Genomic DNA, 210,071 nt, shown 5'->3' with positions numbered 1-210,071 from the left:
GTTTCGCCTAATTGTTCAGCGCTTCTGAAATTCTTATTTGGCTGCACTGCGTTTCGCCTAATTGTTCAGCGCTTCCGCTCCACCAACAATTTCTAAAATCTCATTGGTAATGGCTGCTTGTCGTGCTTTGTTGTAGGTCAGTTTCAACTGATCCCTAAGCTCAGTAGCATTGTCGGTTGCCTTATGCATTGCGGTCATACGGGCACCGTGTTCGCTTGCAAAAGAATCACGTACTGCCTTATATAGTTGAGTCTTCAATGATTTTGGAATCAATTGCTCCACAATTTCTGGTTTGGACGGCTCAAAAATATAATCCGCAGCATTGGCATTATCCCCTTCTATAGGAACAAGTGGCAAGAACTGCTCTGCCATAACTATTTGGGTAGCTGCATTCTTGAACTTGTTGTACACCAGCTCAATCTTATCGTAATCCCCATCGATAAAATGGTCCATTAAGTTTTGAGCGATTGCAGCTACGTTATCAAAGGTTAAATCATCAAATACTTTACTATGATTGGCGATAACATTTCCGGCTTTCCCCAAAATATCATTTCCTTTCTTACCAATGGCGATAACATCTACCTGCTTACCCGCATAGGTCTGATTGATCAAGAGATTGGTCTGCTTGATAATATTTGAATTAAAAGCACCACAAAGTCCACGATTGGAGGTGATGGCAACAATCAAAACTTTGTTGACCTGCCTGTTGTCGGTAAATTTACTTCCGGCATCGCCGTCCAAGCTTGCGCTAAGACTCTGTAACAATTCAGTAAGTTTATTCGCGTACGGACGCATGGCGGTGATAGCATCTTGGGCTTTTTTCAACTTTGCGGCAGATACCATTTTCATGGCACTGGTAATCTGCATGGTTGATGAAACCGTTGCTATTCTACTTCGTATTTCTTTTAAGTTTGCCATTTTCCAATTATGAGTTAAAAGTGTTGGGTTAAGAGTTTTTGATTATGGCAACCAAAATCTTTATCAACTCTTCACAATCGTTCATCATTTCTTTAGGTACTTTTCTTCCAGTAGCTTCTAAAATTTCCAACCAATATTTGGTTTCATCAGCTTCTTTAAGGGCAATACCAAACTTATACTTAAAATCTTTTTTACTAACCCCTCTTTGTGCCTCTCTTGTATTGGCTCCAATACTGGTGCCACTTCTAAGCAATTGCGATGCTAGTTCAAAATCTTTGTTCTCCTTTAGGTTATCGCAGTACTTAACAATATCACAGGCAAATTGAAAACTTTTTATCCTAATCGGACTTTCATTCAATTTACTCACGACTCTGCACTCCTAACTCTGAACTAATTATCCAGAGTACTTTCCAGCCAAATCTTTGCAAACGGAAGTCAACGTGTCCGTAACTTCGTCTGTTAATTTGCCAGCCTTCAACGTATCCAATACACCTCTGTGCTTGGCATTCAAGAACTCAATAAAATCCGTTTCAAACTCTTTTACCTTATCCACAGGAACATCTCTCAACAAGTTTTTGGAACCTGCAAAGATAATTGCAATCTGATCCTCAACAGTAAATGGATCATTCTGTGCCTGCTTCAAAATCTCAACATTCCTACGACCTTTTTCAATAACATTCAAGGTAGCGGCATCCAAATCGGAACCAAACTTCGCAAAGGCTTCCAATTCACGGAACTGTGCCTGATCCAGTTTCAAAGTACCAGCAACTTTTCTCATAGATTTCACCTGAGCGGAACCACCCACACGCGATACAGAAATACCCACGTTGATCGCTGGTCTTACCCCTTGGTTAAATAAATCCTGCTCCAAGAAAATCTGTCCATCCGTAATGGAAATCACGTTGGTAGGAATATAGGCCGAAACGTCACCCGCTTGGGTTTCAATAATCGGCAATGCCGTTAGAGAACCTCCACCTTTTACCATTGGCTTAAGTGGTTCTGGCAAATCGTTCATGTTTTTGGCGATATCGTCATCTGCAATCACTTTTGCGGCACGCTCCAACAATCTTGAGTGCAAGTAGAATACGTCACCAGGGTACGCTTCACGACCTGGAGGTCTTCTCAAAAGAAGCGATACCTCACGATACGCAACCGCTTGCTTTGATAAATCATCATAGATGATCAAGGCTGGTCTTCCGGTATCCCTGAAGTACTCGCCAATCGCAGCACCTGCGAACGGAGCATACACCTGCATTGGAGCAGGGTCAGATGCATTGGCCGCAACAATAGTAGTATACGCCAAAGCTCCTCTATCTTCCAAGGTCTTGGCAATGGCCGCAACCGTTGATGCTTTTTGACCTACTGCAACATAGATACAGTACACAGGTTCCCCGGCATCAAAAAATTCTTTCTGGTTCAAGATCGTATCGATACAAACCGTAGTCTTACCCGTCTGACGGTCTCCAATTACCAACTCACGCTGTCCACGTCCAATTGGAATCATGGCATCGATCGCTTTAACTCCCGTTTGCAATGGCTCGTTTACTGGCTGACGGTAAATAACCCCAGGTGCTTTACGCTCCAAAGGCATTTCGTAGGTGTCACCGGCAATAGGTCCTTTCCCATCGATAGGATTTCCCAAAGTGTCAACCACACGACCAACAATTCCTTCACCAACGTTGATAGATGCAATACGCTGCGTTCTTTTTACCGTTGCGCCTTCCATTACTTCTTTGGATGGGCCCAACAATACGACACCAACGTTATCTTCCTCTAGGTTCAAAACAATACCTTCCATACCGCCATCGAACTCCACAAGCTCCCCGTATTGGGCATTGGAAAGTCCGTAGACGCGGGCAATACCGTCACCTACTTGTAATACGGTACCCACCTCGTCCAAGGAAGCACTTGCTTCAAAACCTGATAATTGCTCTTTTAAAATTGCTGATACCTCAGCGGCTTTTACTCCTGCCATTTGACTAGATATTAGACTTTAGACGATAGATTTTATATTGCTATGCGTCGTGTTTTTATTTCTATTTTTTAAACGATTATAGTCCGTAGCGCAGCGAAGGACTATAGACTATTTGTAAATTCTCTTTTAAGGCCATTCAGTTTATTGACGATACTGGCGTCATATTGCAAATCGCCGACCCGAAGGACAAATCCTCCCAAAATGTTTTCATCCACCTTGTTTTGAATGGTAACTTTATTTCCTGTAATCTTGGCCACTTCTGCCAACACCTTCTTTTCCAACGTAGCGGTCAATGGAACCGCAGTGGTCACATAGGCAACGTTCTCACCCTTTAATTGCTCGTGCAAAATGATGTACTTAAAGGCCACCTCTTGCAACAGACCAATTCTTTTGTTATCGGTAAGGGTGTTGATCAAGCCCAAAGTAATTTGGCTGGATCCTTTGAAAATTTTGTTCAGTGCTCCCTTTTTAACATCCCCTTTGATTACCGGACTTCCCAACAAATTCTGGAGCTCGGCATTTTCATCAATGGTGGCAGCAATGGTTCTCATATCTTTTTCCACGGCATCTGCCGTTTTCTTTTCGATTGCGAAGTCCAAGGTTGCTTTTGCGTAACGTACGGCTGCCCTACTTTCGTTCATCTGTTCTTAGTTCAATTCAATATCTCCCAACATATCCTGAACAAGCTTTTCCTGCTTCTTCTTATCGGACAGCTCATCCTTGATCACTTTTTCCGCGATGTCAATGGAAAGATTAGCTACTTGGGCTTTGATGTCAGCAACGGCTGCTTTCTTTTCACTCTCGATAGTTGCCTGGGCCTGTTTGATCATTTTGTCCCCTTCAACCTGAGCTTGCTCCTTGGCATCTGCAACAATTTTATCCTTGATCTCACGGGCTTCCTTCAACATCGTTTCCCTCTCGGCTCTTGCCTCCTTCAATAGTTTTTCGCTATCGGCGGTAACATTCTGCATTTCCCTTTTTGCATCCTCCGCAGCGTCCAAAGCATTTTTAATGCCTTCCTCACGATCATTGATCGCATTAAGGATGGGCTTCCATGCAAACTTCCACAACAAGAACAACAACAGACCAAACAATAATGTCTGCCAGAAAAATAGTCCCACCGAAAATTCTTCCAATAACTTTTCCATATTCTATGCTTTACTATTATGCAATTTTTAAACGAAGTAAAAGCTGTAACCAACCGTTACAGCTCTTACTTTTTGTGATTTGATTATACTGCGAAAAGAGCAGCGAAACCAATACCTTCAATCAACGCTGCTGCAATCAACATCGCTGTTTGGATTTTTCCGTAAGCTTCAGGCTGACGAGCGATAGCCTCCATAGCAGAACCACCGATTCTACCAATACCAAGACCTACACCGATAACTACCAAACCTGCACCTACCATTACTGGAATTTCCATATCTATCTAGTTTAAAAATTAAATATTCAATACTTAGACACTTCTCGACTGCGCTCAAAGTGACACTCCTTCAATTAATGTGCTACCTCAGCTTCGTGTTCATGGTCGTGCTCATGTTCTTCAGAGGCAAATCCGAAATACAGGGCGGACAACATGGTGAAAATATACGCTTGAAGTAAGGCAACCAACACTTCAATCAGGGAGATGGCGAAAGCCAGTCCGAAGGACAATGGACTTCCAAGCCAACTCTTAAAAATAAACATCAACCCGATCAAACTCATCAAAACAATATGACCTGCCTGCATGTTGGCATACAAACGAATCAACAACGAGAATGGCTTGATGATCAATCCCAACAATTCAATGGGAACCAAAATAATGTACAATGGAATCTTCCCGTACCAAGGCAATGATTTTCCCAAAGGATCAAACTGGTGCATCCAGTAATCCTTGGTTCCTGTGAAATTGGTAATCAAAAACGTCATAATCGCCAAGGAAACCGTGATGGCAATGTTACCAGTCACATTAATTCCAAGCGGTGTTAAACCGAAAATGTTCAAAAACCAAATAAAGAAAAAGATGGTCAACAGGAACGGCATATATTTTTTATATCGCTTTTCACCGATGTTCGGTCTTGCGATATCATCCCTAATGTAAAGGACAATGGGCTCAAAGAAGCGACCAGCTCCCGTTGGGATACCATTGTTTTTGGTGTAGGATTTTGCCAAGCTGGTGAACAGCCACAACATCAACAATCCGGTAACAATGATCATTACCACATTTTTGGTGATGGAAAAATCCAAAGGTTTTATGTTGGTAGCATGGTGCTCATCATCATAATTGATGGTGCCCTCTGCGTCCGTCTTGTAGATTTTGCCATGGTAAAGTTTGTAATGATTTCCATCTACCTCGGCCAAAGTCTCACCATGATGGAATTTTGAGCTTGAAAAAACTTTAAGTCCGTTATCCCATAGGATTACCGGCAATGGAATACCAACATATTTGTGTTCTCCATTTTCCTTGGTGTAAGAGAACAAGGAAAAGTCATGGGAATCCAGAAGGTGATGGGTAATGTATTCCTTAATTTCTGTCTTAAGGTCCTTGCCATGTCCTTCGCCTTCTTCCTTGGCCTCACTGGCAAAAGTGAACTGCCCTAAAATCAATGCTACAACAAGAAAAAATCTGGTCAAATGGGTATTTCGCATTTCGCTCAAAATAACGGTCTCTCAAAATCGGTGCAAATGTAAGTCATTCTCACAAAAAGAAAAAAGCTTTCAAACTTTTATTTTTGAGGATTTTGCGTGCTTTATTTTTTAGGGGAATCGTGAAGTTTATTGAGCATTTTGGAGATAAAGTAGGTCTCCAAAATAAGTGCGACACTGTAAGGCACAAAGAAAGCCGCAAATTCTAACCTTGACATATCCCCATCGGCCTTGTAGGACGGGTAAAACAGGAGAAAAAAGAAGGCAAATTTGAGCAAACTGCCGCCCATGAACAGAAATCCAATCTGATTTTTCAATTTTTCCCGGAAACGGTACAACAAGAAGAAAATGGTCGCCGCCAACAGTCCGTTCACCACATAGGACCGTACAATCAGGTGGTCAAAAACTGGGTATTCCATGTTAGATAGCACAAGTAGGTGTAATCCGAAGGTCAGGAGAAGCGCAACACCCAATAAAAGGTAAAATTGAACCGATAGGTTGAACTTTTGCATCAGTATTTAATCCGTTTTAGCTGCTGCAAAACTACCCAAATAGAAATTGCCACTCCCAATAAAGTGGCAATTACCGTAAAAATATTTTTTTCGTTCCCGTAGTAGGCATCCAACCATTTTCCTCCCTTTACGGCCAAGAAAATAATGGCGCCCATCTCAAACGCAATACCAGATAGCATTGCGGCATTCTTAAAGTTATTCTTCTTTTTAGGAGACTTTTGCGGGTTCATTGGACTTTGTGGGCTGCAATTTATGGGTTGATGCCGCTGCCGTACCTGTGGTAGCGCCCTTGCCCATAGTGCATGCCGCATTAAATGTAGCTCCCGGTTCCACGGCCAATTTAGCGACCTGAACAGTTCCTTCAATTGTAGCAGAGGACTTAAGTGAAAGTAGGTCTTTTACCAAAAGTTCACCATTGAACTTCCCTTCAATATCTGCGTTTACGCACTCCACCTTGCCATTGATGTAGCCATCTTTTCCTATAACAACCTTACCGGATGTCTTTACATTTCCTTCGAGTTTACCATCGATTCGAAAATCGGCCTCGGAAGTAATATTACCCTTGATCTTGGTATTCTTCTCAATTCTGTTGGGTTGTCCTCCAAATTCTGTCATAGTACGAGGTTTTTTGTTGTCTGAAAACATTGTTTTCTTAAGGTTTTGGGGTTAAAATTTGTGTTTTATATGATTCTAAATTTTTATGTACTTGAATGATTTTGTAATTGTTAGATAAAACTACAAAATTCTCATCGTTGATGCGGTAGTCCCGATTCTTTTTTATGAGTTCAGTATATCCCAAAGCAAAATCCTTTGATCTAAACCCATGAACCACCACAAATTGATCTTCCAAATTGTAAATGTCCTTGGAAATCTTGTTTTTGTAATTAAGGTCTTTGATGGATGCCTCCAAGCGCTCTACTAATTTCAACGCTTTTTCGTTGTCCTTTATTTTAAATGGAAACACCACTTTCCAATTTCCAGTACCCGAGGAGCCTATTTCAGGGGAAAATTCCCTGGCTTCCAATTTAGGTAATTGCTCAGCCACCATCTGTTCCGCCTTTTTCCCCTCCGGATTATTTGGATACGTGAGAGCCACATAGTTGAGGGCTTCCTTAAAAGGTTCAAATCCTTGTAGACGACCAATGGCATTGGCCTTCAACATTTCAAATTTGGGAACTATGGGGTCCCCAGTGAACCTATTTATGTATTCCTGTGACAAAGTGATGACCTTGAGGTATTCTTGCTGTTCATATAATTTGTACAAAGAAGCATATCGTGCATCTGGACTATCCGTATTTCCTTCCAAAACCGCTTGGGGGTTCAATAAGATTTCCGCGTAGCGGGTATCGGGATGGTTTCTTATGATATCCTGCTTCATGTTGTCCGCCAAGGGACTTCCGGTCTCCTCATAAATTTTGAACAGGTTGTATTTGGAAGGTAGAATCAAGCGCTCTTCCGGGTTGGAACTCAACACACGTTCCAGCTTACCGGCCGCCAACAGATTTTCCTTGAACTTTTCCTTGTAAATCAGCCCTAACTGATAATTGGCAAAGTTTCGTTCCGTTCTAAGGCTATCAATAATTTTGACATCGGTAGGAATTTGTCCCAGGTAAAAGTCAAGAGAATATTTTTGTTCATCCGTAACGGGGGCATCCGTTTGGCCGTTGGCCAAGACTTCCTGTCCGGTTGCCTCAGAAGGTAAGGTTCTGCTCTTGTTGCTCCAGCGCCAGTCGTCCTCCAAAATACGATCTCCCCAACGGGTCTTAAAATCGTTTTTACCGTAGCCCAAACTGGTGATATTATAAAAATAGAATTTACCTTGGTTGGCCTTACCTCCTTTTGATTCCGCAAAGGTGGCAAAACCAGCGTTGGTTCGTTCCAGTTGTTTTTGGGCCTCTTCCTCATCCTTGCGTTTCAGCTCGGCAATGAGTTCTTCAAAATAGGCCTTTTGTTCCGCTTCGGGCATTTCATAAAGTGTAATGACACTGTCCGCATGTTGTACAATATCTTCATACTTAATCACATCCTCAAGGTTGTCCAACTTCTTTTTGATTCTGCGGAACTGCTTGGTGTTCTCTGTGAGATTGGTCAGGGTACTATCGTAATACGCACCCGATGTTTTATAGGCATCCTCGTCAAAATAATAGTCAGCAAGATCTTTATAGTTCAATGCGCTCAACTTGCGTTCTCCGGTATTGGCCTTGAGGGATTTATTAAAGTATACTAGGGCCAAACTATCGGAATCCGTGGACAAATGAAACTGGGCCACTTCCCTATAGATCTTATCCAAAAAGGGTCGGTTCTCCCTATTCTCTTCCAATTCAGTAAGGTATTCCAGCAAGGCTTCCCGGTTGGAATCCGTTATGGCGGTGTTTTGAATTTTCTTTAAGTGCGCATTGATCATATACACCCGGGGTGATCTTCGGTTTAGGGCGATTACCTTGTCAAAGGCATAGTTGGCCGAGTCTTTATGGCCCAACCCATTGTACAACTGGCCTATAATGAAAAGATATCTTCCTTTTTCAGCATTCTTTTTAGTGTACGCCTGGGCGATTTTTAATTTTTGAATGGCTGTATCTGGGGCCTTAAGGTTGATGAAACATTGCGCCAACACCGCGTTGGCATCCGCGTATTCCTGATCCTTTAGCTTCTCAAATTTGAACATTCTTCTAATGTTCTGGATTGCCAATTCTGGATTGTCCAAACGCATATTGGTCTTTTCCCTCCAGATGGTGGCTTCGTTCAGCTTATCACTTTCGGTGTATTTTCTAAGAATGTAATTGAAGGATTCCAAAGCCGGAATATAGCGCTGGTCAAAATAGCGTGCCTTTCCCAAAAGGAGAAAAGCTTCATCCGTTTGGGGATTGCGTTCCTCATCTTTGATGTCCATGCTGTGCTTTTGGATGGCCTTGGTGGCCTTTTCCTCAGCAATAATAAAGTTGGGATTGTTGTCCTCAGAATCCAGTTTTACTTCATCTGTTACTTCTAAACGTTCCACAGGGAGCAGTTCCCAATAATCGTCCCTGTAATTTGCGTTGAGTTCTTCCCTCCCTTGTTCAAAGGCAATATTGCCATTGTACAGGGTATTGTATTTGGTATTTAGGGCATGCCAATTGCGGTTTAGGAACTTGTCCTTTTTGGTGGAACAGGAGTTAAAAATCATCCCTCCAAAAACCAAGGCACAAAAAAATAGGTGTTGAAGCTTCAAAATAATCGGTAATCGTGTCTTACCTTAACTGAAAATCGCCCATATTATTATAAGGCTCATCGGTAAAATGCAATAATTTTTCCCATTGGCTTTTTTACACACCCCTAACCCCTCTCCAGAGTGGAATTTGATCCTGATTAATTTGGATGTCCTCCCTTCTTGAGAAGGGAAAGATTTCGAGCAGCGAAATCAGGGTTGTGTTCATTGGTGAAACTGAAAACTTACACCCCCCCAGTCCCTCTCCAGAAGGGAATTTTGACCTTGTCTATTACCAGGCCGTGGGTCGCTCAAAATTGGCTCTCCTTCTATTGTATTTAGATTTGTAGGCCACCGGGGATAATCCCACATATTTTTTAAAGACCGTCCGAAAGGCTTTTTGGTCTGCGTAGCCCACTTGGTACATCACTTCATTGACGTTCTGCTGGGTGGATTCAAAACTTCGTTTGGCCGCCTCAATCTTTACCCGTTGAATATATTCCAACGGGGTGTTTTGGGTCGCTTTTTTAAACCGTCGTACAAAGTTTCTTCCACTGATCGCATATTTCTTTGCCAGTTGTTCCACAGAGATTTTTTCGGTGACGTTGTTTTCTATATATTTTTGGGCCTCTTTGATGGCATCGTCCTCATGGTCTTTTTGTCCTTGAAAAATGGCAAATTGGTTTTGGTCCTCCCGATCCATATCAATCTCAAAGAATTTGGACAGATAAATGGCGGTTGGCCTACCGCAATACTTCTCCACTAAATGGATCATAAGATTTAAAAAGGAAAAAGCACCCCCGCTGGTATAGATCCCATCCTCGTCGGTCACAATTTTATTGGCCACCAGATTTACCTTGGGAAACATCTGCCTAAAAATATCCATTCCCGCCCAGTGCGTTGCGCATTGCTTGCCATCTACCAAACCGGTCATGGCCAGGACAAAGGCTCCCATGCACATGCTGGCCACTTCGGCATTGTGCTTATGCCTTTGGTCTAAAATCCAAGGCACAAAATCTTTATTCTGATCTAAATCTTCTTCCAGTTTATCAGGTCGAAGTGCGGGGATCAAAATCAAGTCCGTTTTTTCAATATCGTGGATGGTGCTGTCACAATGGATACTGAACAATCCCTGGTATAAGGAATAGTCACGTTCCAGGCCCACCAAATGCACTTCAAAAAAATCATCTTCGCGCTGGCCTGCACGCTTCAAAAACTGATTGGCCGCCATTAGAACCTTAAATGGTCCCACCACATTGCTTAGAATAGCATTCCCCTTGGGCACCAAAATACTTACATGTTTCATTACCAGTTGTTTTAGTGCCATAAATGTAGGGGGAATACTTGGCAGAATCAACCCTTAAAAGTGTCTTATTACGCCTTAATGCCGCTTTTCCCTCTTTTGTAGTTTTGGTACATGGAGCTGGAAAAATTCTTGGAAATCCGTTCGGAACTGTGTCTAAAATATGCTGATGTGAGCGAAGGAAAAATGATGAGCTCCCCAGCCATACATTACAAGAAAAAGGTCTTTGCCTTCTTTTCCAGACAAAATAAAATGGTGTTTAAATTGGGAAAGACCTTTCCGTTTTTAGAAAGCGATGTTCCACTAACGGAGTTCAATCCCTTTAAGAAAAAAGGACCTTTGACTGGGTGGTACGAAGCCGATTTTAGCCAAAACCAAAAATGGCATAAGCTGGCCGAAACTGCCCTGGAATTATTAAAAAAAGAAGTGTAACATGATCACAAAAGCATATAGCCAATTTTTTAAGGAACTCAGCAAGAACAATCATAAAGAATGGTTCCATGCCAACAAGAAACGCTACGAAAATGAGGTGAAGGCCCCATTTTTGGATTTACTTGAAGAGTTATTGGTCACACTAGTGGAATGGGATTCCAGAATTTTACCGGACCCCAAAAAAGCTTTGTTCCGAATCAATAGGGATGTGCGTTTTGCCAAGGACAAATCGCCCTACCACACTATTATGAAAGCTGGATTTTCACCCAATGGGAAAAAATCCATCTTGCCCGGTTATTATTTGGGAATTGATTCGGATAGCATCCATGTGGGCGGTGGACTTTTTATGCTTCGCCCTCCGCAACTCAAAAAAGTAAGGGAATACATTGCTGAAGAACCCCATGAGCTGGAAGAGCTGGTTCAGGATATCAACTTCACGCAGAATTTTGGGAAGCTCAAAGGGGAAAAATCGAAACGGTTGGATAAAAATTTGCTTAAAGCAAGTGAACAAACCGACTTGATATACCACAAGCAATTTTATGCCATGGCCGAATTTCCCCTGGAGCCTTTTTTTGGTAAGAGCGAATTGGTTGATGAGGTGTTCTCCCATTTTAAGGTCATTCGACCTTTGAACACCTACCTAAGCCAAGCCTTGGATTGAATACAAGTTTATTTATTAATCATAAAAACAGAAACAACATGACAACACAAGAAGTTGCAGACAAATTGGTAGGCCTTTGTAGGGAAGGTAAGTATGAAGAGGCCTATGGCCTATACGCGGCGGATGCGGTGAGTTTGGAGATGCCCGGTGTGCCCAACGAAAGAACGGAAGGATTGGACAATATTTTACAAGGTTTTGCCCAATGGGCCAGTATGATCGCTGAGTCCCACGGGGGAACGGTAGGTGACCCTGTTGTGGCCGACAACCATTTTGTGGTGCCCATGACCAGCGATGTTACCTTTAAGGATGGACGCAGGGTAAACATGCAGGAGCTTTCCGTATACCAAGTGGCAGGAGGAAAAATCAAGCAAGCCCAGTTTTTTTATGATCCTTCAGTGATGGGGGGATAAAAGTTTATGTCAGTTCGAGGGAAGTCGGGAACTTAAATATACATCTCGTCTTCCCTCGATTTGATATTGATTCTATCTTACGTAAACTGAATTCGCATAACTATAGGCTGAATTAGAACTATCAAGGTATTGATAATCAATACTTTTTCCGTTCTCAAGATCAATGGTCCATAACATAGCTTTCTCCCCGTTAAAGGTGCGATATCCAACTACATATGCCATATTTTCCAATATGAAAATCGATTTGGCTTCATGTGGTGCCAATGATACATTATCAGTCAGATCAGTGGTAGATTGGGTTTGTCCATTCTCAATTTCCCAAAGTGTGGCGTCATAGTAATTGCCCCCTTTCTCATATCCTACAGCATAAAGTTTATTGTCTTTTGGAAAGACAGAATAGGCTGTTGCATTGGAGCCATCCCCACCTTCAATATTAGTGGTCTCACCACCAACTTGCCACAGCTTGGCGGAATTAAACTCTCCTGCTCTATTGCTCCCAACCACCATAATCTCACCTTTATTGTCTATAATAACATCCCGTGCATAGGCCTCATCAGCACTTTCTTCTGAAAGAACTATACCATTGCCCGGGATTTTCCATAGTCTTGCTTTAGATTTTGCATCTTTGGATTCAACCCCAACCACTATTATTGTACCATTTTCGTCAGCCGTAACCGATTTGGCTTCTTCCATACTTTCGTTATTAGGAATTTCAATTGGCGAAGCTCCATATTCCCAAAGCATTGCAGTCGCGTACCCCTCCATGTCATCTGTTACTTTATAACCTACAACGTAAATGTTGTTGGAATTTTCCGCGGTATCTATATAGATGGAATTTGCATAACTGATGCTTAAGCCATCTTCAAGGAAATGTGGCTCTCCGTTAATCCATAAGGTGGCAACGGAAATATCTTGTTCGTTCCTTTTGAAACCAGTCACATAAATATTCCCTCCATCATCCACTGCTATAGCCTCAGCGGCAGATAGTCCTTCACTTAGGTAGTTTACTTCCCCGTTTTTCCAAAATGCGGCTCTATCTATTCCATTGATATTCTCAACACCAGCAACCAATATGCTGGGATTTACAATTACCGAGCATGTCGCCACATGGTTTCCTATGGTAACTGTCAATTCAGCTAAACCTGACTTATGCGCAACAATGGAACCTTCCTCTGTAATACTAAGTACATTTTCATTATTGGAATCCCAATCGGCCTCTTGGTTTTCAAAATCTCCAATATTTGTAATTTCAGGTAAATCCAAAGTGTCTAGAGAAAAGAGTTCTAATGAGGTTTTGTCAAGAATAATGGCGTTTGTGCCTCCTGTGGTAACTTCAAAATCATCTTCGCTGGTGTCAGTACCCCCAGCAGTGGTCACCTTGATCTTGCCAGTGGTTGCGCCTACTGGTACAGTGCCTGTCAATTTGTTGGCATTGGCCTCGCTTAACGTAACGGCAGTGCCGTTTAAAGTTACTGTATTGTCGGAAATCGACGTTCCAAAGCTGCTGCCGTTAACGATTAGGGGTGCACCTACCGCTCCGCTCCCATTATGCCCTGTAATATTTGGGGCTGGAACCTGTGGAGTATCCGGACCATCATCCTTCCCGCAAGACAACACTAAAAGTCCCATGGCCAAAACCAGTGAACCTACGTATATCATTTTTCTCATAATCTTCTTTTTTGGATTAAGACCATGAAATAATGAGACTTCAGCCTAAAAGCTTTGACCCAATTGACGGATGCCCGTTTTGAGTTGACGGATGAGGGTTTTGGGGTAGACGGAACTTTTAAAAATTGTCAATTCGAGTGAAATTCTGAAAAGAATTTTGTTTCGAGAACAACACACCCCTGGCCCCTCTCTAGAGAGGAACTATTATCCTCCAAAAAAGGTCTCTAATTCCTTGAGTGTTTCTTCGGAAGTCTGGATATCTTTTACAATTTCCCCTTTGTTCAATACCACGATGCGTTCACAGACTTCGGTAACGTGCAACAGATCATGGCTTGAAATCAATATGGTTGCCCGATCTCTTTCTGCCAAATCCTTGATGATTGCTTTTAGCCTAATCTGGGTGGTAGGATCCAAATTGGCAAAAGGTTCATCCAAAATCACTACTTCCGGATTGCCAATAAAGGAAGCTACAATACCCGCTTTCTTCTGGTTTCCTTTAGATAGATCTCGCAGGTATTTTTTTTGGCCCAATATCTCACCGTGAAAAAAGTCCTCAAAGGAAGCCAACAGCTGGTCTACATCTGCCTTGTTTCTGCCGCGTAGATCACCAATAAAATAAAAATACTCCTCTGGGGTAAGGTAGCCTATCAAAAAGGTTTCATCAATAAAAGCTGAAGTGTGTGGTTTCCAATCCTCACTTTTATTGACCTGAATGCCCTGGTTCTCCACATGCCCCGTAGTTGGCTGAATCAAATCCAACAACAAGCTAAAAAAAGTGGTCTTCCCTGCCCCGTTGTTTCCAACTAGACCAAAGCTTTGTCCTTTCGGAATTTCCAAGTTTTCCAAATTCAAGACTATTTGGCTTCCGTATTTTTTAGTCAGGTTTTGTGCAGTTATCATGGTTATAAAGTGTAAAGTTCAAGCTCAAAAGTCAGGTTCAGGTTCAACGGTTTCAAACAAGTTCGGTTGTATGGGTTAACCCTCCTTTTCTTTAAAGCCGGCAATCATCCCATATTTTTTGGTTCTATATTTTTCGGTAATGGCATCCAACAATCTATTCTTGAGGGCAAAACCAATAATTCCTATTAGGGAGAGTATGATTACGGCAGCCTCAAGGGAAATCAAGTAATAAAATACCGTGAAAATAAGAATGGGAAGGCCCAATACCGGCAGTATGATCAGAAACTGGGTGGCACTTGTGCCCTGCATATTCCCTATGGCACTTTTGTCCAGTTCTATCCTTTTTTTGTTGAAGGACCCAAAGAACAAAATCACCGGAATATTGACCCCAAGATTATACAGTGCACAGGCAAAGTTTATGGCCAAGGCATCCCAACCAAAATACACATAGGGTATAGTCAACAGAAACATGACTACCACACTGACCGAAATAAGGGTTGCTTTGGACTCCAAATATTTCCGTAGCGGAATGTTCTGGGACATCATCATACTATAATAAGAGCTGTCCCAAGCTGGGATAAACTGCCCAAAGTTGGTCAAGAAAATGCCGGTCATAAAGATTCCCAAAAAGGCCAGCATCGGCATCATGCTCGCAAATTGGTCCTGGCCATAAAAAATCAGTCCATAGAAAACAAAAAGCAGGGATATAAACACTTGGGCACGTGTGCGTTTGTTGCGCCAGATCATTTTTAAGTCCAACTGCAGAAAAGGGGCCATGTCGCCAAATCGTTTGGTCCATGCCAAATCCGATGTTTTGGCTTCCTTGGACTTGGTCTTCAACGAGGCGTCTAGGAACAACCTGTTCTTTAGGTACCTAAAATTGATATAGTAGGTTGCCAGGGCCAACGCAATCGGTACAATCACCATTATGGGATATTGATATAGCCCATGAAAAATTGGACCAAAAAATTCCCGTACTGGAACCCATTGAAAATAATCCAGCGCAAACAAGATCAAAAGGGTCCCGGCCAGTATCGCAAAAGCCTTGTCATTTTTGTTCACCAAGAAATTCACGTAGTTGATGCAGAGCACCAAAGCGAACATAGACACCAACCAGGGTCCCACGTTTACAACGGGGTATCCATGGTAGAGCAAGACAATGCAAAACGGAACAAAAAGAAATAAAGCTGTTAAGTTATAAACGGAAAACCCCGACCTCCCTAAAATGTAGTGCGCAATACTGCTCTTTTTAATGGGCATTGAGAGCATGGGTTTAATATCCATTACTGGTAGTTTTTGCATAAAATAGCGAAAGAGCAGTTCGGCCAGCACCCAGTACAAAAGATATTGGCTCAACATCCATATGGGTGCTTGGTCCGGAAATATTTTCTTTAGGATAAAATAGAGCGCAATGCCCAAGCCCACCATTGCCGACAGCATATAAAGTCCAAAAAACAACATCACAAGCTTTATAATCAAGCTCTTGCCAAAAGAGGAAGACCTGAAAAAAGATTTCCATTGCAAGGAAACAAAACGCTTGAACATGATTGGAGGTTTTCGATAAGTTAGTAGTGGGTGCTAAACTTTTGTTACAAAAAGCTTTCTTTTTTTGGATTTCAGCTTCCAAAATAGTGCGAATCCGTAGTTTTGCACAAAAATTGTACAAAATGAGCGACTTTCACGCCCTAAAAATTGCTGCGGTTGATGCATTGACCCCAAACTCAGTTGCACTTACTTTTGATGTTCCCGATTCCCTAAAAGATACATTTGCCTTTACGGCTGGCCAATATATTACCTTAAAACATGCTGTTAACGGTATAGAAGTGCGGAGGGCCTATTCCATTTCCTGTGCTCCCTCCTCCGGACAGCTGACGGTTGGGGTTAAAAAAGTGCCAAACGGTACATTTTCGGTTTTTGCCAATGAAAATCTTAAAGCAGGTGATGTTCTGGACGTAATGGCTCCCGAAGGCCGTTTTGTTTTTTCACCGGATGGCAGCCCAAAACATATAGCCGCCTTTGCTGCTGGAAGTGGTATTACCCCTATCATGAGCATTGCCCAAACGGTTTTGGAAAGTCATCCCGAAAGCACATTTGTATTGGTCTTCGGAAACCAAAGTGCCGAGGAAACCATGTACCTAAAGGCGATTGAGACGCTTCAAGAAAAATATACCCATAGGTTTTTTGTTCAACACATTTGCAGCAGGTCTCAAGAAGAAGGCGCCATGTTTGGCCGAATTGAAACCTCAACAGTAAATTTTATTGTCAAGAACAAGTTCAAGGAGACCGCATTTGATGCCTTTTATCTCTGTGGACCAGAAGAGATGATCAACACGGTTTCCGATACCCTAAAAAATAATGGAGTTTCCGAAGACAAGATTCTGTTTGAACTCTTTACAGCTTCCGAAACGGAGGATACTGTTGCCGAAAACCTAGATGGCAAGACCCAGGTGGAGGTGTTGGTAGACGACGAGACCTTCAAGTTCTCCATGGATAAAAAAGATTTGGTGCTGGATGTAGTTCTAAAAGAAAAGATAGATGCTCCCTATTCGTGCCAAGGAGGGGTTTGCAGTAGTTGTATCGCCCGAATCACCGAAGGAAAAGCCGAAATGGTCAAAAACCAAATCCTGACCGATGGTGAAGTGGCCGAAGGACTTATCCTTACCTGTCAGGCGCATCCGCTGACCCCTACCTTGAAGGTGGATTACGATGATGTATAGGTTGAAGGGTAAAGGGTTAGTGGGTGAAGGGTAAACCTCAATGAAAATCCTGAAACCATTTGATTAATTAGTGAAACCTGCCGGGCGGCAGGCGGGTTTGTGTCAAACACCTAAGGCCTCAGTACTAAGCTTGCTTCCAAAGCCCTGCAACCGTATTCATACCCAATGTTGAAGGCTTTTTCTATCCCTTTTTTATCCAGAACACCTATACCCTCCAGTTCCTGGGGTTCAATGGAAAGGTCGCATTCCTCCAATTTTCTATGGCTAGAGGCATAAATCATCAAACCGGTGACCCTTCCTGCCAATAAAATGGAATTCCGGATGTCCCGTTTCCCGATCTCTCCGGCAATGGATACATTACTGCCTATCACAAAGTCCGCCTTGTCATCCACATATTCCTTCGGGAAGTTATTCATGACCCCGCCATCCGCATACAACACCTTGTCAATTTCAATGGGACTAAATACCGGAGGTAGCGCCGCAGAGGCCAAAAGTGGTCGAATGAGCTCACCCTGGCTAAATACCTTCTCTTCTCCCTTTAACAGGTCCGTGGCCACAACATATAGAGGTTTGTCCAACACCTCAAAAGAATCTTTGGGGAAATAACCCTTAAAAATCTTGAAATAGCGCTCGGTATCGATAAATCCTGGCTTGTTGATGGCAAAAAAGTCGTACTTGAACAAAGGGGTCTCCCTAAAAAACTGAAGCATCTCTTCCGTAGGAATACCACTGGCGTATAACGCGCCCACCAAAGCCCCAACACTGGAGCCTGCAATTACTTGGGCTTCCAAGCCATGTTCCCGCATGGCCTTTATCAATCCTATATGGGCCATCCCCCGGATTCCGCCGCCAGATAAGACCAATCCCACCGATTTTGCATTTGGTATTGCTTTTGTCATTCAAAAAAGATTCTAGGCCCCATAAAATTAACTTCCCTAGGCCAAAAATCCCGTTTTTAAGCCCAATTTTAAGAGATAATTACCGACTGGCGAGTCGGTATCGCGTCAAAATAGGGCCTCTTTTTACACTTTATCGAGTTCCTCTCGATGTTAATCCTACACTTTTTCAAGCCTTTATTTTGCCAACAGACCAGCGGGTCGGTTTGTTAAAATTTGAGATTTATTGGAAAAAATTGTAATCCCTGAGGCCCTTTTTCGACCTAAATTGATGTAGATATTTATTGTAAGTTTACTACACGTACTCAGGTAGTTTGGAACAAAACCAATTTAAAGATACTGCGGTTCTCATTTTTGCCAGCTCGGCAGAGGTGGATTCCCATGCTAAAAAAATCCAAGCTGGCGTTCCTCTTTTTCAAGCCCTCACAGCCCAAACAATACAAGTAGTGCAAGCCACAGGCTTACCTTATTTTCATTTTACGGAAAATGAGCAGTGCGGAAATTCTTTTGGCGATCGATTTATCCACGCAATTCAACAGGTCTTTGACCAAGGGTATTCCAAAATAGTGGCAGTTGGTAACGATAGTCCCCATTTGGGAGCTAAACAACTCCTCCAGGCGGCGGCTGAAACGTCCAAGGAAAATGTGGTTTTGGGTCCTTCTTTGGATGGGGGTTTTTATCTTTTGGGACTGCATGCCGATCATTTTGATGAGCATGGTTTGGGTCAACTCCCTTGGCAGACCAGTTCCCTGCTGAACAAAACCAAAACCTATCTAAAATCCCTTAACATTGGGGTAACGCTATTACAGACTTTTAAGGATATTGATGCGTTGGCCGATTTGAAGCGCTTATCCGATGCCATCAGAAGTTTGGGAAAACAATGGTTACAGCTTTTTTCCGGTTTACTTCAAAAACAGGCTTCATATTTTGGGGCACAGCAGGTGTTCCTTCAAACGCATACCTTCAACATACCTTTTAACAAAGGTTCTCCATCCCGTTTTGCTTAACATCCAATTTCCGGCCTAACCTCAGGTCAATTTTCAACAATTATTTTGATGTGTCTCCAGTTTCGATGCATCCATCACAATCCAAAAAGCAAAACAAATGGCAAATTCATATTACGATCCTGCAGACCTAAGAAAATTTGGTAACATCACCGAGTGGAGTGAGGAATTGGGAACCAAATTCTTTGATTATTACGGAAAGGTCTTTGAGGAAGGCGCATTGAGCGCCCGTGAAAAATCCTTGATCGCCCTGGCCGTTGCCCATGTGGTCAAATGTCCGTACTGCATAGACGCCTATACCAAAGATGGACTGCAACGGGGCATTACCAAGGAAGAAATGATGGAGGCCGTGCACGCCGGAGCTGCCATTGAAAGTGGCGCTACGCTCGTACATGGGGTGCAAATGATGAACAAGTACAACAAACTATCCATGTAAGTATAGACGCGCAACGCTTTAAGACATTAGACCGCTGCGCTTCTAGAGACTAGACTCGATAATTCAAATTAGAAAAATGGATCAAAGCATACTGCCCCAAATAAAAAAAGCGGCCAAAAAGTCGTTAAAAGCCCGTGAAAATGAGCTTGCCCAAACCAACAAGCAGCTGGAAATCTTGAATGGAGGAATTTTTGCCGATGGTGAGCTTCCCTATTTCAAGGACAAGATTGCAGAGATAGGCCATTTTCCATTACGCCCCAACAAGTTGGAAATCCTACAGATCAATGTAGGCTATATGTGCAATCAGGTTTGTGAGCACTGCCATGTGGATGCCGGGCCGGATAGAAAGGAGATCATGACCCGGGAAACCATGGAACAATGTCTGGAGGTGATTCGGAATACGGGGGCGCATACCCTGGACCTTACCGGAGGTGCCCCGGAAATGAATCCCAACTTTAGATGGTTTGTGGAAGAGGCGGCCAAGGCGGGAATCCAAGATTTTATTGTTCGATCCAACCTCACCATTATTCGAGCGAATAAAAAATACTACGACCTTCCGGAATTCTTTAAAAAACACAACGTACATGTGGTTTCCTCCATGCCACACTATACCCGTGGTAAAACGGACAAACAACGTGGAGACGGGGTTTTTGATAAATCCATCAAAGCCCTTCAGGAATTAAATGCCGTTGGATATGGGATGCCCGACAATGATTTGAGACTGGATTTGGTATACAATCCCTCCGGTGCTTTCTTGCCCGGTGATCAGGACGCTATGGAGCGTGATTTCAAAAAAGCGTTGGATGAAGACTTTGGAATCCAATTCCATAATCTGTTCGCGATCACGAACCTGCCGATATCTCGTTTTCTGGATTATTTGATTGCTTCGGACAATTATGAAGATTATATGTATGCCCTAGTGGAGGCCTATAATCCGACTGCCGTGGCCAATGTGATGTGCACCAACACCATTTCCATTAGTTGGGATGGCTGGCTGTACGATTGCGATTTTAACCAGATGTTGGAACTGAAAGTGAACAGTAAGGTAAAACACATTAAAGACTACAACGAAGACCTTTTGAACGACCGCAACATTGTGATATCGCAACACTGCTATGGCTGTACGGCTGGTGCCGGGAGTAGTTGCCAAGGGACCGTGGCCTAATTCAAATTAAACAATCACTTTATGTTGCATGTCGCAGTCCCATCTGATTGCGCACTAGACTCCATTTTTAAAAATTTTAGAAGACCCTAGATGAAGTATTTTTTCATGCTTGTTGGACTGTTGTGTTCCACTTTGCATTACGCACAAGAAACCACCGGAAGACTGGAAGGCAAAATTACGTCCCCGGATGGCCAACCTCTGGAATTTGCCAATGTGGTGGTGGTTGATATGGAAACCAGCTTTAAATTTGGTTCGGTATCACAGGCCTCCGGCTATTATTCCGTGGGCAACATTCCCCCTGGAAACGCCTACACGGTGACCATAAGTTTCTTGGGATACCAATCGGTATCTGTAAGAGATATCACCATTAACCTTAGTGAGACCACGCATCACGACTTTGTATTGGAAGAGCTGAACGAGTCCTTGGAAGAAGTTGTCGTCATTGCGGAAGAGCAGCGCAATTCGGCCATAGAACGTACCCTAAATTCCAAATCCATCAAGAATACGCCCACCATCACCCGGAGCATCCAGGATTTGACCCGGAACCTGCCAGAAGCCAATCTCAACTCCTTTGCCGGGGCCAGCAATCGTTTTAATAACCTGAACATTGATGGGGTGGCCAATAACGATGTTATCGGTTTTCAAGAACCTTCCAGCGGAGCGGCGGGCTCTTCCGCCAACGGAAGCCCAGGGAGTTTGGCCCGTACGCAGCCCATAGGATTTGGGGCCATTAAGCAGTTGTCCATCAAAACCGCACCTTTTGATGTCAGTATTGGCAACTTTACCGGCGCCAACATTGATGTGGTGACCAAAAATGGAACCAACCAAGGGGAAACCGAGGTGTATGCCTTTGGGAACAATCAAGCTTTGGTGGGGAAATATGCGGATGGCGTAGAGCAGAATGTACAGTCTTTCTACGATTTTCAATTGGGATTTTCCAGAGGGGGAACCCTTAAAAAAGACAAGCTCTTCTATTTTATAAACTTTGAGCAGGCCAGCTCCAACAATCCGGTCTTAAATGCGCCGGGAAGTTCCAGTTCCAATATCTCTTCGGAAACCATCAACCTTATAGCGGACAAGTTGCGCACAGATTACGACTATGATCCCGGCGCTTTTTTAGATGCCACCTTAAAGACCAACAGCACCAAACTTTTCCTTCGATTCGATTTTAATATTTCCGACCGCTCCAAACTCACCCTGCGCAACAATTATGTGAACAGCTACGCGGACAATCTGGAATGGAACGAATCCATCTTCAACTTTGGCAATCAAGGGTTTCGGCACAATAGCGTAGCCAATAGCTTTACTGCTGAGCTTAAATCCAATTTTGACAATTCTCGCTCCAACGTGTTGAGTGTGGGCTATAATATTGGAAGGGAAAACCGGGATTTTGACGGGGAGGTTTTTCCGCACCTTCAAATTTCAGAAGCTTCCAACCGCATTTTTGCCGGCACCTACCGCGAAGCCTCGGTCTACAATACGGACCTCAACACGCTCCAGATTTCCGATAAGTTCACCTTGATGAAGGACAAACATACCTTCACCTTTGGCGGCTTGGCGCAATACAATGATGTGAATTATGGCTTCCTGTCTGCCTGGAACGGCCGATGGGAATACAGTTCGTTGGACAATTTTTTGAACGACCAGCCATCCCGTATCCGCGGGGTATACCGGTTGAGCGATAATACTTTTGATTTTGTGCAGAACAACCCTTCCGCCACGGTGGATATTTTGGTGGCCGGACTTTATGTGCAGGACAGGCTTCGGTTTTCGGACCGGCTTTCGTTGACCTTTGGGCTCCGATTGGATTCGCAATTTCTGCTGAACGAGATACCCTTAAGTGAAGAGGTGACCCGAACTCCAGAATTTAGCGGTTTTAGTAACAAGATCAGGACTTCGCCCCATATCAACCCAAGATTTGGTTTTGAATATGCCTTTGACGAGGACAGAAAAGTAAAGCTCCACGGCGGATCGGGGCTGTTTACCGGAAGGTTGCCCTACCTGTGGTTTGCCTATGCCGAATATATCTCCGGGACGCAATATTTTAATGTGGACGTGCGGCCCGATGGGGTGCAGCCCATTGTAAACAATGTGTCCGACTTGGCAGGCCCTAATCCCATTGCGGAAATTAATCTGGTGGACAACGATTTTGAGCTGCCCCGGGAATGGAAAAGTAATCTGGGGCTCAATCTTGCTCTACCCAACAATTACAACTTTACGTTTGATGCTTCCTATACCAAGGTTTTGAGGGGCATCTTTTTTCAATCCATAAATAGACGGAACGAGCTGGGCACTTTTGACGGTGCAGACAACCGCTCCTACTTTTTGGAAACGGGTGACGCCATCAAGATCAATCCCAACTTTACCAATGTCTTTCTGTTGACCAATTCCAATGATGGGTTTCGGTACAACCTCACCTTGGGGCTATCCAAGAGCATGGCCAATTATAATGGCTATGCGGGCTATACTTTTGGCCGAAGCAAGGATATTTCCAGCACCGTGCGAAGCTCCCCGGCAGCCAATTTTGAATGGAACCAATCCATAACACCCAATGCACCAAGCCTTTCTGCCTCCAACTTTGACCTTCGGCATCGGTTGGTAAGCACCCATACCTACACTTTGGGATTGGGAAAATCCAGTCAGTTGCAGGTTTCCGCTTTGTACAATGGTACCTCGGGCAGTCCTTTTTCTTTTGTGTACCAGGGCGATGTAAACCGGGATGGCTCATCACGTAACGACTTGATCTATATTCCGCGGGATGCTTCCGAAATCAACCTTATTGATATCACGGACGGCAATGGAAACGTTACCCAGACCGCGGCCCAACAATGGGAGCGTTTGAACGCTTTTATAGAAAGTAACGATTACCTGAAAGAGAACCGGGGCGGTTATGCGGAGCGGAACGAATCCAAAACGCCTTGGAACCACCGCTTGGATGCCAAGCTGGCCTATGACCTCAACCTAAAGGGAAAGGGGCGGTTGCGATTTTCCATGGATATTTTTAATGTTTTTAATTTGATCAATAAGGATTGGGGGCGTTTGGTCTTTGTGCCCAATGTGGTGAACTCCAATTTTAGTTTGTTACGCTTTACAGGGATTGAAAACAACCAACCCACGTTTCAGTACAGCAATACGGACGATACGCCCTGGGTGGTGGATAACCAAAACTCCCGTTGGAGTATGCAGTTTGGGGCGAGTTATAGGTTTTGAAAAGAAAGGGGTTTGTCTTGAATCTCACTTATCGTCTCGGGTATGTTGTCGTAGCTGACGCTAGGAAGCTATGCAATATACCCATTGTTGTGCTTTCGTGTTATTCTAATTCTTGTCCATTTAAAAGACGTTCAATGTTTTTTTTAGTGTCTTCATTCGGTTCTATTCCTTTTAAAATGTTAACCTTTTCAGTTATTTCATTCGACCAATTCTCTACTTTCCAATTATCCAAAACTCTAATTGCCATATTTCTGTTTCTAGTAACAGGACTATCCAAACCAACTAGAATAAGTTTTTCTCCTTTTTTTGGATAATTTTCTAAAAACGTTATGATACTATCCAACGAAGAATGCTTTTGATAATCATCTCCAATTCCTGATGAATCTTTTGGTCCAGAACCTAAAAATTCTAGTGGTAAATTATTTATTGCAAAATCTATGATTTCTTCAACATTATTTTCTTTTGCATTAGCGGTTACATCGTACCAAGACGAACTATCCAATGGGTTTTGTTGTAATTTCCCCCAAACTGTATCCCAAAGGTCTATTCCAAGTTTTTCCGCAGCCTGTTTCCCATTCCAATATTCAATATTGTCAGAACTGTTTAAAGCAATTTTGACCTCGTTCGTCCAATCTTTAGAGTTTAATAGCTCATTAATGTCAATTAGGCAATTGGATAAATCGTTTTGATTCCAGTTGTTTAGTGTTTCGTTTTCTTCTGGTGATTCTTCTAGATAGTCCTTGATTCTATGAAGTGTTATATAATTTGAAATATTGAGATTTCGTGTTTTTGAATGTCTAATAAAGTTTTCAATTGTTTCACTAGATTCATCATAACCTGACATTCCAATTGCCGGACCTTCATCCATTAATGCAATAATTATGTCACCCGTAGAAGAATATAATTTGTCGTCAATTTTCTCTGTTTTTAGCTTTTCGTTTAGCATTCCATTTTTTGCACAGGTTAATGCTAAATACTCGTACATAATGTTATTTTTATAACCGTCAAGTACAAGCCAATCTCTAATATCATTATTTAACTCCATTTCGGCTAATCTATCCACTAACTGAATTTTTCCCCAACCATCAACTCGTTTTGCAAGTTCCCATAAGTCTGTAACTAAATTATTCGATAAGTTCGAAAGTGCAATGGTCGAAAAAACAGTAAACTCGTCATGAAGACCTAATATTTTAATATCGTTGATTGGTTTCTTATTTTGACATAGTCCAAGAATTGCAATTCCAAATTTTACCGAATTGCGATTGCTTGTTTTCGTAGCTAGTTTATACGCATAATCGAATAAATACGGTTCTATTGATAATGAATTTTGCACTAAACTTTGCAAAAACTCGTCAATAATTCCGATTACATTTTCATTCTCTGTAATTTGTCTGTAGAAGTCAGATTTACTTTGACTTTCTCCATTCTTAGCAATCCTTTTGATTAGATTTACAAGTTGTTTTATTCTAGATTTAGACTCTTCCGATTCATCAGCTCCAAACATAGCATCCATTAATCCTGGTGCAAATTTTATTTCGTCATCAGTCTTTTTTTCGTCAGGTAATTTGTCAGCCGATTCATTCAATGAACCATCTTTGCTAATATTCCTTTTTAAGTGTACTAGTATTGAATCGTCCGTTTCCCATTCAAGGATTTCTTTTGATTCTTCGTTATTTAATATTTTTTTAATCCAATCTATCATTATCGAGTTTTTCTTGCATGAAGCACAACTAAAAAGATATGAATCCGTTTTAATGATTTATATCCGGCGATAAGTGAAGTTAGCGGATTTCAAGTTAAGATTCAAAAGTAAATTGACGTATGGCTCTTGCAAGTTTGTAAACTAGAAATCAATCATTTTATAGCATTACAATTGCTCCTTTCCCAGCTTGGGAAAGGTGTCCACTTTATTGGACGGAAAGGGTGAAATACCCAGTTTTGGTGGATGATGAATCACCCCTTCCGTCTTTCAACCTACGGTTGGAATCCACCTTCCCCTTCCATGGGAAGGAGCTTTTTGGAGCTGTTGATGTTGTTTTAGGGTTGTTGGCCTATGGAACGAATCTTCTCCTCACAGATGCTTTGGGTAAGCTCTTTTAACTGCCCAACCTTGTCGGCAAGGTATTCCAGTTCGGGTTTGGTGATCTGGTATTCGTCCATTTTGTAGCGGGCGTCTATATAGGCGCGCTTTAGGAGTTCAAAACGGTGTTTTTCGGCGTCCGTGGTCTTGGGGAACACGGCAAAACGCTGGTCGCACATTTCCACTTTTATGCCCAGGGTCTCCAGGTTATGGTCTTTGGGGCGGTAATCCGTAAAGACGAGCAAAATGGTAGTGTAGTAGCGCTCTGTGGTTTGGTGGAGCATGAAAGCGGCATTCTTGAAAAAATCTTCGTCCGTTTTACCCCTTTCAAAATTGGCTTCAAAATCCAAGAAAAACATGTTCGCACTTTTAAACCATTGGTCAAAATAATCTTGGGCTTTTTGGCGGTACTGCTCCGCAGTGAGTTTTTTGGGGTGGGCGAGTTTAAACTTTTCGGAATCGTAGAGTATTGCACCCTCTTCTTTGATGTCCTTAAAAAAGTAGTTGCCCATGGCCAAGGAGGCGTTCAGTTGCTTTATGCCATGAAAGATGAGGCTTACGGGTGTAGTGACCTTGCCCGTAGTTACCAGTTCGGCCTTAATCTTGTCCTCTATCCTGAATTTTTGTTTGAGGTCTTCATGGGTGAGTACCACAAGGAGGTCAAAATCGCTGCGGTATTCATAGGTGATGCCCTTTTCCACATACTGGTCCTCTACCCAGTTGCCGCGGGCATAGCTGCCAAAAAGGATTGCCATTTCCACCTCCTTAAATGCGGAAAGCTGCTGCACCAGCAGTTGCAGTTCTTCCTGTTTGGATTTGGGGAGATGGTTAAGCTTTTCTTTCACAAATGCAAGGTAAGGGATTCTTGGGGTTTGGATTATGAGGAATATTTCAATTGCAACGAGCTGATGTACTTTAAATTGGAATAGCTGTTTTTACCTTTTTGTAATCATTAATTACTTATTAAGCTTTTCGGCTACCCAATCGTAATATTCCCGACTTAGTACTTCAGTCCAAACCGTGGGTTGTCCTCCGCCGTATAATGCTAAATATGTAACATCACTATACTTGGTAGATGAATGCCAATGCTCTATATTTTGATCACACTTAATTATATCTCCTTCTTTTAAAATCCACGGTTCTTTTCCTCTTTCCTGATAATAGGCCTCGCCATCTACTATGATCAATACCTGAGCGGAACTATGCTTGTGCCAATCTAGGGTTGAGTTAGCTTTGAAGGTTGCCTTAGTTATGTTATAGCCTAATTCGGCATCATTGTGAATTATTGCATTTAACCAGGCCTCGCCAAGATAATGCGTGTTTGGTGCTTTTGTGCCTTCTGTTTGATACGAAGAAATGATATAATCAGATTCTTGGGCAATTAAATATACAGGTGCCAAAATAAAAAGGCAATAAATCAACTTTCTCATGAATTTTAAATATTTACCGTTCTTGGTAATTTATACAACCATTACAGCGTTCAAAAAATTAAACTTTTCTTTTGTTATGAGCTATCACGTTGTAGGCATGAAGTTCGGGAATTTTACTCTAAAAATCTAGATTAGATTTAAGAGCCGCATAACCACAGCTCCTTTCCCAAGCTGGGAAAGGTGTCCGCCAAAGCGGACGGAAAGGGTGAAATATCCATGTGTTTAACAGATGAAAATCACCCCTTCCGTCTTCCAGCCTATGGTCGGAATCCACCTTCCCCTTCCAAGGGAAGGAGCTTTTTTGGATTTGGCTGCCTGTTTTTAATCCCAAAAAAGAATCCCTTAAACCGACCCGCCGGTCGGTTCCTTTTTTTTACCTCTCCGGATTTGGGGCCTTTTTGGTCACTTCACCGATTTTTCTTACAAATACATCCTTGATTCTTGAACATGGGATAAAACTGGGGAAACTTTGTAACCGACTTAACAGTCTATTTACCCAAAAACCCAAATCTTATGGACAAAAACCTAAAAAAACGCGAAACCATGCACCGTCTGTGTGCCAAGGGCCTGGAAATCTTCCATGAAAAAGGCTATTACAACACCAATCTGGACGACATCCTTAAAGACCTCTCTTTATCCAAGGGTGCTTTTTACCATCATTTTAAATCCAAAGAGGATTACTTTATCACTATTGTGCAAAACCTTATCCAACAAAAGGTATATGCCCTATTGGTAGAGCCTTTGAACACCCAGGAAAATCCCTTACCGGTGATTTTGGATAGTATTGAGCAGGCTTTGGAGCCCGGTAAAGCCAACGAGATCGCCTACGGATTTATGCTAAACGATTTTATTACGGAATTCAGCAAACGAAATAAAGAAATAGCCACCTATTTAAGGGATATCTTAAAAGTATGGGAGGTTAATCTGGTTTCCATCCTAAAACGAGGCAAAGTGGATGGCCATATTGCCCGGCATGTGGATTGTGAAGGTGCAGCAAGCTATATTATTGCCTCTTATTTGGGTATGCGAACGCTTTTAGCTGAAAGTACAAACAGGCAGTTGAAGTATAATTACGTGCAGCAGTTGAAATTGTATTTTAATGCCATTGAGGAAAGACAGGTAGTGGCCTAAATTAGTGAAGAATCCGTCACTAGTCCTAAAATCTTCTTGTTCATTTTGTCTTGATACAAAACGAACCAAAAAATCAAGACGATTTTAAGGAAATTCTTGTGATTGCATCACAAAACCGCTGCTAAATCTTATCGCTACATGCTCTTTTTTGCACTGCAAAACGCACTTTCGCTCGATTTACAGCTATTTCTGTAAAATCGGGAAGCCGTACTCAAATCTAATGTCGAACCTAGAAGATATTAAAGCTCAAATATTCTTATGATTTTATCCGCCATCTATAGGGGTGGAATGGATTCCATCACGGATTCGTATCCTTTGGCAGGTAGTGGCCTGAATTGGTGAAGAATCCGTCACTTCGAGTTAAATTTCTTTGAAATTTAGTATCGAGAAGTGCTTAAAACCCGAGATTTTCTTGTTTTCGATACACCAAATCCTTGATTTGCCACTCAAACTGACGAAAATTTTCCTCTTAATTCTCCAAGATGTTGATAAGCCTATCCACCACCTGTTGGGATGGAATGGACTCCATCACAGATTCATATCCTTTGGGCAGTTTGTTTCCATATACCGATGTAGGAACTAGAGGAAATCTATTTCGGTCTGATACCAGGACATTTTCCTTGGGTTGTCCAAATGGCGCAAAACCCGCAAAAGGGTGGGTAACCCCCCAAAGTGTTACCACCGGAATGCCATAATTCGCCGCCAAATGGCCATTACCGCTATCCATGGAAAGCATCACATCCAGGTTGGATATCAGTTCCAACTCCTCTGTTAAGTTGAGTTTCCCCGCCACATTTTGAACGTTGTTATAGCTTGCTTCAATGGCACTCAATTCCGCTGCCTCACTGGCGCCTCCGCCAAAAAGCAATATTTTATACTTATTGGTATTATTTAGGGTTTCGATGACTTCCCGCATGCGTTTAAGGGGGTACATCTTTCCCTCATGGGCCGCAAATGGCGCTATGCCCACCCATTTTTTGGCGTCTTGAGTAACAGCCTTGACTACGTTTTTAGAAAGTTGCAATCTAACAAGTGATTTTGAATCCTCTAAGCTGATCGGGCAGCCCAGTTCGGAGAATACATACGCATACCGTTGGTGTGTGGTCCTTAATTGGTGGAAGGTTTTGTTGGATGGCCTTGTCAATGCCTTTTTTTCCTTTCTTCCCTTGTCAATTTGGACAAAGGGCACACCATCGAGGGCAAAATATTTCTTCAAAATCCGACTTCGAAGGACGTTGTGAAGGTCGGCGACGGCATCAAACTTTAGTTTGGACAGTTCTTTGTACAATCGCCATAGCCCGATCAGGCCTTTGTGTTTGATTTTTACCTCAGCAGGGTGTACCGACACCCTGTCCAATTGAGAAAAAATGGGAGCAAAATGCTTTTTGGTGAGGACAGTGAATCTCACTTCTGGATAAGCCTCCAAAACAGCATCTAAAACAGGAATGGTCATGGCAACGTCACCCATGGCCGAAAGCCGGATGACCAAAATGTGGACGGGTTTACCCTTTTTGTCCACGCAGCACTGGGTTTAGTTCATCATCGTTGTACATTTTCATCTGTTTGTAGACTTTCATGTACTTGTTTCCAGTTTCTATATCTGTCAAAAGTTGATCTATAGCGGTAGAAAGGTCTTTCTTTTGTTCGAGCAGCACGGCAAGCTTGGCGCTGCACTTTTCAATGTGTTCCTGGGAAGCATCGGTACGATCCACTTCCTCCTGCATATGGTAAATCTTAAGGGCCAAAATGGAAAGTCGGTCTAAGGCCCAAGCCGGGCTCTCCGTATTGATCGTGGCACTATCATTCACTTGAACCGATTGGTATTTTTGAAGGAAATAGCTGTCGATGTATTCCACCAAATCCGTTCTGTCCTGATTGCTGGCGTCAATTTTTCTTTTGAGCGTCAATGCTGCGTTGGGTTCAATAGCAGGGTCCCGAATAATATCCTCATAATGCCACTGAACGGTATCTATCCAGTTTTTTCGGTATAAAAGATGCTCCACCATATCCTTGGCATAGGGGTTGGTGAATTCTTGGTCCACATCATCCTTAATATGATAGGTATCAATGCTTTCTTGAAAGACCTTGAAGGCAAGTGCGCTGAACATGTACAATTGATTTACCGCAAAGATATTGCTTTATCACTTATAGATTTAGCTCCAACACAAAAAGCAAAACAGGAATTGCTATACACAGTCCGATTGTGATTTCTTTTAGGCGTTCTTTCTTTATGCCTTCCAGAAAATTGGTGAAAAATACAGCGGCAGGGAACATGGTTATCAATGTTGGACCAGAGTCAGCAGATTTAAGAAAACTAAGCACAACTCCCAAGACGAAAGCCAAGAATACAATGCGAAGCACCAATAGCTTTCCCCCTCCCTTTTTTCGCACTTTTAGAAAAACAAGCGAGGCCAGTAAGCCAACCAACAGGCTATAAACAATCAATTTTGTTGTGCTTTTTTCTGAAAAGAACCCATCTGTCAAAAACCCAAATTGGAACCGGTAGTGGCTTTGAAAAAAATCCAGCGCACCCAAAAGTTTCGTGCAAGTGAAGGTCAGGACAAAAACAGCTAGAATGGCTACCGGGGGCACCATCCAGTTCTTGACCGTTTTACCATCGTAAACATTGATCACAAGGAACACCAAAATTAGAAATAGCAATGCCCAATCGTAGAATAGGCTAGCTATACAAATTAAAAAAGAGGCATCAAAAATTTTGTGCTTTACATTTTTAATGGACCTAATGGCAAGCAAGCGCCAGAGCGCCAACAACAAAAAAAGATTGGTAAATATGGCATTTTTATCTGCCAAGGTTTTCGAAAATGCAAGCAAGAGCAGTACAAAAAAGAGCATGGCATAGGAGCTAAACTCAGTAACTTTTTCCGTCTTTACAATTTGGTTGATCAAAAAAAGAGTCAACGAGAATACGGCTAAAACCAAGATTTCCAATGGAAAAGAAACATAATCTGGCTCCAGATTATAGTTTAGCATTAAAAACAATCCATAAAAGAGAAAGAGGAATACCGAAAGAACGATGTAATTTATAGGCTTTGTTTTGCCAAAAAAGCTTGAAATCATCTTTGGGTTTTACTACTTTTGCAGAGTAAATATAACCAACATGAGCAAGTTTTTTTACGGTATTGAGGACTTATTTGTAAACTACCTTTTTGCGCCTTACGATGTCTTTCGTTTTATGGAAAACTGGTGGTCCTCCAATTTGGTCAACTGGGTTTTCGCCATTATTGGTTTTGTCGCCATGGTATACTGGATGAAAGAGCTTAAGATTTTCAACGACAATGGTGAGGAGGATAAGAGCATTTCTTCACACTCCTATCTATAAGCCAATTCCCTATTTGATTTCTTTTTGATACGGTTTGATTACAGGTCAAACCCTAAATCCTTACGATAATATATCCCATCAAAATGGAGTTGTTCCATATTTTGGTAGGACTTAAGAAGTGCTTCATTAAAATTTTCACCAAAAGAGGTGATCGCAATGACCCTTCCCCCGTTGGTAACCACTTTACCATTTATGTTTTTGGTGCCGGCGTGAAACACCAAAGACCCTTTCACTTTTTCTATCCCAGTGATTTCCTTTCCTTTTTCATAAGCCTCGGGATATCCACCCGAAACCGCCATTACGGTGGTAGCGGTTCGTTCATCAATTTCCAAATCAACATTGTCCAGTGTCCCATTGGCCATAGCCTGCAGCACATCCACTAAATCTGTCTTAATTCTGGGCATTACAACTTCCGTTTCTGGATCGCCCATACGGACATTATACTCAATGACCTTGGGTTGATCACCTACTTTAATCAGACCAATGAAGACAAAGCCGACATAAGGCAGTTGGTCCTTTTTAAGCCCTTCCACCGTAGGTTTTACAATCTGTCGCTCTATCTTGTCCAAGAAGTCCCTCTCTGCAAAAGGAACTGGAGATATTGCCCCCATTCCGCCCGTATTCAGCCCGGTATCGCCTTCGCCAATACGTTTGTAGTCTTTTGCTGTTGGAAGAATCTTGTAGTTGGAGCCATCTGTGAGCACAAAACAGCTCAATTCTATTCCATCTAGGAATTCCTCTATGACCACGGTTGTACTAGCCGAGCCAAACTTGGAATCCACCAGCATGGACTTGAGTTCTTTTTTCGCCTCTTCCAGATCTTGAAGAATCAACACTCCCTTTCCGGCAGCCAAACCGTCCGCTTTAAGCACATAGGGCGGATTTAGGGTTTCCAAGAATTTAAAACCGCTCTCCAGCGTATCAGCCGTAAAACTTTCATAGGCAGCTGTTGGAATATTATGGCGCATCATAAACTCCTTGGCAAACTCCTTACTACCCTCAAGAGCGGCTGCAGCTTTTTGGGGTCCTATTACCGCTATGGATTTAAGTTCGGAATCGTTCAAGAAAAAATCATGGATTCCATTGACCAAGGGGTCTTCTGGTCCAACCACCACGAGATCGATCTTTTCGGAAAGTGTAAGCTCCTTTATGCCCTCAAAATCGTTGACGGCCACCTCAACATTGGTGGCTATTTCCATGGTTCCGGCATTACCAGGTGCTACGATAAGCTTGTTGATTTTTGAACTTTGGGAAATCTTATGTGCAATGGCATGCTCACGACCTCCAGAACCAAGGACTAGAATATTCATGGGTTAAATTTTGGCAAAAATAGAACTACTTTTTGTTTCTATCGCTAAAATCCCTATGCTCTGTTTTTTGCAACTCGTGCTTTGATAGGGTCTTGAAGTATTCAAAGGTTTTTCGCATCCCCTCTTCCCTGCCTACCTTGGGTTCCCACCCTAGTATTTCTTTAGCTTTAGTAATATCTGGTTGCCTTTGCAAAGGATCATCTTTGGGCAAAGGTTTGTATATGATTTTCTGATCCGTTCCTGTAAGTTTGACGATTTCTTCTGCAAAATCCTTAATGGTTATCTCGTTGGGATTACCAATATTCATGGGAAGCGTATAGTCACTCATCAGCAAACGATAAATTCCTTCTATTTCGTCATCCACATAACAGAAGGAACGCGTTTGGGAACCGTCGCCAAAAACAGTAAGATCTTCTCCCCTCAAAGCTTGTCCCATAAATGCCGGGATGACCCGTCCATCATTCAGTCTCATTCTTGGTCCGTAGGTATTAAAAATCCGTACAATTCTTGTGTCCAGCCCATGGAACCTGTGATAAGCCATGGTAATGGACTCTTGAAAACGCTTAGCCTCGTCATAAACACCCCTGGGTCCAATCGTATTTACATTGCCATAATATTCTTCTGTTTGGGGATGAACCAAAGGGTCTCCATAAATCTCAGAGGTGGAGGCAATCATAAATCGAGCGTTTTTCTCCTTTGCCAGACCCAATAAATTATGGGTGCCCAACGCTCCTACTTTAAGTGTCTGTATAGGGATTTTTAGATAATCGATAGGGCTTGCAGGGGAGGCAAAATGAAGAATATAATCCAACTTTCCAGGAACGTGCACAAATTTGGTGACATCATGATGATAGAAATCAAACCGTTCCAATTGCATTAGATGTTCCAGATTTTTGAGGTCCCCCGTAATCAAATTGTCCATCCCAATAACATGGTGACCTTCTGCAATAAAGCGGTCACAAAGATGTGATCCAAGGAAGCCAGCTGCTCCTGTGATTAGTATTCTTTTCATGAAACGATATCTTTTCTACCAATTGAATAATAGGTGAACCCAAGGTTTTGCAAATCCTCGGTATCATATAAATTACGGCCATCAAAAATAATTGGACCCTTAAGCTTTCCTTCAAGTTTGGTAAAGTCAGGGGTTCTGAAAATGCTCCACTCTGTGCAAATAAGCAGAGCGTCGGCATCTTCAGCCGCCTCATACATACTTTTGCCAAAATAAATTCTATCTCCAAAAACTTTTTGGACATTATCCATTGCCTCGGGATCATATGCCTGAACAATAGCTCCTTCATCCAACAATTCCTCAATCATATACAATGCGGGGGCTTCCCGTATGTCGTCTGTTTCCGGTTTAAAGGCCAATCCCCACACGGCAATTTTTTTTCCTTTCAATCTTCCATTGAAGTGGTTCTTCATTTTAGGTAACAGAATTGTTTTCTGTGATTGATTTACTTTAATCACTGCTTCCAAAATTGCAAAATCATAGTTTGATTCCCCACCCGATTTGTGCAATGCCTTTACATCCTTAGGGAAGCAGGAGCCTCCATAACCGATTCCGGGGAAAAGAAAACGCTTGCCTATTCTAGAATCAGTGCCCATGCCTCTTCTGACCATGTCGACATCAGCGCCAACCCTTTCGCAGAAATTAGCAATTTCATTCATAAAGGTTATCTTAGTCGCCAGGAAGGAGTTGGCCGCATACTTGGTCAGCTCTGCCGATTTTTCGTCCATAATCAAAATAGGATTCCCAGAGCGGACGTATGGTCTATATAGCTTTTTCATGAGTTTTATGGCACGTTCCGAGGTGGAGCCCACAACAATTCGCTCTGGCTTTAAAAAGTCATCAACTGCAAAGCCCTCTCTGAGAAACTCCGGATTGGAGACCACATCAAATTCCACGTTGGTATTCTCTGAGATAACGTTTCTTACTTTTTCTGCTGTTCCTACTGGCACAGTACTCTTATCTACAATTACTTTGTAATCTCTCAACAATCTTCCTATTTCATCGGCCACTCCCAAAACATACTTTAAATCGGCCGATCCATCTTCGCCCTCAGGTGTTGGGAGGGCTAAAAAAACGATTTCACCATGTTCCAGTCCATCTTCCAACGAAGTGGTAAATGTGAGTCTACCAGCTTTTATGTTGCGATGAAAGAGCACATCCAAATGTGGTTCGTAAATTGGCACCATACCATTTTTCATGCTTTCCACCTTTTGCTCATCAATATCTACACAGACTACTTCATTGCCCGTTTCGGCCAAACAGGTCCCCGTTACCAAGCCTACATATCCAGTTCCTATAACAGCTACTTTCATTTAATTTATTTTAATCAATATGCTTTTTCCTCTCCTCTTAGGACATTTAACACGGTCTGTACAATTATTTTCAAATCCAACAGCATTGACCAATTTTCGATATAGAAGAAATCATAGCGAGTCCTATTGATAATGTCCTCATCCGTCTCAATTTCTCCTCGATAACCCTTAGCCTGGGCCAAACCAGTAATTCCCGGCTTTACGTAATGTCTCAACATATATTTTTGAACCGTGGAGTTGTACTCCTCATTTTGTCTCCACAAGTGAGGTCTGGGTCCAACAACGGACATTTGTCCAAAAAGTACGTTTACAAACTGTGGGAGTTCATCTATGCTTGTTCTTCTTAAGAATGCACCAAGTCTTGTCACCCTTGGGTCGTTTCTAGTTGCAGACTTTTCTGTGGTATTGTTAACCTTCATGGTGCGGAATTTGTAGCATCCAAACCCCTTTTCATTGAAACCTGGCCTGTTCTGTCTAAAATAAATTGGCCCTTTAGAGTCTATCTTTATTAAGATCCCAATTATTGGGAGAAGCCAGGATAGAAGGAATATCGAAACAAGAAGTGAGAAAATAATATCAAAACATCTTTTGCCAAATCTATTGAACGAATCCTCCAATGGAATCTCGGTTAGCGATAGAATAGGCAGATACTCATAATAATCCAATTTTAGGTCCTTGGTAAAAATATCTTTATTGTCAGGGATGAATTTTAGCTTAATCATGTTGTAGTTTGCATAACTAGCCATTTTGGATATTTCTTTGTTATCCAGTTCTCTGATGGAGCTGAAAATTTCATCTACCTGTTTATCCTCGACGTAATCAAAGACCTGCTGCAGACCAAAATTTGGGCTTTTAGTATCGAAAATGTGCATTATATGATACCCATATTCTCCATGCTGCTTGAACATTTTTACAAGCTGTTGTGTTTTTTGGTTTAGCCCAATTACAACAATGTATTTTAGTTCTCCTTTTGCCTTAGAACGATATTTGAGCAAAAGTGAGTAATTGATAAACTTGAAAACAACTACCAATACGAAAACCGAGAGGAAAAACAAGCCTAAATTGAACCTGCTGATATTTGGCTGTTTAAAAAACCCGATAAATGCGTACAGCGATAAAAAAAAGAAGATAAACTGACGAAAAATCAATTTCAATATGTAAGTGACTTTTGTAAACCTATGCAAAACATAAAATCTGGTTTTCACTGCGATAATTATCCAAACAATGGTAATGTATCCATGGAACAAAAGTGGGTATTGAAAAAGTAACGGAAAAAAATGGGCCAACAAATTTATAATGGCAACATCAAGCAAATAGGATGAAGACTTTATTGTGTTCGAATATCCCTTTTTCCTTTGGTTCATTTGCGGCAACAGTTGTTGGCAAAAATAAGTAAGTGAATCGGTGGAAACTAATTTTTCTTTGTACGTCCTTTAGTGCTAAAATTCCCTCCCAGGTCTTCTGAAAAAACCAAAAAAGAAACCATCACGGCATAGAATGTTATTCCATATTGACGGCTCAGAACACATTCGGTTAACCCAAACAGAAAAAAAAGTGCTAAAAACGCCCTAAGAAGTAATCTGTTTTCCGCATACGCATGTTTTAAAAGATATAGCAAGGAAACCAAATAGGCCAACATCCCTAAAAAGCCTGAAACAATCCAAAATTCCAAATATTGATTATGTGTTGAAAAACCCTCTAAGTCTAATTTGCCTGTGCCTTGATAATAGCAGACATTAAGAGATTCTTGGAAATCGCCCAAAGGAACAAAACCAATAAACGAATTGGAGCTAATTAATTTCCAAGCACATGGCCAGATATCCAATCTAGGCTCATTCCAAGTCATCAATTGGTTGATCCTCCCAGCATAAGGTCCTGCAAATACCATTATTGATAGGACGATGGCCCCCAAAACCAGCAGGAAAAAATTACGGCCTAAACTTTTCCTTAAATCTTTGATATAAAACAACCCTAAAACAAGTAATATAATAAGGGATATCTTCGAGGATAGCAAAGGAAACACCAATAGGTTAATTGTATTTACGACCACAAGCACTCCTTTCTTGCGGAAACTGGCCCCCTTAAAAACGAAAAAACTGCCAATGAGAACAAAGACTATAAAGGTTGCCAAATAAACGTGCTGCACCTTGAAAATATAAAAGACATAGTTAGACCCAAAAAATTGTCCGGTTCTAAGAAAAAAATCCACCCCCTTGAATATTCCAATGACTCCTACCAGATTGCACGAGACCCCAAATAGAATCAATAGATTAACCAAGTCCTTTTTCTTAATCTCTTCGAGGTTCAACACAATCAACGGAACCAATAACAGGGGCAGTCTTTTGGAAATCATGGAAGCAGCATTTTCCTGATACGCCGAGAAGAGGCCCGAGATCAAAAAAATAAAGAACGGTAAGGCAATGGCAACGGTGAGTCCAAGGCGTTTTTTCGTAAATCTACTTTTATCCACAAAAATGACCGCTAACACCAAAGCTGCTATAATACAAAGAGAGCTCACAAAGTAGGAGAAGAGTACGGATGCGAGGGCAGCCCCAACCAAGTACAAATTGATTTTTGAAATAGTTTTTTTATCCAAAGATGGCATCAGTACAGATTTAGTTATAGTTTTGTCGCCATAAAATTATCAATATCATGTCATTCAAAATAACAGACAATACAAAAGTATATATTGCCGGATGTGGGGGGATGCTTGGAGAATCCGTATACCAAACTTTTACAGATACCAAATGTACGGTCAAAGCTACGGACATTAATTTGACTGCTCCATGGCTCAGTTATGCGGATGTAAGCGATTATTCTGAAATCAGCAAAGACATTAAAAGCTTCGCTCCAGATCTAATCATTAATCTCGCAGCACTCACAGATTTGGAGTACTGTGAAAAAAATCAAGAGCAAACATGGTTGTATAATGCCTTGGGCCCAGAGAATATTGGATTGATAGCCAATGAGCTGGATGTACCCGTGGTCTATATAAGTACGGCCGGTATTGTGGATGGCAAACAAGATGTTTATAATGACTTTGATGAGGTAAACCCCCTTAGCATTTATGCCAAGGCAAAGTACCATGGCGAAGTGTTTACGCAGAATCATGTCCGTAAGTTTTTTGTTTTTAGAGCAGGTTGGATGATGGGCGGTGGACCTGGCAAGGACAAAAAGTTTGTGAATAAAATCTATAAACAATTAAAGTCTGGGCAGAAGGAACTTTTTGTTGTTGACGATAAGTTGGGGACCCCAACCTATACCAAAAGTTTTGCCAAGGGGATTTTGGAAGTGGTCCAATCCGGACTTTACGGTGTATATAACCAGGTTTGCAATGGAGACTGTAGTCGTTTTGATGTGGCCAAAGAATTTGTACGCCTCTTAGGATTGGAAAAAGATGTGAAAGTGACAAAGGTTGACTCAGACTACTTTAAGGCAGAATATTTTGCCCCAAGGCCCTTTTCGGAAAAATTGGTAAATCTTAAATTGAACGCCAGAGGTCTTAATGTTATGCCGGATTGGCAAGAGGCCTTAGAAGATTATTCCAAAGTGTTCATTGAAGATTTGGCTTAGTGAAAATTGCTGTTCTTGGTATAAGGGGCCTTCCCGCAAATTACAGTGGTTTTGAAACTTGTGCGAATCACACCACAAAACATTGGGTAGAGGATGGACATGACGTTTTAGTTTATTGCCGAAAGCATCTGTACCCGCAACGTGACAGATATACCAAAGATGGAGTGTCTTTGGTTTATCTTTCATCACTCCCTATTAAATCTCTGGAGACTTTATCACACACCTTTTTTTCAATAATCCATCTTTGTTTTTTCCGAAGGGACTTTAAGATTGTTCATTTATACAACTGTGGAAATGGCCTTTTTATACCCCTATTAAAACTTTTGGGCAAAAAAGTTTTCATCTCTGTCGATGGATTGGAATGGAAGCGGAAGAAATGGGGCCGTATAGCCAAATCAATGTATAAGCTTGGAGCGTATATGTCCGTTAAATTTGCGGACAAAATTGTTGTAGACAACAAGGTGGTTCAGGATTTCTACCTGAATAGGTTCAAAAAAGATACGGAGCTCATCGCTTATGGGGCTAAAATCATAGCGAACAACACACCAGATAACAACACCGTTTTAGACGCCCACCAACTTAAAAAAAACAACTACTTTATTTTTGTTGGTAGGTTTGTTAAGGAAAAGGGAGTACAGCGTTTAATAGAGAGTTACTTGCAGTTGAATACCTCCATGCCTTTGGTAATAATCGGAGATGATGTTGTGGGAAACGAATACAGGGATCATATTTTTAATACGTATAGTGAACATCCAAAAATCCATCTGTTAGGATATAAGTTTGGCGATGAATACGAGGCTCTTTTATCCAATGCCCTTCTATATGTGTCAGCCAGTGAACTGGAAGGAACCTCTCCATCCCTTTTGGCCGCAATGGGCGCCAAGGTCTGTACTTTGGTTCAAGGCATTGAGGAAAACCTGGCAACAGTAGGGGATTCTGGATCTGTTTTTCTTGTGAACGACTATCAAGACTTGACAAAGAAGTGGCAAAATTTTGTGGACAAGCCTGATCTTGTTGATGAAATGGCGGAAAAAGGCTTTCAACATGTACTGAAAAACTACAATTGGAAGGTCATAGCAAAACAATATTTATCTTTATTTAAGTGAAATAAAAAAAATACCAGAAATCATTAGGTTTTAATAAATGGAATTTTTACATAGTTCGTATTTATATTACCTCAACTTCAACCTCAATTAATGCTTAAGTTCTTTAAAAAAAGAGTTAAGAAGCTTGTTATCAAGTTAACTCAAAATGTGGGCCATTTAAAAAAAAGTGTCAATTGCAATCATATCTGGTATGGCCAGGATTTAGCCGGTTTTTTTGTCTGTCCGGACTTACTTAATGAAAGCTCAGTGGTATATTCCTTTGGTATAGGGCAGGATATTTCCTTTGATAAGGCGTTAATCAATGATTTTAACTGCAAAGTTTATGGATTTGACCCAACACCTAAATCTATCGATTGGCTAAAAGGCCAAGAAACACCCAATCGTTTTGCTTTTTTTGATTTTGGTATTGGTGTTAAAACAGAGGATACTTCTTTCTTTTTACCAATAAATGATGATAATGTTTCAGGAAGTTTGGAAAAACATGTCAGGGTGTCTGAGAATAAGCGTATCGATGTTCACATGAAATCTTTGGATGACATTTTACGAATGTTGGGCCACAACAAAATTGATGTGCTAAAAATGGATATTGAAGGTTCGGAATACGACATAATCGAATCCTTCGTCCAAAGTGATGTCCAAGTAGATCAACTCTTAATAGAATTTCACGATCGCTTTTTCGATTCCGCTTCTCCAAAATCTCTTAGCTCCGTCCGCCGGTTAAACGAGAAGGGGTACGAGATTTTTGCTGTTTCCGATTCATTTGAAGAAGTTTCCTTCATACGAAAGGGCCTCATTTAAAAACCCAACCTATCTAATTACGTTTTTGCCAAAAGAGATGCTTGTTTTATTGGACGAAAATGCTCTTTTTCAATATTAAAGGTGTTTGGGTAAATCGGTGTTGGGTCCTTCATAAATGAATTGCTTTGGGTTATATTATTGTTATTTTTGCGTTAACTTCGCGCTTTAAATTTTTGCCAACTTTAATCAAGGTAATGGATACAATAATTGACCAATTGAGCCTAAACTTTACAGAAAATTTTTCGGTTCCAACTTATGTTTTAAATATTGTTATTTGTGCAATTCTTTTGTTTTTCCTAAAACTAGTCTATGTGAGATATGGATCGTCCATTTCCAATAGGGCCCAACTATCCAGAGTTTTGATTTTGGTAGGATTAACCACTTTTATAATTATTTCAATCGTAAAGTCCTCGCTGGCCCTTTCGTTAGGACTTGTAGGGGCACTGTCCATTGTTCGGTTTAGAACGGCAATAAAAGAGCCCGAGGAATTAGGTTATTTTTTTATGGCTATTTCCATTGGTCTAGGTATGGGGGCCAATCAATTACTTCCCACAATAATTGGGTTCGCAATTTTGGTCATTATTGTGATGATACTAAGTAAGGATAAGCTCAAGGGCTCATTCTCCCAAAACTTATTGATTCACCTTAGGTGCGCCAATGAGGACAAATCCAAGTTTACAGAACAAATCAGCGAAATTGTTTCCAACAATTCCAATCAGGTTGATCTCAAGAGGGTGAAGTATTCGGATGATGAAATTGATTTCAACTTTCTAGTAAATGTGTCTTCGTTAAATCATATCAAAATCATTAATGACGACCTCCTGAAAATAGATAATGGTATCCAGGTCACATTTCTTAGCAATGAGATTTAGCCCTTTTTGTCGTTAATCCTTGCATCATGCAAATAAAAAAAGTAAAAAATAGTAGAAACAGGATTCTTGCTGCAAGTCTTGTTCTTGTTTCATTATTACTAGTTGGTCTGATTGTAAAGAAAAATGAAGCTCCAAATAAAAACTCTAATGCCAAGGGAAAGTTAGATATAGAGGCGCCCACAACAGTTGTGGGCAAGTACAGTATTTATGATATGATCAAGAATGATGTCAATAAAGTTCATTCTGATTCCATAATCTCCCTCTATTTCAATACCAGCTTTGGTGTTCCAAAACTGTACTATGTTTATAAGGACAGTCTTACCTATAAAGAGCGGACAGATCGTTTTTTTTTACATGTATATCCCAAAGAACCAAACACATTATTAACCTTACAAAAGCACAATTTTGTAAATCTGGATTTTTCAGACCCCAATCCAATTGAGTTAAACATCGACGGAGATAAGTTTTTTATGTTCAAGCGTGTTTTTATACATGAAGAGCTAGGTGATTTTTTGGCTCTGGACAATATCGATTTCATCAACACCGGAAGATATGTTGGTGGACAGGGACGATCTTATGAAGCTTCGGGTGTGAAATTAAAAAACCTCACTCCCATAAACATTACGAATTCGCTGGAAAAGTTGACCATCTCATTAAGCCAAAAGAACTACGACAAAATAAAACAACGACGGGATGAAGCCCTAAAGAGCAGGGTCTTGGTAAAAAAAGATGATGATTTTGTAAAAGCTGGCGTTGCTTTCAACAATTCTGAGGGTATAAAAGCGGCTCTTCGATTAAAAGGTGACTGGACCGACCATCTCAACGACGAAAAAAAATGGTCTTACAGAATCATCCTGGAAGAGGACAAATCCGTAATGGGAATGAACAAATTCTCCATTCAGCATCCTAAAGTAAGAAATTACGAATGGGAATGGCTTTTTCATAAAATAATTAAGCAAAATGACATTATCGGGCTTCGCTATGATTTCCTTAACGTGTTTCTAGAAATAGATGACAAAGATTCTACGAAGACAAAGTCCCTTGGAATAATGGCCATTGAGGAGAGTTTTACCAAAAGGTTGGTGGAAAACAACAAAAGAAGGGAAGGTATTATTTTATCTTTCGAAGAGTCACAAATATGGGACGATAGAAAAAAACAATTCGACCTGATGTTGGAAGAAGATTCAAGAAGCGCGGTTCTGCAATCCATACAAAATGCGCCGCTTAAGCTTTTTGAAGAAACCAAAGTGCTCGCGGACCCCAAATTATCCAAGCAATTCAGGACTGCTCAGAATTTGCTGGAAGGTCTAAGACATAAGAAGTTGAAGATTACAGAAGTTTTTGATGTGGACAAACTTACCACGTTTGTTGCATTATCAAATCTATTTGGTGGCCAGCATGGGCTAATAGACCACAATCTAAAATTCTATTTCAACCCTATTACCAACAAATTGGAACCTATTGCCTTCGATTCTCATTCTGGGTTCAAAATACGGCAGTTTGTTGACTATCCTTTTTCCGAAGGAGATGACCTATACACCCAGAAGCTAAATGAGAAGTTGGAACTTTTCACCCGTCCAGATTTCATTTATGGTGTTTTAAAGGATTTTGGGGAAGAACTAAATAGATTGTTTGCCGATTTGTCCATTGAACTAAAGACTATGGTAGACCCAGCTATATTGGACTACAACAGTAACTTCATCAAAAAAAGAATAAATCCCTCCAATACCATTGTTTCCAATTTGCTCGATTATCGGCCCGGAACAATTCAGGTAGCGATTGCAAATTTATCAGACCTCCCCGTAGAAATTTATGGGATTGACCATTCAAATGGCCGAAGTTTAAGTGCTCCTTTCCAATCTAATCCGGTGATTCCTCCGAACCAAAAGCGAATAATTAGTTTTCCGCTTAAGGATGCTTTTGAAAATGCCTTTGTCTCCAAGAAAAACAAGAAGGGAGGGTTTCGGTTTCCGAAAGATGTCAAAAAACTAAAAATAAAGCATAAACTCTTGGGCACCTCCCTTGTTAAAGCGGATGCCATAATCCCTTTTGGACTGGATGATCGTTCTTTTACCCAAAACGTGGTCGACTATAAAAATTCCTTCGTAGGAAACTGCGGGGACTTCCCTTTTATAAAGGTTATGGAGGATCAAAAGAAAATAGTTCTGCAAAGAGGTGAGCATACCTTGTCCGAAACCTTGGTTATCCCTAAGAATTATAATGTAACGATTGAAGATGGGTTTTCCTTGGATTTGGTGAATGGAGCCTCCTTTATTTCCAATTCGCCCATAATCTGCAGAGGCAGCAAAACATCCCCGATACGTTTTTTTTCAACCAATAGCTCTGGTGCCGGCATATTCGTTTCCGGGACAGGCGAAAAGTCTGTTTTAAATCATTGCTACTTCACCAACCTGTCCAACCCAACATCCCCCATATGGGAGTTGTCTGGGGCAGTTAATTTTCATGAAGCTCCTGTTGAAATAACAAATTCGGTTTTTGAAAAAAACAGATGCGAAGATGCATTAAACATCATTCGCTCCAACTTCACTATGGATTCTTCTTTTTTCAAAGAGACTTTTTCCGATGCGTTCGATGGAGATTTCGTGGTGGGAAGTATAACCAACTGCCAGTTTTTGAATAGCGGAAATGATGGAATAGATGTTTCGGGATCCAACCTTGAACTAGACAATATACACATTGGAAACTCATCCGATAAGGCACTGAGCGCCGGTGAATCGAGTGTGGTGACGGGCTCAAACATAAATGTTGAAGGAGGTGAAATTGGAATAGTAAGCAAGGATCTATCTTCCATTTCTTTGTCCTCTGTAAAGATTATGAACACCAAGCTTGGACTATCTTCATTTCAAAAGAAATCGGAGTACGGTACGGGACACATAAGTGTAACCGGATTGACATTAATCAATTGTCAATTGGACTACCTGATTGAAAACGGTTCAGAACTTCTTGTAGATGCCGTTCCGGTGGAAACCGTTACAAATAGTGTGCTAGATCAAATGTATGGTAAAGAGTATGGTAAAAGCAGTAAATAGGGATTTCAATCAAAAATCCCAATTTAAGAATCTACGGTTTGAAAGAAAGTTTATTTTTCAGCACCTGGGTTTAGAGGATTTAATCCGCAACGTTGTTTTTACCAATAGTTTTGGTTTTGAAGAAATCTATACTAGAAGGACTGTCAACAATATCTATTTTGATGACAACAACTTTTCCTTTTATAAACAGAATGTTGCTGGAGATGAGAGAAGGGAAAAATACCGACTTCGCTGGTATAATGATGTGTTCTCGGAAATACAATCGCCAACTTTGGAGATTAAGAGAAAATATGGAGAGGTTGGGGACAAGATATCCTATAAAATGGATGGTTTTAAAGCTGACCTCAATAATCTGAATTTGGATGCGGTAACTGATAAAATTGTTCATGCTCTAAAGGAAAAAGGTCATGTCTACCCAATTTCCAGACTTCAAAGTCTATTCCCTGCACTGTACAATTCCTACGAACGGCGCTACTTTCTATCACATTGCCAACACTTCAGAATTACCGTCGATTTCAACATGGCTTTTTTTAATCCACATTTTCAAAGCAATTACCGTGTGGCCGATCGATCAATCCATGATATTGTTCTAGAACTTAAATATGGAAGGGAACATGATGCAGAGAGCAGAATTTTGAGCCAGCAAATTGGTGCCCGGCTTTCCAAAAACTCAAAATATGTAAGAGGCATGGATTGTATCCATTCCTAAATAAGAAGTCTGTTCTTTTTTAAGGCCTTTTAACATAACTTTGCCCTCAATTGGGTAACGCACTTTTTATATCTTAGTTTCATGGGCAGGGCATATTCCATTCTGTTATTTCTATTATGTTTTGTGGCCTCAACCCAACTCATTGCAAAATATTGGACGCCATATCTATACTTTGATGATGCCCTTCTTCTCATATGTGTGGTGGCCTGTCTACTCGATTTGGTTCTATATAATAGTTTTTCAAGAACCAATGTTGCGGCCATTATATTCCTTTTTGGATTTATAGCACTTTCTTTTTTGGTAAATTTTTACAGCATAAACGCTTTTGTAGCAAAGCTCACCTATTATTTTAAACCTCTTTTTGTGTTTGGATTTGTAAGTTATCTATCCAATAAGTATATGCGGGATAAACATAAGCGATTGTTGTATAGGTTCTTTATTCTGGTTTGCCTATTTTCCTTTGTAGAGTTTTATTGGGTGCAATTTGTGGATTTTGATGCGATACACTATTTCTCATTTAGCCATCGAAACAATTTCTACCGTGCTTCAAGTGTAACTTGGCATCCTATCTCCTTGGCCTTGCTTGCCTTTTTTTCCATTATTATTGGAAAAGAAATAATTGGTGACCGCCGAAAATGGGTTTATCTGGTTTTTGTTATTACCGTGGTACTTACAGGTACAAGGTTCGTTATGTTACTTACCGTTATTTATTTTGGATACCGCTTTTTGATGCGTAAGCGTTTTATTTTTCAAAGCTATAGTTTCTCCACCAAGCGCTTGCTTATCTTCTTGTTTCCCATGTGTTTTTTGGGTATTCTTATTTTATCATCTTACATCAACATTAAGGATTATAGCAGCCTACGAAGTGTTTCGTTTAGAACTGGCATGCCTCTGTTATCAGACCCCAAAGTGTTAACCTTGGGTACCGGAATAGGTAGTTTTGGCAGTTATGAATCGGTGGTCTACGAATCAGATGTTTATGATAGAATCGATTTTCCAGAGCACTTTAAAAAAATCATGTCGGAGGCAAATAAACGGACAGGCACGGAGAACTTCTTCTTTATGGCCCTTATTGAGCTGGGTGTGGTTGGAGCCTTTCTTTATTTCTGCGTGCTCCTGCGCATAACCAATTCTAAACCCACATATTTCTTCGCGCTTTATGCCTTATTGGTTATCTGTTTGGCTTTCGTATATCCAATCAATGCATTGCCTTATTTATACCTGATTAACATCTTTTTTCCATACGGCAAAAAGATTCCATTAAGAAGAACGTAAAGTCAGCTCCATTTCTCATTTGACCTCGACCAACCATTCAATTTTATCTTTTAGTTTAACAATGTCATATTGTCCTGGGCATAACCAACCCAGCAGCCGAGAGAAGGCTAAGAGGATTTGGCGGACTTTGCGTTAGTCATGATTTACATCTTCATCCTGACACAAAAATAAAGTTCTGGAAAGAGCTTTCAAAAAGATCAATTTCAAAGACATATTCCTTGTTGGTTTCGTTAAACTGACCCATTTTATACCCTTGTTGCAAAATAAGTTGAGCTACTTCAGAATCTTGAGCCTTATTGTTTATCCATTTAGAAGCCAAAATTTCTATGGCAATGATCGGCTTGTATCGTTTAATTCCCTCTTTAAACCCCTTGATAACCTCCAGTTCATGCCCTTCAACGTCAATTTTGACGAAATCCAGTTTGTGGATCTGATGTGTTTTGATAAAGTTGTCGAGAGATTCGCAGCCAACCTTTATCAGCTCAAAATTGCCCCGATCCTTTATTTGGGTGGCCGTTTCGGCTATAGCGGCATTCGGGGGGCAACTAATTCCTTTTTGGACTAAAAATTCCAACTGTGATTTTGGTTGGTCCGATAAGGCAATATTATAGGTAAGAACATTTGGCCTGGATGCAACCCTATTCTTCAGAAACTGGAAGGTTTCAGGGTTTGGCTCAAAGGCGATCACTTCGCCTTTCTCTCCAATTTTCTTAGCAAGAGGGATGGCCCATCTACCTATATTGGCCCCAATATCCAATACGGTTGCCTCTTCGGACACGTAGGACAAGGTTTTGGCAATAAGTTCTTTTTCAAACCGGGAGTCCGTATCAAAAGAGTTCTTATAAAAATTATGTGCCTTTCTAGTTAACTTAGATCCAAAAATTCTGTTGAAAGCACTAAAAATACCTGCCTTAATACTACTTTTTAGCATAAACCTTTAGTTTAGGTAAATTGTTGTTGTTATGGTGTTCTCGACTATTGAAATGAATGTAATTCCCGTTTTCCTCTTCTTGTAGCCGTAATAGCACTCCGTGCGTATGTTTTAAGTTCCCTGCCTCATCTACAAGAAGTTCCGTGAGGTTTATCCTATAGTCCCGGTGTATGTCTTTGTCTGTCTCATAATACAATTTATTATCCTCAACCCTAGGGTACTTTGCCCAAGTTATAACATCTTCTTCCCATTGCTCTACTATATTCTCCACAATTAAACCGGTATTTCCTGTATGCCCCTTACCCTTTATTTTGTATAACCCGGAAACATCATTAAAATAAAGCTGCAAAAAAAGACTGTCGATCTCAATATCCTCTGGCAGACTTTTGAAATTAAATCCAATCACTACCCTATTTATCCGTTTTAAGCCATCTAGGGAGTCACAATAAATATTCAATTCCTTCTCGGACCCATAGTTGTTCGTGATATTGGGATAATTTAAAACAGCGTCCTTCCCGTCAATGTCCGCATGCAAAACATAGATTTTTCCTTTTTTACCACAACCAACCAAAACCATGGCCACAATGAAAACAATTAATCTAAACCAGGCCCGCAATGCTATCTTTTTTTGATTAATTTGGCAGGAACACCACCCACAATCGAATTCTTTTCCGTGTCTTTTGTTACAACCGCTCCGGAAGCTATTATGCTGCCTTCAGCAATAGTGACCCCTGGCATGATGATAGCATTGGCCCCTATCCATACATTATCTTCAATAACGGTTTTATATCTTGTTTCACCTTGGTTTTTTATTGGGATATCCAAGGCTGTATAGTTATGGTTCTCGGACAAGATAGTCACTCTCGGTCCAAAGATCACATTGTTGCCAATTCGCACTTCCCCGCGTACACCAATGAAACAATGATGGTTAATCCCTACATCATTTCCTATGGTAAGCCGTTCACCAACAGCTCGTAAAACCCCTGTACATTCTATAATGGAAAAATGACCCATGCTAAAGTTGTCCCCTATGCTCACACCATCTGAACAAAGCGCATTGATCATGCTGTATCTCCCCATGCTCAAATTTTTGCCACATGAGAACTTTTTCGCAAACATCAATTTGGCCCCCCTTTGAGCAAAAACCAAACCCTTCGTCCTAGCCTTATATTTTACCCTGAAAAAACCCCTACAAGCTTCCATGGCCTTATGGAACAAAATAATGACAGTTTCCCAAATGCTAAATTTATAGCTAACGTTGTAATCCTCCTTTTTTATTTTCGATATCAATTTGGAAAGCATTGTCCCGATTTAGTTTGCAAGAACCCTTTGGTACAAATTAAGCACTTTTTCCACATGCTTTTGTTCCCCATAGTTTTCTTGGTAGAAATTCATAATCTCTTCGCTACTAAAGTTATAGCTGCGTTCGAGTATCTGCTCAAGGTTTTTTAAAGTGTCCTCTGCAAAGAAGTCGATTACGTAACCTGTTTTGTCCGATATCATTTCTGGAAGGCCTCCGCTATTTGCAACAATGACCGGGGTCCCTAACATTAAAGATTCCACAATGGACATTGGGCAGTTCTCATACCAATACGAAGGGTGGATTGTGAATCTGGCCTTAGCAACCAAATCAAACAGTTCAGTGCCATATTTAGGGCCTAAGTATTCTATATTCCCATATCCTTCAGGTATCAATTCTCCCTTGCCAACAATTTTAAGCTGATAATCCAAATTCCCAAAAAGCTGATACAATTGATTCAGTCCCTTTTCAACAGAAAGTCTCCCAAAAAACAAGACATAGTTTTCTTTGTCAAGGTTTAAGTCAACAGTCTTGCTTTCCACACAGTTTGGCAAAACCACAATTTCCCTTTCAATTACGGGTTGGATCTTGTCCTTAAAGAATTTACTTGGGCTTATAAAAGCGTCTATATATTTGTTATATGCATTTTTGATGTTATGTGCAAAATAGGATTCGGCGCTGCCCAAAATACTTTTGGCCCTTGAGTTATCAAAGCACTTATGTTTTACCGCATTGTAAAATTTTCCATATAGGCACCTAGTACATACTTCATTTTTATGCTCAATATATAGTCTATGAACCGGGCATACCAATTGAGAATCATGAATGGTATGAACTATTTTGATTCCTCTCCTTTTGATTTCGGATAAAATTGAGGTGGTCAACTGGAAATTATAGTTGTGTATGTGAACGATATCCGGTTTGAATTCATCCAAAACCCCTGCCAACCTTTTTTGATTCTCCCTGGAATAAATAATTGTCGATAGCTTTTTTGCGCTCCGCATCTTTTGATTTTCTTTTTTGAAATCCAAATTTGGAGCCAATTCCCCATAAGGGTTTAGGACTTTGTTGGCTTCATCTTCCATTCCCCAGAAAGCCACTTTAACACCCTTTTTCTCTAAAAGAGCTGATAGCGTAAACATATAGGTTTCCGCTCCTCCCACAATCTTGAGAAATTTATTGATCTGTAGTACCTTCATTGCTCCTTGTTTTACCAATACTATAAATTAATATGAAAGTTGCGACCTCAAAAACACAAAAGTACATGGTTGCATTCATGGGCGTTCTCAAATCCAAAAGGAAATAGCAGATTAGCTTTGAAAAAAAAACAATACCGAAAGTAATTGCGGTCAACGAAGTTTTCCCAACATAATTATTATGAAATAGTTTTAGTTGATATCCCGCATAAAATGGCAGACAAAAAAGGAATATCAGCATCAGAAAAGACCCCTGGACATACTCTTTTGGGTAAATGACCGTAAACCATTCTATAAAATAGAATTTATACAAAACTGCCACCAGCGCCGCGCCAATAATCAGGAACAAAAAATACCGAAGCTGCATTTTCCCAAAAAGAAACTTAATGTTGGCGGTTATTGCGGCCAAGAAGAACAATGTAAGTGCCGCATATAGGTTGTACGCTGAAGAATAGATGGCTACACCTTTCGCTCCCAAATACTTCTCCAGAAAAAAAACATCCAATCTAGCGGTCCCCACTTGGAAAAATTGATATAAGAAGTAAATTTTGGTCTGGCCCAACAAGACCGTATACTCTTGCCATTTGGGCAATGCTAACTGATACCCCAATTTTTTAACATTTACACCAAGGAAAAGCACGGTTAACATCAATCCGATTATGGAAAAAACCATACAGACCTGCAATAGGTTTATTTCAATATTCAAGAAATATACACTTGCTAAAAACATCAACCTTATCAAAGGTTCTGCCGTTGCCAGAATCATATCATTCTTGTTATGTCCAAACCCCCTGAACATAGTTTGCAAAAACTTTACAAACCCAGTATTGAGAAAAAAGAAGGTAATTAAGAATGCTATAAGAAATGACTCTCTTGTGGCATTAAACAATAGTGGCACTATAAATAGAACCAGAATAGATTGAATCAACCTAGAATTTATCGCTAGATTAAGTTGGCCTTTGTTTTTATCTAATGCCTTGTTAAAAACAAACCACCCTATTCCCGTATCGGAGATTACCAAAAACCAACTGGCAATGGCAATTGAGAAATTATAAACCCCGTACTCTTCGATTGTGAGGACCCTAGTAAGTAATATTATGACAACAAATGAAATGGCCTTTGCGCCCACCTCGGTAAAGGGTATTAGAATCTTTGCAAGAGTCCTTTTATTGGTTTTTGTTACTATTCTGCTAATTGCACTGGCCTTTAGGTTGATGAATGTAATGTTTTTTCCAATGTGTTAAATTGAAGTAGTTTCCGACACAAATTTTTTGACCCAGTTTTGTGATGACACTTTTTTCAAATAGTTGGAATAAATCGATTTGTCAACGTTCTCAATTGATTCAAGTAAGGGATATATTTCATCAAAACGGTCCAGAAGATGTGTTTTCTCCAATATATAGTCCTGCTCTGTACCATCTGCTCCCTTTAGGCAAATTACAGGTAAGCCAAACAGCAGGGATTGTAGAATGCCCAAACCTCCATCCCCTGGAAGCACAAAAAGGTCGCTTCTAAAATAAAAGCTCTTTAAAGCTTCCTTATCATAGATTGGCCCGTGGAAAACTACATTTTCGTCTCTTATGGTTTGTCTAAGTTCCTGCAATAGTTTCCCATCTCCAATTATGTCAATTGTGTACTTCTTTTTTTCCGGTGTCTGATTTAGTTTGACAACAACATCCGCAAGTTCCTTAATTTTTTTTCGACTTTCAATTACCCCAACGTATAATAATTTTATTGAACTTTTTCCGGTTTTGTATCCTTTGATATTGGTTTCGATCTCCTGCTGTATCCCCTCAAAATAATCCGTTCGGATTGTATTTAGATTGACAAACACCTTTTTAGCTCCCATAAATTCCTGCATATACCTTCCTCCAATTGTAGAATATGCCATCTGCTTATGGGTAAGCCCAACTAAGGGTTTTACCACTATATCTATTACTTTTCTCCTCCTAGTCCTTATACTTGGTGAATATCCCGCGTCCCACCATATGACTTTTTTTCCTAAAATTCTTGCCGCTGGTATTATTAAAAAATTGTTCAGGATATTAGTGGTTCCTTCCAATAAAATAACATCATATTTCCGCAATAAAAATATGGCTTGCGGGTAAAAAAAAAGGGAGGTCGATCTAGATTCACCTTTATACCCTAAGCGAAGTGAGCTTAGCTTATGACAAACTACATTTTTCTCTGGAATATTTCCGGCATCCACTTTTTTAAGTGCGCCTTGAGAGTCTCCCTGTGAGGTTATTATCCCAATTTCCCCAAAATTATCATGAAGTTGTCTAAATAGGTCCAACCTGTATCGAGTTAGCACTCTTTGAACTATTAGTAAGTTTTGTTGCATTCGCTTACAGGTATATACGGAGTTTCAAAATTAAATGATCCGTTGTCTAAAACATTAGTGATTGCCATGTCTGTTTTCTAACTCAGGATGATAGAGGCCTAGTTTTTGAAATTCGGGAAGTTCCAAGTCCTTTGCAGAGATGGTTAATTCTTCCTTTTTCAGCTGCCAGTCAATTCCAATGGAAGGATCATTGTACAAAATACCGCCTTCAGCTGCCTTATGGTAATAATTGTCACATTTGTAAAAAAATTCGGCAGTTTCACTCAATACAACAAAACCATGAGCCAATCCCCTAGGTATATAGAGTTGTTTTTTGTTTTCAGCACTCAGTTCCATAGTTAGGTGCTCTCCAAAAGTTTTTGAGTCTTTTCTTAAATCTACAACGGCATCCAAGACTTTGCCAGATAATACTCTGACCAATTTAGCCTGAGCATACTTTCCTCTCTGGAAATGGAGGCCCCTTAGAACACCCCTTGAGGAAAAGGATTGATTATCTTGTACAAAAGCCACCTCTTGACCTATAGCTTGGGTGAATTTTTTTGTGTTGAAGCTTTCCATAAAGTAGCCTCTTTCATCTTGAAATACATTAGGTTCTATTACAAAGCAACCTTCCAAAGGTGTTTTTTCTATAGTCATCTACCTTTCTTTATTATTGCCAATAAACCTTTTCCATTTCCACTTTTAAAAAGTGAGGTGGCCAATTTATCATTCGCGGTCTAGACAATATGCCCTTTGGTTTAAATTTTTATGGAAAACACCTGCCCACCCACATCATTTAGGGAAGATTCCCACTGCATTGACCTCGGTTACTTGTTCGAATTATATTTTTTTAAATATTTGTTCAACCCTATTATTCCTAAAATTGATAGGATTAAACCAAACAAAATAAGCGGCATCAGTACCTTGTAGCTTCTTAAAAGTCCTTTCTGCTCAACGCCCCTGGATGGAAAATCTGAAATCACATTGACAATTTCAGATTTGTTGGCCCGTTCCTCATTGAGTTCAACCAGTTTTTCCTTTATGACCTCTCTTTCTTGGACAAGTGCCAGTTCCTTGTTTTGTGACTCTCCATTTTCAGCGAGATTAATATTAGTTCCTTGCATAGGTTTATCAGCTTCTTTTACAAGTACTGTTCTGTACAAGCTCTGCAGTGAATCTATTTCGGTAAGTTGTTGATTGTATATCCTTTCCTGTAGGTCCAGGTTTTCATCGTTAATTCTTTTTTGTAGTTTGAAATAGTCGTTCACCGAAATTGATCCAACGATGGCTGGCTGAAGTTTTTTCGCAACACGGCTATCCGTGCTTACGACCGAAATTCGGTGGAACCTCGCATCCAGTGAATTAAAGTTTTTAAGGTAATTGTCAAAATCAATAGTTTTTATTGTGGTGGTATCCAGTTCACTAATGAACTTGTCAAAGAGCTTGATCTTTTGGTTTTCGTCCGAATAAGAATCTACAAATATTTTTTTGATGCTTCCGGCCTCATGTTCAGTAATGTCCAAAGCTGTTGCCAAAGTAGTCGAGTCTTGTGCTTCAGCCAAATCATTATAGAAATCAATGTTGTTGTACAACTGCTGAACACTATTGAAGTTTGGCTCTACAACCATCTTTGAAATGTATTTTTCCGGAAGTCGTTTATCTAAAAAATAGCCTGCTACGCCACCAATAATTACCGCTACTGTCAACAGAATGATATTCTTTTGAATAAACAGTAAAAGCAAAATGATCAAATGAAAGATTACCTTGAAGATGCGCCCAATAAAATTAAAAAAGCGCTCAAATGTCTTACCAATCATTTGGAACAGTTGTCCCAAGTCTATTTCCTCTGTAGAATTGTTTGTGGGTTGTTCTGCCATATTATGAATTGAATATCTGTTTTAAAATCCGGTCTGTAATCAAGTAGGTGGGTTTCACCCCAGTTGTTCCCAATCCGCCGGAGGCTAATGTACTACCGGTTTCCAAAGGGTTGTCCGACGCATAGTATGCATATCGTACTTTCACATCTTTCTTTATGCTCTTCCTAATCTTGGAGGCGGACTGTATCGCCTTTTGGTAATGCACCCCTTCCATCTCCAATCCAATCACATTCCATGTGGATTCATGGAAAAACTTTAGAATATCCCTGTTTTGGAGCGAGGTTCCCAAAACCGTAACCATGGTTCCTTCCAAGACTTTTAGACCATGGCCCTCAAAATCCGCTGAACACAATTCATTTACAAATGGGTAATTATCCGCTGTCCCTTCAAAAATATGTGCAGATGGAATCATCAAATCTCCTTTTCCTCCTTCCAAAATCCCTGCTTTTCCCATTATGGAAAGTGAGTCCACATTCAAAAAATGTTTCCCACCGCCCAAATCAATGGGTTTCAACAGTTCATCTATGGTCTCATAGGCCTGCTCGCCAAAGGCATAGTCCATCACAAAGATAACGGGTTTTTCATCCTCCTTCATCCCTTCTGGTAAATCAAAGCAGCAAGCATTTTTCCCAAATTTTGCGGTATCAAAAATCTGCACATCAATATTGGCACCAGAGGTGTCGTCCAGAAAGAACATTCCATTCTTTTGGGCAATCTCCTGTACCTTTTTCCGAAGTCCCTTGTTTTTGGAAGAACTCAGGGCCTCATATATTTCCAAGGATTCGGTATCCGGAAAATCCTTGGCAAGTGCTTTTTTAGCAAAGAGGGAATTCATAACACTGTGCATATTGGCGCTAATGATATGAATTGGCCTATCCATAAGATTATTTTTATGGAGTGTTTCCTTAATCATTTGCGCCCAACGCTCCCCATGGATATGGTGCCCCAATCTTTCGCGAAGCAAAGGGCTAAAGGTGATGGTTCTTTTATTGCCGGTGGTTTCCTCTTCAATGGCCAACTTGCCCAACCAATACACCACATTCAAAAAACGATCGGGGTCCTCTCTGGTTTTTAGTTTTTCCTGCATTTCAACCACCTCGTCATAGGTCCTTCCCAAAATATTGGCAGCATGGATCATGGCTATTTCGCGCTCTGCATCATCTTTATCCGTATCCTGTACAAATTTGGTAAGTTTATCCCAGTCCCTTATTGTAGCGGTTCCGTCTTCGACCAAAACGCGCTTGCAAATCTTCCCGGATTCTATGAATAGAAAGGTTATATGCGTTAAAATGTCGTAGATGTCGCTCCGGCCCCGGGTAATCTCAATATTCATCTGCTCATCGTCTATTCGATAACAGTTTCTTCTTCTTTTGGGAGGGATTATGGATTTAAGATGGGATTTGGAAAAACCCTCATCTGAGGTAAGGTTAATAAACCGGCACTCTTCAATGCCTTCCGGTAATCTTTCCAAAACATAAATGAGACCGTTCAACTCGGCTTTGTTCTCTGCAACGGAACCATAAATTTCTGGTCTCAATAACAACAAGGCTGTTCGCAAAGCATTTCCCGAAACTCCAGAGGGTTTATAAAACCCTCGGTTTAGCAAATGCCGCATGGTAATGTACAATCGCTCAATGGCATTTGTGGACTCCTGTGCCCTAGTCGCCTGTTTTACTTTGGTGGTCATCATAATTTAGCGACAAAAATACACGAATTCCTACGAAAGCAACACCTTTATTCGGAATCTAATGAACAAAAGGGGATAGCCCATCGGCTACTTTACGGTCGTTGGAAAGTCGTTGCACTTTATTTTGACCTCCAAGTTTTCCAATGGTCTTCATATAATCCTGAAAGCCTCCTTGTTTTATAGCAGTAATTTTAAGAGGTTGAAGTATGCTGCCAACTATCAGGTCATAATAGTAACTGTTTTGCTGCTGCATACTCTCATCTATGAGTTTTATAAATTTTTCTTTATCCGAAGGTTCTTTTTCGAACTCGATAAGCCATTCGTGGTAAGGTAGCTCGCCCTCTGGAGGTGCTATTTGCGGGGCCACCGTGAATTCATTGACCACCGCATCGGATTGCCCGATAGCCAATTGCAAAGCTTCTTCTACCTCCTTTGCGATCACATGTTCGCCGAAGGCAGAAATAAAATGCTTAATTCGCCCTGAAACAACAACTCTATATGGCTTTATAGAAACAAACCGAACGGTATCTCCCAGATTGTACGCCCAAAGCCCCGCATTGGTGGATATGATCATGGCATAGTCCACACCAACTTGAACATCTGCTAAAGTCATTCGTTTTGCACTTTCATCAAAGAATTCCTCCGCCTTTACAAACTCGTAGAAAATTCCGGAGTTCAGCAACAACAGCATTCCATCCTCGTTTTGAGAATCTTGATAAGCGAAAAACCCTTCGCTGGCCGGAAAAAGTTCAATACTGTCCACTTTTCGGCCAATTAATCCCTCAAACTTGGCCCGATAGGGCTCATAATTGACACCGCCATAGATAAAAAGTTGGAAGTTTTTAAATAATTCACCCACCTTCATCCCCGACTTGGAATTCAATTTTTCAAAATACATCTGAACCCAAGACGGAATGCCGGCTATCACCGTCATGTTCTCATTTTCCGTTTCCTCTACAATCTTATCCACTTTGGTCTCCCAATCCTCTATACAATTGGTTTCCCAACTAGGTAATCTGTTTTTTTGAAGATAATTGGGTACATAATGGGCAGAAATACCGGAAAGTCTACCCAGTTTAATGCCGCCCTTCTTCTCCAACTCCGGACTTCCTTGTAGAAAAATCATTCGGCCATTTACAAAATTGGTGTTTCCGGTTTCATGGATATAATTAAGAATGGCGTTCCTGGATGCTTCTACCTGATATTTGATGGATTCCTTAGTAATGGGTATATACTTTGCGCCAGAAGTGGTTCCAGAAGTCTTGGCAAAATACGCTGGTTTTCCTGGCCATAACACATCACTTTGGCCATCAATGATGTGCTGCACATAACCCTTAAGCTCCTCATAATCCCTAATTGGAACCTGCTCCACAAAGTCTTTATGTGTTTTTATCCTATCAAATCCATGGTCCTTGCCAAACTTGGTTTGACTTGCCTCCCGAATTAATCCTTGAAACATCTTTTCTTGTGTTTCTAGAGGGTGGTTCACCCATTTGGAGGTTTTTTTTGCCACATTTTTGGCAAACAACTTTGCGGCAATGGATTTTAGGGACATTTAGTTGAAGTCGATATAGTTTAAAGGGTTAACTGGCTTTCCCCTTTTCCATAGTTCAAAGTGAAGGTGCGGCCCAGTAGTAAGCTCACCCGTGTTGCCAATAGATGCAATCACCTCCCCTGCTCGTACCAAATCTCCTTGGGACTTACTTAAGGAGCCATTGTGCTTGTATACCGAGGTTAAATCATCTTGGTGTTTTATAATAATCACGTATCCTGTTTCAGCGCTCCATTCGGCAAAGAGAACGGTACCATCAGCAATAGATTTTACCGGGGTGTCCTTCGGGGCCACCACATCCACGGCATAGTGTCTGTTTTCCGGGTCAAAAGCTTGGGACAGTGTTCCGGAAACCGGCGCAAACAATAAACTACCCACATTTTCCACGTTACGTTCAAATAGGTTGTACTTGTCCTCCAGTTCTACTTCTTCCCGGAGCAGTAAATCGGCCCGTATTGGGGTTAAATCCACGGTGGACGGATCCAACTTGTATTTTTCGAACAAGGAATCTCGGTTTACCTCATTATTTTCGATATCTCCTCGAAGCACGAGTCTGACATTATCTAAATACCTATTGGTATAATTTAGGACAGTCACCAGTGAATCCGTTTTATAGGTCAGCTCCGTAGCTTGTCTTTTTAAGCGTGTTGACGAATAACCAGGTATATATTCTCGGAGAGGTGTAAAAGCTATGATCAGCGTAGTTAGGCCTATTAGGACTATTATGAACAGTGTCCCTGTCACAAAAACATTGAGTCGGCTTAGTTTAAATGAGATTTTCTCTTCAAAGGTGTTTTCATTTAATATCACCAAACGGTACTTGTGCAGGAGTTTGCGTTTGATCTCCTTTCTTTTCTTTTTGTCCTTGGCCATAATGGACAAAGATAACCTTAGATTTCAATTAAAGATGTTAAGCTTTTTAAAATGCGATGTCTTATATGTGCTTGTTGTCCAGACTTATTCGCTAATTTTCGTTAATGGGTAAGCGGCTTTGGGCTATTTTTAGTAATTTTACCTTTCATTTAAAGGCATTGCGATTATGATTGCTCAAACTTTTTTTCTTGGTATGCTAGGCCCTTGGCAAATTGTACTGATTGTTGTTGTTGTTCTTTTGCTGTTTGGTGGTAAAAAGATTCCTGAGCTTATGAGAGGTCTTGGCAGCGGGATCAAGGAGTTTAAGGACGCTTCCAAAGAAGATGAAAAACTGGAGCAGGGCAAGGAACCTGACGCCTAATTCCATTCATTTAAACAGTTTTTTCCTACTCTTCAAAGCCCTGTATTTAAAGGGCTTGTCGATAAAGAACAACATATTTGGTGTGTTCATGCCATAATTTCCCCCTTTCACAACAAAAACTTATTCGCGCTACAACCTTATTCTATTTTAGCGTTTGAATAGTACGTGAAGTTCTTTGACTTTGCGTGTGACCTCGTATCTGAGTGATTTTTATTCAGAAGGAAGGGCTTATGAAGAGACCGATAATCATTTTATTCCTGCTGCTTGCATTTGGGCTTAAAGCCCAATCTGTATCCTTTCTGCAATTTGAGGATGAGGAACTCTATGAAGCCCCAAACACGCCAAAAACCAACTATTCTTCCAGAACTGCATTTATTAAAAACCTCGAAGGACTCAATAACAGAGCCCTTGTGAAGTTTATGGCGAAAAAAGGAGTTACTGAAAAGCTTATAAAACAAGCCAACGAATTCTATGATAAAATGTGGTACGCCGAAGCGGCCAGGGTTTTCGACATAGTTTTAGAGAAAAGTGAAGCCCAGCATTCCATAAATCTTTTGTCCAGGGCAGGAGATTCCCATTACTATTCGGGAAACATGGAGCGAGCTTATAAATGGTACCATGAACTGTACGAAACCTTTAAATCTGAAATTTCCGAGGACCGCTTTTTTAAATATACCCATGTCCTTAAAGGTACCGGACGTTACCGAAGAGCCGCCAAACTTACCAAACTGTATAGACAGAAGAGGGATGGGACCGGCCTTGGGGAAGAAGGCAGAGTCAATGCGGAAAGGGACGTTCCCCAACTGGTAGAGATCAAGAACGTGGCCATTAACTCCAAATATTCAGATTTCTCCCCGATGTTTCACAATGAATCGGAAGTGGTTTTCGCGTCTTCTTTGGATTCGTCCTTTTTAACTACAAGAAAATACCGCTGGAACAACCAGCCATTTTTAGATCTTTATGTGGCCAAGGCTGATGAAGATGGGGTGGATTTATCTGGCGCCAAGAAGTTTTCCAACAAGATAAACACCAAATACCACGAAGCTTCTGTAGCTTTTTCGCCTGATCAGACCATCATCTACTTCACTAGAAATAATTATGGGAAAAAGCTTAAACGGGGCAAAAATGGTATAAACCACCTAAAAATATACCGTTCAGAATTGGTTGATGGTGAATGGACCAAGGCGGTTGAATTACCTTTTAACAGTGAAAATCACTCCAATGGACATCCTTCGGTAAGTCCGGATGGTAAAAAACTATACTTTGTTTCTGATCGACCAGGAGGTTTTGGCGGAACAGATGTCTATGTAGTTGACATTTTGGAAAACGGAGGTTATTCCGACCCCTTAAATCTTGGTAGAACAGTCAATACTTCCAAAAAAGAAATGTTTCCCTACATTACCAAGGATGCTCTTTATTTTTCTTCAGACCGAACCATGGGGCTTGGTGGACTTGACATCTATAAATCAGATGTTGTTGAAGGTGTTTTCAGTGTTGGAATCAATTTAGGTGAACCTATTAACAGCAATAGGGATGACTTTTCTTATATCATAGACGAGGGGGGCGAAAAAGGATACTTTGCCTCGAACCGAAAAGGAGGCAAGGGCGATGATGACATTTATTCATTTAAGAACATCCTAAACCTAAATGCTATTTCCGGAATAATTGAGGATGAAGCTGATGGAACCATAATTCCAGATGCCGAAGTATTTCTTTTTGATAAGGATGAGGTGCGTGTTGCTCAGACCAGAACACAACCAGATGGGAGTTTTGTCTTTAAAAATTTGAGGCCGGTTTCACGCTACACGGTTAAAACCGTTAAAAAAGGGTATTTTGATTCTACTTCGGAAATTCGCACCAAAAACAATGAAAGAGTTTCGTTTACCCAGCCCATGAAGAGGCTGGAGGAAATTATTGCCGAGGATGAAGGTGTGCTTAAACTGGAGGTGGAGACCATTTATTTCGATTTTGACAAGTTCAACATCAAACCGCGATCAGCCCAAGAACTGGATAAACTGGTAGCCGTAATGACCGAGTATCCTAAAATGGTCATCAAAATTGAGTCGCATACAGATGCCATTGGAACAAGGGCGTACAACAAATACCTTTCGGACAAGCGAGCGAAGTCCACCAGGGATTATCTTGTGGCCAATGGTATTGAAGCCGAACGTATCCAGAGCGCCAATGGCTATGGTGAGGAGCAATTGCTAAACAATTGTAGGGATGGCACCCGATGCAGTAGGGATAAACACCGACAAAACCGACGTTCAGAATTCATTATAGTAGAAATGTAACCTTTAGAGGCCCCAAAATTGGGGCCTTTTTTATTTCATATAATTGCCCAAATACACTTCATCGAGGAACTCATCGACCAACGCCTCTTTTTCCGAATGCACTTGGTCGGCAAAAGATTGTGCTTCAAAGGATTTTAGGATGCCTCCTTTGCGTTCATCAATTATTTTCTTCCGTTCGTCCCGATCATTTCCTATCTCTTCAGCCTTGCCCAATCTTTGTCTTGTCTTTAAATCTTAAAACTTGACTTATGAAAAAACTAGTACTTATTAAGGAAATCTATTTAGATGGTTTCAGAAATCTTGGCCACATACTTCTAGAGAAGTATTTTAAAATATTTGCCTGGTTCAGCTTTATCATGTTTTTCATTGTGCTTTACGCTTTTGTGTATAGAATAGCAACAGGCTTCGCATTTGACTAAAAAATATTTTTTAAGCATTTGAAGAACAAAAAAGCCCAGTTTGCTCTACTGGCATTCTGGGCTTTTCTGTTTTTGTTTCTTTACTTCTACGGTCCTTCTTCGAACGTGATGGTCTTTAAAATGGCCTCAAGTTCAAACATATAGTCCCGCTTTTCTTCGGAGGGGGCAAAGGTAAATCCTTCCAACACCAACTTACGGTCGTGCTCCTTGTCATTGATGATATAGGTTATAAATGGGCCTGCCATAGGATAACCCTGAATTTCCCATATTCCTCTTGCTTCTGCCGCTTTTTTTCCACCAATCTGCGCTGGAAAAACATAGGGCGCAAAGGCTTTTTCGGTAATCATATAAGTTCCATCATATGGGCCCGGAACATATTTTTTTCCAATGGAATCCCTCATTTTAATGATGTCTTTCACAAAGGTGGAGTCCGTGGAAAAACTGTCCCATGGCATTTCATAAGCAAGTATGTTCATGGTCCCTTTGGGAATCTGAATGTCCATCCAAACGAAGTTCTTTTCGTGCTTCCCTAATTTATAAAGGGACGGTATTTTAAGGTTGATACCAAATTCGTCCTTAAAAGCAGTTTCCTTGGTTAGCGAACGGGTAAACCGTTTTTGCGCCTCTCCAATCTCAACCTTTTTAAAAGCTGCTATGGCCATCCCGGCTATGGAATCCAAATTGCCCGCCAAATCATTGTACGTCTCTCCTTTGACAACAGCCACCTTTTGGGGTTTGGCATAAACGTTGGTCTTTATATGAGCCAAGGAAGTCGAGTCCTGTTCCACATAAAGCACTGATCTTGAATAGGCAGTAGCCCCTTTGAAAACCTGCGGGGGAATTTGGGTAATGGAAAATTTCGGCTCGCCCTGGGGAAGGCCCAGCACCGGCGCCGCAAAATGTTCTCGAATCTTATCACCAATTCCTCCCTTCCACAATTCCGTGTCCATGACCACCATAAGAGAATTAATACCCCCAGTGGACGGTGGAAGAAACCGTTTCTTTGGTCCAGAGTCTTTACATGATACAATAGCCATAGCGATGATGGCAATCCATAGTGTTCCAGTTTTTTTCATCTTGATCTAAATTTACGAAGAACAATCGCACAATTTAAGCTTTGTGCCCGGTTTTAGGTTATTACCACTAAGACCGTTCCATTCTCGTAAATTTTCGATACTAACTCCAGGATATTTTCTGGAAATTGTCCATAAGGAATCCCCTTCCTGCACCGTGTGCACTTTGGAGCCTGCAGCCAGGGCACCAGAAGCCGACTTTGACGTCTTTGTTTGGGCAACTGTTTTTTTAGGGGCATAGGGTTTTCTGGGAAATATGGTCAAGCGCTGGCCAACCCTCAAATTATTACTGCGAAGTCCGTTCCATCTTTTAATTTGGCTTACACCAACGCCGTAGCGTTCAGCAATCCTACCAAGATAATCTCCGCTTCGTACTTTATAGCGAATCTGATTTTTGGTCTCCACAAATTGGGGTAGAGGCTTTTCCAAAGAATCCAGTTCCTTTTTTGCAAAGGCATAAATGGCTTCCTCATTGCTCACGAACTTGCCGATCTTGGTAACCGGCAACCGTAATGCGTAATTCTTACCTTTTACTTTTGGAATGATGTTCAGCTTATAGGCCGGGTTCAGCATTTCCAATTCCTCAACACTGATATCCACAAGCTTGGAAATTTGATCGAACGTTATCAGGTTTTTCACATGGACCGTATCGGTTTCAAAGTAAGGTCGTTCCGCTTTTTTGTATTGTAGTCCGTGCTCTTCCGCATATTCGAAAATATACATAGTGGCCAAAAAAGCTGGTAGATATCCCGCGGTTTCACGTGGAAGATTTCTTCTGATATTCCAATAGTTCTTATAGCCCCCTGAACGTCTTATCGCTTTGTTCACATTCCCAGGACCTGAGTTGTACGCGGCCAGTGCCAAATCCCAATCATCAAAAATGTCATGCAACTTGGATAAATATTTGCTGGCGGCCTTGGTGGCCAAAATAGGGTCGTGTCTTTCATCCACATAACTGCTCACTTTGAGTCCGTACATTTTTCCCGTACCGTACATAAATTGCCACAGCCCCTTAGCCCCCACTCGGGATCTAGCCCTAGGGTTCAATGCCGACTCAACAATCGCCAGATATTTAATCTCCAACGGAATGTCCTGATTGTCCAGCTCTTGTTCAAATAAAGGAAAGTAAAACTGACTTGCCGTCAACATGCGTTGCATTAAGTCCTTCTTTCTTGTCAAAAAAGACTTGATCACACTTTCCAGTGAGGAGTTGTACGAAATATTGAACGGGGTCTTTTCATTCAAAACCGCCAAACGTGCCTTAAGTGTATCTGTTGGCAAATCTACCATGGTTATTTCTTCGGCATCGGGATTCTGAACCTCCAATAACATCTCACTAAAAAGTTGCGCACTTTGGTGTAGTTCCTTCAACCAGAGGCTATCGTAATTTCTTGCCTCTTCCATATCCTTGAGCAAAAAACCTTTATCTCCAGCTGAACCTAGAGAAACAGCATTTCCATCAATAGTTTTTTTGGGAATCTTTAAATCCACCATTTTTGAAGTGGAAGAATCGGAAATTTGGGTGGTCGCCTCTATGCCTTTTGTGGCAATCTTGGGTTGGTTCACCCCAACGGAATCCTGCTCCTGTCCATACATTAAAGGAGCCGAAAAGAGCAGCGCTGCGCATGCAGCTGTTTTGATAATTTGGTTCATTTTGGGCTTGGTTTGATTTTGGGGCAAACGAAAATGGGGTTTTTTTCCGAAATATTAAAGTTTTCGGCCCAAAACCTATGTTAATAAAGGGCTTCCCTATTATTTCATAACGTGGATGTTAGCCCAATATTGCGGCTATCCCAGGAAGTGTTCTGCCTTCCAGGCTTTCCAACATGGCTCCCCCTCCGGTAGACACGTAACTTACCTTGTCCTGAAAGCCAAATTGCTTCACCGCTGCCACGGAGTCACCGCCGCCAACAAGGGAAAAAGCGCCATTTTTGGTCGCTTCGTCAATAGCATCCCCAATAGCAATGGTCCCCTTGGCAAAACTTTCCATTTCAAAAACGCCGACCGGGCCGTTCCATAAAATAGTTCTTGAAGCAAGAATCACATCTTTGAAGTTTTCTAGAGATTGTGGTCCAGCGTCAAGGCCCTGCCATCCATTCGGAATTTCATTAACATCCACAAATTGCGTGTTCGCTTTATTGTCAAAAGCGTCAGCGGCAAGTACATCTACTGGCAAGTGTACTTTTACCCCTTTTGCATCAGCCTGCTTTAGAATTTCAAGGGCCAATTCCATTTTATCATCTTCACAAATGGAATCCCCTACCTTGCCTCCTTTGGCCTTCACGAAAGTATAGGTCATTCCTCCGCCAATAATCAAATTGTCGACCTTATCCAGGATGTTTTCTATAATGGTGATTTTGGAGGAAACCTTTGCTCCACCCAAAATTGCGGTAACAGGTTTTTCACCTGTTTGCATTACTTTTTCTATGGCTTTGATTTCCTTCGCCAACAAATACCCAAAGCATTTATTTTCTGGAAAGTAATTGGCCACAATGGTCGTAGAAGCGTGGGCCCTATGGGCAGTTCCAAAAGCATCGTTGATATATACGTCTCCGTGTTTGGACAAAGCTTCTGCGAAACCTTCTTCCCCTTTTTCTTCTTCGGCATAAAATCGCAGGTTTTCCAACAACAGGACTTCACCGCTTTGCAACTGGGCAACCGCAGCATCCACTTCGTCACCAACGCAGTCCCCAACAAACTTTATTTGAACCCCAATAATTTCGGAGACTTTTTCGCATATATGGGACAAGGACATATCCGGGTTTGCCTTACCCTTAGGCCTACCCAAATGACTCATTAAGACTGCAGCACCCCCATCTTCCAGAACTTTAAGGATTGTAGGTTTGGCAGCTTCAATCCTACTGGTATCCGTAACGTTAAAGTCTCCATCCAATGGCACATTGAAGTCTACTCGAATCAATGCTTTTTTATCCTCAAAATTATAATCTTCTATGGTCTTCATCTGAACTGGTTTAAGGTGAGACCAAATGTAAAGATTATCTCTTTCTTGATTCATGGGGAAAGGCCATATTTTTAAACTTTCAACAAAAAACCGCAAATCCCTACAGGAACCTAAAAAATGTATCTTTGAATTATGCTTTTCAGGGACATTTTGGGGTTGGACCACATCAAAAAACACTTGGTGACCACTGCGGAATCGGGAAGGGTGGCGCATGCCCAGCTTTTTGTAGGTCCTGAGGGGTCTGGCACCTTGCCCACTGCAATTGCCTATGCCCAATACCTGCTTTGCCAAAACACCGAAGGGGAAAACGATGGGGATAACCTAGCCTGCAATGTCAAATGCAATTCCTTGACCCATCCCGATCTTCATTTTGCGTTTCCCGTTTCCAATTCGGATAAGGTAAAATCCCATGCTGTTAGCGATCATTATTTAGAGGATTGGCGACAGTTTGTTAAGGAGCAACCCTATGGTAATCTTTTTGATTGGTACCGAAGTATAGGAATTGAAAAAAAACAAGGCCAAATTGGGGTTGATGAAGCCCAAGATGTGGTGAAGAAGCTATCCCTTAAATCCTACGAAGGGGGTTACAAAATACTATTGATTTGGATGGCGGAAAAAATGAACATTTCCGCTTCCAATAAATTGCTGAAACTGATTGAGGAACCTCCAGAAAAAACCGTTCTCATCCTAATCGCCGAAGAGGAGGAACAAATCATCAACACCATTCGGTCACGGTGTCAAATTTTACATTTTCCGCCGCTTGCCGAAAATGCAATTACCCAAGCCTTGTCAGCTCGAGGGGTTAAAGAGTCAGAAGCCAATTCGATTGCTCAGGAGGCTCATGGAAATTTTAATAAGGCACTTGATCTATTGCACAAAGACTCGGAGGATTTGGTTTTTGAACGTTGGTTTGTGCAGTGGGTGAGAAGCGCCTTTAAGGCAAAAGGCAACAAAGCGGCGGTGCAGGAATTGATTATGTGGAGCGATGAGGTGGCCAAAACCGGCAGGGAAGTTCAAAAACAGTTTTTGCATTACTGCATTACCATTATGCGGCAGGCTCTTTTGCTAAATTATAAAGCAGATAGTCTGGTCTATATGAAGATGCATATAGAAGGTTTTGACTTAGGAAAATTTGCTCCCTTTGTTCATGAGAACAACATTTTGGAAATTGTGAACGAGCTGGAAAACGCCATTTTCCATGTGGAACGAAATGGGAACTCCAAAATTATCTTTACCGATCTCTCTATTAAACTAACCCGTTTGCTGCACGCCAAGGCGGCATAAAAATCATTACATATGGATCATATAACATCGAACGCGACTCAAATTATCTTACTCGCTTTCCTCGCCATTACCTTTTTACAAAGTGGCCTGGACAAAATTTTGGATTGGAAAGGGAATCTTGGTTGGCTCACTGGGCATTTTTCCAAGACCTTATTTAAGAGTGTAGTTCCGTTGCTTTTGGCAATAGTGTTACTTATGGAAATGGCTTCCGGAGTCTTGAGTGCCATAGGTATTTATGAATTTCTTTATTCAGGTGAAAGTTCCATGGCATTTTGCGGGGCTGTGCTTTCTTCCGTGACCCTATTATTGCTTCTATTTGGGCAAAGGCTGGCTAAAGATTATGAGGGGGCCAGAACCATAGTGGTCTATCTGATTCCGGCCGTTTTTTTGATTTATATCCTTCAATAGAAGGTAAATAATCCTGTAATAAAGTTCGAAATGATGAAAAATATTCTAGTCTTTGCAATTGGGCTATTCTTGTTTTCCTGCCAACAAGAATCCGCCAGAACAGTCTATGCGGCCAAGGATTACAACGTCTACATTCAAGGTAATCTGGCAGGAAAACATTCAAGTCGTTTGGATTCGGATGGTAATTATGTGTTTACATATGCATTCAATGATAGGGGTCGGGGGCCGGAGCTGACGGAAAAAATCATACTAAATACAAATGGAGCGATCCAACAAATGGAAGTATCCGGTGTCAATTATTTAAAGGATACCATTTCAGAAGTTTTCCACTATGATGATGGTATGGCTATCTGGAAAAGCACCTCCGAGAGAGGAGAGGTGTCCGCAGATTCCAATGCTTTTTATTCAAGTGTAAATGGCACTCTAGGAGATTGGGAATTGTTAATCCGCAAAATGTTATCCTCGGAAGGTCACTCTGTAGATTTGCTGCCCAGTGGTTCGGCAAGAATTTCTAATATCGACAGCGTTGAAATTGATGGGGTGCCACTTAGGCTCGTGGCCGTTACGGGGTTTGGTTTTGTTCCTTCCTACCTCTGGCTGGATCAAGATGACCGGGTTTTCGCTTCTATTTCCTCTTGGATTTCAGTAATAGGAAGTGAACATAACTCGATGATAGACCAGCTCATGGCCTTTCAAACAGAAAAAGAAGATGCTTATTTTGAAGTTCTTGCCAAGGAATTGACGGAAGTGCCTTCATCCAATTTGGTTATACGCAATACTAATCTGTTCGATTCGAATTCCGGGAACCTTGTGCCTAACCAAACCGTTGTGGTCAAGGGTAACTCCATTGTAGCCGTATTAAGCGAAAGCGATAAGGTTCCCGATAACTCCCAAGTTATTGATGGCGCCAATAAAACGCTAATGCCCGGCCTTTTTGATAATCATTGTCATGTTCAGAAGGAGGATGGCTTGTTGCATCTGGCAGCTGGGGTTACCTCGGTTAGGGACATGGCCAATTCAAGAGAACTTTTGGAAATCAAAAAACAATTTGATGCGAATACCAATATCGGGCCTAGAGTGGTCACGCTGGCTGGATTTATTGATCAAAAAGGACCGTTTGCCGGGCCTGGACTTACCATTTCCACTGTTGAAGAAGGCAAAAAGGCTATTGAGGATTACCAAAAAGATGGTTATCAGCAAATCAAACTGTATAGCTCTATAGATCCAGATTGGGTAATGCCTCTAGCGGAAAAGGCCCATGCACTGGGTTTGAAATTAAGCGGGCATATCCCTGCGCATATGTTGGCGGAACAAGCCATTAAAGATGGGTTTGACGAGATTCAACATGTAAATATGTTGGTGCTCAATTTCCTTTCGGATACCATTGATACCCGCACTCCATTGCGATTTAGCGCTGTGGCCGAACATGCACATGCATTGGACTTAAAGGGAAAAGAATTCCAAGATTTTGTCCAACTCCTGAAAGAAAGAGAAATAGAAATTGATCCAACAGTTTCCATTTTTGAGGGGATGTTTACCACAAAAGCCGGTGTACCCGACCCACAGTTTGAGGCCATCCTTGACCGACTACCTATTCAGATTCAACGTAGTTATTTTTCTGGGGGGCTACCCATTCCCAATGGTATGGAGCAGCAGTACAAAGATTCTTTTTCCAAGTTGTTGGATATTCTTTTGGAATTGCATGAAAGCGGGGTGACACTCTTGCCAGGGACCGATGCCATGCCGGGGTTTGCGCTTCACAAGGAGTTGGAAAACTATGTGAAAGCGGGAATACCAGCAAAAGAGGTATTACAATTGGCTACATTGAAATCCGCGGAAGTAATAGGTGTGGATGACCAATTAGGTTCAATAGAAAAGGGAAAACTAGCGGATTTTATCTTGATAGATGGTAATCCCACTGAAAATATTAGTGATATCCGCAGGGTAGAACTCACAATTAAAAATGGGAAAGTCTACCGTCCTAAAGAATTGTATTCCGCGCTGGGAATTCGACATTATAAATAGATTAAATTCTTATTCTATCGTGTAAACTTGATGTTGATACCCTATTTCCCCCTTTTGTGAGATGGCCTCAATTACAATGATATAATCACCGGTAACATCTCCATTATAAAAACTTTCTGTAGCCCTTCCGCTATGGTCGGTTTTCAAATCCGCCTTCCAATGAATCAATGACCTCAAATCAGGTTTTTCTTCTTTGGACTCGACCGGGTTTAGGTATTTGGGAGCATAAAATTCCTTTACTGGGGAAAAGATTTGGATGGTTGTATCCAAGGTTCCAGGTTTTGCCCTTTCTGATGCATAGATTCCTACTTTTCCCTTGGTGGTAATGGAAATAATATGACCGGCTGGCGGCAAATTCATAGGGTGCGTTTCTGGAAAAACCTCCAAAAAACTATGCTTGAAGGAGTTTGCAAATTTTATTATTTCGATATCCATAATGTTTTTAGGTGGCATATAGGCCGCTTGTCTATAATCTTCTCTTGACAAAAGTTTTCCATCTACCATTATCAAAGTGGGGCCTCCTGGAATATTTGGCAGCATAAAACCATCCGAGAATTGCTCTATCATAACCTCACCGCGATAATTGAACATCAGAATGCTGTATAGCCCATGCGACCAGTTTTGCTCCTTCTTCACAAGAGAGTCTCCAGATATTATCACATCGGGCTTACCGTGCCTTTTGTAAATTTTCTGTCGTTGGGGGTTTAGCCAAACATCCTCAACAACAACCTCTTCGAGCTGAGTAACACCGTATAAGGAATCGAAAACCATTTCCATTCTTTGTCTTTTGCGTTGATTCCCAAGCAAAATTTTTGAAATCGTATCTATTTTTTGGCCAAACGAATCTTGATTATAAACCACTTTGGGTTTGGGCACTGTCTCAATACTTAGTCTTTGGCTTTTTTTTCTTTTTTCGATAGCATCGGCATATAACAATATCCTCATGTCTTTCCCGTAGCTTTCTTCCAGATGAAACGAGAAATTCCCAAGGCTATCAATGCCTGATGTATAGAAAGCCATCTTTTGCCCAAAAGTGGCCAAACTCAATTGCCTATTCTCATTTTTTCCTATGTTGGATAGGGTTGATGTAAGTTTTCCCCTGATGGTAAGTCCTTTTTGCGGCCAAAAAAATTGCTTTGTTTTTCTTTTTGATGGATACTTATAATTACGCCATCCCTGGGTCAATAGTAATGCATCAAGGTCCTGTAAGCGCGTCGGATTCTTTCGGTTGAAATACCACCCAGGGTTTTCAATATTACCTCTTATTTCGGATTCCAGATAAAAGTACGATTGAATGGTACCATAGTTCTCTTCCCTCCATTCTTCTTTGTTTAAAACAAGAACTGACATGTTTACATCGATGGAATCTATCCCGTTTCCAAGGACCCGAATGTCCAATTCAGTTTTGTCCCTTTTACTGTAGCCCTTTTTATCCATGCTAACAGCAAGCTCCAGCCAGTCGTTTGCTAAGTCGTTATAAAAAAGTCGCTCCGCTATGGGTTTGTTTCCTTTATCCAGCAATTTGAAAATAACGATACCGTGTGGTAGGTCTTTCAATGGAAGTTCTGAAATTAGTTTGTTGTTTTGCAAAAGACCTTCGATCATATAATAATCCTTTCCCCTACAACTTACTTTGATTCCTATACTATCATTGAGCTCATTAGAAATAACTCCAAATCTAACCCGGTCTTTTAACCGATTAACAGACAAGATGCTGGTGACTTGGAAGGCTCCTGGTAGTGGAAATTCCATGGTTCCATAAACGTTTTCCGTTGAGAAAACCTTTGCATGATAGGTTAAGTTGTTCTCCGTATGTAAAGAAAGGGTTCCCATGCCCAATGTATTACTTTCAAAAAGGGCGACCTCCTTTCCGTTATTATCAAAAACTGCTCCCTTGACTTTTTTGCCTTTTCCATCAAACCCAACAGCCTTAAACCCAATTCTGTTTACATGGCCTTGAATCATCTTGCCGCTTTCCGGGAAAAACTGAAGATCCAAAAAGGCAGCATTCAATACAAATGTTTTGCTATTGGTAAAACCGTTGATATCCTGAATGGCAACCTGTATCCATGGGGTATTTTGTGGAATTTCATAGGACAGATTGATTGTATTTGAGCTATTTCCATTTAGAAGAATTGAATCGTTTCCCGAATTCCAACTGAAATGTGCAACCATTTCATGCTTTTTCCCAACATTCAATTTTCCGGATAATTCCAAGTTCCCCGTTGGGCTTCTGGTAATCTTTAGGTCATCAAACAAATCACTTGTTGACTGTTCTCTTAATGGATAAATGTTTACATATGTAGTATAAATATGGTCATCGCCAAAGTTTTGATTCCAATCGGTATATGCGCGTATCAGAAAACGCCCAGACATATCACCAGGAACATCTAAGGTTCCAGCACCTATTCCTTCGTTAAGTTTTAGGAGTTTACTGTCAATAATTTGCCCTAACGGATTTATCAAATCAATATGCAGAGCACCGCTAAGTTTTGTAGGAATATGGTCCTTAGAGTCTGTGACTATTGCTTTGAACCAAATAATTTGGTTGAATGTATACTCTCTTGAATTTAATTGGAGATATATTTTTTCTGGTGCCGGTATATCATCTCTTATTTCCTGAAACGATTGAGAAAAGGAAGAGAAACTAATATGGAAACAAACAAATAAACACAGGCTTCTATGTAAACAGGGCAAACGATAGAAAAAATCCATTGGGATAATTATTGTCGTACCCTTAAGCTACAAAATCGAGTGGAGACCCAATTTCTTTTTAGTAATTAATTGGGAATAAAAAAGCCCCCCTTGCGGGCGGGCTTATGAATTTCTGTGAGCTTATTTTTTATTTCTTGTACTTATCGTTCAAAATCTTAACGATTGCATCGGTTAGGTTCTGGGTATCTTGGCCATAAAGTACAGCTCCTCCATCACCCCCACCAAGGATGTAGGTAAAACCATTGGCTGCTCCATAGGCTTTAATCTCATCTTTAACCTTGCTCACCAAAGAATCCATCTCAGTTTGACTGGTCTGTTGCAGCTGTTGTTCTTCTTGCTGCAGTTGTTGTCCTACAAATTGACCTTTTTGCTGAAGTAGTGCATATTCTTCCTGGGCACTTTTCTGCGACATTTTTTGGGCTTTGGTTTGGAACGCCTGAAGTTCCAACTGGAATGCTTGTGAAATACTGTCCCTTTTCTTGGTCAACGCTTCAGCCTTGGTCTTAAATTTAGCTTCTACATCCACCTTCTCCTGATATTCGTCCATCAACTTTACGTTGTCGACGTATCCGATTTTATTTTGTTGGCATGCCATTGCAGTAATGGCCAAAGCAAGTACCGTAAGTTTTTTCATGTTTCTCTTTTAAGGATGCGCAAAAATAGAAAAGCTTTTTTAATGATTACTATTAACTTTCAATCATGCTCTCCTTGTTTAAGGTCAGTATAAATAAAATCAATGATTTTTAATTGATTTCATAGTTATTAATTATTTTAGCTCCATTGTTTTCTTTCCTTTTCAGAGCTAAATTAATTTTCAGGGCACATTTGTGCCACATGTAGCTCAAAGTGTTGTCAACCGCCCTTAAAACCACTATTTGATCTTCTTTATAAGGTAAATTATGGAAGAATGCTCCCTTGAGGACATCGCTTTAAAATTTGACAATAAACCGATGCTAAGCGCCTTTAGCCAAGGCCATTTCTTGCCTTTATATTTTTCTGAGAGCAGGGACACATAAAAAGAATCAAAAATCATGGGCTTGGTGCCCACGACTTCCATATCGTGCCTTTCAAAAAGTTTAGCAATCGCAGTTCTTGAAAAATGCCAAAGGTGCCTGGGCACATCATATGCGGCCCAATATTTTTTGTAATGAAGAGCATCATACGATTTATAGTTTGGTACCGCCACCACCAATACTCCTTCATCCTGAAGCAAACTTTTTAGTTGAATTATTTGGTGATCCAAATTAGGCAGGTGCTCCAATACGTGCCAAAGCGTAATAACATCAAAGCTGCTGGGCAGAAGCTCTTCAGCAGATGCTTTAAGCATTATCCCCTTTTGAATGGCTTTTCCCCTTGCCTTATTACTAGGCTCCACGCCCACTACAGTATAACCTCCTTTTTGTGCGGCTAGTAAAAAATCACCTGTTCCCGCGCCAAAATCTAGTAGTTTTTTTCCTTTAACAAGTTGATTATCAATCAGTTGAAGTTTTTTTCTAAAACTATAAGACTTTACAGATTGATAGATTCCCCCAATAAAAGTGTTCTTTTCATCGGTATGGGAGATGTAATCCTCGCTATCATAGTATGGTCCCAAATCTTCGGGTACCGGGTCGGTAACAAGCATATCCAATTCCTTATCAAGATTCAAGTGGAAGCTTTCTCCAGAAACCGAATAATCCTTTGTACTTAAAAAACGTTCGACTGACACTAGTTCTATTTAATTACAATCATATAAAGATTTGCATATACAAATCGAGGAAGCTTTCTCCAATAAAGTACCATTTGGCTGATCACAAGCTAGTTTATAAGTATAATCCATGTTCCACGTGGAACAAAAAAGCACTTATCTTCCTAGGAAAACCAACAATACACTTATATCTGATGGTGAAACTCCACTTATTCGGGATGCCTGTGAAATGGTTACAGGTCGGATACTCTCCAATTTCTCGCGTGCCTCAAATGAAAGTGATTTGAGCTTAGAGTAATCAAAATTATCGGGTATTTTGACATTCTCCAGGCGATGAAGTTTATCTGCATTATTCTTTTCCTTTTCAATGTAACCAGAATACTTTACTTGAATTTCCGTTTGCTCCATCACTTCTGTATCCAACTTATTTTGGTTTACATATTCAGAAACGGCATCCAACTGAAGCATATGATCCATAGTTACCCTAGGTCTAGAAAAGACCTTAAAAAGTTTATCTGACTGTTTTACAGAGGAGGAATTAACCGAATCGAGAATTGGATTTATTTCCTCAGGATTAAAACTTGTCTTGCGGAAGAAGTTCACAAACTTTTCCGACTTCTCCTGCTTGGCCTTCATCCGGCTCAGTCGTTCTTCCGTAGCAAGGCCAATCCCAAAGCTTTTTGGGGTTAACCTTAAATCCGCATTATCCTGGCGTAGTAAGGTTCTGTATTCAGCTCTAGAGGTAAACATCCGATAAGGTTCCTCGGTGCCCTTTGTAATCAAATCATCGATTAATACCCCAATATAGGCCTCGTCTCTTTCCAAAATAAAAGGTTCCTTGCCGTTTATTTTTAAATGGGCATTAATGCCTGCCATTAAACCTTGGGATGCAGCCTCCTCATAACCAGTTGTTCCATTTATTTGTCCGGCAAAGTAGAGATTCTCTACTAGTTTTGTTTCTAGCGTATGCTTTAATTGAGTCGGTGGAAAATAGTCATACTCTATAGCATAACCAGGTCTAAAAAACTTCACCTCCTCAAATCCCCTAACAGATTTTAACGCTTTAAATTGAATATCCTCTGGAAGCGATGTGGAAAACCCATTTACATAAACCTCTACCGTGTGCCATCCTTCCGGCTCCACAAAAATTTGATGGGAGTCTTTATCAGAAAACCTGTTAATTTTATCCTCAATGGAAGGGCAATATCTAGGCCCAATACTTTTAATTCTCCCATTGAACATCGGAGATCTATCAAAGCCTTCCCGCAACAAATTATGAACCAATTCGCTCGTATGTGTCATATGACAGTCACGCTGCTTGGTTAACTTTACAGTATCTAAATATGAAAATTTTTCCGGATTTGAATCCCCTGGTTGCGGTATCATTTTGGAATAGTCCAGTGATCTTCCGTCCACTCTTGGAGGTGTTCCGGTTTTCATTCTACCACTATCGAAACCAAAATCAACCAACTGCTCCGTTATACCAGTCGCAGCTTTTTCTCCTGCTCTTCCACCTCCAAACTGTTTTTCTCCAATATGAATCAACCCATTAAGAAAAGTGCCGTTGGTAAGCACTACGGCCTTTGCCCTTATATCAATTCCCAATGAAGTTCTAACACCCACTATCTTGCCATTCTCCTCCAAAAGTCCAGACACCATTTCCTGGTAGAAATCGGCATTCGGTGTATCCTCCAAAGCCAACCTCCATTCCTCAGCAAATCGCATACGATCATTCTGCGCCCTTGGACTCCACATAGCAGGCCCTTTGGACTTGTTGAGCATCTTAAATTGGATGGCAGACTTATCCGTTATAATTCCACTATAGCCTCCAAGGGCATCAATTTCCCGAACAATCTGCCCTTTTGCAATCCCACCCATAGCTGGGTTGCATGACATCTGGCCAATCGTCTGTAGGTTCATAGTAACCAGCAAGGTCCTTGAGCCCATATTCGCAGCGGCCGCTGTCGCCTCAGCTCCGGCATGGCCCCCGCCTACGACAATTACATCATATTCCTTTTCAAACATAGTTATTGTTCCACGTGGAACATTTTAATCTTTTCATCTTCCTTCTTCCGCATAATTACCTTCTCCCGTTCAGTTTTGTCCTCATACCCCATTAAATGCAACACACCATGAATCATAACTCTTTTAAGCTCCTCATCCAATTCTGTACCAAGACTTTCGGCATTGTCCTTAACCCTATCTACGGAGACGAAAATATCACCGCCAACTCTATCCCCATGACTATAATCAAAAGTGATAATATCTGTCAAGGTATCGTGTTGTAGGTATTCAACATTTATTTTATGCAAGTAGTCATCATTACAAAAAACATAATCAATTTGATCTGCGGTAAAGTTCTCAGAATCCAATACTCTATTTATCCAATCGGAATAATCGGATTCACCGCCCAAGTTAAAATCTAGCTCGTAGTGGAAGTCAATCATTTTTAAAATAGACCTTTACCTTTTTCTCATAATTTTGGCGCAAAGGTAGTGCTTGTCTATTTAATATCTCAATGTTGTTCTCTTTCCCTTTTAACAGATCGGGTCTGGTCAAGATGGGGTTGGAGAAGTCATTTTCATTCGTGTCACCTTGTCTTTCCTTTTTCTTTCCCTGTTCTAGGGTGGCATCTTTGAGTTTTAATAACTCATGCTGTATATTATCAACCTTATTTTGAGTACGCTGCGTAACACCATTCTCCAATAAATCATTCTCGAAATCCTCCATTTGACGAACAAGTTTCTTTGCCAAATCTCTATCGGAGGCGTCTATCATATCTTTCAACTGACTTTCAAGAAGGCTTCGTATTTGCTGCTGCTCCTTATATATCTCATAAATCTCACTAAGCCTCATCTCATCCTTGCCAAACTCCTTTCCATTACCCATTTCGCCCTCTGATTCAGCGCCATTGTTAGGTGATCCTTCCTTACCTTCCTTTGATCCACTTTCGCCTTCCTTTCCCTCTCCGTTTTTCCCTTGTTGCCCATTTCCTTCCTTGCCTTCTTCACCTTGACCACCTTGCTTGCCCTGACCAGAACCCTGCATTTTTTCCTTTATTCCTTTTTGCCCCTCAATGATATCCGGTAACTGAAAATCTTGTCCGCTCTGACCCCCGCCTTGTCCTGGTTTCATGCTCTGTTGCATATTATCCAATATGTCTGCCAGAAACTCCGCCAAAGCATTCGTGGCATTAATAACATACTGTTGATATGAGGCACCTTGAAAAATCTGATTCTCTGCAATGCTCTCCAAGGATTTATCAATGTTATAATACACCTCGGTAATTTGCTCATTCACGAATTCCGATAACTCCACCCTCCTCAAGGACAAGGCAAAAAGACTATCATCCACATGTTCGAAAAGCCTTCTTAACTCCTTCTGCTCTCTTACCGTTCCAGAAAATTGGGACACATTGACATCTGCGCCCTCAACCTTCTCAAACAGTCCTTCTTGCTTAAATGAAAATGTAACTAAATTATCCAGTATCTGACGTAGCATCTCAGCGTCTTCCGTTATTGTTGATCCTCCACCCCCGGAGGAGGCCTGTTGCATCTTCTCCGCCATTTGCTTCATCTTTTCCGCTGCAGATTTCTGCTTTTGACTCACCTTGTTTTGAGAGGAGTCCTTATCCACGCCCGATTTTGGGTCCTCCCCCATCTGCTGACTATTAATTTCATCCAAGGCCTCCCGTTGATCCTTCTTAACAGATTCCTCGTCCTTTGATTCAACCCCTAACTCAACAGGCTTCTTAAGCTTTTCATTGTCCCTTCTCAAATCATCCAACTCCTTTGCAAGCTCCTCAAACTCCCTGTTAAGTCTTTCTTGCTCACCTTTATTTGAATTAGTCTTATCCTTCTGTTTGGACAATTCCTCCTGTGCCTCGGACATTTTCTCCAACTGCTTCCCTAGCTGCTTCATTTTTTCCGTCACATAGTAACGCTTTGTCAACTCTAAAAGTTGTTCCAAATTTCTTGCGCTTGAACTTTGCTTCTTGGATAACTCTTCCAGTTTCTTTTTCAAATCCTCCTTTTCAATTTGATCCGCCAACTTATTCAGCTCCTCAAGTAACTTTTGATTTCGTTTAGCCTCCAGTTCTTGCCTTTCCAAACGCTCCTTCAACAACCGCTTTTCTTCATCATCCAGTTCCCCTTCTTCCATACTTTCCTTCAATTGTTTAGCGAACTTTTCCATAAGCTCTTCTTGTGTCTCCTGTCTTCTTAAAAAGTCCTTGATCTCCTCATTCTTTTGAAAAGTTGTATTATTCTCCTCTTTCCCTGCCTGATTGATCCGTTGAAGTTCTTTCCTTTGTTCCCCATACTTCTCAAGAGATCTATCCATTTTCTCAAGAAGCTCTTGGTTTTGTTTCAACTCCTTGTTATTCAATTCATTAGCACTGTAAATTCTAGACTTAAATACTTCACTCTTAGAAACCTTCCCTCCTACAACTCCATCATTATCAACCACTTCAAAGAACACATTATAATCTACTCCCTCTTTAACTTCCAAACCTGAGGGGAATGTATAATAAAACTTATACACCCCTTCATTAGGTTTCACCAAGGTAACTCGCTTCATGTCTCCAGGCGAATCATTGGGATAGGCTACAACCCTTATGTCCCTAACAATATGATCATCGCTGGCCAATCCTTCAAAATACATCTGATTAAGATTTAAGCTGTCGACGGTTCCCAGCACTTCTATCGACGGATATTCATCAGGAATAACCTCAATACTATACCCAAGTCGTTCAAAATTATCAACATTTCCATTTGATGTGCCAATAGTATAGTTCCAGTCTTTGAAAAGGGTATGTTGCTTGATAAACACTTCTTCCCTTCTTTCGAATAGCAGCAAGGAATCACCAACCATCATAGAAACCTCATCAACATCCTCACCTCCCAACAACCACTTTATTTTTGTGCCAACCGGAACCAGGGCATTTCCGGTACCGAAAATAACCTCATCCCCCAATTGTAGGTAATTAGGATAGTCCACTTCCATCCTGAAATTTTGAATTTTAGGGGTCTTTAACTTGCTAACAGTATACTCGGAGGAATTCCAGCCATTAGCTGTCAAATAGAATTTCTTATTTCCAACAAAACTCTCAAAAGTATAGGTGAAAATTCCTTTCTCCTGCATCATCACCACCTGCTCTCCCTCGACCACCAGGGATACATTATCGGGTCGATAATCCCCTATAGTCGTCACCTCCAATTTTAGTGGTTCACCTTCAAGGGCAACCAAACTATCATTCCTCACAATAAACTGAAAAGGGGCCGGTTTCTCATATGCCAAATCATAATTTACAAGGCGATCATGCGACCCAAAAAAAGAACCTACTTCACCTGATACCCATACCAGCGCAACAATAGCAGCGGGTACAATTAAATACTTAATATACCTAATACCTTCTCTGAAATCAACAGCTTCCCCAAAGGGCACATTTCCCAAATTCTTAGATCTTTGTTCTATACTTGCCAACAGCAACTCAGACTTGGTATGGCTCTCGGATAGTTCCAACAAATTCAGTAACCTATCACTTACATCTGGAAAGTGCTTGGCGATATGTTTTGACGCCTCCTTATTCGTCATACCATTTCTTAGCCCGAACAAATAAATGCATGGTATCACGATAAACGAAAAAAGGAGCAAAAGCACAACTCCAACAAATGTCATTAACAGAAACAGGCGCCATCCCTGACTAAGCCAAAAAAAGTATTCCAGCGAAAGTGTACCCAACCAAAACAACAATCCCAAGGCTAAAAAAAGTAAGCTGCCTTTTAATAGTTGCTTTGCATAATACTTCTTAATGAACTGCTTTAGTTTATCCAGTATGTTCTGGTAATTGTCCAACGCTTAACTATTTACAACCAAGATACCCGATACAAAAGAATTCCCGTGAAAACATTTTGTTAAAACCGACACATTACTGGGCAATAAGTAAGAACAAAGGGTTTCGTCTTCCTGTCAAGCCCATTATCTTTGCACCACAAAATGGAAATACAATGAGCGCCAAAGTCAGGGTTAGATTCGCACCAAGTCCAACAGGTCCACTACATATTGGTGGAGTAAGAACTGCACTTTTCAACTATCTCTTCGCCAAAAAACATGGAGGGGATTTTGTGCTACGGATTGAAGATACCGATCAGAACCGATATGTAGAAGGTGCTGAACAATACATCACTGAGGCTTTGAATTGGTGTGGTATTCCTTATGATGAAGGTCCTAACAAGGATGGTGGTTATGGCCCCTATAGGCAAAGCGAACGCAAAAAGTTATATAAAGACTTTGCACTTCAACTCATTTCAAATGGCAATGCTTACTACGCATTTGACACCCCTAAAAAACTGGATTTCCACAGAAAGGACCATGAGTCCAAAGGGAAAACCTTTATCTATAACTGGCACAATCGATTAAAGTTGACCAATTCGCTTTCCTTAACACCCGGTGAGGTTCAACAAAAACTAGCTGATGGAGAGCCTTTCGTAATCCGCTTTAAGACACCTGAAAATCAGACCCTAAAACTTAAGGACACCATTCGAGGTGAAATTCAAATTGACACCAACACTCTGGACGACAAAATCCTTTTTAAAAGTGATGGCATGCCCACGTACCATCTTGCCAATATTGTGGATGATCATCTCATGGAAATCTCCCATGTTATCCGAGGAGAAGAGTGGCTGCCTTCCTTGGCCTTGCACCAAATGCTCTATGATGCATTCGGCTGGAACGCTCCGGAATTTGCACACCTGCCCCTTATTATGAAACCTGTTGGGAAGGGAAAGCTTAGCAAGCGGGATGGGGAAAAAGGGGGATTCCCTGTTTTTCCGCTTTCATGGAACGAGTCCAAAGGTTACCGTGAATCCGGGTACTTTCCAGAGGCCGTTGTGAACTTTTTAGCGCTTTTGGGGTGGAACCCTGGTACCGAACAAGAGCTCTTTACCCTTTCAGAACTGGTAGCGAGTTTTAGCCTGGATCGTGTGAACAAATCTGGAGCACGATTTGATCCAGACAAAACAAAGTGGTACAACCATCACTATCTTCAAGGTAAAACCGATAATGAACTAGCGACCCTATTTCAAAGGGAACTTATTTCCAAATCGTCAATTGATCCAGCGAGATTGGAAAGCTCTTATGTTGAAAAAGTGGTTTCCTTGATTAAGGAACGTGCTAATTTTGTTTCGGATTTCTGGAGTTTGGGCTATTACTTTTTTGAAGCTCCCCTAGAATTCAATGAAAAAGCGTCTCGCAAGCAATGGAAAGAAACAACGGAGTCCTTGATGCTCAACGTTATTAAAGTACTTGAAGCCACATTAGAATTCAAGTCTCCCGAATTGGAGAAAAATATTAAAGATTGGATCGGCGCCAATGATTTATCATTTGGGAAAGTTATGGGTCCCTTGCGCTTATCCCTAGTTGGGGACATGAAAGGACCTCATGTCTTTGATATCATAGAATTGTTGGGACAACAGGAATCAGTTAACCGGATAAAAAACGCCATAGCGAAGTTGTCCGACCAGTAATTATGTAACAAATCCAAGGCCACAGCTACCTATATAGCGAAGACTTTCGTATTTTTCTTTTCTAATCAAAATCTATCGCTATGGGCAATTTCCTATTAATACCTGTTATTTTTTTCGGACTGATCATTTTGATCTCGTCCTTTTTTATTGTGAAGCAACAGACCGCGGTTGTAGTTGAGCGCTTTGGTCGTTTTCAGAGCATTCGAAACTCCGGTTTACAAATGAAGATTCCGCTCGTTGATCGCATAGCGGGTCGATTAAGTTTGAAAATCCAACAGTTGGATGTCATCGTAGAGACCAAAACTTTGGATGACGTGTTTGTCAAACTAAAGGTTTCCGTTCAATATGTGGTTATCCGGAACAAAGTTTACGAGGCGTTCTATAAGTTGGAATATCCACATGATCAAATAACCTCTTATGTTTTTGATGTGGTTAGAGCAGAAGTCCCTAAAATGAAATTGGATGATGTCTTCGTGAAAAAAGATGACATCGCCATCGCTGTTAAATCGGAATTACAAGATGCCATGTTGGAATATGGCTATGATATTATTAAAACGCTCGTTACGGATATTGATCCAGATGCCCAAGTAAAAGAGGCCATGAACCGAATCAATGCTTCAGAGCGCGAAAAAATCGCTGCTCAATTTGAAGGAGATGCCGCCCGTATTCTTATTGTTGAAAAGGCAAAGGCCGAAGCCGAAAGCAAAAGATTACAGGGTCAAGGTATTGCCGATCAGCGTCGTGAAATTGCAAGAGGGTTAGAAGAATCTGTTGAAGTGCTTAACAAGGTAGGTATCAACTCGCAGGAGGCCTCAGCGTTAATTGTGGTCACACAACATTACGATACCTTGCAGTCCATTGGTGAGGAAACCAATACCAATTTGATTTTGCTTCCCAACTCGCCCCAAGCCGGTAGTGATATGCTCAATAATATGGTTGCTTCTTTCACTGCAAGCAATATGATTGGAGAACAAATGAAAAAGAGCAATCCTAAAAAAGAGTAGGCCAACATTCCTTTACGGGGCTGTTAAAAAAATAAAAATCCCGATGCTGAAGATGGTATCGGGATTTTTTATGCGAACATGTCCAAAATTTAAATGGAGCTGCACAGTTAGCTGATCAACCATTTACCCATACATTCACCTTTAAAAATGAAAAAACCTTGGTAAAGAGCCCCATATGACGCCCTGATAATAAGTAAATCTTATTTTTGCCAAGGCTCTTAATAAGTTTCGTCTATTTTAAGGTTTTTGCTCCAATTTGGCCCATGTATCCCTCAATGTAACCGTCCGATTGAAAACTAACTTTTCGTGGGTAGAATCTTCATCAACATTAAAATAACCCAATCGTTGAAACTGATATCGTTCCCCTATCTGGGCACTCTTTAAACTAGGTTCCAAATATCCCGTTATCCTTTTTAGGGAGTCAGCATTTACAAAGTCCATGAAGTCACGATCCTTATGGGCATCTGGTGTTGGATCGCTGAACAGCCTGTCGTATAATCTTATTTCAGCTTCTATTGCATGTGGGATGGATACCCAATGCAGTGTTCCTTTCACCTTCCGCAGGCTTTCTTCCGTTCCACTTCCACTTTTACTTTTTGGATCAAATGTGCATTGCACCTCTACAACATTACCATCCTCATCTTTGGTACAGCTTTCAGCCTTTATGATGTATCCGTTTTTAAGCCGAACTTCACCGCCCAACTTTAACCTAAAAAACTTTCGATTGGCCTCTTCCCTAAAATCCTCTTTTTCGATATAGATTTCCCTTGAAAACGGCACTTGTCGACTTCCAGCCGCGGCATCTTCAGGATTGTTCTCCGCATCCAACTGCTCTTCAGAACCTTCCACATAATTAGTAATAACAACTTTAAGCGGATTGAGCACCGCCATCACTCTCGGTGCTATCTTGTTCAGATGTTCCCTTACATGAAATTCAAGGAGTGAGACGTCTACCACATTTTCCCTTTTGGCAATGCCAATGGTATCGGCAAAGTTCCTTATGGACTCAGGTGTATACCCTCTTCTTCGTAGTCCGGAAATGGTGGGCATTCTTGGATCGTCCCATCCACTTACCACACCGCTCTCCACTAATTGAAGCAGTTTTCGCTTACTCACTACCGTATGACTTAAATTTCTACGAGCGAATTCACGCTGCTTCGGTCTTAACATTTTAGAATCTACCAATTGGTCTAAAAACCAATCATAAAGCTCCCTGTGTGGCAAAAACTCCAATGTACACAGGGAATGAGAGACTTGTTCTATATAATCACTTTCGCCATGTGTCCAGTCATACATAGGGTAAATGCACCAATCGGTATTTGTTCGGTGATGGGCCTTGTGCAAGATTCTGTACATAATGGGGTCCCGCATCAACATATTGGATGAGGCCATATCAATTTTGGCCCTGACTACGTGCTCTCCTTCCTTGAAATTCCCATTCTTCATCCCTTCGAACAATTGAAGGTTTTCCTCAACCGAACGATTCCTGAATGGGCTTTCCGTTCCCGGTTCGGTAGGTGTTCCCTTCTGTTTGGCTATTTCCTCGGATGTCTGGCTATCAACATAGGCTTTACCCTTCTTAATCAAGGCAACCGCCCATTCATACAACTGTCCAAAGTAGTCAGATGCGTAGCACTCGGTATCCCATGAATATCCAAGCCATTTCACATCCTTCTTTATGGCTTCCACGTATTCACTTTCCTCTTTGGCCGGGTTCGTATCATCAAACCGAAGGTTCACCGGCGCATCATAGCGAAGTCCCAGGCCAAAATTTAGGCAAATAGAGCTCGCATGGCCTATATGGAGATACCCATTTGGCTCTGGTGGAAAGCGAAAGCGAAGGTCATCCTTGGCATAACCATCCTTTAAATCATCCTCGACTATATGCTCTATAAAATTTAGAGATTTCTCTTCTTCTCCCATTTCGAAAATTTGAAGCGCAAATGTAGTAAAATACAGGGTTTATAGCTATTCAAAGCCTTAAGGTGTATACAAAGAAAGCCATTTCACAACACTTTTGGTATACCCTACAACAATATCTTTCCATTGCACGAAAATAAAATCATATTTGTTATTAGAACATTATATGAAATAGTGGGCGTTTTAAGCGCCCTGCAGAACTGAACAAGATTAAGGGGCACAACTTGGGCATTATTGCCATAACCTCTTAAAACTAACGCTGATGAAGAAAACTAGTTCATATAATGGCATTTTTGTGATGGTATTCGCAATAATGCTGCTTGCTGCCAACAACTTGGGGGCACAAGTACTTAACAAACCTGTAGCGGCCGACAACCCCAACTTGGCGGGTAATTCAGCTTGGACCGCGGCATGTGCTTCTGATAGCTTTAACGAATACTTTGTCAACTTTACCTGGAATCCGCCATTAGTGGATTCTAGCAACGAGTTCGTTTTAGAGCTTTCCGATGCCAATGGAAACTTTGGGTCACCAAGGGAGCTTGCCAGGGTAAGTGACAAAAACACGGTCTTCGACTTCGAATTTGAGTTTGCGGTCCCCAATGATGTGCGCGGTGAAACTTATAGAATGAGGGTAAGAAGTACCAGTCCGGCCAAGACCAGTCCGGCTTCGGATCCATATCCTATGCACTTTGTTGATTATGGAGATCCTTTACTTATCAGTCAGGATGGAAGTGGCGACATTCCTCCGGGAGGCAGTATACAAGTTTGCGGAGGTGGAGATATAACTCTTATCCCACATAACATACCAAATCGGGACACCTATATTTACAATTGGTACCGAAGTGGAACTTTGCTCCCAGAAAAAGGTGCGAGTTTAACTGTTTCAAGCCCCGGGATGTACTACGTTGAACTGGATTACGGATCAGTCTGCTCGGGTTCTGCAAACACCCTTTCCAACACTATACAAATAAGCACCGGTTCAAGTCTCGGTATTGCAATAAATGGATCTAACGATGTAGGTCTGTGTGCAGGAGATGCCTATGCACTTGACGCCAGTATTACCGGAATGGGGCTTACCTATACATGGTACAAGGATGGTGCTGTTGTGTCCGGACCAACTTTAGAAGGTAGCACCTATAATATCAACACATCCATTAGTGGTTTTGACGGATCGTATGAAGTAGAGATAACAGGTGCAGCGGCCTGTTTAGAGCGCTCTGCGTCCGTTGCCATAAGGGACTTGGGAGACTTTGAGGTTACAAGACAAAATGATGCTGCAATTGTTTTACTGCCTTCGCAGACTACAACGCTTGGTGTTACTACAACGGCCTCTTCACCGACATACCAGTGGTATAAAGACGCCTCTCCAATATCTGGTGCCACCAACAGTACATTTAATACCGATCAGATAGGAAGTTATTTTGTAAGGGTAACCGAGACCGGTGGAGGTTGTTCTGCTTCTCCAAAAGATTCAGAAACAACAACCATAGAATCTCCGGATTCCTTTGAGTTTGAAGTTGATTATGTAGGCGCATACACCTCTTGTCAAAGTTCGGATGCTACACTAAATCTAAGTAAAATTTATGCGGTTAGTAATTCAGGTTCAAAAACTGATGTTACCGCGGATTTGTTGTCATCATTCACCTATCAATGGAGGCATGAAAGTGCAGATGTAAGCGGCGAAACCTCAAGAACAATTACAATTTCCAATTATGAAGACAATGGGGGTTATAGTCTTGAAGGAACTCTTGATAGCTATAATGCCACTTCTAACAGCCTAGATGTCACTTTATCCACAAACATATCATTGGCAATCAGCTCAAATGGTACTGTTTTATGTGACGGTGCGGACCCTATTCGTTTTGATAGTTCTGAAAGTCTTACAGGAGAAACCTTTGAATGGCTAAGGGATGGTACTGTTATCGATTCCTCTACTGAAAGTATAACTGCCGTGGAAGTAGGCGTGTATCAATTGCGAATCTTGACCCATGATTGTCCGATTGTTTCCAATGAGTTGACCGTTCGGGCCTTTGATGAGTCCTTATTAAGTATAGACAAGGGTGATAATCTAATCATTGTTGAGGGGGAAACGGAAACCGTTACTGCCAGTGGCGCCGAGTCCTATGAATGGTTTGATGCTGCCAACAACCTTCTGGGAAGTCAAGATTCCTTTGGTTTCCAGCAAGAAGGTGAGTACCTATTGGTAGCCAATTTCGGTAATTGTTCGGTAAGCAGGGTAATTACAGTGGAGTATAGAGACCTGTTCGCAATTCCAAACGTAATCACCGCAAATGGTGATGGTATCAACGATCTATGGATATTACCCAATACCTATTCCAGAAAAGACGACGTGCTCGTAACCATTTTTAACGAGCGCGGTAAACAAGTGTTCAGTCAAACCAACTATGAAAACAACTGGCCACAATCCACAACACAATTCAACAAACTAAACATGATTTTCTATTACCGGGTAACCCGCGGTGGAGAAAGTCTTAAACAAGGAACCATAACTGTCATCAGATAAACCTAATGCGCACCACCAAACCTCTACTATTACTAACCCTGATTTTTGTTTCTCTTTCTGGATTACGCGCCCAGGAAGAGACTCCTTTTGTGGAGTACAATGTACCTACACAAAACTTGGTGAAATTTAACAGGTTTCTTATCAACCCAACCTTTTCCACGGTTAGGGAAGACAAGTCCTATATCAATTTGTTTCACAGAAACCAATCGGTATCCTTTAATGACAACAATCAGGTTTATTTTCTAAGTTACAGCGGTAGGGTAAGCGATAGAAGTGGTGTTGGTCTAAGTTTATTTACCAATCGTGAAGGGCTTTTTAACAACTTCGGCGTTCAGGCCAACTATGCCTATGGCATTAAATTGAGTCAAAAGAGCAACTTCACATTTGGCGCCAATGTTTCCTATTATCAAAGTGCCTTTAATCAAAATAGGGCAAATGCCCTGGACGATGATCCTTTCTTAAATTCATTGGAAAGTAGTTCCCTGGTTCTATTTCAACCAGGTTTCAACATTTCCTATGGGAATTTTGATTTTGGAGGTTATGCCGAAAATCTATTCGATTATAACCTTAAGAACAGTGAATCCGTCACTGAGTTTAATGAAAAAACCTATTCCGGACATTTACAATATACCCATCAGTTTAAAAATGCTGCGGGCATCTTGGAACAAGCGCGTTTGATGCCTTTGGCAAGGGTGCGAAAAACCGGGGAGGAAGACATTTCATTAGGTGGTAATCTTATCCTTGATCTTCCAAAATTAGGCTGGATCCAGGCCGGATACGACGACTTTTATGGGGCATCTGCAGGACTCGGTTTTAACTTGAACAAAAACCTATCCCTTGGATATACGGTAGAAAAAGGATTGTCTGACAACTTCGAAAATTTTGGGGTGAGTCATGAAATCTCCCTGGCCTATTCTTTTACTCCGAACCTAACGGAAGATCGGGTAATGCTAGAGAAAGAAAATGAGGACCTGGTTCAGGCCGAAAACGTTCCTCAGGATTCCTTAAGCCTTACTGAAAAGGATTTGGAAATAGCTCGTTTACAGAACAAGCTAGCGGAGAACGATGCCATCTTGGATGAGCTATTGATGCGACAAGACTCCATGGAAAGAACCAGAAACAGCGACCTCGAAAAACGCTTTGAAACCGTTATGAAAATGGTCCGAAGGGAAACCCGTGGAGAAATGCCAGAGGTAGAGGACAAGGCGAAAGAAATCTACTTTGCCAATATGGACAGTGTAGACCTTGCTGTTCGCCGTGATACAAAACAACCATTGGCCAATCATGGGCTAACCAATACAACAGCTGCCAAAAAAGTAATCCGACTGGATAAATCAAAAAACACCAAGCTTGCCAATACCCCAACAGTTCGAAGAGATAAAACAACTAGAACTCCAGCTCGTAGAATTGGTCGTTTTAGGTCCTTCAACATCCCTAATGTGGAAAGCGGACATTATTTGATTGCCAATGTTTTCAAGAATCCAGACAACGTAGATGCTTTTGTACAAAAACTTCAGGCCGAAGGAATTGAAGCTGGATATTTTGAAAACCCAAAAAACGGGCTCAACTATGTATACCTAAAAGGCTACAGTACAAAAACTGAAGCTCTGGAAGCCTATCATACCCAAATGAATGGAAACTATCAGGGGGATGCATGGGTAATGAATGTAAATAGTGTTGGGGCCTACAACGATTATGCGGCCGCAAGACGCCAAAATGCCTCAAAATATGGGGATAACACGCTTCAAAAAAATGTTTCTAACAAAACAGGCCGAACTGCTCCAATCAAATTCTCAACTAGGAGAATCTCAGGATTGGGTTCTGGCTTTTACATAATTGCAAACGTATTTGAAAGACCGTCAAATGCAAGAAGGTTTGTTAAGCAACTAAATGCCAAAGGGCTTAACGCGAGCTATTTCATAAATCCAGAAAACAACTACAGGTACGTGTACCTGAAAAAACATGAGACCTGGAACAATGCGCTCACCTCGTACTATTCCAAACTAAATGCCTCGTATGATGACGAAATGTGGATCATGCGGGTAAAACCAAACTCCAATAGTTAAAATGACCAATCGCTTTCTAAAAACCGTTCTGTGCCTCTTGGGCATATGGTTAGCGGGCTTTTCTGTAAACGCTCAGGAAGTACCTTTTTCGCCACGACTTAATGTGGGCGGAGACACCTACATAAACATTAAAGGGGATTATACATTCTTATCCAATAGTGTAATGAACACCGTGTCCAACGGGCATGATGTGAACACACCATACAATGGAAACGGGAGTAACAATAGTCTCCATGTTGAGTATGTGGATATAGATTCCGACCCTACCACCTTTAACTCCAGTAGCTCCACCCTAACACTTCCAAACTGTTCCCAGATTTATTGGGCGGGATTATACTGGGCCGGTAACTACGACGTGGAACGGGACGGTGATCACAGAAGTAGATATGAAAGTGGTTATACGGATGATTCCAATCATTATGATGTTACAGAGGTAAAACTCAGGGTTCCTGGAAGTTCAACCTATATAGATCTGCAAGCGGATACTGCTGCCGATCCTGTTGGAGAAGAAGATGATATTATTGTAAACGGGTATAATATTCTGCCCAACGACCCCTATGTGTGCTACAAAAATGTAACCAACATTCTGTCTTCTTTGGCGGATCCAACAGGAGATTATTTTGTGGCAAACGTCAGAGGTACACGAGGGGCAACCAGTTACGGTTGCGCAGGATGGACTTTGGTCGTGATTTATGAGAATCCAACGCTTCCTGGTAAATACATCTCTGTTTTTGACGGCTACGAAGGAATCACTACACAGTCCGGCAACAGTACTGCAGATATCACCGTATCTGGATTTAACACCATCCCGGTTGGTCCTGTAAATGCGAGAATTGGTGTGAGTACTTTGGAAGGTGAAACTTCTCTTTCCGGAGATACTTTTGGTATTATTTCCAATAGTAGTGCCTCATTCACAGACATTACCAACAGTGCCAACCCAAACAACAACTTTTTTAATTCAACCATTACGGAAGACGGGGCCAACGTTACCTCCAGGAATGTAAACAGTACCAACGCCATTGGTTTTGACTCTGATGTTTTCGATCTAAACAACCCCAGTAACAGTATTCTGGATAACGGAGATACCAGTGCTACTTTAAGACTTGGGACTAGTGGGGACTGGTTTGCCTCTTTTTTGGTAACCTTTGGTGTTGAAATTATTGAACCGGACATTGTTCTAGAAAAGAAAGTCGAGGACATTGGCGGTAACGATATTACTGGTTTGGGAGTAAACCTAGGCCAATATTTGGATTACGTGCTATCCTTTGTGAACACTGGAAATGATGATGCAACAAACTATGTAATCCGAGATGTGTTACCCGCAAATGTTACCCTGGACGAGACAACCATTACGGTTCCAACTGGGGTTACCTATACCTATAATGCAGCAACCCGTGAGGTGGCATTTTCCATACCGGACAATTTGGTGGAAGAAGGAGATCCCGTATCCGAAATTCGAATGCGCGTCCGCGTGGCGGAAAACTGTTTTGATTTTGTGGATGCCTGTACCGATATCATCGAGAATTTGGCATACTCCACCTATGAGGGATTAATAAATTCCAACCAAATAAGTGATGACCCCAGTGTATCCGATTTTGACGATTGTGGGTTCACCACACCAGGGGCAACCAACTTCCTTTTGGATGATCTTACTGCCTGTAACTTTACAAGAACCGTAGAATTATGTGGTGCCAATGTGCTGCTTGATGCCGGTGATAATTTTGATGCCTACGTCTGGTATTTGGATACCAATGGAAACAGCGCTATTGATGCAGGTGATACGGTAATTACAGACGGCGATGCCGACAACGACCCAAGCACCTTTTTGGTGGACCAACCAGGGACCTATATTGTTGATAAACAAGTAGCTGACCCCTGTAAGGATTTTACAGAAATTATTATTGTAGAATTGTTTTCTGCAGGCGCGGGACTCACCAATCCCATCACCACTTTAATCAACGACACAAGCAATACTGTAGACGGAGAAATTGTTATTTGTCCTAACGATGGTAGCGAACTTCCAGAGGTATTCCTGTGTGGACTGAACGACACCGAATTGATCCAAGTGAACATCCCTGATGCCGACAGCATTGAATGGGAGTTGCTTGACGAGACCAGTTGTTCTGCTTCAACGCCAGATTGCGCTAATACAGACAACTCTTGTACCTGGAACAACGTTGGTACGGGGAACGACTTTTTGGCTTCTGACGCAGGCCAATACAGAATGGTGATCAACTATCAGAATGGTTGTTTTAGAAGGTTCCACTTTAATGTCTTCAAAAACCCATTAGACCCACAATACACTTCCAGCGATATCATCTGTAACACTAACGGGAACATTACCGTTACCAACATGCCTATTGATTATGAGTATCGACTAATCGACCAGACATCAGGGAACGTATTAGTGGCCTATAACCCGAACCCAAGTTTTGATATAACTGCAAATGGTGCCTATACCGTTGAGATGAGACAACAGGGCGTTACCGATGGGTGCGTTTTTGTTTTGGACAATATAGGTATTCTGGACAGGGATTTCCAAGTAGATATCGACACCAAAGACACGGACTGTAATGGTTTAGGGGAAATTGAAATTTCCGTCTTAAACGTAGAAGCACAGTATTATTATGAGATTTCTCAAGGTGGAACTGTAGTGGACACCTTTGGTCCAAGCACTGACAACAATTATACTTTCGTCAACCTTAATGATGGAATTTACGATGTTGAGGTTAGAACCGATGATGGGTGTTTACACAACGAACAGGTAACCATCAACGATGTTACTGACCTGGCCGTTACAGCGCTTACAACAAAGAATATAGATTGTACGGATGGTATCATCACCGTAACCGGCACTGGTGGGTTCCCAAACCCCGATTACACCTACGCCATTTGGAGTTACAATGGCTCAGACCTGTATACAAGTGTGGGAGATATTCCCGGTAGTGCATATCAGGTAGCAAACGACTTTACCTTCACCAATGGTGAGGAGGGTGATTATGAATTCATTGTTGTAGATGGAAACAACTGTACATATATCTCAAATGAGGTATCTATAGTGGTATCCGCTTCGGTTGAATACACCACGTCAACAACCGACGAAATCTGCTTTGGTGCTGCCGACGGAACCATTTCGATAAACATTACCAACTCTAACGGGTATGATGTTCGATTTAGACTTTTGGATGACCTCGGAAATACCATTACCAACAACAACTCCGGAAACTTTACCGGATTGGCACAGGGTGATTATACGGTAAGGATAAGACAGCGTCCTTCAGGGACCACGGACAACTGTTTCTTTTATGAAAATTTCACTATTGGAGGACCCACCTCTGGAATAAGTGGAAACGCTACAATGATTCAGGATTATACTTGCTTGCAGGGTGGAATCATAGAGGCGCAGAACGTTGCGGGTGGAACGGCTCCCTATGAATATAGTATTGACGGTGTAAACTTTTTCAACGGTGTAGGGGCAGAGCGTTTTAGCAACTTAACAGATGGCAATTACAATATCACAATTCGTGACGCCAACAACTGTACCTTTGTAACAAATGCCATAACATTAGACCCCCTAAATCCCCCCACGGACTTAACCTTTTCTGCTTCAACCCCAAACTGTCCGGCGCTTACCTCAGATGTAACCGTAACCGCTGTCAACGGAAACACCCCCTTTGTGTTCGAGATTACCGCTCCGGCACCAACAGCGGCAACATCCATTACTGGAAACTCCGCCGATTTTGACGGATTGACGCCCGGCACCTATACATTTAGGGTTACCGACAACAAAGGCTGCGTATATGATGAGTCATTTACCATCAATCCTGTTTCTCAAATTGCAGTGGTAGGGAGCCTAGTAAGCAATATCACCTGCTTTGACGATACTGATGGTGAAATTGATTTTACCGTATCGGATTTCAACACAGATTACAACTACTCGGTAACCGGACCTGCCAGCTTTGCAGCCAATAACCAAACTAATGGAACAATTTCACTTACCGGTTTGGATGATGGAACTTACACCATTGTCGTAACCGATAACCTAACTAATTGTACGGCTACCACAGATGTCACAGTAAATGCTCCGTCTGCAGCTTTGACGCTAGGCGCCTCTGAAACACAACCAACCTGTGTGACTGACGGTACTGTTACACTCAGCTCCACCGGTGGATGGGGAGGAAACACTTTTACCTTGACCAATCCCGACGCCTCAGTATTTGGAACAAATAGTACAGGTGCTTTTACGGGGTTGACCCAATCTGGAACTTATACGGCTTCTGTTGAAGATGCAAATGGCTGTATTGAAACCACAACATTCAGCTTAACTGCGGCGGTTCCACCGGTATTGGCAATAGTTCCCAACGACACTTGTTTTGATGATGCCATCGGGCTGACTTTGACCGCAAATGTAACCTCTGGCGGAGATGGGAACTATGAATATAGCTTAAATGGTGGTGCCTTTGTGACCGGAAACGTTTTTACCGGACTTACATCCGGAACCTATACCATCGACGTACGTGATGGCAATGATTGTACGGATTCGGCCAGCATCACGATCAACCCAGAATTGAGTGTCATCGCATCTGCACCGAATATTACTGCATGTGCAACCACAACTGATGTAACAGTAACCGGAACAGGTGGTGACGGAAACTATGTTTATGCCATTGTAGGCGATGGAGTGGCTCCAAGCCCAGGTGATTTTGCCACCACAAATCCAATAACTGTAACAGGTGCCGGCGACTATGATGTCTATATAAGGGACAATAGCGGAAATGTTGGGTTCTGTGAAGCTTCTTATGATATTACCATTGCCCAAGATCCGGCCTTGGCCCTTTCCATTGCGGATACTGGAATTCAATGTAGTGGAGAAGCCCAGGCCACGATAACAATTACCGCGACTGGCGGTGAGGCTCCGTATGAATATAGCATAAACAACGGGACAACCTACCAATCCTCAAACACATTTGTGAACCAATTGGCTGGCAGTTATAACATCCGTGTTAGGGATGCCAACAATTGCGATATCGCACAAATCTATAGTATTTCCGAACCGCTTACCTTGTCAGCCTCTGCCGCTGTAACCCAGTTGGCCGAATGTAATCCTGGAATCGGTGCGGAGGTTCGTATCACCAATGCTATCGGCGGAACCGCTCCTTATGAATACAGCTTCGATGGAGGCACTAATTATGTGGCCTCTCCAATCGGATACCTGCTTCCAGGTTCGCATACCATCTTTATTAGGGATGCCAACAATTGTACCTTCCCGATGAACGTGACCGTTGACCCCGAACCAACACCTCCCGGCGTCACCACAGCAATTGATTACGAATGTGATGGAGAAGGAATTGTTACGGTCACACCAGATAGTCCAAGCTTCGATTACACCTATGAAATTGATGGGAATCCAAATACCCCGGTAACATCCAACGTATTTAATAATGTTGCGGTGGGAACCCATACCATTACAGTAAACTATACCAGCAATGTTCCGCCTTCACCAAGTGTGTTGTTGTCCGAAAATTTCGGTGCCGGTGTAAATACACCCATTTCAGAAATTGACCCTGCATATTGCTACGAGCCACAGGACGGAAGTGCTAGTGCTTGCGGTTTTGGCACGGACACGCACATTCAGGATGGGGAATATTCGGTTACCCAGGTAATCGTAAACCCTTATGGTTCCTGGCTAAGTCCAAATGACCATACAGGAAATGCGAATGGTAGATTCTTGGCCATAAACGTTGGGGGTGTTGCCGGCGTGGGTGGAATTGTCTATCAAAAAACAGGGGTCGAGGTAATTCCAAACAGGGATATTACCGTTTCCTTATGGGCCTTTAACCTATTGCGTTCTGGCTCAGGCGGCGGAGATCCGTCCATTGAAATACAACTTGTTGATGGCGGTGGAGGAGTTATCGCCAGTACTACTACCGGAAACGTTCCAAAAAATAACAACGCCAACGACTGGCAGAATTACTCGGTTACCCTAGATCCAGGAGCAAACACAAATTTGGACATTGTAATTAGAACCAATTCCGCGGTTATCAATGGTAATGATATTGCTATTGATGACATTCAGGCATTTCAAATTCCTGAAGTGTGCGCTGGTTCTCTTACGGTGGATGTCAACATAGAAGCTGGCAATGCTTTTGACGCTGCCATCACGGCTTTTTCGGATATCTCGTGTAATGGAAATAATGATGGTTCCATCACTTTTGAGGTAGAGAATTTTGATGCTGTTAATGGTTTTGAATATCGTTTGGGTACTTCTGGTCCGTTCACCAATTCTACAACCAGTCCAGTTACCATTTCAAATGCGCTAACAGGTGATAACATGGTGGCCGGAGCCTACGTCATTGAAGTCCGCGATGTGCTGGACAACAGTTGCTTTGTTTCCTTGAACCAAACTTTATCCGAACCAGCTGCTGTAGTTGCATCAGCATCAATTACCTCAGTATTGACCTGTACGAATGGTGGTGCTACAATCACGGCCTCAGCTGCAGGCGGAACACCAGCATACCAGTACCAACTCGAAGATAACGTTGGTGGTGTAATTACTGCCTATCAAAATTCCAACGTCTTTACAGGTCTTGCTGCTGGAGATTATATTGTAAGAGTAAGGGACAACAATCTTTGTGAAGACCCTATCGATACCGCCCTTACCGTGGACCCATTCAACCCTATTGTTTTCACAAGTACGCCAACGGCATGTTACAGTGGAAGCAATGATGGAACAATCCAGGTTGATGTAACCAATGGTAACGGTGATTACCAGTTCAGTTTGAACGGCGGTCCTTGGATAACCCCAAACCCCGCTGCTGCAACAACCCATACTTTTAGTGGATTGACCGCTGGAAACTACACCATAAATGTTAGAGACGGTTTTGGATGTGTTGGCACCTTGCAGCCCGTTACCATTACTGATGCCCTAGTGGCCACTGTTGATGTGATAGATGTAAGCACATGTGCCGATGGTAGCATTACCGTTACCGCTTCCGGTGGTGTCCCTAATCTGGAATACGCATTTGTTCCTACCACTACAAGTCCAACTGGCTTGTTTTCCACAACCAACACCTTTGCTGTTGCGGCTGGAAATGAGGGTGATTATGATGTGTATGTAAGGGACAACTCGGCTACGGTACCTTTCTGTGAATTCATGGAAACTGTTACCGTTAATCCAGCAACACCATTGACCATAACCAATACCCCAACAGACCCATTGTGTCATGATGGAACAGGTTCCATTCAAGTGGATATTACATCCGGTATAAGTCCATTTACAATTCAAATTATTGATTTGGATAATGCAGGTGCCAGTGATCAAACTGATACTAACGTATTGGCCACAACCAGAATATATTTCAACCTAATGCCCGGGGACTATACCATCAATGTGACTGATGCTACAGGCTGTACGGTGAGTGAAACTCCGGTCAACATTGCCAACCCTGATGAGCTTACTGCCACTATATCTGGAGTAACCCCAGCGGCATGTACCGGTGACCCAAATGATTTTGGTTTCCAGTTTACAGCATACCCCACTACTTTGGGAACAATTCAATTCAGTGATGACGGAGGGGCCACTTGGACCGCTGGAGACAACAGTGTTCCTGGCACTTCAGATGTTATTACCGGGTACAACTCCGGAAACATCGTAAATCCTTCCATGCGAACCATAGATGGATTGGGCAATACCGTTTGTCAGACCGATTTCCCACCATTTATGATTCCATATCCGTTGGATGATTTGGATATCACCATTTCTGCCTTGGTAGTGAACTGTAATGAACTTCAAGTAACCGTCCAAGGTTCAGAAGGGGCTCCATCCTATGAATATGCATTTTCGGATGATCCAGCTAATTTTGACCCGGCCTTAGCGGCATGGTTCCTTGGTGATAACGTTGACAATCTTGGAAACCCAGTTACTCCGGGTCATGGTCAGCATATTTGGACAGGTTTAGTTCCTGGAAGAACCTATGTGTTCTATGTAAGGGACAGCGGTGGTTGCGTTAGACAAAGTAATGTCAATGTAAACGACCTGATAACTGTTCCATTGGAAATTACTTCAGCTATAACCCCATCATGTGATGGTGCTACAAATGGTAGCATTACCTACACGATAACCGACAACCAAGCCCCATTCGGGCCTCAATTTAGATGGACAGTTTACGATATGACCTCTGGTGCTCCAGTAATGGTAGCGAATAGTGGTGGAAATGTTGCGTATTCTTCTCCTCAAGACGTAACCGTTACAGGTCTTGGAGCCGGAAATTACTTCATCGAAGTTGTTGAGGTGGATGGCGTTGGAGCTGATAGTTGTGTTGGGGCAACGGAAAATGAACTTTTAGATGAATTGGATCCATTGACGGGAACACCTGTTGCACTTCAAAACATAAGCTGTGATAACCCAGGGCTTATCCAGATCCAAAACCCATTGGGTGGGGGTGGAACCTATACTTACACCGTAACTGGTCCTGCTCCGTTTGTGACCATTACCTCAACTTCTGACAACCCTGTTGAGATACCCTCCAACTCACCTGCAGGAAACTATCATGTAACAATAGAGGACCAATATGGTTGTTCATCGCCATTGGGTAATGTTGCGCTAACGTTGACCCCTGATCCTACAATTGATTCTATTGATGTGGATAATTGTACAGATCCTTCTACGGTAACCGTAAATGCGACCAGTGGTGCTGCGCAAATATTCTATTCCATTGATGGAGGAACTACGTATTTGAACAATGGAGGCATCTTCAACAATGTCTCTGCTGGAACCTATACCGTTTCCATTCTGGACAGCAATGGCTGTAGCGACACTAGTTCGGTCACTGTTCATCCTGTTTTGGAAGTTGATGTGGCCCTGACCAAACTATTGGATTGTTCTGTAACCCCTGATGCCCGAATTACTATTGATGTGCTGTCAGGATCTGGAAGCTACGACTACGAAATCGTGGATGGAACCGGAACCGTGGTGGGCAGGACTGCTTTGCCTAGCAACCCATTTGACTTTACAACCACCACCCCAGAAGATTATACGATCACGATATTTGATAACAATACCTCAACACCCTGTACAAGAGTATTCAATATTACCGTTGATCCTGCTATCATCCCTTCATTCAACATTACCGCTACTTCGGATGTGGTTTGCAGTGGAGATGATAATGGAACCATTGATGTGGAAGCTGTGGACAATGGAATCGGTCCATACACCTTCGAAATCATTTCTGGACCTGGTAGTTCCGCAACCTTCCCAATAACGGCGCCTGTTGGAAACACGGCTTCGTTCACAGGACTAGAAGGAAGTGTTGGCGGAATCACCTATACTATTAGACTTACAGCATCTAATGGCTGTACCTCAACGCTGACACAAACCATTACAGAGCCAGCTGCCTTGACAGCTTCTGCCTCTGCAACCCCATTTGTGTGTACTGTAGGCAACAATCCTGATTCCTCTACAATAACAGTTACCGCAACTAATGGAACGGGTGCATACCAGTATAGTTTGGACAACATTAATTTCCAAGCTTCCAACACCTTTGCGGTTGCCGATACCGGAGCCGTTCAAAACATTACCGTATATGTTAGGGATGCCAACAATTGTATTGAAACAGATGCAGTTGTCATTCAGCCCCTAGATGTGCTCACTTCAACAAGTATAGCGGTTGACGCTGCTGCCACTTGTTTGGCCGGTGAAAATATTACCATAACCGCAACCGGTTCAATTACCAATTCCACAACCACTCCTGGAAATTATGAGTTCCGATTGTTACCTGCAGGATCGTTCCAGCCGTCTGGAAGCTTTACTGGTTTGGCCGTTGGCACACATAACTTTGAAGTTAGAAACACCGTTACTGGATGTGTCTTGGGTGCATCACATACCGTTGCCAGTCCTGAAGTGTTAGATTTGATAGTGGTAAGCACCTCAAACATTACTTGTTTTGGTGATGCAGATGGTAGTGTAGATCTTGATCTACAAGACGCAGCCGCAATAACCTATGCCTCCGCTACAAGTTATACCTTGTACTATGATGTTAACAACACACCGGCCAATCTTGCTGATGATGTGGTAACTGCCGGTGGTGATGCAGATGGTCTCTTTACCATCAGCGGACTCGCCGCGGGAACTTATTTCATTGAAGTATTGGATAACAATCCTCCAGGTTCAGCTTGCGTATATTCGGAATCATTTACCATTGCAGGTCCTAATGTAGGCATCTCTGCCAATACCCAAGTGACCGATGTTACATGTAATCTTAATGATGGTATCATTGAAGTTATTAACGCTGCTGGCGGATGGGGAGGCTACACCTACTTTGTAGATTTAGCTTCCAATCCAGCCCCAACCTTCCCGGGTAGTTATCAAGCTTCTCCACAATTTACTGGATTAAGTGGTGGGGTAGGGCCTGGTACTGTTTACCAAGTTTGGGTCGCTGATACCAACGGATGTGAATTCCAGTTGTCTAATGTAACTTTGGTGGATCCAATTGGAATAACTGCCACGTTACAGATAAACCAAGAGAACTGTGCCGCTCTTCAGGGAGAAATTGAAGTTGTTGGAACATCTGGTGGTCAAGGTAGTAACTATACCTACCAATTATTGCGAAATGGCACCCCTGTAGGGTCGCCGCAAACAGGAACTGTTTTCGCTGGCTTAGGAGCTGGTATTTATACCGTGGAGATTAACGATCAATGGTCTTGTGGGCCAGTGGTTACCAATCCCGTTGAGCTTTTCGATACCATGGTCGCCACTCCAACAGTGGTTAAACCAAGAGACTGTACCGTAGACCCTGGAGGTCACATTACTGTTACCGTCAATGGCGGTTCTGGCAACTTTACCTATGCGGTTACCTTCCCTGATCTCTCAACTCCACTGCCAACAAATGGTACAGGTGTGTTCACGGGACTAACGCAATCCGGAACATATACTTTCACCATAACTGATAATGGAACGGGCACACCGTGTACAGTTGTGATCACCCAAGATTTGGATGACCCAGTTACTCCTGTGATTTCAAATGTTGTGATGGACCCAGTAAATTGTAATGGAGGTTCCGACGGTAGTCTTACCGTTGAATTGGACCCTGCTACCACAGTACATCCGATCTATACTTATGAGCTTTACCAGATGTCCAATTTGGCAACTCCATTTAGGACGGCTCAGACCAGCAATGTGTTTGACAATCTACCTGCAGATGATTATCGAGTACGGGTAATTTCAGCGAGATCTTGTGATGATTTCCATGATGAGACCGTTACCGAACCTGCTTTGTTGACAGCCTCTGCGGTAGCAACAGCTTTCGCTTGTAACGCAAGCAATGCAGTGAATACATCAACCATAACGGTTACCGCTGGTGGTGGAACTGGACCATATCTCTATAGTATTGACAACGTGAATTTCCAGACGTCCAACACTTTTGACATTGTGGACACTGGCATTGTTCAGAACATAACTGTATTCGTGACGGATGCCAATTCGTGTGCGCAAACCGCAATCGTGGCACCTATCCAACCCATTAATGTGATCACAGCGGTAGTCACCCAAAATACGGCCATTAGCTGTGCGAATCCAGAAGAGGTGCTGATTACGGTAACCGATGACGGAAATCTAGGTAACACCTATACCTATGAACTGTTGCCTGTTGGAAACCCATTGGGAAGCATGACTTCCACTCCAACAAACGTCACTGCTACCTTTGAACTGACCCAACCTGGAAGCTACACCTTCAGGATTACGGATACCGCAACGGGTTGTTATTTTGATACAACTCCGTATGACATCGCTCCGTATGATCTAATTGATGTAGTTGCCACACCTACGGCTACGGCCATTTGTTTTGGTGACACCAATGGTGCCTTGGAAATCAACGTAACCGGATATACAGGAACTTACAGTTATCAGGTTTTTGATGGTGCCAACAATCCTATTGGTTCCGTGGTAAACACGGATACTAGTGTGAACCCAAGACCTATTACAGGACTTTCTGGTGGAAACTACTACGTGCGAGTAACGCAAACTGCAAACCCGCTGTGTGTGGAAGATTCCAACATGATTACCATCGCTTCACCGGATATGGCGCTGTCTGCTACCCCAATTGAGGTGGCCAATGTAACCTGTGCCAACAATTTGGGTGAAATTGAAGTGTCCCCGACAGGTGGTTTCGCTCCTTACGATATTCAATTGACCAACACCACAACGTCCCAAGTATACAATGTGTCCAATGTGGTAAGCTTTGTATTCCAAGACCTTTCAGCAGGTTTATTCGATGTTGAGATTGTTGACGGTGCTGGTTGTACCATCAATGAGCCTATTACTTTGACCCAACCAACACCTATTACAGCAGATATTAATGCTACGCCGACCAATTTGGTTTGCTTTGGTGATACCAATGCCACGGTAACAGCTCAAAATGTGCTGAACGGTAGAGGGGTGTATCAATATCAATTGAACGTTTACGACCCAACCGGAACAACAATTGTTTCAACGTCTGGAGGACAAGCCAGTCAAGCCTTTAACAATCTTGGTGCCGGTATATACAGTATTACAGTATCTGACGGTTGGAGCTGTGACGTTGAAACGATCCAAGTAACCATTTCAGAACCTGTTGAGGTTATGGCGAACCTAATTCAAGTTTCCCAATTGACCTGTACCACCCAAGCCGACATTCAGTTGTCTGCTACAGGGGGAACCGCTCCTTATCAGTATAGTTTGGATGGTGTTGTCTACAGCAATATGTCTGGTGGAAGCACACATAACTTTACCGTACCCGCAGGGGCTTATCAATATTATGTTAGGGATGCCTTTGGTTGTGAGGCTATGATTTCCAATCAGGTTACCGTAGACCCAATAATTCCTTTGGATATGGTAATTGACGATAGTGCTGCCAACATAAATTGTACTGGAGAAGCTTCTGCAATAATAAGGGCTACGGCCGTAGGTGGATTAGGAAATTACTCCTATGAGCTATTTGCGGATGCGGGGCTTACCGCTTCCGTTGCTGGGCCTCAGCCTACCGGCGATTTTAGTGGACTTGTTGCGGGACAGTATTTCGTACACGTCACAAGTATGGATTGTGATGCAACGAGCTTGGCCATAGACATTATTGATCCTGCTCCGTTGCAAATAGACAGGCAAGAGTCTACGGATGTTACCTGCTCTGGATTGGAAGATGGTACCATTACCGTTGAAGTTTCTGGTGGAACTGGTGAAATCTTCTATGCGATAACGCCGAACCTTGATCAATTTGATACCGTAGGTACATTCACAGATTTGGCGCCTGGTATTTATGATGTAATTGCACAAGATCGTAATGGATGTTTTGAAACCTTCCAGTTCGAAATTATTCAACCACAATCGCTACAGGCTCAAGCCATAAATGTAATGCATGAAGTTTGTTTCAATAGTGCCGACGGTTCTTTTGAATTGGATATTACAGGAGGTACAGCTCCATATTTCACAAGTTTGAACTCCAATGCAGATGCAGATTACGTTCAAGATCAAATCTTGTTCCAAAATCTTGCTGCAGGAACCCAGGTGGTATTTGTAAGGGATGCCCAAGGTTGTGAAACCAATGTATTCGTGGAAATCAATCCTGGGGTTAACCTAGCTGCATTGGTGGAACCAATATATGAGTGTGATGGCAATTTGCCTACCAACAGATTGGATATCGAGTTTGAAGATCAAACCGTTATTGGGGAGGTGATGTATGCCATAGATTCAACAGACCCTGCCGACTTACAGTTGACTTCTGATTTTACCAATATTGCACCGGGCGATCACTATTTGACCATCGCACATTCCAACGGTTGTATCAATACCATTGATTTCTCCGTAACTGGTTTTGAACCTTTGACCTTGGTATTGGAAAACAGCAACATCAATGAGATTACGGCCACAGCTGCGGGAGGTTTGGAAGATTATACTTTCATTTTTGATGGTGTTGACAATGGAACGGACAATACGTACATCATTAACCGCACAGACACCTACGAGGTTACGGTCATAGATCAGAATGGTTGTGAAGTAACCATGGAAATATTTATGGAGTTCATAGATATTGAGGTTCCAGACTTCTTTACCCCTGATGGTGACAATATGAACGATACCTGGTTGCCTGACAATCTGGAGGCCTTCCCTAACGTACTAATGATCATTTTTGATCGTTATGGTAGAGAGCTCTATCGCATGGGTTATGGCGATTCTGGATGGAACGGAATCTATAATAACAGTGAGCTCCCAACAGGAGACTACTGGTACATCATTAAGCTTCAAGGCGAAAATGATGACAGAGAATTAGTTGGACATTTTACCCTATATCGACGATGATAGTTTAACCTACGACATCATGTTAAAAAAACACCTATTCCCCGCCCTCATCATGCTGCTCTCCTTTGGAGGGGCAGCCCAGGAATTGACCATTCCGCAGTTATCGCAATACATTGCCGATAACCCCTTCTTAATGTCTCCTACCTATGCGGGTATTGGCGACCATATCAAGGTTCGACTTAACGGTTTAACCCAATGGGTAGGTATAGAAGATGCCCCCGATACGCAGACCTTGGCGGCGGATGCGCGTATTGGTAACCGATCCGGGTTAGGGATGTTGATGTACAATGATAGTAACGGTGAAACCAAGCAACGGGGTGCAAGGGTATCTTTTGCCCACCACCTTACTTTAGATCGGTATGAAGATATCTTCTTGTCATTTGGAATTTCATATAATTTCAACCAGTTTAGAATTGATGTTGAAAACTTTACCGATTTCAACGGGCAGCGCCCAACAGATGACAAGGCTACCACAAACCATAACTTTGATCTTGGGGTGTTATACAGATTTAAAAAATTCTATATAAGCGCCAATGCTTCCAACGTTCTCAACAAGGATTTAGCGCAGTTTAATCCTGTTTTTGAGCCTAACACTTTGAGAAATTACTATGCCTACGCAGGATACAGTATTTCAAAAAACAAAAACAGCAAACTGGAAATTGAGCCATCTGTTTTCTATCAGTACTTCGAAAGTGATGGTAGGTCCGTGACCGATTTAAATGCCAAATTCCGATTTCACGATTTTGAAGACTATTATTATGTTGGTGTAACCTACCGTTTTTTGAATGATCAATTAGGAAAACCCCTGTACATTGCACCTATTGCAGGATTGAAAAAGAACAATTTTTATTTTGGTTATTCCTATCAGGTAATTACCAACGAAATTCTAGGATACAGCACGGGTACCCATGTTGTTACCGTTGGAATGGATTTGTTCCAGGGCATCAGTAACTGTAGGTGTATGTATTAATCCCATGGTTTGCCCTATTTTTGTTGCTCTAAAATTAGGGTGTGGGGAAAATTAGGTTAAAAAATATCAGGGTACATTCCAATCATGGGTGTCTTAAGGAGGAAATGTTGATAGGAAGTGATTATCGGGTGGATTTAGAGATTTGCGCCAATTTGTCCCTCCCTTCAAAATCCGATAAACTTTCAGAAACGGTTGATTACGTTCATCTCAACAACATAGTTAAGGAAGAAATGGCTGTTCGTTCCAATTTATTGGAGCATGTGGCCAAACGAATTCTTGATAGGATTTTTAAAGAATTGCCTGAAGTAAAAAAATCAGAAATTGAAGTTGCAAAAATAAATCCTCCAATTGGTGGGGACGTCCAAAGTGTAGCTGTTGTTTTAAGTGCCGAAAGACCTTAGTTTTGGTTTGGGCAAGCTAAAAAAAGTAGTACATTTGCTCCCTGAAACGGCATCGTGGCCGAGTGGCTAGGCACAGCTCTGCAAAAGCTTGTACAGCGGTTCGAATCCGCTCGATGCCTCCAAGAACCCAGCAAAATTTGCTGGGTTTTTTTATTCACTTATGCGTTCAATGCCTTCTTTGATATCAAACTTTTCTTTGGGTAGAAAACCTTTGATAATCAAAACGATTCCACAAACGATAATTACCAGACCAAGTATCTTTTTGATCATCACAATGCGGTCTTTCGTCAAATATCCCTTCAATTGCTTGGCCAACAATATCTTAAATACATCCGTCATAAAATAAACAATGATCATTGTGCTGAAAAAGACCAAAATCCGATTTGGGTCATTATCCAGACTGGGGCCAACAATTACAATAAGACCCAGCCAAAAAGCGAGCACCCCTATATTGATAAAATTGAGCAAAAATCCTTTGATCATAAGTCCTGCATACGTTCCTTTTGAAGCCTTCAAATTTTCCTTTTTGGAAGCTTTTTTTACGAAAATTACAATCCCGTACACTAAAAGAATCATCCCCCCGAAAACAAAAAGACCTGGTTGGTTGCTTAGGTTTTCCAACAGTTGAAAACTACTGAAATACGCTATCAACAAGAAGACAATGTCAGCGATAATTACCCCAAAATCGAAACTGATTCCAGCTCTAAAACCTTTAGTGGCACTGGTTTCCAAGAGCACAAAGAACACCGGACCTATCATAAAGGCCAGTAAAAACCCCAAGGGTATTGCCGCTTGAATATCGTCTATCATATTAGTCCATTCGAATTATCTTTCCTCCGAACACTTTTTTTTCATCCATTTTCAGGGGATCACCATAAACCAGAACCTCACCACCTGCTTTTACATTGGCCTTTACATAATCCGTGGCGTAGATTTTTGCATCCCCTCCTGCATTCACAACAATCGTGGAAAAACGGGTTTTAAATTCCTTTCCATCATAGCTGCCTCCAGTATTGATAATAATATCTTGGTTCTCGGCAAAACCACTTACCGCAATTTCTCCTCCCGTAATCGCCTTGATTAAAAGTTGTTCTGTCTGACATTTCAGTTCCAGCTCACCACCCTCTTGGGCCCTTAAATCCAGAACATCCTGTTCAAAAACTTCACTGGACCTAATCCGGGCATCTTCGTTCACATCGATTACTTTAAGCGTTTGTGCAAAATAAAGATCCACATGGGTTCTATAACCGCTAAAAATCTTGTCTATTTCCATTCGAAGTTTCAACACCCCATTATTGTTGACAATGGCAACTTTTCCGGTGTTTGCCCCTTTAATTACAGCCTTGTTCTCATTGGATTTAATAAGGTTAATCGATAGTCCATCAAAACCCTTTACTTCTGTAAATTCCCGCAGTTCCTTTGTAAGCTGTTCTTCCTGTGCGCTTGCGATTTGAAATGAAATCAGTAACGCTAAAATTTTAAAAGCCTTCATGTCTTAAAAATTTATGCCCACATATCACAAATTGTATTCCAAAATCAGTTTTTCTTCTTTCCCAACAAGGAAAAATCCAGATGCCGTTTCACCAAATCAGTATCTTTAACCATTACATAGACCTCATCTCCCAATTGATACATGCGATTGGTTCGCTCACCTATTATTGCAAATTGCTTCTCATCAAACAAATAATAGTCATCCTTAATATCCCTGATACGGACCATGCCCTCACATTTGTTTTCCACAATTTCTACGTAGATACCCCATTCTGTAACTCCAGATATCACACCTAAAAATTCCTGGTCTTTATGATCCTCCATAAACTTGATCTGCATATATTTTATGGAATCCCGTTCAGCGCTGGAGGCCAATAGTTCCATATCTGAGGAATGTTTGCATTTTTCCTCATACACAGGTACCTGGGGCTGTTTTCCACCATCCAAATAATGTTGGAGCAATCTATGTACCATTACATCCGGATATCGTCGTATAGGGGATGTAAAGTGGGTATAATAGTCGAATCCCAGACCATAGTGACCAATATTCTCCGTGGTGTAAATGGCCTTGCTCATACTTCTTATCGTCAAAGTGTCCACTAGGTTCTGTTCTTTCTTTCCCTTTACATCTTTTAATAGTTGGTTCAGCGAACTGTTCAGGCTTTTTTTATCCTTCAGGTTAATGGAGTGGCCAAACCTGGAAATCAGTCCGTTCAGGGCCAGTAATTTTTCCTCATCAGGTTCATCATGAATCCGGTATACAAAGGTCTTTTTTTGTTTTCCTATAAATTCGGCCACCTTTTTGTTCGCCAACAGCATAAACTCTTCAATAAGTTTGTTGGCATCCTTTGCCTCTTTGAAGAACACACTTTCGGGTTCGTTCTTCGCATTTAGGTTGAACCGCACCTCAATCTTATCAAACGAAATAGCCCCATCATCCATGCGCTGCTTGCGCATTACTTTGGCCATTTTGTCTAAACTCAAAACCGCTTCTTTTATAGCTGGACCAACCTCATAGGCCTTGCCCCGTATAGATACCTCTTTTGGAATTTTTCCTTGTCCGGTTTCTATGATATGCTGTGCCTCCTCATACGCAAAACGTTCATTGGAGTTAATGGCGGTCCTCCCAAACCATTGGTTGATCAATTTGGCACTTTCATCCATTTCAAAGATGGCAGAAAACGTATATTTTTCCTCATTGGGCCTTAAGGAACAGGCCATGTTCGACAACACTTCCGGCAACATGGGCACCACACGATCAACCAAATACACAGATGTGGCCCTTTCATACGCTTCATCATCCAACACGGTGCCAGGTTGCAAATAATGGGAAACATCGGCAATATGGATACCTACCTCATAATTTCCGTTTTCCAGTTTTTGAAATGAGAGCGCATCATCAAAATCCTTCGCGTCTTTTGGGTCTATGGTAAACGTGAGCACGTCTCGCATATCCCTTCGTTTGGCTACTTCGGACTCATGGATTTTGGTGTCCAATGTTTTTGCAAATTGCTCAACCTCATATGGGAATTCATAAGGTAGCCCGTACTCTGCCAAAATGGAATGAATCTCTGTGTTGTGCTCTCCAGGTTTTCCTAAAACTTCAGTGACTTCACCATAAGGTGAATCTGCATCCTTTGGCCAGTCTCCAAGCTTCACTACCACTTTTTCACCGTCCTTTGCCTTCTTTAGTTTTTCTAAAGGGACAAAAATATCAGTGTACATCTTTGGGTCGGAAGGTCGCACAAAAGCAAAAGTTTTCTGTTTGTCCACGACACCAACATAAGTGGATTTTCTTCGTTCCAAAACCTTGGCAATCTCACCCTCAGGTTTCTTGCCATTGCGCCTGGGCTTCAGAAACACTTCCACCAAATCTCCGTGAAAAGCCCTATTGAGTTTCTTGTAAGGAACAAACACGTCATCATCCAGTTCTTCTGCTATGATATAAGCGTTACCACTGGTGGTCAAGTCCACTTTTCCCGTATAATAGGTATGCAGGGAAGGCTTCTTTTTGAATCTTCCCCTTTCGGCTTCCAGTATTCGATCACTGGATTTCAGCTGGCCGAGGCGTTTAATAAGTAAATTTCGTTCTTGGGTATCCGATAACCCAAGTTTTGCAGCTATTTGTTTGTAATTAAAACTTTTGGAAGGTTCTTTTTCCAGTACTGTAAAGATGCCTTTCGTAATCTCATTCTTTCGCTGACTTCTTGCCCTTTTCTTTTTCTTAGACATCGACAGTTTAATTTCGTGAAAATTACAAATTATAATCCGACACCATAGGAAGAAACATCAACTAATACTAAAACAACTTTGGTTTATCAACAATTACATTATAATCTATTTTCTTTTCTTTTTTAAAATTATAAAAATGGTGATGATGATTGCTTGTTGAAATGTGGAATAAAATAATGATGAAATAATTGCTTTGAACGCAATAAAAACTTTGTTCACATTTTTTCAGTTCAGGTTAAAATTAATAATCAAGGACTTATAATTTTTATCCACGATGTTTAATAAGCGTTTTCAACATGATTTTATTAAAAAGTTAATTTGAATATGGTGTTGACTACTTCAAGATTTTATTGAATTATGGTTGATTAATTTTTGAAGGATTCTATAACAAATACCAAAATTTATTCCGTAATGGCTTTTTAATTTGGTTCTTCAAAATTTAGTTACATTAAGTTTTCTACGAACGATCAACAAAAACCCTTTTTTATCAAGTCTCTGAATTTGAAGCTAATGGAAACTATAGTTGATTTTTATCAACAGTACACCTTTAAAAGAATTGTACCTTTGTATACTACCAATCTAAATCTTGAACAATGAAAATAGCTATAGGAAATGACCACGCCGGAACCGACTATAAACTTGCGGTTATTGGACTTCTAAAATCCAAAGGAATAGAAGTGATAAATTACGGCACTGATGGTACTGATAGTGTTGATTATCCTGACTTTGCCCACCCTGTTGCAAAGGATGTAGAAGAAGAAAATGTGGATGTGGGTATTGTTATTTGTGGAAGTGGGAATGGTGCCAGCATGACAATTAATAAATACAAAAATGTAAGAGGTGCGTTATGTTGGAACAAAGAAATTACTGCTTTGGCGCGTGTTCACAATGATGCCAACATTCTTAGCTTACCTGCACGGTTTATTGCCTTGCCACAGGCTTTGGAAATGGTAGAAACTTTCCTGAACACAGAATTTGAAGGCGGGCGCCACGAACGCCGCGTAGAAAAAATACCTTGCCGATAGGTAAAGCAACTACCTATGGGGCACCACCACCATCACGGACATTCCCATTCCCATACTGATCTAAAGGGGAGGAATCTCCTTATTTCCATTCTACTCAATATTGTAATTACGGTTTCCCAAGTGGTGGGCGGGATTATTTCCGGCAGTCTGGCGCTTTTGTCCGACGCCCTTCACAATTTTAGTGATGTCCTTTCCTTGGTTATCAGCTATGTCGCCACCTTATTGGGGAGAAAAAAGGCCTCCAAGAATAAGACCTTTGGTTATAAACGTGCCGAAATTTTGGCAGCTTTCATCAACGCGGCCACATTAATGGTAGTAGCGGTCATTTTAATGATTGAGGCTGTGGAACGCTTTTTTGAGCCCCAGGAAATTGAGTCCAATCTGGTGATTTGGCTGTCCTTGATTGCCATTCTGGGTAATGGTTTTAGTGTACTGCTGTTGCGAAAGGATTCCGAGGATAATATGAATATGAAATCGGCCTATTTGCATTTGCTTACGGATATGATGGCCTCGGTAGCGGTTTTGGTGGGCGGATTGCTGATGAAATTCTACCAGATATTTTGGGTAGATGCCCTGCTTACTTTGGCCATAGCCCTATATCTGATTTATATGGGATACGATTTATTGAAGGAATCCACCAAGGTATTGATGCTGTTCACACCAAGAACCATAGAAGTTCAGGAGATAGTGGAATCCATTTGCACTCTGCAACCAGTTAAAAATGTCCATCATGTGCATATTTGGCAATTGAACGAGGATGAAATCCATATGGAGGCACATATCGATTTTAAGGAGGACATAAAACTCTCCGAATTTGACAAGATTCTGGAGGATATTGAAGAGCATGTGTATCACAAACATGGCATCAACCATGTGAACATTCAGCCAGAGTTTGATAAATGTGATTCCAAAAGTATAATTGTGCAGGATTAATGGAAATTCGAATTAAAACCTTCAACGAATTGAACACTACAGAACTTTACCAGCTTTTGGAGTTGCGGAGTGCAGTTTTTGTGGTGGAGCAGGATTGTGTCTACAAAGATGCGGATGGCAAGGACCAAAAAGCCATTCATGTGCTGGGGAAAAAAGACAATCAGGTAGTGGCTTACACCCGCATGTTTGGACCCGGGGATTACTTTGATAACCCGAGTATAGGTCGCGTAGTTGTGGAGAAAGACCAGCGCCAGTTTGGATATGGGAAGGTAATCATGGAAGCCTCCATCCAGGGTTTGGAAACCAGATATCCAGGTGAGACCCTAGAGCTTTCCGCCCAAACGTATTTGATTAAATTTTACAACAGTTTGGGCTTTAAAGAAACTGGTGAGCCGTATTTGGAGGATGGAATTCCGCATGTGAGGATGGTAAAGCAAAACCAAGCCTCATGAAATACCAAACCTTTCAACCGCATCCAGATTTAGCTTCGCTGATTAGTTGCTATTGGTCATTGGAAGTTCCTGCTTCGGACAATCCCCAACGACAGCGCATCGTTCCGGATGGAAAGATCGAAATGGCGTTTATATTCGGGGACGACATCAAACACTACACCACCGAAAATGAGTATGTTTTGCAGCCCCGAGCATTTGTGTTGGGACAGACGCTGGAGCCTTTTTATATAGAACCAACTGGTTATGTGGATTCCTTTTCTATCAGTTTTTATCCCTATGGCTTTGCCAATTTTGTGGATGTACCCTTAAAGACCTTAGCCAATAAGGAAACACCCATTGAAAACCTTTTTGGACATGAGACCGCCAAAAATCTGGAGAATCAGATGGTCCAGGCGGCTGATACCCAGGAACGGATTACGATTGTTGAAAAATTTCTATTGGACAGGCTCAACCAAACCAACACGGTGGACACCATTGTAAAATTGACCGTAGAGGCGTTGCTGGCCACCAAAGGGAATACTTCCATAAGCAATATCCTTAAAGAAGACCCTTCCAAAAGACGACAATTGGAACGGAAATTTTCGGAACAGATAGGCATCAGTCCCAAACAGCTGGGCAAGGTCATCCGTTTGCAAAGTGCGCTAAAATTGTTGTTGAGCGGAGAAGGTGAAAGTCTTACTAAGATTGCCTACGAAAGTGAGTACTATGATCAGGCCCATTTTATAAAGGACTTTAAGGAGTTCACCGGTATTAGTCCAAAGGAGTTTTTGGGACACGAAAACATGGCGCTCTCCTCCGCTTTCTATAAATAGGTTTGGTTGTCGCATTTTTACAATTTCCGGGATTTTGGGTATTTTAGATTTATCACTTAGTTAAATCAAAAACATGAAAAGAATCCTTTTTGGCCTATCTGCGGCTGTAATTGCCATGAGTTTTACGGCCTGTCAACCCAAATCCAAACCCGCTCCGGAAACGGAAGAAGTAAACCCAGTAGAAACCCAAAAAACAGACCCTATGAATACTTATGTCTCCATTTTTGAAATTCCAGCTACGGATATCGACCGTGCCATCGGTTTTTACCAGAACATTTTGGGCCTACAGATAGAAAAAATGGAATTCCCTGGACTAGAAATGGGCTTATTGCCTTTTGAGGACCAAATGGTAACGGGGGTAATTATGAAGGGGGAAGGTAACGAACCTTCTGCTGCCGGAATAACCATATATCTGAACGGTGGAAACGACCTTCAGCCTATTTTGGACCAAGTGGAACCCAATGGCGGGCAAATCTTGATGCCTAAAACCCCTCATGCGGACGAAAGTGGATTTTTTGCCCTGTTTTTAGACTCTGAAGGCAATAAATTGGGCTTGCATTCGGAGAATTAGCTTATAAAACCATGGACTTAAACGGAATTTAATGTAACAAATCCCAAAACTTCCCACATATATTATACTAAGAGTGTTTTATGCAGGGTTGATGTACCTTGTCAATATGTAATCCCGTATTATTATGGCCCACGGAAGTTTATCTCAATTTAAAGCTACACTTGCCAGAAAAAACGCGCGTAAAGATAAAGCTGAGGGAAAATTTGATAGGAAGAAGCTGGGGTTTAAAGACTCTGATTCAAAACCCGAATTTGATTTTCCAGAAATATCCGAGTCTGAACTGGAAAATTTAAAAAAGGACATTCGCAAAAAAGCAAAATCTGATAGACGGAAAGAACTTGCCATATTCGGAATAATTTTAATAGGAATAATTTGCTTGCTTGTCTTTTTGAATATGTAGTGAATGTAAAAAGGGCCATAATGGGCTTGCAATGTCACAACCAAAAATTCCTTACATTCCCCTTGTGAACCATCTGCCCAAATCCAAACAAGAAGAACTACAACTGCTCACGGAGCAGCTTTCCGCTTTTAAAGAAGAAGAAAAGCGTGATACCCTGCTATTTAATATTTCAAAAAGAGGCTTTTAAAAGCAAAAAGAAAATTATCGGTTCTTCTCCGTAACAATTTTACTTTTGCATCTTCTTATATCATCAAATCAAAAAACGCAAAAATGAAATTTATCCCCCAGGTCATGACGATGGCCATATTCGTCATGGTATCATGTTCAAGTGATAATGAAGACTCACAAAATGACATTTATTTAAAAATACCAGACCAATCATTTGAAACTATGCTGGTCGACCAGGGCATAGATTCGGACGGTTTGGTAAACCAGCGCATGCTTAAAACTGATGCGGAGGAAATAACAGTGTTGGATGTGAGCTTTTCCGGTAAAGGAACCATAATGGATTTAACCGGAATCGAAGGTTTTGTCAACCTAAAAAAACTATCCGTGGCCCAACACGAACTGGAGCAGATAGACTTATCTTCAAACACACAACTGGACACCTTGTACTTGATGGGAAACTATCTTACCAGTATTGATGTGGGGAACAACCCCAATCTGATTTCATTGGACCTTAAGGTCAATTCCCTTAGCTCTATCACGGGTCTATCAAAAGCAAATCAATTGAAAGATTTAAGGTTGTCCTTTAACTTGTTTGAAGAAATCAGCATACACAATCCTTCTTTGGAAAATTTGCTCATGAGCCATAACGAATTAACGTCTTTGGATATAGAAGGTGCTGTAAACTTAAAGAACATCTTACTGAGGCTCAATAAGGTCAAGGAGTTGGACTTAAGTTCAAACGTGGCATTGGAAAACGTGTTTGTTGACAATAATAAGCTGGAAACCATCAACTTTGGAACAAATGTGAACTACAAATACCTAAACCTTCACAACAACTTACTATCAGAACTAGATGTGAGCGAATATAAAGAGCTCATAAAAATAACGATCAACAACAATCCAGATTTAGGTTGTGTTAAGATTGATGTTGGTCAAGAAATCCCGACCATTGAAAAATCGGAAAATCAAGAGTTTAGTTCAATTTGTGAATAGCTAAACTAAGGGTTTAGCAACTCCGGTTCTACATAGAAACTCCAATCGTAGAATCAGATTTACAGGCTTTTCAACCTTGTTTTTTCGGGAGAAAAAGAGATAGCCTTCCGTTCTTGGGTTGAGGTTCGCCAACTGCATTTTTCCATGAAAAGTAGGTTGGGAATCTGCAAGTTGTCTCAGTCTTTTAGAGGTCAACTCCCTTTTTGAGAGACATTCTAAGAGCTTGGCCTTGTTCACTTGGGTGATATGGCATGAGTTAAAATCGCCGTGAACATCCGTCCAAATTCCAGTAACCAAAAGGTAGAGGTCCGTTTTTTTCTGGGTGTCCAAAAACCAACCTGTTTTCTGTTTTCCATACTTTTCATAGAAAAGTTCAAAAGCGAAAGTGGGCAGTTTTTTGTTGAGGTAATCCAACTGTGCCTTCTCGTCCGCGTAATATTTTTTCGGGGTTTTCTTGTGTGTAAGTACCAGGTCAACGCCCAAATGCTGCTGTTTCCTATCCTGAATTCGTTCTACCAAATAATCAGGCAGTAATTTGGGATATTGGAGATCCAAATAGCGGGAAAGTTTTTGTTCTAGAAGTAGGTCGGATTCAAAATTACTTTTCAAATTCTTGGATTTTCCGGAACAGGGTCTTGCCAATGCGCTCCACCACACCCACTACCAAAGCGTTGCCCATAAAAAAGGCCCGCTTGGCATCGGAAATGCCCTCCAATTGGGTGTGATTGTCCGGAAACATATTCAACCGTTCCAATTCAACAGGGGAAAGTCTGCGCAATCCCTTTGTGGTCTGTACCACATGCTTAAACCGAGAAGGGGATTTGCCGCCCTCTCCTGTAATAATAGTTCTGGAAGGTTGATCAAGGGCATCTGGGAATACCATACCGCCCTCGCTATAATTGTATTCAAAACCTGCTTTGGTTCTTCTGATCTCTTTTTTGGCCCCCTTGAGGTATTCCCATTTGGGCAGGTCGTCCTGGGGAATAAAGAGAAGTTCATCAGCACTGCCATTTTCCAAGACATCGGCCAATACGGTCCCGGTTTCCCCATAAACGGGAAGCGTCTTTTGGGTCATGACTTTCCCATCTAGGGAAAGCCCTGAATTTAAAAAAGGGGAAAGACCTCCATCTGGATTAAAACGTTCTGATAATCGGACCAAATCCTTGTCGAGATTGAAAATGGTTGCCGAAGGAGAAACTTTTTTATGGGGAAATGAAGTGGAAAGCACGCCATCCTCCTCAATCCAAGTTGAAGAGGACGATTTTTTAAGGTGTTGGTACAATGCGGTGGATTTGTGGTAACCCAGAAAAAAAACCCGCCTTCGCCGCTGGGGCATCCCATAATCTGCCGCGTTGATCACCCGCCATTCCACGGCATAGCCCAGTTCGTTAAGACTGCTCAGCATAACGGCAAAATCACGACCACGTTGTGTAGAGGGCGATTTCAGCATACGGTCCACATTTTCAAAAAACAGGTATTTGGGTTTGTTTTTCTTTTCGGAAAGGATTCGATGGATGGACCACCACAAGACTCCCTTTTTACCCAGCAAACCTTTTGAATTTTTCAACGAAGTAGCCACGGAATAATCTTGGCAAGGGAATCCGCCCACTAGAATATCATGGTCCGGGATTTCCGAGGTAGGCACTTCCTCAATGTTTTGGTTGGAATGGTTTTTAGGCCCAAAACGGGCTTCGTATACCAAAGATGCGTGCTGCATTTTGGTGGAAGGCTCCCATTGGTTGCTCCAGACCACCTTGTAGTTTCCACTGACCTCCAATCCCAACCTGAATCCGCCCACGCCGGCAAAAAGCTCACATACCCTCAGTTGTTGCATACCCAAAAATAGGATTTGTGGTTTGGGCAAACAAGCGAAGAAAGTTTATTCTAGTCTAAGATTACTTCAACAACGAGATATACTGTCTCCAAAGCCCCACGCTGTCCGCATAATGTTTCACCATCACCCGGCTTACCTGGTTCAGATGTGCTAGGTCATGAATGGTCCAAGTGGCAAGCAATTGCCCCAAGGTAACCGCTCCGAGTTCCGGGTGGTTGCCTTTTTTGGCCAGATCTTCTTGGGATAGGGACCACGATTTTAAGATTTGTACTGAGGATTCACGGAGTTGGGCAAACTCATCTAGAAGCTGTTCCATGGACTTGCCTTTGGAAAGTTCCTTTTGGGCAAATCGGTCAAACGGCTCAAAGGTTTTGTCCGCCCCATCACCCAAAATAATTTTGGCTCTTGGTATCCAATCCGTGTTTTCGCCATGGATTAGATGACCCAAAATGTCATAGGCACTCCAGGTTTGAGGACCTTCGTTTACGGTGATCCAGTCCTCCCCAAGATTATAAAAGAGCGCTTTGAGCACTGCTGGAGTGCGTTCCAAAATTTGGATGGATTTCTCTAAGTTGAAATTTGTGCTATTCATGGGTGACTGCTGTTATGGCTTTGCGAAATGATGCTACGGACCTGGAAACATCGGCTGAGGTGGTGGCCCAAGAACAGATACTGATTCTAATGGTTTTTTTGTTTTCCCAAGCCGAGCCACCTACCCAGCATTCCCGCTGATCCTGAATATGGGCCATGACCTTTTCGGTAATTTCATCCGTATCGCAACGCACCAAAACTTGGTTGAAAACGACCTCATTCAGTACGCGAAAACCCGCTATCTGCTGCAATTCCTCTTTAAATTGAATCGCTCTGTGGTGCATGGTTTCCACTAATTGGTCCACTCCGGCCTTACCCAAATAACGTAGTGCGGCCCAAAGCTCAATGATTCTGGAACGACGCGACATTTCCGGAGTGTAGAACATACCATCCCGTTGTGGACTGGTAATGATATAGCTTCCCGTCATATGTAGGGCGGACTTTAATGCTTCTGGATTTTTGCAGAGTACAATTCCACTGTCATAAGGAGTGTTCAACGTTTTATGGGCATCTACAGCCCAGGAATCGGCATGTTCCATTCCTTTGGTGAGGTGTGATAGATTGGTGGTGGCCTGTGCCCAAAGTCCAAAGGCACCATCAATATGAATCCATGCACCCTTTTCCTGGGCAGACTTACAGATAGTATTAAAGTCATCAAAAGAGCCCGTGTTTACGTTTCCGGCCTGAAGAATTAAAATGGAGGTTTCATCCAATTGGGGAATTTCCGAGGCAATGATTCTACCTTGATCATCAGTAGGCACCCATTCGATATGGTCAACCCCAAACCCAAGCAGGGAGATGGCTTTAAGGATGGTGGAATGGCATTGTCTGCCCGCAACCACCCGAAGACGGGGACTTCCATTCAGTCCTTTTTCGTTTACGTTCCAGCCCAATTTAGACAATTGATGAAAGCGAGCTGCGGCTAGGCCACAAAAGTTGGCCAAGGAGGTGCCGCTTACAAATCCGGCAACCGTGGACTCGGGGAGTTGGAACAATTTGCGAAGCCAATCCTCTACAACCGTCTCCAATTTGCTTCCGATAGGAGAGGTCACGTGCATGGCGGGTGCCTGATCCCAAACTGTGGACAAGGATTTTGAAGCAAGGGTAATGGGCAGGGTGCTCCCAGTTACAAATCCAAAATACCGACTCCCGGAAGTGGCTACCGTGGCAGGACCACCATAGGTGTTTAATAGGTCCAGAATTGTTTCCGGATTACCGGTTTCCCGAGGTAAATCTTCATTAAAACGGGCTAAGTTTTTCAAAGCACTTTCTGAAGGATATACATTCCTATCAAAGATTTGCTTCACATAGGAAAGGGCATGATTATGGGCCAGTTTTAGACCCTTTTGTGATTCCAGTTCTTGGAACATTTTCTGTTGAAGACCTGTCATATTCATATATGGATAATTGTCGATTTAATAAACCAAAAAAATTACAGCTCTTTATGAATCTCCTTTAAAAATGCCGCAATTTGTTCTTCATTTCTTTTGAAATAGGTCCACTTACCAATTCGGGTAGGGGTAATAAGCCCAACATTTTGAAGCTGGGACAGGTAATTGGAAATTGTGGATTGTGAAAGTCCTGACTTCTCATAGATAAACTGCCCGCATACTCCAAAATCAAAATGCCCTAGTTCTTTGTGGGGAGGAAATTCTTTTTCTGGATTTTTCAACCATTTAAGGATGTCCATCCGGGTTTTGTTGGACAGCACCTTGTTCACTTCAATAACATTCATAGGGGCAATATACACCAAATATCGAAATATGTCGATATCAAAATCACAATTATAACAAATCTTTATAAGAATTTAGAAGGTTTAGAGTGGTCGATTCATTCTTCCAATCGCTGCTGAATCGTCCCTTTTTTAATGACGGTGTTGATGTCCAAACTATTGCTAATGGTTTCCAACGGATTTTTATTGAGCAACACCATATTTGCAATTTTTCCAGGTTCTATGGAACCCAAACTGTCTTGTGCATTCATCATTTTGGCGGCATTTAAGGTTCCCATTTTAATAATCTCCAGCGGCTCCATGCCCCCCAGTTCAAGAAGCTGCATTTCTTCGTGAAGACTATGCCCATAAAAATTAAAGTCATTGCCCGCATCTGTTCCCAGAACCATGGTGATACCAAACTCGCTTAAAAATTTGACGTCCTTCACTTGGGGAACCATAAAAGCACTGAGGCTGTTTTCGGTTAAGCCATATTCCTCCATTAACACTGAAACATACATGTTACCGAGTTTAACGCGTATCGGCGTTAACTCATATACCGCATTTTTATAGGCCTGGAGCATGGTTTCAGCTTCAAACCATTCAGGGTTTATGGGATAAAGAAAAGACTTGTCTATCACCAAGGTGGTAACCCAATATGGATTTCTTTTTTTGAACTGCTCCAAAAGCTCCATTTGATTCTTGTCCTGTGGGTCAATATTTACTCCTGTAAAATGAACCAGATTTTGCACCCCACCCTTAATGGCCATCTCCAGCTCTATATTGTCGCTGACATGGGCAAAAATCTCCACCCCGTATTTGGAGGCTTCCTTGGTAACCTTATTGATAAGTTCTTGTGGAATGCGCTCCACAAAGGGTGGGGCGGGACCGTCTTCTATGGTCAATTTAATGCCCTGAATGGGATATTGCACTACTTGTTTCACCAGCTTTTCAATCTGTATGGTGTCCTTTAGGTAGAAAATAGTTTCGCCATCTCTCCAATCCGGGGAAGGATATGTCTTGGACGGATGACGTCCTTCCATAGAGAAATGTTGACTCGTATGGAACACATAGGGAGCTGGAATGCTGTCCTGATTACCCCTATCGCGCATGGCTTTAAAATACTGATTGGTGCAGCCCCCGCCTCCTGGAACAAAGATGGAGGTTACCCCGTAATGCATCAGCCTTGGAAAATCCGTTTCAAAATCTTTGGTGTGCACATGGCAATCGAACAAACCGGGAATAAGGTATTTTCCCGAGCCGGCGATATGGGTTGTGCTTACGCCGGACAATGAACTATCAATGGCACTAATTATCCCATTTTTTACACCGATAGATACGTTTTGAACGCCTCTTCCCGTCCCATCTATGAGATTTACATCAGAAATTACCAAGTCATAAGAATCTGCTGGTTTGGAATTACATGCAAATAGAAATGGGACAACGAGCAACCATAGAAAACGTTTCATATGTACTGGTTTTAAGCGAAGGCCATTAATAGTTTTATTCGATTAAATTCAAATGCTCATCATAGAGCCCAAAGAGCAGGCTATTGCCCTTTCCGTCTACCTTGATTCCACCGTACTTGGCGTTTTCATATTTTTCTGCTTGACCTTCCTGAAAAAAATAGGACTCAGCACCGATGTTGATGCTGTTCCACCTGGCCTTTGTATATCGAATAGGGTATTCAGATTCACTTAGGGGGTCCAGGCCTTCTTGCAGGCGGAACGAATCCACCGTTCCGTTTTGGTGAAGTTGTAGGATACAAAACCCATTTTTGGAAATGCTATCAAAATCCACCTCCCTAGAAATGGCATAGCTCAATCGCATATAATCACCTTGGATTAGGGAACGGGGATCAACAGGTGCCAGTTCTAGCAGTACAAGCTTCCCGCCACTTAGGATTTCTTCTTTTTGAAAGACGGAGCGAGTGAAAAGAGCCACAACCACAACCAAATTCACCAAGATTACTATTTTTTGGAGGGTGTTCATGGGTTGGTTTTTTTTGAGATGAAGAGGTAGAAGAACAAAAAGGCAACTCCAGAACAAAGCAGGATGATGGACTTGGTAAGAAGGGTGAAGTTCAAATCATAATAGTACTGCGACACAAAGTAGACCAAAGCAACGATTCCGATGACCATTCCGGTTTTATAGTTCACCCTAAAACTCAACAACAGGATTAGAATGGCACCGGCAATTGAAGGGGCCAAAATAGTAGGCACTAAAACGGCTACGCTTAAGGCATAAATGAGCACTTTAGTGCGTGTTTGTGTAATTCCCAAAACACCAATAATATCGTACACCAGGTATAGGATGCAAAGGGCTATGGGTAAGGATGATAACCAAATGTAGCCATGGGCTTCCGGGACCAAATCACGTTTTCCCAATGCAATAAGCCCCATTAGAAGGGATATGATTAGACCGATTCGGATGGGACCGTATAATTTGGCCAATTTCTTATTTGTGGCCAGAAACCACCCCTCTCCCAAAAAACAGCACGCGAGGGCCAGGGTATAGACAAAAACATAGGCATGTAGAAGATTATAAGAGTCATTGGAAAAAATGAGCACCATAACACCAACGGCGATGGTTACAACGGAAAGGAAGGACAACATATAGGTTTGGGCAATCAGCAAGCTGATGATGGCGATTCCAATGACGACTAACGTAATAACATCTTCGTCCATGCCCATATCGGCCATACCAAAGATGACCAAGGCAAGTCCAATACCGTAAACGGAAATACTAAAGGTATCAATGATAATACGGTCAAAAAATTTGTTCAGTGCAATCGCTCCTGCCAAAAACAACATTCCCATAACCAGCATAGCGCTTGCGGAATCGTAGATTCCCAAGACAAACAAAAATCCTAAAAAGGCCAAAGCGGCCATAAATCCGCCAAACACAGACAACACCTTAATGGCAATATTGGATTTTTCGTTGTTCCTATTTTCAATGGCCTCTTCAATGGCCTTTTCGTCATAAACGAAGGCTTCACCCTCCGAGTTCTTTACGTTTTCCAAAATGGAATGTAATAGTGTCATGGATTCCATTTTTTGTGCAGCTTGATCAAAGCCCAGATGACCAAGGTTATAGTTGTAATGATATATAGGCTGATAATAAGAAACATTCCAGCATCATCTGAAAGACGAATAAGGTATGCCGAAGAGATAACAATAAGACTAAAGGCTATTATGGAAAGATAGAAGGGACTTTTATGGCTTAAGCCATACCATATTCCAGCAGCATAGACCAGTAGGGTTGTCATAGTCAGCAGGTAATAAGAACTATCCACAGCATCAAAAATGCCATTTACATTTCCTAGAGTAGCACAGGTAATAGCCGCAAGGGCCAATAGATGTGTAAACCAAGTAGGAAGATACAGGGATTCGCGCCACTTGCCCACCAACATGAACACCACTAAAATTATGGTGTTGACCCAAAATAGAAGTGTAAACAAAAATACCCCTGACCATCCATGGGCCACCTGTTCCGAATAGAGCACTATGGTAACGTTGACAAGGGTTACAAAAACCGTCCATAAAGGTGCGAAATGAACAATGACCACCCACAAAGCAATAAAGAAGGTCCAATTTAGAAATAGCTCGTAGGCATTGGCGCCGGTTTGGTACACCTGTCCAAATACGGCCAACAATACCCCAACCAGTATGGAGGCGGCGGTGACCAACATTTTTTTGATTGGGGGCTTGGTCTTTGTTAATAGCGCTCCCAAAACACAAGCTATGGTCAAGAAACCAATTATGCCAAGCTTTACAAATTTGTGGAGGTCATCCCAATTATATGCGAAAAAGAAAATGACGCCGGCCACTGCGAATGAAATACCCAGCCCCAAAAACAACCACTTAAGGAATTGATGCCAATCCTTGGCTTTATGATACACATGGTCTTCCAGAGCTTTTGAAACGCCTTCGTTTGACCAGTTACTGTGCTTGGCAATAATTTGGATGTCTTCGCGCCCTATTTTTTGCATTGGACTTGATTAGGTCTATGGAAATATAGCAAAAAGGAGCCAGTTCTTGGACGGCTATTTTACAGTTGGACGCTAAGTGCTTACCAATTGCAGTTTTTTCTCAGTTTGGGATAGGACGTTTTGCCAGAATAACCAGCGTTGCGAAATAAACCAACATAATGGCAAATGGAATCACGACAAACCGAAGTTCCGGAAAAACGTACCAAAGCACAAGAACAAGAATCGTTCGAGTTATGGCATGGAACAGACCCACCCAATGTTTGATGATCCAAGAAAAAGGTATCCACATGCTCCCAAGCAAAATTCCAACAGTCATGGGAAGCGAGGTATGATCCACTAGAAAGAACGGGATGGCAATGGCATAGACCAAGACCGCTTGGCCCACCGTATAGAAAAAGAGGGTGTCGAACTCGTTTTTTGGCTTGTTCTTGGCCAGAAAATGCTCTCCAGTATAGCGAGAAATGAACATTGCCAAGTACACAATGCTTCCTGTGCTCAGGAAAAGAACCCAAACCGCAGTTCTAACAGGAAGAACAAGACCAGCAAGACCAACCAAGGCCCAAACAATAAGACCGGCCAAAGGGGTGGCCATAAATTTACCTTTGGAAAAGTCGGTGCGTTGCTCCTCTAAAGAGTTTTTTTCAGATATCATATATACCAGTTTACTAGTGGGCTTTGAAACTTAATAGTGACCCATAAGCTTCAAAACCCATTCCCGCATATATCCGTTCTCCCATTTTCGAAGCTACTAAATACACTTTTTTGGTAGCCGCGTTGCTTGCTACGGAGATCAGGTGTTGCGCCATTGTTTTACCCAATCCCAATCCTCTGTGGGCTTTTGGGACACCAATCATATGGATTCCTGCATTGCCGCTGGTATCAAAGTAAACGATTCCGCAACTAGCATAAAGGCCATCTTGCTTGCCCAAATATAAGCGAAACCTATTGTTGTTGAGCAACGGCTCTATGGTGCCACCAAGAATGTTATAACCGAACGCTTTGGAAGCAACTTCGGCGAATTCTTGGGCGTGTTTGGAACTTGCAACGACAGTAATATCATTTTGAACCTCTTGAAAAGGGATTTTGGGCACCTCTAAACACATTGCCTTGACCAAGGATGTTTTTTGAAAGCCAAAACGTTTTAATTCATTGGCCAGTTTCGGACTATCCATAATGGATAGGGAATTTGGCAGAACTCCGTCCTTCATATCTTGGAACAATCGGGAAAAATCTATTTTTTGACTATTTAAGAAGAAAATTTTGCTGGGCCATGAGAAGGAAGGGGCTAGGGTGGCGGTATACCCTTTTTCCTCAAAGGTAAAACCGCCATTGACCCCAATTTCGCTCCAAAAACTGAACAGATGGTGTACGATATCTTTATTCAAAGATTCCATAGATGTTAAACTGCAGAGGCTTTGACAAAGGCGGCAGAATCTTCGTAGAACCTATACTCCTTGATTTTACCATCCGCAATAACGCTGAGCTGGACCCAGTCGCTAACAAACATTTTTCCTGTGGCCTTCACCTCATGGACAAAAGAACCATTGGCAAACACAATGTTATTTTGGGCAACTATTCGCTCTACTTCAAATTTTTTAGTATCGAACAAATCCACAATGTTGGCAATGAACTGTTGTGCCTCCGATTTGGTTTTATAGGTGCCATGCAACTGTTTCTTGGGGCGATTTTCATCCTTTACGCTTACAATAAGACAATCGTCATGAAACGAATCCAAGACTTGATCAATCTTTCCTTGTTGGAAGGCGTTAAAATAGTTTTCTACAACCTGAATGTTTTGATTTGATTTTTTCATGATATACGTGTTTATGAGTGAAGTATTTGTAAAAAGTTCTGCACGGACTTTTCAAGTTTGATTGCCTGTTTGGCATCAGTGATTTGCATGCTATCTTGATCAAAAGAGTGGCTGAAACTTCCCAAGGCAAAGGTTCCGGTTAGATTTCCACCCCAAATGGGCAGTAATTGTTCCAGCACCTTTAGATTGGAGGCACCACCATTTCGCCCAGGGGAGGTACTCAGCAAAAGGACGGGTTTTTCTCCAAAGAATTTTTGATCTATCCTGGACATCCAATCAATTATGTTCTTCAAAAAAGCAGTTGGCAAACCATTGTGTTCCGGAGATGAGATGATAAAACCATCTGCCTGGGAAAATTGTTTAAAAAGTTCTTTGAGTGACTCTGGAAATCCCTTTTGCTCTTCCTGTAAACTGAAAATGGGAAGGTCCACTTCGGACAGTACTATTCTTTCTATTTGTTCCGAAGGAATGGTATTCAGTGCCGTGGACATCAGTTTTTCATTGATAGAATTTTTGCTGTTGCTACCTGTAAATGCAAGTATCTTTTTCATTGTACCATTGTTTTAGGGTACAAAGTTTCCAAAGTTCCAAACGATGAATCTTAAGGTATCTTAAGAAAGAGGGATTATGGGATATTTTTTCTCAGGGAACTTAAAAATTCAGGTGTGATACCTAAATAGGAAGCGACCATATACTGGGGAACCCGCTGTTCGATGTTTCGATACTTGGACCGAAATTCCAGATATCGCTGTTCGGCAGTTTTACTCATGGCATCCATAGTGCGCTCTTGAAAAGCTACGTAGGCCTTTTCAAATTTCAATCGAAAAAATCGCTCCAGAGAGGGAATTTCATGGAATAGTTGATTGAGGTGCTCTATTTGAATTTGAACTACAATACTCGGTTCCAACGCTTGGATAAACTGTTTCGCCGGGGTTTGGCTAAGGTAACTATACAGGTCGTTTATCCACCACCCCTCTATTCCAAACTGAACTATATGTTCTTTGGCCTCCGAATCCATATAATAAGCCCGTAGACATCCTTTGGATATAAACCGCATATGTTTGGAGGTTTCCCCTGCAAACAAGAGCACATCCCTTCGCCTAAGTTCCACAACCGAACAATGTTTTCGGAGACCTATGGCTTCTTCAGAGGTTACCGGAATCGATTCTTTAAGGTGCGCTATAAGCTGATCAACAGCATCCATTGGTTTTTACGAACAGAAGATAGTTTCACTCAAGATAGGTAATTTGACGTTTCCAACTACCACATCAGATGTTGGAGGGAAGAATCTTTCCATTGGGCCTTATATTCAGCATCAACTACATGGATGATTAAGTCTGCTTTGTAGTCGGCATCCACAAAGAACACTTTTTTATCAGCTTTATAGTCGGCATTGGTAAAGAACCATAAACCCCTGTTGTCCCTTGCCTTGTAATCTGCATCCACCTTGTAGACAAGAAGGTCAGCCTTATAATCGCGGTCAGTCACAAAAACTTTAACATCAGCTTTATAATCCGCATCAACGGAAAATATTTTTTGTGCTGAAATTTGGAGAGAACAACATAGAAGAAAACCAATAAGAACAGCAAATTTCATGACCTAAGATTTAGATGGATTGGAACCAAAACCATGCCACTTAGGAAGCAGAGGAACGAAGTAAGCTTAAAAACTGCTTAATAAATTCCGATTTTTCGGAATTCTGCTGAAATAACTGTGGGTTCTGTCTGGAATGTAGCCTGACAAAAAGATCAAACCGAACTCGGAAAATCATTTTCTCTGTTTCCGTATCATTCTTTGAACGCAGTTTTCCCAGTTTTCCCAGCTCCTTCTCCCACCAACTCCATTTGACTTTTTTGGGATTCTCCAAGTCCTTGTTTAACTGCGAGCTAAACTTAATTATCCAATTTCTTTCCGTTTCCAACAAACGTTCCAAGTGGGCAAGCTGTTTTTTTAGCCGCTTGGAATTCCTTAAGGCGGTATACTGTTGCTTTAGGCTGTCTATTTCTAGTACTCCTTCATATGATTTAATCATACGCTCAAGCTGCTCCGCCTCAAAAAAGATTTGGTTGGAATCACGAAATTTTTTTAGCATTTCATAATCGGCAGCGAGATAGTTTGAAACATCGGATAAAGGAGGGGGCTCTTTTCTTTTTAATCTCTGAAGATAGAGCCAATCAAACGCTCTTAGCATTTGTTGAGGTGGAGGCCAATCATGTTCTCCGTCATAGGTAATTAGGGTACTATTAAATTGAATAAGGTTCAAGTAGTTTTTGTTCTCTATCATTTCCGTATAATTCATATCCCGGTCCCCACACATCCCCACGTACGAAAATTTATGGGTCGCAGGCATGTGCTCCTGTGAACCCGAAAAACCGGCACCACAACCAATTACCCCATCAAACATATTTGTTAAGGAAGCTATAGCAGTAGCCAGGCGCGAGCCACCGGAGAAACCTGATGCATACATTTGGTTCTCTTTGATATTGAAACTGGAAAAAACATGATTGAATAAATTGTTGGCAATAGCAAAATTTACTTCGTAGGGCGCATTTCTGGAGTTATTGGAGCACACTAGGATATGCCCGTACTTTTCCGAAGCAGAAATAAAGGGTTTGATGCCGGCAGTTCCTCTTGCAGCTGGATCAAAAATAAAAACAATTGGACTTAAGCTTTCTTGTGAAAATGAACTTGGAAGATAAAGGGCAAAGGATTCATTTGTAGTACCGTTTACAGAAATTGAGTCGTGAATTTTGGAGAGCTCAAATTTTGTTTGGGCATTTAAAAACGTCCCCAAAAGAGCGCAGGCTAAAAACAAGTAAGACCTCCTGCCCATCTTACTTCAAAATACCCTTGTATCTGTTCTGGTCCGCTAAAAGTGCAGTTGCGGATAGAATGGCGTCGTCATTGGTAAGGTAGTATTGGTACAATCCTTCCCGGTAGAAATAACGTTTAATGATCTCATCCTCCAGATTTTTTTGGATTTCCCTTTTAAAGGTGTCCAAAGCTGAGATTTTACCCTTGTTGACCGCCAACAACAAATCTTTGTATTTTTCCTGTACTTCAGGTCCCAGCAAATGTTCCTCACTGTTCATGGATTCCTCCAAAAGGGTTTCAGTCTCTGTTTGGAATGAAAAATTCTGGTTTTTGGCATAATTCTTAAAAGCCGCAAAATTTGAATCAGAAAAATTGAAATCGGTTATCGAACCGAAGTCATTATCATAATAAAAATCGGTTGCAAAGTCGAAGATGATATTGTTCTGATTCAGGGCATCTACCAAACTGTTGGTTTTAATGGAGGCAATCTCAATGTCTGGCATTACGCCACCGCCGTCCTGAACTTTTCTGCCGTTTCTAGTGGTGAACTCCTTAAACTTAGTATTTCGCACGGCATTTCCCTCCTCATCCCTGTTCCAATAATCCAAGGATTGAATGCATCGCCCGGAAGGCGTGTAATATCTTGAAATGGTGACCTTAAGCTGGGTTCCATAGGTTAGCTTCAAAGGACGTTGCACTAATCCTTTTCCAAAACTTCGTGCACCAAGAACCACAGCACGATCCAAATCTTGTAAGCCACCTGAAACAATCTCGCTAGCAGAAGCACTTCTGCCATCGACCAAAACGACCAAGGGGATATCCAAATCCTCTGGCTGATTTTTGGTCTTATATTCCTGGTTGAACTTTTTGACCTTTGATTTTGTGGTAACGATAAGCTCGCCTTTCGGCACAAACAAATTGGTAACATTGATGGCTTCGGACAGCAGACCTCCAGGGTTTCCGCGAAGGTCCAACACCAATTTTTCGGCACCTTTGCCCTTAAGATCTTGCATGGCGGCCTTGGTCTGACTCGATGCCTTTCTATTGAACCTTGACAACACAATGTAACCTGTATTCTCGTCGATCATACTGTAAAAAGGAACCGCATCAACCTCCACACCCTCTCGTTTTAAGGTAGCGGTTTTGGTCTGCCCTTGACGAACAAAGGTAATGTCCACACTTGTGTTGTTGGCCCCTTTAAGCAGTTCGCTGGCATTGTCATCAAAATCTGAAACCTTGATATCTCCAATCTTGATAATTTCGTCTCCAGCTTTCAGTCCGGCCTTGTCCGCAGGATAGTCCTTATAGGGCTCAACAATAAGTAACTTGCTTTCGTAAGACCTTACCAAAGCACCAATCCCAGAGTATTCTCCAGCGTTGTTGATTTTATAGGCCTCAACATCCTGTTCATTTAGAAAACGGGTATAGGGGTCAAGCTCTTCCAGCATATTCTTGATAGCGGAATCCATGAGCTCAGCGGGATTGGTCTCATCCACATAGTTCATGTTCAGCTCCTTAAAAAGGGTGGTAAAGATTTCAATCTGCTTGGCAATCTCAAAAAAATCACTTTTAAAACTACTTGCACCTACCAAAATGAACAAGGCCACAATGGGTATGAGTACTTGTTTACGTATTAGTTTTTTCATTGGATTGCTTTTTTAGAAATGTGGACATGAGCATTACTACAGCTTTATTTACCTCTTCGGCATTGGGCATCTTGTTCCCAAGGTATAAAAATAGAAACGCAAAATTTCCCTCTACATTGTTAAAAAGCAGGTGCTTGTTTAGCCGATAGCTTTCCCTAAGCAGACGTTTTATGCGGTTGCGCTTTACCGCACTTTTAAACTTTTTTTTTGGAGCAACAACCCCCACTTTGAAGGGCGTATCTTGGGGAACATCGGTTTTAAGGTAAATCAACTTCAAAGGAAACGCACTGATACTTTTTCCTTCCGAAAAAAGTGCCTCAAAAGTCACTTTGCCCTTTAGTTTCTCATTTTTCCCAAAGGAAAAGCGTTTTCCAAAGTCCATAATCAATTACTATAGAATACCCGCCAAAAATGGCAGGGTTCCCCATTAATGCTATTAAAGTAAGCTATAGCAACTAAGGCTGATACACGTTGTTCTCCCCATTTACATCTGCCATAAGTTGCGAGGGATCAATCACCATGGCCTGAATTTCAGTTATAGGTTTATCGATCACCAAGTCATAGGTGGTATGAGCCCACGCCCAATCGTCCGCCACTGTCCGCTTTAGACTTGTATAGGGATTGTCTTTTTCACCCCGCATCATCTGCAACGGGATGTAATAGGTTTCTTGGGTACCGTCGGCATAGGCTACCAAAAGATCTATCGGCATTGGCATTTCGCCAATTCTCTCCAAGGTCACTTTGGTCCTATTGCCATCAGATTCAACATTCTTTATTCCGTAATCAATGGTGTTTGTGGTTTGTGTCCAATCTGTAAGGTACCAACCAAGCTCTATTCCGGATACTTTCTCAGCGGTTCTTTTGATATCGTTTGGCACTGGGTGCTTAAACTTAAAGTCTTCATAATACTTACGCACGGTTTCCATTAATTTATCCTGTCCGATGACATAGCCCAGTTGGGACAGAAAAATGGAACCCTTGCTGTAGGCCGATATTCCGTAGGCAAAATTAGTAGCAAATCTATCCGCATGTGTGGCTTGGGGTTTTTCCAAGCCCGAATTTACCAATGCGTAGTACCCTTTGTACGAACCCTCAAAAGGGTTGTCCTTTCCTTCTTCCATAATCTCGTTCATGCAAAGGCTGCTGATAAAAGTTGTAAAACCCTCATCCATCCATTCGTGTTTGGATTCATTGGTGGCCAAGACATGTTGGAACCAGGAATGAGCCATTTCATGAACCATTACCCCTACCAAACTCCCAAAGGAGCGGTTTCCTGTAATCAAGGTGCTCATGGCATATTCCATACCACCATCCCCGCCTTGGACCACGGAATACTGGTCGTAAGGATATTTGCCAATGTTTTTGCTAAAGAATTCCATGGCTGCTGCGGTCTTAGGCTGTAACTTTTTCCAATTTTCAACAAGTGCCGGGTCATTTTTGTAATAAAAATGGAGCGTAGGCCCATTTTCCATTTCTAGGGTATCGTGAATATAATCTGGGTCTGCCCCCCACATGAAGTCATGAACATTGGGTGCTTTAAAATGCCAGGTCAATGTTTTGCCCCTGGTTTTCACTTTGGTTCCTGGAGCTTCGTAGCCATGGCCAACTTCTTGTGGATTTTGCAGATACCCTGATCCACCCACTACATAGTCTTTGTCTATTGTTAGTTTAACATCGAAATCGCCCCAAACCCCATGAAATTCACGAGCTATGTATGGGTTTGCATGCCACCCTTCAAAATCGTACTCTGCCATTTTTGGGTACCATTGACTCATAGATAAGGCAACCCCTTCCGAGCTATTTCGCCCAGAACGTCTTATTTGCAGGGGGACTTGACCTTTGAACTCCATTTGCAATGTTGTTTTCGCGCCCGAGGGAATTGGTTTAGGTAAATCAACGACCAAAATTGTTCCTTCCTCTGAAAAAGTGACAGGGACACCATCTTGCGATAGGGACTGAACATGCAAATAACCCTGATCCGATTCTGCAAGGGATGCGATTCTACTTTTACCATTTTCCATCATTCGCCCATCAGGGTCCTTAATGCTTTGCAACCTTGCATCCATTTGGCTTCCAGGCTGAAAGGCATTAAAGAAAAGGTGGTAGTATACGCGGCTTAGCTCATCTGGAGAGTTGTTGGTGTAAGTCAGTTTTTGGGAGCCCTCATACTGAAAGGTGTTTACATCCATATTAACTTCCATGATGTAGTCCACCTCTTGTTGCCAATACCCATTTTGAGCTGTGGCCGAGAGCACACCCAAAACAGAAAAAAGTAATAGTTTAAATTGTTTCATCTTATCTGGTGTTGCGGTTAAGGGTTGCCTTTCCTTTTGAAATACTCTGCGCCAATAAAAGGGCATTGAAGGCATTCACCATTTTCCCTGATTTCGAGATTTTGTCAAATGTGGAAGCATTGGAAGGGTCTCCCGACACAATTATGGATGACTTTGATTTTAATCCGGATTCGATGATAACCTGTTTAACCTGTACTGCGGACAATTGGGGATAATACGAACGAATGAGTGCTGCAACACCGGCTACGGCAGGTGCCGCCATCGATGTTCCTCCCATAAAGTCATATTTGTTGTTGGGCAATGTAGAGTAAATGGCATCACCGGGGGCAAAAACATCAACATTTTGTTGACCATAATTGGAAAAAGTGGCCACCATTTTTGAGCCGTAGCTACTGGTAAGCGCTCCTACCGTCAAAACGTTGTCGGCAAATTCCAAAGCCCCAAAATTATGATCATTGGGATAGTTCAGATTTTCAGCGTCATCCAAGTTGCTGCCATCGTTTCCTGCTGCATGAACAATCAAAACGTCTTTGGAGGCCGCATACTTGATGGCATCGTATACCCATTGTGCATTTGGAGAAAAAGACTTGCCAAAACTACAATTGATGATTTTTGCACCATTGTCCACAGCATAGCGAATGGCCATCGCAATGTCTTTGTCATATTCATCCCCATTAGGAACAGCGCGAAGGCTCATGAGTTTTACGTTTTTTGCCACCCCATTGACTCCTTTGCCATTGTTTCTTTCGGCAGCGATAATGCCGGCTACATGGGTGCCATGGCTTTCGGTATCCACCCTGTTCTTTGGGTTGCCATTACCGTATTTTGTGTCCGTGAGACTGTAAGGGTCATCGCCTACTGGCTCCCTACCATCAAAATCTTTATTTAGATTATAATTTACTTGGTCCGTGAAATAGGTGATCCCTTCGGAAAGTTCGTCCATCACACTTGGAATATCATCCCCGTAAGAAAACATCTGGGTAAGTACGGCAATATTCTGCTTCATCTCCTCGGACTTTGGCTCCAGGGCCATAAGTTCCTTTTTACTGTAAACACTTTTACCAAGCTCTTTCTTCACAGCGGCATCAGCGTTCTTAACCACCTGAAAAATCTGCTCATACTGTTGTTTGTTTTGAAGTGCTTTTGGATATTCTTCGTCCAGTTTTAGCCTTGCTTTGGCCCTTGCGGAGGCGTCTCCAACGCCGAGGCGAAGCATCCTAACATATTCGAGTTGCTCATTATAGGCCTCACCTAAAAAATTATATCCATGGATGTCGTCTATATAGCCATTGCCATCGTCGTCAATACCATTGTTGGGTCGTTCACCCTTGTTGGTCCAGAGTACGTCATCCAAATCCTCATGGTCAATATCTATTCCTGAATCCACAACAGCTACAATTACCGTCTTGCCGTTTTTGTTTTTGATGATTTCCTTGTAAGCCTTGTCCACACTCATTCCTGGGATGGTATCTGTGATGAGGTCAGCATGGCCCCAGGTCTTTTTCTGGGACTCCGTTAGTTCCGAAACTTTAAGCGGAACAGCATCAATATTTTCAACTGGGGTTGACACCAAGGTTGTGGCACTGCATCCCATGAGGAGTACGGAGGCAGCTGACAAAGTGAAGTAAAATTTAATGTGACTACGATTCATATGAATGATATTTATTGAAATGTAAAACTTTATTACGAATTGAATATTTCATCGAAAGAAAACAATTCGTCCAACCGCACCCCTCTCTCTGTCTGCTTTAAGGTGCACAATTGGTTGTGTGCATCATGTTCAAAAAAAAGGAGATAGTTGTTTTCTGCAACGCTATTTAAAAATTTTGATTTCTCTTCCAAAGTCTTCAATGGCCGAGTATCATATCCCATAACATACGGCAAGGGAATATGGCCTACGGTCGGAATCAAATCCGCCACGAATATTATGGTCTTTCCTTTATATATGATATGGGGCAGCATCTGTTTTTCTGTATGGCCATCTGCAAAAAGAATACCAAACCCCAACTCCGAATCAGCTTGAAAGGTGTCTTTTCGTTTAACGAACTGGAGTTGTCCGCTTTCCTCCATCGGGATAAGGTTCTCTTTGAGAAAGGACGCTTTTTCCCGGGCATTAGGACTGGTTGCCCAAGCCCAGTGGTCTTTATTGGACCAAAACCTGGCATTTTTAAAGGCGGGCTCATACCCTGTTCTGTCCGTATTCCATTGGATACTCCCTCCACAATGGTCAAAATGCAAATGGGTCAAAAACACATCCGTGATATCATCCCTATGAAAGCCCAAAGCACTTAAGGAAGCATCAAGGGAGTGGTTACCCCATCGATAGTAATAACTGAAAAACTTTTCAGATTGTTTGTTCCCAAGACCATTGTCAATAAGAATAAGCCTTTGCCCGTCTTCAATCAGAAGACAGCGTGCGGCCAAATCTATCATGTTGTTGTTGTCCGCTGGGTTGGTTCTGCTCCAAATGGATTTTGGGACAACCCCAAACATGGCGCCCCCATCCAATTTAAAATTTCCGGTCTCAACGGGATAAATAGTCATTCAGAAAAAGGAAATGACGTGCAAAATAAGAAAAGCAGGACGTAATCTGTTAAATGACGCTGGTTTATTAGCCCTATTTTAACATAAATCCACTGGTTGCACCTGCCTTTCCAAAATATTGGTTGATGGGACCAAACCATGACTTTGTTAATCTGCTGGCATAAAAGATTCAGTTCAATGTGGAAGAAAAACATTAAATTTCAACAAAACTAGTTTAATGCTCGAACTTGCGGGAATCATTATTCTTGGAATCATTGCACAATGGGTGGCTTGGAGGTTAAAGCTACCCGCCATTTTACCCCTTATCCTCATAGGTCTTTTGGTTGGACCCATTGCAACCCTCTATACCGAAGATGGGAGTAAACTTATTGAACCCGTATGGAATGGAACTAAGGGACTTTTCCCGGGAGATGGCCTGTATTACTTCGTTTCATTGGCCATTAGCATCATACTTTTTGAAGGCGGCCTGACCCTAAAGCGGGCCGAAATTAAAAATGTTGGCCCGGTAATTACCAAATTGATAACGGTTGGCACGGTAGTCACCTTTTTTGGCGCGGGCGTAGCTGCACATTATATCTTTGGCCTTACTTGGCAAATTTCCTTTCTCTTTTCCGCATTGATCATTGTTACCGGCCCAACGGTGATAACCCCTATCCTCAGAAATATTCCATTAAAGAAAGATGTTTCTACGGTACTAAAATGGGAGGGGATTCTTATCGACCCAATTGGTGCGTTGGTAGCGGTTTTGGTCTTTGAGTTTATTAGTGTTGGAGAGGGACAGGCGTTCACCAAAACTGCACTGATAGAATTCGGAAAAATTCTATTGTTTGGCACTACGTTCGGATTCACTTTTGCCCATGCATTGGGCTTTGTGATCAAGAAGAACTTTATACCCCATTATTTGCTCAATGTAGTGTCTCTTTCGGTGGTGCTCTTGGTGTTTGTGGAGTCCGACCTTTTTGCCCACGAGTCAGGATTATTGGCGGTGGTGGTGATGGGAATGGTTCTTGGAAACATGAACCTGCCCAACTTAAAGGAACTGCTCTATTTTAAGGAATCACTTAGTGTCTTGTTGATTTCCATACTTTTTATCCTTTTGGCGGCGAACATTAACATAACCGACCTTAAGCTGATATTCAATTGGAATACCGCTATACTTTTTGCCATCATTGTGTTTTTGATACGTCCTATAGGCGTATTCCTTAGTTCTTGGGGGTCAGATTTAAAATTTAATGAAAAACTGTTTATTGGATGGGTAGGCCCAAGAGGTATTGTCGCCGCAGGTATTGCTTCCCTTTTTGGTTCCAAACTGTTGGCCAAGGGAGAACCAGGGGCCGAATATATTACTCCCTTGGTGTTTATGATTGTTTTGGGGACGGTTTTGTTGAACGCCACTACCGCTCGTTTTTTTGCCAAAGTCGTTGGGGTGTTCTTAAAGAAATCAGACGGAATCTTGATCATTGGCGCCTCCAAGGTTTCTCGCCTAATTGGTAATTATCTAAGAGCCAATAATAGACATGTGGTGCTTATTGACAACAACCAAACCAATGTGGATAAAGCAAAGAAAACAGGTTTGGAAGCCATTGCGGCCAATATTTATTCCGATACATTAACGGACAACATTGAGTTGAACGATATGGGGTATTTGATTGCCCTTACCGGAAACACAGATATTAACACCTTTGCATTGGATAAATTTGAGAAGCAGTTCGGAGAAAACGGGGCATTCCGTTTGGCCAGCACCGAGGAAATCAACCATCCTGAGAGCCTTCCTCAAAATGGACTTTTTTCGCCCAGTTATGATTTTATCAAATTGGCCGAAACGTCGGAGAAATATCCAACCATTCATGAAATAGGTGTTAAGGATAAGGACCATTACAATGCATTGATTCAAAAAGCGGGGAAGGATACGGACATCATCCCCATCTTCACCAAGTCACCAGATGGTGTCATAGATATGATGCCTTTGGACTATAAGGATTTCAATCCCAAAAAAGAGGGCTATAAAATGGTATATCTTGGCAAAAAATTGGGTGAGCAATAAACAGTCCAACAAATACTTCCCTTTAAAAAGCACAAATTTGGTTATAAATGGTTATCCGTCAATTGAAAACGGCCATCCATCAATTCTGCCATAGGTTTAATGCTAGACCATACTAGGTTGCCAACCTAAAAACAGTACGATTCACCTAAATCTTTTATTATGAAAAGAGTACTATTAAATGGAGTATTGGCCATTTTTGTGGCTGGTTCATGCTCTATTGATGCCGAGCGATTGGCAAAGGACAGATTGGCTAACCCTGAAGTCAGTACTTCTGAGATATGTTATGCTTGCAAGGATCAGGCCGGGTTTGACCTGGAGCTATGCAACAATATGGATGACACGTATACCTTGTTTTATAAAGGGATTGAGGTAAAGACAATCCAGGCAGGAGAGATGGAGGACAAAACGGCCAGGGATTTTGTGGCCGAGGGGTGCAAGGGCATTCCCGATTTTGGAAGTTAAGCCGAATGGTTCTCCAATATAAGGATTCCCCAAAACCTGAGCCTTCTTTCGAATAAGCATTCCAATTGTGCCATGGAAGTTGCTCTTGCCACAATATTTAAGGCTTTCGCAACATTGAGGACTTTGTCTGGAATGAAGTTGCGATTCATGCGTTCTATCCTAGAATCAAAACTTTAACCTTATCAAAGCATTATGAAAAAAGGGGTCTTATTTACGGCACTAATTGCAACTGTATTATTTACTGGATGTTCAAAAGATGATGACAACGGAGGTGGATCCTGCAGGGTCTGCTCCATAGAATTGTTGGGAGTGAACACTTCAACCGAATATTGCGACAATGGGGACGGAACACTTACCGCAACTACTGATGGACAAGAGGAAACCGTTGATTTGGATGGTGTTTCCTTTGATACATTCATCAACCAGTTAGATGTTATTGCCGATTGCAATTAATATTACGAAATGGCTAAAAAACCGGATTGAATATCCGGTTTTTTTGTTTTGTCCTAGGTGTTAGTCATTTAGTTTCAGCACGGCCATAAATGCTTGCTGAGGAATCTCCACATTTCCAACTTGGCGCATGCGCTTTTTCCCTTTTTTCTGCTTTTCAAGCAGTTTTCTTTTACGTGAAATATCCCCACCGTAACATTTGGCGGTAACGTCCTTACGTAAAGCTTTAATGGTTTCTCTAGAGATAATTTTAGAGCCTATGGCCGCCTGAATCGGAATATCGAACTGCTGCCTAGGGATAAGCTCCTTTAGCTTTTCACACATCTTTTTCCCTATGGTATGGGCATTGTCAAAATGAACCAAAGCTGATAGGGCATCCACAGGTTGTGCATTCAGAAGTATGTCCACTCGGACCAGTTTGGAGGAACGCATTCCAATGGGAGTGTAATCAAAGGAAGCGTAACCCTTGGAAACTGTTTTTAATCGATCGTAAAAATCAAATACAATTTCGGCCAGGGGCATATCAAAAGTGAGCTCTACCCGTTCCGTGGTGAGATAGGTTTGGTTTGTGATCTGACCCCGTTTTTCGATGCACAAGGACATTACATTGCCCACAAAATCGGCCTTGGTAATAATAGTGGCTTTGATATAGGGTTCTTCCACCCGGTCCAAGGTTGATGGATCGGGAAGATCGGAAGGATTGTTCACAATAACCACATTTTCCTGGTCTTTGGTGGTAAAGGCATGATAACTTACGTTGGGCACCGTGGTAATGACGGTCATATTAAACTCACGCTCCAATCGCTCTTGGATAATCTCCATATGCAGCATCCCAAGAAAACCGCAGCGGAATCCAAAACCAAGGGCCGCACTACTTTCGGGAGTAAAGACCAAGGAAGCGTCATTTAATTGCAGTTTTTCCATGGACGAACGAAGCTCTTCAAAGTCTTCGGTGTCCACGGGATAAATTCCCGCAAAGACCATGGGCTTCACGTCCTCAAAGCCTTCAATCGCATTTTGGGTGGGATGGGCAGCATCTGTTATGGTATCCCCGACCTTTACCTCTCGGGCATCCTTGATACCGGTGATGAGGTAACCCACATCTCCTGAGGAAATAAGGGGCTTGGGAACTTGGTTTAATTTTAAGGTGCCTATTTCATCTGCAAAATAGTCTTTATTGGTTGCGACAAACTTAATTTTTTGGCCTTTTTTAATTTCACCATTAATTACCCTGAAATACGTTTCAACACCTCTAAACGGGTTGTATACAGAATCAAAAACCAAGGCTTGTAATGGTTCTTTGGGATTGCCTTCAGGAGCCGGAACCCTTTCAATAATAGCGGTGAGGATATCTTCGATCCCAATCCCCGTTTTGGCACTTGCCGGAATCACCTCTTCTGGGGAACAGCCCAACAAATCTACAATGTCGTCCGTAACCTCCTCCGGATTGGCACTTGGAAGATCAACCTTATTTAATACAGGAATGATTTCCAAATCGTTTTCCAAAGCAAGGTACAGATTGGAAATGGTCTGCGCTTGGATGCTCTGAGCGGCATCAACCACCAAAAGCGCACCTTCACAGGCAGCTATGGAACGTGACACTTCATAGGAAAAATCCACATGCCCAGGTGTGTCAATAAGGTTAAGGACATAGGTTTCGCCCTGGTGCTCATACTCCATTTGAATGGCATGACTCTTTATGGTAATTCCACGTTCGCGCTCCAAATCCATATTGTCCAACAACTGGTCTTGCTTTTCCCGATCGGTAACGGAACCGGTAAAATCCAAGAGCCTATCTGCCAAGGTGCTCTTTCCGTGGTCTATATGCGCAATGATGCAAAAATTTCTAATCTTCTCCATATCAACTGATGCCCGTAAAATATTGGGGCTTTAGGCAACTGCAAATATAGGTCTTTTAGGCGCCTAGCATGCGGTTTTTTGTAAATATGCGGAACGTACTGGCCATTGACCTCTAAAATATTTTCTTAGATTTGATATTCAACCCCAAGACTAAATGAAACACCTTGCCTACATTTTTTTATTGGTTTTTTTGACCTCTAAAAGTACTTCTGGGCAAACGTTTCAAATTACAGGAAAGGTTGTAGATCAGGAGAACAATAGCATCCCATACGCAAACATTTTACTATTGCAGGCATCGGACTCCACTTTTGTGATGGGAACATCGGCGGATGAAAATGCGTTTTTTGAACTTACAGGGGTAGTGCCCAATCTATATTTGCTGCAAGCGAGCTACGTGGGAAGAGGTTCTGAGCCAAGAGCATTGGATATTGCCAAGAGTGTTTCCTTGGGGGCACTAATTATTCCACTTGAAGCCAATAACCTTGATGAGGTGGTCGTAACTGCCAGAAGGCCAACGCTCCAGAGATTAACAGACAGACTGGTCTTTTCGGTGGAAAACACTGTGGTTTCCCAAGGAAGTTCTTGGGACATCCTTCGGAACACCCCTGGCGTGATCGTAAATCAGGAGGACTTACAAATTAGGGGGCAGACCGCTACGGTATATTTAAACGACCGGAAAGTACAACTATCTGGACAGGAGATCAAGGACCTTCTGGAAGGGTTTTCAGGAAACAATATCAAGTCGGTAGAGGTAATATCCAATCCGCCAGCCCGCTATGAAGCGGATGGTGGGCCCATCCTAAACATTGTAACCAGCAAAAACATTGTTCCGGGATACAAGGGAAGTATTAATGGAAGCTACACGCAGGCCGTTTTTCCCAAGTTTGGTTTGGGAATGAGTCATTACTACAAAACGGAAAAGCTAAACCTATTTGCCAATTATAGGATAAGCCCACAGAAAGAAATTAAAAAGACCAACAAGGGTGTTAACTTTGTTGATGACACCAATTCCATCTTTTCAAGATGGACCTCCAACTATGATCAAGTTTATCGGTCCCAAGCCCATAATGCGAGTTTTATATTGGATTATGATTTTGATGATCGCAATAGTTTAAATTTTAGTTCAAACCTGCTGGTCAATCCAAATAGGGACAAAGAAATCAATCTAGGTGCCCAGATTAGAAATGGTTTAAATCAGTTGGACTCCACATTTGTCACGCAAAGTACTGGGCAATCGGACAATCTCAATCTTGCTTTCGACCTAAGCTATGTACACCGATTAAAAAAGCCTGGCGCCAAGCTTTCATTCAATGGCCATTACACCTATTATGATTCACAGGAAACCCAGAACTTAACTTCCAATTATTTTGATAATGGAGGGGCATTTTTACGCAATTTTGGATTCGACACTGATTCTGGGCAGGATATTCAAATCTATACAGGCCAGGTAGACTACTCAACACCCTTGGGGAATGCTTCGTTGGAGTCCGGACTTAAAGCCTCTTCCATTCGCTCAGAAAGCAGTTTGGACTTCTTCAATTTCACTGGCACGGACGACACTATAGATGCGTCCTTATCGGATAACTATAATTATGACGAAAACGTGTATGCGGCCTATGTAAGTATGGTCAAGAACTGGGATAAGTGGTCTATGAAATTGGGGGTGCGGGGCGAATTGACAGATGCTGCAGGAACATCACTGACCCTTAATGAAACCATAACCCAAGATTTTTTTGAGGCGTTCCCATCCATTTACTTGCTCTACTCTCCTTCGGATAACCATTCATTTTCATTTGATTATGGAAGGAATGTGGATAGGCCCAAGTATGACGATTTAAATCCATTCCGATATTTTTTCAATGAAAGCGATTTTGTTGAGGGAAACCCTAGGTTGAGGCCAAGTTTCAGCAATAACTTTAATTTGAACTACACCCTAAACAGCGAATTCTTTTTTGATGTTTATTATAGAGACAATGGAAAAAATATAGCTGGTCTGGTTTTTCAGGACAACGAAAACCAAACATTGGTGGATCTACAGCAAAACGTACAAGGGAGTAAATCTTATGGAATCGACTTTACGGTGAGTAAAGGAATATTTCCTTTTTGGTTTTTATATGCGTACACTTCTTTGTTTCATGAGGAGGAAACGTTTTTGGCGGTTGAGAGCGGCAATCAGGAATACACGGCCGAGGTTGATGGTTTTTATGGTTATTTGGCCAATTACCTTACGCTTTCCAAGGACAAGACACTTACCGGGGAGCTTACCATGACCTATTTTTCCAACTTTCTATTTGGTTCCTTTATCTCAGATGAACAGTTAAACCTTACCATTGGATTGCGCAAATCGTTTTTTAACAACAGGGCCATTGTTTCCATTGCGGCAGAAGACCTTTTGGAGCGATATAATCCAACCTACACATCTAGATACCTTAACCAGGACAACTTTTATAAATTCCGTCCCGAGACCCAATTTATTAGGGTTGGCTTTACCTATAACTTTGGAAACTTTAGGTTACAGGATAACCAAAGGGACATTGAAAAAAAGGAGCGGGACCGACTAGAGGAGGACTAAATCGCTGAATTTCGGGTATTTTGTATTTTTGCAATCCAAAAAAACAAACATTTGCCCAAAATAGGAAACATAGAACTCCCAGAATTCCCGCTGCTTCTTGCGCCCATGGAAGATGTTAGTGACCCGCCCTTCCGTGCACTTTGCAAGGAACAGGGAGCGGATGTGGTCTACACGGAGTTTATTTCCTCCGAAGGCTTGATTCGGGATGCGGCCAAAAGTGTCATCAAACTGGATATTTATGAAAAGGAACGACCGGTGGGGATTCAAATTTTTGGCGCGGAACTGGATTCCATGTTGCAAGCAGTGGATATTGTTGAAAAATCCAACCCGGATATTATAGACATTAACTTCGGCTGCCCGGTTAAAAAGGTAGTCAGTAAAAATGCAGGGGCAGGGATTCTTCGTGATATCCCTTTGATGGTGAAGCTGACCGAAGAAATTGTAAAACGAACCCACCTGCCCGTAACCGTAAAGACCCGCTTGGGATGGGATTCGGATTCCATTAAGATTGTTGAGGTTGCAGAACGCCTTCAAGATGTGGGGATACAAGCTATTGCTATCCATGGCCGAACACGTGTGCAGATGTATAAAGGTTTTGCCAATTGGGAACCGATTGCCCAGGTAAAAAACAATCCGAGAATGCATATTCCTGTTTTTGGGAATGGGGACGTGGATACTCCTGAGGCTGCTGTAAAGATGCGGGATGAGTTTGGGTTGGACGGAGCCATGATCGGAAGGGCCAGCATTGGTAACCCATGGTTTTTCAACCAAGTAAAACATTTTTTCAAAACGGGGACGCACTTGGCATCACCCACTATGGAGGAGCGTGTTAGTGCCGCTAGACGCCATCTTCAAATGGCCATTGACTGGAAGGGAGAAAAACTGGGTGTTTTTGAAACTCGAAGACACTATACCAACTACTTTAAAGGAATACCCCACTTTAAGGAATACCGAATGAAAATGGTGACCAGCGATGAGTCGGCAGATGTCTTTGCTGCCTTTGACGAGGTTTTGGAAAAGTTTGGAGATTTTCAATTTGCCTAAGATGTAATCAACCGCTTGTTGATTCTGCTACTTGCAATTTTTGAAGAAATTACGCCTAATACTACTATTGTAACCAGCACCACCAGTACATTCATAAAATCGTACTCCACAGGATAAGACAAAGAAGGTGTGATTTTGAGCCAACCAAAAAGCAACTGTGACCCAATCAACAATGAACCAATAAGTACCCCGATGAGTCCGCCCAACGAGGTTACCAATAGGCCCTGGGTAAAATAAATGGTACGAAGTTCTTTGATAGTGGCTCCCAAACTAAACAAGGTCTTTGAGTTTTGCTGCTTGTCCAAAATCATCATAATTATGGCGCCAACCACATTGAACAGAGCAATAATGAGAACTAGGGTGAAAATGAGATAAGTAGCCAGATTTTCCGTGTTGAGCATTCTATACAAGGTACTGTTCTGTTCTTGTCGGTTAAGAACCAAGACCTTATCTCCCAATACGGTTTTTATTTCCTCACGAACTGTTTCTGAAGCAACCTTCCCACTTAGTTTGAAGTTTACCCCAGATACTTGGGTACTGTCTTTTTCTAAGAGGGCCTGTACCAAAGGTAGTTGGGCAAAGACATATTTTTTATCCAGATTCTCTTCCACTGCGTACACTCCGCTTACCACAAGGGGCAGTTCATTATATGGTTTGGCATTGAGGCCTTGCTGTGTAATGGATCCCTTTCCGGGTTTGGGCACAAGGATAATCATTGGCGTTTGGTAGTTGTCCAACGGTACTCCCAAGGTGTTGTAAATCCCAATTCCCATTACGCCATTATATTGTGTGACACCCCAACTTCCAAAATAAAGGGTACTGTCGACCCCGGTTACTTTTCTGTAGTTTTCATCGATTCCCTTGATAAAGGCAAAATCCCCTTTTTCCCTAAAAGTGAGGTAGGCCCGCTCTTCCAGTTCCTTTGAGTAAGAAGCAAGCCCGCTGATTTTTCCCAATACAATTTCCTCTTCAGGGGTGACGGAAAAGTATTTGCCAGTAACGGGCAAAGCTTTCAGATCCGGATCAAAGGTGTTGGTAAAGGAGAGGCTGAATGTTTTAAGACCGGCAAAGGCGGAAAGCACTATAAAAAGTGCCGCAGAGCCAATTACGATGACCAAAAAAGTAATAAAGTTGATAATGTTTACCGCATTTTGACTGCTTTTGGAACGTAGGTAGCGTTTTGCGATATAAAAGGGAAAGCTCAAAATCAGGATTTCTTACGTTTATCCAGCAAGTCCCTATTTTCGATTGGGTTCTCCCCGCCCTTTAAAGACTTATCTATTTGATCAATGTATTCCAAGGAATCGTCAATATAAAAATTGAGTTCCGGCACACGGCGAAGCTGATTTTTGGTGCGTTGGGCCAGTTCATGTTTGATAAGACCCTGATTCGATTGAATGCCCTGCAGCAATTGCTCCGCACTTTTGTTGGGAAAAATGCTTACATATATTTTCGCGATGGATAGGTCTGTGGTTACATAAACCTTGGAAACTGAAATCAAGGTGCCCTTCAACCCACCATCCGTAGCGGCCCGCTGTAAGATATCCGCAATATCTTTTTGGATGATTCCCGCTATTTTCTTCTGCCTTTGTGTTTCCATAAGTGCAAAATAACGGAATAAATGACGAACCTCATTAATGGAAAGAAATACTGTGTGTAATTTTGACTATTATATGTCGAGAACAAGAACTTTGAAATCAAAAATATGGATAAGATAGAGCATATCGGGATTGCGGTGAAGAACTTGGAAGACTCCAATGCATTATTTGCCAAATTGCTGGGAGTAACACACTACAAGGTGGAAGAAGTGGAATCTGAAGGTGTGAAAACATCGTTTTTCAAATCAGGCCCTAACAAAATTGAATTACTGGAAGCTACCAAACCCGAAAGTCCCATTGCCAAATTCATTGAAAAGAAGGGAGAGGGGATTCACCATATTGCCTTTGCGGTTGAAGATATAGAATCAGAGATAATCCGATTAAAAGATGAAGGCTTTATAGTTTTGAACGAGAAACCAAAAAAAGGGGCTGATAATAAGCTGGTGGCGTTTTTGCACCCCAAAGGCACCAATGGGGTTTTGGTGGAGCTTTGTCAGGAAATAAAAGAGGCTTAGGACTTCAAAACCTTGCGATGAAGGAAAATAAGTGGTAATATTGCATCCGCAATTTTGCGGGTCCTATAGCTCAGTTGGTTAGAGCACCTGACTCATAATCAGGGGGTCCCTGGTTCGAGCCCAGGTGGGACCACAAAAATCCCAAAGATGATTCTTTGGGATTTTTTGTTTAGGGCAATCGCTCGGTTCAAGTGCTGTGGTCAGTTTCATCCTTCGGTTTTAACCAGAATCCATACTAATAAGAAAATTCTTACGTTGAAGTATTGACGCACCAATACGAATCAACAATGAAACCAGCTGCCCAAATCTATGGTGGTATAGCAAACCTCCCACTTCCGGTTGCGCTTATCAATCAAAAACTGGAATTAGAGGAATGCTCCAACACACTTTTGGAGCTTTTTAATTTGGACTCAGCTAGGAACAAACCAGTCAATTTGGGTGAGCTTGTGGGTGCGTCTTCATACGACCTTGCCAAACTCCACAAAAGGCTTTTGGATGGCAATATATCAAAGGAATACATATCACATGTTTGTCCCAAAGGAGCCTTGAAATGGTTCAAACTTATTGCGTATCCCATTCAGGACGGGCAGCACTACTATCTACATTTTGAGGACGTTACCCAAAAGAAACTTTCACTAGATCTGGCACTGCAGGCAGAACGTATAGCACGTATAGGAAGCTGGGAAGTGGATTTAATCAATAACTCCGTGACATGGTCCGCTATGACCAGGGAAATCCATGAGGTTCCCGAGCATTTTGTGCCAAATTTAGATACAGGACTCAATTTTTATAAGGAGGGAGAGCACCGCGACCGCATTGTTGGGGTAGTTTCGGAAGCGATTGAAAAAGGTTCCCCCTATGATGTTGAACTTATAATTGTCACGGCCAAAGGAAATGAAAAGTGGGTGCGAGCCATTGGCAATGCCGAAATTATAAACGGAAAAGCTTCGCGTCTTTTTGGCGTTTTTCAGGACATAGACAAAAGAAAGAGGGAAAGCCTTAAATACCAAGCTCTAACAGACCGGATGCGGGTAGCAGTTGAGAGTTCCAATATTGGCATTTGGGATTATGATATTGTCAACAACGGGCTGGTTTGGGATGATAATATGTACAAACTGTATCAGGTAAAAAAGGAAGATTTTACGGGAGTGGTAGAAGCTTGGGAAGGCACCATTCATCCAGATGATAAAGAACGAAGTCTAAAGGCCGTGGAAGATGCTATTACCGGGAAAAGCAAATTTAATACGGAATTTAGAATTATCACAAGCCATGGAACCATCCGACATATACATGGACAAGGTAAAGTCTTTAGGGACGAACAGGGAAATCCTATCCGAATGATTGGTGCCAATACGGATGTCTCACGCATTAAAAAAGTGGATAACAGACTACGTCAACTTCTTAACACCACTGAAAAGCAAAACAAAAGCCTGTTGAACTTTGCCCACATCGTCTCGCACAACCTACGATCTAATTCTAGCAATCTCTCCATGCTCACGGGAATGCTTCTGGAGAAAAAAGACCCTTCGAAACAGCAGCGTTTTCTTGAAATGATTCGCATTTCCTCTGAGCGATTGGACGAAACTGTGGTCCAATTGAACGAGGTAATCAAGATTCAAACCGATCCCGATCAGAAATTCCAATGGGTAGGGGTCAAAGAGACCTTGAGCAGTGTTTTAGAAAGCGTCAATGCCCTTATTGCTGAAACTAAACCTGACATACAGGTTAAAATTGATGAAAACCTTAGGATTTATGCCATAAAACCCTATGTGGCGAGTGTTTTTTTAAACTTATTGACCAACAGCATCAAGTATAGAAAACAAGGGCAACAATTGAAGTTAAAGATAAATGCCCTGGATGCGGGTGACCATATTGTGATTTCCTTTACCGATAATGGAAAGGGGATTGACTTGGAAAAACATGGCGCCAAACTTTTTGGAATGTACAAGACCTTTCATGGCAACAAAGATGCCCGAGGGATTGGGCTTTTCATTTCAAAAAATCAAATGGATGCCATGAATGCGAAGATCACGGTAGAAAGTATGGAAGGAAAAGGAGCCACTTTCCAACTGTATTTTCCCCCACATAAATTGAATACAACCCATGAATGAACCAAAAGTTTTTTTAGTCGATGATGATTTTATTTTCCGGGAAGTGGCAGAAGTGATGATCAAAACCTCTGGGCTATCAACCGCTGTGACTCATTTGGAGAATGGGCTAGAGGCCTACAATAAATTGTTAGAACTGTCGGAAACACCTTTGGAGCTTCCAGATGTAATGCTCCTGGACATCAACATGCCCGTAATGAACGGCTGGGAGTTGCTGGAAGAGCTTAAGATGGGCCCAAGCAATATTCGGGATCAGGTTCAAATACATATCCTAACTTCCTCTATAGCCCCCGAGGACCTTAATCTTTCCAAAACCTATAATTTCATAAACGGTTACATTACAAAACCTCTTACGGATGCTGACATGGAAAAATTGATCTTTTCTTTAAGAAGCGCCAGAAGCAGTTCGCACTAGATTATCCAAGTAGACTGGACTCTGAAATATTATGCTACCTATTTGAACAAGATGGCGATGGCGCCAATTGCGGTAACGATAAGTATAAATCGCTTGTAGTTTTTTTCCGTGATCATTTTCACCACCATTACCCCAGTCAAAAGCCCAAGAAAAATTGCTGGTAAAAGCTTTATGTCGATTAAAAGGGTTTCCCACGTTATGGTTTTCCATACGAATATGTGAAAAGGAAGTTTGAATAGGTTTGTGATGAAAAAAAGCCATGCGGCCGTCCCCACGAATTCGTTTTTGGGCAGGCGCATGGCCAAAAAGAAAATATTGGTGAAGGCTCCCGCCAAATTCCCGATCATGGTGCAAATTCCGGCCATAATACCAATAGGCCCTGCAAAAAGCCAATGGGTTGGAATATGGGTAGATTTTCGCTTATCCCACCAAACCAATACCCCAAGACTGATAAAAATAACGATGACCATCCCAAGTTTAAATTCGCTTTCCGGTAGATCTTTCCCTATAAATGCACCAAGAAGAATACCACCCAGCATCCACGGTAAAAACTTTAGGATATACTTCCATTGGGTGTGCCGATTGTAATAGATAACAGCAAAGATGTCCCCAACAATGAGCAAGGGGATAATAAGTCCAGTAGATTTACGAGCGCCAAAGGCAAGGGCAAGGAGGGTCACGTTAAAGATGGAAAGGCCTTTAAGACCCGCCTTGGAAATCCCCATTAGAAAAGTGGCTGTTGCAGCCAAAATCCAAGCTATTAAAGAAGTCTCCAATGTTGTCGATAGCGTCAAAATCGGCGTTTAGCGAACAAAGCGCAAAGGTATCCCAAAAAATTTTACCTTTAACGGTTAACCAACTTCAACCAAATGGACATACAGACTTTAGATTATTTCATAATCTTCGGATTCTTTGCAATTGTACTTTTCATAGGTATTTACGTTTCCAAAAAATCGGGAAAGAGCTCCTCAGAGTATTTTTTATCCGGCCGTAGTATGCCCTGGTGGCTATTGGGGATGTCTATGGTGGCTACCACATTTTCTACCGACACCCCCAACTTGGTAACGGATTTTGTCAGGGACAAGGGGGTTTCTGGAAACTGGGGTTGGTGGTGCTTTTTGCTTACAGGGATGTTAACGGTATTTGTTTATGCCAAATTATGGCGTAAATCAAATGTCAATACGGATCTTGAGTTCTATGAGCTTCGATATGGAGGGAAACCGGCAAGTTTTCTGCGAAAGTTTCGAGCCGTATATCTTGGTCTTATTTATAATGTGATCACCATGTCGGCAGTAACACTGGCAGCCATAAAAATTGGAGGTGTTATGTTGGACCTAGAACCATGGGTAACTGTGGTCGGCGCAGGATTGATCACCGTTGTTTTTAGCGCACTGGGAGGATTTAAAGGTGTTGTTTATAGTGATTTTCTACTATTCTTTGTGGCGATGATAGGTGCAATTGGTGCCGCGGTTTATCTGGTAAACCTTCCGGAGGTGGGTGGTGTATCAGCCATGATGTCCAATGATCTTGTAAAATCAAAAATGGACATCCTACCAGAACTTAGCGACACTAAAATGGTGATTACCCTACTGGTTATTCCATTAGCAGTGCAATGGTGGAGCTCGTGGTATCCTGGCGGGGAGCCCGGTGGAGGTGGATATATTGCTCAACGGATGTTGGCAGCAAAAAATGAGACCCACGCCATTGGCGCCACCTTCTTTTTTAATATCATGCATTACGCGCTAAGGCCATGGCCATGGATTTTGGTTGCTTTGGCATCCTTGGTCGTATATCCTGACATTGCCAGCATTGCGGAAGCCTTTCCAAATGTCAGTGAGGACAAGCTAGGACATGATTTGGCCTATTCGGCGATGTTGACAAAACTGCCAACCGGTTTGTTGGGTCTGGTTTTGGCCTCGTTGGTTGCAGCTTATATGAGCACAATTTCTACCCAATTGAATTGGGGATCTTCCTATATCGTTTTTGATTTCTACAAGAAACAAATCAATCCGGATGCTACCGAAAAGCAAATGGTAAATGTTGGACGCTTGTCTACCGTAATATTGATGGTTTTAAGCGCCTTTTTAGCCTTGGCCATGCAAAATGCCATGCAAATTTTTGATATGCTTTTGCTTTTTGGAGCAGGAACAGGGCTCATTTTTATTCTTCGGTGGTTCTGGTGGCGGATTAATGCTTGGACCGAAATTTCGGCCATGTTCGCATCTGGTATTTTATCCATTCTATTGAAGGCAACCCCTTTTGGGCCATTTTTGTTTGCCACCGATGACGGGATTTTTCCTGATTGGGGAGAGATTCCTTTTGTGATGATAGTTACAAGCATAATCTGGCTGACCGCAACTTTTATAACGCAACCAGAGTCTAAAGAAGTGCTACAGTCCTTTTACAAAAAAATACAACCAGGAGGACCTGGTTGGGCAAAGGTGGTTGATGAGGCAAATGCCTCGGGAATTGAGATAGACAACGGTGAAAAATGGAGTGTCCCTTCCGGAATCGGCGCTATGTTGCTTGGTGTTGTTTTAATATATTCATTGATGTTCTCAACGGGACATTGGATTTACGGCAAAACGACTTCCGCTATTGTAATGTCGGTAATCGCATTGATTTCTGGTATTTGGCTCATAAGAGTTTGGGGTAAAATGAAAGACACTATCTTATAACCACAATATGAAAAACAGGGTACTATCAGTTGACATTTTTAGGGGGGCAACCATTATTCTTATGATTTTGGTCAACACCCCCGGGACTTGGTCCAATGTATATGCCCCTTTTCTTCACGCCAAGTGGCATGATTACACCCCTACAGATTTGGTGTTCCCTTTCTTTCTTTTCATTGTAGGCACTTCTATTGTGTTTGCCTATAAGAACAAGGAGGCCACTGCCAATACGTACAAAAAAATCTCTATCCGGAGCCTCAAGTTAATCGGCTTGGGCCTTTTCCTTGGGGCGTTTACAATTAGTTTCCCCTTTATAAAAGAATTTGCGGCAATTCGGTTTCCAGGGGTACTGCAGCGAATAGGTGTGGTTTTTTTCTTTGCGGCCATTTTGTTTTTGAATATGGACTGGAAAAAACTCGTAGCACTTTCGGCAGCACTTCTTTTGGGATACTGGGCTATAATGACGTTGATTCCGGTTGAGGGAGTCGCATCAACTTTGGAAAGAGCTCCTCATAATCTGGCCAACTACGTTGATGTAAAAGTATTCGGCACACATAACTATAAACCGGATTATGATCCGGAGGGTTTATTGAGCACAATTCCGGCAATAGTGAGCTCATTATTGGGGATATTTACCGGATTGATTATAACGTCCAAACGAGAGAACAAAACCAAACAGATGGTAATTCTGGGTATTGCCATGGTTATTTTGGGCCATGTATGGGATTTGGTTTTTCCCATAAACAAAGCACTTTGGACAAGCAGTTTTGTGCTGGTTACTGCCGGATGGGCCAATTTAGTGCTGGCCCTAATCTATTTCTTGACTGATGTGAAAGGAATTAAATTTGGAAGTATTTTCAGGTATGCTGGCGCCAATGCAATAGTGGTCTATTTTCTATCGAGCTTTATCACCAAATTATTCTATTTAATTAAGGTGGATGGTGAAACTTCGGTGCACGGATGGCTGTTCAACAATATCTTCGTGCACGACTTTATGCCTATGGAATTCTCCTCGCTACTATATGGACTTGCGGTTGTTGCTTTCTACTGTCTGCTGGCGTATGTGCTCTACAAAAGAAAAATTTTCATCAAGGTCTGATAGCAATGACAGGATTTAGTTCCTGATTTCCATCAATCGCGAAACATATTTCCCAATGACGTCAAACTCCAAGTTTACTTTGGTTCCTTTGGCATACGAATGAAATCTCGTGTGTTCATGGGTAAAAGGAATTATTGCAACGCTGAACCCATCCTTTTTGGAATCAACTACGGTAAGACTGACCCCGTCCACGGTGATTGAACCCTTTTCAATGGTAACATTGTTTAAGCTCGAATCGTAAGTGAAGCTAAAGACCCAGCTACCGTCCTTTTCTTCAACAGCAACACATTGGGCGATCTGGTCTACATGACCCTGAACAATATGGCCATCCAATCTGGCTCCAAGTACCATTGCACGTTCTAGATTTACCTTGTCACCAATTTTCAAATCACCCAAATTGGTCTTGGCCAAAGTTTCATCAATGGCCGTTACTGTATAGGAGTTGTTCGAAAGGGAAACAACGGTAAGGCAAACCCCGTTATGGGCAACACTTTGGTCAATTTTAAGTTCATGACCTATATCTGCCGAAATAGTAATGTGTAGATTGCCCCCTTCTTTTTCAAGGGCTTCAACAGTTCCCAAGGTCTCAATAATGCCTGTAAACATGTGTCTTTTTAATTGAGTAGTTTTGCATTGTAAAAGTAGCTATATCAGCATTGATTTTATGAAGGAATCTGGAAAAATAAAACTGGGAATATCCATTGGAGATTTAAATGGAATTGGATGTGAAGTTGCTCTTAGGACTTTTTTAGATCCAAGAATGATGGATTTTTGCACTCCGGTCGTTTTCGCATCCAACAAAACCATTTCCCAACAGAAAACAGATTTGGGACTCAATGTTGGATTCAATGGGGTCCGTGATGCCTCACAGGTTGTTGAGGGTAAAATCAATATCGTAAATGTTTGGAAGGAGGTCCCTGCAATTGAGTTTGGTAAGGCCACGGAAGAAGGAGGCAAGTATGCGATTAAGTCCCTTCGGGCAGCCGTGAAAGCATTACAAGAAGGTAAAATAGATGTGCTTGTCACCGCGCCTATCAACAAAAACAATATCCAAGCTGATGACTTTAAATTTCCCGGACATACAGATTTTTTGGCACAAGAGTTACAAGGGGAGAGCCTCATGTTTATGGTTACGGATAATCTTAGGGTAGGATTGTTAACGGACCACATAGCGGTCAAGGATGTGGCGCAGGCCATCACACCCAAACTAATTAGGGATAAGGTGGATACGATGGTGAAATCCCTAAAAATGGACTTCAGAATTCGAAGACCAAAAATTGCGCTCTTGGGCATTAATCCTCATAGTGGAGACAACGGAACCATAGGGGAGGAAGATGATAAAATCCTTAAGCCCACGATTCAGGAATTATTTGAAAAGGGAACCTTGGTTTACGGCCCGTACTCCGCAGATAGTTTTTTCGGCTCCAATTCCCATGAAAAATTTGATGCTATCCTTGCAGCCTATCACGACCAGGGTTTGATTCCCTTCAAAACACTTTCTTTTGGCAAAGGAGTGAATTATACCGCAGGATTGGATAAGGTACGTACATCACCAGACCATGGAACGGCCTATGAAATTGCCGGAAAGGGCGAGGCAGATGAAAGTTCGTTCAAGGAAGCTGTTTTCGCGGCAATACAGATTTACCGAAACCGACTAGAGTACGGAGCTCTCACAAAAAACCCTTTACAAAAGCAAAAGACCAAACGTGCCAGTTAAAATTTCCTGAAGAGGACCATAAATATGGCAATTGAATTGTAGTTTTACAAATAAGTAGTATCTTTGCCCCCGCCTTTAAGGGCTGGTACACAAACCTTAAGTGTGTAAATGATGGAGCTAAAGGAGTTTTTTATTCCTTTTTCGGGATTAAAGTTGGGAAAACACGAGTTTGGGTACAATATTGACAATACGTTCTTTGAGTCTTTTGATTACCAAGAATTCAACGGTGTTTCTATAGCATTGACCGCCATATTGGACAAAATGAACAATATGATGGAGCTGAACATGGAAGCCCAGGGTTCGGTAAACGTGGACTGTGATGTAACGGGTGAACCTTTTGATTTGCCAATTACTTCCAATCTGCACCTTGTAATAAAATTTGGGGAGGAGTACAACGATGAAAACGACGAAATTTTGATCATCCCCCATGGCGAGTACCGAATCAATATTGCCCAGTATGTTTATGAAATGCTGGTGTTGGCCGTTCCTCCAAAAAGAACACATCCAGGTGTGTTGGATGGAACATTAAAATCAGAAGTCTTGGATAAGCTGGAGGAACTTCAGCCAAGAGAAATCAAGGAAGCATCAGACAATACAGATCCCAGATGGGATGATTTAAAGAAGTTACTAACGGATAAATAGGTTATAAATGGCACATCCTAAAAGAAAAATATCAAGGACAAGAAGGGACAAAAGAAGAACCCACTATAAAGCTGTAGCCCCTACTATTGCCAAGGATTCGGTAACAGGGGAAATGCACTTGTACCACAGAGCACACTGGCATGAAGGTAAATTGTATTACCGTGGCCAGGTTTTGATCGACAAAACTGAAGAGGAGACTGCTGCCTAATGGCGGATTCCTTACAATAAAAACTCAACTCCCGTTGCTTAACAACGGGAGTTTTTTTATGGACCTAGGTTAGCTTCAAAAAAAATCGATTTTAGCCAATAAGTCATATAAAATGACTAATTTTCACAGCTTTTGGGTCAAATTTGAACGTTTTTGGCAAAAAAAGACACTAATATGAAAAAAACAACAGCAGCTATTACAGCTGTGGGGGGTTATGTTCCAGACTTTGTATTATCCAACAAAGTACTTGAGACCATGGTGGACACCAACGACGAATGGATTACCACCAGAACGGGAATTAAGGAACGAAGAATTTTAAAAGAAGAAAACGAAGGGACTTCCTTTTTAGCCATTAAAGCAGCAGAGGACTTACTTTCTAAAAGTGGGGTTGACCCATTGGAAATCGACTTTGTATTGGTGGCAACCGCAACACCGGATCTCCCAGTAGCTGCAACCGCCGCCTATGTGGCTTCCAAAATTGGAGCAACCAATGCCTTTTCGTATGATCTACAAGCAGCTTGTTCCAGCTTTTTGTTTGGCATGTCAACGGCTTCCAGCTATATTGAATCAGGTAAGTATAAAAAAGTGCTGTTGATAGGGGCGGATAAAATGTCTTCTATAATTGACTATACCGACCGAACCACCTGTATCATCTTTGGTGATGGCGCCGGAGCTGTTTTATTTGAGCCAAATGAAGAAGGTCTAGGACTGAGGGACGAATATTTACGTACTGATGGCGTGGGTCGACAGTTTTTGAAAATTGAGGCAGGAGGATCCATTCTTCCTGCATCGGAAGAAACCGTTAAGAACAAACAGCACTACGTATTTCAAGACGGGAAATCTGTTTTTAAGTTCGCAGTGTCGAACATGGCGGATGTTTCCGCACTGATCATGGAACGAAATGGGCTTACACATGAAGACGTTAACTGGTTAGTGCCTCACCAAGCCAACAAAAGAATCATAGATGCGACAGCCAATAGAATGGGGCTGGATGCGGATAAAGTAATGATCAATATACACCGATACGGAAATACCACTTCCGCTACCTTGCCACTGTTGCTGCATGATTATGAGAAGCAACTCAAGAAGGGGGATAATTTGGTTTTTGCCGCTTTCGGAGGGGGATTCACCTGGGGATCTATTTATTTGAAATGGGCCTACAATTCTTAAATCAACACAACTAACTAAATCATATTCTATGGACATTAAGGAAATTCAAAGTTTGATCAAGTTCGTAGCCAAATCTGGCGCCAGCGAGGTAAAGCTGGAAATGGAGGATGTCAAGATTACCATCCGAACCGGAAGTGCTTCTTCCACTCCAGAGACTACGATCGTACAACAAATTCCAATGGCTCAGGCACCCGCAATGCCTGTAGCACCCGCTCCGGCAGCAGCACAGGAAGCCGCTGCACCAGCTGCGGAACAAGCTGCACCAGCCGCTGATGATTCTAAATACATAACTATCAAGTCACCAATTATTGGTACGTTCTACAGAAAACCTTCTCCAGACAAACCGCCGTTCGTTGAAGTGGGAAGCACCATCAACCAAGGAGATGTATTGTGTGTGATTGAGGCTATGAAGCTCTTTAATGACATCGAATCCGAAGTTTCGGGAAAAATCGTCAAGGTATTGGTAGACGATTCATCGCCGGTAGAATTTGACCAGCCATTATTTTTGGTTGACCCATCATAGAAAATTTTAAATGCTAAATTTTAAGTGACTGATTATAAGTCGTTTAAAATCATTTAAGGTTTAGAATTCAAAATTTAAAATTTTATTCTATGTTTAAAAAAGTATTGATTGCAAATAGGGGTGAGATAGCACTTCGTATTATAAGGACCTGCAAGGAAATGGGCATTAAAACCGTTGCGGTCTACTCCAAAGCTGATGAAGAAAGTCTCCATGTTCGGTTTGCGGACGAGGCAGTTTGTATTGGGCCAGCTCCCAGTCATGAATCCTATCTTAAGATTCCTAACATCATCGCCGCCGCTGAAATTACCAACGCCGATGCCATTCACCCGGGATACGGCTTCCTTTCGGAAAATTCCAAGTTCTCCAAGATATGTGCAGAACATGAGATTAAGTTTATAGGTGCTTCTGGGGAACAGATAGACAAGATGGGAGACAAGGCAACTGCCAAGGAGACCATGAAAAAAGCCGGTGTACCTACCATTCCAGGTTCCGAAGGTTTATTAAAGGATGTTGCAGAAGCCAAGAAAATAGCCAAAAAAATGGGCTACCCAGTGATGATTAAGGCCACCGCTGGTGGAGGAGGCAAGGGAATGCGCGCCATTTGGTCCGAGGACGAAATGGAGAGCAATTTTGAGAGTGCGGTGCAAGAAGCTACGGCTGCCTTCGGGAACGGGGGAATGTATATGGAGAAGCTGATTGAGGAACCACGTCATATTGAAATTCAGGTTGTTGGCGATCAATATGGCAAAGCCTGCCACCTTTCAGAACGGGATTGCTCCGTACAGCGAAGACACCAAAAGCTAACAGAAGAAACACCTTCTCCGTTTATGACCGACTCATTGCGTGATGAAATGGGGAAAGCTGCAGTGAAAGCTGCTGAGTATATAAAATATGAGGGGGCCGGAACAGTAGAGTTTTTGGTGGACAAACACCGAAATTTCTATTTTATGGAAATGAATACACGGATCCAAGTAGAACACCCTATTACGGAACAGGTAGTGGATTATGATCTAATTCGAGAGCAGATTTTGGTCGCTGGTGGTGTTCCCATTTCTGGGAAGAACTACTTGCCCAAACTGCATTCCATTGAATGTAGGATCAATGCAGAGGACCCCTACAACGATTTCAGACCATCTCCGGGAGTAATTACAACACTTCACACTCCAGGGGGGCATGGGGTACGATTGGACACACACGTGTATAGCGGCTATAGGATTCCGCCCAACTACGACTCTATGATCGCCAAGCTTATTACTACCGCCCAGACCAGGGAGGAAGCCATCAACAAGATGCGAAGGGCTTTGGATGAATTTGTTATTGAGGGTGTTAAGACCACCATACCGTTCCATAGGCAACTCATGGAACATCCAGATTACTTGGCAGGAAATTATACCACCAAGTTCATGGAAGATTTTGAGATTGATCCTAAATACCAAGATTAAATTTGCCCCGATGAAAGTCGGGGTTTTTATTTTATGGAGCTAAGCTATTGGGAATATAAGACCTGGTTTTCCAAGGTGGATTTCACTATAATTGGAAGTGGAATTGTAGGTCTCAACTGCGCACTTTACCTAAGGGAACAATATCCCAAATCCAAGATTTTGGTGTTGGAAAAAGGAACACTTCCACAGGGGGCAAGTACCAAAAATGCAGGATTCGCATGTTTTGGAAGCATTTCTGAGGTGTTGGCGGATTTGAAATCCCATTCAGAAACAGAGGTTGTTGCCCTTGTGCAAAAACGCTGGGAAGGCATACAGCTTCTGCAAAGGCTTTTAGGGGATGAGGTTCTTGGTTTTCAATTGCTTGGAGGAAACGAACTTTTCTTGACAAAACACGTGGGGCTTTATGAAAACAGCTTGGATGGCATGGGTATGGTCAATCAATTACTTGAACCCGTATTTGGGAAAGCACCATTCGTTCAAACCGAAAATGTCTTCCAATTTGACGGAATCCACCCCAAATACATCACCCATATTTTTGAAGGTCAGTTGGACACCGGAAAAATGATGGATGCGCTTTTGCAAAAATGTCTCAAAAAAGGCATCCACATTTTAAATGGAATTATGATGGAAGGATTGTCCGATACAGGAAGCCAAGTCGCTGTAAAAACCTCAGCATATGAGTTTAACAGCCATAAAGTTTTTGTGGCAACCAACGGTTTTGCATCGAAGCTCTTAAATTCTGAAACAGTTACCCCAGCTAGAGCACAAGTACTTATTACTGAACCTATTGATGACCTACATATAAAAGGAACCTTCCACTTTGATGAGGGGTATTATTACTTTAGGAATATAGACGACCGTATTCTTTTCGGAGGCGGACGTAATTTGGATTTTGTGTCTGAAGAAACGGATAAGTTTGGGCAGACCACTCTTATTCAAGAAGAATTGGAAACACTGTTGGCTCAAGTTATCTTACCAGGCAAAAAAATTGAAATTGCACAAAGATGGAGCGGTATCATGGGCGTGGGAAAACAAAAGACACCTATCGTGAAACAGGTGTCCAATAATGTAATGTGCGGGGTTCGTCTTGGTGGAATGGGTGTGGCCCTGGGCAGTCTTGTCGGAAGGGAGCTAGGTCAACTTTCCGATTAAATCATACGGCCATCCAAAAGATTGATGATACGTGACCCATAGGCTGCATTTTTCTCAGAGTGCGTGACTTGGATTATAGTTACACCCTCGTTATTTAATTGCTTGAAAAGTTCCATGATTTCCTCGCCCTGCTTGGAATTCAGGTTTCCCGTCGGTTCGTCCGCCAATATCAACTTTGGGCTTGAAATAAGAGCTCTGGCAATACCAACAAGTTGCTGCTGCCCACCACTTAATTGAGCAGGAAATAGGTCCTTTTTTCCAACGATATTAAAGCGGTCCAACATATCGGCCACCATGGCCTTTCTTTCCGCACCCTTGTACTTTTTATACAAGAGGGGCATTTCTAGGTTCTCTTTGACCGTTAGGTCGTCCAGAAGGTGGTACGATTGAAAGACAAAGCCAATATATTCTTTGTACAGATTGGCCCTGTGTTTTTCTTTTAGGGTATGAACGGGTTCATCCAAGAAGGTATATTCTCCTTCGTCAAATCCATCTAACATTCCTATAAGGTTGAGCAAGGTGGATTTTCCTGAACCGGAAGGACCCATAATCGAAATAAATTCCCCTTCTTCTACCTCCAGATTGATATCCTTTAGTAAAAAAACACGTTGGCCTCCTGAGTTGACCCATTTAAATATGTTTTTTAGATGTAGTAGCATAATTTGTTTTTATTCTGAATGATATTATTTTGTTATTCCTCTCTTAAACCTCCTACCGGATTTTTGTTAGCGGCACTAATGGCCTGCGAGCCAACAGTCAACATCGCTATAAGCATTGCAATAAGACCGGCAGATAGAAAATACCAAAGATTTAGGGAAATATGGTATGAAAAGGTAGAAAGCCAGTTGCTTATCAGCATATAGGCAATAGGGATGGCAATTATGGCAGAGGTCAAAACCAGCTTTGCAAACTCACTTGAAAGCATTAAGGTTATTTGAGAGGCTTCTTGTCCCAAGACTTTTCGTATGCTGATTTCTTTTCGTCTTCTTTCCGTGCTAAAAATAACTAGGCCGAACAACCCCAAACACGAGATTAGAATCGCCAAACCTGCAAAATATTTTGAAAGGGTAGCCACACGTTGCTCGGAATTGTACAATTCCTGAAAGTCCTTGTCCAAAAATTCATATTCAAAAGGCAAACTTGGGTTAAAGGTTTTATAGAGTTGTTGAATTTCGGCAATGGCCTGTTCTTCCTTACCTGCTTCTATCCTGACCATGATTTTTTTTACCGCTTGGGGCATCATGGTTAAGAACAATGGTTCCACTTTATCGTGTAGGGATTTGAAATGAAAATCCTCAACCACACCTATTATGGTTCCCTGCCCAAAAAAACCTCGTATAATCTTGCCTATGGGATTTTCGACATTCATGGTTCTAATAGCTGTTTCATTGAAAACAAGCCCAAGACTATCGGCCCCAAATTCTTTGCTGAAACCTCGTCCATCCATAATATCCATATTCATGGTCTCAATAAAGTCGTAGTCAACGCCAACAACCTGAAAGGCAATGTTTCGTTGATCTCTTCCTTCCCAGTCCAATCCTACGGACCAATTATGGCCTACCATGCTATGTGTTGTACTCGAAGCATTTTGAACCGATGGAAGCTTTTTTAATTCGGTGATGAAAGCTTCTTTCTGATTTTTTATTTGACCTTCAATATTGAAATGGACAATGTTATCCTGTGTATAGCCTAAATTTTGGTTTTGAATATACTGCATCTGCATATATACCACCAATACCGACGCTATCAATATAATGGAGAGCGCAAATTGCACAATTACCAAGCCTTTTCTTGTCCAAAGTTCGCCAAAGGATTGATTCAATTTTCCCTTGAGCACTGTAATCGCGTTGAATCCGGAAAGATAGATTGCTGGATAGCTTCCGGCAATGAGCCCCGTGAAGATTGTTATGGACAGTAGTATGAGAACTAAATTGAAATCAAAAATTAGTGACAATTGTTTTCCCACAATAAGATTAAACTGTGGAAGGAAAAGCGCAACGATTGTAAGCGAAATAATCAAGGCTATAAAAGCCATTAACAGCGATTCGCCCAGAAATTGGGCAATGAAGATCCTTCGGGTGGCACCAACTGCTTTTTTTACGCCAATTTCTTTTAACCTTTTGGTGGCCCTTGCCGTGGAAAGGTTCATAAAATTGATACAAGCTATTACAAGAATGATCAAAGCAATAATTGAGAAGAGCTTCACATATTGGATTCGACCCCCAATCTGTTTGCCATTTTCATAAGTGCCGTAAAGATAATGGTCGGCAAATGGAACAAGTACAGCCGTGCGGATGCTTTCTGGGTTTGTACTTTTTCGGAGTTTATCCACTTTGGCGTTCAATGCAACAATATCAGCCCCCTCTTTCAATTGCACATAAACCTTTGGGCCGCTGCCGTTCCAAGAATGTAGGGAAGTCCATGGCGGGACATCTTTATACGCAAGTGAGGACAGGGCAAAATCAAATTGGACTGTGGAATTGGCAGGGGTTCCCTCAAAAATTCCAGAAACCATAAACCGTTTATCTTGCTCGTAGGTTATCACTTGACCAATAATATTTTCTGTAGTTCCAAAAAGACCCAATGCCAGTTCTTTTGAAATTACTATTGAATTTGGGTCGTTGAGCAAGTCATCCTTATTGCCGGAAAGAAGGCCATAGGAGAAAATATTGAAATAATCCTTTCCCACGATTTGCCCCACGGCTTTGATACTTTTCTTTTCTATTGAAAGATTGTGCTTGCCAAACCAAGAGGGGGGAATGGCTTCTGCAGCGAATTCCACTTCTGGGAATTCCTCTGTCAATAGTTCTGCCATTGGGCCAAAAGTCTCGATCATGGTTTGGACTCCATCTGAAAAATTAAGATGCTCTATAACCTGATATATGCGATTATGTTTTTCATGAAATTTGTCTACACCAAGCTCATCCATAACCCACAGTGATATCAGCAATGTACAGGCGATACCAGTAGACAGACCTATCATATTTATGAGAAAGGAACTTTTGTTTCGCTTTATGTTCCTCAAGAAAAGGACGATGTTGTGTTTTAGCATGATTTTTCTTTTTTTGATTGATTATTCAGTCCGTAAACTTTTCACGGGATTCTGAAGCGCCGCCTTTACCGTTCTGCCTCCAACGGTAAACAATGCTATACCAACGGCTATTAGACCTGCGGTCACAGAGAAACCAATATTTAGATCAATCTTGAAAGGATAGTTTTGTAACCAAGATTCCATAAACCACCAAGCTATTGGAGATGCTATCAAAAATGAGATGCCGACCAGTGCTAGAAAATCCTTGGTCAATAAAAAAATGATATTGGAAACGCTTGCTCCGATCACTTTTCTGACCCCTATTTCCTTGGTGCGTTGATTCACGATCAACAAGGAAATTGCAAAGAGACCTATACAGCTCAACGCGATGGCCAAAATGGAGCCATAAGTAATCATCGTGGTCATTCGTTTTTCCTTTCTGAAAGTACGATCAATGTTCTCATCAAGAAAAGACCCCAGGAATAAGGCATTTGGTTCTATTTTTGACCAGGCTTTTTCAACGGCATCGTAAGATTTTGCCATATTTGAAGAGGCTACTTTTACGTATCCGTAGTACAGGGGAGTTCTTCTATCGATAAACATGGTCATAGGAGCTATGGCCCTATCCAGTTTTTCAAAATTATAGTCTTTTAAGACTCCAATGACCGGGAAGTTTAAGGAGTCGGTAACACTTACATAGGCCGTTAGCGGATCCTGCTCTCCAAATTCTTTGGCCATGGCCTCATTGATTACCACACTTAAGCTGTCATTGGCAAAACCTCTTTGAAAATTCCTTCCAGAAACCATTTCCAAATCCAGGGTTTCAACAAAATTATAATCTACCGTTAGCACGTTGGTATTTATGTTCCGGTTTTTATATTCAAAACCGAACATACTTCTGGAAATACTTCTATCCCTTCCGTACCCCAGATTGTTGTCGGCAGCCGATATTTCCAAGATATCAGGATTGCCGGACAATTCCGCCCTCAGCAGTTCAATGGCCGTATAACTATCTTTTTTTCCATCTATGGGAAAGGACAATACCTGTTCTTTGTTAAAGCCCAAATCCTTGTTTCGCAAGAAATCCAATTGACTTCGCAATACCAAGGTTCCCGTTATCAACAAAATGGCGATACTGAATTGGATCACGATCAGTGCATCCCGCATCCTGTTCTTACCAGAGGTATCCAATTTTCCTTTTAAGGATTGGATTGTTCCCAATTTGCTGAGCAAGAGGGCCGGGTATCCGCCAACCAATAGGGTGATCAGTACTATGGCAAGAAGAAAAAGTAGAATGGGTGTGGGCGATAGTAGTAAACCGAAGGTTGCTTCTGTACTAAAAAGGGTCTTGAACCCATCTATCGACAACATACTTAGAATGAACCCGACACAAGCGGAGAAGAAAAACACAAAAAAGCTTTCGCTCCAAAATTGAAAGAACAATTGCTTTTGTTTGGCACCAAGCGTTTTGCGCATGCCGATTTCTCGAAGGCGCTGTCCACTTTTGGCAACGCTCATGTTAACAAAGTTGACACAGGCAATGAATAGAATTAACAGCGCTATACCTAGTACTAAATAAGGGGTGTTTCTACTGACTTTCGGGTATCCATCGTACTTTACAAAATTTACATCAGTCAAGGGCAAAAGCCCAAACCTGAAATAACGTCCATCTGGGTAAGGTTGTGCCCCATCCCTTTTTGCATTTTCAATGCGCTGCTGAAAGTTTAAATCTACCAGAGAATGGGTAGCCTCATCAAATTGTACTGGGTTTGCATTGGCTGCCAGCTGCACATAAATGTCGTGATATCTGGAACCCCACGAGTTTTTATTGGCCAAAAAGCTACCTTCTTTTTCAAACCGAACGGCCAGATCAAATTCCAAAGAACTCTGTGCTGCCGGGTTTTCCACAACGGCACTAATGGTAAAGGGCTGGTCTTCTCCATTTATAAGGATTTGGACCGTCTTGCCAACGGCTTCATCCTTTCCAAAAAGCCTTTCGGCCGTGGACTCCGTAATTACGATTTCGGATTGTTCCCCCAATGGATTTTTCATTTTCCCTTGGATTGAGGGGAAGGTAAATATGTCAAAGAAATCGGCGTCCACCCAAATAGCGTCCATGTTGATTTCCTTTTCACCGAAGGATACGATAGCTTCTTCCTGTAAATGGCGGGTGGTTTTTTTTACGTCAGGAACATCAGTTTTTATGGCGTCCATCAAGGGGGCCGCATGGGTATCAAAGGCCACCGGACCCTTTGGCGTTTTGGCTGTCCAATACACTTTGTAAATGCTATCGGCCTTACTGTGGAATTTGTCGTAGGACAATTCAAAGAAGCCAGCTATGGAAAGTAGGATAGCCACTCCAAAAGCCACAGAGAGTCCAATAATATTTATTAGGGTAAATGTTTTGTTTTTCCAAAGATTTCGCCAAGCGATTTTTATGTAGTTTTTGATCATGATGATTGGTTTTTGGTACTATTCATCCCTTAATGCTTCCACCGGATTTACGGTAGCTGCCTTAAAACTTTGCCAGCTTACGGTTATAAGAGCAATGGTCAGTGCGGCCATACCTGCCAGGGCAAAAATCCACCAACTTATGGTTGTCTTATAGGCAAACCCTTCTAACCACTTATCCATAGCAAACCATGCAATGGGAACCGCAATGACAAAGGCCAACCCTACCCATTTAATGAAGTTCTGATTGAGCAATTGCAGAATTTCCGAGATGGTGGCCCCATTGACTTTTCGGACCCCGATTTCCTTTTTTCGCTGGATACAGGTATACGAGGTAAGGCCAAATAGGCCCAGAGAAGCAATTAGGATAGCGAGTACGGTAAATATCTGAAACGCCTTGGTAAACTTTCGATCTTCGTTGAACAGCGCCTCAAACTTTTGGTCTAAAAAAGTATACTTATAGGTGCTCACCGGAAAGACCTTGTCCCAAATGTTCTTTATTTCATCTAACGCCTTATCAGCACCGGCCATGGTAGTGGCCCTTTTATCCAATTTTACTAGAATGTTCTGTGTGGTTCTGTCGTGTCTAATGACCATGGGAACCATGGCAGATTTCATTCCAAAGTGATTGTAGTCTTTGACCACCCCTTTTACTGCCCAGTCCTGACCCCAAAAATTAATAGTTTTCCCGATAATTGTATTGACATTATCAATACCCATAAAACGAACCATTTCCTCATTGATTACCACATTATGGCTCCGTTTTTCCGGAGTTGGAAGATAGGCACCTCCGGCAACAAAGTCCATTCCCATTAAATCAAAGTAACCAGGCCGGGCCCCATAATTATACCAGATATGGGTTTCATCGGTATGGCCATTGGGAAAAGTTATCCCGATGTTGGAATTCGTATTGGAGAAGTCGTCACCGGGATAGGTGCGGGAACAACTAATTTCGGCTACGTAAGGATTTCTTTTAAGTTCCTCCAATAGAACATCAAAATCGTTGTAAAATATAGAGTCATACGCACGGTCCAATATTTGACCTTTTAAAGCAATGACCTGATTAAGATTGGCACCAATAGGACGATTCTTGAGATAGTGAATCTGTTTGTTCGCCATAAAAGTGCATATCAACAGTGAAATGGTGGCGACAAATTGGGTAATAATCAGGGCCCTCCTAAAATGAAGTCCGTTTTTTGAGGTCTGTAATTGTCCCTTTAGGACTTTTGCTGGGCTGAACCTACTGAGTACAAACGCCGGATACAAAGCCGCCAAGGAAGCCCCAAGTAGCATAATGCCCAGGTAGGGCAGTAGCCCTTTAAACTGGTTGCCTGTGAACCCCAAATTTTGTCCAACCAAGCGATTGAAAGCAGGTAGTAAAAGGAAGACCGCTCCCAGTGCCAGCACTATTGCAAGACAGTTTAACATTGCCGATTCGGAAAGGAATTGAAAGGTCAACTGTGATTTTTTTCCACCAACTACTTTACGGATCCCTATTTCTTTGGCACGTTCGAGCGATTTGGTGCTCGACAGGTTCATATAGTTCATCCAAGATAATAGAAGCGTGATGAACGCAATAATGGACAAAAGTTTAATGTTGCCGCCATTACCATTGACCTCTACCTCGTAGGGTTTGTTGGAATATAGATGAATGTCCTCTATGGGCTCCAAATGGTGCCTTTCCTTAAACTCAAATCCTTCAGGAACAAATGCCATGATTTTTTGGTTGAGCAGCTCGGCATTGGTATTGGGCGCAACTTTTACATAGGTGTAGTATTCATTTTGGTTCCAGGTATAGTTCCAATCGTTCTTAAAAATTGTCCAGGTGTAAAATGTGGAGAATGAAACCAGCACATCGTTTTTAATATGGGTGTTTCGGTTGGTGTTGTCCATTACCCCGGTTACTGTAAAGGTCACGGAATCATCTCCTGCAATTTTCAGCGGTTGCCCTATGGGGTTGGTATCACCAAATATTTTTTGCGCAGTTGGCGTACTTAACACTACAGAATAGGGCTTGCTAAGTGCGGTGCTTTCATCACCCTTCACCAAACCTTGGTCAAAAACATCAAAATATTCAGGGTCTGCCAAGGACCCGACCATGCCATCAAAAGGGGTGTTGTTATTTAATACCACCATATTGCGGATTCGCCTGAACCTCACAAACTTTTCAATTTCAGGAAACTCATCCTTTAGGGTGGGGCCGCTCACGATATAAGCATTGGCATCACCGGGGACAAATTCGCCCCCTTCCAAATAATCCATAAAGACCCGATGGACGTTTTCAGAACCGTTAAACTTGTCGTAGCTCTTTTCATAGTTCACATACAACATGATCAACACAAAAGAGGCAATGCCAATGGCCAACCCAAAAATGTTGATAAATGAATACAGCTTGTTCTTAAGCAGGTATCTTACGGCGATTTTCAGATATAGTTTGAACATGGTTCTTTTGTTTTGGATTATTCGGTTCGTAAACTTTTTATGGGATTGGCAAGCGAAGCCCTTAAACTTTGATAACTCACGGTTGAAAGGGCTATGATCAACACGATTAAACCTGCCAGAAGAAACATCCACCATTGCAATTCTATATGAAACGCAAATCCTTGTAGCCATTGTTTCATAACATACCACGCTATAGGTAAGGCCAATACAAAGGCCATAAAGACCAGCCTTAGAAAATCTTGGGAAAGCATGTTCACAAGTCTTAAGGCACTTGCTCCTAAAACCTTTCTAATCCCAATTTCTTTAAACCGTTGTTCCGCCATAAAGGCAGAGAGACCGTAAAGTCCCATACAGGAAATAAAAATGGCCAGCAATGCAAACACATTGAATATTGCCCCCATTTGCTGCTCCCCTTTGTACTGGGCATCCAAATTGGAATCAACAAAATTGTACGACAAGGGGTAGGCGGGATTCAAGGTGCCATAGATTTTCTCCAGAGCGGCAATAGTATTTTCAGTGCTGTTGGGAGCTGCTTTAATTACGGTAAGATTCCCTCGTTTTGCATGTTGTAGAACTAGTGGTTCAATGGCATATTGGAGCGGTTTAAAGTTGAAATCCTTGACAACCCCTATAATGGTTCCTTTGTCTCCCCGAAAGGTTAGGCTTTTACCGATTGCACTTTCAATATCCATTCCCATGATTCTTACCGCGGTTTCATTGATGATGTAGTCATTGTTCTCCGAAGAGTTTTTTGAAAAGCTTCTGCCGTTTAAAAGACTCATTTGAAAAACATCCAAAAAGTCTTCATCTGCACGAATGTTTGGAAAAAGAATCTGCTGGTTTGGGTCCTTGCCCTCCCAATGGATGGCAAAATCTCCGGTAAGCAGATTGGAAGGCAGATCGGACATTATGGAAAAATCTTTCGTTAAAGCATTTTCAGCCAATGCAGTTCGCAAGGCTTCCATTTTTCCCCATATTTCTCCTTCCATGGGAACATATATGAGGTTGGATTTATCAAACCCTAAATTTTTGTCCTTGATAAAATTCAGTTGTTTATAGATTACTATAGTGCCAACAAGCAACAAAACTGAAATCACAAATTGTGAAACCACCAATCCATTGCGAAAAACAAGATTGGACTTTGACAGTTTCAATCTGCCTTTCAACACTCTAACTGGTCTGAACTTGGAAAGAAACAGTGCGGGATAACTACCGGAAATAACACCTGTTATCAGGGCAATGGTTAAAAGCGCTATCCAAACCATTGGGTCTCCCAACTGAAAAGTGAGTTCTTTTTGGGCAAGTTCGTTGAAAGAAGGCAGCAATATATAAACCAAGCCAATGGCAAGGAGTAAAGAAACGAAGGATACAATGGTAGATTCTCCCAAAAATTGAAGGACAAGTTGTCGCCTTCCAGCACCAATGACCTTTCGTAAACCAACTTCCTTAGCTCTTCTTGCGGATCTAGCGGTAGCCAGATTCATATAATTGATGCAAGCCACTATTAGAATAATAAATGCTACGATAAGGAATATGTTTACATATTGTATGTTGCCGTGACCGCCAACATCAATTTGCAAATCCGAATGCAGATGGATATCCTTGAGCGGCTGAAGATTGAATGTGATTTCAAATTCGTTTCTTGAAGAATAAACCTGATTGATACGATCAATAATCGCGTCCAAATCTTCCTGAGAGGTAATGGTGTTTTTCTTGAATTGGAAATATCCATAAAAATTAAAACTATCCCATACTTTATTGATCAGATCGGTATTGGTTTTGGCATTGTAGGACATCGGCAGTAAAATGTCGAACTGTAAATGGGAATTGGTTGGAATGTTTTCAAGAATACCAGTTACGGTGAAAACATCATTGTTGTCGACTTTTATGGTTTTCCCCAATGCATTTGTGGTGCCGAAGAATTTTACTGCGACATCTTCGGTAACCAGAATACCATCCGGTTGGACCAAAGCTTTTTTGGAATCTCCTTTGACCAATGGAAAAGTAAAAACATCCAAAAAATTAGCATCTACATAGAAGGCGGACTCTTCCTTAAATTTTTGATTGTCAGCTTCGAACAGGGCTTTAAATGGCGAGCTTAGCCTAACACCAGCTTCAATCTCAGGAATAAGCTCTGGCAGTGCCTCTATCATGCCTGCCGGACTTACCGCAGCCTTAAAATCTTCGCTGGCAATTGATGTCAATCGGTATAACTCATCCGCATTGTCATGAAAAGTATCATAACTGGATTCGCTTTGGACCCATAAGAGAATTAATATACTGCAGGCCATGCCTATGGCCAGCCCCCCAATGTTCAAGAAGGAGTACCATTTATGTTGGATAAAGTTTCTCCAAGCAATTTTCAAATAGTTCCTAAACATGATTTTTTTCTTTTTGATTGATCATTCCGTCCTTAAACTTTGAATTGGGTTGGACCTCGCCGCGCGTATCGCTTGAAAACTTACCGTAAGGACGGTCACAAACATGGCCCCTAGCATGGCCAGGGCAAAAATCCACCACTCCAGGATGACTCTATAGGGATATTCCTGAAGCCATCCGTTCATAACATAATAGGCAATGGGCACTGCAATAAAACAGGATACCACAACCAGTTTTAGGAAATCTTTGGAAAGCATGTTCCAGACGTTGAATACGGTGGCACCAAGCACCTTGCGCACCCCTATTTCCTTAGTTCGTTGTTCTGCGACGAATGACGTTAGGCCAAATAGCCCCAAACAGCTGATCAAAATGGCAAGGGCGGTAAAAATTCCAGATAGGGCGCCCACTCGTTCCTCGGCCGCAAACTTTTTCCCATATTCTTCATCTACAAAATCATATTGAAAAGGAAGGTCAGGGAAGTGTTCTTTAAAGATGCGTTCAACAACGGCCAAGCTCTGTCCCGCACTTTGTTTTGGGTTCAAGCGAAGATTGTAAAAACTGCTTTCGCCATCCTTGTCGTACACATATAATGCCTGTTTTACCGGCTCATAAGGAGATTGGGCAATAATATCCTGTAACACTCCAATAATCTTTAGAGGAGGCTCTGGGTCTTCTTCATCACTATCGCGCAATAACATTCCAACCGGATTTTCGACCCCCATATATTTAACTGCAGTTTCATTGATCAACACTGCGGTCGAATCCGTGGCAAATTCCCTTGAAAAATCTCTTCCGGCCACGATTTTGAGGTTTAGGGACTTGGCATATTCCGGGGATACATCGGTCCAGGCAAAATCTTCTTGAAAACCATCGGGCTTTCCCTCCCATGTATAACCACTTCTGTTGGACCAAACCCGAGTTGTTGGGCTACTGGAAGATGACATTTCGACAACGGCATTGGAAGACATAAACTCGTTTCGCATAAGTTCATATTTACCTCTGAAGTCTTCACTGAAGGTGGGTACCTGAATCAATCCTTCCTTGTCATAACCGATGGGCCTGTTTTTGGCAAAATTGATTTGCTGCATTACAATTACGGTACCAATGATGAAGGCCACGGAAACCGTAAACTGAAGGACCACCAATATTTTCCGCGGCAACCCGGCATATTTTCCAGCCTTAAAGGTCCCCTTCAGCACCTTTACCGGTTTGAAAGAAGACAGATAGAGCGCAGGATAACTGCCCGCTAAAAGCGCTGTGAAAAGTACAAAAAGAAGCGAAGTAGACCAAAAAGTAACACTGCTCCAAGGAAATTCTATTTCCTTTTTGGCCAGCTCATTGAACCCGTTAATGGAAATAAGAACGATGAGGACCGAAATGAAAAAAGCGAAGAGGACTACCAAAAAAGATTCGCTTAAAAACTGGGAGATCAACTGTCCTCTTTGGGAGCCAATGGATTTGCGAATACCAACTTCCTTTGCCCTTTTCTCGGAACGAGCCGTGCTGAGGTTCATAAAGTTTATACAGGCCAGTAATAGCACAAAAACCCCGATGATTCCAAACAACCATACGTACTTTATTCTTCCGCCAACTTGCTTCCCGTTTTCAAAGTTGCTTTTTAAGTGCCAGTCTTTCATAGGAAAAAGAAACAGCTGTGGATTGAACTCTGCTGTTTCCTCGTTCAGATCTTTCTTAACATTCTTGATGATGGATGTAATTTTATCCATGGAGGTGTTGTCCGCAATTTGCACGAACATCTGAAATGAGTTATTGCCCCAATTTTCCTCGGCATTTTGTACCCATTCCTGATTGGCCACATACTTGTCCCAAGGCATCAACCAATCGGCCACCGTGAAGGAATTGTTGAAGGGGATATCCTCATAAACCGCGGTGACCATCATGTCGTTGAGGTTGTTCATTTTAAGAACTTTGCCTATGGGTTCTTCATCGCCAAAAATGGCTTTCGCGGTAGTTTCATTGAGCATGATGGAATTGATTTCCCTCAACCCATCCATTTCACCTTTTATGATTTTTAGATCCAATAGCTCTGGACCATCCTTTTGCATAAAATGCCCGGTTCGAGAAATACTGACATCTTTGTATTTCAAGTATTTATCGTTGTCCCAAGAACACATGACCAAGTGTTTGAAATTGTCGCCATAGCTTTCCCGAAGTGTCTTCTCCAAGGGCCTTGGGATAGCTGGTCCGGTTCCGGTACGACCATTAAAGGTCTGGGACTGGAATACTTGGGCAATTCTATCCTTATGGGTGAAGTAATTATTGTGGGTGAGCTCATCCTGCATCCAAAGCCCAATAATCAAGGTCACGGCCATTCCCAGGGCAAGCCCTCCTATATTGATAAGGGTGTAAGCTTTGTTTTTGATGAGATTTCTCCAGGCAATTTTCAAATAGTTCTTAAACATGGCTTTATTTTTTGATTGATTGATTTATTCGGTTCGTATGCTGTTGACCGGGTTGGCAGTTGCCGATTTTATGGCCTGAAAACTAATAGTGAACAAGGCCACCAATAAGGTTATGCCCCCCGCCAACACAAAGGCGAAGGCAGGAATGTTGATTCTGTAGGCAAAGTCGCTTAGCCAGATACTCATAAAATAATAGGCCATGGGTGACGCAATGAGAATGGCTATGGCGATCAGTTTAAAAAAGTCTTTGGAAACAAGCATGGTAATATTCCGAACACTGGCGCCCAGAACTTTTCTAATCCCAATTTCCTTGGTCCGCTCCTTGGCAGTAAACGTAGCTAAACCAAAAAGGCCAAGACATGATAGCAGGATGGATATGAACGCGAAGTACCTGGCCAAAGTGCCTGTAAGTGTTTCGGCTTTGTAATTTGCGGCATATTCTTGATCAATAAATTCATAGTGAAGTGGATTGTTCGGTAAGACCTTTTTAAAAACCGCCTGCACAGAAGCCAGGGCATCCTCAGTTTTTGCTCCTTCCAATTTCACAAACATTTCCCCTGCATCATTGGGGTCCAAGAGAAATACTGTTGGTTGGATGGGCTCGTAAAGTGATCGGTTGTGAAAATCTTTTAAAACCCCAATGATATGCCTTTGGCCACCCCAAAATTGAATGGTTTTTCCGATGGGGTCATCTCCCAAATTCATTAGGTCGGCGGCAGTTTGGTTGATCACCAAATTTAGAGTGTCTTGTGTGCCTTCCCTGTAGTATGTGCCATTTGCCATGGGAATGTCAAAAGCCTGAGGGAAATTATGGGCGGTCCATAGAAGTGCAAATTCCACATTTTCCTGCTCTTGGGATTTCCCTGGCCAACTGACCCCACTACTGGAAGCTGGTGTTGAAAGCGGTGATGGACCTACCAAGGTGACATCCACAATTCCCTCTGAATTCATAAGTTCATTTTTTAGTGCCTCATACTTTTGGGTAAGCACCTCATCTTGATGAATGGATATAATGTGGTTTTTGGCTATGCCCAGATCTTTTTGATTAACATAATTTATCTGTTTCTGAATGACCAAAGCGGAAATGATGAGGAGCAATGCCATGGAGAATTGTAATACTACCAAGCCCTTTCTCAGAGCGGTGGTGCTTTTTTGTTCCTTACGTAATCCTTTCAAGGCAGCAACTGGCCTGAAGGATGAAATGACAAATGACGGATAGGCACCGGATAAAAAAGTGGTTAACAGAAAGACACCTGCCAAGGTCAACCATAGGTAAGGCTGGCTCAAATCCAAGCTTAATGTTTTATCGGTTAGGGTGTTTACCATGGGCAAAAGCAGAAGGGCAATTAATAATCCAACTAAAAATGAAGTGGAGGTGATGAGCGAGGTTTCCATAAAAAACTGGCCTACCAAGGTGTTTTTCTTGGCACCAATGGCCTTTCTCACCCCTATCTCACTAGCTCGCCTAGTAGCATAGGCTGTGGAAAGGTTAATAAAGTTGATGCAAGAAATAATGAGCAGAAAAATAGCTGCAACGGTAAAAATGCGGACATACTCGATGCGTCCACCGGCAACTTTGGCCTGCTCGTCAAATTGATTGTAGAGATAGTTGTCTGAAAACTTCTGCAGTAATATACCCTCCTTGAACTCTCCGGATATATTGTCTTGGAACAAGGTTTCCAGTTTTTGGGCTACTTCAAGCTTATTGGCATCTGGACGCATCAAAAAAGCCCCCTGCATTCCATTGTTGCCCCATTCCAACATCCAATCATTTTGACTAAGATGCCGTTTGAAACCGTAATAGAAATCGTTTTGAATGGAGGATTGTGAAGGAAAGTCTTGGTAAACCAAGGCAACGGCATAATCTCCATTATCGTAAATATGAACCGGGCTGCCGAGTGCTTTGTTCGCCCATTCCTCTCCCCAAAACCTCTTGGCCAACCGTTCTGAAATGGCCAATGCTTCAGGTTTGTTATCTAGATCCTCAACATTACCGAGGAGAATGGGTACCGTGAAACTGTTGAAAAAGGCAGTATTGGTAAAGGCTCCCGGGGCTCTAAAATCTGTATCCCCAATGCGAAGATTATCCTCAAAAGTAGCGCCTAGGGTAATATAATCCTCCACCTCTGGTAGTTGGTCCTTTGCGGCATCCAAAAAAGGATAGGAGATGCCATCATAAACATCGAACACTCCATCTTCCAAGGGGATGGTCCTTTTTACCAGGAATAGTTGATGGTCCTTTTCATGATATTTGTCCATTCCTTTCTCATCGTAAACCCAAAGCAGCATCAAAAGGGAAACGGCAATGGCGATGGATAAACCAATAGTGTTTATTGAAAAATAGACCTTGTTCTTTAAAAGGGTCCTCCAGGCGGTTTTTAGATAGTTCTTAAACATCTTTTGCTTGATTTTTAATCTGTCCGGAGACTTTTTACAGGGTTAACAATGGCTGCTCTAATACTTTGGTAGCTTACGGTAAGCAGGGATATGGCGACGGCAATAAAAGCCGCAAGGACAAGTATCCACCATTTCACTTCAATCCGATAGGAGAAATCTTCCAACCATTTATTCATGGCGAACCAGCCAATTGGTATAGAAACTAAAATGGAAATGCCAACCAGTTTTAGAAAACCAACCGTTAGCGAATAGACGATTTCATTTATACTGGCACCCATCACTTTCCTAATCCCAATTTCTTTGGTGCGTTTTTCGGCATTGAATGCCGCCAATCCAAATAATCCCAAGCATGCGATAATAATGGACAGGATGGTGAATGAAATAAAGATGCTTCCAAGTCGCTGTTCTGCTCTATAGGTGTTGTTAAAAGAATCATCCATAAAATAGTACTGGAAGGGTTGACCTGGCGCTATAGTATTCCAAATTTGCTCAACCTGGGTGATTGTATTGGCAAAGTTGCCAGCGTTTAACTTTACCAACATTTTATCGGCATCTTTGCCCAGAGCAAGACTCATAGCGTTTATGGAGTTCCGCAAGGATGCAAAATGAAAATTTTCCATAATGCCGATTACCGTCAAATATTCCATGTTTTCCTTGTCCGCACGCTTAAAATCGTGGGTTAGCCTCACACCTAGAGCATCTTCATTACGCAATCCTAGCATGGCCACTGCAGACTCATTAAGAATCAGTGCTGTGGAATCTGTGGGGAACTTTTGGTCAAAGTTTCTTCCAGCAATGATTTTCATTTTTAAGGTGTTTATATAATCATGGTCAACACCCCATTTTTCAAAAATATAGCCATCGTGCTTTACCCCTCTTCCCGACTCTGGGAAAAAGGTAATCCCGTTACGGTCAGAAGGAGTCGGCAAAAAACTACTTAGGGATACGCTTTTTACATTACTAAGTTGGGATATCTCTTGTTTTAAAGATTGAATTTGTTCTCCAGCAGCATCTACGTCATCAACAATTAAAACCTGATCTTTTTGAAAACCAAGGTCCTTGTTTTGAATAAACTGTATCTGCTGGTAAATTACAAGGGTCGCCACTATGAGAAATATGGAAATGGCAAACTGGAATATTACCAGATAGTTCCTGGGCTTACTGTTCCCTACACCACTTTTGCTGCCGCCTTTGAGGGCCATGACCGGAGCAAACCTTGAAAGGAAAAATGCTGGATACGAACCAGAAAACAGGCCCAATGCCACCGACGAAAGAAACAATAGTATCCAGAAGAAAGGATTGCCAAAAGGAAGTGCAATATCTTTCCCGGAAAGATCATTAAAAAGAGGTAGCACGATTGCTGTAAGAATTAGACCCAGAAGCAGGGAAAGGAATGAAATGGTTATTGCTTCGGTCAAAAACTGTTTGATGAGCTCAATTTTTTTGGACCCCAAAGTTTTCCGAATACCAACCTCCTGCGCTCTTTTAAGTGCCACTGCCGTTGATAGATTCATGAAATTAACGCTTGCTAGCACCACAAGAAACAGACCAATAAGGGAAAGAATGTAGATGTTTTCCATGCTATTGTTTAAGCTCAGCTCCCCTTTTCGGTTCAAGGAGCTTAAATGGATATCCGTTAGGGCAATAGTGCTCCAAACCATATTGTTCCCGGACGCTTTGCGGCTTTCCCTGAACTTTTGTAAAGTCATGCTTGGATCAAAGGTTTGTATCCATGGAATCATGTAGACTTCATAAATGGTGTTCAATGGTGTTTGAAGGGATTGAATAGTTGCGCCAGGATGAAGTTTTATGAATGTTGAAAAACTCCAATTGGCCCATGATGAACTTTCTGCTTCCGGAATACTACCCATGGAAATTAAAAAAGTGAAGTCCCTCAAAAATGAATTTTTGGGCATATCCGGAATGACTCCGGTAATGGTATAGACATCTTTATCGTCAAAAACCATTGTCTGCCCTAACACTTGATCAGTTCCAAAGTGTTTTTTAGCAGCAGTTTTGGTGAGAATCATGGTTCCTGGATTCTTTAAAGCCACACTGGGATCACCTTTTAAAAGAGTCAGCCCAAACATTTCAAAGAATGTTGAGTCAGACGCCATAACATGCTCTTCCTTTATACTTTCTTTCTCATTGGCTTTGCGAACAAGCATACTGCCCAAGTCATTGAGCCTTGTGACGATTTCAATTTGGGGGTAGTCCTCCTTCAATGTGGGCCCAAGGGGGGCAGCTACGGAAGCATATCTATTGGTTTCACCCCCATTGGTGTTGTCAATGTTAATCCTGTAAATGCGCTCAGCATCAGCGAACATGGTGTCATAACTAAGTTCGTCAATAACATAAAGTGAAATAAGTATGGCGCCCGTTACTCCAATAGCGAGTCCAAAGGTATTTAAGAAGGTGAAAAAGGGCTGTTTTTTAAGGCTTCTCCAGGCTATTTTAATATGATTTTTAAACATAACTTTTCATTTTAAGATTGTCCATTAATCTGTCCGGAGACTTTTTACTGGGTTAACAATGGCCGCTTTAATACTTTGGTAGCTTACGGTAAGCACGGCGGTGCCCACGGCGAGGGTCGCAGCAAGTACAAACACGTCCCAACTAATTGAAATCCGGTATGAAAAGTCCTGTAGCCATTGATCCATGGAAAACCATCCGACAGGAACAGCAATTAGAATGCCTATGCCAACCAATCTTAGAAAATCGATGGTAAGTCTATAGGTTATTTGACTGACGGAAGCGCCCAGCACCTTACGAACACCAATTTCCTTGGTTCGTTTTTGTGCATTGAATGCTGCAAGACCCAGTAGGCCCAGACAGGCTATCACGATCGATAGCACAGAGAATATCATGAAGATTTTACCCAACCGCTGCTCCGCTTGATAGGTATTGTTGAAAGATTCATCCATAAAATAATAGTCAAAAGGTTGACCAGGAGCCACTTTGTCCCAAAGCCGCCCTATACTGGAGATGCTCTCACTTAAGTTTTCGGTTTTTAACTTTATCGCCAGGGAGTTGGAAAAGGTTCCAATGGTGAGTGATAATGCTTCTATAGGTTGTCTAAGGGATTCAAAATGAAAATCCTTAACAACACCAATAACAGTTGTATAGGTAGGATTCTCTTCACCCAAATCTGCGGAAATTCGAGTGCCAATAATTTCATTTGCACTAACCCCCAACACTTCGAGAGCTGATTCGTTTACTATGGTTGCCGCGGAATCGGTGGAAATGTTCCGGTCAAAGTTTCTTCCGGCCACAATTTCCAGGTCTAGGGTAGAAAGATAATCATGGTCCACTCTCCAATTCTCCATATTGATGGCATTCTCTTGATCACGTGCACCCTCTTTAAAATATGTGCTGCTACTCCGTACCGAGGGGGTAGGGAGAAAACTGCTTAGGGTAGCATTGGTGACCTGAGCCAGTTGTTTGACTTCTTCCTTAAAACTTTGTACCTGATTTCCCGCATTCCGAACGTCATCAATGACAAGTACCTGACTTTTTTCAAAGCCCAATTCCTTGTTTTGTATAAAACGCAGTTGTTGAAAAATGGTCAAGGTTCCAACAATTAGAAAAACGGAAATCGCAAACTGAAAAATCACTAGGGCATTCCTGATTTTTCCACCACCAACATCACCTTGTCCACCAGACTTTAAAACTTTTACAGGGATAAATCGGGACATGAAAAATGCTGGATACATTCCAGAAAAGAGCCCTAACACCAATGTGCTTGCGATTAAAATCAACCAGAACATTGGATTCCCAAAGGGAATGGAAATGTCCTTTCCGGCCAGATCGTTGAAATAGGGTAGGGCAAGGAGGGCAACTCCCAAGGAAAGCAGTAAGGAGATAAAGGAGACCAACCCGGATTCTATCAAAAATTGTCTTACCAAATCCTTTTTTTGTGAGCCCAAGGTCTTTCGCACACCCACCTCTTTGGCTCGCTTAAGTGAGTGGGAGGTAGATAGATTCATGAAATTGACGCTTGCCAAAACAATAAGAAAGACAGCAATAAAGGAAAGGATGTAGATGTTTTGAATGGTTCCATTGGGACTCATTTCCGTTTTTTTGCTGGAATAGAGATGAATATCCTTTAGCGGCATTGTACTATAGTTTATATAGTTGCCAGATGCTGTAAAGGATTCCTCGGTCATTCCCGGATAGTACACCTGCACCCATGGAATCAGATATTTTCCGATGAGTGAGCCCAGGGAGGCATCCAACTCTGAACTATTTGCGGAAGGAACGAGTTTGATAAAGGTGAAGTAATTGTGACTTCCCCAATGCGCAACCTGCATATTGGGATATCCGGCCATATTCATAAAAACACTATGGTTTCTTAGAAAGGAATTCTTTGGAAAATCTTCCAATACTCCGCTTACGGTATAGGTCTGGGTATTATTTACAACCATCTTTTGGCCGAGGGCGTTATTCACACCAAAGTGTTTTTCCGCCGCTGTTCGGGTCATAACCAGGGTGTTTGGATCTTTTAGCGCTGTGTTTGGATTGCCCACCAATAATTTTAGCCCGAACATTTTAAAAAGAGTGGAATCCGCGTAGGTGGTGAAAAGCTCTTTTGCATTTACTGTGGCATTACTTTTTCTTAGCATCAGACTGCCATTATCAGCGAAGCGTGTTGTTTCTTCTATTTGTGGAAAGTCTCTTTTTAAAGCCGCTGCCATGGGTTCGGAAACCTCCCCAAGTTGTTCCATTAACCCTCCAAATTTTACATCTGCGTTGATGCGATAGATGCGGTCAGCGTCCGTAAACATGGTATCATACTGCAGCTCATCATAAATGTAAAGAGCGATCAACAAACTGCCGGCCATGCCAATGGCGAGACCAAAGGTGTTCAAGAAAGTAAAGAAGGGCTGCTTTTTAAGGCTCCTCCAGGCGATTTTGATATGATTTTTTAGCATGACTGATGTTTTTTGATGATGAAAATTCAGATTGATGGGCTCATTCGGTTCTTAGACTTTGCACGGGATTGACAATTGCCGCTTTAATACTCTGATAACTTACCGTGAGCAGAGATATGACCACAGCAAGGATTGCAGCGAGCACCAGCACCCACCATTTCACTTCAATTCGATAGGAGAAATCCTCCAGCCATTTGTTCATGGCGTACCATCCCACAGGGAGGGATATAATAATGGCCACTCCCACCAGTTTTAGAAAGTCGGCGGAGAGCCTGTATGTAATTTGCCCAACTGTGGCGCCCATAACCTTGCGCACCCCAATTTCCTTGGTCCTTTTTTCGGCATTGAAGGCAGCAAGCCCGAACAATCCCAAACAGGCAATAAGAATGGAGAGTGTTGTGAAAATGAAAAATATTCGGCCCAACCGCTGCTCCGCCTTATAGGTTTTGTTGAACGAGTCTTCCATAAAATAGTAATCAAAGGGCTGACCAGGAGCCAAACGACTCCAGATATCCTCAACCCCAGAAATAGCGGTTTGAAAATCGGCGGTTCTCAGTTTAATGGCCATGGACTCGGAGAAATTGTTTAAATGAAGGCTAAGTGCCTCAATATCTTCCCGAAATGGTGAAAAGTGAAAGTCTTTTACCACACCAACAATGGTAAAGAATCTGGGGTTTTCTTCTCCCAAGTCGGGAGTATAGCGTTTTCCGATAACCTCTTCTGGCGACATACCTATTGTCCCCACAGCAGATTCGTTTATTATAATACTAAGGGAATCTGCCTTGAACTGCTGATCGAAATTCCTTCCAGCAATAATTTCAAAGCCCATGGTGGAAACATAATCATGATCCACACCCCATGTCTGCATACTTACGGCCCTCTCTTGGTCCGTGGCCCCATCTTCGGGTGCAAAGGTACTGTCTCCCCGAGGGGAGGGCGTAGGGAAGAAGCTGCTCAAGGAGGCATTTTGCACATATCCCAGTTTTTTGACCTCTTCTTTGAATGACTCCATTTTATCACCAATGGTATAAACGTCATTGACAATAAGCACCTGCTCCTTGGAAAATCCAAGATCTTTATTTTGAATATACTTCAACTGTTGATAGACCACTAAGGTCCCGATAATGAGAAATACGGAAATGGCAAATTGAAAAATGACCAAACCGTTACGAACCTTGCCGCCACCCAGACTATTGCTATTGGAGCCTTTGAGAACCTTAACCGGGATAAATTTGGACATGAAGAAGGCCGGATAACTCCCCGAGAATAGCCCAAGGATGATTCCCATGGCAAATAGGATAATCCAAAAGAGTGGGTTGGTATATGGAAAGGCAATTTCCTTGTCAGCTAGGTCATTAAAAAAAGGCAGCGTGATCATGGCAATTATAATGGCAAAAAGTAGGGCGCCAAAAGACACCAAACCCGATTCTACCAAAAACTGCCTTATGAGTTCCCCTTTGATGGAGCCCAGTGTTTTTCTTACTCCTACTTCTTTGGCCCTTTTCAAGGAATGGGCCGTGGAAAGATTCATGAAATTAACACAGGCCAACACAATTAGGAAGGTTGCAATGAAACTTAAAATATAAATACTTTGAATGTTGTTGTTAGGGCTTATTTCGGCTACCCGATCCGACTTTAAGTGAATGTCTGTTAAAGGGATGGTGCTGTAGTTAAGATGGTTTCCGGCTGCCTTGAACTGCTCTTCGGTAATTCCGGGCATGAATTGTTGAACGCCTGGGATCACATACTTGCCCAAGAAGTCAAGCAAAGGCTCCTGCATGTCTTTAGCGCTGGCCGATGGAATGAGTTTAATAAAAGTTTGATAATTATTACTTCCCCAGTTTACAATTCTTGAGTCCTCCAATCCGGCCATCGCCATGAATACGGTATGATCCCTTAGGAATGAGTTTTTAGGAAAGTCCTCTATAACCCCGGTCACTGTAAAGGTCCTACTGTTGTTCATCTCTAGAGTTTGTCCCAATGCATCATTGATGTTGAAATGCTTTTCCGCGGCGGATTTGGTGAGTACCATTGTGTTAGGTGAGGTCAACGCTGTTTTCTGATCGCCTACCAACAATCGCACCCCGAACATTTTAAAAAATGTGGAGTCCACAAAAGTGGATTGTAGTTCCTTCACATTCACTTCGGTTCCGGTGCGTTTAATAAGAGCACTGCCACGGGTTCTAAATCGGGTGGTGAGTTCCACTTCAGAAAAATCATTTTCGATGGCCTCCGCGATTGGCGCTGGCGAAACGGCGAATTTGCGATCTTCCCCACCAAATTTAATGTCGGAATTTATCCGGTGTATCCGATCTGCATCGGCAAACATGGTATCATAGCTGAGTTCGTCATATATGTAAAGAGATATAAGAAGTCCTCCAGCAATGCCTATCGCCAATCCAAATATGTTTAGAAAAGTGAAGAAGGGTGCCTTTTTAAGGCTCCTCCAGGCTATTTTAATGTGATTTTTAAACATGATCGTTCGTTTTTGATATTTTATTCGGTCCGAAGGCTTTTCACCGGACTGGATAATGCTATTTTAAAGGTTTGATAACTGATGGTTACCAGGGTTATGAACAGAGTTGAAACAATGGCAATGGCGAAAATCCACCAATGGATTTCAGTTCGATATGAGTACCCCTGGAGCCACTGCTCCATGAAGTACCAAGCAATTGGCGTAGCCAAAACACCTGCTATTAAAATGAGTTTGAAAAAATCCATCGTGAACAAGGCCAAAATTTTGGAGACACTGCTCCCCAACACTTTTCTTATCCCGATTTCACGAGTGCGATGGCCTACAAAAAACAGGATCAATCCATATAGCCCGAGGCACCCAATGGAAATGGCAAGACCTGAGAACACTTTGGATAGTGAGAGATAGCGTTGCTCTGTTTCGTATTGCTCCGCAACCCGTTCATTCATGAATCGATATTCGTATACATATCCAGGAAATGCATCGGACCAAAGGGTTTCAATTTGACCTAAAGTGTTCTCTACATTTTGCGGGCTTATTTTTAGTGCAATTTCGTTGTACGAGCTTGGCTTTTGGACGATGAAAGCTGCACTAATTTCTTGTTTGAAATCTGCATCATGAAAGCTGTCCACCACACCCACTATAGTTCCTTGGACATAGCCGCCATTGGCTCGGAATTTCTTACCGATCATTTCCTCGGGGTCAAGTATTCCCAATTTTTCACCAAATCTTTTGTTGACGAGCACTTCTGAGATGCTATCGCTTTCAAAATAATTTCGCCCAGCCAATAAGTCCAGCCCAAAAACATTCAAATAATCAATATCTCCCATTTTATAATTGATGTTGAAGGCTTCATCCTTTGGATTATTATGGTATCTAACACCGGTGGTCCAATTGCTTTTGGCAGCTCCTGGACTACTGAGACATGCCGTTACTTGCTGTACTCCAGTTATTTTTTTAAATCGTTGTTTTAGGGATTTAATCTTGATAGGCTCGGTAACCGTGGGGATGTCCACCATTACAATGGATTCGGTGTTAAAGCCCAAATCAGAGTTTATGGCATGGTCCATTTGCCTTGAAATGATGACCGTTGCAGCAATCAAGGCAATGGAAATGGCAAATTGGGCCACCACCAATATCTTGCGGGTCGTTGTTCCACCAGTATCTTTTTGGCTTAGCTTTCCTTTTAAAGCGAGAACGGGAACAATTCTCGACATAAGAATACCCGGATAACTCCCAGAAAGGAATGATACCAGAACGAGAACCACAGTGAGAAAAGCAAAGACGCGCCAGCCCAATAAATCGCTGAGGGTAATCTCTATTTGGAAAAGCCCGTTAAACTGAGGAAGTACCGCCGCGGCCAAACAAATCCCAAGAACTGCTGCGAAAAGACCAATTATAAAGGTCTCGGACAAAAACTGCAAGAAAAGATGATGCCTAAAACTGCCAAGCACTTTACGAACACCTATTTCTCGTGAACGCGTGAAGGCCTGTGCCGTTGAAATATTTACGAAGTTGATGCTCCCAATTAAAATCAAAAACAAACCAATAATTCCAAAGGCCCAAAGTACAGTGGGGTCCATTCCCCAATAATTTGGATTTAGATGGATATCGGCCAAGGGCTGCAGTTTATAAACATGTTTGTTTGCAAAGCCTTTTCGATGCTTCTCTGGAAGTTCCAGTAATGCTTTTTCGATATGGGCTACATTTTGGTTGGGTTTTAAAAGCACCAAACATTGTAAATCTGAGGTCATACCGTTCCATGTTTCCAAGGCGGCATAATCTTCTAGGGCAATCAAGGTCTTAAAAGAAATGAACAGTCCCTGGTTTACCATGGATGTTTTCGGCAAATTTGCCAATACACCTATCACCTCAATGGTTTCCCTATTATCCAAAACAAAGGTTTTTCCCAGGGGATCAATGTTTCCAAACCATCTTTTGGCCGTGCTTTCGCTCACATATGCGGTATTGGGCTCATCCAAAGTTCTGGACCCCATGGATTTAATCAAGGGAAAATGCATGATATCAAAGAAGTCCGGTTCTGCAAAGACAGCATCTTCTTTTAGCTGGATTACCTGATTCCCTTGATCAACACTAACGAGGTTTCCTTCCCATGTATTTATTTTGGCCACTTTTTCCGCATAGGCATAGTTTTCGCGAAATTCCTTGGCAAAAGCAGGTGGAACCGAAGGTTCATACGTTAAGATGTCTGCATATTCCTCGGTGACGACCCTGTATATTCTATTGGCATTTTCGTGGAACTTATCAAATGAAAGATGGTAGTTTAAGAATAGGTAAATGAGAATACTGCTGCCAAACCCAATAGCCAATCCTAAAATGTTAATGGCAGTGAAGACCTTCCTTTTGGTAAGGTTTCGCCAAGCTATTTTAAAATGGTTCTTAAACATATTTTTTTATTTCAATGCATTTCCTACTCCGTTCTAAGGCTTTTTACCGGGCTGGCCAAGGCCACTTTTAAGGTCTGATAGCTTATCGTGATCAAGGTGATGATCATAATGGAAATCATAGCAAGGGCAAATATCCACCAATGTATCTCCGTTCGGTAGGCGTATCCCTGCAGCCATTGTTCCATTAGGTACCAAGCTATGGGTGTCGCAAAAGCGCCTGCAACAATGATGAGTTTGAAAAAGTCGGCAGTGAACAGGGTCAAAATGTCCCCAACGTTGCTACCGAGCACTTTTCTAATTCCTATTTCCTTGGTGCGTTGCCCAACAAAAAAGAGTATCAATCCGTAAAGCCCAAGACATCCGATGATAATGGCCAGCACCGAGAACACCTTGGACAGGCTTAGATAGCGTTGCTCAGTTTCATATTGCTCGGCCACACGTTCGTCCAAAAACCGGTACTCGTAGATATATTCTGAAAAGGCAGATTCCCATTCATTACCTATTTGCTCCAAGGTCTGTGCAGTGTTGTTACTATTTATCTTAATCGCCAATTCCGAGAACCAGGAATTTTTGGACCCGATAAAAACAGGGTTTATCTCCTGGGTAAAGTCCGTATCATGAAAATCTTGAACAACACCTACAATGTTGACGTTGATGTCTCCACTAACTTGAAGTTTTTTACCAATCATCTCCTCCGGAGACTCCAAGCCCAGTTTTTGACCAAGTCTTTCGTTGACCAATACTTCAATAAGGGAATCATTTTCAAAAAAATTACGGCCGGCTACCAAAGGAATATCAAAGGTTTTCAGGTAGTTTTGATCTCCTGCCTTGATTTCTATACTAAATTCTTCATGCTCCCCCCTGTTATTATACTTTAAGCTGGTACCCCAATTACTACTGGCCGCACCTGGGCTGCTCAAACAGGCTGAAACATTTTCCACACCCGGGATTTGTCCCAATCTTTCTTTTAGCGCTTTAAGTGGAACAGGTTCCATATCCGTAGGGATGTCCACCATGACCACAAAGTCCTTATCAAAGCCCAAATCCGTGTTAATGGCATAGTCAATTTGTCTTGAAATGATAAGCGTGGCCGCTATTAAGGTTATGGAAATGGCAAATTGGGCGACCACCAAAACCCGTCTTGTAGTTGCACCTCCAGTATCGTTGTGATCGAGTTTTCCTTTAAGGGCGAGTACCGGTACAATACGTGACAATAGTAAGCCCGGGTAACTTCCGGATAGAAAAGAAACGGTTATCAGGACCAACGATAAAAAGGCGATAAACTTAAGGTTCAAAAGGTCCGAAGCCGCCAATTTTATCTGAAAGAGCTCGTTAAATGCCGGGATGAAAAGAAGTGCAAGACCCACCCCAAGAAATAGGGCAAACAACCCGATAACAAAGGTTTCCGAAAGGAATTGCCAGAACAAGTGTTTTTTGATGCTTCCCAAGACCTTACGAACACCAATCTCCTTGGATCGATAAAAGGCTTGGGCAGTTGAAATGTTTATAAAATTGATGGACGCTATAATGATCAAGAACAAACCAATGATTCCAAAAACCCAAAGCAGGGTTGGGTCCAACCCTCCATAGGTAGCATCGAGGTGCATAGTGGATAGCGGTTGAAGTTTGTACACATGCTTGTTCTTACTTTTTGGCCGGTGCATTTTGGGCAGCTCGGTCAGTGCCTCTTCTATGGCTGCAATATCCTGATTAGGGTGCAAGAGAGCGAAACATTTGAGATTGGTGGTAATGCCATTCCAGTTTTCAGAACCGGCAAACTCAAAGAAATCCGTGATATTGTCAAAGGACACAAACACCTCGGTCTGCAAAAAAGATGTTTTGGGAAGATCTTTGAGCACCCCGGTAATTTCGATGGTTTTATCATTTTCAAGCACAAAACTCTCACCTTCAATATCAGTTCTGCCGAACATCTTGTTCGCTGCAGACTCGGTTATCACAGCTGTGTTTGGAGCTGATAATGAAATCTCATTGCTGCCATTGATTAAGGGATAGTTGAAAATCTTAAAGAAATCCTCCTCTGCAAAAACAATGTCCTGTTTAAACTTGCTTACAACACCGTTTTTTTCGGCATCCACTACAAGACCGTCGTATTCCACAATTTTGGCCACCTTTTCCGCATAATCGTAGTCATTCAAAAAAGTTTTGGCAAAAGCAGGAGGAACACTGGGATCGTATTCTACATAATCTCTATGTTCCTCTGTGACCATTCTGTAAATACGGTCGGTGTTTTCATGGAAATTATCAAAAGAAAGGTGATAGCTTAAGAACAGATAAATCAAGATACTGCTTCCAAAACCTAGGGCCAATCCCAGGATATTGATGGCAGTGAACACCTTTCTTTTGATAAGGTTCCTCCAGGCAATTTTTAGATAGTTCTTAAACATTTGATTGTTTTTTGATTGTTGTGACTGATGAATAAACTCCCTCTCGCTAGGCCATTGCACCCATGGGTTTGTTTTGACTTTGGGTTACGATTTGACCATCGAACAGGTTAATGACCCGGTGGGCGTAGTGCGAATCCCGGTCAGAGTGGGTCACCATTACAATGGTGGTCCCCTCCTGATTCAGTTCCGTCAATAGGTTCATAACCTCAATTCCATTTTTAGAGTCCAAATTACCCGTGGGCTCATCCGCTAAGATCAATTTTGGATTGGTCACAACGGCACGGGCAATAGCGACTCTTTGTTGTTGTCCTCCAGAAAGCTGTTGGGGGAAGTGCTTTTCCCGATGCGCAATTTTCATGCGCTCCAAAACCTTTTTCACTTTTTCCCTTCTTTCGGCCTTGTTCATTTTCAGATAGATCAAGGGAAGCTCTACATTTTCGTAGACGGTAAGCTCATCAATGAGATTGAAACTTTGGAAAACAAAACCAAGGTTTCCCTTACGAAGCTGGGTGCGTTGGCTTTCCTTGAGGCCACCAACCTGATGCCCGGCAAATTGGTAACTGCCCTCGGTAGGATTATCCAGCATACCAATAATGTTGAGCAAGGTGGACTTTCCGCAACCCGAAGGCCCCATGATGGCAACAAATTCACCTTCGGCAACCGTTAGGTCAACACCGTTAAGGGCCAAAGTCTCTACCTCTTCAGTTCTAAAGCTCTTTTTTAGATTTTCTATCTGTATCATTTTTCGATTATTATTTAGCAGTTAGTTTTGTTCTTAGTTTAAGGATGGAAATAGATAAATGCAATTCCAGCTCTTCCTCATCTTCGATATAAGGAATCCAGTCTAGGTTGAAGTAGTCCTCGTAAGGATCAAAGCCTTCCGGAAGATACTCGGAAGGGTCAAAACCCAAATCAATCCTATCATCCTCCATATAGTTGATGGAAGTAACCCCTACAATATCCGAATAGGCATCAAACCCTTCTGGCAGGTAATGTGCGCTGTCAAACTCTAGAGCGCAGTCCTTTTCTTCCTCGATGTATGGAATCGACATTACATCCATATAAACTTTATGCGGGTCAAAGTCCTTGGGAAGATAGTCAGCGGAGTCAAAACCGAGGTCTAGGTCCTCATCCTCAATAAATACAATTTCATTTAGGTCCGTTAAGGGAGCTTTATAATGCTTTTGGTTCGCCATGGCGGCACTACCCAGTAGCACGCATCCATATAATAATAGCTTTTTCATTTTTTGATTGAATTTTATTTTAATACGATTCTTTCGGCAGTTCCAAAACTGTCATAGTTACTTGTAATTACCTGTTCGCCAGGTTGAAGGCCGTCCAGCACTTCAAAATATCTTGAATTCTGTTTTCCGATCCGGATGTTCCGTTTTAGGGCTTCACTTTCGTCCGCGTTCACCACAAAGACCCATTGTCCGCCAGTGCTTTGGAAAAATCCTCCCTTGGGCAACAAAAGTGCATCGCTGGAAGCCCCGAGTTGAAGCCTGATGTTATAGCTCTGTCCGGCCCTGATGGTTTCTGGCTTTTCGCCGGTAAAGACAAGGTCCACTTTAAATCTTCCGTTCCTTACCTCAGGATATACCTTGCGCAATCGAAGACCATATTCATTGCCGTTTCGCTCCAAAGAGGCTTGCAGCTCCCTTTTGACCCGATCAATGTAGTGCTCATCAATCTCGGCTTCAATTTTAAAATCCGTAAGCACATTGACCTGTCCTATACGTTCGCCTTGCTGTATGTTCTGTCCGATTTCCGCATCCAAAAAACCAAGCTGGCCATCGGCGGGGGCGCGTACATTAAGATGATCCAAACGTTCATAGACCATGGACAGTGTTTGGCGCATGCGCTGAAGGTCGCCATCCAAGCTGGTCAAAGAGGTTCTACGAAGTTCATCGTCCTGCTCCGTTTGCAACTTTACAATATCGTACTGGCGTTTGGAAAGCTCATAGTTTTCCTTGGATAACAAATAGGCTTCTTTGGAAATGAGCTCATCATTATAGAGTGCTTCGTTCTGTTCGTAGTTTCGCTTTAGACGCTGTAGATCATATTCGGCGGTAGCCAAGGATCGCTTTCCTTCCACCTGTCTTGAGTCGAAGGTAAGTTTGGTGGAACGCAGGTCGTTTTGCTTTAGGGCCAGGTTACTTTCGCTGGCCAGGATTTGTTCGTACAAACCTATATTCTCCAATTTCAGGATGATATCACCTTTCTTCACCATGGTGCCTTCCTCTATAAGTTTTTCGGCAACCCTACCACCCTCATAAGCATCCATGTAAATAGTGGCTATGGGCGCTACATTCCCGTTAATGGTAATGTAATCATCAAATTTCCCCTCACTTACCTGGGCAATGGACAACCGTTCCTTATCTGTCCGGTAGGTGGACATGGAATTGGAAAAGAGTAGTTTCCATCCCATAAATAAGACCAATACACCTAATGCGATGTAACCGTAATGCTTCGGTCTTAATCCTTTCTTTTTTTCAAGTTGTATATCCATTGTTGTTTTAGTTGATATTAAAAATGGGCAGGCCGCTGTAAAAGTCTATGGTACTTTTATTGACTTTGAGGCGTAAGCCTACCTGTAAGTTCTCATTTTGGGCCACTCCGTACAAATTCTTGGCCTGAAAAAGATCTAATGCATTGATCAAACCCTTTTCGTATTGTTTTTGTGCGATGGAAAAAGCCAACTCCTGTGCTTCCATACGTTTTATGCTTTGCTGGTATTCGTCTTTCAAGGCTTCATTGGTCTGGACCAATTGCTGCAATAATTGAAAGAGTTCCTGTTCTTGGATTTCCAAATTGTTCTTGGCTTGTAGGTAAGCGATTTTTTGCTGTTTGACCCGAGATCGGTTGGCCCAGCCCATACTTAAGGGGACATTTAACTCTGCTCCCACAAAGCGGGAAAAGTTATCGCCCAACTGTTGTCTAAAAGGAATGACCATATCGTTGTCATCCCTGTTGGTTTCTGAAAACCCTGAGTTTAAGCTGGCAATTACCGTAAGGGAAGGGTATAGGCTGCCGCGTGTGGCCTGCATCTGTTTTTTGGCCGCTTTGGTGCGCAAATCTTGCGCTTTCACCAAGGGAACAAATTCCCTGGCCACCCGGTAGATGGAATCCAAGGAAGCTTTCTCGGTTAGCTCGGTTGAAATGGGGTCCAACGAGGTCTCAAGTTCGATGTTATTTTCCTCTGTGAGGTTCATTTCCTGTAACAACGTAAGTTTTGAAAGTGCCAGCAGGTTTTTGTTTTGGGTCACCAAAAGTTTATCCCCCAAAAGATTGGACTCTGCTTCATACAGATCCGCCTTGGCCATAAGGCCCAATTCCACTTGCTTTTGAACCAGGTTATAGTTGGATTGCGACAACTCAAGTTGTTCCAGAGAATTTGCCACCAATCCTTCGTTGAATTTAATGTCATAATAAGCTGACATTACCCTAAAGGCCAATAGAAACTTTTGCTGGGTGACATCTTCCTGTGTTGCGCGGTAAATAAATTTTGAGGCCTTGATCGTGTTTAGTTTCTGAAACCCTTGGAACACATCAATATTTGCCCTTAAACTGTAACTGGTGCTATAGAACTCATTGTTGACCAATACACCGGTTTGTGGATCTTCAATAAGACCTTCGCTATAGCGATAGTCCGAAAAGCCCGTGACATTGGGGAGCAGGTTTCGAATGGATTGACGGTAGGTTTCCTTACCCGAATCCTCAGCGTAGGAAGTGTTTTTTACTTGGAGGTTATGGTCAATTGCATAGGAAACGCATTCCTCCAAAGACCACTTTTTTTGGGAAAACCCGAGGGTTGTAACCAGGAATGTAAATAATGATATGTATAGTTTTTTTGTCATTTTATATGAACTGTGCCAAAATAGTTGCTATTCTTATGCCAAAAGAATAAAAACCTGACAAACAGAACATTATAGAATTGGAAAGTGATTTTGAGAATGAAAGGTGTAAAATATTTGTACAAAATATGTCCAAATATTTTACACGGCCTATAAAATTTGAAAGTCAAATTGTAGTTTTATCCGAAACACATCAATTCCGATATGACCGAGGCCAAGATTTTGGTGATAGATGATAATAAAAGTGTACTTAGCGCTTTGGAAATTCTATTACAGTTTGAATATAAGAGTGTGGAGACGCTGTTTAATCCGAACCAGATTTCATCCTTTCCAAACATGGAAGAAATTGACATTGTGCTTTTGGACATGAACTTTTCAGCCGGGGTGAACACCGGAAATGAAGGACTTTACTGGTTGAATGAAATTAAAAAGAAGTCGCCCAACACCTCTGTCATTATGATGACGGCATATGGAGCAGTTGACTTGGCCGTAAGAGCACTGAAGCAGGGCGCATCCGATTTTGTATTGAAACCATGGAACAATGAGCGACTATTGGCCACTGTAAAATCGGCCTACGAACTCAGAAAATCCAAACAAGAAATACATCAGCTTAAGAAAAAAGAGAATGAGCTTAAGCAGGTCATCAACGCCGATAAAAACTTCATCATTGGAAACTCAAAGGCCCTTACCTCGGTATTAAATTTGGTGAGGAAGGTGGCCAAAACCGATGTGAATGTCCTAATAACTGGAGAAAACGGAACAGGAAAGGAGCTCATTGCAAGGGAACTGCATCGCCTTTCCCCTAGAAAAGGAGAGTTGTTCATTGGGGTCGACATGGGCTCCATAGCTGAAAATCTGTTTGAGAGTGAACTGTTTGGACATATAAAGGGATCGTTCACGGATGCCAAGGAAGATCGCGCTGGAAAGTTTGAAGCAGCCCATAAGGGAACCTTATTTTTGGATGAAATGGGAAACTTATCCCTTCAAACACAGGCCAAATTATTATCGGCCATACAGAATAAATCGGTGGTACGGGTAGGGTCAAACAAACCTATTGCAGTCGACATCCGTTTGATCAGCGCCACCAATTGTAATTTGGAACAAATGGTTGCCGATGGTCTTTTTCGGGAAGATTTGCTCTACAGATTAAACACCATTAATATTGAGGTGCCGCCACTTAGGGAGCGGGAAGGTGATATTTTGGTCTTGGCGGAATTTTTCCTGAAGAAGTTTGCTGCCAAATATGACAAGCCGGGATTGCGAATCAACAATCTAGCCCATGAAAAGCTCATGGAATATCCCTGGCCTGGAAATGTTAGGGAGTTACAGCATACCATGGAAAGGGCCGTGATTCTTTCGGAAGGAAACGTTTTGAAACCCACGGACTTTTTACTGCATTCCAAACCACTGCAATCCATGGAACATATGCCGTCCACTTTGGACGAGATGGAACAGCAGATGATTGCCAGGGCTCTGGAAGAACATGATGGAAACTATAGTGCAGCCGCAGGACAGTTGGGAATTTCGCGCCAGACATTGTACAACAAACTGAAGAAAAAGAATAAGTAATGGCCAGCCGTAATTTTTATCTCCAGCTTATTTTAAGGGTAATCCTAATTACACTAACGGCATTGGGCATTGCCATGTCTTTTGTGAAAGAGTGGTATTTTACTTTCGGACTTATGGTAATCTTAATGGTTTCGCAGGTCTATGCACTGATTACCTTTATCAATAGAACCAATAGAAAGATTGCTTATTTTTTCGATGCCATAAAAAATGAAGATTTTACCTTGCGTTTTCCGGAGCAGGTGACCATCAAATCCTTCAAGGAACTGAACCAAAGCCTGAACCGAGTGAATGGATTGATTCAAGAAGTGCATTTGCAATTGCAGATCAGGGAGCAGTATTATCAGGAAATTTTAAGGCAGGCCAGTATTGGAATACTGTCTTTTAATGAAAAAGGGCACATCCTGTTTTCCAACCCTACTATGGAAAATCTATTGAACTACACGCCTTTAAATCACATTAAGCAGTTAGCACAAGTAGATGAAAACCTGTATCAGGTTTTTCAATCCTTTAAGCCATTTGAAAGGCGTTTGTTCCAATTGTCCACGGAAAGGGAACAAATTCAACTGGCCATGAAATCCACCCCTTTGGTATTGGATGGGCAATCCCTGTTGTTAGTGGTGGCCCAAGATATCAATGATGAACTGGATGAAAAAGAGACCCAATCCTGGGTTCGACTCATCCGTGTGCTTACGCACGAAATAATGAACACGATTACACCGATAGCCTCCATTTCTGATTCCATTATCAAGTACTATCGCACCAACGACGAAATGGTGGCTTTGGAGGATCTTGATGAAACGCAGATTAAAAACACCTTGAAAGGATTAGAGGTAATCAAGGACCAGGGGAACAACCTTATGGACTTTGTCCAATCGTACAGAAGTTTGCTCAGTGTTCCGGACCCCAACAAAGCTATAGTTTCCGGTAAGGCCCTGTTGGAAAAAATTGAGGTTCTAATGGCTGCTAAACCGGAAAAATCGAGCTTAGAAGTAAGTTGTGAACCTTCAGACCTGGAGTTTTTTATCGATGAAAAACAAATTTCCCAAGTGTTGATCAACCTGTGCAAAAATGGATTGCAGTCTGTAAAGGACATGGAAAATGGGCGGGTGTTGTTAAAGGCCGGCATTGAAAAAGAAAGTATAAAGTACATCGAAATCATTGATAATGGCCCGGGCATACCTGAAGACCTGATAGATGAAGTTTTTGTGCCGTTCTTTACCACAAAATCCGAGGGCACTGGAATTGGACTGAGTCTTTCCAAAAGGGTAATGCAACTCCACGGAGGCAGCCTAAAAGTAAGATCTATCCCAAATCGGGAAACCGTTTTTAGATTGACTTTTGTATAAGGGACGCTACCATGGATGTAAAGGAAAAAGCACTAAAACATTGTTTGGATTACATCGCCCAGAAAAGGGCATTGTTGCAGCAGCGAACGAAGGCTTTGCAAGAATCCTTGAATTCGGAAACAAAGAGCAGCGCCGGGGACAAACATGAAACAGGTAGGGCCATGGTGCAGCTTGAGCAGGAAAAATTGGGAAAGCAGTCCATGGAACTGGACCGGATGGCACGCGTGTTGGCCCAGGTTGATATTGGCACCAATACCGGAAAGATCAGCCTTGGAAGTTTGGTTACCACATCTACAGCGGTGTATTTTGTCGCAATTTCTTCAGGTGCGATGAACACCACGAACAGTAAAAGTATTTTTTGTATTTCTCCCAGTTCCCCCATTGCGCAAGCCATGTTTGGTAAAGAAACAGGGGATAGTTTTGTCTTTAACGGAACCGAGCATTATATCACGGCGTTGGCCTGACTTTAGAAACTTCAATAACGCCGATGTTGGCTAATCCCATTTGGGTTTCTGGCGATTTACCTTTTTGTCCGAGGCTTTTCGTTTTAGTTTAAGGCGTTTTTCAACAGCAGCTTTGGAAGGCTTTGTAGGTTTTCTTTTTTTGGGAACCTTTAGGGCTTTTTGTACGAGTTCAAAAAAGCGCTTTACTACAATTTGCTTGTTTTTATGTTGACTTCTGGAGGTATCGCACTGCAAAACCATGACGGCATCCTTGGTAATCTTGGTTCCAAGCTTATGCAGCAATCGTTCTTTTTCCAGTGATGAAAGCCCATCGGACAGTAAAATCGAAAAGCTAAGCTCAACTTTGGAGGATACCTTGTTCACATGCTGACCTCCGGCCCCACTGCTGCGAATGGCCTTGAATTCAAGTTCCCTTTGTATCTGTTCCTGGTTCAATGTTGAGACGATTGTTAATGGTGTCCAAAGATACATTAAGGAAAACCGTATCCCCGGATTTTAGTCGTTTTTGGCAATTAAAATAGATGACGATACCTTCTTCATTCTCACTTTTTGTGAGGTAGTGTTCTCCCTTAAAAAAGGAATCGGTTACCGTGACTTCAAGCCCGGATTTTTTAGAAGGCAGAAATTCGTGCGGATAGATTAATACAGAGGCATCAATTTCCGCATAGGACTTTAAGATGCTAATAGGGACTTCGTTAACTTCTCCGAAAAGTGAAGCCGTATAATAATCCGGCGGATTCCGAAATAGCTTTTTGGTTTTTTGATGTGCGACTGTTCTCCCCTGGCGCAAAACCATGATGTTGTCAGCATATGGGAGTACATCGTTGGGATCATGACTTGCCGTGAGGACCGTGATATTTTGACTTTTAAGATATGAGAACAGATTTCTACGGAGCGAGTTGCGCTTAAAATTGTCGATGTGTCCAAAAGGTTCATCCAACAAAAGCACCTCTGGCTCCTGCGCCAGTACCCTGGCCAGAGCCACCCGTTGCTGCTGGCCTCCGCTAAGATTTTTCACCTTGACCTTGGCAAACTGCTCCAATTCTATTAGCTGTAAAAGTTCCTGAATTCTCGCTTCATGGGTTTCCCGTTCAAAAACGGATAGGTGTTGTCCAATGTTTTCCTCGACCGTGGTGAAGGGCATTAAATCAAAATCTTGGGAAAGATATTTCATATAAGGTTCCCCTGGGACAAGATTGAATTGGGGCCCTAAAGCCTGAACCTGGCCCCAAAATATTTCCCCATGTTCCAGATGTAACAGGCCATAAATGACCTTTAGCAAGGTACTCTTTCCAGAACCGCTTTCTCCCATCAAGGCCAAATGCTCCCCTTTGGCCACCTGAAAGTTGATATTTTCCAGAATGGTCTGATGCTGGTAGAAGAAGGAATCGATTTTGACGTTTAGCATGGGGTAAAACAAAAATCCGCTTCAAAGGAAACGGATTTTATGCCTGTTGAAGTATTTCTAATCCTTAAATTCCTTTAGAACTGCCTGGTTGGGAAGCTTATCATATCCCATATTAAAGAGGGTAAACCCAAAAATATCGGCGTACTGCTCTATGGTTTTGCTCACTGGGGTTCCCGCTCCATGACCGGCGTTGGTCTCTATCCGAATCAAGGTCGGGCTATCTCCGCCTTGTTTCTCTTGAAGTTCTGCGGCAAACTTGAAGCTGTGCGCCGGAACCACGCGGTCGTCATGGTCCCCTGTGGTGACCAAAGTAGCGGGATAAGCTGTGCCTTCTTTTATATTATGTAAAGGAGAGTAGCCCTTTAGGTATTGGAACATTTCCTCGCTTTCCTCCGCTGTTCCATAATCGTAGGCCCATCCTGCACCTGCGGTAAAAGTGTGGTAGCGTAGCATATCCAAAACACCTACGGCAGGAAGCGCTACCTTCATCAAATCTGGGCGTTGGGTCATGGTGGCACCTACCAAAAGGCCACCGTTGGAACCACCTCTTATGGCCAAGTATTCAGAAGAGGTATAATTGTTTTCGATAAGATATTCGGCAGCCGCAATAAAGTCGTCAAAGACGTTCTGCTTTTGCAATTTGGTGCCGGCTATATGCCATTTTTTCCCATATTCCCCTCCACCTCTCAGATTGGGAACCGCGTAGACACCACCCTGTTCCATCCAAATGGCATTGGTAATACTGAAGTATGGGGTTAGACTGATGTTGAACCCTCCATATCCATAGAGAATGGTTGGGTTTTTACCATTGAGCTCCACTCCTTTTTTATAGGTGATGATCATAGGAACCTTAGTACCGTCCTTAGAAGTGTAGAACACCTGGGTGGATTCATAATCCTCAGGGTTGAAATCAATTTCCGGTTTCCAATATTGCTCGTAAGCGCCGGTTTCCACATTGTATCGGTATGAGGAGCTTGGGGTATTGTAATTGGTGAAGGAAAAATAGAATTCCTTTTCCTCTTTCTTGCCTCCAAAACCGTTGGCACTTCCAACCCCGGGAAGTTCCACTTCACGCACCAGGTTACCTTCATAATCGTACTGAAGCACTTTTGAGATGGCATCAACCATATATTCGGCGAAGAAATAGCCACCTCCGGTTCCCGCGGTCAATACGTTTTCCGTTTCTGGGATAATATCCTTCCAGTTTTCTGGAGTAGGGTTGGCTACGTCCACAGCGATGATCTTCTTATTGGCTGCACCTCTGTTCGTAACCATAAACAGTTGAGAGCCTTCCGTTTCAATAACATAGGTGTCCGAGTCCGTATCGTCTAAAATGGTCACCAAGGGACTGTGGTCAGTGCTGAGGTCTTTCAAGAACAATTTGTTGCCCGATGTGGAAACCGAAGCGGAGATAAATAAGTATTTGCCATCCTCGGAAACGCTCCCGCCAACATAGCGGTGTTTTTCCTCTGGAGTTCCACCAAACACCAGTTCATCTTCAGCTTGTAGTGTCCCTAATTTATGGTAATAGAGTTTGTGCTGATCCGTCTTGGCGGAAAGCTCACTTCCTTCGGGCTTGTCATAGCTGGAGTAAAAGAATCCTTCATTCCCTTTCCATGAAATACCGCTGAATTTGATGTCCACCAAAGTATCTTCCACAATCTCCCTGTTCGCGGTGTTGATAACAATTCCCTTGCGCCAGTCACTGCCCCCTTCGGAAATTAGATAAGCGGCCTTGGAACCGTCTTTTGTAAAATTCAGGGACATTAGCGAGGTAGTACCATCTTCGGAAAATTTATTGGGGTCTAGGAAAACTTCTTCCTCCCCACCTTCCTTTTTGCGATAGACCACGTATTGGTTCTGCAAGCCATTATTCTTGTAGAAATAGGTATAGTCACCCTCTTTGAAGGGAGAACCCACTTTTTCATAGTTCCACAGTTTTTCCAGGCGGTTCTTTAGATTGTCGCGAAAAGGAATTTGGTCCAAATAACCGAAGGTTGCTGTATTTTGTTCTTTGACCCAAGCTTCAGTTTCGGGACTGCGATCGTCCTCTAGCCAGCGATAGCTGTCCTTGACTTCGGTTCCGAAATAGGTGTCTACTGTATCTACCTTTTTGGTTGCGGGATAGGTTACGACAATAGGTTCACGTTGGGGTTGATTTTGACATGCAGCCATTGCAATTACAACAGTTAAAAGACTAAATTGTTTCATTTTTATCAGATTGATTCCGATAAAAATAAGCAAATCTAAAAAGCTTCCAAGGACGAACTTTTGAACGGCTTGGCAAGTAAACTAGGAAACCACTTCTGAGGTATTCGCTACCAATTTGTTTTCTAAAAGATACTCCGCTATTTGAACGGCGTTTGTTGCGGCCCCTTTTCTAAGATTATCCGAAACAATCCACATGTTCAAGGTGTTGCGTTGCGTTTCATCCCGCCTGATACGGCCCACAAAAACATCATCTTTACCATGGGCATAGATGGGCATGGGGTATGTATTGGTGTCAGGGTTGTCCTGCACGGTCACGCCCGGAGTTTGACTCAATAATTCCCTAACTTCTGCTAGGTCAAAGTCTTTATGGAACTCCACATTCACGGATTCCGAGTGCCCTCCAGCGGTAGGAATCCTAACCGCAGTGGCGGAAACAGAGAAGGTTCTGTCGTCCAAGATTTTTTGCGGTTCTCGAGCCAATTTCATTTCCTCTTTGGTATAGCCGTTCTCTAAGAACACATCGCAATGGGGCAGTGCGTTGCGACCAATAGGATAGGGGTACGCCATTTCACCTTGGACACCGGCAATTTCATTTTCCAATTGCTGTACCGCTTTTACTCCTGTCCCGGAAACCGACTGGTAGGTAGAGACCACTACCCGCTTCATCTGGTATTTTTTATGCAATGGATTCAAGGCCATCACCATTTGAATGGTAGAGCAATTGGGGTTGGCAATAATCTTATCTTCTGAAGTGAGTTCGTTGGCGTTAATTTCCGGAACAACCAATTTTTTAGTTGGATCCATACGCCACGCCGATGAATTATCTATAACCGTGGTTCCAGCTTCAGCAAATTTTGGTGCCCAGTCAAGCGACGTCCCACCACCTGCTGAAAAAATAGCAATATCCGGTCTGGCGGCCACGGCATCGGCCAGTCCAATTACGGTATGTTCTTCGTTCTTATAAGTCAATTTTTTACCTACGGAACGTTCGGAGGCCACCAACAGCAATTCCGAGATTGGAAAATTACGCTCGGCCAACACATTCAACATTACTTCGCCAACCATTCCAGTGGCTCCAACAACCGCTACTTTCATATCGTTTAATTTGAAGGACAAATTTAGGACAGATTCTATTCTAAACCATCATTTTGGAAAGGGATAATTAATAAATAACAAATTGTTATAAATAAAACAACCGCCAAACTGTTAGCGAAACAGTTGGCGGTTTTTAATTTCAGTTGTGATGTAGCGGTTTCCCTATATGGGAAATCGATTTTCTATTTTTTCAGGGCGTCACGAATTTCGGCGAGCAACTCCTCAGTTGTAGGCCCTTTTGGAGCTTCTGGAGCAGCTTCTTCCTTTTTCTTCATTTTGTTGACACCTTTCACAATCATAAACATTACGAATGCAACAATGATAAAATCGATGACGTTGGTTAAAAACTCTCCATAAAGTACAGCCACTTCACCTACCTTTTCTCCAGCGTCGTTCATGGTTCCTTCATTAATAATATATTTTAAGTCTTTGAAATCCGCATTGAAGATGAGTCCGATCAAAGGAGATACAATTCCCCCTGTGAACGACGCCACAACCTTATTAAAGGCGGCACCCATGACAAAACCTACGGCAATGTCAACCAGGTTCCCCTTCATTGCAAAATCTTTAAATTCTTTCAACATAATTTTATAGTTTCGAGGTTAATAGGTACACAATGTAATTAAAAATGAGGGTTCCGACCAACTGAAACTGTGAAATTAGGGGTTGAGAACCACCCGTTTTACCCTCGAAGATATAGCCGTAAGTATTTCGTAAGAGATTGTACCAGCGGTATTTGCAAAACCCTCGGCAGATTGTTCTGTTCCAAAAACAACTACTTCATCACCCTCTTTGCATGCTATTCCAGTAACATCAACCATGATCATATCCATACATACATTCCCAATTATGGGTGCTTTTTTTCCATGTACCAAAACATGAGTCTTTTGGTTGCCATACTGTCTCCCTATTCCATCCGCATGACCCAGAGGAAGTGTTGCGGTGGTGCGATACCGATCAGAGGTAAAAGCACGGTTATACCCCACACTTTCGTTGGGCTCAATCTGATGCAACTGCGAAATCACCGTTTTTAGGGTGGCGACAGGCTTTAGTTCTTGGTCTATGGTTGACTCGTTGCCATAACCATACAAGCCAATACCGCATCTCGCCATCTCAAACTGCGCTTCCGGATAATTGAGAATACCTGATGTGTTGAGCATATGCCTAAAGGGGGCATAGCCTAATTTTTCGTTAAGTTCTTGACTTATTTTTTTGAAGGTATTGATTTGGGTAAGGCTAAAATCTTTTTCATTTGGGTCTTCGGAAGCAGCCAAGTGTGAAAATATGGAAACAACCTTTACCTCGTTTCTACCGTTAAGAATTTCTACAATATGGTCCACATCCTGTTCCCAAAACCCAAGTCTATTCAGCCCCGTATTGAACTTGATATGGATGGGAAAGTTCCCCAGACCCAGTTTTTGGGCCATTTCAAGAAATTCCTTCAAGATTTTTGGGGAATACATACTAGGTTCCAACTTGTGGAGGATCAGATGGTCAAAATTTACGGGCTGGGGATGTAAGACCAGAATAGGGATTTGTATACCGGCTTCTCTAAGCAAAACACCTTCTTTGGTATAGGCCACCGCTAGATAGTCAGCGCCCAAACGTTCCAATTTTTGCGCTATAATTACCATATCACTACCATAGGCAAAGGCTTTTACCACACCCAGAAATTTAGTGTCGGAGGATAATTTGGATTTTAGATAATGATAATTATGTTCTAAGGCGGAAAGGTCTATTTCCAAGGTTGTCTCTCCAATATTACCCATCTGCAGTCTTCTTTTTAGCATCCACTTCTTGAGCGTCAACATCCATTTGGCTCACTTTTTCCTTGAGCATGGCCTTGTAGAAAGCAGCTCTGCTTAGTGGCTCATACTCTCCTGTTTCTCCTAGGAGGACCAGATTATCATCATTGGATTTTCTAAAACTATAGTTGGCCAAGTTTCCGGTTCGGGTACATACTGCATGCACTTTGGTCACATATTCAGCGGTAGCCATTAGGGCCGGCATGGGACCAAATGGATTTCCTTTGAAGTCCATATCTAGTCCTGCAACCACCACCCGAACTCCACGATTGGCCAGGTCGTTGCAAACTGTTACGATCTCATCGTCAAAGAATTGGGCTTCATCAATGCCCACAACATCGCAATCATCGGCCAACAGCCTAATATTTGCTGCAGCCGGAACCGGGGTTGATCGAATTTCGTTGGCGTCATGGGAGACTACCATGTCCTCGTGATACCTTGTGTCAACAATGGGTTTGAAGATTTCGACTTTCTGTTTGGCAAATTGTGCACGTCTCAAACGCCGGATAAGCTCTTCGGTCTTTCCAGAGAACATAGAGCCGGAGATAACCTCTATCCATCCGAATTGTTCTTTGGGGTTGACCGTGTTTTCGAGAAACATACTGTACTTTTGAACGAAATTGGGTAGTTTTTTCGTTTTAATTAAGAGAAACACAAAACTACTAAAAAAATATGCCTTGCCTTTAGGTTAAAATTTAACCTTTTGTTCGTAAGGACATTAACAAAATCGGTTTAAATTTATAGTAAAGATTTGAAGCAATGATAAGGAAATTAAGGGAGGAGTTGATAAAGTTGTCCACGGACATTATTACTTCAAGAGAAGATAGGGAGCTTACGGAATTGTATGACAAGGCAAAGGAGATTTATGAGAAACTGGCCGTGCTGAAATTTATAGATGAGAAATTGAGCGATGTGGAAGTTGATGTTTCCAAGAACGTCATCGCCTCTCGCTTCGAAAAAATGGCCAACGCGGTGCTGAGCGGCAATATCTCAGTTCCAGAAAACAATCCGCACGAGGAAGATATAATGGTACCTGGGATGGACACCATCAAGGACATGGTCTCTGAAATGCCCACGGAAACTGCTGTGGAACATGTGTTCACTGAATTTGTTGCCAAGGCGGACTATATGAAAAATGAAAAGGAAATTCTTTCGGGTCAGGAGAAAGAAGCCAATGGGGGCAAGTCGATAAATGATGCCTTTGTCAAAGAATTACAGGTTGGACTCAATGATAAATTGGCGTTTGTAAAACACCTTTTTAATGAGGATATGAACGACTACAATCGCGTGCTGTCGCAATTGAATACCATCGACACCGAAGAACGTTCCGTAGCCTTTATCACGAATATGGTAAAACCGGAGTATAATAACTGGGAAGGCAAAGAGGATTATGAAGCCCGTTTTATGGCACTGATCGAAAGAAGGTTCGCTTAACTCCTTTTCCGATTACTTTTCATATTTTAGGAACGTACTTCCTAAAAACACTCACATGAAAATCACTAAGATTGCGTTTTGGCTGTCTACCTCTCTGTTGACCGCCTTGATGATTTTTTCCGTTTACAATTATTTTTTCAACAACGAGGCCATAAGGGGCTTTTTTGAAGCGATGGGTTATCCTACCTATCTTATTTATCCATTGGCCATTGCCAAAATTTTGGGATTGATCGCTATTTGGGGCAATTTTTCTAAAATGTTGAAGGAGTGGGCCTATGCCGGTTTTTTCTTTAATACCGTTTTGGCGTTTTTTGCCCACTACATGATAAGTGATGGACAACATATGGGAGCCCTTTTAGGTATTATTTTTGTTCTGACCTCCTATTTCACCGGAAAACGGGTAAGACCGTAACTTTACTACATGGGAAAATTGATTTTGGTTCCAACACCTATTGGAAATTTAGAGGATATCACCTTGCGGGCCCTAAAAGTGCTAAAGGAAGTTGACCTCGTGCTGGCCGAAGACACCCGGACCAGCGGCAAATTGCTAAAACATTTCGAAATCGAAACCCCATTGCAGAGCCACCACATGCACAATGAGCACAAACAGGTCGAAACCTTGGTTCAAAAACTAAAGGGAGGGGCTTACATTGCCCTAATCTCTGATGCAGGAACTCCCGCAATTTCCGACCCAGGATTTTTACTGACGCGAGCCTGCGTGCAAGAGGGGGTTGAGGTGGAGTGTCTTCCCGGAGCAACGGCTTTTGTGCCGGCCCTAGTCAATAGTGGATTGCCCAATGACCGTTTTGTTTTTGAAGGCTTTCTTCCGGTAAAAAAAGGAAGACAGACCCGCCTAAAGTTATTGGCGGAAGAAACCCGTACCATGGTGTTTTATGAATCACCACATAAGTTGCTAAAGACCCTTACCCATTTTTCGGAGTACTTTGGTGAGGACAGACCGGTTTCGGTTTCCCGGGAGCTGACCAAAATGTATGAGGAAACAGTTCGGGGAACTTCAACTGAACTAATACATCATTTCACCCAAAAACCACCTAAGGGCGAGTTTGTGATTGTGGTGGGCGGCAAAAAATAAATTGTTTTAAAATGCATCCCTTACGCAGACATATAGAGGAAGTAGTTTCGCTGGAAGATGCAGAATTCGATTTTATTCTAAGTCACTTTACCCCGATCAACAAACGAAAACACCAATACCTGATGCAGGAAGGTGAGTGGATAAACAATGAATTCTGGGTCATAAAGGGCTGTCTAAGAGCCTATGTATTGGATGAGTTGGGGAAGGAGCACATCATCCAATTTGCAGTTGAGGATTGGTGGATTACCGATTACCAAGCCTTTGAAAAAGGCATGAAAACCCAAATATATGTGGACTGCCTTGAGGATAGCGAGCTACTTTATATTACCAAGGAGAATCGGGAGAAGCTGAGCGCCGAACTTCAAAAGATGCAACAATTTTGGGCCAGAAAAACCAAATTGGGCTATATCGCCTCCCAAAACCGGGTTCTGTCCTTGCTCAAAAATACCGCCAAAGAACGTTACGAACTTATGTGCGCCCAATACCCCAATATCATTCAAAGAGTCTCCAAGAAAATGATTGCTTCTTACCTTGGGGTCTCTCGCGAAACCCTAAGCCGGTTGTATTAGACAACGCATCCACTTGTGACCTACATCACTTCAAATTAGTGAGATAGCTCATTTCATTTGGCCTGTCTTCGGCCCAACTTTGTCCTGTTTTAAATGAATACAAAATGCCTTATGTAAACATTAAGGTGACGGATGAAGGTGTCACCTCAGCACAAAAAAGAAAACTCATTCAAGGAGTAACAGATCTTTTGGTCAATGTTTTGGACAAAGACCCAAAAACAACCCATATCGTTATAGACGAAGTGCATATAGATAACTGGGGGGTTAGTGGAGAACAATACGGAAAATTAAAAAAGCAACAGTAAAATGAAAGGTAAAACAGTAATTGTAACAGGAGCTTCCACGGGTATTGGATATGCCATAGCGAAGCTATTTATTGAAAAAGGGACCAATGTGGTCATGAATGCCAACAATCCGGAACGATTGGAAAAGGCATATCAAGATTTGGGAAGCCCCTCCAATGCGATAACCGTAAGCGGGGATGTTGGGAAAAAGACCACTGGAAGGGAATTGACCCAAGCGGCCTTGGACAAATTTGGTTCGGTGGATGTGTTGATCAACAATGCAGGAGTGTTTCATTCCAAGCCTTTTTTAGAGGTGGAAGAAAGTGATTTGGACCGTTACCTTACAACCAACTTTAAGGGAACGTATTATGCGAGTCAGGCCGTAATTCCCCAAATGTTGAAACAACAGGGCGGAAGTATCATTAACATAGGAACGGTATTGGTGGACCATGCCATCTCTGGTTTTCCAGCTAGTGCGGCGGTTTCAAGCAAGGGGGCGATACATACTTTTACAAGGCAGTTGGCCGCGGAGTATGGGAAGGACAACATCAAGATAAATACCATTTCTCCCGGAATCATTAGAAGTCCATTGCAGGGTAAAATTGGAGTGGAAGATGCCGATAGCTTGGCCGGATTACATTTATTGAATCGCATTGGGGAAGCTGAAGAGGTAGCGGAAACAGCCTATTATTTGGCACAGGCCGAATTTGTGACCGGGGAGACCATCAACGTAGCTGGGGGTCATACTATTGGACACGCAATTTAAATCCAGGGCCATGTTTGAGAACAAGATAAAGGAAATAGAAACAGTGGTACTTGATTATTTCAATGGTATTTATCAAGGGGACATCGACCTTTTGGAAAGTGCATTTAGCAAAAAGGCAATGCTTTATGGGGACATTAAGGGAGAACCTTATGAAAGAGAAATGGGCCCATACCTTGAATCTGTGAAACAAAGAAAGAGCCCTAGAGAGCTGGGGGAGGATTTTAAAATGGAGATTGTGGGTATGGAAATTATAGGTAGATTGGCTTTGGTTAAGGCCCATTTACCCATGCTGGGCTTTAATTACTATGATTTTCTATCTCTGTACCATGCAGATGGAAAGTGGTCTATAGTAAACAAATTGTTTGCCCATGTGGAATAGAACAAAGGTATCCGAGCTTTTGGAAGTTGATTACCCTATAATTCAGGGGCCGTTTGGCGGTAGATTTTCTACTGCCAAACTAATCTCTACAGTATCCAATTTAGGCGGAATGGGGTCTTTTGGGCTGAATGCCTATCAGCCAGATGAAATAATCAAGGTCAATGACGAAATCAAAAAACGAACGGCTAAACCCTATGCCTTGAATCTGTGGGTACCGCTAAAAAACGACCCCATTAAATCATTTACACCAACTGATTTTGAGGCTGTACAGCGACCCTTTTTACCGCTGTTTGAAAAGGAAAACTTGGAGCCCCCAAAAGAAATATCGACCACTGCACCGGATTATGATGAGCAGCTTGCTGCGGTTATCAAATCCAGACCTCCGGTGGCCAGCTTTATTTTTGGATTGCCCGAAGCGGAGGTAATCAAAGAACTTAAAAAGGGAGGGAGTAAGATCATTGGAACCGCCACCACGGTGGAAGAAGCAGAATTTATAGAAGCTGGAGGAGCTGATTTGGTCGTAGCTACCGGAAATGCAGCTGGCGGACACCGAGCCGCATTCTTGGAGCCCAATGCCAAATCCTTTTTGGAAACGAACAAACTACTTCCAAAGGTGATTGAAAAAGTAAGCATACCGGTCATCGCGGCAGGTGGAATCACCACATCTAATGATATCAAGAAAATGTTTGCTTTGGGTGCTTCTGGGGTACAGTTGGGAACGGTGTTTTTGGCGACCGGGGAATCCGGAGCTCCACAACATCATAAGAAGCGATTGTTTTCAGAGACAGGCTATACCACAACTTTGACCAAGGTTTTTACTGGGCGTTATGGTAGAGTGATACAATCGAAGTTTGTGGATGACCACATCAAAACCGAAGTAGCGCCTTACCCCTTACAGAGCTCTTTTTTAGCACATTTGCGCAAAAAGTATCTAGAACGGGGCGATATGGATTTAATGGCCTACTGGGCAGGACAACCCACCTCCAAATTAAAGTTTACAAAGGCTTCAGAACTTTTCTCCTCTTTGGTAAGGGATTTAGATGATTGACGTCGTTAGCTTTGTGGTTTGATTTCGACCAAGTTAAGGCTACTTTGTTTGCACTGACCATGGTCCAAAAGCTCATTCCGGAAATCAACAAGGTGTACTTCATCAACCAGTATACCCTATTCCACATATTATCCGGTTCGGGGAGCATTCAGGTCGATTTTAAGAACTACAGCAACTGGCAGGACAAGGCCATTTATTTGGAAAAAGGCCAATACATTAAGTTCCTTTCAGGGGATTTTGTGGTGCGTACTATCGAGTTTCCCAGCAAAGAGCTCTTCCATAACAAGGAGGTACGGGTGTTGTTCAAACACCTCATTTCTTTGGGCTATATCGATTTTAAAGAATGCGACGAATGCCAAAAGTACCTTTCGGAAACCGTTTTTGAACCCAATTCCACAGATATCATAGATGTATCCCTAAAACAATGGCATTGGCAGAACCCCTTTAATGCCAGCAAGGACGAATACCAGGTTATTTTTGATATCAAAGAGGTCATAGACAAAGAATACCAAAACCATCTTACCAACAAAGATTTTGAGGCCATAGTGCGGGACAATGGGTATAAAGCACATGCTCTGGTCAAGGATAAGCTGGGCATTACCATAAAGCGGTTGTTCGCCAACAAAAAGTTGGTGGAAAGTCAAAAAGAACTGGCCTTTACCGATAAAAACGTTCAGGAGGTTTCCTATGATCTTGGCTTCAAGGATCCGGCCTACTTCAACAGGCTGTTCAAAAAGAACACGGGCTATTCCCCAACCGACTTCCGCAACAACTTCGATTTTAATAAAAAAGATTCCTTTGTCGACGACCTTCTGCAACTGATACAAGAGTACCATCATGAGCAAAGGGCATTGGGTTTTTATGCGGATAAAATGAATCTATCCGTCAAGGCACTTTCCAAGAAAACGCGGGCTAAAATGAATGATTCCCTAGGGCGGCTTATTCGCAATGAAATCATCCTTACTTCCAAGCGCCTACTTCATGAAGGGGAATCGGTAAAAGAGATCTCACTGCAGCTGGGTTTTGAGGAACCCAATCATTTCTCCAATTTCTTCAAGCATCAGACCGGAATCACTCCGTCTGAATTCCATTCCTAAAAAGTACAAGAACTGGCGTCTTTTTTGTAGCAACCGACGGCCCAAGCTATCGGAAATTTGCCATGTAATTACAACCCAAAATTTGTTTAATCATTAAAAATAAAAGAAATGGATATTAAGACATTGGCCACAGAAATGGATGGCATTGTAAGCAAGGGAGCCATTGTAGAGGCGGTACAGCAATTTTTTGCCGAAGACGCCACAACGTCTGACTATAATGGATTGGCGACCACAAACAAGCAACAGATGGTCGAAAAAATGGAAGGCTTCGCAGGGGCGATCGCCCAAGTTAATGGCATTACCCATCACCACACCCTTGTGGATGGAAATGTATCAGCTTCGGAATTCACTTTTGACTTCAATATGAAGGATAACAGTAAAATTTACTGGCACGAGATCATTCGTCGCATCTGGAATGACAAAGGAGAAGTAGTACAGGAAGAATATTTCAACGCTCAGTAAAACGAAGTTCAAATGTATTCCTCTAACACTACAAGACGTGGCCGATTACTAAGCCGGGATCGGTTTGATTTTGGCTCCCTTTTTACCAGGGCCCGGTGGGGAAAACAATATGACACCAGTGGTGTAGCAAAAGGAATATTGAACAACACTAAAAACAAATAATTAAAAAATAAAACAATGAAAAATTCAATAAAAACAGCAACGATCATTTTCGCTTTGGCCATTAGTTCCATGGGCTTTGCACAGGATAAAAAAGCAAATAACATTGATAATAGCAATATAGCCCTGCAGGGGTACAGTCCGGTATCCTATTTGGATTTGGGGATTGCCCAAAAAGGACTTAAGGCACATAAATCGGAGCATAACAAGGTGGTGTATTACTTCACCGACGCCGAGCAAAAGAAGAAGTTCGATGCGAACCCTAGCAAATATTTACCCCAATACGGCGGTTTCTGCGCCTTTGGAGTTTATGCAGGCGCCAAGTTTAGACCAGACCCCAATAAATTCATAGTAAAGGATGGGGAGTACTTTTTGTATCTCTATAATTTGGAGCTGGATGCCCAACAATTATGGTTGGCTGAAAACAATCATAAAAAGTTGAAGAGCACTGCGGATACCAACTGGAAGCAGTTAAGTAAAACCTATAACTAGAATCATGAAGTTCGTAACAAAAAGAATACACGCTTTTCTGGACTATCCGGTCGCAATTGCACTGATGGCATTACCCTTTTTGTTGGGCTTGGGAAGTTCCAATCCGTTGGCACTGCAACTTTCAGTCGCTGTGGGAGTGGCGGCCCTGGTGCTGACCTTGTTGACAGACCACCATCTTGGTGTATTTAGGGTAATTCCCTATAAGTATCATTTATTGGTAGATTTTTTGGTCGCCGTTGTATTTATTTTGGCACCCTTTATACTGTCCTTTAAAGGACTGGATGGATACTACTATTGGATAAATGGGGCTGCCGTACTTGTTGTGGTAAGCCTTCATAAACCGGAATTGAGTGAGTAAAGCACCGCTGAAGTTTATGCCGAAGGAACCTTTTTCATGATAGGTTGTGTGATGAAATGCCCCAGCGTTATGTTGGGGTGTTTCTTGTTTTTGGTAAATTCCATTTGATTTTATGAAACAATTACTTTCAGCTATTCGTAAGTGTGAAGTGTGCGCAGCGCACCTTCCATTGGGTCCACGACCCATTGTGGCCGGCCATCCCGAAGCCAAAATCCTGATCATTGGCCATGCACCGGGCACCAAAGTGCATAAAACAGGCGTGCCCTGGGACGATCAAAGTGGAAAACAGCTAAGAAAATGGATGGGCGTTACTGATGAGACTTTTTATGATGAGACCCAGATTGCCCAGATGCCTATGGGCTTCTGCTATCCCGGTAAGGGGAAATCTGGAGATCTACCTCCCCGACCCGAATGTGCCCCGCAATGGCACCAACAATTGTTGGACCAAATGCCAAACATAAAACTGACCATTTTAATTGGGCAGTACTCCCAAAAGCATTACTTGGAGGCCAAACGAGAACGTAACCTCACCGAGACGGTCAGAAATTTTGAAAACTACCTCCCCAACTATTTTGTGCTGCCTCACCCTTCGCCCCGGAACCGATTTTGGTTGAGCAAGAATCCGTGGTTTGAAACGGACGTCATCCCAGAGTTTCAAAAACGGATAAGCAAACAACTTAAACTCTAGCCCGTCACTTCGAATATCCCGAACTTACTTCGGGAAGTATCGAGAAGTCTTTTTAGCCAACAACTTCCTTGTTTTCGATACGATTTTCTTGCAAAAATCACTCAAACTGACGGAAGCTTCTTTAGAACTTCACTTCGAGTTAAATTCCGAAGGAATTTAGTATCGAGAAGTCTTTCAGTACGAAGCTGAGGAACGCAATCTACTGAACGTCTCGGGCGTCATGTTGAGGTAGGAGGCCAAGTATTTTTGGGGAATGACTTTCAACTCGTCCGGGCAACGTTGCATAAAGGCCTTGTACCGCTGTTCCGCGGAAAGCGTCAAGAGTTCAACTTCGCGGCTCAACCTTCCAAACAAGATGTTTTGAAAAAACTCATGCCCCCATGCATAAAAATCAGGATAATTTTGAAACAAGCTTTGATAATCCCCATAGGAAATGGCCAGCATTTTTGATGGTTTCAAGGCTTCCAGAAACGTGTCGGAAGGCTGTTTTTTGATGAAGGAATCAAAGGCCCCGGAGGGACTTCCAGAATACGAAAAGCCCAGCACCACTTTCTCCCCTTTTTCATTCAAAATATAAATGGCCTGCACCCCCTCCAACACAAAATAAAAATAGCGTTCAACGCTTCCGGCTTCGGTGATAAGGTCGTATTGGTTAAACGTCTTTACTGACCAAAGGGATTTAAAATGATTTTCCTCTTCTTCGGTCATAATAACTTGAGGGAAGAATGCCTTTAGGCGAAGGAAGGTTTCAGAATCCATACAACAAGAAATTTGTGCTAAAAATAATCCAAAATATCCCTTTCATTCCTTCTTGAAACTTGCCAAGATGGACCATTTATAAACGGAATAGATCCATTTATAAGCAAGTAATAGCTTTTTCCATCCAAAACCGATAACTTAAATGTCAGCGGTTAAACCAATTGCCAATCATTGAAAAACCAGATAACAAAAAAATAGACTCATGCATTTACAGTTAAGATTACTTCTTTCTTTCAGCCTTGTTTTATGTATCAACTTCCAAACGCTTTCTCAAGATGGGAATGCTCCAACTGAACTTATCAAAACATGGTATGCGGTGAAAGTGGGCGAGCCAGAGGGGGGCGAAATGCACCCTACCAGAAACAAAGAGATATTTACGTTTAATGCAGATGGAACAATGAACATCAAGGCGGAAAATGGTATGGAAGTTAACGCAAAATGGGAATATCTTAAAGAATCGGAAGCCCTTAAGGTTACGCTAAATCTTGAAGGGAATGAAAGGATTGTGGACCTTGCTATTCGCGATTTAAATGGGAATAAACTGGTTTTGGTATCTGCCCAAAAAGCCACGGAATATGCGCTTTCTCCTCCAGACCAGGATGCTGATCCGCCAAGGACCGCCCCTTTGTTCGTTAATTCCGATAGTACGATAGATGTTGCCAATTGGTCAGGAGTGCATCCTTTTGATCACAAAGTGACCAAATTTTCCGATGGGGGCATTAAGAGTGAAGAAGCCATTGGGGTATTGATCCTCTTAAAAGGGAATGGTAAAAACATAGTCCGTATCAATGAAGATGGTTTGACCACCGATATAGATGTCTCCGAAGGAGAAGCGATTGATGGTGAGATGCATTTTAACCTCCTTTCTGAAGACCCCAGATTTCACGGAAAAATTGTTTTTCGTAGTGACAATAGTAACTATTTGTTCCTTGAACTGGATAAGTCTACAGTGGAATACATGAAACAATAAATGCTGTTCGGGAAAGTCAAATTGATCTTTCGCCATATCATCCTGAGCACCCGCTGCACGAAGTAATTGCCAGAATTTGTCTTGTGGGCCATTTTACTTTGATTTAAGCAAAGAAACCACAGCAAGGGCCGTTGCAGCCAATTCGGACTCAAAATGTTGGTGAATCAACAAAATCCCAAACACAGGCAACCATTAGTATCCTATCTACCTCTTTATTAAAAAACAACCGGACCCATACAAAAAGAGTATTTACAACTATACCTATGGTTTCAACCAGTTTAATTTAGGCCTATTGCCCAAAGAACAATAAAGACCTGTAAATACTGTAACAAGCTAACGATGTAATCATCTTTGGTCTAAGAACATGAGAAGATAATCAATGAAAAAATTACTAACGATTCTCCTTACCACAGTTTTATGCTCTTGTCAGGAGAAAAAAGAACAACTGAATCTTACGGAAGGGGTACACATATCCAACGTTACCATAATTTCTACAGAAGATGGCTCGTACAGCCCGTATATAGGTCATTTGGTGGTTGAAAAAGATAAAATTGTTTATGTGGGCAAAGATGAGCCAAACTTAAGCGGGACCTTTGAACAGATCGATGGAACTGGTAAATTCGTGACCCCAGGATTGATCGATAGTCATGTCCATCTTCCAGGAGTGCAGGGAATGCTTCCCCATCATATAGAAAAATACCCTGAACTGGCCGCTGAGTTTAAAAGCCAAATGCCAAGAAGCTATTTATATTTTGGCTTTACCACCCTGATTGACCTTGGCGGCATATCCAAAGAACTTATCACTTCTTTTAACGGGCAAGAAGCAAAACCCGATCTATATCATGTAGGGCATTCGGGAGCTGCGGTGGCAAATGGCTACCCAATGAATTTTACACCCGAGGAATATCGATTTGATGCCGTGCCCAATTTCCTATACATGGAAAGTCAGGCGGAACATATACCGGACAAGTATGACCCTGCCGACCATACTCCCAAAGCCGTTGTAAATCGCATCAAAAATTCTGGGGCCATCGCTGTAAAATCGTATTATGAATCTGGTTTTGGGCGTATGATGGGGTTACCCGTCCCAACCAAGGGCATTATGGAAGATTTGCTTACCGAGGCACATTCCAATGGGCTTGTGCTAACGGTCCATGCCAATTCATTGGAAGCACACTCTTTTTTGGTGGACATAGGCGTGGATATTATAGCCCATGGAATATGGAACTGGGGGAAATACAAAGATGTACCAAGGGATTCCCTTCCATTGGAAATAAAAAGAACATTAGATCTTCAAATCCAAAAACAAATAGGCTATACCCCCACCTTAACGGTCATTGAGGGAGAGGAAGCACTGGTTGACACCGAATTTCTTGATCAGCCTGGTTTAAAAAAGGCGGTCCCTAAAGGCTTACTGGAATGGTATAAAACGGAAGAGGCACAATGGTTCGCTAAAGAAATTTTTGATGGACTTTCTGTAGAACAGGTTCATATGGTCTATGATAATGTACAAGCTCATGCAATGTTGGCGTTAAAATACCTTTCTGATAATGACGGTCTAATTTTATTTGGCTCAGATACTCCATCTGCCCCAACGTATGGCAATCAACCTGGACATAATGGAAATTGGGAACTTAAATTGATGAAAGAGGCGGGAGTGCCTTTACCTAAAATACTTGCGTCCGCTACATTTA

General features: G+C 42.0%; 175 protein-coding genes and 2 tRNA genes (1 of these 177 only partly in view). 75 read left to right on the top strand and 102 right to left on the bottom strand.

Annotated elements, in window-relative coordinates; translation table 11 throughout:
• Nucleotides 1-57: 57 nt before the first annotated feature.
• From atpG to BUC10_RS09560, 12 genes are all read right to left on the bottom strand, one after another.
• Nucleotides 58-918 (bottom strand): ATP synthase F1 subunit gamma, encoded by an 861-nt coding sequence (atpG, locus tag BUC10_RS09615; protein WP_073178799.1) that lies wholly within the window; start codon nt 916-918, stop codon nt 58-60.
• Between the two features lie 28 nt (nt 919-946).
• On the bottom strand, nt 947-1,285 hold the full coding sequence (locus BUC10_RS09610; protein WP_073178797.1) for a four helix bundle protein: 339 nt from the start codon (nt 1,283-1,285) through the stop codon (nt 947-949).
• A 27-nt stretch (nt 1,286-1,312) separates the two neighbouring features.
• The gene (gene atpA / locus BUC10_RS09605; RefSeq protein WP_073178794.1) at nt 1,313-2,893 is read right to left on the bottom strand and encodes a F0F1 ATP synthase subunit alpha; all 1,581 of its coding nucleotides are present in this window, start codon (nt 2,891-2,893) and stop codon (nt 1,313-1,315) included.
• A gap of 101 nt (nt 2,894-2,994) precedes the next feature.
• Nucleotides 2,995-3,534, bottom strand: a complete 540-nt coding sequence (atpH, locus tag BUC10_RS09600; protein WP_073178792.1) for an ATP synthase F1 subunit delta — start codon at nt 3,532-3,534, stop codon at nt 2,995-2,997.
• 6 nt (nt 3,535-3,540) lie between these two features.
• A complete protein-coding gene (locus tag BUC10_RS09595) occupies nt 3,541-4,041 on the bottom strand; it encodes a F0F1 ATP synthase subunit B (protein ID WP_073178791.1) in 501 nt (166 codons plus the stop codon).
• Nucleotides 4,042-4,124: 83 nt separating this feature from the next.
• Nucleotides 4,125-4,316 (bottom strand): ATP synthase F0 subunit C, encoded by a 192-nt coding sequence (gene atpE, locus BUC10_RS09590; protein ID WP_045801726.1) that lies wholly within the window; start codon nt 4,314-4,316, stop codon nt 4,125-4,127.
• A gap of 74 nt (nt 4,317-4,390) precedes the next feature.
• Nucleotides 4,391-5,521 carry a F0F1 ATP synthase subunit A gene (gene atpB, locus BUC10_RS09585; RefSeq protein WP_073178789.1) on the bottom strand — a complete coding sequence of 377 codons (1,131 nt, stop codon included), beginning with the start codon at nt 5,519-5,521 and terminating at the stop codon, nt 4,391-4,393.
• Nucleotides 5,522-5,622: 101 nt separating this feature from the next.
• Nucleotides 5,623-6,030, bottom strand: a complete 408-nt coding sequence (locus tag BUC10_RS09580) for a DUF6168 family protein (RefSeq protein ID WP_073178786.1) — start codon at nt 6,028-6,030, stop codon at nt 5,623-5,625.
• Nucleotides 6,030-6,260 (bottom strand): AtpZ/AtpI family protein, encoded by a 231-nt coding sequence (locus BUC10_RS09575; RefSeq protein ID WP_084732602.1) that lies wholly within the window; start codon nt 6,258-6,260, stop codon nt 6,030-6,032. The genes BUC10_RS09580 and BUC10_RS09575 overlap by 1 nt, the downstream gene beginning before the upstream one ends.
• The gene (locus BUC10_RS09570; protein WP_073178784.1) at nt 6,238-6,675 is read right to left on the bottom strand and encodes a bactofilin family protein; all 438 of its coding nucleotides are present in this window, start codon (nt 6,673-6,675) and stop codon (nt 6,238-6,240) included. Before BUC10_RS09570 ends, BUC10_RS09575 begins: the two co-directional genes overlap by 23 nt.
• A 7-nt stretch (nt 6,676-6,682) precedes the next feature.
• On the bottom strand, nt 6,683-9,193 hold the full coding sequence (gene porW, locus BUC10_RS09565) for a type IX secretion system periplasmic lipoprotein PorW/SprE (protein WP_116465759.1): 2,511 nt from the start codon (nt 9,191-9,193) through the stop codon (nt 6,683-6,685).
• A 313-nt stretch (nt 9,194-9,506) separates the two neighbouring features.
• Nucleotides 9,507-10,520, bottom strand: coding sequence for a GlxA family transcriptional regulator (locus BUC10_RS09560; protein ID WP_073178932.1), 1,014 nt, complete (start codon nt 10,518-10,520; stop codon nt 9,507-9,509).
• A gap of 111 nt (nt 10,521-10,631) precedes the next feature.
• On the opposite strand from BUC10_RS09560, the gene BUC10_RS09555 reads away from it, so the two are divergent.
• The 3 genes from BUC10_RS09555 to BUC10_RS09545 are packed head-to-tail and all read left to right on the top strand — an operon-like array spanning nt 10,632 to nt 12,020.
• Nucleotides 10,632-10,949 (top strand): hypothetical protein, encoded by a 318-nt coding sequence (locus BUC10_RS09555; protein ID WP_073178779.1) that lies wholly within the window; start codon nt 10,632-10,634, stop codon nt 10,947-10,949.
• Nucleotide 10,950: 1 nt separating this feature from the next.
• Nucleotides 10,951-11,610 (top strand): DUF2461 domain-containing protein, encoded by a 660-nt coding sequence (locus tag BUC10_RS09550; protein WP_073178777.1) that lies wholly within the window; start codon nt 10,951-10,953, stop codon nt 11,608-11,610.
• Nucleotides 11,611-11,648: 38 nt separating this feature from the next.
• Nucleotides 11,649-12,020: a nuclear transport factor 2 family protein gene (locus BUC10_RS09545; RefSeq protein ID WP_073178930.1), complete on the top strand. Its 372-nt coding sequence runs from the start codon at nt 11,649-11,651 to the stop codon at nt 12,018-12,020.
• Between the two features lie 72 nt (nt 12,021-12,092).
• Here the strand turns inward: BUC10_RS09545 and BUC10_RS09540 are convergent, their stop codons facing one another.
• The 3 genes from BUC10_RS09540 to BUC10_RS09530 all read right to left on the bottom strand — a co-directional run bounded on the left by BUC10_RS09540 (nt 12,093) and on the right by BUC10_RS09530 (nt 16,133).
• Complete coding sequence (locus BUC10_RS09540) at nt 12,093-13,688, bottom strand: IPT/TIG domain-containing protein (protein ID WP_073178774.1); 1,596 nt, start codon at nt 13,686-13,688, stop codon at nt 12,093-12,095.
• A gap of 204 nt (nt 13,689-13,892) precedes the next feature.
• Nucleotides 13,893-14,588, bottom strand: coding sequence for an ABC transporter ATP-binding protein (locus BUC10_RS09535; protein ID WP_073178772.1), 696 nt, complete (start codon nt 14,586-14,588; stop codon nt 13,893-13,895).
• Between the two features lie 75 nt (nt 14,589-14,663).
• Entirely contained in the window at nt 14,664-16,133 is a 1,470-nt protein-coding gene (locus BUC10_RS09530; protein ID WP_073178770.1) for a DUF5687 family protein, read from the bottom strand.
• A 122-nt stretch (nt 16,134-16,255) separates the two neighbouring features.
• On the opposite strand from BUC10_RS09530, the gene BUC10_RS09525 reads away from it, so the two are divergent.
• Nucleotides 16,256-17,305: a ferredoxin--NADP reductase gene (locus BUC10_RS09525; protein ID WP_073178928.1), complete on the top strand. Its 1,050-nt coding sequence runs from the start codon at nt 16,256-16,258 to the stop codon at nt 17,303-17,305.
• A gap of 110 nt (nt 17,306-17,415) precedes the next feature.
• On the opposite strand, the gene BUC10_RS09520 is transcribed toward BUC10_RS09525, so the two are convergent.
• A complete protein-coding gene (locus tag BUC10_RS09520) occupies nt 17,416-18,204 on the bottom strand; it encodes a patatin-like phospholipase family protein (protein ID WP_073178768.1) in 789 nt (262 codons plus the stop codon).
• 311 nt (nt 18,205-18,515) lie between these two features.
• Here BUC10_RS09520 and BUC10_RS09515 point away from each other — a divergent pair, with 311 nt between their 5' ends.
• The 4 genes from BUC10_RS09515 (at nt 18,516) to BUC10_RS09500 (ending at nt 24,016) form a co-directional block, all read left to right on the top strand.
• Nucleotides 18,516-19,208 (top strand): TIGR04282 family arsenosugar biosynthesis glycosyltransferase, encoded by a 693-nt coding sequence (locus BUC10_RS09515; protein WP_073178765.1) that lies wholly within the window; start codon nt 18,516-18,518, stop codon nt 19,206-19,208.
• Nucleotides 19,209-19,305: 97 nt separating this feature from the next.
• On the top strand, nt 19,306-19,641 hold the full coding sequence (locus BUC10_RS09510; protein ID WP_073178763.1) for an arsenosugar biosynthesis-associated peroxidase-like protein: 336 nt from the start codon (nt 19,306-19,308) through the stop codon (nt 19,639-19,641).
• Nucleotides 19,642-19,717: 76 nt separating this feature from the next.
• The gene (gene arsS, locus BUC10_RS09505; protein WP_073178761.1) at nt 19,718-20,806 is read left to right on the top strand and encodes an arsenosugar biosynthesis radical SAM (seleno)protein ArsS; all 1,089 of its coding nucleotides are present in this window, start codon (nt 19,718-19,720) and stop codon (nt 20,804-20,806) included.
• 90 nt (nt 20,807-20,896) lie between these two features.
• Nucleotides 20,897-24,016 (top strand): TonB-dependent receptor, encoded by a 3,120-nt coding sequence (locus tag BUC10_RS09500; RefSeq protein ID WP_073178759.1) that lies wholly within the window; start codon nt 20,897-20,899, stop codon nt 24,014-24,016.
• 100 nt (nt 24,017-24,116) lie between these two features.
• Here BUC10_RS09500 and BUC10_RS09495 read toward each other — a convergent pair whose 3' ends face one another.
• From BUC10_RS09495 to BUC10_RS09485, 3 genes are all read right to left on the bottom strand, one after another.
• On the bottom strand, nt 24,117-25,718 hold the full coding sequence (locus BUC10_RS09495; protein WP_073178757.1) for a metallophosphoesterase family protein: 1,602 nt from the start codon (nt 25,716-25,718) through the stop codon (nt 24,117-24,119).
• A gap of 335 nt (nt 25,719-26,053) precedes the next feature.
• Nucleotides 26,054-26,941: a HEPN domain-containing protein gene (locus BUC10_RS09490; RefSeq protein ID WP_073178754.1), complete on the bottom strand. Its 888-nt coding sequence runs from the start codon at nt 26,939-26,941 to the stop codon at nt 26,054-26,056.
• A 111-nt stretch (nt 26,942-27,052) separates the two neighbouring features.
• Nucleotides 27,053-27,526: a cupin domain-containing protein gene (locus BUC10_RS09485; RefSeq protein ID WP_073178751.1), complete on the bottom strand. Its 474-nt coding sequence runs from the start codon at nt 27,524-27,526 to the stop codon at nt 27,053-27,055.
• A 513-nt stretch (nt 27,527-28,039) separates the two neighbouring features.
• Here BUC10_RS09485 and BUC10_RS09475 point away from each other — a divergent pair.
• A complete protein-coding gene (locus tag BUC10_RS09475) occupies nt 28,040-28,657 on the top strand; it encodes a TetR/AcrR family transcriptional regulator (protein ID WP_073178747.1) in 618 nt (205 codons plus the stop codon).
• 469 nt (nt 28,658-29,126) lie between these two features.
• Here the strand turns inward: BUC10_RS09475 and BUC10_RS09470 are convergent, their stop codons facing one another.
• Genes BUC10_RS09470 through BUC10_RS09460 form a run of 3 tightly spaced genes read right to left on the bottom strand, consistent with a single transcriptional unit; the run spans nt 29,127 to nt 31,735 of the window.
• The gene (locus BUC10_RS09470; RefSeq protein WP_245812807.1) at nt 29,127-30,176 is read right to left on the bottom strand and encodes a glycosyltransferase family 9 protein; all 1,050 of its coding nucleotides are present in this window, start codon (nt 30,174-30,176) and stop codon (nt 29,127-29,129) included.
• A complete protein-coding gene (locus tag BUC10_RS09465; protein WP_073178743.1) occupies nt 30,160-30,765 on the bottom strand; it encodes a DUF4254 domain-containing protein in 606 nt (201 codons plus the stop codon). The genes BUC10_RS09470 and BUC10_RS09465 overlap by 17 nt, the downstream gene beginning before the upstream one ends.
• 37 nt (nt 30,766-30,802) lie before the next feature.
• A complete protein-coding gene (locus tag BUC10_RS09460; protein WP_073178741.1) occupies nt 30,803-31,735 on the bottom strand; it encodes a hypothetical protein in 933 nt (310 codons plus the stop codon).
• 40 nt (nt 31,736-31,775) lie between these two features.
• On the opposite strand from BUC10_RS09460, the gene BUC10_RS09455 reads away from it, so the two are divergent.
• Complete coding sequence (locus BUC10_RS09455; protein ID WP_073178739.1) at nt 31,776-31,997, top strand: DUF6341 family protein; 222 nt, start codon at nt 31,776-31,778, stop codon at nt 31,995-31,997.
• A 38-nt stretch (nt 31,998-32,035) separates the two neighbouring features.
• On the opposite strand, the gene purD is transcribed toward BUC10_RS09455, so the two are convergent.
• Genes purD through BUC10_RS09430 form a run of 5 tightly spaced genes read right to left on the bottom strand, consistent with a single transcriptional unit; the run spans nt 32,036 to nt 38,234 of the window.
• A complete protein-coding gene (gene purD / locus BUC10_RS09450) occupies nt 32,036-33,307 on the bottom strand; it encodes a phosphoribosylamine--glycine ligase (protein WP_073178737.1) in 1,272 nt (423 codons plus the stop codon).
• Between the two features lie 25 nt (nt 33,308-33,332).
• Nucleotides 33,333-34,319 (bottom strand): UDP-glucuronic acid decarboxylase family protein, encoded by a 987-nt coding sequence (locus BUC10_RS09445; protein ID WP_073178735.1) that lies wholly within the window; start codon nt 34,317-34,319, stop codon nt 33,333-33,335.
• Entirely contained in the window at nt 34,316-35,629 is a 1,314-nt protein-coding gene (locus BUC10_RS09440) for a UDP-glucose dehydrogenase family protein (RefSeq protein ID WP_073178733.1), read from the bottom strand. The genes BUC10_RS09445 and BUC10_RS09440 overlap by 4 nt, the downstream gene beginning before the upstream one ends.
• 14 nt (nt 35,630-35,643) lie before the next feature.
• Nucleotides 35,644-36,993, bottom strand: coding sequence for an undecaprenyl-phosphate glucose phosphotransferase (locus tag BUC10_RS09435; RefSeq protein ID WP_073178731.1), 1,350 nt, complete (start codon nt 36,991-36,993; stop codon nt 35,644-35,646).
• Between the two features lie 47 nt (nt 36,994-37,040).
• Nucleotides 37,041-38,234 carry an O-antigen ligase family protein gene (locus tag BUC10_RS09430; protein WP_073178729.1) on the bottom strand — a complete coding sequence of 398 codons (1,194 nt, stop codon included), beginning with the start codon at nt 38,232-38,234 and terminating at the stop codon, nt 37,041-37,043.
• 47 nt (nt 38,235-38,281) lie between these two features.
• On the opposite strand from BUC10_RS09430, the gene BUC10_RS09425 reads away from it, so the two are divergent.
• The 7 genes from BUC10_RS09425 (at nt 38,282) to BUC10_RS09395 (ending at nt 47,012) form a co-directional block, all read left to right on the top strand.
• On the top strand, nt 38,282-39,202 hold the full coding sequence (locus BUC10_RS09425) for an SDR family oxidoreductase (protein WP_073178726.1): 921 nt from the start codon (nt 38,282-38,284) through the stop codon (nt 39,200-39,202).
• Nucleotides 39,202-40,308, top strand: a complete 1,107-nt coding sequence (locus BUC10_RS09420; RefSeq protein ID WP_073178724.1) for a DUF1972 domain-containing protein — start codon at nt 39,202-39,204, stop codon at nt 40,306-40,308. The genes BUC10_RS09425 and BUC10_RS09420 overlap by 1 nt, the downstream gene beginning before the upstream one ends.
• A gap of 90 nt (nt 40,309-40,398) precedes the next feature.
• Nucleotides 40,399-41,106, top strand: a complete 708-nt coding sequence (locus BUC10_RS09415) for an FkbM family methyltransferase (protein ID WP_073178722.1) — start codon at nt 40,399-40,401, stop codon at nt 41,104-41,106.
• A gap of 194 nt (nt 41,107-41,300) precedes the next feature.
• Entirely contained in the window at nt 41,301-41,978 is a 678-nt protein-coding gene (locus BUC10_RS09410) for a DUF4956 domain-containing protein (protein WP_073178719.1), read from the top strand.
• Between the two features lie 26 nt (nt 41,979-42,004).
• Nucleotides 42,005-45,028 (top strand): hypothetical protein, encoded by a 3,024-nt coding sequence (locus tag BUC10_RS09405; protein ID WP_073178717.1) that lies wholly within the window; start codon nt 42,005-42,007, stop codon nt 45,026-45,028.
• Nucleotides 45,009-45,737: a VTC domain-containing protein gene (locus tag BUC10_RS09400; RefSeq protein ID WP_165614879.1), complete on the top strand. Its 729-nt coding sequence runs from the start codon at nt 45,009-45,011 to the stop codon at nt 45,735-45,737. The genes BUC10_RS09405 and BUC10_RS09400 overlap by 20 nt, the downstream gene beginning before the upstream one ends.
• A gap of 81 nt (nt 45,738-45,818) precedes the next feature.
• The gene (locus tag BUC10_RS09395) at nt 45,819-47,012 is read left to right on the top strand and encodes a hypothetical protein (protein WP_073178713.1); all 1,194 of its coding nucleotides are present in this window, start codon (nt 45,819-45,821) and stop codon (nt 47,010-47,012) included.
• 151 nt (nt 47,013-47,163) lie between these two features.
• On the opposite strand, the gene BUC10_RS09390 is transcribed toward BUC10_RS09395, so the two are convergent.
• From BUC10_RS09390 to BUC10_RS09340, 11 genes are all read right to left on the bottom strand, one after another.
• Complete coding sequence (locus BUC10_RS09390; RefSeq protein WP_073178711.1) at nt 47,164-47,943, bottom strand: FkbM family methyltransferase; 780 nt, start codon at nt 47,941-47,943, stop codon at nt 47,164-47,166.
• Nucleotides 47,930-48,559: a DNRLRE domain-containing protein gene (locus BUC10_RS09385; RefSeq protein ID WP_073178709.1), complete on the bottom strand. Its 630-nt coding sequence runs from the start codon at nt 48,557-48,559 to the stop codon at nt 47,930-47,932. The genes BUC10_RS09390 and BUC10_RS09385 overlap by 14 nt, the downstream gene beginning before the upstream one ends.
• 2 nt (nt 48,560-48,561) lie before the next feature.
• Nucleotides 48,562-49,023: an acyltransferase gene (locus BUC10_RS09380; RefSeq protein WP_165614878.1), complete on the bottom strand. Its 462-nt coding sequence runs from the start codon at nt 49,021-49,023 to the stop codon at nt 48,562-48,564.
• Nucleotides 49,024-49,254: 231 nt separating this feature from the next.
• Entirely contained in the window at nt 49,255-50,442 is a 1,188-nt protein-coding gene (locus tag BUC10_RS09375) for a glycosyltransferase (protein ID WP_073178704.1), read from the bottom strand.
• Nucleotides 50,420-51,568 carry a lipopolysaccharide biosynthesis protein gene (locus tag BUC10_RS09370; RefSeq protein WP_073178702.1) on the bottom strand — a complete coding sequence of 383 codons (1,149 nt, stop codon included), beginning with the start codon at nt 51,566-51,568 and terminating at the stop codon, nt 50,420-50,422. The genes BUC10_RS09375 and BUC10_RS09370 overlap by 23 nt, the downstream gene beginning before the upstream one ends.
• Nucleotides 51,569-51,679: 111 nt before the next feature.
• Nucleotides 51,680-52,783 (bottom strand): glycosyltransferase, encoded by a 1,104-nt coding sequence (locus tag BUC10_RS09365; protein ID WP_073178700.1) that lies wholly within the window; start codon nt 52,781-52,783, stop codon nt 51,680-51,682.
• A gap of 54 nt (nt 52,784-52,837) precedes the next feature.
• The gene (gene rfbC / locus BUC10_RS09360) at nt 52,838-53,419 is read right to left on the bottom strand and encodes a dTDP-4-dehydrorhamnose 3,5-epimerase (protein ID WP_073178698.1); all 582 of its coding nucleotides are present in this window, start codon (nt 53,417-53,419) and stop codon (nt 52,838-52,840) included.
• Nucleotides 53,420-53,589: 170 nt separating this feature from the next.
• Nucleotides 53,590-54,639 carry a hypothetical protein gene (locus tag BUC10_RS09355; protein WP_073178695.1) on the bottom strand — a complete coding sequence of 350 codons (1,050 nt, stop codon included), beginning with the start codon at nt 54,637-54,639 and terminating at the stop codon, nt 53,590-53,592.
• Between the two features lies 1 nt (nt 54,640).
• The gene (locus BUC10_RS09350) at nt 54,641-56,329 is read right to left on the bottom strand and encodes a DUF6909 family protein (protein WP_073178692.1); all 1,689 of its coding nucleotides are present in this window, start codon (nt 56,327-56,329) and stop codon (nt 54,641-54,643) included.
• Between the two features lie 55 nt (nt 56,330-56,384).
• A complete protein-coding gene (locus tag BUC10_RS09345; protein WP_073178690.1) occupies nt 56,385-57,881 on the bottom strand; it encodes a GH3 auxin-responsive promoter family protein in 1,497 nt (498 codons plus the stop codon).
• On the bottom strand, nt 57,882-58,751 hold the full coding sequence (locus BUC10_RS09340) for a M23 family metallopeptidase (RefSeq protein WP_073178687.1): 870 nt from the start codon (nt 58,749-58,751) through the stop codon (nt 57,882-57,884).
• A 166-nt stretch (nt 58,752-58,917) separates the two neighbouring features.
• Between BUC10_RS09340 and BUC10_RS09335 the strand changes: the two genes are divergently transcribed.
• Both BUC10_RS09335 and BUC10_RS09330 read left to right on the top strand, forming a co-directional pair.
• Nucleotides 58,918-59,112 (top strand): twin-arginine translocase TatA/TatE family subunit, encoded by a 195-nt coding sequence (locus BUC10_RS09335; RefSeq protein WP_073178685.1) that lies wholly within the window; start codon nt 58,918-58,920, stop codon nt 59,110-59,112.
• A gap of 230 nt (nt 59,113-59,342) precedes the next feature.
• A complete protein-coding gene (locus BUC10_RS09330; RefSeq protein WP_073178926.1) occupies nt 59,343-61,406 on the top strand; it encodes an OmpA family protein in 2,064 nt (687 codons plus the stop codon).
• Nucleotides 61,407-61,436: 30 nt separating this feature from the next.
• Here the strand turns inward: BUC10_RS09330 and BUC10_RS09325 are convergent, their stop codons facing one another.
• The gene (locus BUC10_RS09325) at nt 61,437-61,619 is read right to left on the bottom strand and encodes a hypothetical protein (protein WP_073178682.1); all 183 of its coding nucleotides are present in this window, start codon (nt 61,617-61,619) and stop codon (nt 61,437-61,439) included.
• Between the two features lie 35 nt (nt 61,620-61,654).
• Here BUC10_RS09325 and BUC10_RS17835 point away from each other — a divergent pair, with 35 nt between their 5' ends.
• Nucleotides 61,655-61,825 carry a DUF6747 family protein gene (locus BUC10_RS17835; protein ID WP_165614877.1) on the top strand — a complete coding sequence of 57 codons (171 nt, stop codon included), beginning with the start codon at nt 61,655-61,657 and terminating at the stop codon, nt 61,823-61,825.
• An 86-nt stretch (nt 61,826-61,911) separates the two neighbouring features.
• Here the strand turns inward: BUC10_RS17835 and BUC10_RS09320 are convergent, their stop codons facing one another.
• From BUC10_RS09320 to BUC10_RS09310, 3 genes are all read right to left on the bottom strand, one after another.
• Nucleotides 61,912-62,901, bottom strand: coding sequence for a DUF4837 family protein (locus BUC10_RS09320; protein ID WP_073178680.1), 990 nt, complete (start codon nt 62,899-62,901; stop codon nt 61,912-61,914).
• A 12-nt stretch (nt 62,902-62,913) separates the two neighbouring features.
• The gene (locus BUC10_RS09315) at nt 62,914-64,551 is read right to left on the bottom strand and encodes a LysM peptidoglycan-binding domain-containing protein (RefSeq protein ID WP_073178923.1); all 1,638 of its coding nucleotides are present in this window, start codon (nt 64,549-64,551) and stop codon (nt 62,914-62,916) included.
• A 118-nt stretch (nt 64,552-64,669) separates the two neighbouring features.
• Nucleotides 64,670-65,860 carry a phosphoglycerate kinase gene (locus tag BUC10_RS09310; protein ID WP_073178678.1) on the bottom strand — a complete coding sequence of 397 codons (1,191 nt, stop codon included), beginning with the start codon at nt 65,858-65,860 and terminating at the stop codon, nt 64,670-64,672.
• Between the two features lie 132 nt (nt 65,861-65,992).
• Here BUC10_RS09310 and BUC10_RS09305 point away from each other — a divergent pair, with 132 nt between their 5' ends.
• The 3 genes from BUC10_RS09305 to BUC10_RS09295 are packed head-to-tail and all read left to right on the top strand — an operon-like array spanning nt 65,993 to nt 69,577.
• Nucleotides 65,993-67,144, top strand: coding sequence for a DNA polymerase III subunit (locus BUC10_RS09305; RefSeq protein ID WP_073178676.1), 1,152 nt, complete (start codon nt 65,993-65,995; stop codon nt 67,142-67,144).
• 12 nt (nt 67,145-67,156) lie between these two features.
• Entirely contained in the window at nt 67,157-67,552 is a 396-nt protein-coding gene (locus BUC10_RS09300; protein ID WP_073178674.1) for a DoxX family protein, read from the top strand.
• Nucleotides 67,553-67,582: 30 nt separating this feature from the next.
• Nucleotides 67,583-69,577 carry an amidohydrolase family protein gene (locus BUC10_RS09295; protein ID WP_084732599.1) on the top strand — a complete coding sequence of 665 codons (1,995 nt, stop codon included), beginning with the start codon at nt 67,583-67,585 and terminating at the stop codon, nt 69,575-69,577.
• A gap of 9 nt (nt 69,578-69,586) precedes the next feature.
• Here the strand turns inward: BUC10_RS09295 and BUC10_RS09290 are convergent, their stop codons facing one another.
• From BUC10_RS09290 to BUC10_RS09265, 6 genes are all read right to left on the bottom strand, one after another.
• Complete coding sequence (locus BUC10_RS09290) at nt 69,587-72,043, bottom strand: hypothetical protein (RefSeq protein WP_131819062.1); 2,457 nt, start codon at nt 72,041-72,043, stop codon at nt 69,587-69,589.
• Between the two features lie 376 nt (nt 72,044-72,419).
• Nucleotides 72,420-72,926 (bottom strand): OmpH/Skp family outer membrane protein, encoded by a 507-nt coding sequence (locus BUC10_RS09285; protein WP_073178667.1) that lies wholly within the window; start codon nt 72,924-72,926, stop codon nt 72,420-72,422.
• Nucleotides 72,927-73,163: 237 nt separating this feature from the next.
• Nucleotides 73,164-74,000, bottom strand: a complete 837-nt coding sequence (locus BUC10_RS09280; RefSeq protein ID WP_313785876.1) for a class I SAM-dependent methyltransferase — start codon at nt 73,998-74,000, stop codon at nt 73,164-73,166.
• Between the two features lie 135 nt (nt 74,001-74,135).
• Entirely contained in the window at nt 74,136-76,004 is a 1,869-nt protein-coding gene (gene mnmG, locus BUC10_RS09275; RefSeq protein ID WP_073178663.1) for a tRNA uridine-5-carboxymethylaminomethyl(34) synthesis enzyme MnmG, read from the bottom strand.
• Between the two features lie 2 nt (nt 76,005-76,006).
• Entirely contained in the window at nt 76,007-76,426 is a 420-nt protein-coding gene (gene ybeY / locus BUC10_RS09270) for an rRNA maturation RNase YbeY (protein ID WP_073178660.1), read from the bottom strand.
• On the bottom strand, nt 76,419-79,574 hold the full coding sequence (locus BUC10_RS09265) for a coiled-coil domain-containing protein (protein WP_245812806.1): 3,156 nt from the start codon (nt 79,572-79,574) through the stop codon (nt 76,419-76,421). Before BUC10_RS09265 ends, ybeY begins: the two co-directional genes overlap by 8 nt.
• A gap of 413 nt (nt 79,575-79,987) precedes the next feature.
• On the opposite strand from BUC10_RS09265, the gene gltX reads away from it, so the two are divergent.
• Nucleotides 79,988-81,505, top strand: coding sequence for a glutamate--tRNA ligase (gene gltX, locus BUC10_RS09260; protein WP_073178656.1), 1,518 nt, complete (start codon nt 79,988-79,990; stop codon nt 81,503-81,505).
• 80 nt (nt 81,506-81,585) lie between these two features.
• Nucleotides 81,586-82,509 (top strand): SPFH domain-containing protein, encoded by a 924-nt coding sequence (locus BUC10_RS09255; protein WP_073178655.1) that lies wholly within the window; start codon nt 81,586-81,588, stop codon nt 82,507-82,509.
• Between the two features lie 237 nt (nt 82,510-82,746).
• On the opposite strand, the gene BUC10_RS09250 is transcribed toward BUC10_RS09255, so the two are convergent.
• A complete protein-coding gene (locus BUC10_RS09250; protein WP_073178654.1) occupies nt 82,747-84,432 on the bottom strand; it encodes a glutamine--tRNA ligase/YqeY domain fusion protein in 1,686 nt (561 codons plus the stop codon).
• A gap of 259 nt (nt 84,433-84,691) precedes the next feature.
• On the opposite strand from BUC10_RS09250, the gene BUC10_RS09245 reads away from it, so the two are divergent.
• The 6 genes from BUC10_RS09245 to BUC10_RS09220 all read left to right on the top strand — a co-directional run bounded on the left by BUC10_RS09245 (nt 84,692) and on the right by BUC10_RS09220 (nt 104,838).
• Nucleotides 84,692-86,953: a T9SS type B sorting domain-containing protein gene (locus BUC10_RS09245; RefSeq protein ID WP_073178653.1), complete on the top strand. Its 2,262-nt coding sequence runs from the start codon at nt 84,692-84,694 to the stop codon at nt 86,951-86,953.
• A gap of 5 nt (nt 86,954-86,958) precedes the next feature.
• On the top strand, nt 86,959-89,019 hold the full coding sequence (locus tag BUC10_RS09240; RefSeq protein ID WP_073178652.1) for a PorP/SprF family type IX secretion system membrane protein: 2,061 nt from the start codon (nt 86,959-86,961) through the stop codon (nt 89,017-89,019).
• A 1-nt stretch (nt 89,020) separates the two neighbouring features.
• The gene (locus tag BUC10_RS09235; RefSeq protein WP_084732598.1) at nt 89,021-103,345 is read left to right on the top strand and encodes a T9SS type B sorting domain-containing protein; all 14,325 of its coding nucleotides are present in this window, start codon (nt 89,021-89,023) and stop codon (nt 103,343-103,345) included.
• Between the two features lie 19 nt (nt 103,346-103,364).
• Complete coding sequence (locus BUC10_RS09230; protein ID WP_073178921.1) at nt 103,365-104,315, top strand: PorP/SprF family type IX secretion system membrane protein; 951 nt, start codon at nt 103,365-103,367, stop codon at nt 104,313-104,315.
• Between the two features lie 41 nt (nt 104,316-104,356).
• Nucleotides 104,357-104,716: a dihydroneopterin aldolase gene (gene folB / locus BUC10_RS09225; RefSeq protein WP_073178650.1), complete on the top strand. Its 360-nt coding sequence runs from the start codon at nt 104,357-104,359 to the stop codon at nt 104,714-104,716.
• A gap of 48 nt (nt 104,717-104,764) precedes the next feature.
• Nucleotides 104,765-104,838, top strand: a tRNA-Cys gene (locus BUC10_RS09220).
• Between the two features lie 28 nt (nt 104,839-104,866).
• On the opposite strand, the gene BUC10_RS09215 is transcribed toward BUC10_RS09220, so the two are convergent.
• The 3 genes from BUC10_RS09215 to rnr are packed head-to-tail and all read right to left on the bottom strand — an operon-like array spanning nt 104,867 to nt 108,439.
• Complete coding sequence (locus tag BUC10_RS09215; protein WP_073178649.1) at nt 104,867-105,526, bottom strand: LysE family translocator; 660 nt, start codon at nt 105,524-105,526, stop codon at nt 104,867-104,869.
• A 1-nt stretch (nt 105,527) separates the two neighbouring features.
• Nucleotides 105,528-106,208 carry a head GIN domain-containing protein gene (locus BUC10_RS09210; protein ID WP_073178648.1) on the bottom strand — a complete coding sequence of 227 codons (681 nt, stop codon included), beginning with the start codon at nt 106,206-106,208 and terminating at the stop codon, nt 105,528-105,530.
• Nucleotides 106,209-106,252: 44 nt separating this feature from the next.
• On the bottom strand, nt 106,253-108,439 hold the full coding sequence (gene rnr, locus BUC10_RS09205) for a ribonuclease R (RefSeq protein ID WP_073178646.1): 2,187 nt from the start codon (nt 108,437-108,439) through the stop codon (nt 106,253-106,255).
• Between the two features lie 593 nt (nt 108,440-109,032).
• Here rnr and rpiB point away from each other — a divergent pair.
• The 8 genes from rpiB to BUC10_RS09170 all read left to right on the top strand — a co-directional run bounded on the left by rpiB (nt 109,033) and on the right by BUC10_RS09170 (nt 113,793).
• Entirely contained in the window at nt 109,033-109,464 is a 432-nt protein-coding gene (rpiB, locus tag BUC10_RS09200; RefSeq protein ID WP_073178645.1) for a ribose 5-phosphate isomerase B, read from the top strand.
• Between the two features lie 15 nt (nt 109,465-109,479).
• Complete coding sequence (locus tag BUC10_RS09195) at nt 109,480-110,397, top strand: cation diffusion facilitator family transporter (RefSeq protein WP_073178644.1); 918 nt, start codon at nt 109,480-109,482, stop codon at nt 110,395-110,397.
• A complete protein-coding gene (locus BUC10_RS09190; protein WP_073178643.1) occupies nt 110,397-110,849 on the top strand; it encodes a GNAT family N-acetyltransferase in 453 nt (150 codons plus the stop codon). The genes BUC10_RS09195 and BUC10_RS09190 overlap by 1 nt, the downstream gene beginning before the upstream one ends.
• Nucleotides 110,846-111,661 (top strand): DUF6597 domain-containing transcriptional factor, encoded by an 816-nt coding sequence (locus BUC10_RS09185; protein WP_073178642.1) that lies wholly within the window; start codon nt 110,846-110,848, stop codon nt 111,659-111,661. Before BUC10_RS09190 ends, BUC10_RS09185 begins: the two co-directional genes overlap by 4 nt.
• Before the next feature lie 73 nt (nt 111,662-111,734).
• Nucleotides 111,735-112,232: a VOC family protein gene (locus BUC10_RS09180; RefSeq protein WP_073178640.1), complete on the top strand. Its 498-nt coding sequence runs from the start codon at nt 111,735-111,737 to the stop codon at nt 112,230-112,232.
• 124 nt (nt 112,233-112,356) lie between these two features.
• The gene (locus BUC10_RS09175; protein ID WP_073178638.1) at nt 112,357-112,632 is read left to right on the top strand and encodes a hypothetical protein; all 276 of its coding nucleotides are present in this window, start codon (nt 112,357-112,359) and stop codon (nt 112,630-112,632) included.
• A 31-nt stretch (nt 112,633-112,663) separates the two neighbouring features.
• A complete protein-coding gene (locus tag BUC10_RS17830) occupies nt 112,664-112,819 on the top strand; it encodes a hypothetical protein (protein ID WP_165614876.1) in 156 nt (51 codons plus the stop codon).
• Between the two features lie 83 nt (nt 112,820-112,902).
• The gene (locus tag BUC10_RS09170; RefSeq protein ID WP_073178636.1) at nt 112,903-113,793 is read left to right on the top strand and encodes a leucine-rich repeat domain-containing protein; all 891 of its coding nucleotides are present in this window, start codon (nt 112,903-112,905) and stop codon (nt 113,791-113,793) included.
• On the opposite strand, the gene BUC10_RS09165 is transcribed toward BUC10_RS09170, so the two are convergent.
• From BUC10_RS09165 to BUC10_RS09065, 21 genes are all read right to left on the bottom strand, one after another.
• A complete protein-coding gene (locus tag BUC10_RS09165) occupies nt 113,794-114,402 on the bottom strand; it encodes a hypothetical protein (RefSeq protein WP_073178633.1) in 609 nt (202 codons plus the stop codon).
• Nucleotides 114,392-115,627 (bottom strand): DNA (cytosine-5-)-methyltransferase, encoded by a 1,236-nt coding sequence (gene dcm, locus BUC10_RS09160; protein WP_073178631.1) that lies wholly within the window; start codon nt 115,625-115,627, stop codon nt 114,392-114,394. The genes BUC10_RS09165 and dcm overlap by 11 nt, the downstream gene beginning before the upstream one ends.
• Before the next feature lie 61 nt (nt 115,628-115,688).
• Nucleotides 115,689-116,219 carry a DinB family protein gene (locus BUC10_RS09155; RefSeq protein WP_073178629.1) on the bottom strand — a complete coding sequence of 177 codons (531 nt, stop codon included), beginning with the start codon at nt 116,217-116,219 and terminating at the stop codon, nt 115,689-115,691.
• The gene (locus BUC10_RS09150) at nt 116,212-117,615 is read right to left on the bottom strand and encodes a pyridoxal phosphate-dependent decarboxylase family protein (RefSeq protein ID WP_222843719.1); all 1,404 of its coding nucleotides are present in this window, start codon (nt 117,613-117,615) and stop codon (nt 116,212-116,214) included. The genes BUC10_RS09155 and BUC10_RS09150 overlap by 8 nt, the downstream gene beginning before the upstream one ends.
• Before the next feature lie 35 nt (nt 117,616-117,650).
• Nucleotides 117,651-117,953 carry an ArsR/SmtB family transcription factor gene (locus tag BUC10_RS09145; RefSeq protein ID WP_073178627.1) on the bottom strand — a complete coding sequence of 101 codons (303 nt, stop codon included), beginning with the start codon at nt 117,951-117,953 and terminating at the stop codon, nt 117,651-117,653.
• 95 nt (nt 117,954-118,048) lie between these two features.
• The gene (locus BUC10_RS09140) at nt 118,049-119,398 is read right to left on the bottom strand and encodes an amidohydrolase family protein (protein WP_073178625.1); all 1,350 of its coding nucleotides are present in this window, start codon (nt 119,396-119,398) and stop codon (nt 118,049-118,051) included.
• 34 nt (nt 119,399-119,432) lie between these two features.
• Nucleotides 119,433-119,921, bottom strand: coding sequence for a GDYXXLXY domain-containing protein (locus BUC10_RS09135; protein ID WP_073178623.1), 489 nt, complete (start codon nt 119,919-119,921; stop codon nt 119,433-119,435).
• Nucleotides 119,918-120,973, bottom strand: a complete 1,056-nt coding sequence (locus BUC10_RS09130) for a DUF4401 domain-containing protein (protein WP_245812805.1) — start codon at nt 120,971-120,973, stop codon at nt 119,918-119,920. The genes BUC10_RS09135 and BUC10_RS09130 overlap by 4 nt, the downstream gene beginning before the upstream one ends.
• Nucleotides 120,970-121,920 (bottom strand): DUF2157 domain-containing protein, encoded by a 951-nt coding sequence (locus BUC10_RS09125; protein ID WP_073178618.1) that lies wholly within the window; start codon nt 121,918-121,920, stop codon nt 120,970-120,972. Before BUC10_RS09125 ends, BUC10_RS09130 begins: the two co-directional genes overlap by 4 nt.
• A 100-nt stretch (nt 121,921-122,020) precedes the next feature.
• Nucleotides 122,021-122,572: a DUF7010 family protein gene (locus BUC10_RS09120; RefSeq protein WP_073178616.1), complete on the bottom strand. Its 552-nt coding sequence runs from the start codon at nt 122,570-122,572 to the stop codon at nt 122,021-122,023.
• Nucleotides 122,573-122,585: 13 nt separating this feature from the next.
• The gene (locus BUC10_RS09115) at nt 122,586-123,314 is read right to left on the bottom strand and encodes a GNAT family N-acetyltransferase (protein WP_073178614.1); all 729 of its coding nucleotides are present in this window, start codon (nt 123,312-123,314) and stop codon (nt 122,586-122,588) included.
• A 5-nt stretch (nt 123,315-123,319) separates the two neighbouring features.
• On the bottom strand, nt 123,320-123,733 hold the full coding sequence (locus tag BUC10_RS09110; RefSeq protein ID WP_073178612.1) for a nuclear transport factor 2 family protein: 414 nt from the start codon (nt 123,731-123,733) through the stop codon (nt 123,320-123,322).
• Between the two features lie 11 nt (nt 123,734-123,744).
• Nucleotides 123,745-124,284 carry an NADPH-dependent FMN reductase gene (locus BUC10_RS09105; RefSeq protein ID WP_073178610.1) on the bottom strand — a complete coding sequence of 180 codons (540 nt, stop codon included), beginning with the start codon at nt 124,282-124,284 and terminating at the stop codon, nt 123,745-123,747.
• A 74-nt stretch (nt 124,285-124,358) separates the two neighbouring features.
• On the bottom strand, nt 124,359-124,937 hold the full coding sequence (locus BUC10_RS09100) for a Crp/Fnr family transcriptional regulator (RefSeq protein WP_073178608.1): 579 nt from the start codon (nt 124,935-124,937) through the stop codon (nt 124,359-124,361).
• 56 nt (nt 124,938-124,993) lie between these two features.
• Nucleotides 124,994-125,329 carry a 7(1) septoil knot domain-containing protein gene (locus tag BUC10_RS09095; RefSeq protein ID WP_073178606.1) on the bottom strand — a complete coding sequence of 112 codons (336 nt, stop codon included), beginning with the start codon at nt 125,327-125,329 and terminating at the stop codon, nt 124,994-124,996.
• A 40-nt stretch (nt 125,330-125,369) separates the two neighbouring features.
• Nucleotides 125,370-126,566: a hypothetical protein gene (locus tag BUC10_RS09090; RefSeq protein ID WP_073178603.1), complete on the bottom strand. Its 1,197-nt coding sequence runs from the start codon at nt 126,564-126,566 to the stop codon at nt 125,370-125,372.
• 1 nt (nt 126,567) lies between these two features.
• Nucleotides 126,568-128,193, bottom strand: a complete 1,626-nt coding sequence (locus BUC10_RS09085; RefSeq protein WP_073178601.1) for a S41 family peptidase — start codon at nt 128,191-128,193, stop codon at nt 126,568-126,570.
• Complete coding sequence (gene rnpA / locus BUC10_RS09080; RefSeq protein ID WP_073178599.1) at nt 128,174-128,575, bottom strand: ribonuclease P protein component; 402 nt, start codon at nt 128,573-128,575, stop codon at nt 128,174-128,176. The genes BUC10_RS09085 and rnpA overlap by 20 nt, the downstream gene beginning before the upstream one ends.
• A 73-nt stretch (nt 128,576-128,648) precedes the next feature.
• Nucleotides 128,649-130,487 (bottom strand): M1 family metallopeptidase, encoded by a 1,839-nt coding sequence (locus tag BUC10_RS09075; RefSeq protein ID WP_073178597.1) that lies wholly within the window; start codon nt 130,485-130,487, stop codon nt 128,649-128,651.
• Between the two features lies 1 nt (nt 130,488).
• Nucleotides 130,489-132,138, bottom strand: coding sequence for a S8 family peptidase (locus BUC10_RS09070; RefSeq protein ID WP_073178595.1), 1,650 nt, complete (start codon nt 132,136-132,138; stop codon nt 130,489-130,491).
• Nucleotides 132,139-132,170: 32 nt separating this feature from the next.
• The gene (locus BUC10_RS09065) at nt 132,171-133,031 is read right to left on the bottom strand and encodes an MBL fold metallo-hydrolase (RefSeq protein WP_073178593.1); all 861 of its coding nucleotides are present in this window, start codon (nt 133,029-133,031) and stop codon (nt 132,171-132,173) included.
• Nucleotides 133,032-133,248: 217 nt separating this feature from the next.
• On the opposite strand from BUC10_RS09065, the gene BUC10_RS09060 reads away from it, so the two are divergent.
• From BUC10_RS09060 to BUC10_RS09050, 3 genes are all read left to right on the top strand, one after another.
• Nucleotides 133,249-135,075 carry a cation:proton antiporter gene (locus BUC10_RS09060; protein ID WP_073178591.1) on the top strand — a complete coding sequence of 609 codons (1,827 nt, stop codon included), beginning with the start codon at nt 133,249-133,251 and terminating at the stop codon, nt 135,073-135,075.
• Between the two features lie 159 nt (nt 135,076-135,234).
• Nucleotides 135,235-135,537 (top strand): hypothetical protein, encoded by a 303-nt coding sequence (locus BUC10_RS09055; protein WP_073178589.1) that lies wholly within the window; start codon nt 135,235-135,237, stop codon nt 135,535-135,537.
• 192 nt (nt 135,538-135,729) lie between these two features.
• Nucleotides 135,730-135,990 carry a hypothetical protein gene (locus BUC10_RS09050; protein WP_073178587.1) on the top strand — a complete coding sequence of 87 codons (261 nt, stop codon included), beginning with the start codon at nt 135,730-135,732 and terminating at the stop codon, nt 135,988-135,990.
• Between the two features lie 60 nt (nt 135,991-136,050).
• Here BUC10_RS09050 and lepA read toward each other — a convergent pair whose 3' ends face one another.
• Nucleotides 136,051-137,847: a translation elongation factor 4 gene (lepA, locus tag BUC10_RS09045; RefSeq protein ID WP_073178584.1), complete on the bottom strand. Its 1,797-nt coding sequence runs from the start codon at nt 137,845-137,847 to the stop codon at nt 136,051-136,053.
• Between the two features lie 154 nt (nt 137,848-138,001).
• Here lepA and BUC10_RS09040 point away from each other — a divergent pair, with 154 nt between their 5' ends.
• Together BUC10_RS09040 and dusB are read left to right on the top strand one after the other, a co-directional pair.
• The gene (locus BUC10_RS09040) at nt 138,002-140,419 is read left to right on the top strand and encodes an outer membrane beta-barrel family protein (RefSeq protein ID WP_073178582.1); all 2,418 of its coding nucleotides are present in this window, start codon (nt 138,002-138,004) and stop codon (nt 140,417-140,419) included.
• Between the two features lie 51 nt (nt 140,420-140,470).
• A complete protein-coding gene (dusB, locus tag BUC10_RS09035; protein ID WP_073178581.1) occupies nt 140,471-141,463 on the top strand; it encodes a tRNA dihydrouridine synthase DusB in 993 nt (330 codons plus the stop codon).
• Here the strand turns inward: dusB and BUC10_RS09030 are convergent.
• Together BUC10_RS09030 and rbfA are read right to left on the bottom strand one after the other, a co-directional pair.
• Nucleotides 141,460-142,668 (bottom strand): FtsX-like permease family protein, encoded by a 1,209-nt coding sequence (locus tag BUC10_RS09030; RefSeq protein WP_073178580.1) that lies wholly within the window; start codon nt 142,666-142,668, stop codon nt 141,460-141,462. The genes dusB and BUC10_RS09030 overlap by 4 nt on opposite strands.
• A gap of 2 nt (nt 142,669-142,670) precedes the next feature.
• Nucleotides 142,671-143,063, bottom strand: coding sequence for a 30S ribosome-binding factor RbfA (rbfA, locus tag BUC10_RS09025; RefSeq protein WP_073178579.1), 393 nt, complete (start codon nt 143,061-143,063; stop codon nt 142,671-142,673).
• A 105-nt stretch (nt 143,064-143,168) separates the two neighbouring features.
• Between rbfA and mce the strand changes: the two genes are divergently transcribed.
• From mce to BUC10_RS09005, 4 genes are all read left to right on the top strand, one after another.
• Nucleotides 143,169-143,576, top strand: coding sequence for a methylmalonyl-CoA epimerase (mce, locus tag BUC10_RS09020; protein ID WP_073178578.1), 408 nt, complete (start codon nt 143,169-143,171; stop codon nt 143,574-143,576).
• Between the two features lie 59 nt (nt 143,577-143,635).
• Nucleotides 143,636-143,709: transfer RNA gene (locus BUC10_RS09015), tRNA-Ile, on the top strand.
• A gap of 154 nt (nt 143,710-143,863) precedes the next feature.
• Nucleotides 143,864-145,687, top strand: a complete 1,824-nt coding sequence (locus BUC10_RS09010; RefSeq protein WP_073178576.1) for a sensor histidine kinase — start codon at nt 143,864-143,866, stop codon at nt 145,685-145,687.
• Complete coding sequence (locus tag BUC10_RS09005) at nt 145,680-146,099, top strand: response regulator (protein WP_073178574.1); 420 nt, start codon at nt 145,680-145,682, stop codon at nt 146,097-146,099. The genes BUC10_RS09010 and BUC10_RS09005 overlap by 8 nt, the downstream gene beginning before the upstream one ends.
• 38 nt (nt 146,100-146,137) lie before the next feature.
• Here the strand turns inward: BUC10_RS09005 and BUC10_RS09000 are convergent, their stop codons facing one another.
• Nucleotides 146,138-146,893, bottom strand: a complete 756-nt coding sequence (locus tag BUC10_RS09000; protein ID WP_073178572.1) for a sulfite exporter TauE/SafE family protein — start codon at nt 146,891-146,893, stop codon at nt 146,138-146,140.
• A 75-nt stretch (nt 146,894-146,968) separates the two neighbouring features.
• On the opposite strand from BUC10_RS09000, the gene BUC10_RS08995 reads away from it, so the two are divergent.
• Together BUC10_RS08995 and BUC10_RS08990 are read left to right on the top strand one after the other, a co-directional pair.
• The gene (locus BUC10_RS08995) at nt 146,969-148,777 is read left to right on the top strand and encodes a sodium:solute symporter family protein (RefSeq protein WP_073178570.1); all 1,809 of its coding nucleotides are present in this window, start codon (nt 146,969-146,971) and stop codon (nt 148,775-148,777) included.
• Between the two features lie 7 nt (nt 148,778-148,784).
• Nucleotides 148,785-149,873: an acyltransferase family protein gene (locus BUC10_RS08990; protein WP_073178567.1), complete on the top strand. Its 1,089-nt coding sequence runs from the start codon at nt 148,785-148,787 to the stop codon at nt 149,871-149,873.
• Between the two features lie 15 nt (nt 149,874-149,888).
• Here BUC10_RS08990 and BUC10_RS08985 read toward each other — a convergent pair whose 3' ends face one another.
• Entirely contained in the window at nt 149,889-150,479 is a 591-nt protein-coding gene (locus BUC10_RS08985) for a riboflavin synthase (protein WP_073178565.1), read from the bottom strand.
• 58 nt (nt 150,480-150,537) lie between these two features.
• Between BUC10_RS08985 and pdxA the strand changes: the two genes are divergently transcribed.
• The 7 genes from pdxA to BUC10_RS08950 all read left to right on the top strand — a co-directional run bounded on the left by pdxA (nt 150,538) and on the right by BUC10_RS08950 (nt 156,727).
• Complete coding sequence (gene pdxA / locus BUC10_RS08980) at nt 150,538-151,590, top strand: 4-hydroxythreonine-4-phosphate dehydrogenase PdxA (RefSeq protein WP_073178563.1); 1,053 nt, start codon at nt 150,538-150,540, stop codon at nt 151,588-151,590.
• A gap of 108 nt (nt 151,591-151,698) precedes the next feature.
• Complete coding sequence (locus BUC10_RS08975; protein ID WP_073178561.1) at nt 151,699-152,232, top strand: YceD family protein; 534 nt, start codon at nt 151,699-151,701, stop codon at nt 152,230-152,232.
• 7 nt (nt 152,233-152,239) lie between these two features.
• A complete protein-coding gene (gene rpmF / locus BUC10_RS08970; protein ID WP_073178558.1) occupies nt 152,240-152,440 on the top strand; it encodes a 50S ribosomal protein L32 in 201 nt (66 codons plus the stop codon).
• A gap of 174 nt (nt 152,441-152,614) precedes the next feature.
• Nucleotides 152,615-153,610, top strand: a complete 996-nt coding sequence (locus tag BUC10_RS08965) for a beta-ketoacyl-ACP synthase III (RefSeq protein WP_073178555.1) — start codon at nt 152,615-152,617, stop codon at nt 153,608-153,610.
• A gap of 28 nt (nt 153,611-153,638) precedes the next feature.
• Entirely contained in the window at nt 153,639-154,133 is a 495-nt protein-coding gene (accB, locus tag BUC10_RS08960) for an acetyl-CoA carboxylase biotin carboxyl carrier protein (protein WP_073178553.1), read from the top strand.
• A gap of 89 nt (nt 154,134-154,222) precedes the next feature.
• Nucleotides 154,223-155,575, top strand: coding sequence for an acetyl-CoA carboxylase biotin carboxylase subunit (gene accC / locus BUC10_RS08955; protein WP_073178551.1), 1,353 nt, complete (start codon nt 154,223-154,225; stop codon nt 155,573-155,575).
• Nucleotides 155,576-155,608: 33 nt separating this feature from the next.
• Nucleotides 155,609-156,727: an NAD(P)/FAD-dependent oxidoreductase gene (locus BUC10_RS08950; protein WP_073178548.1), complete on the top strand. Its 1,119-nt coding sequence runs from the start codon at nt 155,609-155,611 to the stop codon at nt 156,725-156,727.
• On the opposite strand, the gene BUC10_RS08945 is transcribed toward BUC10_RS08950, so the two are convergent.
• Genes BUC10_RS08945 through BUC10_RS08870 form a run of 16 tightly spaced genes read right to left on the bottom strand, consistent with a single transcriptional unit; the run spans nt 156,724 to nt 187,849 of the window.
• Complete coding sequence (locus BUC10_RS08945; protein WP_073178546.1) at nt 156,724-157,386, bottom strand: ABC transporter ATP-binding protein; 663 nt, start codon at nt 157,384-157,386, stop codon at nt 156,724-156,726. The genes BUC10_RS08950 and BUC10_RS08945 overlap by 4 nt on opposite strands.
• Nucleotides 157,387-157,418: 32 nt before the next feature.
• A complete protein-coding gene (locus BUC10_RS08940; protein WP_073178544.1) occupies nt 157,419-159,779 on the bottom strand; it encodes an ABC transporter permease in 2,361 nt (786 codons plus the stop codon).
• Nucleotides 159,780-159,800: 21 nt separating this feature from the next.
• Complete coding sequence (locus tag BUC10_RS08935; RefSeq protein WP_073178542.1) at nt 159,801-162,212, bottom strand: ABC transporter permease; 2,412 nt, start codon at nt 162,210-162,212, stop codon at nt 159,801-159,803.
• Between the two features lie 18 nt (nt 162,213-162,230).
• Nucleotides 162,231-164,651, bottom strand: coding sequence for an ABC transporter permease (locus BUC10_RS08930; RefSeq protein ID WP_073178539.1), 2,421 nt, complete (start codon nt 164,649-164,651; stop codon nt 162,231-162,233).
• A 17-nt stretch (nt 164,652-164,668) separates the two neighbouring features.
• On the bottom strand, nt 164,669-167,032 hold the full coding sequence (locus tag BUC10_RS08925; RefSeq protein WP_073178537.1) for an ABC transporter permease: 2,364 nt from the start codon (nt 167,030-167,032) through the stop codon (nt 164,669-164,671).
• A 21-nt stretch (nt 167,033-167,053) separates the two neighbouring features.
• Nucleotides 167,054-169,453, bottom strand: a complete 2,400-nt coding sequence (locus BUC10_RS08920) for an ABC transporter permease (RefSeq protein ID WP_073178535.1) — start codon at nt 169,451-169,453, stop codon at nt 167,054-167,056.
• Nucleotides 169,454-169,477: 24 nt separating this feature from the next.
• A complete protein-coding gene (locus BUC10_RS08915) occupies nt 169,478-171,850 on the bottom strand; it encodes an FtsX-like permease family protein (protein WP_073178533.1) in 2,373 nt (790 codons plus the stop codon).
• Between the two features lie 14 nt (nt 171,851-171,864).
• Nucleotides 171,865-174,324 carry an ABC transporter permease gene (locus BUC10_RS08910; RefSeq protein WP_073178531.1) on the bottom strand — a complete coding sequence of 820 codons (2,460 nt, stop codon included), beginning with the start codon at nt 174,322-174,324 and terminating at the stop codon, nt 171,865-171,867.
• Nucleotides 174,325-174,348: 24 nt separating this feature from the next.
• Entirely contained in the window at nt 174,349-176,781 is a 2,433-nt protein-coding gene (locus BUC10_RS08905) for an ABC transporter permease (protein ID WP_073178529.1), read from the bottom strand.
• Nucleotides 176,782-176,821: 40 nt separating this feature from the next.
• Nucleotides 176,822-179,257, bottom strand: a complete 2,436-nt coding sequence (locus BUC10_RS08900; RefSeq protein ID WP_073178527.1) for an ABC transporter permease — start codon at nt 179,255-179,257, stop codon at nt 176,822-176,824.
• A gap of 20 nt (nt 179,258-179,277) precedes the next feature.
• Nucleotides 179,278-181,662 (bottom strand): ABC transporter permease, encoded by a 2,385-nt coding sequence (locus BUC10_RS08895; protein WP_073178524.1) that lies wholly within the window; start codon nt 181,660-181,662, stop codon nt 179,278-179,280.
• Between the two features lie 23 nt (nt 181,663-181,685).
• Nucleotides 181,686-184,067, bottom strand: a complete 2,382-nt coding sequence (locus BUC10_RS08890; RefSeq protein ID WP_073178522.1) for an ABC transporter permease — start codon at nt 184,065-184,067, stop codon at nt 181,686-181,688.
• Between the two features lie 46 nt (nt 184,068-184,113).
• Nucleotides 184,114-184,809 (bottom strand): ABC transporter ATP-binding protein, encoded by a 696-nt coding sequence (locus BUC10_RS08885; RefSeq protein WP_073178520.1) that lies wholly within the window; start codon nt 184,807-184,809, stop codon nt 184,114-184,116.
• A gap of 10 nt (nt 184,810-184,819) precedes the next feature.
• Entirely contained in the window at nt 184,820-185,311 is a 492-nt protein-coding gene (locus tag BUC10_RS08880) for a hypothetical protein (RefSeq protein WP_073178518.1), read from the bottom strand.
• A 14-nt stretch (nt 185,312-185,325) separates the two neighbouring features.
• Nucleotides 185,326-186,576 carry an efflux RND transporter periplasmic adaptor subunit gene (locus tag BUC10_RS08875; protein WP_073178515.1) on the bottom strand — a complete coding sequence of 417 codons (1,251 nt, stop codon included), beginning with the start codon at nt 186,574-186,576 and terminating at the stop codon, nt 185,326-185,328.
• Nucleotides 186,577-186,583: 7 nt separating this feature from the next.
• On the bottom strand, nt 186,584-187,849 hold the full coding sequence (locus BUC10_RS08870) for a TolC family protein (protein WP_245812804.1): 1,266 nt from the start codon (nt 187,847-187,849) through the stop codon (nt 186,584-186,586).
• Between the two features lie 276 nt (nt 187,850-188,125).
• Here BUC10_RS08870 and BUC10_RS08865 point away from each other — a divergent pair, with 276 nt between their 5' ends.
• From BUC10_RS08865 to BUC10_RS08855, 3 genes are read left to right on the top strand one after another with little or no spacing between them, the layout of a single operon-like run.
• A complete protein-coding gene (locus tag BUC10_RS08865) occupies nt 188,126-189,490 on the top strand; it encodes a sigma-54-dependent transcriptional regulator (protein WP_073178511.1) in 1,365 nt (454 codons plus the stop codon).
• Entirely contained in the window at nt 189,490-190,836 is a 1,347-nt protein-coding gene (locus BUC10_RS08860) for a sensor histidine kinase (RefSeq protein WP_073178508.1), read from the top strand. The genes BUC10_RS08865 and BUC10_RS08860 overlap by 1 nt, the downstream gene beginning before the upstream one ends.
• 11 nt (nt 190,837-190,847) lie before the next feature.
• Complete coding sequence (locus BUC10_RS08855) at nt 190,848-191,300, top strand: GreA/GreB family elongation factor (RefSeq protein ID WP_073178506.1); 453 nt, start codon at nt 190,848-190,850, stop codon at nt 191,298-191,300.
• Nucleotides 191,301-191,330: 30 nt separating this feature from the next.
• On the opposite strand, the gene arfB is transcribed toward BUC10_RS08855, so the two are convergent.
• The 7 genes from arfB to BUC10_RS08820 form a co-directional block, all read right to left on the bottom strand.
• The gene (arfB, locus tag BUC10_RS08850) at nt 191,331-191,735 is read right to left on the bottom strand and encodes an alternative ribosome rescue aminoacyl-tRNA hydrolase ArfB (RefSeq protein ID WP_073178504.1); all 405 of its coding nucleotides are present in this window, start codon (nt 191,733-191,735) and stop codon (nt 191,331-191,333) included.
• A complete protein-coding gene (locus tag BUC10_RS08845; RefSeq protein ID WP_073178502.1) occupies nt 191,704-192,708 on the bottom strand; it encodes a sulfate/molybdate ABC transporter ATP-binding protein in 1,005 nt (334 codons plus the stop codon). Before BUC10_RS08845 ends, arfB begins: the two co-directional genes overlap by 32 nt.
• A gap of 57 nt (nt 192,709-192,765) precedes the next feature.
• The gene (locus BUC10_RS08840) at nt 192,766-194,919 is read right to left on the bottom strand and encodes a prolyl oligopeptidase family serine peptidase (protein ID WP_073178500.1); all 2,154 of its coding nucleotides are present in this window, start codon (nt 194,917-194,919) and stop codon (nt 192,766-192,768) included.
• 81 nt (nt 194,920-195,000) lie between these two features.
• A complete protein-coding gene (locus BUC10_RS08835; protein WP_073178497.1) occupies nt 195,001-196,014 on the bottom strand; it encodes an aspartate-semialdehyde dehydrogenase in 1,014 nt (337 codons plus the stop codon).
• 182 nt (nt 196,015-196,196) lie between these two features.
• Entirely contained in the window at nt 196,197-196,598 is a 402-nt protein-coding gene (gene mscL / locus BUC10_RS08830; protein ID WP_073178495.1) for a large-conductance mechanosensitive channel protein MscL, read from the bottom strand.
• Between the two features lie 75 nt (nt 196,599-196,673).
• The gene (gene alr / locus BUC10_RS08825; protein ID WP_245812803.1) at nt 196,674-197,804 is read right to left on the bottom strand and encodes an alanine racemase; all 1,131 of its coding nucleotides are present in this window, start codon (nt 197,802-197,804) and stop codon (nt 196,674-196,676) included.
• The gene (locus BUC10_RS08820) at nt 197,776-198,420 is read right to left on the bottom strand and encodes a thymidine kinase (RefSeq protein WP_073178493.1); all 645 of its coding nucleotides are present in this window, start codon (nt 198,418-198,420) and stop codon (nt 197,776-197,778) included. The genes alr and BUC10_RS08820 overlap by 29 nt, the downstream gene beginning before the upstream one ends.
• Nucleotides 198,421-198,578: 158 nt before the next feature.
• Here BUC10_RS08820 and BUC10_RS08815 point away from each other — a divergent pair, with 158 nt between their 5' ends.
• The 13 genes from BUC10_RS08815 to BUC10_RS08755 all read left to right on the top strand — a co-directional run bounded on the left by BUC10_RS08815 (nt 198,579) and on the right by BUC10_RS08755 (nt 206,648).
• Nucleotides 198,579-199,253, top strand: a complete 675-nt coding sequence (locus BUC10_RS08815; protein ID WP_073178491.1) for a hypothetical protein — start codon at nt 198,579-198,581, stop codon at nt 199,251-199,253.
• Nucleotides 199,254-199,308: 55 nt separating this feature from the next.
• Nucleotides 199,309-199,665, top strand: a complete 357-nt coding sequence (locus tag BUC10_RS08810; RefSeq protein WP_073178488.1) for a DoxX family protein — start codon at nt 199,309-199,311, stop codon at nt 199,663-199,665.
• Between the two features lie 9 nt (nt 199,666-199,674).
• The gene (gene rsmI / locus BUC10_RS08805) at nt 199,675-200,346 is read left to right on the top strand and encodes a 16S rRNA (cytidine(1402)-2'-O)-methyltransferase (RefSeq protein WP_073178486.1); all 672 of its coding nucleotides are present in this window, start codon (nt 199,675-199,677) and stop codon (nt 200,344-200,346) included.
• Between the two features lie 11 nt (nt 200,347-200,357).
• Complete coding sequence (locus BUC10_RS08800) at nt 200,358-200,915, top strand: Crp/Fnr family transcriptional regulator (protein WP_073178483.1); 558 nt, start codon at nt 200,358-200,360, stop codon at nt 200,913-200,915.
• A gap of 104 nt (nt 200,916-201,019) precedes the next feature.
• Nucleotides 201,020-201,220 (top strand): tautomerase family protein, encoded by a 201-nt coding sequence (locus BUC10_RS08795; protein WP_073178481.1) that lies wholly within the window; start codon nt 201,020-201,022, stop codon nt 201,218-201,220.
• A 1-nt stretch (nt 201,221) separates the two neighbouring features.
• Nucleotides 201,222-201,965, top strand: a complete 744-nt coding sequence (locus BUC10_RS08790) for an SDR family NAD(P)-dependent oxidoreductase (RefSeq protein ID WP_073178479.1) — start codon at nt 201,222-201,224, stop codon at nt 201,963-201,965.
• A gap of 10 nt (nt 201,966-201,975) precedes the next feature.
• Nucleotides 201,976-202,344, top strand: a complete 369-nt coding sequence (locus BUC10_RS08785; protein WP_073178477.1) for a nuclear transport factor 2 family protein — start codon at nt 201,976-201,978, stop codon at nt 202,342-202,344.
• A complete protein-coding gene (locus tag BUC10_RS08780) occupies nt 202,334-203,392 on the top strand; it encodes an NAD(P)H-dependent flavin oxidoreductase (protein WP_073178475.1) in 1,059 nt (352 codons plus the stop codon). Before BUC10_RS08785 ends, BUC10_RS08780 begins: the two co-directional genes overlap by 11 nt.
• 44 nt (nt 203,393-203,436) lie before the next feature.
• Complete coding sequence (locus tag BUC10_RS08775) at nt 203,437-204,489, top strand: AraC family transcriptional regulator (protein ID WP_245812802.1); 1,053 nt, start codon at nt 203,437-203,439, stop codon at nt 204,487-204,489.
• Between the two features lie 108 nt (nt 204,490-204,597).
• On the top strand, nt 204,598-204,951 hold the full coding sequence (locus tag BUC10_RS08770; protein WP_073178473.1) for a hypothetical protein: 354 nt from the start codon (nt 204,598-204,600) through the stop codon (nt 204,949-204,951).
• A 177-nt stretch (nt 204,952-205,128) separates the two neighbouring features.
• Nucleotides 205,129-205,602, top strand: coding sequence for a YHS domain-containing (seleno)protein (locus BUC10_RS08765; RefSeq protein ID WP_073178471.1), 474 nt, complete (start codon nt 205,129-205,131; stop codon nt 205,600-205,602).
• A 4-nt stretch (nt 205,603-205,606) separates the two neighbouring features.
• On the top strand, nt 205,607-205,960 hold the full coding sequence (locus tag BUC10_RS08760; RefSeq protein ID WP_073178468.1) for an SPW repeat domain-containing protein: 354 nt from the start codon (nt 205,607-205,609) through the stop codon (nt 205,958-205,960).
• Nucleotides 205,961-206,072: 112 nt separating this feature from the next.
• The gene (locus tag BUC10_RS08755) at nt 206,073-206,648 is read left to right on the top strand and encodes a uracil-DNA glycosylase family protein (RefSeq protein ID WP_073178465.1); all 576 of its coding nucleotides are present in this window, start codon (nt 206,073-206,075) and stop codon (nt 206,646-206,648) included.
• A 174-nt stretch (nt 206,649-206,822) separates the two neighbouring features.
• Here the strand turns inward: BUC10_RS08755 and BUC10_RS08750 are convergent, their stop codons facing one another.
• Nucleotides 206,823-207,407, bottom strand: coding sequence for a Crp/Fnr family transcriptional regulator (locus BUC10_RS08750; protein WP_073178463.1), 585 nt, complete (start codon nt 207,405-207,407; stop codon nt 206,823-206,825).
• Nucleotides 207,408-207,609: 202 nt separating this feature from the next.
• Between BUC10_RS08750 and BUC10_RS08745 the strand changes: the two genes are divergently transcribed.
• Both BUC10_RS08745 and BUC10_RS08740 read left to right on the top strand, forming a co-directional pair.
• On the top strand, nt 207,610-208,377 hold the full coding sequence (locus tag BUC10_RS08745; RefSeq protein WP_073178461.1) for a hypothetical protein: 768 nt from the start codon (nt 207,610-207,612) through the stop codon (nt 208,375-208,377).
• 379 nt (nt 208,378-208,756) lie between these two features.
• On the top strand, nt 208,757-210,071 hold the 5' portion of the coding sequence (locus BUC10_RS08740) for an amidohydrolase family protein (protein ID WP_073178459.1). Its footprint extends 179 nt past the window's final position; the window shows 1,315 of its 1,494 coding nt (coding positions 1-1,315); its start codon is at nt 208,757-208,759; the stop codon falls past the right edge of the window.

Source organism: Flagellimonas flava (genome assembly GCF_900129665.1).
GTDB classification, from domain to species: domain Bacteria; phylum Bacteroidota; class Bacteroidia; order Flavobacteriales; family Flavobacteriaceae; genus Flagellimonas; species Flagellimonas flava.
Note: the sequence above shows the minus strand (reverse complement) of the source record. Positions and strands in the feature narration are given on the sequence as shown.

What these genes read in the sequence shown, in the direction of transcription:
- BUC10_RS09230 (WP_073178921.1), top strand. Translation starts at nt 103,365, where the DNA reads ATGTTAAAAAAACACCTATTCCCCGCCCTCATCATGCTGCTCTCCTTT.
- BUC10_RS09315 (WP_073178923.1), bottom strand. Translation starts at nt 64,551, where the DNA reads ATGAACCAAATTATCAAAACAGCTGCATGCGCAGCGCTGCTCTTTTCG.
- BUC10_RS08920 (WP_073178535.1), bottom strand. Translation starts at nt 169,453, where the DNA reads ATGTTTAAGAACTATTTGAAAATTGCCTGGAGAAATCTCATCAAAAAC.
- atpB (WP_073178789.1), bottom strand. Translation starts at nt 5,521, where the DNA reads ATGCGAAATACCCATTTGACCAGATTTTTTCTTGTTGTAGCATTGATT.
- BUC10_RS09250 (WP_073178654.1), bottom strand. Translation starts at nt 84,432, where the DNA reads ATGGGAGAAGAAGAGAAATCTCTAAATTTTATAGAGCATATAGTCGAG.
- pdxA (WP_073178563.1), top strand. Translation starts at nt 150,538, where the DNA reads ATGAAGGAATCTGGAAAAATAAAACTGGGAATATCCATTGGAGATTTA.
- BUC10_RS09115 (WP_073178614.1), bottom strand. Translation starts at nt 123,314, where the DNA reads ATGGAATCTTTGAATAAAGATATCGTACACCATCTGTTCAGTTTTTGG.
- BUC10_RS09415 (WP_073178722.1), top strand. Translation starts at nt 40,399, where the DNA reads ATGCTTAAGTTCTTTAAAAAAAGAGTTAAGAAGCTTGTTATCAAGTTA.
- BUC10_RS09355 (WP_073178695.1), bottom strand. Translation starts at nt 54,639, where the DNA reads ATGGCAGAACAACCCACAAACAATTCTACAGAGGAAATAGACTTGGGA.
- BUC10_RS08965 (WP_073178555.1), top strand. Translation starts at nt 152,615, where the DNA reads ATGAAAAAAACAACAGCAGCTATTACAGCTGTGGGGGGTTATGTTCCA.
- BUC10_RS09545 (WP_073178930.1), top strand. Translation starts at nt 11,649, where the DNA reads ATGACAACACAAGAAGTTGCAGACAAATTGGTAGGCCTTTGTAGGGAA.
- BUC10_RS09530 (WP_073178770.1), bottom strand. Translation starts at nt 16,133, where the DNA reads ATGTTCAAGCGTTTTGTTTCCTTGCAATGGAAATCTTTTTTCAGGTCT.
- BUC10_RS09440 (WP_073178733.1), bottom strand. Translation starts at nt 35,629, where the DNA reads ATGAAAGTAGCTGTTATAGGAACTGGATATGTAGGCTTGGTAACGGGG.
- BUC10_RS09170 (WP_073178636.1), top strand. Translation starts at nt 112,903, where the DNA reads ATGAAATTTATCCCCCAGGTCATGACGATGGCCATATTCGTCATGGTA.
- BUC10_RS08950 (WP_073178548.1), top strand. Translation starts at nt 155,609, where the DNA reads ATGGAGCTAAGCTATTGGGAATATAAGACCTGGTTTTCCAAGGTGGAT.
- rpiB (WP_073178645.1), top strand. Translation starts at nt 109,033, where the DNA reads ATGAAAATAGCTATAGGAAATGACCACGCCGGAACCGACTATAAACTT.
- BUC10_RS09135 (WP_073178623.1), bottom strand. Translation starts at nt 119,921, where the DNA reads ATGAACACCCTCCAAAAAATAGTAATCTTGGTGAATTTGGTTGTGGTT.
- BUC10_RS09130 (WP_245812805.1), bottom strand. Translation starts at nt 120,973, where the DNA reads ATGACACTATTACATTCCATTTTGGAAAACGTAAAGAACTCGGAGGGT.
- BUC10_RS09570 (WP_073178784.1), bottom strand. Translation starts at nt 6,675, where the DNA reads ATGTTTTCAGACAACAAAAAACCTCGTACTATGACAGAATTTGGAGGA.
- BUC10_RS08985 (WP_073178565.1), bottom strand. Translation starts at nt 150,479, where the DNA reads ATGTTTACAGGCATTATTGAGACCTTGGGAACTGTTGAAGCCCTTGAA.
- BUC10_RS09100 (WP_073178608.1), bottom strand. Translation starts at nt 124,937, where the DNA reads ATGGATGCTGTTGATCAGCTTATAGCGCACCTTAAAGAATCGATTCCG.
- BUC10_RS09435 (WP_073178731.1), bottom strand. Translation starts at nt 36,993, where the DNA reads ATGAACCAAAGGAAAAAGGGATATTCGAACACAATAAAGTCTTCATCC.
- lepA (WP_073178584.1), bottom strand. Translation starts at nt 137,847, where the DNA reads ATGGAGAAGATTAGAAATTTTTGCATCATTGCGCATATAGACCACGGA.
- BUC10_RS08940 (WP_073178544.1), bottom strand. Translation starts at nt 159,779, where the DNA reads ATGCTAAAACACAACATCGTCCTTTTCTTGAGGAACATAAAGCGAAAC.
- BUC10_RS09285 (WP_073178667.1), bottom strand. Translation starts at nt 72,926, where the DNA reads ATGAAAAAACTTACGGTACTTGCTTTGGCCATTACTGCAATGGCATGC.
- BUC10_RS08800 (WP_073178483.1), top strand. Translation starts at nt 200,358, where the DNA reads ATGCATCCCTTACGCAGACATATAGAGGAAGTAGTTTCGCTGGAAGAT.
- BUC10_RS09495 (WP_073178757.1), bottom strand. Translation starts at nt 25,718, where the DNA reads ATGATAGATTGGATTAAAAAAATATTAAATAACGAAGAATCAAAAGAA.
- atpE (WP_045801726.1), bottom strand. Translation starts at nt 4,316, where the DNA reads ATGGAAATTCCAGTAATGGTAGGTGCAGGTTTGGTAGTTATCGGTGTA.
- BUC10_RS09070 (WP_073178595.1), bottom strand. Translation starts at nt 132,138, where the DNA reads ATGAATCGTAGTCACATTAAATTTTACTTCACTTTGTCAGCTGCCTCC.
- BUC10_RS09380 (WP_165614878.1), bottom strand. Translation starts at nt 49,023, where the DNA reads ATGGGGAGATACAGCATGATCAATGCGCTTTGTTCAGATGGTGTGAGC.
- BUC10_RS09175 (WP_073178638.1), top strand. Translation starts at nt 112,357, where the DNA reads ATGGCCCACGGAAGTTTATCTCAATTTAAAGCTACACTTGCCAGAAAA.
- BUC10_RS09575 (WP_084732602.1), bottom strand. Translation starts at nt 6,260, where the DNA reads ATGAACCCGCAAAAGTCTCCTAAAAAGAAGAATAACTTTAAGAATGCC.
- BUC10_RS09095 (WP_073178606.1), bottom strand. Translation starts at nt 125,329, where the DNA reads ATGAAATTTGCTGTTCTTATTGGTTTTCTTCTATGTTGTTCTCTCCAA.
- BUC10_RS08845 (WP_073178502.1), bottom strand. Translation starts at nt 192,708, where the DNA reads ATGCTAAACGTCAAAATCGATTCCTTCTTCTACCAGCATCAGACCATT.
- BUC10_RS08840 (WP_073178500.1), bottom strand. Translation starts at nt 194,919, where the DNA reads ATGAAACAATTTAGTCTTTTAACTGTTGTAATTGCAATGGCTGCATGT.
- BUC10_RS09510 (WP_073178763.1), top strand. Translation starts at nt 19,306, where the DNA reads ATGGCAAATTCATATTACGATCCTGCAGACCTAAGAAAATTTGGTAAC.
- BUC10_RS09465 (WP_073178743.1), bottom strand. Translation starts at nt 30,765, where the DNA reads ATGTTCAGCGCACTTGCCTTCAAGGTCTTTCAAGAAAGCATTGATACC.
- BUC10_RS09460 (WP_073178741.1), bottom strand. Translation starts at nt 31,735, where the DNA reads ATGATTTCAAGCTTTTTTGGCAAAACAAAGCCTATAAATTACATCGTT.
- BUC10_RS08755 (WP_073178465.1), top strand. Translation starts at nt 206,073, where the DNA reads ATGAAACAATTACTTTCAGCTATTCGTAAGTGTGAAGTGTGCGCAGCG.
- BUC10_RS08780 (WP_073178475.1), top strand. Translation starts at nt 202,334, where the DNA reads ATGTGGAATAGAACAAAGGTATCCGAGCTTTTGGAAGTTGATTACCCT.
- BUC10_RS09215 (WP_073178649.1), bottom strand. Translation starts at nt 105,526, where the DNA reads ATGATAGACGATATTCAAGCGGCAATACCCTTGGGGTTTTTACTGGCC.
- BUC10_RS09065 (WP_073178593.1), bottom strand. Translation starts at nt 133,031, where the DNA reads ATGACTATTTATCCCGTTGAGACCGGAAATTTTAAATTGGATGGGGGC.
- BUC10_RS08890 (WP_073178522.1), bottom strand. Translation starts at nt 184,067, where the DNA reads ATGTTTAAGAACTATCTAAAAATTGCCTGGAGGAACCTTATCAAAAGA.
- BUC10_RS09375 (WP_073178704.1), bottom strand. Translation starts at nt 50,442, where the DNA reads ATGAAGGTACTACAGATCAATAAATTTCTCAAGATTGTGGGAGGAGCG.
- BUC10_RS09155 (WP_073178629.1), bottom strand. Translation starts at nt 116,219, where the DNA reads ATGAATAGCACAAATTTCAACTTAGAGAAATCCATCCAAATTTTGGAA.
- BUC10_RS09300 (WP_073178674.1), top strand. Translation starts at nt 67,157, where the DNA reads ATGGATCATATAACATCGAACGCGACTCAAATTATCTTACTCGCTTTC.
- BUC10_RS09410 (WP_073178719.1), top strand. Translation starts at nt 41,301, where the DNA reads ATGGATACAATAATTGACCAATTGAGCCTAAACTTTACAGAAAATTTT.
- BUC10_RS09455 (WP_073178739.1), top strand. Translation starts at nt 31,776, where the DNA reads ATGAGCAAGTTTTTTTACGGTATTGAGGACTTATTTGTAAACTACCTT.
- BUC10_RS08875 (WP_073178515.1), bottom strand. Translation starts at nt 186,576, where the DNA reads ATGGATATACAACTTGAAAAAAAGAAAGGATTAAGACCGAAGCATTAC.
- purD (WP_073178737.1), bottom strand. Translation starts at nt 33,307, where the DNA reads ATGAATATTCTAGTCCTTGGTTCTGGAGGTCGTGAGCATGCCATTGCA.
- BUC10_RS08760 (WP_073178468.1), top strand. Translation starts at nt 205,607, where the DNA reads ATGAAGTTCGTAACAAAAAGAATACACGCTTTTCTGGACTATCCGGTC.
- atpA (WP_073178794.1), bottom strand. Translation starts at nt 2,893, where the DNA reads ATGGCAGGAGTAAAAGCCGCTGAGGTATCAGCAATTTTAAAAGAGCAA.
- BUC10_RS09335 (WP_073178685.1), top strand. Translation starts at nt 58,918, where the DNA reads ATGATTGCTCAAACTTTTTTTCTTGGTATGCTAGGCCCTTGGCAAATT.
- alr (WP_245812803.1), bottom strand. Translation starts at nt 197,804, where the DNA reads ATGCTAAAAAGAAGACTGCAGATGGGTAATATTGGAGAGACAACCTTG.
- ybeY (WP_073178660.1), bottom strand. Translation starts at nt 76,426, where the DNA reads ATGATTGACTTCCACTACGAGCTAGATTTTAACTTGGGCGGTGAATCC.
- BUC10_RS09485 (WP_073178751.1), bottom strand. Translation starts at nt 27,526, where the DNA reads ATGAGAAAGTTGATTTATTGCCTTTTTATTTTGGCACCTGTATATTTA.
- BUC10_RS09085 (WP_073178601.1), bottom strand. Translation starts at nt 128,193, where the DNA reads ATGAAAAAACTAATACGTAAACAAGTACTCATACCCATTGTGGCCTTG.
- BUC10_RS09255 (WP_073178655.1), top strand. Translation starts at nt 81,586, where the DNA reads ATGGGCAATTTCCTATTAATACCTGTTATTTTTTTCGGACTGATCATT.
- BUC10_RS08795 (WP_073178481.1), top strand. Translation starts at nt 201,020, where the DNA reads ATGCCTTATGTAAACATTAAGGTGACGGATGAAGGTGTCACCTCAGCA.
- BUC10_RS09395 (WP_073178713.1), top strand. Translation starts at nt 45,819, where the DNA reads ATGGGCAGGGCATATTCCATTCTGTTATTTCTATTATGTTTTGTGGCC.
- BUC10_RS09540 (WP_073178774.1), bottom strand. Translation starts at nt 13,688, where the DNA reads ATGAGAAAAATGATATACGTAGGTTCACTGGTTTTGGCCATGGGACTT.
- BUC10_RS09525 (WP_073178928.1), top strand. Translation starts at nt 16,256, where the DNA reads ATGAGCGACTTTCACGCCCTAAAAATTGCTGCGGTTGATGCATTGACC.
- BUC10_RS08900 (WP_073178527.1), bottom strand. Translation starts at nt 179,257, where the DNA reads ATGTTTAAAAATCACATTAAAATAGCCTGGAGGAGCCTTAAAAAGGCA.
- BUC10_RS09120 (WP_073178616.1), bottom strand. Translation starts at nt 122,572, where the DNA reads ATGATATCTGAAAAAAACTCTTTAGAGGAGCAACGCACCGACTTTTCC.
- BUC10_RS09265 (WP_245812806.1), bottom strand. Translation starts at nt 79,574, where the DNA reads ATGACGAATAAGGAGGCGTCAAAACATATCGCCAAGCACTTTCCAGAT.
- BUC10_RS09500 (WP_073178759.1), top strand. Translation starts at nt 20,897, where the DNA reads ATGAAGTATTTTTTCATGCTTGTTGGACTGTTGTGTTCCACTTTGCAT.
- BUC10_RS09040 (WP_073178582.1), top strand. Translation starts at nt 138,002, where the DNA reads ATGAAACACCTTGCCTACATTTTTTTATTGGTTTTTTTGACCTCTAAA.
- BUC10_RS09365 (WP_073178700.1), bottom strand. Translation starts at nt 52,783, where the DNA reads ATGCAACAAAACTTACTAATAGTTCAAAGAGTGCTAACTCGATACAGG.
- accB (WP_073178553.1), top strand. Translation starts at nt 153,639, where the DNA reads ATGGACATTAAGGAAATTCAAAGTTTGATCAAGTTCGTAGCCAAATCT.
- BUC10_RS09145 (WP_073178627.1), bottom strand. Translation starts at nt 117,953, where the DNA reads ATGAATGTTATTGAAGTGAACAAGGTGCTGTCCAACAAAACCCGGATG.
- BUC10_RS09400 (WP_165614879.1), top strand. Translation starts at nt 45,009, where the DNA reads ATGGTAAAAGCAGTAAATAGGGATTTCAATCAAAAATCCCAATTTAAG.
- BUC10_RS08745 (WP_073178461.1), top strand. Translation starts at nt 207,610, where the DNA reads ATGCATTTACAGTTAAGATTACTTCTTTCTTTCAGCCTTGTTTTATGT.
- BUC10_RS08860 (WP_073178508.1), top strand. Translation starts at nt 189,490, where the DNA reads ATGGCCAGCCGTAATTTTTATCTCCAGCTTATTTTAAGGGTAATCCTA.
- BUC10_RS09330 (WP_073178926.1), top strand. Translation starts at nt 59,343, where the DNA reads ATGAAGAGACCGATAATCATTTTATTCCTGCTGCTTGCATTTGGGCTT.
- BUC10_RS08835 (WP_073178497.1), bottom strand. Translation starts at nt 196,014, where the DNA reads ATGAAAGTAGCGGTTGTTGGAGCCACTGGAATGGTTGGCGAAGTAATG.
- BUC10_RS09305 (WP_073178676.1), top strand. Translation starts at nt 65,993, where the DNA reads ATGCTTTTCAGGGACATTTTGGGGTTGGACCACATCAAAAAACACTTG.
- BUC10_RS09550 (WP_073178777.1), top strand. Translation starts at nt 10,951, where the DNA reads ATGATCACAAAAGCATATAGCCAATTTTTTAAGGAACTCAGCAAGAAC.
- rsmI (WP_073178486.1), top strand. Translation starts at nt 199,675, where the DNA reads ATGGGAAAATTGATTTTGGTTCCAACACCTATTGGAAATTTAGAGGAT.
- BUC10_RS09425 (WP_073178726.1), top strand. Translation starts at nt 38,282, where the DNA reads ATGTCATTCAAAATAACAGACAATACAAAAGTATATATTGCCGGATGT.
- BUC10_RS09010 (WP_073178576.1), top strand. Translation starts at nt 143,864, where the DNA reads ATGAAACCAGCTGCCCAAATCTATGGTGGTATAGCAAACCTCCCACTT.
- BUC10_RS09405 (WP_073178717.1), top strand. Translation starts at nt 42,005, where the DNA reads ATGCAAATAAAAAAAGTAAAAAATAGTAGAAACAGGATTCTTGCTGCA.
- BUC10_RS09320 (WP_073178680.1), bottom strand. Translation starts at nt 62,901, where the DNA reads ATGAAAAAAACTGGAACACTATGGATTGCCATCATCGCTATGGCTATT.
- BUC10_RS09195 (WP_073178644.1), top strand. Translation starts at nt 109,480, where the DNA reads ATGGGGCACCACCACCATCACGGACATTCCCATTCCCATACTGATCTA.
- BUC10_RS09050 (WP_073178587.1), top strand. Translation starts at nt 135,730, where the DNA reads ATGAAAAAAGGGGTCTTATTTACGGCACTAATTGCAACTGTATTATTT.
- BUC10_RS08855 (WP_073178506.1), top strand. Translation starts at nt 190,848, where the DNA reads ATGGATGTAAAGGAAAAAGCACTAAAACATTGTTTGGATTACATCGCC.
- BUC10_RS08995 (WP_073178570.1), top strand. Translation starts at nt 146,969, where the DNA reads ATGGACATACAGACTTTAGATTATTTCATAATCTTCGGATTCTTTGCA.
- BUC10_RS09475 (WP_073178747.1), top strand. Translation starts at nt 28,040, where the DNA reads ATGGACAAAAACCTAAAAAAACGCGAAACCATGCACCGTCTGTGTGCC.
- BUC10_RS09180 (WP_073178640.1), top strand. Translation starts at nt 111,735, where the DNA reads ATGAAAAGAATCCTTTTTGGCCTATCTGCGGCTGTAATTGCCATGAGT.
- BUC10_RS09430 (WP_073178729.1), bottom strand. Translation starts at nt 38,234, where the DNA reads ATGCCATCTTTGGATAAAAAAACTATTTCAAAAATCAATTTGTACTTG.
- BUC10_RS09520 (WP_073178768.1), bottom strand. Translation starts at nt 18,204, where the DNA reads ATGACAAAAGCAATACCAAATGCAAAATCGGTGGGATTGGTCTTATCT.
- BUC10_RS09005 (WP_073178574.1), top strand. Translation starts at nt 145,680, where the DNA reads ATGAATGAACCAAAAGTTTTTTTAGTCGATGATGATTTTATTTTCCGG.
- atpH (WP_073178792.1), bottom strand. Translation starts at nt 3,534, where the DNA reads ATGAACGAAAGTAGGGCAGCCGTACGTTACGCAAAAGCAACCTTGGAC.
- BUC10_RS08820 (WP_073178493.1), bottom strand. Translation starts at nt 198,420, where the DNA reads ATGTTTCTCGAAAACACGGTCAACCCCAAAGAACAATTCGGATGGATA.
- BUC10_RS09140 (WP_073178625.1), bottom strand. Translation starts at nt 119,398, where the DNA reads ATGAAACGTTTTCTATGGTTGCTCGTTGTCCCATTTCTATTTGCATGT.
- BUC10_RS08770 (WP_073178473.1), top strand. Translation starts at nt 204,598, where the DNA reads ATGGATATTAAGACATTGGCCACAGAAATGGATGGCATTGTAAGCAAG.
- BUC10_RS08975 (WP_073178561.1), top strand. Translation starts at nt 151,699, where the DNA reads ATGATGGAGCTAAAGGAGTTTTTTATTCCTTTTTCGGGATTAAAGTTG.
- BUC10_RS08865 (WP_073178511.1), top strand. Translation starts at nt 188,126, where the DNA reads ATGACCGAGGCCAAGATTTTGGTGATAGATGATAATAAAAGTGTACTT.
- BUC10_RS08810 (WP_073178488.1), top strand. Translation starts at nt 199,309, where the DNA reads ATGAAAATCACTAAGATTGCGTTTTGGCTGTCTACCTCTCTGTTGACC.
- BUC10_RS09090 (WP_073178603.1), bottom strand. Translation starts at nt 126,566, where the DNA reads ATGGGCAGGAGGTCTTACTTGTTTTTAGCCTGCGCTCTTTTGGGGACG.
- BUC10_RS08815 (WP_073178491.1), top strand. Translation starts at nt 198,579, where the DNA reads ATGATAAGGAAATTAAGGGAGGAGTTGATAAAGTTGTCCACGGACATT.
- BUC10_RS08915 (WP_073178533.1), bottom strand. Translation starts at nt 171,850, where the DNA reads ATGTTTAAGAACTATCTAAAAACCGCCTGGAGGACCCTTTTAAAGAAC.
- rfbC (WP_073178698.1), bottom strand. Translation starts at nt 53,419, where the DNA reads ATGACTATAGAAAAAACACCTTTGGAAGGTTGCTTTGTAATAGAACCT.
- atpG (WP_073178799.1), bottom strand. Translation starts at nt 918, where the DNA reads ATGGCAAACTTAAAAGAAATACGAAGTAGAATAGCAACGGTTTCATCA.
- BUC10_RS17830 (WP_165614876.1), top strand. Translation starts at nt 112,664, where the DNA reads ATGTCACAACCAAAAATTCCTTACATTCCCCTTGTGAACCATCTGCCC.
- dcm (WP_073178631.1), bottom strand. Translation starts at nt 115,627, where the DNA reads ATGCAACAACTGAGGGTATGTGAGCTTTTTGCCGGCGTGGGCGGATTC.
- arsS (WP_073178761.1), top strand. Translation starts at nt 19,718, where the DNA reads ATGGATCAAAGCATACTGCCCCAAATAAAAAAAGCGGCCAAAAAGTCG.
- BUC10_RS09185 (WP_073178642.1), top strand. Translation starts at nt 110,846, where the DNA reads ATGAAATACCAAACCTTTCAACCGCATCCAGATTTAGCTTCGCTGATT.
- BUC10_RS09245 (WP_073178653.1), top strand. Translation starts at nt 84,692, where the DNA reads ATGAAGAAAACTAGTTCATATAATGGCATTTTTGTGATGGTATTCGCA.
- BUC10_RS09535 (WP_073178772.1), bottom strand. Translation starts at nt 14,588, where the DNA reads ATGATAACTGCACAAAACCTGACTAAAAAATACGGAAGCCAAATAGTC.
- BUC10_RS08935 (WP_073178542.1), bottom strand. Translation starts at nt 162,212, where the DNA reads ATGATCAAAAACTACATAAAAATCGCTTGGCGAAATCTTTGGAAAAAC.
- BUC10_RS09595 (WP_073178791.1), bottom strand. Translation starts at nt 4,041, where the DNA reads ATGGAAAAGTTATTGGAAGAATTTTCGGTGGGACTATTTTTCTGGCAG.
- BUC10_RS08925 (WP_073178537.1), bottom strand. Translation starts at nt 167,032, where the DNA reads ATGTTTAGGAACTATTTGAAAATTGCTTGGAGAAACTTTATCCAACAT.
- BUC10_RS09445 (WP_073178735.1), bottom strand. Translation starts at nt 34,319, where the DNA reads ATGAAAAGAATACTAATCACAGGAGCAGCTGGCTTCCTTGGATCACAT.
- BUC10_RS08910 (WP_073178531.1), bottom strand. Translation starts at nt 174,324, where the DNA reads ATGTTTAAAAATCATATTAAAATAGCCTGGAGAAGCCTTAAAAAACAG.
- BUC10_RS09295 (WP_084732599.1), top strand. Translation starts at nt 67,583, where the DNA reads ATGATGAAAAATATTCTAGTCTTTGCAATTGGGCTATTCTTGTTTTCC.
- mce (WP_073178578.1), top strand. Translation starts at nt 143,169, where the DNA reads ATGGATAAGATAGAGCATATCGGGATTGCGGTGAAGAACTTGGAAGAC.
- BUC10_RS09105 (WP_073178610.1), bottom strand. Translation starts at nt 124,284, where the DNA reads ATGAAAAAGATACTTGCATTTACAGGTAGCAACAGCAAAAATTCTATC.
- rbfA (WP_073178579.1), bottom strand. Translation starts at nt 143,063, where the DNA reads ATGGAAACACAAAGGCAGAAGAAAATAGCGGGAATCATCCAAAAAGAT.
- BUC10_RS09075 (WP_073178597.1), bottom strand. Translation starts at nt 130,487, where the DNA reads ATGAAACAATTTAAACTATTACTTTTTTCTGTTTTGGGTGTGCTCTCG.
- rnpA (WP_073178599.1), bottom strand. Translation starts at nt 128,575, where the DNA reads ATGGACTTTGGAAAACGCTTTTCCTTTGGGAAAAATGAGAAACTAAAG.
- BUC10_RS09060 (WP_073178591.1), top strand. Translation starts at nt 133,249, where the DNA reads ATGCTCGAACTTGCGGGAATCATTATTCTTGGAATCATTGCACAATGG.
- BUC10_RS09210 (WP_073178648.1), bottom strand. Translation starts at nt 106,208, where the DNA reads ATGAAGGCTTTTAAAATTTTAGCGTTACTGATTTCATTTCAAATCGCA.
- BUC10_RS09055 (WP_073178589.1), top strand. Translation starts at nt 135,235, where the DNA reads ATGAAAAGAGTACTATTAAATGGAGTATTGGCCATTTTTGTGGCTGGT.
- rnr (WP_073178646.1), bottom strand. Translation starts at nt 108,439, where the DNA reads ATGTCTAAGAAAAAGAAAAGGGCAAGAAGTCAGCGAAAGAATGAGATT.
- BUC10_RS17835 (WP_165614877.1), top strand. Translation starts at nt 61,655, where the DNA reads ATGAAAAAACTAGTACTTATTAAGGAAATCTATTTAGATGGTTTCAGA.
- BUC10_RS08750 (WP_073178463.1), bottom strand. Translation starts at nt 207,407, where the DNA reads ATGGATTCTGAAACCTTCCTTCGCCTAAAGGCATTCTTCCCTCAAGTT.
- porW (WP_116465759.1), bottom strand. Translation starts at nt 9,193, where the DNA reads ATGATTTTTAACTCCTGTTCCACCAAAAAGGACAAGTTCCTAAACCGC.
- BUC10_RS09345 (WP_073178690.1), bottom strand. Translation starts at nt 57,881, where the DNA reads ATGTCCCTAAAATCCATTGCCGCAAAGTTGTTTGCCAAAAATGTGGCA.
- BUC10_RS08765 (WP_073178471.1), top strand. Translation starts at nt 205,129, where the DNA reads ATGAAAAATTCAATAAAAACAGCAACGATCATTTTCGCTTTGGCCATT.
- BUC10_RS08990 (WP_073178567.1), top strand. Translation starts at nt 148,785, where the DNA reads ATGAAAAACAGGGTACTATCAGTTGACATTTTTAGGGGGGCAACCATT.
- accC (WP_073178551.1), top strand. Translation starts at nt 154,223, where the DNA reads ATGTTTAAAAAAGTATTGATTGCAAATAGGGGTGAGATAGCACTTCGT.
- BUC10_RS08895 (WP_073178524.1), bottom strand. Translation starts at nt 181,662, where the DNA reads ATGTTTAAGAACCATTTTAAAATAGCTTGGCGAAACCTTACCAAAAGG.
- mnmG (WP_073178663.1), bottom strand. Translation starts at nt 76,004, where the DNA reads ATGTTTGAAAAGGAATATGATGTAATTGTCGTAGGCGGGGGCCATGCC.
- BUC10_RS08885 (WP_073178520.1), bottom strand. Translation starts at nt 184,809, where the DNA reads ATGATACAGATAGAAAATCTAAAAAAGAGCTTTAGAACTGAAGAGGTA.
- BUC10_RS08790 (WP_073178479.1), top strand. Translation starts at nt 201,222, where the DNA reads ATGAAAGGTAAAACAGTAATTGTAACAGGAGCTTCCACGGGTATTGGA.
- BUC10_RS09390 (WP_073178711.1), bottom strand. Translation starts at nt 47,943, where the DNA reads ATGCTAAAAAGTAGTATTAAGGCAGGTATTTTTAGTGCTTTCAACAGA.
- BUC10_RS09150 (WP_222843719.1), bottom strand. Translation starts at nt 117,615, where the DNA reads ATGAATATGACAGGTCTTCAACAGAAAATGTTCCAAGAACTGGAATCA.
- BUC10_RS09310 (WP_073178678.1), bottom strand. Translation starts at nt 65,860, where the DNA reads ATGAAGACCATAGAAGATTATAATTTTGAGGATAAAAAAGCATTGATT.
- BUC10_RS09340 (WP_073178687.1), bottom strand. Translation starts at nt 58,751, where the DNA reads ATGGCCAAGGACAAAAAGAAAAGAAAGGAGATCAAACGCAAACTCCTG.
- BUC10_RS08930 (WP_073178539.1), bottom strand. Translation starts at nt 164,651, where the DNA reads ATGTTCAAACTATATCTGAAAATCGCCGTAAGATACCTGCTTAAGAAC.
- BUC10_RS09235 (WP_084732598.1), top strand. Translation starts at nt 89,021, where the DNA reads ATGACCAATCGCTTTCTAAAAACCGTTCTGTGCCTCTTGGGCATATGG.
- BUC10_RS09240 (WP_073178652.1), top strand. Translation starts at nt 86,959, where the DNA reads ATGCGCACCACCAAACCTCTACTATTACTAACCCTGATTTTTGTTTCT.
- BUC10_RS09125 (WP_073178618.1), bottom strand. Translation starts at nt 121,920, where the DNA reads ATGCAAAAAATAGGGCGCGAAGACATCCAAATTATTGCCAAGCACAGT.
- mscL (WP_073178495.1), bottom strand. Translation starts at nt 196,598, where the DNA reads ATGTTGAAAGAATTTAAAGATTTTGCAATGAAGGGGAACCTGGTTGAC.
- gltX (WP_073178656.1), top strand. Translation starts at nt 79,988, where the DNA reads ATGAGCGCCAAAGTCAGGGTTAGATTCGCACCAAGTCCAACAGGTCCA.
- BUC10_RS09560 (WP_073178932.1), bottom strand. Translation starts at nt 10,520, where the DNA reads ATGAAACATGTAAGTATTTTGGTGCCCAAGGGGAATGCTATTCTAAGC.
- BUC10_RS09350 (WP_073178692.1), bottom strand. Translation starts at nt 56,329, where the DNA reads ATGATGACCACCAAAGTAAAACAGGCGACTAGGGCACAGGAGTCCACA.
- rpmF (WP_073178558.1), top strand. Translation starts at nt 152,240, where the DNA reads ATGGCACATCCTAAAAGAAAAATATCAAGGACAAGAAGGGACAAAAGA.
- BUC10_RS09190 (WP_073178643.1), top strand. Translation starts at nt 110,397, where the DNA reads ATGGAAATTCGAATTAAAACCTTCAACGAATTGAACACTACAGAACTT.
- BUC10_RS08785 (WP_073178477.1), top strand. Translation starts at nt 201,976, where the DNA reads ATGTTTGAGAACAAGATAAAGGAAATAGAAACAGTGGTACTTGATTAT.
- BUC10_RS08945 (WP_073178546.1), bottom strand. Translation starts at nt 157,386, where the DNA reads ATGCTACTACATCTAAAAAACATATTTAAATGGGTCAACTCAGGAGGC.
- BUC10_RS08905 (WP_073178529.1), bottom strand. Translation starts at nt 176,781, where the DNA reads ATGCTAAAAAATCATATCAAAATCGCCTGGAGGAGCCTTAAAAAGCAG.
- BUC10_RS09110 (WP_073178612.1), bottom strand. Translation starts at nt 123,733, where the DNA reads ATGAAAAAATCAAATCAAAACATTCAGGTTGTAGAAAACTATTTTAAC.
- BUC10_RS09555 (WP_073178779.1), top strand. Translation starts at nt 10,632, where the DNA reads ATGGAGCTGGAAAAATTCTTGGAAATCCGTTCGGAACTGTGTCTAAAA.
- BUC10_RS08880 (WP_073178518.1), bottom strand. Translation starts at nt 185,311, where the DNA reads ATGAAAAAGCTATTATTATATGGATGCGTGCTACTGGGTAGTGCCGCC.
- BUC10_RS09580 (WP_073178786.1), bottom strand. Translation starts at nt 6,030, where the DNA reads ATGCAAAAGTTCAACCTATCGGTTCAATTTTACCTTTTATTGGGTGTT.